This window comes from Rhizobium binxianense, from assembly GCF_028994275.1.
Classification (GTDB): domain Bacteria; phylum Pseudomonadota; class Alphaproteobacteria; order Rhizobiales; family Rhizobiaceae; genus Rhizobium; species Rhizobium binxianense.
The window spans coordinates 3,959,870-4,190,555 of record NZ_CP118713.1; the positions used below are offsets into that span (position 1 = coordinate 3,959,870).

Annotated in this window: 194 protein-coding genes, 2 tRNA genes, 3 pseudogenes and 1 riboswitch (2 of these 200 cut by a window edge); of the genes and pseudogenes, 84 read left to right on the top strand and 115 right to left on the bottom strand. The window is 61.6% G+C overall.

Annotation, left to right across the window (positions count from 1 at the left end; translation table 11 throughout):
* Positions 1-91: the end of a cyclic nucleotide-binding domain-containing protein gene (locus PO860_RS19440; protein ID WP_183608562.1), read on the top strand. 365 nt of this gene lie to the left of the window's left edge; the window shows 91 of its 456 coding nt (coding positions 366-456); its start codon lies off the left edge, out of view; its stop codon occupies positions 89-91.
* Positions 92-110: 19 nt separating this feature from the next.
* On the opposite strand, the gene PO860_RS19445 is transcribed toward PO860_RS19440, so the two are convergent.
* The 6 genes from PO860_RS19445 to tesB all read right to left on the bottom strand — a co-directional run bounded on the left by PO860_RS19445 (position 111) and on the right by tesB (position 7,687).
* On the bottom strand, positions 111-914 hold the full coding sequence (locus tag PO860_RS19445) for an exodeoxyribonuclease III (protein ID WP_183608561.1): 804 nt from the start codon (positions 912-914) through the stop codon (positions 111-113).
* A gap of 100 nt (positions 915-1,014) precedes the next feature.
* The gene (locus PO860_RS19450) at positions 1,015-1,683 is read right to left on the bottom strand and encodes an outer membrane lipoprotein carrier protein LolA (RefSeq protein WP_097617926.1); all 669 of its coding nucleotides are present in this window, start codon (positions 1,681-1,683) and stop codon (positions 1,015-1,017) included.
* A 139-nt stretch (positions 1,684-1,822) separates the two neighbouring features.
* Complete coding sequence (locus PO860_RS19455; RefSeq protein WP_183608560.1) at positions 1,823-4,510, bottom strand: FtsK/SpoIIIE family DNA translocase; 2,688 nt, start codon at positions 4,508-4,510, stop codon at positions 1,823-1,825.
* Between the two features lie 281 nt (positions 4,511-4,791).
* On the bottom strand, positions 4,792-6,216 hold the full coding sequence (locus PO860_RS19460; protein WP_272783564.1) for an ammonium transporter: 1,425 nt from the start codon (positions 6,214-6,216) through the stop codon (positions 4,792-4,794).
* Between the two features lie 25 nt (positions 6,217-6,241).
* On the bottom strand, positions 6,242-6,592 hold the full coding sequence (locus PO860_RS19465; protein WP_003543684.1) for a P-II family nitrogen regulator: 351 nt from the start codon (positions 6,590-6,592) through the stop codon (positions 6,242-6,244).
* Between the two features lie 210 nt (positions 6,593-6,802).
* Entirely contained in the window at positions 6,803-7,687 is an 885-nt protein-coding gene (tesB, locus tag PO860_RS19470) for an acyl-CoA thioesterase II (protein ID WP_272783563.1), read from the bottom strand.
* 84 nt (positions 7,688-7,771) lie between these two features.
* Between tesB and PO860_RS19475 the strand changes: the two genes are divergently transcribed.
* On the top strand, positions 7,772-8,986 hold the full coding sequence (locus PO860_RS19475) for a ubiquinone biosynthesis hydroxylase (RefSeq protein ID WP_272783562.1): 1,215 nt from the start codon (positions 7,772-7,774) through the stop codon (positions 8,984-8,986).
* Between the two features lie 143 nt (positions 8,987-9,129).
* Here PO860_RS19475 and PO860_RS19480 read toward each other — a convergent pair whose 3' ends face one another.
* The 4 genes from PO860_RS19480 to PO860_RS19495 form a co-directional block, all read right to left on the bottom strand.
* Entirely contained in the window at positions 9,130-9,318 is a 189-nt protein-coding gene (locus PO860_RS19480; protein WP_003567459.1) for a Trm112 family protein, read from the bottom strand.
* Between the two features lie 9 nt (positions 9,319-9,327).
* Positions 9,328-10,014, bottom strand: a complete 687-nt coding sequence (locus tag PO860_RS19485) for an LON peptidase substrate-binding domain-containing protein (protein ID WP_183608556.1) — start codon at positions 10,012-10,014, stop codon at positions 9,328-9,330.
* 76 nt (positions 10,015-10,090) lie between these two features.
* On the bottom strand, positions 10,091-11,065 hold the full coding sequence (gene trxA, locus PO860_RS19490) for a thioredoxin (RefSeq protein WP_272783559.1): 975 nt from the start codon (positions 11,063-11,065) through the stop codon (positions 10,091-10,093).
* 158 nt (positions 11,066-11,223) lie between these two features.
* Positions 11,224-11,733 carry a prolyl-tRNA synthetase associated domain-containing protein gene (locus PO860_RS19495; protein WP_183608554.1) on the bottom strand — a complete coding sequence of 170 codons (510 nt, stop codon included), beginning with the start codon at positions 11,731-11,733 and terminating at the stop codon, positions 11,224-11,226.
* 252 nt (positions 11,734-11,985) lie between these two features.
* On the opposite strand from PO860_RS19495, the gene PO860_RS19500 reads away from it, so the two are divergent.
* The 4 genes from PO860_RS19500 to PO860_RS19515 all read left to right on the top strand — a co-directional run bounded on the left by PO860_RS19500 (position 11,986) and on the right by PO860_RS19515 (position 17,455).
* Positions 11,986-12,060 (top strand) — tRNA-Gly (locus PO860_RS19500).
* 527 nt (positions 12,061-12,587) lie between these two features.
* On the top strand, positions 12,588-14,021 hold the full coding sequence (locus tag PO860_RS19505) for a M81 family metallopeptidase (protein WP_273884444.1): 1,434 nt from the start codon (positions 12,588-12,590) through the stop codon (positions 14,019-14,021).
* Between the two features lie 49 nt (positions 14,022-14,070).
* A complete protein-coding gene (locus tag PO860_RS19510; protein WP_273884443.1) occupies positions 14,071-15,855 on the top strand; it encodes a gamma-glutamyltransferase family protein in 1,785 nt (594 codons plus the stop codon).
* Positions 15,856-16,120: 265 nt separating this feature from the next.
* Positions 16,121-17,455: a glucoamylase family protein gene (locus PO860_RS19515; RefSeq protein ID WP_183608551.1), complete on the top strand. Its 1,335-nt coding sequence runs from the start codon at positions 16,121-16,123 to the stop codon at positions 17,453-17,455.
* A gap of 42 nt (positions 17,456-17,497) precedes the next feature.
* On the opposite strand, the gene PO860_RS19520 is transcribed toward PO860_RS19515, so the two are convergent.
* The 6 genes from PO860_RS19520 to hglS all read right to left on the bottom strand — a co-directional run bounded on the left by PO860_RS19520 (position 17,498) and on the right by hglS (position 25,832).
* Positions 17,498-18,535: an ABC transporter ATP-binding protein gene (locus PO860_RS19520; protein ID WP_183608550.1), complete on the bottom strand. Its 1,038-nt coding sequence runs from the start codon at positions 18,533-18,535 to the stop codon at positions 17,498-17,500.
* Positions 18,532-20,112: an ABC transporter permease gene (locus PO860_RS19525; protein WP_183608738.1), complete on the bottom strand. Its 1,581-nt coding sequence runs from the start codon at positions 20,110-20,112 to the stop codon at positions 18,532-18,534. Before PO860_RS19525 ends, PO860_RS19520 begins: the two co-directional genes overlap by 4 nt.
* A gap of 148 nt (positions 20,113-20,260) precedes the next feature.
* Positions 20,261-21,286: an iron ABC transporter substrate-binding protein gene (locus PO860_RS19530; protein WP_183608549.1), complete on the bottom strand. Its 1,026-nt coding sequence runs from the start codon at positions 21,284-21,286 to the stop codon at positions 20,261-20,263.
* A gap of 201 nt (positions 21,287-21,487) precedes the next feature.
* Entirely contained in the window at positions 21,488-23,026 is a 1,539-nt protein-coding gene (gene amaB, locus PO860_RS19535; RefSeq protein WP_273884442.1) for an L-piperidine-6-carboxylate dehydrogenase, read from the bottom strand.
* A 24-nt stretch (positions 23,027-23,050) separates the two neighbouring features.
* Positions 23,051-24,334 carry an NAD(P)/FAD-dependent oxidoreductase gene (locus tag PO860_RS19540; protein ID WP_273884441.1) on the bottom strand — a complete coding sequence of 428 codons (1,284 nt, stop codon included), beginning with the start codon at positions 24,332-24,334 and terminating at the stop codon, positions 23,051-23,053.
* Positions 24,335-24,401: 67 nt separating this feature from the next.
* Positions 24,402-25,832 (bottom strand): 2-oxoadipate dioxygenase/decarboxylase HglS, encoded by a 1,431-nt coding sequence (gene hglS, locus PO860_RS19545; RefSeq protein WP_273884440.1) that lies wholly within the window; start codon positions 25,830-25,832, stop codon positions 24,402-24,404.
* Positions 25,833-25,916: 84 nt separating this feature from the next.
* On the opposite strand from hglS, the gene PO860_RS19550 reads away from it, so the two are divergent.
* The 3 genes from PO860_RS19550 to PO860_RS19560 all read left to right on the top strand — a co-directional run bounded on the left by PO860_RS19550 (position 25,917) and on the right by PO860_RS19560 (position 28,454).
* Positions 25,917-26,825, top strand: a complete 909-nt coding sequence (locus PO860_RS19550; RefSeq protein WP_273884439.1) for a LysR family transcriptional regulator — start codon at positions 25,917-25,919, stop codon at positions 26,823-26,825.
* A gap of 68 nt (positions 26,826-26,893) precedes the next feature.
* On the top strand, positions 26,894-27,130 hold the full coding sequence (locus PO860_RS19555) for an Lrp/AsnC ligand binding domain-containing protein (protein WP_097589936.1): 237 nt from the start codon (positions 26,894-26,896) through the stop codon (positions 27,128-27,130).
* 145 nt (positions 27,131-27,275) lie between these two features.
* Positions 27,276-28,454, top strand: a complete 1,179-nt coding sequence (locus PO860_RS19560) for a glycosyltransferase family 4 protein (protein ID WP_273884522.1) — start codon at positions 27,276-27,278, stop codon at positions 28,452-28,454.
* Positions 28,455-28,466: 12 nt separating this feature from the next.
* Here the strand turns inward: PO860_RS19560 and PO860_RS19565 are convergent, their stop codons facing one another.
* From PO860_RS19565 to epmA, 9 genes are all read right to left on the bottom strand, one after another.
* Positions 28,467-31,778: an oligosaccharide flippase family protein gene (locus tag PO860_RS19565; RefSeq protein ID WP_273884438.1), complete on the bottom strand. Its 3,312-nt coding sequence runs from the start codon at positions 31,776-31,778 to the stop codon at positions 28,467-28,469.
* An 88-nt stretch (positions 31,779-31,866) separates the two neighbouring features.
* The gene (locus PO860_RS19570) at positions 31,867-33,045 is read right to left on the bottom strand and encodes a glycosyltransferase family 4 protein (protein WP_273884437.1); all 1,179 of its coding nucleotides are present in this window, start codon (positions 33,043-33,045) and stop codon (positions 31,867-31,869) included.
* Positions 33,046-33,157: 112 nt separating this feature from the next.
* Positions 33,158-35,632: a glycoside hydrolase family 2 protein gene (locus tag PO860_RS19575; protein WP_273884435.1), complete on the bottom strand. Its 2,475-nt coding sequence runs from the start codon at positions 35,630-35,632 to the stop codon at positions 33,158-33,160.
* A gap of 16 nt (positions 35,633-35,648) precedes the next feature.
* Complete coding sequence (locus PO860_RS19580) at positions 35,649-36,629, bottom strand: DUF1839 family protein (protein WP_183608541.1); 981 nt, start codon at positions 36,627-36,629, stop codon at positions 35,649-35,651.
* Positions 36,620-37,528, bottom strand: a complete 909-nt coding sequence (locus tag PO860_RS19585) for an amino acid--[acyl-carrier-protein] ligase (RefSeq protein WP_273884434.1) — start codon at positions 37,526-37,528, stop codon at positions 36,620-36,622. The genes PO860_RS19580 and PO860_RS19585 overlap by 10 nt, the downstream gene beginning before the upstream one ends.
* 5 nt (positions 37,529-37,533) lie before the next feature.
* On the bottom strand, positions 37,534-38,715 hold the full coding sequence (locus tag PO860_RS19590) for an acyl-CoA dehydrogenase family protein (protein WP_183608539.1): 1,182 nt from the start codon (positions 38,713-38,715) through the stop codon (positions 37,534-37,536).
* Positions 38,715-38,966 (bottom strand): acyl carrier protein, encoded by a 252-nt coding sequence (locus PO860_RS19595; RefSeq protein WP_183608538.1) that lies wholly within the window; start codon positions 38,964-38,966, stop codon positions 38,715-38,717. Before PO860_RS19595 ends, PO860_RS19590 begins: the two co-directional genes overlap by 1 nt.
* Positions 38,967-39,228: 262 nt before the next feature.
* A complete protein-coding gene (locus tag PO860_RS19600) occupies positions 39,229-40,281 on the bottom strand; it encodes a lysine-2,3-aminomutase-like protein (protein ID WP_273884433.1) in 1,053 nt (350 codons plus the stop codon).
* Positions 40,278-41,339, bottom strand: coding sequence for an EF-P lysine aminoacylase EpmA (gene epmA / locus PO860_RS19605; protein WP_273881367.1), 1,062 nt, complete (start codon positions 41,337-41,339; stop codon positions 40,278-40,280). Before epmA ends, PO860_RS19600 begins: the two co-directional genes overlap by 4 nt.
* A gap of 144 nt (positions 41,340-41,483) precedes the next feature.
* Here epmA and efp point away from each other — a divergent pair, with 144 nt between their 5' ends.
* Complete coding sequence (gene efp, locus PO860_RS19610) at positions 41,484-42,053, top strand: elongation factor P (RefSeq protein ID WP_275037947.1); 570 nt, start codon at positions 41,484-41,486, stop codon at positions 42,051-42,053.
* 61 nt (positions 42,054-42,114) lie between these two features.
* Here efp and PO860_RS19615 read toward each other — a convergent pair whose 3' ends face one another.
* From PO860_RS19615 to metA, 6 genes are all read right to left on the bottom strand, one after another.
* Positions 42,115-42,843 (bottom strand): SIS domain-containing protein, encoded by a 729-nt coding sequence (locus PO860_RS19615; protein ID WP_183608535.1) that lies wholly within the window; start codon positions 42,841-42,843, stop codon positions 42,115-42,117.
* Between the two features lie 17 nt (positions 42,844-42,860).
* Entirely contained in the window at positions 42,861-44,012 is a 1,152-nt protein-coding gene (gene nagA / locus PO860_RS19620) for an N-acetylglucosamine-6-phosphate deacetylase (protein WP_273884432.1), read from the bottom strand.
* Complete coding sequence (locus PO860_RS19625) at positions 44,012-45,043, bottom strand: SIS domain-containing protein (RefSeq protein WP_273884431.1); 1,032 nt, start codon at positions 45,041-45,043, stop codon at positions 44,012-44,014. The genes nagA and PO860_RS19625 overlap by 1 nt, the downstream gene beginning before the upstream one ends.
* Positions 45,040-45,813 (bottom strand): GntR family transcriptional regulator, encoded by a 774-nt coding sequence (locus PO860_RS19630; protein ID WP_272783549.1) that lies wholly within the window; start codon positions 45,811-45,813, stop codon positions 45,040-45,042. Before PO860_RS19630 ends, PO860_RS19625 begins: the two co-directional genes overlap by 4 nt.
* A gap of 145 nt (positions 45,814-45,958) precedes the next feature.
* The gene (locus PO860_RS19635; protein WP_183608531.1) at positions 45,959-46,981 is read right to left on the bottom strand and encodes an aldose epimerase family protein; all 1,023 of its coding nucleotides are present in this window, start codon (positions 46,979-46,981) and stop codon (positions 45,959-45,961) included.
* A gap of 228 nt (positions 46,982-47,209) precedes the next feature.
* On the bottom strand, positions 47,210-48,133 hold the full coding sequence (gene metA / locus PO860_RS19640) for a homoserine O-acetyltransferase MetA (protein WP_273884430.1): 924 nt from the start codon (positions 48,131-48,133) through the stop codon (positions 47,210-47,212).
* Between the two features lie 48 nt (positions 48,134-48,181).
* A riboswitch (SAM riboswitch) is annotated at positions 48,182-48,259 on the bottom strand.
* 154 nt (positions 48,260-48,413) lie between these two features.
* Here metA and PO860_RS19645 point away from each other — a divergent pair.
* Positions 48,414-50,264: an ABC transporter ATP-binding protein/permease gene (locus PO860_RS19645; protein WP_273884429.1), complete on the top strand. Its 1,851-nt coding sequence runs from the start codon at positions 48,414-48,416 to the stop codon at positions 50,262-50,264.
* Between the two features lie 110 nt (positions 50,265-50,374).
* Here the strand turns inward: PO860_RS19645 and PO860_RS19650 are convergent.
* The 4 genes and pseudogenes from PO860_RS19650 to PO860_RS19665 all read right to left on the bottom strand — a co-directional run bounded on the left by PO860_RS19650 (position 50,375) and on the right by PO860_RS19665 (position 54,379).
* Positions 50,375-51,003 (bottom strand): annotated as a pseudogene (locus PO860_RS19650) (hypothetical protein).
* A 172-nt stretch (positions 51,004-51,175) separates the two neighbouring features.
* Complete coding sequence (locus tag PO860_RS19655; protein ID WP_273884427.1) at positions 51,176-52,996, bottom strand: ABC-F family ATP-binding cassette domain-containing protein; 1,821 nt, start codon at positions 52,994-52,996, stop codon at positions 51,176-51,178.
* Positions 52,997-52,999: 3 nt separating this feature from the next.
* Positions 53,000-53,656 carry a thiamine diphosphokinase gene (locus tag PO860_RS19660; protein ID WP_273884426.1) on the bottom strand — a complete coding sequence of 219 codons (657 nt, stop codon included), beginning with the start codon at positions 53,654-53,656 and terminating at the stop codon, positions 53,000-53,002.
* 198 nt (positions 53,657-53,854) lie between these two features.
* Positions 53,855-54,379, bottom strand: a complete 525-nt coding sequence (locus PO860_RS19665; RefSeq protein WP_273884425.1) for a MarR family winged helix-turn-helix transcriptional regulator — start codon at positions 54,377-54,379, stop codon at positions 53,855-53,857.
* A gap of 116 nt (positions 54,380-54,495) precedes the next feature.
* Here PO860_RS19665 and PO860_RS19670 point away from each other — a divergent pair, with 116 nt between their 5' ends.
* Positions 54,496-56,034, top strand: coding sequence for an MDR family MFS transporter (locus tag PO860_RS19670; protein WP_273884424.1), 1,539 nt, complete (start codon positions 54,496-54,498; stop codon positions 56,032-56,034).
* 389 nt (positions 56,035-56,423) lie between these two features.
* On the top strand, positions 56,424-57,968 hold the full coding sequence (locus PO860_RS19675) for a M48 family metalloprotease (RefSeq protein WP_273884423.1): 1,545 nt from the start codon (positions 56,424-56,426) through the stop codon (positions 57,966-57,968).
* Positions 57,969-58,108: 140 nt separating this feature from the next.
* On the opposite strand, the gene PO860_RS19680 is transcribed toward PO860_RS19675, so the two are convergent.
* The 5 genes from PO860_RS19680 to PO860_RS19700 form a co-directional block, all read right to left on the bottom strand.
* A complete protein-coding gene (locus tag PO860_RS19680) occupies positions 58,109-58,972 on the bottom strand; it encodes an RNA polymerase factor sigma-32 (protein WP_012559312.1) in 864 nt (287 codons plus the stop codon).
* Positions 58,973-59,349: 377 nt separating this feature from the next.
* On the bottom strand, positions 59,350-59,922 hold the full coding sequence (locus PO860_RS19685; RefSeq protein ID WP_273884422.1) for a CarD family transcriptional regulator: 573 nt from the start codon (positions 59,920-59,922) through the stop codon (positions 59,350-59,352).
* Positions 59,923-60,315: 393 nt separating this feature from the next.
* Entirely contained in the window at positions 60,316-60,654 is a 339-nt protein-coding gene (gene fdxA / locus PO860_RS19690) for a ferredoxin FdxA (RefSeq protein WP_003567552.1), read from the bottom strand.
* 194 nt (positions 60,655-60,848) lie between these two features.
* Positions 60,849-61,253, bottom strand: coding sequence for an RNA-binding S4 domain-containing protein (locus tag PO860_RS19695; RefSeq protein WP_272783543.1), 405 nt, complete (start codon positions 61,251-61,253; stop codon positions 60,849-60,851).
* 2 nt (positions 61,254-61,255) lie between these two features.
* On the bottom strand, positions 61,256-64,522 hold the full coding sequence (locus tag PO860_RS19700) for a helicase-related protein (RefSeq protein ID WP_273884421.1): 3,267 nt from the start codon (positions 64,520-64,522) through the stop codon (positions 61,256-61,258).
* A gap of 807 nt (positions 64,523-65,329) precedes the next feature.
* On the opposite strand from PO860_RS19700, the gene PO860_RS19705 reads away from it, so the two are divergent.
* The 3 genes from PO860_RS19705 (at position 65,330) to PO860_RS19715 (ending at position 66,112) form a co-directional block, all read left to right on the top strand.
* Entirely contained in the window at positions 65,330-65,485 is a 156-nt protein-coding gene (locus tag PO860_RS19705) for a DUF3309 family protein (RefSeq protein WP_003543790.1), read from the top strand.
* Positions 65,486-65,511: 26 nt separating this feature from the next.
* Entirely contained in the window at positions 65,512-65,772 is a 261-nt protein-coding gene (locus PO860_RS19710; RefSeq protein WP_183608520.1) for a YMGG-like glycine zipper-containing protein, read from the top strand.
* Positions 65,773-65,965: 193 nt separating this feature from the next.
* A complete protein-coding gene (locus PO860_RS19715; RefSeq protein ID WP_273884420.1) occupies positions 65,966-66,112 on the top strand; it encodes a hypothetical protein in 147 nt (48 codons plus the stop codon).
* 72 nt (positions 66,113-66,184) lie between these two features.
* Here the strand turns inward: PO860_RS19715 and PO860_RS19720 are convergent, their stop codons facing one another.
* Together PO860_RS19720 and PO860_RS19725 are read right to left on the bottom strand one after the other, a co-directional pair.
* Positions 66,185-66,910: a beta-ketoacyl-ACP reductase gene (locus tag PO860_RS19720; protein ID WP_273881358.1), complete on the bottom strand. Its 726-nt coding sequence runs from the start codon at positions 66,908-66,910 to the stop codon at positions 66,185-66,187.
* A 68-nt stretch (positions 66,911-66,978) separates the two neighbouring features.
* Positions 66,979-68,160 (bottom strand): acetyl-CoA C-acetyltransferase, encoded by a 1,182-nt coding sequence (locus tag PO860_RS19725; RefSeq protein ID WP_183608518.1) that lies wholly within the window; start codon positions 68,158-68,160, stop codon positions 66,979-66,981.
* Between the two features lie 241 nt (positions 68,161-68,401).
* Here PO860_RS19725 and phaR point away from each other — a divergent pair, with 241 nt between their 5' ends.
* Positions 68,402-68,974 (top strand): polyhydroxyalkanoate synthesis repressor PhaR, encoded by a 573-nt coding sequence (gene phaR, locus PO860_RS19730; protein WP_183608517.1) that lies wholly within the window; start codon positions 68,402-68,404, stop codon positions 68,972-68,974.
* Here the strand turns inward: phaR and PO860_RS19735 are convergent.
* The 5 genes from PO860_RS19735 to mtgA all read right to left on the bottom strand — a co-directional run bounded on the left by PO860_RS19735 (position 68,969) and on the right by mtgA (position 72,210).
* Positions 68,969-69,376 (bottom strand): hypothetical protein, encoded by a 408-nt coding sequence (locus PO860_RS19735; RefSeq protein WP_183608516.1) that lies wholly within the window; start codon positions 69,374-69,376, stop codon positions 68,969-68,971. The two genes, phaR and PO860_RS19735, sit on opposite strands and share 6 nt — an antisense overlap.
* 248 nt (positions 69,377-69,624) lie before the next feature.
* Complete coding sequence (gene rpmF, locus PO860_RS19740) at positions 69,625-69,810, bottom strand: 50S ribosomal protein L32 (protein WP_003543812.1); 186 nt, start codon at positions 69,808-69,810, stop codon at positions 69,625-69,627.
* A 155-nt stretch (positions 69,811-69,965) separates the two neighbouring features.
* A complete protein-coding gene (locus PO860_RS19745) occupies positions 69,966-70,613 on the bottom strand; it encodes a glutathione S-transferase family protein (protein ID WP_272783539.1) in 648 nt (215 codons plus the stop codon).
* A 13-nt stretch (positions 70,614-70,626) separates the two neighbouring features.
* A complete protein-coding gene (locus PO860_RS19750) occupies positions 70,627-71,349 on the bottom strand; it encodes a DUF1868 domain-containing protein (RefSeq protein ID WP_272783538.1) in 723 nt (240 codons plus the stop codon).
* Positions 71,350-71,472: 123 nt separating this feature from the next.
* Positions 71,473-72,210: a monofunctional biosynthetic peptidoglycan transglycosylase gene (gene mtgA, locus PO860_RS19755; protein ID WP_183608513.1), complete on the bottom strand. Its 738-nt coding sequence runs from the start codon at positions 72,208-72,210 to the stop codon at positions 71,473-71,475.
* 135 nt (positions 72,211-72,345) lie between these two features.
* Between mtgA and PO860_RS19760 the strand changes: the two genes are divergently transcribed.
* A complete protein-coding gene (locus tag PO860_RS19760) occupies positions 72,346-73,260 on the top strand; it encodes a polyprenyl synthetase family protein (RefSeq protein ID WP_183608512.1) in 915 nt (304 codons plus the stop codon).
* Between the two features lie 28 nt (positions 73,261-73,288).
* Here PO860_RS19760 and hisC read toward each other — a convergent pair whose 3' ends face one another.
* From hisC to PO860_RS19780, 4 genes are all read right to left on the bottom strand, one after another.
* Positions 73,289-74,350 (bottom strand): histidinol-phosphate transaminase, encoded by a 1,062-nt coding sequence (hisC, locus tag PO860_RS19765; protein ID WP_273884419.1) that lies wholly within the window; start codon positions 74,348-74,350, stop codon positions 73,289-73,291.
* A 15-nt stretch (positions 74,351-74,365) separates the two neighbouring features.
* Entirely contained in the window at positions 74,366-75,616 is a 1,251-nt protein-coding gene (gene ispG / locus PO860_RS19770) for a flavodoxin-dependent (E)-4-hydroxy-3-methylbut-2-enyl-diphosphate synthase (protein ID WP_183608510.1), read from the bottom strand.
* A gap of 96 nt (positions 75,617-75,712) precedes the next feature.
* Complete coding sequence (locus PO860_RS19775) at positions 75,713-76,906, bottom strand: MFS transporter (protein WP_273884418.1); 1,194 nt, start codon at positions 76,904-76,906, stop codon at positions 75,713-75,715.
* Positions 76,907-76,971: 65 nt separating this feature from the next.
* On the bottom strand, positions 76,972-77,748 hold the full coding sequence (locus tag PO860_RS19780; RefSeq protein WP_273884417.1) for a DeoR/GlpR family DNA-binding transcription regulator: 777 nt from the start codon (positions 77,746-77,748) through the stop codon (positions 76,972-76,974).
* Positions 77,749-77,958: 210 nt separating this feature from the next.
* Here PO860_RS19780 and PO860_RS19785 point away from each other — a divergent pair, with 210 nt between their 5' ends.
* The 4 genes from PO860_RS19785 (at position 77,959) to PO860_RS19800 (ending at position 81,406) form a co-directional block, all read left to right on the top strand.
* Positions 77,959-78,828: a DMT family transporter gene (locus PO860_RS19785; RefSeq protein WP_183608507.1), complete on the top strand. Its 870-nt coding sequence runs from the start codon at positions 77,959-77,961 to the stop codon at positions 78,826-78,828.
* A 154-nt stretch (positions 78,829-78,982) separates the two neighbouring features.
* Positions 78,983-79,756 (top strand): amino acid ABC transporter substrate-binding protein, encoded by a 774-nt coding sequence (locus PO860_RS19790; RefSeq protein WP_272783533.1) that lies wholly within the window; start codon positions 78,983-78,985, stop codon positions 79,754-79,756.
* A 211-nt stretch (positions 79,757-79,967) separates the two neighbouring features.
* On the top strand, positions 79,968-80,648 hold the full coding sequence (locus PO860_RS19795; RefSeq protein WP_273884416.1) for an amino acid ABC transporter permease: 681 nt from the start codon (positions 79,968-79,970) through the stop codon (positions 80,646-80,648).
* Positions 80,645-81,406: an amino acid ABC transporter ATP-binding protein gene (locus tag PO860_RS19800; protein WP_272783532.1), complete on the top strand. Its 762-nt coding sequence runs from the start codon at positions 80,645-80,647 to the stop codon at positions 81,404-81,406. Before PO860_RS19795 ends, PO860_RS19800 begins: the two co-directional genes overlap by 4 nt.
* A gap of 44 nt (positions 81,407-81,450) precedes the next feature.
* Here PO860_RS19800 and PO860_RS19805 read toward each other — a convergent pair whose 3' ends face one another.
* The 3 genes from PO860_RS19805 to PO860_RS19815 all read right to left on the bottom strand — a co-directional run bounded on the left by PO860_RS19805 (position 81,451) and on the right by PO860_RS19815 (position 86,650).
* Positions 81,451-82,023, bottom strand: a complete 573-nt coding sequence (locus PO860_RS19805) for an NADPH-dependent FMN reductase (protein ID WP_183608503.1) — start codon at positions 82,021-82,023, stop codon at positions 81,451-81,453.
* Positions 82,024-82,213: 190 nt separating this feature from the next.
* Positions 82,214-85,678 carry a pyruvate carboxylase gene (pyc, locus tag PO860_RS19810; protein ID WP_273884415.1) on the bottom strand — a complete coding sequence of 1,155 codons (3,465 nt, stop codon included), beginning with the start codon at positions 85,676-85,678 and terminating at the stop codon, positions 82,214-82,216.
* A 216-nt stretch (positions 85,679-85,894) separates the two neighbouring features.
* Positions 85,895-86,650, bottom strand: a complete 756-nt coding sequence (locus tag PO860_RS19815; protein WP_275037948.1) for a LuxR family transcriptional regulator — start codon at positions 86,648-86,650, stop codon at positions 85,895-85,897.
* 317 nt (positions 86,651-86,967) lie between these two features.
* Here PO860_RS19815 and PO860_RS19820 point away from each other — a divergent pair, with 317 nt between their 5' ends.
* Together PO860_RS19820 and PO860_RS19825 are read left to right on the top strand one after the other, a co-directional pair.
* On the top strand, positions 86,968-88,731 hold the full coding sequence (locus PO860_RS19820; protein ID WP_183608500.1) for a glucan ABC transporter ATP-binding protein/ permease: 1,764 nt from the start codon (positions 86,968-86,970) through the stop codon (positions 88,729-88,731).
* Positions 88,732-89,095: 364 nt separating this feature from the next.
* Positions 89,096-89,444, top strand: a pseudogene (locus tag PO860_RS19825) (VOC family protein).
* A gap of 50 nt (positions 89,445-89,494) precedes the next feature.
* On the opposite strand, the gene PO860_RS19830 reads toward PO860_RS19825, so the two are convergent.
* Together PO860_RS19830 and PO860_RS19835 are read right to left on the bottom strand one after the other, a co-directional pair.
* Positions 89,495-90,730 (bottom strand): OpgC family protein, encoded by a 1,236-nt coding sequence (locus PO860_RS19830; RefSeq protein WP_275037949.1) that lies wholly within the window; start codon positions 90,728-90,730, stop codon positions 89,495-89,497.
* Positions 90,731-90,831: 101 nt separating this feature from the next.
* Entirely contained in the window at positions 90,832-99,351 is an 8,520-nt protein-coding gene (locus PO860_RS19835; RefSeq protein WP_275037950.1) for a glycoside hydrolase family 94 protein, read from the bottom strand.
* Positions 99,352-99,796: 445 nt separating this feature from the next.
* Here PO860_RS19835 and PO860_RS19840 point away from each other — a divergent pair, with 445 nt between their 5' ends.
* Complete coding sequence (locus PO860_RS19840) at positions 99,797-100,072, top strand: hypothetical protein (RefSeq protein WP_273884527.1); 276 nt, start codon at positions 99,797-99,799, stop codon at positions 100,070-100,072.
* Positions 100,073-100,284: 212 nt separating this feature from the next.
* Here PO860_RS19840 and PO860_RS19845 read toward each other — a convergent pair whose 3' ends face one another.
* The 10 genes from PO860_RS19845 to PO860_RS19890 form a co-directional block, all read right to left on the bottom strand.
* Positions 100,285-100,473: a hypothetical protein gene (locus PO860_RS19845; protein WP_183608497.1), complete on the bottom strand. Its 189-nt coding sequence runs from the start codon at positions 100,471-100,473 to the stop codon at positions 100,285-100,287.
* A 162-nt stretch (positions 100,474-100,635) separates the two neighbouring features.
* Entirely contained in the window at positions 100,636-101,385 is a 750-nt protein-coding gene (locus PO860_RS19850) for an ABC transporter ATP-binding protein (RefSeq protein ID WP_272783525.1), read from the bottom strand.
* Positions 101,382-102,215 carry an ABC transporter ATP-binding protein gene (locus PO860_RS19855; RefSeq protein WP_273884412.1) on the bottom strand — a complete coding sequence of 278 codons (834 nt, stop codon included), beginning with the start codon at positions 102,213-102,215 and terminating at the stop codon, positions 101,382-101,384. Before PO860_RS19855 ends, PO860_RS19850 begins: the two co-directional genes overlap by 4 nt.
* A complete protein-coding gene (locus tag PO860_RS19860) occupies positions 102,212-103,147 on the bottom strand; it encodes an ABC transporter permease (protein WP_183608494.1) in 936 nt (311 codons plus the stop codon). Before PO860_RS19860 ends, PO860_RS19855 begins: the two co-directional genes overlap by 4 nt.
* Positions 103,144-104,211 carry an ABC transporter permease gene (locus PO860_RS19865; RefSeq protein ID WP_183608493.1) on the bottom strand — a complete coding sequence of 356 codons (1,068 nt, stop codon included), beginning with the start codon at positions 104,209-104,211 and terminating at the stop codon, positions 103,144-103,146. Before PO860_RS19865 ends, PO860_RS19860 begins: the two co-directional genes overlap by 4 nt.
* 19 nt (positions 104,212-104,230) lie before the next feature.
* Complete coding sequence (locus PO860_RS19870; protein ID WP_273884411.1) at positions 104,231-105,874, bottom strand: ABC transporter substrate-binding protein; 1,644 nt, start codon at positions 105,872-105,874, stop codon at positions 104,231-104,233.
* Between the two features lie 97 nt (positions 105,875-105,971).
* Positions 105,972-107,030, bottom strand: coding sequence for a dipeptidase (locus PO860_RS19875; RefSeq protein WP_273884410.1), 1,059 nt, complete (start codon positions 107,028-107,030; stop codon positions 105,972-105,974).
* A gap of 246 nt (positions 107,031-107,276) precedes the next feature.
* On the bottom strand, positions 107,277-108,302 hold the full coding sequence (locus PO860_RS19880; protein ID WP_183608490.1) for an ABC transporter permease: 1,026 nt from the start codon (positions 108,300-108,302) through the stop codon (positions 107,277-107,279).
* 34 nt (positions 108,303-108,336) lie between these two features.
* The gene (locus tag PO860_RS19885; RefSeq protein WP_183608489.1) at positions 108,337-109,878 is read right to left on the bottom strand and encodes a sugar ABC transporter ATP-binding protein; all 1,542 of its coding nucleotides are present in this window, start codon (positions 109,876-109,878) and stop codon (positions 108,337-108,339) included.
* 68 nt (positions 109,879-109,946) lie between these two features.
* Positions 109,947-110,876, bottom strand: a complete 930-nt coding sequence (locus tag PO860_RS19890; RefSeq protein ID WP_183608488.1) for a sugar ABC transporter substrate-binding protein — start codon at positions 110,874-110,876, stop codon at positions 109,947-109,949.
* A 375-nt stretch (positions 110,877-111,251) separates the two neighbouring features.
* Between PO860_RS19890 and PO860_RS19895 the strand changes: the two genes are divergently transcribed.
* Entirely contained in the window at positions 111,252-111,749 is a 498-nt protein-coding gene (locus tag PO860_RS19895) for a DUF1993 domain-containing protein (RefSeq protein ID WP_183608487.1), read from the top strand.
* Positions 111,750-111,755: 6 nt separating this feature from the next.
* Here the strand turns inward: PO860_RS19895 and PO860_RS19900 are convergent, their stop codons facing one another.
* Together PO860_RS19900 and galE are read right to left on the bottom strand one after the other, a co-directional pair.
* Entirely contained in the window at positions 111,756-113,315 is a 1,560-nt protein-coding gene (locus PO860_RS19900; protein WP_275037951.1) for an alkaline phosphatase family protein, read from the bottom strand.
* Entirely contained in the window at positions 113,293-114,276 is a 984-nt protein-coding gene (galE, locus tag PO860_RS19905; protein ID WP_273884409.1) for a UDP-glucose 4-epimerase GalE, read from the bottom strand. The genes PO860_RS19900 and galE overlap by 23 nt, the downstream gene beginning before the upstream one ends.
* A gap of 274 nt (positions 114,277-114,550) precedes the next feature.
* On the opposite strand from galE, the gene PO860_RS19910 reads away from it, so the two are divergent.
* The gene (locus PO860_RS19910) at positions 114,551-115,195 is read left to right on the top strand and encodes a ThuA domain-containing protein (protein ID WP_272783520.1); all 645 of its coding nucleotides are present in this window, start codon (positions 114,551-114,553) and stop codon (positions 115,193-115,195) included.
* Positions 115,196-115,253: 58 nt separating this feature from the next.
* Positions 115,254-115,823: a GNAT family N-acetyltransferase gene (locus PO860_RS19915; RefSeq protein WP_273884408.1), complete on the top strand. Its 570-nt coding sequence runs from the start codon at positions 115,254-115,256 to the stop codon at positions 115,821-115,823.
* 34 nt (positions 115,824-115,857) lie between these two features.
* On the opposite strand, the gene PO860_RS19920 is transcribed toward PO860_RS19915, so the two are convergent.
* A complete protein-coding gene (locus PO860_RS19920; RefSeq protein ID WP_273881337.1) occupies positions 115,858-116,109 on the bottom strand; it encodes a DUF2934 domain-containing protein in 252 nt (83 codons plus the stop codon).
* A gap of 201 nt (positions 116,110-116,310) precedes the next feature.
* Here PO860_RS19920 and PO860_RS19925 point away from each other — a divergent pair, with 201 nt between their 5' ends.
* The 3 genes from PO860_RS19925 to PO860_RS19935 all read left to right on the top strand — a co-directional run bounded on the left by PO860_RS19925 (position 116,311) and on the right by PO860_RS19935 (position 118,575).
* Positions 116,311-117,747, top strand: a complete 1,437-nt coding sequence (locus PO860_RS19925; RefSeq protein WP_273884407.1) for a DUF6880 family protein — start codon at positions 116,311-116,313, stop codon at positions 117,745-117,747.
* Positions 117,748-117,916: 169 nt separating this feature from the next.
* Positions 117,917-118,159, top strand: coding sequence for an antitoxin (locus PO860_RS19930; RefSeq protein ID WP_183608480.1), 243 nt, complete (start codon positions 117,917-117,919; stop codon positions 118,157-118,159).
* Positions 118,159-118,575: a type II toxin-antitoxin system VapC family toxin gene (locus PO860_RS19935; RefSeq protein ID WP_273884406.1), complete on the top strand. Its 417-nt coding sequence runs from the start codon at positions 118,159-118,161 to the stop codon at positions 118,573-118,575. The genes PO860_RS19930 and PO860_RS19935 overlap by 1 nt, the downstream gene beginning before the upstream one ends.
* 77 nt (positions 118,576-118,652) lie before the next feature.
* Here PO860_RS19935 and PO860_RS19940 read toward each other — a convergent pair.
* Positions 118,653-118,742 (bottom strand) — tRNA-Ser (locus PO860_RS19940).
* Positions 118,743-119,049: 307 nt separating this feature from the next.
* On the opposite strand from PO860_RS19940, the gene rplU reads away from it, so the two are divergent.
* The 4 genes from rplU to PO860_RS19960 all read left to right on the top strand — a co-directional run bounded on the left by rplU (position 119,050) and on the right by PO860_RS19960 (position 121,037).
* Positions 119,050-119,367: a 50S ribosomal protein L21 gene (rplU, locus tag PO860_RS19945; RefSeq protein ID WP_003543907.1), complete on the top strand. Its 318-nt coding sequence runs from the start codon at positions 119,050-119,052 to the stop codon at positions 119,365-119,367.
* 34 nt (positions 119,368-119,401) lie between these two features.
* On the top strand, positions 119,402-119,671 hold the full coding sequence (rpmA, locus tag PO860_RS19950; RefSeq protein WP_003567620.1) for a 50S ribosomal protein L27: 270 nt from the start codon (positions 119,402-119,404) through the stop codon (positions 119,669-119,671).
* Between the two features lie 125 nt (positions 119,672-119,796).
* A complete protein-coding gene (locus tag PO860_RS19955) occupies positions 119,797-120,453 on the top strand; it encodes a GNAT family N-acetyltransferase (RefSeq protein ID WP_183608478.1) in 657 nt (218 codons plus the stop codon).
* Positions 120,450-121,037, top strand: a complete 588-nt coding sequence (locus PO860_RS19960; protein WP_272783516.1) for a GNAT family N-acetyltransferase — start codon at positions 120,450-120,452, stop codon at positions 121,035-121,037. Before PO860_RS19955 ends, PO860_RS19960 begins: the two co-directional genes overlap by 4 nt.
* Before the next feature lie 37 nt (positions 121,038-121,074).
* On the opposite strand, the gene PO860_RS19965 is transcribed toward PO860_RS19960, so the two are convergent.
* Entirely contained in the window at positions 121,075-121,941 is an 867-nt protein-coding gene (locus PO860_RS19965) for an endonuclease/exonuclease/phosphatase family protein (RefSeq protein ID WP_272783515.1), read from the bottom strand.
* An 84-nt stretch (positions 121,942-122,025) separates the two neighbouring features.
* Here PO860_RS19965 and obgE point away from each other — a divergent pair, with 84 nt between their 5' ends.
* The 7 genes from obgE to modC all read left to right on the top strand — a co-directional run bounded on the left by obgE (position 122,026) and on the right by modC (position 129,493).
* Positions 122,026-123,108 (top strand): GTPase ObgE, encoded by a 1,083-nt coding sequence (obgE, locus tag PO860_RS19970; RefSeq protein ID WP_273884404.1) that lies wholly within the window; start codon positions 122,026-122,028, stop codon positions 123,106-123,108.
* Positions 123,095-124,264 carry a glutamate 5-kinase gene (gene proB / locus PO860_RS19975; protein ID WP_273884403.1) on the top strand — a complete coding sequence of 390 codons (1,170 nt, stop codon included), beginning with the start codon at positions 123,095-123,097 and terminating at the stop codon, positions 124,262-124,264. Before obgE ends, proB begins: the two co-directional genes overlap by 14 nt.
* Positions 124,257-125,540, top strand: coding sequence for a glutamate-5-semialdehyde dehydrogenase (locus PO860_RS19980; protein ID WP_273884402.1), 1,284 nt, complete (start codon positions 124,257-124,259; stop codon positions 125,538-125,540). The genes proB and PO860_RS19980 overlap by 8 nt, the downstream gene beginning before the upstream one ends.
* Positions 125,461-126,195, top strand: a complete 735-nt coding sequence (locus tag PO860_RS19985; RefSeq protein WP_411197011.1) for a nicotinate-nucleotide adenylyltransferase — start codon at positions 125,461-125,463, stop codon at positions 126,193-126,195. Before PO860_RS19980 ends, PO860_RS19985 begins: the two co-directional genes overlap by 80 nt.
* Positions 126,196-126,691: 496 nt before the next feature.
* Positions 126,692-127,483 carry a molybdate ABC transporter substrate-binding protein gene (gene modA, locus PO860_RS19990; protein WP_273884401.1) on the top strand — a complete coding sequence of 264 codons (792 nt, stop codon included), beginning with the start codon at positions 126,692-126,694 and terminating at the stop codon, positions 127,481-127,483.
* A gap of 244 nt (positions 127,484-127,727) precedes the next feature.
* Positions 127,728-128,429, top strand: coding sequence for a molybdate ABC transporter permease subunit (gene modB, locus PO860_RS19995; protein WP_273884400.1), 702 nt, complete (start codon positions 127,728-127,730; stop codon positions 128,427-128,429).
* Complete coding sequence (gene modC / locus PO860_RS20000; RefSeq protein ID WP_272783509.1) at positions 128,426-129,493, top strand: molybdenum ABC transporter ATP-binding protein; 1,068 nt, start codon at positions 128,426-128,428, stop codon at positions 129,491-129,493. Before modB ends, modC begins: the two co-directional genes overlap by 4 nt.
* Here modC and PO860_RS20005 read toward each other — a convergent pair whose 3' ends face one another.
* Positions 129,494-129,871, bottom strand: a complete 378-nt coding sequence (locus PO860_RS20005; RefSeq protein WP_183608736.1) for a winged helix-turn-helix domain-containing protein — start codon at positions 129,869-129,871, stop codon at positions 129,494-129,496.
* Between the two features lie 210 nt (positions 129,872-130,081).
* Between PO860_RS20005 and rsfS the strand changes: the two genes are divergently transcribed.
* The 6 genes from rsfS to PO860_RS20035 all read left to right on the top strand — a co-directional run bounded on the left by rsfS (position 130,082) and on the right by PO860_RS20035 (position 135,832).
* A complete protein-coding gene (gene rsfS / locus PO860_RS20010) occupies positions 130,082-130,525 on the top strand; it encodes a ribosome silencing factor (RefSeq protein ID WP_010069136.1) in 444 nt (147 codons plus the stop codon).
* A gap of 117 nt (positions 130,526-130,642) precedes the next feature.
* Entirely contained in the window at positions 130,643-131,125 is a 483-nt protein-coding gene (gene rlmH / locus PO860_RS20015; RefSeq protein ID WP_183608468.1) for a 23S rRNA (pseudouridine(1915)-N(3))-methyltransferase RlmH, read from the top strand.
* A 149-nt stretch (positions 131,126-131,274) separates the two neighbouring features.
* On the top strand, positions 131,275-132,675 hold the full coding sequence (locus tag PO860_RS20020) for a murein hydrolase activator EnvC family protein (protein ID WP_273884520.1): 1,401 nt from the start codon (positions 131,275-131,277) through the stop codon (positions 132,673-132,675).
* Positions 132,665-133,987, top strand: a complete 1,323-nt coding sequence (locus PO860_RS20025; protein WP_017995549.1) for a S41 family peptidase — start codon at positions 132,665-132,667, stop codon at positions 133,985-133,987. Before PO860_RS20020 ends, PO860_RS20025 begins: the two co-directional genes overlap by 11 nt.
* Positions 133,988-134,064: 77 nt before the next feature.
* Entirely contained in the window at positions 134,065-135,261 is a 1,197-nt protein-coding gene (locus PO860_RS20030; RefSeq protein ID WP_275037952.1) for a divergent polysaccharide deacetylase family protein, read from the top strand.
* Positions 135,262-135,298: 37 nt separating this feature from the next.
* The gene (locus tag PO860_RS20035; protein ID WP_273884396.1) at positions 135,299-135,832 is read left to right on the top strand and encodes an RNA pyrophosphohydrolase; all 534 of its coding nucleotides are present in this window, start codon (positions 135,299-135,301) and stop codon (positions 135,830-135,832) included.
* 89 nt (positions 135,833-135,921) lie between these two features.
* On the opposite strand, the gene bfr is transcribed toward PO860_RS20035, so the two are convergent.
* The 5 genes from bfr to PO860_RS20060 all read right to left on the bottom strand — a co-directional run bounded on the left by bfr (position 135,922) and on the right by PO860_RS20060 (position 142,754).
* Complete coding sequence (gene bfr, locus PO860_RS20040) at positions 135,922-136,407, bottom strand: bacterioferritin (RefSeq protein ID WP_143540700.1); 486 nt, start codon at positions 136,405-136,407, stop codon at positions 135,922-135,924.
* Entirely contained in the window at positions 136,373-136,771 is a 399-nt protein-coding gene (locus tag PO860_RS20045) for a (2Fe-2S)-binding protein (protein WP_097610568.1), read from the bottom strand. The genes bfr and PO860_RS20045 overlap by 35 nt, the downstream gene beginning before the upstream one ends.
* Positions 136,772-136,892: 121 nt before the next feature.
* The gene (locus PO860_RS20050; RefSeq protein ID WP_275037953.1) at positions 136,893-140,357 is read right to left on the bottom strand and encodes an error-prone DNA polymerase; all 3,465 of its coding nucleotides are present in this window, start codon (positions 140,355-140,357) and stop codon (positions 136,893-136,895) included.
* Positions 140,354-141,769, bottom strand: a complete 1,416-nt coding sequence (locus PO860_RS20055; protein WP_275035617.1) for a Y-family DNA polymerase — start codon at positions 141,767-141,769, stop codon at positions 140,354-140,356. Before PO860_RS20055 ends, PO860_RS20050 begins: the two co-directional genes overlap by 4 nt.
* A 40-nt stretch (positions 141,770-141,809) precedes the next feature.
* On the bottom strand, positions 141,810-142,754 hold the full coding sequence (locus PO860_RS20060; protein WP_273881324.1) for an ImuA family protein: 945 nt from the start codon (positions 142,752-142,754) through the stop codon (positions 141,810-141,812).
* 161 nt (positions 142,755-142,915) lie between these two features.
* Between PO860_RS20060 and PO860_RS20065 the strand changes: the two genes are divergently transcribed.
* Complete coding sequence (locus PO860_RS20065; RefSeq protein ID WP_003589582.1) at positions 142,916-143,353, top strand: metallopeptidase family protein; 438 nt, start codon at positions 142,916-142,918, stop codon at positions 143,351-143,353.
* Between the two features lie 124 nt (positions 143,354-143,477).
* On the opposite strand, the gene PO860_RS20070 is transcribed toward PO860_RS20065, so the two are convergent.
* Together PO860_RS20070 and PO860_RS20075 are read right to left on the bottom strand one after the other, a co-directional pair.
* Complete coding sequence (locus tag PO860_RS20070; protein ID WP_183608462.1) at positions 143,478-143,684, bottom strand: DUF1737 domain-containing protein; 207 nt, start codon at positions 143,682-143,684, stop codon at positions 143,478-143,480.
* Positions 143,684-144,583, bottom strand: coding sequence for an HpcH/HpaI aldolase/citrate lyase family protein (locus PO860_RS20075; RefSeq protein WP_273884394.1), 900 nt, complete (start codon positions 144,581-144,583; stop codon positions 143,684-143,686). The genes PO860_RS20070 and PO860_RS20075 overlap by 1 nt, the downstream gene beginning before the upstream one ends.
* 139 nt (positions 144,584-144,722) lie before the next feature.
* Between PO860_RS20075 and PO860_RS20080 the strand changes: the two genes are divergently transcribed.
* The 3 genes from PO860_RS20080 to leuD all read left to right on the top strand — a co-directional run bounded on the left by PO860_RS20080 (position 144,723) and on the right by leuD (position 146,247).
* The gene (locus tag PO860_RS20080) at positions 144,723-144,956 is read left to right on the top strand and encodes a hypothetical protein (protein WP_018244124.1); all 234 of its coding nucleotides are present in this window, start codon (positions 144,723-144,725) and stop codon (positions 144,954-144,956) included.
* A gap of 126 nt (positions 144,957-145,082) precedes the next feature.
* The gene (locus PO860_RS20085; RefSeq protein ID WP_183608460.1) at positions 145,083-145,505 is read left to right on the top strand and encodes a VOC family protein; all 423 of its coding nucleotides are present in this window, start codon (positions 145,083-145,085) and stop codon (positions 145,503-145,505) included.
* 133 nt (positions 145,506-145,638) lie between these two features.
* Entirely contained in the window at positions 145,639-146,247 is a 609-nt protein-coding gene (gene leuD, locus PO860_RS20090; protein WP_126907201.1) for a 3-isopropylmalate dehydratase small subunit, read from the top strand.
* Positions 146,248-146,360: 113 nt separating this feature from the next.
* Here the strand turns inward: leuD and PO860_RS20095 are convergent, their stop codons facing one another.
* Entirely contained in the window at positions 146,361-147,293 is a 933-nt protein-coding gene (locus PO860_RS20095; protein ID WP_273884393.1) for a pyridoxal-phosphate dependent enzyme, read from the bottom strand.
* Positions 147,294-147,463: 170 nt separating this feature from the next.
* On the opposite strand from PO860_RS20095, the gene leuB reads away from it, so the two are divergent.
* Positions 147,464-148,576 (top strand): 3-isopropylmalate dehydrogenase, encoded by a 1,113-nt coding sequence (leuB, locus tag PO860_RS20100; protein ID WP_183608458.1) that lies wholly within the window; start codon positions 147,464-147,466, stop codon positions 148,574-148,576.
* Between the two features lie 174 nt (positions 148,577-148,750).
* On the top strand, positions 148,751-149,503 hold the full coding sequence (lpxE, locus tag PO860_RS20105; protein WP_273881319.1) for a lipid A 1-phosphatase LpxE: 753 nt from the start codon (positions 148,751-148,753) through the stop codon (positions 149,501-149,503).
* 37 nt (positions 149,504-149,540) lie between these two features.
* Here the strand turns inward: lpxE and PO860_RS20110 are convergent, their stop codons facing one another.
* The 5 genes from PO860_RS20110 to PO860_RS20130 form a co-directional block, all read right to left on the bottom strand.
* Positions 149,541-151,427 (bottom strand): MFS transporter, encoded by a 1,887-nt coding sequence (locus PO860_RS20110; RefSeq protein WP_273881318.1) that lies wholly within the window; start codon positions 151,425-151,427, stop codon positions 149,541-149,543.
* A 240-nt stretch (positions 151,428-151,667) separates the two neighbouring features.
* A complete protein-coding gene (locus tag PO860_RS20115) occupies positions 151,668-152,972 on the bottom strand; it encodes an ABC transporter permease (RefSeq protein ID WP_273884392.1) in 1,305 nt (434 codons plus the stop codon).
* Complete coding sequence (locus PO860_RS20120) at positions 152,969-153,661, bottom strand: ABC transporter ATP-binding protein (RefSeq protein WP_273884391.1); 693 nt, start codon at positions 153,659-153,661, stop codon at positions 152,969-152,971. Before PO860_RS20120 ends, PO860_RS20115 begins: the two co-directional genes overlap by 4 nt.
* 6 nt (positions 153,662-153,667) lie before the next feature.
* The gene (locus PO860_RS20125; RefSeq protein ID WP_273884390.1) at positions 153,668-154,129 is read right to left on the bottom strand and encodes a hypothetical protein; all 462 of its coding nucleotides are present in this window, start codon (positions 154,127-154,129) and stop codon (positions 153,668-153,670) included.
* A gap of 211 nt (positions 154,130-154,340) precedes the next feature.
* Positions 154,341-156,095 carry an alkaline phosphatase gene (locus PO860_RS20130; RefSeq protein WP_273884389.1) on the bottom strand — a complete coding sequence of 585 codons (1,755 nt, stop codon included), beginning with the start codon at positions 156,093-156,095 and terminating at the stop codon, positions 154,341-154,343.
* Between the two features lie 90 nt (positions 156,096-156,185).
* Here PO860_RS20130 and PO860_RS22265 point away from each other — a divergent pair.
* The 3 genes and pseudogenes from PO860_RS22265 to PO860_RS20140 form a co-directional block, all read left to right on the top strand.
* Positions 156,186-156,395: pseudogene (locus PO860_RS22265) on the top strand (hypothetical protein); the annotation flags it as partial.
* Between the two features lie 110 nt (positions 156,396-156,505).
* On the top strand, positions 156,506-157,540 hold the full coding sequence (locus tag PO860_RS20135; RefSeq protein ID WP_183608451.1) for an aspartate-semialdehyde dehydrogenase: 1,035 nt from the start codon (positions 156,506-156,508) through the stop codon (positions 157,538-157,540).
* Positions 157,541-157,814: 274 nt separating this feature from the next.
* Positions 157,815-158,639 (top strand): lytic murein transglycosylase, encoded by an 825-nt coding sequence (locus PO860_RS20140; RefSeq protein ID WP_275037954.1) that lies wholly within the window; start codon positions 157,815-157,817, stop codon positions 158,637-158,639.
* 118 nt (positions 158,640-158,757) lie between these two features.
* On the opposite strand, the gene PO860_RS20145 is transcribed toward PO860_RS20140, so the two are convergent.
* From PO860_RS20145 to pdxY, 3 genes are all read right to left on the bottom strand, one after another.
* The gene (locus PO860_RS20145) at positions 158,758-160,371 is read right to left on the bottom strand and encodes a GGDEF domain-containing protein (protein ID WP_183608449.1); all 1,614 of its coding nucleotides are present in this window, start codon (positions 160,369-160,371) and stop codon (positions 158,758-158,760) included.
* Positions 160,372-160,466: 95 nt separating this feature from the next.
* Positions 160,467-161,108: a carbonic anhydrase gene (locus PO860_RS20150; protein WP_097618088.1), complete on the bottom strand. Its 642-nt coding sequence runs from the start codon at positions 161,106-161,108 to the stop codon at positions 160,467-160,469.
* A 72-nt stretch (positions 161,109-161,180) separates the two neighbouring features.
* Entirely contained in the window at positions 161,181-162,056 is an 876-nt protein-coding gene (gene pdxY, locus PO860_RS20155) for a pyridoxal kinase PdxY (RefSeq protein ID WP_183608448.1), read from the bottom strand.
* A 276-nt stretch (positions 162,057-162,332) separates the two neighbouring features.
* Between pdxY and PO860_RS20160 the strand changes: the two genes are divergently transcribed.
* Together PO860_RS20160 and PO860_RS20165 are read left to right on the top strand one after the other, a co-directional pair.
* Positions 162,333-167,108, top strand: coding sequence for an NAD-glutamate dehydrogenase (locus tag PO860_RS20160; RefSeq protein WP_273884388.1), 4,776 nt, complete (start codon positions 162,333-162,335; stop codon positions 167,106-167,108).
* Between the two features lie 23 nt (positions 167,109-167,131).
* Entirely contained in the window at positions 167,132-168,520 is a 1,389-nt protein-coding gene (locus tag PO860_RS20165; protein WP_273884387.1) for an MFS transporter, read from the top strand.
* Positions 168,521-168,553: 33 nt separating this feature from the next.
* Here PO860_RS20165 and purH read toward each other — a convergent pair whose 3' ends face one another.
* From purH to htpX, 4 genes are all read right to left on the bottom strand, one after another.
* Positions 168,554-170,170, bottom strand: coding sequence for a bifunctional phosphoribosylaminoimidazolecarboxamide formyltransferase/IMP cyclohydrolase (purH, locus tag PO860_RS20170; RefSeq protein ID WP_183608445.1), 1,617 nt, complete (start codon positions 170,168-170,170; stop codon positions 168,554-168,556).
* A gap of 107 nt (positions 170,171-170,277) precedes the next feature.
* The gene (locus PO860_RS20175; RefSeq protein WP_273884386.1) at positions 170,278-171,951 is read right to left on the bottom strand and encodes a heparinase II/III family protein; all 1,674 of its coding nucleotides are present in this window, start codon (positions 171,949-171,951) and stop codon (positions 170,278-170,280) included.
* Positions 171,952-172,164: 213 nt separating this feature from the next.
* Complete coding sequence (locus PO860_RS20180; RefSeq protein ID WP_183608443.1) at positions 172,165-173,553, bottom strand: RsmB/NOP family class I SAM-dependent RNA methyltransferase; 1,389 nt, start codon at positions 173,551-173,553, stop codon at positions 172,165-172,167.
* Positions 173,544-174,506: a zinc metalloprotease HtpX gene (htpX, locus tag PO860_RS20185; protein WP_273884385.1), complete on the bottom strand. Its 963-nt coding sequence runs from the start codon at positions 174,504-174,506 to the stop codon at positions 173,544-173,546. The genes PO860_RS20180 and htpX overlap by 10 nt, the downstream gene beginning before the upstream one ends.
* Positions 174,507-174,616: 110 nt before the next feature.
* Here htpX and PO860_RS20190 point away from each other — a divergent pair, with 110 nt between their 5' ends.
* Complete coding sequence (locus tag PO860_RS20190) at positions 174,617-174,841, top strand: DUF1674 domain-containing protein (RefSeq protein ID WP_273884384.1); 225 nt, start codon at positions 174,617-174,619, stop codon at positions 174,839-174,841.
* A gap of 108 nt (positions 174,842-174,949) precedes the next feature.
* Here the strand turns inward: PO860_RS20190 and acs are convergent, their stop codons facing one another.
* The gene (acs, locus tag PO860_RS20195) at positions 174,950-176,905 is read right to left on the bottom strand and encodes an acetate--CoA ligase (protein ID WP_272783495.1); all 1,956 of its coding nucleotides are present in this window, start codon (positions 176,903-176,905) and stop codon (positions 174,950-174,952) included.
* Between the two features lie 229 nt (positions 176,906-177,134).
* Between acs and PO860_RS20200 the strand changes: the two genes are divergently transcribed.
* Entirely contained in the window at positions 177,135-177,839 is a 705-nt protein-coding gene (locus tag PO860_RS20200) for a DUF1013 domain-containing protein (RefSeq protein ID WP_183608439.1), read from the top strand.
* Between the two features lie 177 nt (positions 177,840-178,016).
* Here the strand turns inward: PO860_RS20200 and PO860_RS20205 are convergent, their stop codons facing one another.
* The 3 genes from PO860_RS20205 to PO860_RS20215 all read right to left on the bottom strand — a co-directional run bounded on the left by PO860_RS20205 (position 178,017) and on the right by PO860_RS20215 (position 181,852).
* A complete protein-coding gene (locus PO860_RS20205; RefSeq protein ID WP_273881309.1) occupies positions 178,017-178,952 on the bottom strand; it encodes a flagellin N-terminal helical domain-containing protein in 936 nt (311 codons plus the stop codon).
* A 253-nt stretch (positions 178,953-179,205) separates the two neighbouring features.
* Complete coding sequence (locus PO860_RS20210; RefSeq protein ID WP_183608437.1) at positions 179,206-181,116, bottom strand: propionyl-CoA synthetase; 1,911 nt, start codon at positions 181,114-181,116, stop codon at positions 179,206-179,208.
* A 76-nt stretch (positions 181,117-181,192) separates the two neighbouring features.
* Positions 181,193-181,852: a YggS family pyridoxal phosphate-dependent enzyme gene (locus tag PO860_RS20215; protein WP_272783492.1), complete on the bottom strand. Its 660-nt coding sequence runs from the start codon at positions 181,850-181,852 to the stop codon at positions 181,193-181,195.
* Between the two features lie 201 nt (positions 181,853-182,053).
* Here PO860_RS20215 and leuS point away from each other — a divergent pair, with 201 nt between their 5' ends.
* The 3 genes from leuS to holA are packed head-to-tail and all read left to right on the top strand — an operon-like array spanning position 182,054 to position 186,234.
* A complete protein-coding gene (gene leuS / locus PO860_RS20220) occupies positions 182,054-184,684 on the top strand; it encodes a leucine--tRNA ligase (RefSeq protein ID WP_273884383.1) in 2,631 nt (876 codons plus the stop codon).
* On the top strand, positions 184,674-185,183 hold the full coding sequence (gene lptE / locus PO860_RS20225) for an LPS assembly lipoprotein LptE (RefSeq protein ID WP_272783490.1): 510 nt from the start codon (positions 184,674-184,676) through the stop codon (positions 185,181-185,183). Before leuS ends, lptE begins: the two co-directional genes overlap by 11 nt.
* 10 nt (positions 185,184-185,193) lie before the next feature.
* Complete coding sequence (gene holA / locus PO860_RS20230; RefSeq protein ID WP_272783489.1) at positions 185,194-186,234, top strand: DNA polymerase III subunit delta; 1,041 nt, start codon at positions 185,194-185,196, stop codon at positions 186,232-186,234.
* Positions 186,235-186,373: 139 nt separating this feature from the next.
* On the opposite strand, the gene PO860_RS20235 is transcribed toward holA, so the two are convergent.
* From PO860_RS20235 to hemE, 8 genes are all read right to left on the bottom strand, one after another.
* The gene (locus PO860_RS20235) at positions 186,374-187,255 is read right to left on the bottom strand and encodes a ParB/RepB/Spo0J family partition protein (RefSeq protein WP_183608432.1); all 882 of its coding nucleotides are present in this window, start codon (positions 187,253-187,255) and stop codon (positions 186,374-186,376) included.
* A 32-nt stretch (positions 187,256-187,287) separates the two neighbouring features.
* A complete protein-coding gene (locus tag PO860_RS20240) occupies positions 187,288-188,082 on the bottom strand; it encodes a ParA family protein (RefSeq protein WP_183608431.1) in 795 nt (264 codons plus the stop codon).
* A 19-nt stretch (positions 188,083-188,101) separates the two neighbouring features.
* Entirely contained in the window at positions 188,102-188,719 is a 618-nt protein-coding gene (locus PO860_RS20245; RefSeq protein ID WP_273884382.1) for a 16S rRNA (guanine(527)-N(7))-methyltransferase RsmG, read from the bottom strand.
* Positions 188,720-188,743: 24 nt separating this feature from the next.
* Positions 188,744-190,621: a tRNA uridine-5-carboxymethylaminomethyl(34) synthesis enzyme MnmG gene (gene mnmG / locus PO860_RS20250; protein WP_275033085.1), complete on the bottom strand. Its 1,878-nt coding sequence runs from the start codon at positions 190,619-190,621 to the stop codon at positions 188,744-188,746.
* Between the two features lie 61 nt (positions 190,622-190,682).
* Positions 190,683-192,002, bottom strand: a complete 1,320-nt coding sequence (gene mnmE / locus PO860_RS20255) for a tRNA uridine-5-carboxymethylaminomethyl(34) synthesis GTPase MnmE (RefSeq protein WP_275038340.1) — start codon at positions 192,000-192,002, stop codon at positions 190,683-190,685.
* A gap of 205 nt (positions 192,003-192,207) precedes the next feature.
* Positions 192,208-193,473 carry a transcription termination factor Rho gene (gene rho, locus PO860_RS20260; protein ID WP_003571435.1) on the bottom strand — a complete coding sequence of 422 codons (1,266 nt, stop codon included), beginning with the start codon at positions 193,471-193,473 and terminating at the stop codon, positions 192,208-192,210.
* Between the two features lie 197 nt (positions 193,474-193,670).
* On the bottom strand, positions 193,671-194,207 hold the full coding sequence (gene hemJ / locus PO860_RS20265) for a protoporphyrinogen oxidase HemJ (protein ID WP_183608427.1): 537 nt from the start codon (positions 194,205-194,207) through the stop codon (positions 193,671-193,673).
* A 2-nt stretch (positions 194,208-194,209) separates the two neighbouring features.
* Positions 194,210-195,256 (bottom strand): uroporphyrinogen decarboxylase, encoded by a 1,047-nt coding sequence (gene hemE / locus PO860_RS20270; RefSeq protein ID WP_183608426.1) that lies wholly within the window; start codon positions 195,254-195,256, stop codon positions 194,210-194,212.
* Positions 195,257-195,657: 401 nt separating this feature from the next.
* Here hemE and PO860_RS20275 point away from each other — a divergent pair, with 401 nt between their 5' ends.
* The 5 genes from PO860_RS20275 to dnaQ are packed head-to-tail and all read left to right on the top strand — an operon-like array spanning position 195,658 to position 199,284.
* A complete protein-coding gene (locus tag PO860_RS20275; RefSeq protein ID WP_183608425.1) occupies positions 195,658-196,479 on the top strand; it encodes a pyruvate, water dikinase regulatory protein in 822 nt (273 codons plus the stop codon).
* A 32-nt stretch (positions 196,480-196,511) separates the two neighbouring features.
* Complete coding sequence (locus tag PO860_RS20280) at positions 196,512-197,111, top strand: Maf-like protein (RefSeq protein WP_183608424.1); 600 nt, start codon at positions 196,512-196,514, stop codon at positions 197,109-197,111.
* Positions 197,104-197,961: a shikimate dehydrogenase gene (locus tag PO860_RS20285; protein ID WP_272783483.1), complete on the top strand. Its 858-nt coding sequence runs from the start codon at positions 197,104-197,106 to the stop codon at positions 197,959-197,961. The genes PO860_RS20280 and PO860_RS20285 overlap by 8 nt, the downstream gene beginning before the upstream one ends.
* Positions 197,961-198,572, top strand: coding sequence for a dephospho-CoA kinase (gene coaE, locus PO860_RS20290; RefSeq protein ID WP_183608422.1), 612 nt, complete (start codon positions 197,961-197,963; stop codon positions 198,570-198,572). The genes PO860_RS20285 and coaE overlap by 1 nt, the downstream gene beginning before the upstream one ends.
* Positions 198,565-199,284, top strand: coding sequence for a DNA polymerase III subunit epsilon (gene dnaQ, locus PO860_RS20295; protein WP_183608421.1), 720 nt, complete (start codon positions 198,565-198,567; stop codon positions 199,282-199,284). The genes coaE and dnaQ overlap by 8 nt, the downstream gene beginning before the upstream one ends.
* Positions 199,285-199,352: 68 nt before the next feature.
* Here the strand turns inward: dnaQ and secB are convergent, their stop codons facing one another.
* On the bottom strand, positions 199,353-199,835 hold the full coding sequence (gene secB, locus PO860_RS20300) for a protein-export chaperone SecB (RefSeq protein ID WP_097617769.1): 483 nt from the start codon (positions 199,833-199,835) through the stop codon (positions 199,353-199,355).
* 164 nt (positions 199,836-199,999) lie between these two features.
* Entirely contained in the window at positions 200,000-200,506 is a 507-nt protein-coding gene (locus tag PO860_RS20305) for an FxsA family protein (protein WP_283196657.1), read from the bottom strand.
* Between the two features lie 132 nt (positions 200,507-200,638).
* On the opposite strand from PO860_RS20305, the gene PO860_RS20310 reads away from it, so the two are divergent.
* The 5 genes from PO860_RS20310 to gyrB all read left to right on the top strand — a co-directional run bounded on the left by PO860_RS20310 (position 200,639) and on the right by gyrB (position 205,983).
* Positions 200,639-201,343 carry a Tim44/TimA family putative adaptor protein gene (locus tag PO860_RS20310; protein WP_273881298.1) on the top strand — a complete coding sequence of 235 codons (705 nt, stop codon included), beginning with the start codon at positions 200,639-200,641 and terminating at the stop codon, positions 201,341-201,343.
* Positions 201,336-202,475 carry a murein transglycosylase A gene (mltA, locus tag PO860_RS20315; RefSeq protein ID WP_273881297.1) on the top strand — a complete coding sequence of 380 codons (1,140 nt, stop codon included), beginning with the start codon at positions 201,336-201,338 and terminating at the stop codon, positions 202,473-202,475. The genes PO860_RS20310 and mltA overlap by 8 nt, the downstream gene beginning before the upstream one ends.
* Positions 202,475-203,038 carry a Smr/MutS family protein gene (locus tag PO860_RS20320; RefSeq protein ID WP_183608417.1) on the top strand — a complete coding sequence of 188 codons (564 nt, stop codon included), beginning with the start codon at positions 202,475-202,477 and terminating at the stop codon, positions 203,036-203,038. Before mltA ends, PO860_RS20320 begins: the two co-directional genes overlap by 1 nt.
* A complete protein-coding gene (locus PO860_RS20325; protein WP_183608416.1) occupies positions 203,035-203,412 on the top strand; it encodes a helix-turn-helix domain-containing protein in 378 nt (125 codons plus the stop codon). Before PO860_RS20320 ends, PO860_RS20325 begins: the two co-directional genes overlap by 4 nt.
* A gap of 135 nt (positions 203,413-203,547) precedes the next feature.
* Positions 203,548-205,983 (top strand): DNA topoisomerase (ATP-hydrolyzing) subunit B, encoded by a 2,436-nt coding sequence (gene gyrB, locus PO860_RS20330; protein ID WP_183608415.1) that lies wholly within the window; start codon positions 203,548-203,550, stop codon positions 205,981-205,983.
* 80 nt (positions 205,984-206,063) lie between these two features.
* On the opposite strand, the gene PO860_RS20335 is transcribed toward gyrB, so the two are convergent.
* Together PO860_RS20335 and PO860_RS20340 are read right to left on the bottom strand one after the other, a co-directional pair.
* A complete protein-coding gene (locus tag PO860_RS20335; protein WP_272783478.1) occupies positions 206,064-206,663 on the bottom strand; it encodes a nitroreductase family protein in 600 nt (199 codons plus the stop codon).
* 45 nt (positions 206,664-206,708) lie between these two features.
* Positions 206,709-206,993, bottom strand: coding sequence for a DUF2218 domain-containing protein (locus PO860_RS20340; protein WP_273884379.1), 285 nt, complete (start codon positions 206,991-206,993; stop codon positions 206,709-206,711).
* Positions 206,994-207,166: 173 nt separating this feature from the next.
* On the opposite strand from PO860_RS20340, the gene PO860_RS20345 reads away from it, so the two are divergent.
* The 10 genes from PO860_RS20345 (at position 207,167) to PO860_RS20390 (ending at position 217,354) form a co-directional block, all read left to right on the top strand.
* Entirely contained in the window at positions 207,167-208,120 is a 954-nt protein-coding gene (locus PO860_RS20345; RefSeq protein WP_273881296.1) for a glutathione S-transferase family protein, read from the top strand.
* Between the two features lie 150 nt (positions 208,121-208,270).
* Entirely contained in the window at positions 208,271-209,113 is an 843-nt protein-coding gene (locus PO860_RS20350) for a fumarylacetoacetate hydrolase family protein (protein ID WP_183608412.1), read from the top strand.
* A gap of 205 nt (positions 209,114-209,318) precedes the next feature.
* A complete protein-coding gene (locus PO860_RS20355; RefSeq protein WP_183608411.1) occupies positions 209,319-210,596 on the top strand; it encodes a polyhydroxyalkanoate depolymerase in 1,278 nt (425 codons plus the stop codon).
* 145 nt (positions 210,597-210,741) lie between these two features.
* A complete protein-coding gene (locus PO860_RS20360) occupies positions 210,742-211,176 on the top strand; it encodes a DUF2852 domain-containing protein (RefSeq protein ID WP_183608410.1) in 435 nt (144 codons plus the stop codon).
* Positions 211,177-211,261: 85 nt separating this feature from the next.
* A complete protein-coding gene (locus PO860_RS20365) occupies positions 211,262-212,020 on the top strand; it encodes a M48 family metallopeptidase (RefSeq protein ID WP_273884378.1) in 759 nt (252 codons plus the stop codon).
* A gap of 173 nt (positions 212,021-212,193) precedes the next feature.
* Entirely contained in the window at positions 212,194-212,862 is a 669-nt protein-coding gene (locus tag PO860_RS20370) for a phosphoribosylanthranilate isomerase (RefSeq protein WP_183608408.1), read from the top strand.
* A 2-nt stretch (positions 212,863-212,864) separates the two neighbouring features.
* Positions 212,865-214,085 carry a tryptophan synthase subunit beta gene (gene trpB / locus PO860_RS20375; protein ID WP_272783473.1) on the top strand — a complete coding sequence of 407 codons (1,221 nt, stop codon included), beginning with the start codon at positions 212,865-212,867 and terminating at the stop codon, positions 214,083-214,085.
* 3 nt (positions 214,086-214,088) lie between these two features.
* Positions 214,089-214,928: a tryptophan synthase subunit alpha gene (gene trpA / locus PO860_RS20380; protein WP_183608406.1), complete on the top strand. Its 840-nt coding sequence runs from the start codon at positions 214,089-214,091 to the stop codon at positions 214,926-214,928.
* Between the two features lie 140 nt (positions 214,929-215,068).
* On the top strand, positions 215,069-215,974 hold the full coding sequence (gene accD, locus PO860_RS20385; protein ID WP_183608405.1) for an acetyl-CoA carboxylase, carboxyltransferase subunit beta: 906 nt from the start codon (positions 215,069-215,071) through the stop codon (positions 215,972-215,974).
* Positions 215,975-216,001: 27 nt separating this feature from the next.
* Positions 216,002-217,354, top strand: coding sequence for a bifunctional folylpolyglutamate synthase/dihydrofolate synthase (locus tag PO860_RS20390; RefSeq protein ID WP_183608404.1), 1,353 nt, complete (start codon positions 216,002-216,004; stop codon positions 217,352-217,354).
* A gap of 74 nt (positions 217,355-217,428) precedes the next feature.
* On the opposite strand, the gene trxA (PO860_RS20395) is transcribed toward PO860_RS20390, so the two are convergent.
* From trxA (PO860_RS20395) to ahcY, 7 genes are all read right to left on the bottom strand, one after another.
* Positions 217,429-217,749, bottom strand: a complete 321-nt coding sequence (trxA, locus tag PO860_RS20395; RefSeq protein WP_063473894.1) for a thioredoxin — start codon at positions 217,747-217,749, stop codon at positions 217,429-217,431.
* A 71-nt stretch (positions 217,750-217,820) separates the two neighbouring features.
* Complete coding sequence (gene addA / locus PO860_RS20400; protein ID WP_273884377.1) at positions 217,821-221,372, bottom strand: double-strand break repair helicase AddA; 3,552 nt, start codon at positions 221,370-221,372, stop codon at positions 217,821-217,823.
* Positions 221,365-224,559 carry a double-strand break repair protein AddB gene (gene addB / locus PO860_RS20405; protein WP_183608402.1) on the bottom strand — a complete coding sequence of 1,065 codons (3,195 nt, stop codon included), beginning with the start codon at positions 224,557-224,559 and terminating at the stop codon, positions 221,365-221,367. The genes addA and addB overlap by 8 nt, the downstream gene beginning before the upstream one ends.
* 3 nt (positions 224,560-224,562) lie before the next feature.
* On the bottom strand, positions 224,563-225,294 hold the full coding sequence (locus PO860_RS20410; protein WP_273884376.1) for a nucleotidyltransferase family protein: 732 nt from the start codon (positions 225,292-225,294) through the stop codon (positions 224,563-224,565).
* 13 nt (positions 225,295-225,307) lie between these two features.
* Positions 225,308-226,819, bottom strand: coding sequence for a tRNA (adenosine(37)-N6)-threonylcarbamoyltransferase complex ATPase subunit type 1 TsaE (tsaE, locus tag PO860_RS20415; RefSeq protein WP_273884375.1), 1,512 nt, complete (start codon positions 226,817-226,819; stop codon positions 225,308-225,310).
* Positions 226,816-229,401: a sensor histidine kinase gene (locus PO860_RS20420; RefSeq protein ID WP_273884374.1), complete on the bottom strand. Its 2,586-nt coding sequence runs from the start codon at positions 229,399-229,401 to the stop codon at positions 226,816-226,818. Before PO860_RS20420 ends, tsaE begins: the two co-directional genes overlap by 4 nt.
* Positions 229,402-229,604: 203 nt before the next feature.
* Positions 229,605-230,686, bottom strand: the 3' portion of a protein-coding gene (gene ahcY / locus PO860_RS20425) for an adenosylhomocysteinase (protein ID WP_273884373.1). It continues 319 nt past the right edge of the window; 1,082 of the gene's 1,401 nt are visible here — the last part of the coding sequence; its start codon lies beyond the right edge, outside the window — the gene reads right to left on this strand; the stop codon is at positions 229,605-229,607.

The window sequence follows — 230,686 nt, forward strand, 5'->3', positions numbered from 1 at the left end:
GGACGCCGCCCGGCTGATCGAGAACCGCATCCGCGACAATCTCGCCGAACTTGCGGCAAAGGCCGCAAGCCAGTTCTACCGCTTCAGCTGATCCGCGTTAGAGCGCTGCATCAGAAATCGAAATGTGCCGTCACCGGCACGTGGTCGGAAGGGCGGTCCCAGCCGCGCGCCTCCTTGAGGATTTCGATGCGCTTGAGATGCGGCCCGAGATCCGGTGACGACCAGATGTGGTCGAGACGACGGCCGCGATCGGCAGCCTCCCAGTCCTTGGCGCGGTAGCTCCACCAGGTATAGAGCTTTTCGCTTTCCGGCACATGCTGGCGCATCAGATCGTGCCAGCCGCCGCGCTTCATCACCTCGAGCAGCCCGTCGGTCTCGACGGGCGTATGGCTGACGATCTTCAAGAGCTGCTTGTGCGACCAGACATCATGCTCGAGCGGCGCGATGTTCAGGTCGCCGACAAGGATCGCCGACGTATTCGCCTCGCCATTGGCTTTCAGCTGCTTCATCTCCTCGATGAAATCGAGCTTGTGGCCGAATTTCGGATTGATCGTACGATCCGGCTCGTCGCCGCCGGCCGGAACGTAGAAATTATGCAGCCGGATACGACGATTGCCGCGCTCGACGATCGCCGAGATGTGGCGGGCATCGCCGACCCCGCAATAATCCTGCCGGTGATCTTCCGTCAGCGGAAGGCGTGAGGCAATCGCCACGCCGTGATAGCCTTTCTGGCCGTGGATGATGATGTGGTCGTAGCCCATCGCCCGCAGAGGTGCCGCCGGAAACAGCTCGTTCGGCACCTTGGTTTCCTGCAGGCAGAGAATATCCGGCCTGTGCTTAAGTACGAGCTGCTCGACGATCGGCATGCGCAGCCGCACCGAATTGATGTTCCAGGTGGTGATCGAAAAGCTCATGCCCCATACCCTCTCACGCTTTCATGAAAGGGCTTTAAAACAAAGGCGGACGCGAGGGAACCGGTCGCGTGCAAGAGCGGCCGGTGATCAACCGAAAAGCTCAGTCGCGGGACTGAGGCGTGCCCGGAATGGTCTCATAGGGCACGCGGAACACGCGATCGTCGAACTGCACGCCTGTCTTGACGTTGAAGATCATCACCGACGTGTCCTTGCCCTGATTGTCGGTGATCGTCCACTGACGCAGGTCGTAGGTCTTCGGGTCGAACATCATGGTGATGGTCGAGTTGCCGAACACCGTATTGTTGCCGAGCGCGATCGTCGTCAGGTCGGACTCTTCCTTCACGCCCTTCACCATGCCGGCCGACAGGTCGATATGCTGCGCGAGCAGCAGGCTGAGCGGCGTCTTGGAGAGCGGATAGAGATCCCAGGTTTTCAGTTTCGTATTGCCGATGGCGACGTTTTTGCCGTCGGCGATCACCCGCATCGGCGACGGGTCGTCATAGTTGAAGCGCAGCTTGCCGGGACGCTGGATGAAGAACTTGCCGCCGGTCTGCTCGCCGCGCGGGCCGAACTGCACGAATTCGCCCTGCATCGTCGTGACGCCGGAGAAATGATCGGCGATCGCCTGCGCGGTGCCGGAGGCGGGGGCTGCCGCCTGCGCGTAAGCACCGAGGGGAATGGCGCTCGCCATCGCAGCGACGGCAAAGGCGCCGAGCAGATCGCGGCGCGTCATCGCCAGACCGGAGAGGAAGGTATCGGAGTGACTCATCTAAATCTCCTTTATGCGATCTGCATGCTGCCGAAAGGCGGCGTCTTCAAGGCGTTGCGATCGGCCCGCCAGAGGTAACGGCTTCGATGCCGTCAGGTTTCCGCAAAAGCGGCCCTATCGGAAATATATGCCGATTATTTCAGCGGTCGAGGATGTCGCCTTCGGTGGGAACGAGAATTTCGCGTTTGCCGGCATGGTTGGCCGGCCCGATGATGCCTTCCTTCTCCATCCGCTCGATCAGCGAGGCGGCCCGGTTGTAGCCGATGCCGAGCCGGCGCTGGACGTAGGAGGTCGAGGCCTTGCCGTCACGCAGCACGATGGCGACGGCCTGATCGTAAGGATCTTCCGAATCCGAAAGGTTTGATGTGCCGGCCGGGCCGCCCCCACCGCCGGCGTAATCGCCATCCTCGTCGTCATCGGCGGTGATCGCATCGAGATATTGCGGCGAGCCCTGGGTCTTGAGATAGGAGACGATCTCTTCCACCTCGACATCCGAAACGAACGGACCGTGGACGCGCTGGATACGCCCGCCGCCCGCCATGTAGAGCATGTCGCCCATGCCGAGCAGCTGTTCGGCGCCCTGTTCGCCGAGAATGGTGCGGCTGTCGATCTTCGAGGTCACCTGGAAGGAAATGCGGGTCGGGAAGTTCGCCTTGATCGTGCCGGTGATGACGTCGACCGACGGGCGCTGGGTCGCCATGATCACATGGATGCCGGCGGCGCGCGCCATCTGCGCCAGACGCTGCACGGCGCCTTCGATATCCTTGCCAGCAACCATCATCAGGTCGGCCATCTCGTCGATGATGACGACGATATAGGGCATCGGCCTGAGGTCGAATTCTTCGGTCTCGTACATTGCCTCGCCGGTATGGCGGTCGAAGCCGGTCTGCACCGTGCGCGAGATCGCCTCGCCCTTCGACAAGGCCTGCTCGACGCGGCTGTTGAAGCCGTCAATGTTGCGCACGCCGATCTTCGACATCTTCTTGTAGCGCTCTTCCATCTCGCGCACGGTCCATTTGAGCGCGACGACCGCCTTCTTCGGATCGGTGACGACAGGCGAGAGCAGATGCGGGATGCCGTCATAGACGGAGAGTTCGAGCATCTTCGGGTCGATCATGATCAGCCGGCACTGTTCCGGCGTCATGCGGTAAAGCAGCGACAGGATCATGGTGTTGATGGCGACCGACTTGCCCGAGCCGGTGGTGCCGGCGACGAGCAGATGCGGCATCTTGGCAAGGTCGGCGATGACGGCTTCGCCGCCGATCGTCTTGCCGAGCGCCATGGCGAGCTTCGCCTTGCTGCCTTCGAAATCCCGGGAGGCGATGAGTTCACGCAGGTAGACGGTTTCGCGCGTCTGGTTCGGCAATTCGATGCCGATCGCGTTGCGGCCGGGCACGACGGCAACGCGGGCGGCAATGGCGCTCATCGAGCGGGCGATATCATCGGCAAGACCGATGACGCGCGACGACTTGATGCCGGGGGCCGGCTCCAGTTCGTAAAGCGTGACGACGGGACCGGGGCGGACATGGATGATCTCGCCCTTGACGCCGAAATCTTCGAGCACGCCTTCGAGCATCCGGGCGTTCTGCTCCAGCGCATCGGCCGAAAGCGTGGAGTCGCGCACGACATTTTTCGGTTCGGCGAGCAGATGCATCGAGGGAAGCTGGAAACCCTCGGGACGAATGAATGAGCCCTGCGCCTCCCGCTCGATGCGGGCGCTGGGCTTCGGACGCGCGACCACGGGAACGACGCGCGGTTCCGGCTTGCCGGCCGCCTTGGCCGGTGCGCGGATCATCCAGTCGTCGTCATCATCGTCGGGGAGGATATCGGCCGGGCGCGGCGGCATGTCGGCATCGAAGGGCAGATCGTCGTCGTCGTCGTCGTCATCGACGGAAAGCGACGGCGCGGATACGATGCGCCGCGGTGACGTCGCCCTTGCCCCGATCGATGGCTCCATCGACGGTTCCATGCGCTCGCCGCGGACAGTCGGCGCCTTGGCGCGCACCGGTTCGTTCAGCGTGCCGAACTCGTCATCGTTGAAATCATAGGGTGATTCGAAATCGCCCTGGCGGCGCTTGCGCGGCCCCATGCCGAAGAGCCGGCGCAGCCGGCCCTGGCTCATGTACCAGGCATGCGTCATCGCACCGCTGAGAGCGACCCAGCGCGACTCGTCGTCCTCGTCCTCATCTCCGACGACGCGGGCCTTGCTTGTTGTGCCGACGTAATCTTCCTCGGTCTCTTCCTCGGCTTCGCTGCGGCCGACGAGACCCGACGCAAAGAGCATCATCCAGGCGGTGGGTGCTGCAAAGATGCAGCCGACGACCATGGCAAAAGTGCCGGTGGGATAGGTGCCGACGAAGAGTGCGGGAAAACGCAGGATCATATCGCCGACGACGCCGCCGATGCCGTTCGGGATCGGCCAGGTGAGCGGCGGCGGAAAGCAGCCGATGACGGCGGAGGAAAGCACCGAGCCGGCAAGCCAGGCGCCGGCACGGGCGGGGATACGGCTGAAGCGGCGGCCCGAGATCAGCGTCAGCGCCCAGGCGACGATCGGCAGCATCGAAACGACGCTGGCGAGGCCGAGGAACTGCATGACGATATCGGCAAAGGCAGCCCCGCTGTAACCGAGGATATTCGTCGGCAGGTTGGCGGTGGCATAGGAATAGCTCGGATCGGCGACATTCCATGTCGCCAGCGCCGCGACGCAGAGTGCCAGCAGCAGAAAGATCGCAAAGCCGATGAGCGCCTGGATCTGCCGCAGCATAAATGCCGAGAAGGAGAACCGATCCGGACGGCCATCCATCGCCGGCGACGTGCTTCTTGCCATGTGTCTAACCCGTCCAATGCCTGAGGGCAGGCGAATCACCGAAGCTTCGCCTTGCCAAAATGCGTCCGCTCTACCTAATCAGAGCCGGGTTAAAGCGATGTTAACCATGCATCCCTGGACGTGCATTCCGAGCAGGCAAATGAAAAAAGGCCCGAACCTTGGAAGGTCCGGGCCAAATGCGGTCTATGGCAGCTTTTCCGGGTCTAACCCGGAAAAGCTCTAGATAGGCCGCGACGGGCTGTGCAGCGGCGCCCTTCTGCCGGGCGCCGCAAACCCTGTGATCAGGAAGAGTGGTAAGCGGCTTCGCCGTGGGTCGAAAGGTCGAGACCTTCGCGCTCGGCTTCGACGGTGACGCGCAGGCCGATGACAACGTCGACGATCTTGTAGAGGATCGCCGAGCCGATGCCCGACCACAGCAGCGTCGTCAGCACGCCCTTGGCCTGGGCCAGGACCTGGGTTGCCGTGCCGGCATAGGAGGCAGCAAAATCGGCTGTGGAATAATCGACGATGCCTGCACCGCCGAGCGCCGGATTGACGAGGATACCGGTGCCGAGCGCGCCGAGGATACCGCCGACGCAATGCACGCCGAAGACGTCAAGGCTGTCGTCGTAGTTGAACTTGTTCTTCACGACGTCGACGAAGAAGTAGCAGACCGGCGAGACGATAAGGCCGAGAACGATCGAGCCCATCGGGCCGGCAAAACCTGCCGCCGGGGTGATCGCAACGAGACCGGCGACGGCGCCGGAAGCACCACCCAGCATCGAAGCCTTGCCGCGGGTGAGGGTTTCGACGATGCACCAGGACACAGCGGCGGCAGCCGTTGCGACGAAGGTGTTGATAAAGGCAAGCGAGGCATAGGCATTGGCTTCGAGGTTGGAGCCGGCGTTGAAGCCGAACCAGCCGACCCAGAGCAGCGAGGCACCGACCATGGTCAGCGTCATCGAGTGCGGAGCCATGATTTCCTTCTTATAGCCCGTGCGCTTGCCGAGCATGATGGCGCCGACGAGGCCGGCGATACCGGCATTGATGTGAACGACCGTGCCGCCGGCGAAGTCGATTGCGCCGTAGGAGAAGATCAGGCCGGCCGGCGAGGTGTAGGAGCTCGGGCCGCCCCAGAACCAGACCATGTGCGCCATCGGGAAGTAGATGAAGGTGACCCAGAGTACGACGAAGAGCATGACGGCCGAGAACTTGACGCGTTCGGCGAATGCGCCGACGATCAGGCCGGGCGTGATGCAGGCAAAGGTCATCTGGAACACGATGAAGGTGTATTCCGGAATGGCGACGCCCTTCGAGAAGGTTTCGGCGAGCGACGACGTGTTGACGCCGGCGAGGAACGCCTTGGAGAAGCCGCCGACGAAGCTGTTCAGCGAGCCGCCGTCGGTGAAGGCGAGCGAATAGCCATAGGTCACCCAGATCAGCGCCACGACGGCCGTGATCATGAAGACCTGCATCAGCACCGAGAGCATGTTCTTGGCGCGGACGAGACCGCCGTAGAAAAGCGCAAGGCCGGGGATGGTCATCAGCAGGACGAGCGCCGAGGAGACGAGCATCCAGGTATTGTCACCCTTGTCCATGGTGAAGGCAGGAGCAGCAGCGGCAGCGGCTGGCGCTGCTTCTTGCGCGAAAGCGACAGCCGGCGCCAGAAGCGCGGCCGTTGCTGCGCCAATCAGCGCAAAGCTGGAAGAAAACTTCGAAATTGACATTGGAAAAGGCTCCTTGATCTGCCGCTTACAGCGCTTCTGAATCGGTTTCGCCCGTACGGATGCGTACGGCATGGTCGATCGAATAGACGAAAATCTTGCCGTCGCCGATCTGGCCGGTCTTGGCCGAGGCTGCGATGGCTTCGACGGCCCTGTCGACGAGTTCCGATGCAACCGCGATTTCGATCTTGAGCTTCGGCAGGAAGCTGACCGCATATTCGGTGCCGCGATAGATTTCGGTGTGCCCCTTCTGGCGGCCATAGCCCTTCACTTCGGTCACGGTCAGCCCCTGAATGCCGATCGCCGTAAGAGCTTCGCGGACCTCATCGAGCTTGAACGGCTTGATAATAGCCATCACAATTTTCATCTGGTTTCCCATCCTTCGTTATCCTCGGCACGGAGCCGACTCTCCTTGCCGCTGACGTTCCTGAACAGCGACCGGCGATATACATTCAAAGGACGTGCCAGATTCGTGATGAGATATAACTTATTGAAAAATAACAATTATATTAATTTATGCCAATAAACAGGCAAATGATCGGCCAATAAGCGCACAAATAAAGCGCAAATTTTCAAAGATGCACATTATTTATTCATTTGCCTTTTTCCGAATCAAACCCTCCTGCGCGACAGAGGCGATCAGCTCACCCGATCGGGTAAAGAGACTGCCCCGGGTCAGCCCTCTGGCGCCCGAAGCCGACGGGCTGTCCTGCGTATAGAGCAACCAGTCGTCGAGTTTGCAGGGTCTGTGGAACCACATGGAATGATCGAGGCTCGCCACCTGCAGGCTCTGGTCGAAGATCGACGTGCCGTGTGCATAGAGCGAGGTGTCAAGCAGCGTCATATCCGAGAGATAGGCAAGGACTGCCGCCTGATAGAGCCGGTCGTCCGGAACCGGGCCGGTGGCGCGCACCCAGACGTCCTGTTTGGGGTCGAGCTTCTTGTCGGAAAAATAATGCGTCAGCGAGACGGGACGAATCTCGATCGGCCGCTCGCGCTGCCAATATTTTCGGATCGCCTCCGGCGCATGCGTGAGATATTGCTCCTTGATCTGCTGTTCGCCGAGCAGCGCCTCCGGCATCTGGACTTCGGGCATTGCGATCTGGTGGTCGAAGCCCGGCTCCTCGATCTGGAAGGAAGCCGACAGCGCGAAGATTGCTCTGCCATGCTGGATGGCAACGACACGCCGCGTGTTGAAGCTCGATCCGTCGCGGATCCGCTCCGCCTGATAGATGATCGGCACCGAGGGATCGCCGGGGCGCATGAAATAGGCATGCAGCGAATGCACGAAACGCTCGCCCTCGATGGTGCGTTGCGCTGCCATCAGCGCCTGGCCGATCACCTGGCCGCCGAAGACCCGCTGCCAGCCGGCCTGCGGGCTGCGCCCCCGGAAGATATCGACCTCGATCGGCTCAAGGTCGAGCGTCGAAAGCAGCGTCTCCATTGCCGAAGGCCCTGATGTCTCGCGCGTCATTTTGTATGCCTCCCGGCGGTAGGAAGTGAAGTTGCGATGATCTATATAGATCACATCTGAGGCACAAGGTACGGGAGCGGCGCGATGCTGGACATGCTGGTTGTGGGCGGGGGCTATGTCGGCCTTTCCGCTGCCGTCGCGGTCAAACAGGCAGCCCCCCATCTGAATGTCGCCGTCGTCGAGGCGGCCCCCGAGCATGTCTGGAAAAAAGATACGCGCGCTTCCGCCGTCATCGCTGCGGCAGCGAAAATGCTCGAGGTCTTCGGCATATGGAACGAAATCGAGCCGGAAGCCCAGCCGATCACCAAAATGATCGTCACCGACTCCAAGACCTCCGATCCGGTGCGGCCGGTGTTTCTGACCTTCGACGGCGAAGTGGCCGAGGGCCGGCCCTTCGCCCACATGATCCCGAATGTTGCGATGGTCGCAGCGCTGCGCGGCGTCTGCGAGCGGCTCGGCATCGACATCCGCCACGGGCTTGGCGCCACCGAGCTGAAGACCCACGACACCCATGTCACCGTCACGCTTTCGGACGGCAGCGCGCTGGAGAGCCGGCTGCTGGTTGCCTGCGACGGCGTGCGCTCGACGCTGCGCGATCTCGCCGGCATCAAGACCGTCACCTGGGACTACGGCCAGTCCGGCATCGTTGCAACGGTCGAACACGAGCGGCCGCATGACGGCTGCGCCGAGGAACATTTTCTGCCGGCCGGCCCTTTTGCCATCCTGCCGCTCAAGAACAATCGCTCCTCACTGGTCTGGACGGAGCGGACGCATGATGCCGAGCGGCTGGTCGCCGCCGACGATCTGGTCTTCGAGGAAGAGCTCGAACGCCGCTTCGGCCACAAGCTCGGCACGCTGAAGGTCATCGGCGACAAGCGCGCCTTTCCGCTCGGCCTGACGCTGGCCCGCGCCTTCGTCGCACCGCGTTTTGCCCTGGCCGGCGACGCCGCCCACGGCATTCACCCGATTTCCGGGCAGGGCCTCAATCTCGGCTTCAAGGACGTGGCGGCGCTCGCCGAAACGATTGTCGAGGCTGATCGCCTCGGCCTCGATATCGGCTCGATCAACATTCTCGAGCGTTACCAGACCTGGCGGCGCTTCGACACGTTCCGCATGGGCATGACGACCGACGTTTTGAACCGGCTGTTTTCCAACGACGCGACGCCAATCCGCATCGCCCGCGACATCGGCCTCGGCATCGTCGACCGGCTGCCGCGCCTCAAATCCTTCTTCATCGGCCAAGCGGCTGGCACGACGGCCAAGGACAACCCGCGCTTGCTGGCTGGGGAGACGATTTAAAGACGCTAGAGCAATTCCAGCAAAAGTGGGCAGCGGTCCAGGCAAAGCGCGAAGCGCTTTTGCCGCGAATTGCGTGAAAACAAAGAGATAGAGCATTTTCGTGATTCAAAGAAAAAACGAAAATGCTCTGGTGAGAGGCGCTACTATTCGTCGAGGCGGCGGGCTTCGGACACCAGCATGATCGGAATGCCGTCGCGGATCGGATAAGCGAGCTGCGCCTTTTCCGAAACGAGTTCATTGTGTTCGCGATCATAGGAAAGCCGCCCCTTGGAGAGCGGGCAGACCAGGAGTTCGAGCAGTTTCGGATCGACGCGGCTGAGTTTTTCGTCCATGGCCGAAACCTACTGCAGAACCGTGTCGGAGTCACCGAAGACCCGCGCCAGCACGATCTCGGTGATGGCGATCAGCGTTTCGGCCCGCGTCTTCAAATCGGGCGCCTCCAGCAGCGCCTGTTTTTCAGCCGGCCCGAACGGCGACATCATCGCCAGCGAATTGACGAGCGTCAGATTGCTCGCCCGCTCGACGCTTTCCCAGTCGGCCTCCAGCTTGTTGGCATCGAGATAGGCTTTGAAGGCGGTCAGAAGTGCTGCGCGGTCGACCGCCTCCTCCTCGTTCGCAGCCGAGAGATCGGCGATGAACGGGGCGATACGGAAGGTGCGGAACGGATCGCTGGTCGTCTTCTCCTCCAGCAGCCGAAAGCGGCAGACGCCCGTCAGCGAGACGATATAGCGCCCGTCGCCGGTCTCGGCGAAGGAGGTGATGCGGCCAAGGCAGCCGACGGCGGCAAGGCTGGGCTCGCCGCCCTTGTCCTCGTGTTCGCCGAGCGCCGGCTGCACCATGCCGATCAGCCGGTTTCCGGTCAGCGCCGCATCCAGCATCGCCAGATAACGCGGCTCGAAAATGTTGAGCGGAAGCTGCCCGGCCGGCAGAAGGAGGGCACCGGTCAGGGGGAAGACAGCGATCGTATCAGGCAGATCGCCCGGCTTCAGGTATCTGGCATTACCGACTTGCATGAAACCGTCCCGCATTCTTGTAAACGGGCATGCCCGTTCTGACGAGAATGTGGTGCCCCCGCCCGAAAACGCAAGGGCAGATCTCCTAAACTTAGGAGAACAGCATCGCCGAAAGCTTGCGCCGGGCGGAAACCGTCGCCGGATCCTTGAACCCCCAGACCTCGAAGAACTGCAGCAGCTGGCGGCGGGCGCCGTCATCGTCGAAGGCGCGGTCCTTGCGCATGATCAGCAGCAGGTGCTCGGCCGCTTCGTCGCGCCGGCCTTCGACATTGAGGATCTTGGCGAGCTTCAGCCGCGCCTCGTGGTCGTCGGGATTGGCAACCAGGTCGCGTTCGAGCGCAACGGGATCGCCGAGCTTGCGCGCTTCCTCGATCTGTTCGAGCTTCTTCAGCACCGCCTGGATGCCGGCGTCTTTCGAAAGCTCTTCCGGCAGCTCGCTCAGCACCTGGCGCGCCCGCTCATGCTGGTTTGCGGCGATCATGCATTCGGCCATGCCGGCCAGCGCCTTGGCGTTCTCGGGATCGGCCTGCATCACCGCGCCGTAGAGCTGGGCCGCCTCGTTGATATTGCCGGCGGCCAGCAATTCTGCCGCTTCGGTCAGCACGGCTTCGATCTCGGCCGCCTCGTCGGCGCCGGCCGGGCCGGCGATACGGTCGATGAACTGGCTGATCTGGCTTTCCGGCACTGCACCCATGAAGCCGTCGGCGGGGCGGCCGTTGACGAAGGCGATAACGGCGGGAATCGATTGGATACCGAGCTGGCCGGCGATCGAGGGATGGTCATCGATGTTCATCTTGACCAGCCTGACACGGCCCTTGGCTTCATTGACCACTTTTTCCAATACCGGCGTCAGCTGCTTGCACGGGCCGCACCAAGGCGCCCAGAAATCGACCAGCACCGGCTGCTTGCGCGATTCCTCGATGACGTCCTTGCCGAAATTCGCCGTCGTCGTGTCCGTGATGTAGCTGCCGGCCGCAGCCGCGGGTGCCGGCGCTGCGCCGAAGCTTGTCGTCGCCGTCATTTGATTTCCGAAGGAACCGTTATAGGGGTTGTCGCTGCCGCTCATAGGTGTCTCCCGCCGCGCCGATCCTGCCGGCGTCTTTGCTAAAGCATGTCGCGCAAAAGTGTAGCGGTTTTGCGATAAAGACATGCACAAAACCAAAGGCTAAAGCGCGGCAAGCGAACTGAAAAGATCCTCACGCGCTTTAGCGCTAAAATCGTATGTCAGGACGTCACTTTCAAGACAAGCGGCTTGTGTCCGGTCGCTTCCATGAAACGGATGAGATCACTGCTCGCAACCGAGGTCGTCGCATCATTGGAAAGCGGATGGCAGTTGACGATCTCCTCGCCCATCAGATCGGCATCGAGCACGAATGTGACATTCCCTGCCGTATCGTTGATCGCGCCGAAGGCGGTGACCGCTCCTGGAACGACACCGAGATATTCCATCAGCTTCTCTGCCCTGCCGAAGGAGACCCGGCCGGACCCGCCGATCAAATTATGCACCTGCTTGAGGTCGACCTCGGCATTTTCCTCCACGGTCAGCAGGAAATACCTGTCCTTCTTGTCCTTGACGAAGAGGTTCTTGGTATGCCCGCCGGGGATCTCGTCGCGCAGAGCAACCGATTCGGCCACGGTGAAGACAGGCGCATGATCGACCGTCTTGTGGGCAATGCCGAGCCCGTCGAGAAAGGCAAACAATTCGTCTCTTGTCTTCGGGGTATTTTCGGGCATCGGGCAATCCATTGCAGGAGGGAAAAGTCGAGGCCCCTGATTAAGTCCGCCCACGTCATTTGGCAATCTTCGCCACCGACGCTCTACCCCCACATTTGCGGCCTTTTCACTCGGCCTCTGCGCGCAGCAGAATTTTTCTTCGCCTCTTCGTCATTTCCCTGTTGCATTTGAAAATCCGTTAGGCCATATAGCGCCCGTCGCCACAAGGCGGCGCCCACGGTCCAACAACTACCCCGGACCGATGCGGATTGAGCGGGTGTAGCTCAGGGGTAGAGCACAACCTTGCCAAGGTTGGGGTCGAGGGTTCGAATCCCTTCGCCCGCTCCAGTTTTTCCCAGAAAATTAAATGTTTGCATAGCGCCGCGATAGGCGCCTTTGTGCCAGGCACGGCAAGGGACCATATCGGCTCCGAAACTCCTGCTTCTCCGAATCCAGATTGCATCTTGAAATCCTGATGCAGCAGCAAATGCTTCGCCGACCTCACGAAGCGAGGGAATTTCGGGAATCCGAAGTGGGATTTTTTCTTATGGCGACGCGACTGCTTTGTCGGCAGCAATCGGGCCGCGGCATCCGACGGAAAAAACCGAGTCGGCCGGAGGCTCACCGATATCGGCATCTTCCACCTCGACGTCGGCTTTAAATTGTAATTTATTTTGGTTGATTGGTTCGTTTGTAAACTTATTGTCGGAGCAAAAGGACGCGTCTTCGGATCGGATCTCGAATGGTCAGTTTATCGCAGCACCAACTCCATCGAGCGACACCGATCCGCACCCAGCGCGTCGACGCCGGTGCTCGAACCGGGGGTGCCAGCCCCATAACGTCCTGATTGCTCCCAACACCAACCGAGGTTCCTCATGCGCATCGCCGTCGGTGGCATTCATATCGAATGCAGCACATACAACCCCGTCCTCAACGAGGAGAAGGATTTCCGCGTGGTGCGTGGGGACGCCCTGCTGGCATCACCCTACTTCGCCTTCCTCAAGGATTACGATGCCGAGTTCCTGCCGACGATCCATGCCCGCGCCATCGCCGGCGGGCCGGTTGCGCGCGCCACCTACGAGGCTTTCAAGGGTGAATTCCTCGAGCGCCTGAAGCCGCTGCTGCCGCTCGACGGCCTCTATCTCGCCATGCACGGCGCCATGTATGTCGAGGGCATGGAGGATGCCGAGGGCGACTGGATCAGCGCGGCCCGGGCGCTGGTCGGCGAGGATTGCACCGTTTCGGCCAGCTATGACCTGCACGGCAACGTCACCCAGCGCATCATCGATGCGCTCGACATCTATTCAACCTATCGCACCGCGCCGCATATCGATGTCGAGGAGACGATGCGCCGCTCGGTCTCCATGCTGGTCAAGAGCCTGAAAACCGGCGAGAGGCCGGTCGTCCTCTGGGCACCGATCCCGGTCGTACTACCAGGCGAGCGCACCAGCACCGTCGATGAGCCGGCTAAGAGCCTCTATGCGCTTCTGCCTGGCATCGATGCGATCGACGGCATCTGGGATGCATCGTTGATGGTCGGTTATGTCTGGGCCGACGAACCGCGTGCCACGGCCGCCGCCATCCTGACCGGCACCGACCGCGCCGTGCTCACGCGCGAGGCCAAACGTCTCGGCAAGGCCTATTGGGATGCGCGCGAAGATTTCGTCTTCGGCTGTGAAACCGGCTCGGTCGAGGAATGTGTCGCGAGAGCCATCGCAAGCCCGACCGGCCCGGTGGTGCTTGCCGAATCCGGCGACAACCCCACAGGCGGCGGCGTCGGGGACCGGGCCGATGTGCTGGCCGAACTGATCGCCAGGGGTGCTGCCGGCGTCATCTTCGCCGGCATCACCGACAAGGCGGCGACCGAGGCCTGTTATGCCGCCGGCATCGGCGCGGAACGGGAGCTCGGCGTCGGCGCCTCGCTCGACACCAAGGGCAGCAAGCCGGTTACCGCCCGCTTCACGGTCAAATTCCTGCACGAGACCGCAGATCCGACCGACCGCCAGGCAGTGGTTTCCACCGGCGGCATCGATCTCGTGCTCTGCGCCAAACGCCGGCCCTATCACAATATCGTCGATTTCACCCGGCTCGGCCTCGATCCGCACAAGGCAAGGATTATTGTCGTCAAGTCGGGCTATCTCTCGCCGGAATTGGCGCCGATCGCCAATCCGAACCTGATGGCGCTGTCGACCGGGGTCGTCGACCAGTTCGTCGAGCGCTTGCCGCGGCTGCGCAAGCAGCATCCGACCTATCCCTTCGACAAGGACTTTGCCTTCGAGCCGCAGGTCTTCCTCTCCGCGCGCGCCTGAGCTTCGACCGATCCGAACGAGATCTGATTTCCCGGAAAGGACATTCCGCATGACCGCATTCACGACCCGTCCAGAAATCCTCGGCACGTTCGGTGTCGTCACCTCGACACACTGGATCGCCTCGGCGGTCGGCATGAGCATTCTCGAAAAGGGCGGCAACGCCTTCGATGCCGCAGTGGCAGCGGGGTTCGTGCTGCAGATCGTCGAGCCGCATCTCTGCGGCCCGGGCGGCGACCTGCCGGCGGTGATCTATTCGAAGAGGAAGGACAAGGTCGAGGTCATCTGCGCGCAGGGACCGGCACCCGCCGGCGCCACCATCGAGCACTATACTGGGGAAGGCCTGACACTCATTCCCGGCGATGGGCTGCTTGCGTCAGTCATCCCCGGCTCCTTCGACGGCTGGATGCTGATGCTGCGCGATTATGGCTCGATGAGCGTGCGCGAGGTGCTGGAACCGGCGATTTACTATGCCGAGCGCGGCCATCCCCTGCTGCCTAGTGTTTCCGCCACCATCAAAGGGCTGGCGTCTTTCTTCGAGAAGGAATGGCCGACCTCTTACGAGACCTGGCTGCCCGGCGGCAGCGTCCCCGCGGCGCATGCCAATTTCAAGAACCCGGTGCTTGCCGAAACCTGGAAGCGTGTCATTGCCGAAGCCGAGACGAAACGCGGCCGGGAAGCGCAGGTGGAAGCGGCCCGCGACGCCTTCTATCGCGGCTTCATCGCCGAGACGATCGACGACTATCTCAAGACTGCCGAGGTGATGGATGAGAGCGGCAGCCGCCACAAGGGCTTGCTGACTGCAAACGACATGGCGAGTTGGTCGGCGACGATCGAGGCGCCGCTGACCTATGACTATCACGGCTGGACGATTGCCAAGACCGGCCCCTGGGGCCAGGGTCCGGTCTTCCTGCAGACCCTGTCGATCCTCAAGGGTTTCGATCTCGCCGCGATGGACCCGGCCGGCGCCGATTTCGTCCATACCGTCGCCGAGGCAATGAAGCTCGCCTTCGCCGACCGCGAGGTTTATTACGGAGATCCGGATTTTTCCGAGGTACCAGTCGCGCATCTACTATCAGAGACCTATGCCGTCGAGCGCCGCAAACTCGTCGGTGCGGATGCCAGCTTCGATCTTCGCCCCGGTATCGTGCCCGGCTTCGAGGCGCAGCATGATCTGACGATGAAGATGCTCGGCGAAGATTCCAGGACCGGCACCGTCTACGAGCCGACCATGGCGCATCTTTCCGAAAAGCGTGGCGACACCGTCCATATCGACGTGATCGACCGCGACGGCAACATGGTCTCCGTCACGCCCTCCGGCGGCTGGCTGCAGTCTTCGCCGACCGTGCCCGGCCTCGGCTTCTGCCTGAATTCCCGCGCCCAGATGTTCTGGCTGAAATCAGGCCTGCCGACCTCGCTTGCCCCGGGCAAACGGCCGCGCACGACGCTGACGCCTTCGCTCGGCCTCTACGAGGGCCGTCCGACGCTTGCCTTCGGCACGCCGGGCGGCGACCAGCAGGAGCAATGGCAGCTCTCTTTCTTCCTGCGGTATGCGCACCATAGACTGAACCTGCAGGCGGCGATCGACCAGCCGCTCTTCCACACGTCGCATTTCCCGAGCTCCTTCTATCCCCGCACCCGCGAGCCCGGCAGCCTGATGGTGGAAGCGAATTTCGGCACCGATGTGCTCGCGGCGCTCGCCCGCAGGGGCCACAAGCTGACGGTGGCCGAAGAATGGACGATCGGCCGGCTGACCGCGGCGCGGCGCGATGCCGACGGACTGATGCGCGCCGCAGCGACCCCACGCCTGATGCAGGCCTATGCAGTCGGACGGTAGCGCCCCAAGGCTTCGTCGGCCGTCTTCAAGGCGCGCCGGAGAGAACAAGTATTGCGGGAAAATAACCTGTGCCGGCCCGGAGCGGGCGTGGCTTTTTTGCTGCAGCGCTTATATGACTTCTGCTAGATATTATTTCACCAATAATTATTAACGACCAGTTCCGCCCATTTGTGTTCTCTTATCCCTACGAATCAAAAAGGTTTGATTTGCCCGGGGACGGCCACCATGTTGAGCATGGGGCGATGCAACAGTTGGGTAGGAGCCTATGCTGCAACGGATTGAAGACATTGATGCAGCACTGGTCGACAGGCTGCAGCATTCGGCATTCAAGTACTTTCTGAAATACTCCAACCCCGAAAATGGCCTGGTGGCCGATACCTCGATCGGCGGCGTGCCGGCGAGCATCGCAGCCGTCGGCTTTGCGCTCTCCTCCTATCCCGTCGGTGTCGAGCGCTCCTGGATCAGCCGAAAGGAAGCAGCCGAGCGCACGGTCAATACGCTGCGTTTCTTTGCCGAAGCGCGCCAGGGCGAAGAGCGCCACGCGACCGGCCACCGCGGCTTCTTCTACCACTTCCTGCACATGGATACCGGCCACCGCGCCTGGAACAGCGAGCTTTCGACCATCGATACGGCGCTGCTCGTCGCCGGCATCCTGACGGCAGCGCAATATTTCAATCGCGAAGACGACGAGACGGAAACCGAAATCCGGGAACTCGCCACCTTCATCTACGAGCGCGTCGACTGGCGCTGGGCACTGAACAAGGGCGACACCATTGCCATGGGCTGGAAGCCCTCTTCCGGCTTCCTGCGCTGGCGCTATCACGGCTTCGACGAGGCGATCATCCTCTATGCGCTGGCGCTCGGGTCGCCGACGCACCCCATCCCGCAGTCATGCTACGACGCCTTTACGTCAAGCTATTCCTGGATGCTGCACGGCGAACAGTCCTATCTCTATGCCGGGCCGCTGTTCATCCATCTCTTCTCGCACGCCTGGATCGATTTCCGCGGCATTCGGGACAAGCCGATGGCGGAGCGGAACTGGGATTATTTCCGCAACACGCAGGTTGTCATCAATGTCCAGCGTGATTATGCCGAGCGCAATCCCGGCCAGTTCGTCGGCTATAACAGGAATATCTGGGGGTTCTCCGCCTGCGACGGCCCGCCGCCGACACGGCGCATGCGCGGCGGCCGCCAGCCGAAGGTTCTGGGTTATGCCGCCCGCGGCGCCCCGCTCGGCCCCGATGACGGTACGATTGCGCCCTGGGCGGCCCTCGCCTGCCTGCCCTATGACAAGCAGGCCGCTCTCGACGGCACCAAGGCGCTTCTGACCACCTATCCGAACCTGCTCTTGGAAGGCGGCTTTCCCGGCGGCTTCAATCCGACGGTCAAGACCAAGCGGCCGGAAGGCTGGGTCGACGACCGCACCGTCGGCATCGATCAGGGTCTTGTCGTCATGACGATCGAGAACGAGCGCTCCGACTTCATCTGGAAGCTGATGCGCCAATCGCCGGTCTTCCGCCTCGGGCTCGAGCGCGCCGGCTTTACCGGCGGCTGGCTCGAAGGGATCGAGCCGGAAGAAGTGGTGCGCAAGTTCGGCTAAAACATAATCCCGGCAATCGAAATTGATTTCCGGGTCTCTCACTCAGCTCTCGAAGACATGCGCCTTGCCTGCGATATCGAGACGAACGAGGTCGCCTCGCGCCGGCAGCGCAACGCTCGAGGTTTTGATCAGGATCGGCGGCAGGGCAACGCCGTCCAGCGAAACCGCAACGGTGCAGACCGCGCCGCCGAATTCCACCTCGACGACACGGCCGCCATAGCTGCGATCGCTATCATCGGCAACGACGCGGATCTGCTCGGGCCGCAGCATGATCTCCGCCTTGCCCTGCCGGCTGCCCTCGACGGCAACGTGGCCGAGGGCGCAATCGGCAAGACCGTTGCGGATGATGGCGGGAAGCAGCACGGCATCGCCGAGAAACAACGCCGTCTCGCGATCGCGCGGATGCAGATACAATGATTGCGGCGACCCGGCCTGGATCAGCCGTCCTTCCCTGAGCACCGCCACCTGATCGGCAAAGGTCAGCGCCTCTTCCTGATCATGGGTGACGAGAATGGTGGTGATGCCGGCCGCCTGCAGCACGCGCGCCACCGCCTTGCGCATATTCTCACGCAGCCCGGTATCGAGGGCTGAGAAAGGTTCGTCAAGCAGCATCAGCCGCGGCTTGCGGCCGAGCGCACGGGCGAGCGCCACGCGCTGCTGCTGGCCGCCGGACAGCTGATGCGGGCGCCGCACCAGCATGCCGCGGTCGAGCTCGACCATATCGAGCAGATCGAGGATGCGCTGGTCGCGATCGGCTGCCCCGCGCTCAAACCCGAAGCCGATATTCTCGGCAACGCTCAGGTGCGGAAACAGCGCGCCGTCCTGCGAGACGATGCCGATGCCGCGCTTGTGCGCCGGTACTGTCGCCGCACCGTCTGCCAGCACCTCGCCATCCAGCGTCACCCGGCCGACATCGGGCTGCTCGAAGCCGGCAATGATGCGCAACAGCGTCGTCTTGCCCGAACCGGACGGGCCGACGACGGCGGTGCGGCTGCCCGCCGAGACGTCGAGCGAAATATCCTTCAGCGCCTGCACGGGGCCATAGCGCTTGCTGATGTTTTCGATCGTAAGCAGCGTCATTGGCCGACGGTCCGTTTCGATTGGGTATAGAGTGTCAGGGTGAGCGGCAGCGACAGAACCACCATCATGAAGGCGTAGGGTGCAGCCGAGACGTAATCGATCTCGCTGGTCAGCGACCAGAATTTCGTCGCCAGCGTATCGACGCCGTTGGGCGACAGCATCAGTGTCGCCGTCAGTTCATTGGTAATGCCAAGTGCGGTGAGCGCCACGCTGGCAGCAGCTCCCGGTGCTGCAAGCCGCATGGTGATCTGCCGTACCGCCTGGCCCGGCGTGCGGCCGAGGCCCATCGCAGCGCGCTCCAGCTCCACCGGAGCCTGGGCGATGCTGGCACGCAGCCCGACCATGGCACGCGGCAGGAAAAGCATCACATAGGCGATAATGAGCGTGGCGAAGGTCTGATAGAGCGGCAGCACGAGACGCACGGTGATCGTCACCAGCGCCAGCGCCACGACGACGCCCGGCAGCGAGCCGACATAATAATGGCAGGCCTCGAGCACGCGCTGGAACCGGCCGGGCGCCCGCACCGACAGCCAGGCCATCGGTGCCGCGGCAATCGTCGCCAGCACGCCGCCGACAATGGCAAGCACGATTGTCTGCAGAAAAGCGCTACCGACTTCGATGCGCCAGATGTCGGCGCCGCCGAGATAGAGCCAGCGGCCAAGCGTCACCAACGGCACGCCGAGCGTCAGCACCGCCAGGATGATGGGCAGCAAAACGGCCGGCACCACGAACCAGCCCAGCCGGCGGCGGTCCGCCGGACGCGGCGAGCCGGAACCGACGCGGGCATAACGTTCGTTGCCGCGCACCAGCACCTCGAAGCCGAGCAGAAAAAGACAGCAGGCGACGAGCACGCCGCCGAGCATATTGGAGGCCGGGCTGTTGTAGGAGGACTGGAACTGGTCGACGATGGCAGTCGCGAACGTGTCGAACCGGATCATCACGAACAGGCCGTACTCCGACAGCAGATGCAGCGCGATCAGCAGCGAGCCGCCACAGATGGCGAGTCTGAGTTGCGGCAGCACGGCGCGGAAAAACACCCGCCAGGGATTGAGGCCCAGAGAGGCTGCGGCATCCTCGATGGCCGGATCGAGACGGCGCAATGCTGCGGCGACCGGCAGGTAGAGGAAGGGATAATAGGCGATGACCGAGACGAAGACACCGCTCTGCAGGCCGCGCATGCCGGGAACGAGGCTGACCCAGGCATAGCTGTGCACGAAGGCGGGCACGGCGAGCGGAGCAATTGCAAGCCAGGCCCAGAGCCGCGGGAAAGGGATGTCCGTCCGTTCGGTCAGCCAGGCGAGCGTCACGGCAAGGGCGATCGACAGCGGAATGGTGATCGATTCCAGCAGAACCGTATTGACCAGGAGTTCGCCGACGCGCGGCCGGAAGACCAGGGCCTTCACCGTTTCCCAGCCGACATCGTAGGTTACCCAGCCGATGAAGCCGAGCGGCACGAGGCTGAAGATCGCGACGACGGTGGCGAGAAGCATTACGGATGCATGCGGCATGCGCCCGCGCAGCAAAACCATTCGCGCGGCCTTCGGCGCGACCGGCGCCGCGTTGCCGGATGCGAGCAATCTGTTGTCCTGCAGCAAGGCCAATGCCTTCACACGCTGAAAAAGGAAGGCAACCGCTTTCAAGAGCGGTTGCCGGATTTCGTCATGCCCTAAGGTTTTCTTGAGCCAAAAGCAATAGTTTTGGCCGCAGGAAGGCTGCGGCAGAAAATCAGATCAGACCGGCGGCCGTCATCAGCTCCACGACCTTCTTGCTGTCGAGGGTCGAAGCTTCGACCTTCGGCGCGTTGAGATCGGCAAGCGGAGTGAGCTTGTCGTTGGAGGACGCATCCTTGCCGACGGCATATTCATAGGACGTACCGTCTTTGAGCACGGCCTGGCCTGCCTTGCTGGTGATGAACTTCAGGAAAGCCTGGGCTTCCTTCATATGCTGCGTGGACTTCAGGACGCCGCCGCCCGAAACGCTGACGAAAGCGCCCGGATCCTGGTTCTTGAAATAGTGCAGGCCAACATTCTTGCTGTTCTCGCCGGTTTTGGCCTGATCGCCGAACCAGTAATAATGATAGATGACTGCGCCTTCGACCTCGCCGGCATTGACGGCCTTCATTGCGACGCTGTTGCCCTTGTAGGGCGTGGCATTGTCCTTCAGGCCCTTCAGCCACGCCTTGGTGGCGTCTTCGCCCTTGAGCTGCAGCAGGGCGGCGACGATGGCCTGGAAGTCGGCGCCGGCGGGCGACGCGCCCCAGCGGCCCTTCCAGGCCGGATCTGCAAGATCGAGCAGCGACTTCGGCAGCTTGTCTTCGCTGAGCTTCGTCTTGTCATAGGCGAAAACCGTGGTGCGGGCGGCAATGCCGGTCCACATGCCGTCGGCGGGGCGATACTGATCCGGAACCTGATCCAGCGTTTCCTTTTCGATGGGGGCAAAGAGGCCCGCGCCATCGACCAGAGACATTGCCGGCGAATTCTCGGTCAGGAATACGTCAGCCGGAGAGGCATCGCCCTCCTGAATGATCTGGTTGGCGAACTGCATGTCGCCGCCCTGGCGCATGGTGACCTTGATGCCGGTCTCCTTGGTGAAGGCGTCGATCCATTCGCGGCCCAGGCTTTCGTGCTGGGCATTGTAGACAACCAGGCCTTCGGTCCCCTGCGCATTGGCGCTGCCTGCAAGCGCGGTGGCGGAGAGAAGCGAAGCGGCAAGCGCAAATGCGCGGGAGAAACGGTTAAGAGCGATATTCATGATGGCCTCCATGGCAATGTCCACCCCGGCTCCCGAGGGTGGTAGGAGGCGTATATTTTTCTTGACTGACGATTTCAAGTTTCGTGTTCGAAGAAAAGCAATCACAATATCTTGACTAAATATTTCATATTACCCGGGAATAAATCTCTATCCGGCCAATAGGCGACGCTCGGCAGGCGCCGCCTTTCCCCTTGCAACCGCCTATTCGACGTCGAACTTGACGCCCTGCGCCAGCGGCAGGGTCCTGCCGTAGTTGATCGTGTTGGTGGCGCGGCGCATATAGGCCTTCCAGGCATCCGAACCGGATTCACGGCCGCCGCCGGTCTCCTTCTCGCCGCCGAAGGCGCCGCCGATCTCGGCACCCGACGGCCCGAGGTTGACGTTGGCGATGCCGCAATCCGAACCACGGGCGGAGACGAAGGTTTCGGCCTCGCGCATGTCATTGGTGAAGATCGACGACGACAGTCCCTGCGGCACCGCATTGTGCAGCGCCAGTACCGCGTCGAAATCGCTGTATTTCATCACATAGAGGATCGGCGCGAAGGTCTCGTGTTCGACCGGGCCGGTCTGATCAGGCATTTCGACAAGCGCCGGGCGAACGTAGAAAGCATCGGTCAAACCGTTGCCGACGCGCTCGCCGCCGGTCACCGTGCCGCCGGCCGATTTCGCCTCGCCAAGCGCTGCCTGCATCTTCTCGAAAGCCTGGCCGTCGATCAGCGGTCCCACGAGCGTGCCGCTCTCCAGCGGATTGCCGATGGTGACGGAGCCATAGGCCTTCTGCAGGCGCGGCACCAGCTGGTCGTAGACACTTTCATGCACGAACAGACGGCGCAGCGTCGTGCAGCGCTGGCCGGCAGTACCCATGGCGGAGAAGGCAACGCCGCGCAGCGTCAGGTCGAGATCGGCGCTCGGGCAGACGATCGCCGCATTGTTGCCGCCGAGTTCGAGAATGCCGCGGGCAAAACGCTGCGACAGGCGCGGACCGACGGCGCGGCCCATGGCCGTCGAGCCGGTGGCGGAAACGAGCGGGATCTTCGGATGGTCGACCAGCACTTCGCCGACATCGCGCCCGCCGATGATCAGCGTTGACAGATTGGCAGGCGCCGTGCCGCCCTCTGCGACGAAACGCTTCAGCGCCTTCTCGAACAGCGCCTGCACGGCAAGCGCCGTCAGCGGCGTCTTTTCCGAAGGCTTCCAGACCGTGGAATTGCCGCAGACCATCGCCAACGCCGCGTTCCACGACCAGACGGCGACCGGGAAATTGAAGGCGGAGATGATGCCGACCACGCCGAGCGGATGCCAGCTTTCCATCATCCGGTGCTCGGAGCGCTCGGTGGCGATCGTCAGGCCGTAGAGCTGTCGGGAAAGACCGACGGCGAAATCGCAGATGTCGATCATCTCCTGCACTTCGCCCAGACCTTCCGAAGTGATTTTGCCGACCTCGATCGAGACGAGGCGGCCGAGGGCTGCCTTGGAGGCGCGCAGTTCCTCGCCGAGCAGGCGGACCAGTTCACCGCGCTTCGGCGCCGGCACGGCACGCCATTCGAGGGAGGCCTGGTGCGCCGCTTCGATCGCCGCCTTCGTCTCGGAAACGGAATCTTCCCTGAGCCTGCCGATTTCCTTGCCGGTAACAGGCGAGGTGACGGACAGCGTGCCGCCGTGATAGCGGCCGGCATCGACGCCGAGTTCGGCGAGCAGCTTGGCGGTTTCGGTGGCGAGATCGAGGACGGCGATGGTCATTGTCGTGGTTCCAATCTTATTTTCTCAGAAGCGGGCATCGGCGAAATGGGCGACCTGAGCGCCGGCTTCGTACCATATTTCTTTCAGCGCACGGAAGCTCGGTTCGGTCGGTGAAGTCAGCGGCAGCGGCAGATCGGCTTCGGTGAGCCGGCCAAGGATATGCTCCGCCAGCGTCCGGCCGAAGACCGTGCCGGGCGCAATGCCGCGGCCATTGTAACCCGAAAAGCCGACAACCCCAGGCGCGAATTTGTGGAAGCGCGGCAGCGCATTGTCGGTCATGCCGATCTGGCCATACCATTCACACTCGAATTCGACATCGCCGATAACAGGAAAGAGCCGCTTCAATGCGCGTTTCGCCCAGCCCTTGTGTACGGCCAGTCCGGTATTGCGCAGCGCCCCGACACTGCCGAAAACGAGACGGCCGGCCTGGTCCATGCGGAAGGAGGAGAGGATTTCCTTGGTATCCCATGCGCCTTCCCGCCCCGGCAGGATCGACTGACGCAGATTATGGCCGAGCGGCGCGGTGGCGAAATTGAAATAGGGCAGATAGATCTGTTCGTTGCGCACCTGCTCGAAAGGACCGGTGCTGTAGGCATCGGTTGCAACGATGATCCAGTCCGCGCTGGCCGCGCCGTTTGCCGTCTTCACGATCCAGCGGCTGCCGGTTTGCTCCGTTGCAATGACGGGGCTTGACGTATGAATGGCGACCCCGGTCTTGACGGCGGCATGGGCAAGGCCGCGAGCATAGGCAAGCGGCTGCAGCGTTCCCGCACGTTTGTCGAGCAGCGAACCGGTATAGGCATCGCTGCCGATGCGTTTGGCCGTCTCCGCCGCATCGAGCAGCGTCACGGGTGCGCCGCGCGCAGACCATTGCGCCGCGCGTTCCTCGATCTCCTTCAGCCCGTCGGCGCCGACGGCGCAATGCAGCGTACCGTTGCGTTCGAGTTCGCAGGCGATGCCATGCTTGTCGATCAGCGCCATGACCAGTTTCGGCGCATTGCCGAGCAGATCGAGCAGCCGTTCACCATGCACCGGGCCGAGCACGCCGGGCAGATCGTCAGGCATCACCCACATGCCGGCATTGATCAGGCCGACATTGCGCCCGGCGCCGCCGAAACCGATCTCCTTCGCCTCCAGCAACACCACCTTCGAGCCGGCTTCGGCAAGATGCAGGGCGGAGGAGAGACCGAGGTAACCGCCGCCGACGATGACGACATCGGCCGAGACCACGCCTTCGAGAGGTGTGGTGGCCGGCGGTTCGGGGGCGGTCTTTTCCCAGAGGCCGTGGGAGCGCGGATCATTCAGCATGGTTTGGTCCGATCGGATCGAAATTGCGCTACTCTAACCCATAAAGCCAGGTGTTGAAGCCGGCATTTCAGGCAACGGTCTTCAACTGCGGGCCTGCAAGGCCGAGCGCTTCCATCGCCGCTTCCAGCGAGGTCGCCTGGCGCTCGGCATAAAGCGCCAGCTCGTCCTGAACGGTGGCGCCGAGCGCCGCTTCGAAGGCATCGCGGTTGGAATGCGTCGCATAATTCTGCTGCTGATCGGTGCCGAGATTCGACTGAAAAATGCCGGCCGCGCTGACGGGCAGGAAGTCTTCATAGACGATCGGTGCGAAGGCAAGATAACCCTTGGCGATCAGCGCCTCAGGATCGCTCGGCAGCGTGCCGCCAGCTGCCGCAGCAATGCCCGCAGGCGTCGCTGAATAGCGGAAGAAGGCCAGACCTTGCCTGCGCAGCTCATCCCAGCTGTCCGGCAGCGCCTTGAAGCGCTCGGCGAGTTCCTGGTCATAGGCGCCGGCCTTGGCGCCGCCGGCGCCGACCTGCACTTCGCCGCGAACCGAGGCGAGCAGCCGGTCGTAAAGCGCCCGGCCCTTGGCCGTCAGCGCCACGCCGCGCTGTTCGATCTCGCCGAAACGGGCGGTATGCGTCCCTTGAACTGCATCCGCGTCACCGGAAAAGATGATCGTTTCCTCCAGCGCCTTGAAACTCGTCTGCCGCAGCAGGATATCGCAATGACGGCGCGGCGGCCCTTCGATGACGGCCTTCGGCGTGATGCCGCGTTCCGGCATGCGGGCCTGGACCGCGTCGATATCGAGCGTGCGCGGCGTCAGGTGGTTGATGTGCGGTCCCTTGAAGCTGACGACGTCGGCGATCAGCCGGTGCGCATCGTGCAGCCGCTTATAGGTCTCGGCGCTGACCGTCGTCTCGCCGTGCCAGCGGAAGGTCTCAAGCGCCTCGGCAACGAATTCCCGCGCTTCCGCCTCGGTCAGGCCGCCATTCTGCTCGTGACGCTCGATCAGCGTGACGGCACGCGGCGTATAGATGCGCCGCGCGGCCAGAATGGCTTCGGCTTCAACGCGCAGTCCCTCGTCCTCGATCAATTCCAATCGCAACAGCGAGGTGAAGACCCGGAACGGATTGACGTTGAGCGCCGCCTCGTCGATCGGCCGGAAGCTGGTGGAGTGAACCGGCACGCCTGCGACCGAGAGATCGTAATAGCCGACCGGCTGCATGCCCATGACGGCAAACAGGCGGCGGATGGTAAAAAGCTCCTCTGCCGTACCGAGCCGGATGGCGCCGTGGCGCTCGACATCGATGCGCTCCAGCTCGCCGGCTTGGGTCAGACGCTCACGCAGATCGGGATCGTTTTCAAGGCAGCCGGCATTCACATCCGCCACCAGTTCGATCAGCGTGCCATATTGCGGCACCTCCGCCCGGTACATCTGCGACATCGCTTCAGTGAACAGGGAGCGGATACGGTCTGTGGACACGAAGGCTTGCGGCATCTGAGAACTCCGGCTCATTCCGTTTTTGCAGGATGAACCTCTTTACTTCAGCCACAAAGCCGGAAATATCGACAATTCGGAAATAGCTCATTCTGAAATGGAATGAACATGTTCGCTTCAAGGCGTTTTCTGCCGTCGATTTCACATCTCGCCGCCTTCGAGGCGGTTGCCCGCACCGGCAGCGTGACGGCGGCCGCGCGCGAACTCGATCTGACGCAGAGCGCCGTCAGCCGCCAGGTGAGCGCGCTGGAGGAGCAGCTCGGCGTCGAGCTCTTCCTGCGCGAGCGCCAGACCATGCGACTGACGCTGGCCGGCGACAGTTATGCCCGCGAAATCCGCGAGGCGCTGCGGCGCATATCGAGCGCCTCGCTGAACCTGCGCGCCAATCCGCATGGCGGCACGCTCAATCTCGCCATCCTGCCGACCTTCGGCACCCGCTGGTTGGCGCCGCGTCTGGGCCGCTTCCTCGCTGCCAATCCCGGTGTCACCATCAATCTGGTGACCCGGCTTTCGCCCTTCGATTTCCGACTTGATTCGATCGACGCCGCCATCCATTTCGGCCATCCGCACTGGCCGGGCGCCGAACTCGCCTTTCTGATGTCCGAGCGCACGGTACCGGCCTGCAGTCCAGATTTTCTGAAGCAATACGCAATCTCCGGGCCGCAGAATCTGCTTGCCGTTCCGCTTCTGCACCTGACGACGCGCCCGGATGCCTGGGAACAATGGTTTGCCGGCAACGGCGTTTCCTTCGAAAACGTCCACGGCATGCTGTTCGACCAGTTCGCCACCGCCGCGCAGGCGGCGATCGCCGGTCTCGGCGTCGCCCTCTTGCCGACATTCCTGATGCAGGAGGAGATCAGGCGCGGCGATCTCGTCGCCGCCGTCGACCGTGAAATGGAGAGCCGCGAGCGTTATTATCTCGCCTTTCCCAGAGAGCGTGCCGACTATGCGCCGCTTGCCGCCTTTCGCGATTGGATCGTCGCGGAAGCCGCCGCCAACCCGGCGGCGTGACGAACGGCTTGCATCGGCATGGCGCTTTCGACCATTATGCCGGCCAAACAACTTTGCAGGAAATCCCCATGAAGCCGATCTTCGTCCAGCTCCAATGCGCCCCCGGCAAGACCTATGAGGTCGCCGACGCCATCTACCAGACCGAACTGGTCTCGGAGCTCTATTCCACAAGCGGCGACTACGACCTGCTGCTGAAGGTCTATATCGAGGAAGGCCAGGATATCGGCAAGTTCATCAACGACAACATTGCCAATATATCAGGCATCGTCCGCTCGCTGACGACGCTGACCTTCAAGGCCTTCTGATCTCCGTCAGAGGCGGTTAACCTTTTTCGCGAAGAATCGCCTTTCAGGATACCGCTTAAACCGCAGCTTAACGCCTGAGATATCTGCTCGTTGCTATAAGAGTCCCGCCTCGACATGAGGCGGCGTGCGCAGCGATAGGTGGAAAATGGCGATCGTCGAGGCAGATACGGTGCGCGAGAGGCTGCAGCCGGAAACGGCGCCGCTGATCGTCCATGTCGTGCGCCAGTTCCTGCCCAACCGTGGCGGCCTGGAAGACGTCGTCGCCAATCTCGGCCGCCAGACCGTGCGCCGCGGTTATCGCGTCCGCGTCGTCACCCTCGATTCGCTGTTCACCGCGCCTGAAGACAGGCTGCCGCCGCGCGAGAATATCAACGGCATCGAGGTGGTGCGCATTCCCTGGTCCGGCAGCAGCCGTTATCCGCTGGCGCCGCAGGTTTTCCGCCATCTCGGCGATGCCGATCTCGTGCATGTCCATGCCATCGACTTCTTCTTCGATGCGCTCGCCTGGGGCCGGTTACTGCATGGCAAGCCGATGATCGTCACCACCCATGGCGGCTTCTTCCACACCAGGAAATACGCGACGATCAAGAAGATCTGGTTCCGGACGCTGACTCGCGCTTCGGCGCTGGCCTATCGGCGCGTCGTCTGCTGCAGCGCCTCCGACCTCAAGCAATTTGCCGAAATCGTTCCCGACAGCCTGCTGATCGAAAACGGCGCCGATATCGGCAAGTTCGCCGACGCCGCTTCGCGCCGGCCAAAACGCCGCGTCGTCACCATTGGGCGGTTCTCGGTGAACAAGCGGCTGGACCACCTGCTCGATGCAATGGCCGTGCTGAAGACCCGTGACCCGGAATGGCATCTCGACATCGTCGGGGCCGAATCCGACCTGAACCGGGCCGACGTCGAAGCCGCGATCGAAGACCGCAAGCTTTCCGGCCGCGTCACCCTGCACGTCTCACCCGACAACGGCGCCATCCGGCGCATCATCGCCGAGGCCTCGCTCTTTGCTTCCGCCTCGGAATATGAAGGTTTCGGCCTGGTGGCGCTGGAGGCGATGAGCGCCGGCCTGCTGCCGGTGCTGAACGCCAACGACGCCTTTACCACGCTTGCCGGCCGGCATCCGGTCATCCGGCTTGCCGATTTCACCAATCCAGAGACCGCCGCGACAGTGATCGAAGCGGCCTATGACGCTCTCGCACGCCAACCGGACGTCGTCCGCACCAAGCTTCTCGACGCCGCCCGCGGCTATTCCTGGGACATCGTTGCCGAGCGTTACATCGATCTCTATCGGTCGCTGAACGTCGCCGCCGCCGACCGGATCTGATCCTAAAATCCCTCACGCCATCGCTAAGCGGATGATCTCGTCGAGCACGAATTTGCGCGATTGCGGCGGCGTCAGATTGTGGTCGGCATCCGGCAGCATCAGCAGCCGTACATTCGGATAGCGGGAAAGCTTGGCGCCGCGCGGCCCGAAATGGAAATAGACGTGGTCGAGCCCGACATCACCCTCGCTGTAGATCAGCGTCAGCGGCACCTTGCGCTTGGTAAACAGCGCGAAGGAATACCGGACTTCGCGGGCGATATGGCGCCGGTCGGGAAGCAGCTCGAGCAGCGGCGCGATCCACGGCGACAGACGCCGGCCGCCGGCGATGACGATATTCTGCAGCGCCGACACCACATCCACCTGACCGCTGATGAGCCGTTTCAGCGTGTCGATCCGCGCCAGGCGCTGACCGTAATCATCGAGGCTGCGGGGAACCGAGACGACATGCTCCTTGCGCACCGGTATCTCAGGGTCCCAGTAATAGACGAAGGGATTGATCGAGACGACCGCCTTCAAGCGCTCGTCGGCGACGCCGGCGCGGAAGGCGACATAACCGCCGCTGCATCGGCCGGCCACCATGATCGGACCGGCGACGATACTTTCGAGCAGATCGAGCGAGGCGACCGCATCCGCGGTCTGCGTATCCGAATAAAGCACCTGTTCCGGCGCATCCGGCCGCGGCGGGCTGTCCCCGACATTGGCGGAATCGAAGCGCAGCGAAACGACGCCCTGGCGGGCGAGTTCGCGCGCCATATCCACCGTCGTGCGTCCCCAGCCCGCATGCCGGTCATAGGCCGTCGACAGGAAGAGTACGGCATTGCCCTTGATCTCGCCGAGCGGCCGGCTGACGACGCCGACCAGATGATCGTGGCTGCCGAAACGCACCGGCGTTTCGGTAAAACCCTCGCCGGCAAGCGGCGGGCTCTCGATCACATCAGGCGAGTGGGGGGCGGATGTCTCCGTCGTCGTCGCCTCCAGCCAGGCCCTCAACCGCTCGACGACACCGGTCGGCGTCTTGGCAAACAGCGGATTGGTGGCGAGCTCGTCATAACCTTCGAAAACCGTCTGTTCGACGTCGGCGCCAAGCGCCTTCAGCGCATCGGCAAAGCCGCTATCATCGGCCCTGGCGGGACGCTCGAGGATCAGATAGCGCGACGCGGCAAGCCCCTGCGGCGAGGCGATGTTAAGCTTGCCAAGTTCGGCGGCGATCTCCTCGGGCATGACCAGCCCGGCAATCTGCACCTTCGCGGTCTGGACATGCTCCTTGCCGAGGCCGAGATCGGCATCGATGATCTTGGACCACATGTTGAGTTCGCGCAGATAGGCCCGGCCGCTCAGCACCGGCGCCAGCATGACGAGGCTGTCGACACCTTCGATCGAGGCGCCGATGCGATGGGCAAGCGTAGCGCCGAGGCCCTGTCCGATGAGGATGATGCGGTCGCAGCCGGAGAGCGATTTCAGCTCGGCGGCGGCGGCGCGGATCGAATTTTCCCAGGTTTCCAGCCGTGCCGGCAGCGCCCCGAAATCGAGCGCATCGCCGGTGCCGCGATAGTCGAAGCGCAGGCTCGGCACGCCGATATCGGCGAAATGCTCGGCCGCGACGCGGAAAAATTTGCGGCTGCACATTTCCTCGAAACCCCAGGGGCTGACGAACAGCACGGCGGCCGAACGCTTGTTGACCTCGGGATTTTCGGGCATGAACAGCCCGATCGTGCCGGCGAAGACGACAGGCAGGGCAGCGCTGCGTCCGGCGCCCTCGGCCGGGTCGAGCGAAAATTCGCCCGGCGCGACCTTGGCGCGGTCGGGATCGCCGGGAAGCCGCGGCGCGATGAAATTGATCGCGTGTCCCACAGGCCGCCGCAGCACGGGCGGCATCTTCTCGAGAATGGCGCGCATGACCTCGACATCCTCGGCCGGCACGGCGCGCAACACGCGCAGTGCGGCGAAATAGCAGAATGTGCCGGCGATGATCGCGGCGACGAGGCCGATCGGACCCTGGACGAATTCCAGCATGGAGATCGCTCCACAAGCACAGAGCACGGAGGCGAGCATCACCTTCGTCAGGCTTGTGTAGAGACTCGAGAGCTGGGATCCGAATCCTGTCTGTCTGATCATCATCACCGACATTGCAACGAAGACGAGAATGCGCACGAGTGCGGCACCTTCTGCGGCAAGCCTAGGTACGATCAGTAAACAACCCGCTACCATCAGCAGGCCACCTATCACACTGATCTTGAGGCGGGAGCGGGCCCGGTCCATCGACAGCAGATAGAGGCTGAGGATCTGCATGAAAGTATAGGCGGGCGCGACCAGCGCAAGCAGCGCCACCACCGTTCCGCTGCGGCGGAACGCTTCGCCGAACACCACCAGCACCAGTTCGCTGGAGATCGCGGCAAGCCCGAGGCTCATCGGCAGCACGATATAGGCCATGCTGCGGGTGACCGCGGCAAAAACCTCGACCGGCAAGGTCGAATCGTCGCTGTTGTGGCGCCGCTCGGAATAATAGGGCAGCAGGCTGCCGGTCATCTGGATCGGCAGTTGCAGGGCGATATTGGCGATCGACAGGCCGACGGCATAATAGCCGACCATCTCCACCGACCAGAATTGCTGCAGGAAGAGCAGTTCGAGCCGGTTGAGGAAGATCGAATCGATGATGAACTGGATCGACAGGATGACGGAGGAGGAGGCGAGATATTTCAGCGAGACCCCGCACCAGTCGCGCCGCGCCAGCAGGATCGGCAGCGTGGCGAAAAACAACACGAGCTGGCCGAGCGCATAACCGACGAGAACGCCCTCGACGCCATAGAAAACGGCGCCGGCGGCAACACCGGCAAGCTGCACGATCGAGACGGCGACCGTCAGCTTGAAGAAGGCGCCGAGCTTTTTTTCGCCGATCAGGTAGAATTTGACGAAGGATCCGATCGCCTGGATGAAGAACAACACGCCGGTGACCAGAGCGACGGACGGCGCAGTCTCCGCCCAGTGCATCTTCTCGGAAGTCAGGAAGAACAGGGCATAGAGCGCCAACAGCGCGACGGTCGAAAACATCATGAAGCTGACGAGGATGGCGGCAAACCCCCGCCGGCGGCGTGCGTCGTAACCTTCCGCCGAAAGCTGCGGCAGGGTCTTCAAGAGCGTGATGCTGGAGCCGAGCTCGGCAATCGAGGCGCCCGTGACCACCAGCCAGAGGGAAAAAGCGACGATGCCGTTGGCTTCCGGCCCGAGCAGCCGCGCGGTTATGATCGAGGACACGAAGCCCGTCAGAAGCAGCAGCATGCCCGCCGCCGCATTCATCACCGAATTTGCGATAATACCCTTCGACATCTATCCATCCGCCAGGATCGGCCTAAAGCAGGCTACCCGCCATCTCTAATGCGAAAATGTTAAAATAAAGCGGAGTAGCGACCTCAGCTTAGCTGGCCTGCATCGCCGCCAGCGTCTGGAGCGCCTTGTCATAGCTGTTCTCCGCGAGGTATCGCAGCAGAAACGCCCGCGCCTTCTCGGCCTTCTCCCGTGCAAGCTCGGGCGCGCGGAAGATATCCCGGAGATGTGCGGCCGCCGCTTGCGGAGAGGGATCGGCCCAGACCGCGCCTTCGAGCCCGGCAAATTCCGGGTGGGTGTCGACCACCGGAATGAGGGGAGAGGCGACCTGCCAGCTATTATCAGGATCGCAGAAATCCACTGTTCCCGACCAAGCCGTGGAAATAACCGGCGTGCGCTGCATGATCGCCTCGGCAACCGTCAGCCCGAAACCCTCAGAACGATGCAGCGAAAGATAGGCTTGGGAAGAACGGATGAGGCCGTTGATATCGGCATTCGACAACCTGTCGGTGACGATCCTGATCCGGCTGTTGCCGGCGACCGAATCGACCAATTCCCGCAGGCCTTCATCCTTGTTCACATCACCGCTGGCCTTCATCAACAGGAAGGCGCTTGGGCATTCGGCGGCAAATATCCTGAAGGCCTCGATGACGGCCCGCGGATTTTTCCGGTTGATCGAGGAGCCGGCGCTGAAGATGAAGCTGACGAGAAAAGCGTCCTTCTCGATGCCGAACCTCTCCCGCATGCCTTCCGTCGCCGGCGCCTCGGTCACCGGATGCGGAACGACGATGACGGGCGCCTTGGTGAGCGGCGCAATCGCCCGGCGGGTGAATTCGGACGGCACGAAGACGGCATTCATGTAGTGCATCGCATTGCGCCATTCCGCCGGCGCGACTTCAAGCTCCCAGGCGAAATATCCGATATTGAAGGCGTGGGTGAAATTTCCAGCGCCCTTCTTCAGGATGGCGCGCGGCAGCATCGGCGGATTGAGGTGCCAGATCCGGCTTCCCGGCGGCTCGGTGGCGAGAGGCGACGGCGTCCATCCGGCGAAGGCATTGGCGTCGGGATGCGTGCTGACATCGGAGAGCGATATCGCCCGCCCCACCTCAGACAGAGCGCCGGCGCAAAGCCTTGCCGATTCGCCGACGCCGACCGCCATCGAGAGATAGCCGACGATTTCCACCGGCTTGCGCGGATTGAAGGCAAGACGCGAGCGTGGGATCAGCCGCTGCAGGAGGTGGGCACGGAGAAAGCGGTATATCGTTCTCAAATCACGGTCTTTCTCAATGGATCGGCATCGTCATTGGCGGGGGCGTCACCCCCAGAGCATGATGCCGAAAAGTCTGCGCGGTTTTCGGACGACAGCATGCTCTATCTCTTTTCTAGAGCGCGACGCGATGCGAACTGCCTAAACTTCTGATCTCGCCCGCAGGCGGGATATCATTCTCCGCGCCAGGGAGCGCATGAAGCTTCACGCGCCGCAATGCGCCGGGAGCGAGATGGAACCAGTCGTCGTCGGCGCGGTAGCCTTCGGCGTCGATATGCACCGATTGCGCCAGCCGGTCGGTCATTAGATCGACGAACCAATCCTCGCCGTCTCTGCCGAGTGTTGCTTCGATAGCTGCGTCATGCAGCGCCTTTCCCCGTCCGCAGGGAAAGTGAAAGCTTTCCGCCAGAATGGCGCCGTCTGTCAGCGAGCGCAGGCGTGCGACACTTGCATCATGCGACGGCGGCCCGAAACGGAAGGCATAGGTCGTATCGAAAAAGGCGCCGAACAGTGCGGTGCAGGCCAGACGCTCCGTGTCCCTTGCCGCCAGCTTGAAGGCCCGGCTGCCGCTGACGACCTGCTGTTTTCCCGCGCGCAGGCAGGCGACTTCGAGTTCCACGTCGAGTGCGGCATCCGTCTCGTTCAAAACATGCACGTCGAGACCGTTGGTTCCCTCGTCTGTGAAGACCACCTGAACCGGCCGGAATGCACGGCGCATCGCATACCAGACCGGCTTCGGCTCTCCGGTGGAATCGATCACCCCCCAGCCGGGGCCGGGCAGCAGGTCCTGCAGGGTCCAGACGAGTGCGCCATTGCAGGCGGAGCCCTTGCGCCGCCATTCAGCAAAAGTCTCCTCGATCACCTCGCAGGTCGCGGCGCGGGAGAGATCGAGATAGCGTTCCGGATCTTCGCGGCGCAGCTCAGCCGGATCGAAACCGTAGAGAAGCTGCAGGTAGAAATCGCGAACATCCTCGAAATCCCAGGAGGCACTGCGGTCGCGCGGCACCCGGGCCTTCCAGAGCGGGCTATGGACAGCCGGCACATCGAGATGACGCTGCAGCGTCCTTTGCTGCGGCACATGCGCAAAGGCGAGGCTTTCGGACGCAAACCGCACGTCGGCACGGCGCGCGTCGGCAAGCGGCCGCATATAGGCGCCGACGCCGTAATAATGGGCGATACCGGCATTCGGTGAAAAGGGCATCGCTCCGCCATAGGGCGAGTTCGGCACATAGGGCACGTCGGGACGCATGCGCGTAGCAATGGCCGGGATGACCTCATCGGTAACAGGCCCGCTCCAGAATTCCATGGGCAGGCCGAGCATCGCCGCCTGCTGATGGACTTCGCTGCCACCGCAGAGCACGGCGAGCGAAGGCGACGCCCGGACGCCGTGCAGGAATTCTTCGACCTCCGCATGCACATGGCCGAGAAAGGCTTTGTCGTTGCGCGGATAGTCGAAATTGGCGAACATGAAATCCTGCCAGACGAGCAGGCCGAGCTCGTCGCAGAGCGCGAAGAAATCTGATGTCTCATAGGCCATGGTGCCGCCGATGCGGATCATGTTCATGCCGGCTTGCGCCGCAAGCCGCAGGAACGGCTCATAATCGGCCCGCCCGCCCGGCAGCCGCGCGATATCGGCCGTCGTCCACACCGCGCCGCGGCAGAAGATGCGTTCGCCGTTGACGGTGAGTGCGAAGTCGTCGCCATCGGCGCCGCGGTCGACGTCGATCCGCCGGAAGCCGGTTGTGCCGAGCGGATATTCCACGCCGTCGGAAATGAGCGTCAGCTCATACAGACGCGGGACGCCGTGCGTATGCGGCCACCAGGGTTCGATATCGGGAAGCTTGAGGATAGCCGAGTAATGATTGTCGCCGATCTTCTCGAAGGGCTGCTCCATGCCGCCGCAGCGCAGCAGCATTGCCGGCTCTTCGGCATTGCTGTGCAGGGAGACGCTGAGGCGGCCGACGCCGCTCTCGTCCAACACGGCGCGGATGGAGACATTGTCGATCGAGACGGGATTGCGCCGCACCAGCGAAATCGGTCGCCATGGCCCGACGGCATGAATGTCAGGGCACCAGCCCGGCATATGGCCGAGCAGCGTCGTGCGGAAATTCTTGAGACCCGCCGGCGTGATCATCTGCGGCCGCCAGCGGGCGCGCGGGCCGGGCTCTGACAGGCGGGGGCCGAGCGCCCGGAAACACAGCGCCAGCTCGTCGCCGCCCGTCAGCGTCACCGGAATCTCGTGCGCCGTGAACATGCTTTCGGAAAAGAGGATTTCCTGGCCGTTGAGGAAGACATGGCAAAGTGTGGCAAGCCCTGCAAACCGCAGGATCGCCTCGCCGGGTTCGGCATCGAACAGCCGGCAAAGATACCAGGCATCTCTGGTGTTCAGCGGCTCAGGATTTTCCCGGTCGAAGAGACCGGCCCTTTCGAGTGCCGCGGCGACAGTGCCGGGAACGGGCGCGGGAATGAACTGCGCGGAAAGGTGAATGTCGTGCGGCACCGCGCAGGCGCCCGGCTCCGTCAGGATGAGGTTCCAGCCTTCGGAAAGCAGACTTTCCTCGGAACCGATGCTTGCCAAACGCCCCCGCATGGTCAGATCTCCGGCTTCAGATTCGCCCCGCAAGCGACGCCATCATGGCATCCCATGCATCGGCGGCCGGATCAAGGGCTGCCTGCAGCGGCTCGAACTTCCTGCGGGCAATGGCGCGGGCAAGCTGGAACTGCACGGATTTCGCCGCGTCCGAAATGCGCCGGGCATGCTCGGCGGCTTCAGCGAATTCATCGGGGGAAAGCCAGGTGAGGTGATCGGCCGCCAGCTCGAAATTGGCGCCCACCTGGCGAAGCGTGTTGAAGGCGTATTTGTGGAAAAAGCCGAACGGCCGTTCCGCCACCGCTTCCACTTGCTGCGGAAAGACGGTTGCAAAGGCGCGGATCGGATTTTCGCCGGGGCGCCGGGCAAAATGAATGCCCACGAGCCGCCGCGCGGTCTCCCGCAGATGCGCTTCATCCGCCGGCTTTTCCGGGAACCGCGCAAATTCGGTATAGGGCAGGAACGGCGGATCGTTTTCCGTCAGGTGCAGCTGGAACAGCCCGTCGAAATCCTCGCCTTCAAGGCGGAAATAACCGGCATTGTGAAAATAATCGACGCGCTTGGCCGCAATGTCCAGCCGGTTGATCGCAACCGTCGTCTTGCCGTGCTCCTGCCGGTAGGCGGTGCCGCGCGTATCCGGCATGTAGAAGGAATCCATCTCGATCAGGCAGAGACGACCCCGCGCGATCTGTACCTCGACGTGCCGTTCGACACGGTCATAGATGGCAAGTTCGGTGGCGCGGATGCCGTAGAGCGCTTCGAGATCTTCGAGCGGCACCTTGAAGAAGGTGAACTGGTCGCCCTCGAAATCCTGCGTCAGGGTAAAACCCAGCATCGCCTCAGGCGCGACACCCGATGATGCCAGCACCTCGATCCAGAGATCGGCATAGCAATTGGTTTCCGGCCAGGCGCGCTCGCCGGCATGCAGCGCATGCGCCCGATAGGTTTCCGGGTCGATACCCGAAAATACCGATGTCATCGACCGGCTCAGCCCCACAACGTTTTCCGCACACTGGCCGGCCATTCCTTCACGTCGAGCCCGTGATGGTGGAACAGCGCAAGCGCGATGCGTTCCAGTCCGAAGCCGACGCAAGCCGTGTGCGCGACGCTGCCGTCTTCGAGATTGAGACCCCATTTCGTGCCGAAGGCATCCTGATGGTAGTTGAAGCTCATGCAGGCGGTCGGATTGGCGGTCGAGGTGATCGGGATCAGCAGTTCGAACTTCAGGTTCTGGTCACGCTGATTGTTGGCGAGCATCTTGCCGGCGCGGCCGAAGAACGGATCGTTGGCGATATCGATCGTCACGTCGAGACCGACGGTCTTCATCATCTCGACGCCGCGATCCATCCAGCGCTGGCGGAAATCGGTGACGTGCTGCTCGGTGCCCATGCAGATGTATTCACGCATACGAAACAGCTGCTGGCGGGCCGGATCCTTCGACGGCTCGTGGCGGAAGCAATAGGATTGCAGGTCGAACAGGCCGCCGGTCTTCGGCAGGTTGCCGCGCTTGGCGATCGTCGGATAGAGCGGATAGCAGGCTGCCGGCGTCAGCACGATGTCGGTCGCCTCCTGCCCCTTGGTCCAGTCCTCGCCGACTTCCATGCATTGCAGCAGGCTGACATGATCGAGTTCGCTGCCGCAGAAGCTATGCACCGTGCCAGCAAGCTGCGGAAAGCTCTTCATGTAGCCGCTCTTTTCGAAGAAGGCGCGGTTCATGCCGGGGGGAAAGCGCATGGCCTCCGCACCGTCGGCGCCACCGACCTTGTCGATCAGGCGCTCGAAGGCAGCGATCACCTCTTCGAACTGGCCGCTGCGGCCATAGAGCCCGTCGATGCCCGTATCGATCAGCAGGCCGGCTTCGAAAAGCCGGTCGAGAAACGAGGTCTGCATATCCATGACTGTCACCCCAGTAGGCTAGTGTCCTGCTTGTGGACAAGAAGCATGCTCGACGTATTGCCGAGGATGCGGTCGTTCGAGATCATGAGCTGCGCGGAATGCGCGTCGCGCAGATGGCGTCCGAGGCTGAAGGGCGTGCCGTTCTTGTAGCCCATGATGCCGCAGATCAGCATGGCATGGTTGACGATCTCCAGGATCGTCTCGGACGAGGCGATCTTGACGTTGTTCATCGCCACGGCAAAGCCCATCGAGGACAGCCTGTCATTATCGGCTTTGGCATCCTCATAGGCCTTCAAGCCGGCAACCACATTGGATTTGACCATCTGCAGCAGGTTCGAAACTTCGGCAAGGCGCAACGCACCCGGCGGCTGGGCATCCGGCGCCTTGCGGGCGGCGGCGCGCACGAAAGCCTGGGCGCGGGCGACCGCATCGACCGCGATGCCGTACCAGACGCCGCTCCACAACAGGTGCGAAGAGGCGAGCATCGATTGCGCCGCGATCTCGGCGAAAGGCTTCGGCAGGATCTGACGCGCCGGCGCTTCGCCTTTGAAAAGGAAGCCGTCGGAGCAGGTGCCGCGCATGCCGAGCGTATTCCAGGCATGCGTTTTCTCGAGCGTGTACTGGTCCTTGAGGAAGGCCGTCAGCACCTGATCGGAGGACGCTGCCTGCGGATGGCTGCGCGAGGTGATGAGGATGGCATCGGCATGCGAACCGTAGGAAATCACGGTCGCGTCCTTTTCGAGGCGGCAGGTATCGCCGTCGACTTCGACCGCACAAATGCTGTTGCGCAGGTTTCCGCCGATACCGCCTTCGGTGGTCGCGGACGCGATCAGCAGCTGGTCGGCAGCGATGGCGTGCATGAAACTGCGATGCCATTCGCTGTCGGCGCCGTGTTCGACGAGGCTCGACAGTTTGATGTGGTGCATGGCGAAGACCATGGCGCTTGCCGCGCAAGCCTGGCCGAGCATCGAGCACAATTCGGCGATCTCGGTGATCGAGGCGGATTCACCGCCGAGATGGCGCGGCACCTGGATGCCGAGCAGCCTTTCGGCCTTCATCGCATCCACGGCTTCCCGAGGGAAACGGCCTTCGAGATCGACGGCATCGGCATGTTTGGCCGCGATTTCGGCGACACGAGCGACCCTTGCGACAAGACCGTCCTGCATGATCTTGACGGGGAAGTTCATCAGGCGACCTTCCGGCTGTCCTGGATGAGATCGACGGTCTTGGCGATGGCCGAAATGCTCGCGAAAGATTTGCGGTTCAGGAGATTGTCGGGAAATTCGATGTCGAACGCCTCTTCGAGGCCGAGCATCAGCTGTACTGAGGCAAAGGAGGTCAGACCTGCCGCATAAAGATCGGCGTCGTCGGCGACCTGGTCGATCGCGACAGGAAGCTTGCCGAATTTGGCTACGAGGTCGCGGATTGTCGTATTCATCCCATCACTCCAAGATTCTCATGATCCCGAACCGGCGTTCATCGCCTTGTCATGAGCGTTCTTTTAGTGCGGAAAACAGAACATTCCGCTAATTTGTCTGGTTAAATATGACTGTTGCTCATAGTTAGGATTTTAGCGATCCCGGAGCCAAAGGTGAAAATATCTCTTATATTCCAATTCTTTAAAGCCGACTTGTCGTCGGCGCTCGACGCGATTTCGGGCGTCACGAGTACAGAAATGACACGGAAAGCACCGCTTCATGTCAATCGGAAGGCGGGTAGGAATGCTCGCCGCCGCGATAGTCCGAGACGGAATAACATCCCTCACCCATCGCCCGAACGGTGCTTCCGCTGACGACGGCCTTGCCGTGCCCGCCGGGGATATCGAGGATGTAGGTCGGCTGGCAGAGGCCGGAAATCCGCCCGCGCAGCGCGGCGACGATCCTCTGCCCCTCCTCGATCGTCAATCTGAAATGACCGGTGCCGGGCGCCAGATCAGGATGATGCAGGTAATAGGGTTTGACGCGGATTTCGACGAAAGCCTTCATCAGTTCTGCAAGCACGTCGGGATCGTCGTTGATGCCCTTGAGCAGCACCGACTGGCTGACCATGGCGATGCCGGCATCGACGAGACGGGCGCAGGCCGCGCGCGCGTCGCTCGTCAGTTCGCTGACATGATTGGCGTGCAGCGCCACATAAACCGTCTTGCCGCTCGCCTTCAGCGCCGCGATCAGTGCCGCATCGATCTTCCCGGGATCGACGACGGGAACGCGGGTGTGGAAACGCACGATCTTCACATGCGCGATTTCCCCAAGCACCTCCATGATCTCGCGGAGCCGGCGCGGGGAAAGCACCAGCGGATCGCCACCGGTGAGGATGACCTCCCAGATTTCCTGATGGCTGCTGATATAGTCGAAGGCTGCCTGCATCGCCGCCGCATCGAGCGTGCCGAGGCCCTGCGGCCCCACCATTTCGCGTCGGAAGCAGAAACGGCAATAGACCGGGCAGACATGCACGGCCTTTAGCAGCACGCGGTCGGGATAGCGATGGACGATGCCCTCGACCGGGCTATGGGCATGATCGCCGATCGGATCGGCGCGTTCTTCGGGCGCGACCGTGAGTTCGGCGGCATCGGGCACGAATTGCCGTGCGATCGGATCATCAGGATCGGCTCGATCGATCAGCCTGGTGACGACAGGCGTCAGGGCGATCGCGTAACGCGCGGCAACCGCCTCGAGCGCCGCGCGATCGGCCGGCGCGGCAAGCCCCGCCTTCACGAGATCGTCGACACTCTTGATCGGCTTGACGGCATTCATCTTCCGTACTCCGCAACCGGCGCCCAGAGCACCTGATCGATGCGCGCTGCGCCCGTCGCCAGCATCACCAGCCGATCGAAGCCGAGCGCGATGCCGCTTGCCTCAGGCATCAGCGACAGCGCAGCGAGGAAATCCTCGTCGAGCGGATAGGTCTCGCCGTAGACACGCGCCTTCTCGGCCATCTCGACCTCGAAGCGCCGCCGCTGTTCGCCAGCATTGGTCAGCTCGCCGAAGCCGTTGGCAAGCTCGACCCCGCAGGCATAGAGCTCGAAACGTTCGGCAACCCGGGGGTCGCGCGCCGAGGGACGCGCAAGTGCCGCCTCCGAGACCGGATATTCGTCGAGGATGGTGATACGGCCGAAGCCGAGATGCGGCTCGATCTTTTCGACCAGCACCCGGCTGAAAAGATCGGCCCAGCCATCGTCATCGGCAACACGCATGCCGACGCGCTTCATCTCGGCGGCGAGATGATCGCGATCGGTCGAACCGTCGGCGGCGACCGAGGCGAGAAGGTCGATGCCGGCATGCCGCTCGAAGGCTTCGGCAACACTGATCCGCTCCGGCCCGGCGAAGGGATCGCTCTCGCCGCCGCGATAGGCAAGGGTCCCGGTCTTCACGGTTTCGGCCGCAAGCGCCAGGATCCGCACGCAATCCATCATCAGGCTCTCATAGCTTTCGCCGGCCCGATACCATTCGAGCATGGTGAATTCGGGGTGATGCAGCGGCCCGCGCTCGCGATTGCGATAGACATGGGCAAAACACGAAATGCGTTCTTCGCCCGCTGCAAGCAGCTTCTTGCAGGCGAATTCCGGCGAAGTGTGCAGGTAGAACGGCGCCTTCTGCCCGTCCGTCGTCAGCGCTTCGGTGGCGAAGGCGTGCAGATGCGCCTCGTTGCCCGGAGAGACCTGCAGCACCGCCGTATCCACCTCGATGAAATCCTCGCGCGCAAAAAAACCGCGCAACGCCGCCTGGATCGCATTGCGCCCGAGCAGAAAGGCACGGCGATCGGCATGCACGGACGGGGTCCACCAGGGGGACGCTTTGGCCGAAGAGTTCATTCCAAGCTTTCTTCGCCGGAGAAGCCGGTATGGGGATGGCTATTTCCCGGATTTTAGGTTAGTTGCGCCCCAAAGAAAAATATTTCCGTCTTGGAGGCTCGACAGTCCTCTACGACGCCGAAAGCCGAGTTACAAGGAAGTCTTATGGTCAAGGTCATCGCCTCTTCAGTCCGCAAGGGCAACGTTCTCGACGTCGACGGCAAGCTCTACGTCGTCCTCACCGCCCAGAACTTTCATCCGGGCAAGGGCACGCCGGTCACCCAGGTCGACATGCGCCGCATCGTCGACGGGGTGAAGGTTTCCGAGCGCTGGCGCACCACCGAACAGGTCGAACGCGCCTTCGTCGAAGACGTGAACCATCAGTTCCTCTACGAGGACGGCGAAGGCTTTCACTTCATGAACCCTGGAAACTACGATCAGGTCGTCGTCGATGTCGAGACGATGGGTGACGATAAGGCTTATCTGCAGGAAGGCATGACCTGCGTTCTGTCCATGCATGAAGGCATTGCGCTGGCGATCCAGATGCCGCGCCATGTCACGCTCGAAATCATCGAGACGGAACCGGTCGTCAAGGGCCAGACGGCATCGTCCTCCTACAAGCCGGCCATGCTGTCGAACGGCGTGCGCACCATGGTGCCGCCGCACATCAATGCCGGCACCCGCGTCGTCATCGCCACGGAAGACAATTCCTACGTCGAACGCGCCAAGGATTGATCCCTGGTTTGCATCTCTACAGAAGGCCGGTTCCGACCGGCCTTTTTTGTATCCGCCAATATCAAAGATGCGGGTTGCGCGGCCGGTATTTCCGCACGAGCTTCTGGTTGATCTCGGCAGCACCCGGCATGTTGGCGCTGAGATAGACCGGCGCATCGCCTGATTTCGAAAGTTCCGAGGCGACCTCCGCGAAGATCGCATTGATGACCGTTACCCCGACCGCCGTCGAGACCGGCCCGACCCGAAGTCCCGTGCCTTCGAGATCGATAACGGCATCACCCGGCGGCAGCCCGTTGTCGAGCACCACATCGGCGACGTCGGCGAGCCGCCGGCGGCCATTGGCGATCGCCGAGGAATAGGCAATCGAGGTGATGGCGATCACCTTTGCGCCGATTTCGCGCGCATAATCGGCGGCCTCGATCGGCGCGGCGTTCACGCCCGAATTGGAGGCGATGACGATGACATCGCCCGGCTGCATGCCGTAACGTTCCAACATCGGCCGCACCAGGCCCTGTGTGCGCTCATAGACCGAGCTGATGACCGCACCCTCATGCAGCATGGCCGAGCCGACGAGCACCGGCACGGTGAAGGCGAGCCCGCCGGCGCGATAATGCACCTCTTCCGCCAGCATGTGCGAATGGCCGGTACCGAAGACATAGACGCGCTTGTCGCCGCGGGCAGCATCGAGGATGACTGCCGCTGCCTGCGCCATCGGCTCGGCAAGCGCCTGCTTCAGTTCCTCCAGCCGGCCGATCAGATTGGCGAAATAGGCATCGGTAATGTCGGTCATCCCGCTTCTCCTTGAGTTCAGGCCGCCTCGCCGCCAAGCCAGGTGGCGGTGACGGCAAGCGCATCTGTGAGATGCACGAGATCGGCGCGCGCGCCCGGTGAGAGATGGCCGCGATCGGCGAACCTCAGGAAACGCGCGGGATAAAGGGTCGCCATGCGTAAGGCCTCGGCGAGCGTCAGGTCGAGATAGGTGACGCCGTAACGGATCGTCGAGATCATGTCGACGTCGGAACCGGCCAGCGTCCCATCGGAAAGCACCAGCTTCGAGCAGAAGCCGCCCCTTTCGCGCCGGACGGTGCGCCCGTTCAGCGTGAACGAGTCCTTCTCGGACCCGACGAGCGACATGGCATCGGTGACGAAGAACAGCTTGCCTTCGCCGCGTTTGGCACGCAACGCCGTGCGCAAGGCTTTCGGGTCGACGTGATGGCCGTCGGCGATGATGCCGCACCAGACCGAGGGATGATCGATCGCGGCGCCAACGAGACCCGGCGCGCGATGCCCCATCTGGCTCATGGCGTTGAAAAGATGCGTGACGCCCCGCGCGCCGGCATCGAAACGTTCCTCCGCCGCCTCGCTCGAACAATCGGAATGGCCGATGCTGACCGTGACGCCGGCTTCTGCAAGTTCGCGCACCTGGGCAACCGTCACCTGCTCGGCGGCGATCGTGACGAGCAGCGTGCCGATCGCCTCGCGCGCTTGGATGAAGGCTTTGACGTCGCGATCCTCGACCGGCCGCATCAGTTCAGCGAGATGCGCGCCTTTGCGCGCCGGCGCCAGATGCGGGCCTTCCAGATGCAGACCGGCAACGCCGCGCTTTGTCTTGACGGCATCCTTGGCCGCCTCGATCGCGGCAATGGAGGCTTCGGATGTATCGGTGATCAGCGTCGGCAGCAGCGATGTCGTGCCGTACGGCCGATGCCCGCCGGCGATGATCTCCATCGAGGCGACGGAAGGATCGTCGTTCAGCATCCGCCCGGCGCCGCCATTGACCTGCGCATCGATGAAGCCGGCCGACAGAACGCCGCCGGCAAGTGTCACCGTTTCACCATCCGGCAGATCGCCTCTCCCGACGATGGCTTCGACACGGCCGTCGGCAATGATGAGCGCCTTGTCGTCATGGAAGCGTTCGCCGTCGAAGATGCGGGCGCCGAGGAAGATCTTGCGGGCCATCAGACCGTCTCCGTCACCTTGAGCAGGTTCGCCGGCCTGTCGGGATCGAAGCCCTTGCGGCGCGTCACCGACTCGATCAGCCGGTAATAGACAAGCAGCGAGACCAGCGGATCGACCAGACCGTTGCCCGTCGTCGGCACGCGCAGATTGATGCCGGAAAGCGGCTGTGCCGAGAAGCCGACGGTGGTGGCGCCGAGCTTCTGCAAACGCTCCAGGGCCTGGCTATTATTGGCGAAGGCCGCATCGTCGGGCGCAAAGGCGACAATCGGAAAGCCCGGCTGCACCAGACGCATCGGACCGTGCATCAGTTCCGCCAGCGAAAAGGCCTCGGCATGCAGACCGGAGGTTTCCTTGGCCTTCAGCGCCGCTTCGAGCGCGATCGCGAAGGCGGGGCCGCGGCCGGCCGTATAGAGCGAGGTCGCGTTGAAGAGAACGTCTTCGGCTGCCGCCGTATCGATCCCGGCGGTTGCCGAAAGCGCCTCCGGCAGTTTGCCGAGTGCCGCCTGCAGGTCTGACGCGCCGCCGATCGCGGCCGTCACCCCGGACAGGGCGGCGACGGAGGCGATAAAGGACTTCGTCGCCGCGACGCTCTTTTCCGCGCCGGCATTGAGACCGAGAACGATATCGGCCTGTTTGGCCAGCGGGCTGTCGATGACGTTGACGACGGCGATCGTCGTCGCCCCGCCCTTCTTCGCCGCTTCCTGAAGCGCGACGATATCGGGGCTGGCCCCCGACTGCGAGACGGTGAAATGGACGCCGCCCTTCAGATGCAGCGCGGCACCATAGACCGAAGCGATCGACGGGCCGACCGATGCGACCGGAACGCCGCAGGTGATCTCGAAGAGATATTTGAAGAAGGTGGCGGCGTGGTCCGAGGAGCCGCGCGCCGCCGTCGTCACCACGCTCGGGCGGGCCGACGAAAACAACCGGGCGATCTCGGCAAAGACCGGCTTTTCCTTTTCGAGAAGGGTGGCCACCACCTCGGGCGATTGGCCGGCTTCCTGCAGCATCAGCGACTGGTTCTCACTCATAGGTCATCTCCGATTCTCAATTCTGCAACGAAATCATAGGCGTCCCCGCGGTAGTGCGAGCGGGTGTATTCGACGACGCGCTGGTCTTCCAGGCGCGAGACGCGTTCGATCAGAAGCGCCGGCGCGCCCGAGTTGACGTTCAGGATCGCCGCCGAGGACGGATCAAGCGTGACCGCCGTCAACCGCTGCAGTGCCCGCACCGGCCGGTGGCCGCTGGCCGTCAGCGCATCGTAGAGCGATCCTTCGCCACCGGCGTCGTCGCCTAGGAATTTGATCGGCACCACGGCGCGTTCGATCGCCAGCGGCAGGCCGTCCGCGAGACGCAGCCGGTCGAGCCGCAGCACCGGCTCGTCGCCGCCGAGACCGAGCAGGAAGGATTCCTCCGGCGACGGCGTGTTGACCGCCCGCGACAATACTCGCGCAGCCGGCAGGCGCCCGCGCGAGCGCATGTCGGCGGAGAAGGAGGAAAGCCGCCAGAGCGACTGCTCCATGCGTTCCACCCTGCTCGATACGAACGTACCGCTTCCGTGGCGCGATTCCAGTGCGCCCGACGCCATCAGATCGCGATAGGCCGTGCGCACGGTGACACGACCAAGTTTCAGAGCCTCGGCGAGGTCGCGCTCTCCCGGCAGCGCCGTGCCGGGCTTCAGCAGGCCTTCCTGAATGAGGCCGGTCAGCGCCTGCGCCAGCCGCTTGTAGAGCGGGCCGGTCAACGCCTGGTCACGCAGGCCGCGGCTGCTCAGCTCCGCTATCAGACTGGTTCTATCCATAGGCACGTAATAGAACCTATCTAGAACCAATCAGCAAGACGGAATCGCACACCGACAAGAAAAAACCTCCCCGGGGCCCGGAGAGGTTCATAGCGATCAAATCTGACAGCCGTGCGTCCACAGCGCCGTGCGTCTGAAAAGACCGTCAGCTCTTGGTGAAGATATAGTCCGTCTCCTGGCGCAGCACTTCGCCGGGGCGCAGCACCGCATTCGGGAAACCTTCGTGATTGATGGCATCCGGCCAGACCTGCGTCTCCAGGCAGAAGCCGGCGAAGGGACCGTATTTACGCCCGCCAAGGCCGGGCGCCCCGGTATTGAGCTTGAACCCGGCATAGAACTGCACGCCTGGCTCGGTGCTGCGCACTTCCAGCGACACACCGGAATAGAGACTGCGGGCGAGCGCGACGCTGCGCTTGGCGGTGCGCTCGGGCGACAGGCAGAAATTATGGTCGTACAAAGCTTGCTCGCTGCCGACGAATCGCTTCATCGGCGCCATCTCGCGGAAATCGAATTCGGTGCCCGCGACGGAACGGATCTCACCGGTCGGCACCTGCCTCTCGTCGGTCGGCAGATAGTGATCGGCAGCGATCATGATGTCGTGGCCAAGCGCATCTTCACGGCCATCGAGATTGAAATAGGCGTGCTGGCAGACATTGGCGAGCGTCGGCTGATCGCTGGTCGATTCGTAAGTCACCGACAGTTCGCCGTTGCCGTGCACCCGGAAGGTTGCCTGGATCGTGCAATTGCCGGGATAGCCCGCGCGGCCATCGGGATCGACGATCTTCAGCACGACGCGGTCGACGTCATGCTCGACGATCGTCCAGTTGCGTTTGGCGATATTGTCGCTGCCGCCATGCAGATGCGTCACGCCGTTTTCATTCGGCTCCAGCTGATAGTCCTTGCCGTCGAGCGTGAATTTACCGCCACCGACACGATTGGCGCAGCGGCCGGGTGTCGCGCCGAAATAGGCCGAATGGAGGGGGTAGCTGTCGAAGTCGTCGAAGCCGAGCTGCAGCGGCGCCTCATGTCCCTCAAGGCGCAGATCCTGGATGACCGCCCCCCAGGTGATGATCTTGGCCGTCAGCCCGCCGCCCTTGATCTCGACGCGATAGACGGTCTCGCCTGCTTTCGTCTGTCCGAAAACTTCCCGCTCCAACTTATCCGACATGATCGACCGTCCGTTCTATTCCTGGGGTTTAAGCATGTCGCGCAAAAGTGTACAGCGGTTTTGCGATAACGACATGCGTAAAAACAAAGACTTAAAGCGCGGAGAGCGAATCTGAAAGATCGCGACGCGCTTTAGGAGCGGAACCTGCCCGCATTTGCTCCAAACCGCAACCGTGGGATCAGAAAGAAATGCCGCAGCGGTGACGCTGCGGCATCCGCTCTGCCACACTCAGAGATCCGTGCCGATCTCCTCCACATCGAAGGGCGTCGTCTGGTAGATTTCGTTGATCCAATTGCCGAACAGAAGATGCGCATGGCTGCGCCAGCGGTTCTGCGGCGCAAGTGCGGGATCATTATGCGGGAAGTAGTTGTGCGGCATCTTGATCGGCACGCCGGCATTGACGTCGCGGAAATACTCGTCGGACAGCGAGGTGGAATCATATTCGACATGGTTGAACATATAGAGCCGCCGGCCCTTCTTCTCGTGCACGAGGCAGACGCCCATCTCACCTGATTCCATCAGGATCTCCAGGCTTTCGGATTTTTCGATATCGGCGCGGCGCACCTCGGTCCAGCGCGACACCGGGACTTCGAAATTGTCGGAAAAGCCGTTGAGATAGATGGAGGAAGGTTTCAGGTTCCGGTGGCGGTAGACGCCGAAGGCCTTCTCTTTCAGCTCGTATTTCGGAACGCCGTGGAAATGATAGATCGCCGCCATCGCGCCCCAGCAGACGTTCATCGTCGAGTGGACGTTCGTTTCCGTCCAGCCGAGGATCTGCTGCATTTCCGCCCAATAGGTGACGTCCTCATAAGGCAGAAGCTCGATCGGCGCGCCAGTGATGATGAAGCCGTCGAACTTGCGCTGCTTCACCTCTTCCCAGGTCTGGTAGAAGGAAAGCAGATGGTCTTCGGACGTGTTCTTCGCCTTGTGGCCGCCGATGCGGATCAGCGACAGTTCCACCTGCAGCGGCGAGGCGCCGACGAGGCGGGCCATCTGCAACTCGGTCTTGATCTTGTTCGGCATGAGGTTGAGCAGCCCGATCTGCAGCGGACGGATGTCCTGACGGATCGCCATCGTCTCGGTCATCACCCGCACGCCCTCTTGAACCAGGGTTTCGAAGGCGGGCAGCGTATCGGGGATCTTGATGGGCATTGCGGTCACTCGATCAAAAATAAAAAACCGGCGGCGAAAAAAATCGCTACCGGTCCGCACGCGGCCCTTTAGCGACTTTTTTAACGTGGCTGCAAGCCGGCCGGCCAAATCACCACGGAGCACTTTAATTAGCTCCAGTCGGACCGCGAATCAATGGCGAATGCATGCAGGCGCAGCCCGTGCAAGCATCATCACACTTTAATGACTGATAGAATCTGTTGATAGACCGGTAACGCCACCATGTTAATAATAGGAGCATGGGCGATTTGGAAAAGCGTTAATGGCAGATAAGACCGAGGGGAGGCCAGGAATCCGGAGGCAGGATAGGGTAGGGTATGATCTCAGCCTGACATATCGCCTCGGGGTGATGTTCTCAGCGTTCTGGAATTCGCAAGTGCGGGGCAAGGTGCTGTTTCTGGCGACCGTGCTGATCCTTGTTATCCTGGCGACGTCCTACGGCCAGGTCATCCTCAATGAATGGAATGCGCCCTTCTACGATTCGCTGGAGCGCCGCGACCTCGGCGAGTTCTTCCACCAGCTTGAAATCTTTGCGATGATCGCCGGCACGCTGCTGCTGCTCAACGTGCTGCAAGCCTGGCTGAATCAGATGACCGCGCTCTATATGCGCGAGGGCCTGTCGCGCGATCTCGTCGATCAATGGCTGAAGCGCAAGCGGGCGCTGCGGCTCGCCTCCAGCGGCCTGATCGGCGTCAATCCGGACCAGCGCCTGCACGAGGATTCCCGCAATCTCGCCGAAAGCACGACAGGGCTGGTTCTCGGCCTGCTGCAATCGACCATTCTTCTGGTGAGCTTCATCGGCGTGCTCTGGGAGCTTTCGAGCGGCTTCATCTTCCGGATCAGCGGCCACAGCTTCTCCATTCCGGGTTACATGGTCTGGGCGGCGATTTTCTATGCCGCTTCCGCCTCGGTGCTGAGCCAGGTCGTCGGCCGCAAGCTGGTGAAGCTCAATGCCGACCGTTTCTCGAAGGAGGCCGAGCTTCGCTTCACCTTGATGCACGCCAACGAAAACATGCCGGCTATCACCGTCGCCCGCGGCGAGGAGAATGAGCGCCGGCGCATCAACACCGACATCAGCTCGGTGCTGAGGGTCGTCAAGCGGCTCGCCATGGCCAATACCAACCTCACCTGGGTTTCGGCCGGCTATGGCTGGCTGGTGATCGTCATCCCGATCATCGTCGCCGCCCCTGCCTATTTCTCCGGCGGCCTCACCCTCGGCCAGCTGATGATGTCGGTCGGCGCCTTCAATCAGGTCAATACGGCGCTGCGCTGGTACGTCGCCAATTTCGGCCCGATCGCCGAATGGCGGGCCACGCTGATGCGCGTCACCGATTTCCGCCAGGCGTTGGTCGACATGGAAGAGGACTTCGACCTCAAGGACAGCATCGCCTATGAAAACACCGCGGCCGACACGCTGACGCTGAAGGATATCGTCATCGTCGCCAAGATCGGCGAAGAGATCGACGAATGCGGCGGCTTCCGTCTGCGTGAAACCGATGTCGTGATCAAGGCCGGCGAAAAGATCATGATCAACGGCGATCACAGCGTCAACCGCAAGCTGCTGTTCCAGGCGATGGCCGGCCTCTGGCCGTGCGGCAGCGGCACGATGGGCCTGCCGCCGATCGACGACATGCTGTTCGTTCCGCAGATCGCCTATGTCCCCGGCGGCACATTGCGTGAGGCGCTGGCCTTCCCCGAAAGTGCCGATGCCTATCAGAAGGCGGATATTGAGGCGGCTCTCGAAAAGGCCGGCCTGCATTCGCTGATCGCAAGGCTCGATACCCGCGCCCGCTGGGACAAGCTGCTCGACAGCGACGAACAGAAGGCGATCGGCTTCGCCCGCCTGCTGCTCGTGCGCCCGCGCTGGATCATTTTCGACGAAGTGCTGGAAGGCATGGAGCCGGAATGGCAGGAAACCATGGCCAAACTGCTCACCACACTGCCCGAAAGCGGCATGATCTATATCGGCCGCTCCGAGGCCTATCTCGAGGCGCTGAAGCCGCGCGTCCTGCACCTGCAGGCGCTGCCGTCAAAATCCGAGGAACCGCCTGTCGCCCAGAGCGGCGCCAGCGCCAGTGTAGGCGCTGCTGCCGTACCCGCGCCGGCGCTTTAGAGCAATTCCAGGCAAAGCGCGAAGCGCTTTTGCCGGGAATTGCGCAAAAAATAAAAACTTAGAACGGTTCTCCGATTCCATCAAAAGCTGAACCGCTCTAAGCCCGCGGATCACATCGGCGGCGTGATGCCATTGAGACCGACGGCCACCTGGCTGGCCGAGATGCTGCCGTCCGCTGCCTTCTCGCCGGTGACGATGACGCCGGCGCCGGTCTTCAGATCATCTTTGGTCGCCGGTGCCAAGGTCACGATTGGTGTCGCATCGGCGATCGTGATGGTCTTTTCCTTGCCCTGATAGGTCAGCGTGATCGTGTGGCCGTCGACGGATTTGACGGCATTGCTGACGGTCGCGTTGGTCATCTGGCTGTTCGGCTGCGCATCCCAGGGGCGATTGCCCTCGCCGGTTCCCTTCATCGACGCCGGAAAGATCAGCACCTCGATCGCGCCATCCGGGCCGGTGCCTTTCGGGAGAGAGGCGACCCCGACGAAATCGCCGGGCTTGATATTCTCGACCGAGGCTTTTTTGACGCCACCGACTTTCCAACCGGCTTTCAGCGTGATCGTCGCATCGCTGCCTTCGCGCGTCTTGACGACGAGCTTATCGCCGCTGAGGCTTCGATGGCGCCGCGAACGCGAACACGGTTACTATCCTGTGCCTGTACGGCCTGCGATGCGGCAAGCGCGGCGAGGCCGCCAGCGGCAAGTGCCATGAGAATTCTGGAATGAGGCTTGCGAGACATATGACTTTTCCTTGTCGCCCTTGCGATCGGCAATATCCCTACAGCGCCGCGCGTTTTTTCAGATGCGCAAAAAGGACGCTGTAACACTTGGATTTGCTGCCGGAGCGCACCCTATGCCGCGCAGCGATACATTGGCCAATCAAGGAAAGGTGAGCCGACAAGTTTGCGAAGCTCAACCTTCCAGTTCTTCGCGCAACATTTCGAGCTCCAGCCACTCCTCCTCCATGTCGGTCAGGCTGGCGCGCAATTTCTCCATCTCGCCCGCAAGCCGGTTGAAGGCTGCGGGATCACGCGTGAAAAGATTGGGATCGGCCATCACCTGTTCGCGCTTAGCGATTTCGGCCTCGGCTTTCGCCATTTCCTTCGGCAGATTTTCCAGCGCGAATTTCTGCTTGAAGGAGAGCTTGCTCTTGGCACTCCCTGCGGAGGGCGCTGCCTCCTGCGTCTTCGGCTTCTCCGCCGCCTTCTCTGCCCTCTTGCGCTCCTCGAGCGCGCCCTTGCGCTGCGCAAGCATGTCCGAATAGCCGCCGGCATATTCGATCCAGCGGCCATCGGGTGCATCCGGCACGGCAGGCGCGATCGTCGAGGTGACGGTGCGGTCGAGGAAATCGCGGTCGTGGCTGACGAGAATGACGGTGCCGGGAAAGCCGGCGACGATTTCCTGCAAGAGGTCGAGCGTCTCGATATCGAGGTCGTTGGTGGGTTCATCGAGGATCAAGAGGTTCGCCGGGCGTGAGAGGATGCGCGCCAGCATCAGCCGCGCGCGCTCGCCGCCGGAAAGGCTCCTGATCGGCGTACGCGCCTGTTCCGGCTGGAACAGGAATTCCTTCATATAGCCGGTAACATGACGCTGCTCGCCGTTGACGAGCAGGTTTTCGCCGCGCCCATCCGTCAGATAGTTGGCGAGCGTATCCTCGGGATCGAGATCCTCGCGTTTCTGGTCGAGTGTCGCGATCTCCAGATTGGTGCCGAGCTTTATCGTGCCGCTATCGGGCGAAAGCTGCCCGGTCAGCATCTTCAACAGTGTCGTCTTGCCCGCGCCGTTCGGCCCTACCAGACCGATGCAATCGCCGCGATGCACGCGGATCGAGAAGGGCGTGACGATGGCCCTCTCGCCGAAGCTCTTGGTGATCTTCTCGGCTTCGATCACCAGCTTGCCGGATTCCTGCGCGTCCGAAGCCGTCGCCTGAACGGTGCCCTGCGGCCCCTTGTGACCGCGATATTGCGAGCGCATCGTCTGCAGCTCGCCGAGGCGGCGCATATTGCGCTTGCGCCGTGCCGTCACACCATAACGCAGCCAGTGCTCCTCGCGCTCGATCGCCTTGCCGAGCTTGTGCTGCTCCAACTCCTCGGCCTCCAGCACCTGGTCGCGCCAGGCCTCGAAATGCGAAAAGCCTCTGTCGAGCCGGCGCGAGGTGCCGCGGTCGAGCCAGACGGTTGCCGTCGAGACCTTTTCGAGGAAACGCCTATCGTGCGAGATCAGCACCAAAGCGCTGCGCGTCTTCTGCAGCTCGCCTTCCAGCCATTCGATGGTAGGCAAGTCGAGATGGTTGGTCGGCTCGTCGAGCAGCAGAATGTCGGGCTCCGGCGCCAGCACGCGAGCAAGGGCGGCTCGACGCGATTCGCCGCCGGAAAGATTTCTGGGATCCTCCTCGCCTGTCAGTCCGAGATGAGACAGCAGATAGGTGACGCGATAAGGGTCGTCGCCCGGCCCGAGACCGGCCTCGGCATAGGCCTGCACCGTGTTGAAGCCGGCAAAGTCAGGCGCCTGTTCGAGATAACGCACCGTCGCGGAGGGATGGCGGAAGACCTCGCCGGACTGCGCCTCGACCAGGCCGGCGGCGATCTTCAAGAGCGTCGATTTTCCGGAGCCGTTGCGCCCGACGAGACAGATCTTGTCACCGGGCTCGATCTGCAGGCTAGCCCCCGCCAAAAGCGGTGCGCCGCCGAAGCTCAGGAAGATATCGTCGAGTTTCAGAATGGGAGGGGCCAAAAATCAGACTCCGGAAAGATCATAGGGCCGGGCGAGCACGATCGCCCGGCCGCTGCGGAGCGAAAAGCAAACCTTGCCTTCCGCGACGTTGGAAATGGTGCGCGACGAGCCGAAAGGCAGATGGAAATCGGCCAGCGGATAACGCGCATTCTCGATGGAAAGCCCGGTCAGCTCGCTGAACCCGAGCACCGAAAACAGACTGCCCTGGGGAAGATCCAGCTCGATCGTCCCGGCAAGCAGCGGCACGGCCTCTTCCTTGCCCGAAGTCAGCAGGACATCGAAGCCCTCTTCCGCCAGGCTGACGGCCGACAGCAAATGCTGAAGCGCATGATCGGAGCGTTCGCCGCCGAGCGCACCGGCCAGGATCAATCGCCGCCCGCCGCGCGCGATCGCTTCCGACACGGCGATTTCGCCGTCCGTCGCCGCCTTTGCTGCGGGATAGGGCTGTTTCGGTACATCGGGAAACGCACCCTCGAGATCATCAGGCGTCGAATCGAAATCGCCGACCCAGAGCTCCGGCGTAATGCCGAGTGCCAGCGCATGCCGCATGCCGCCATCGGCCGCGATGAACCGGCTGTCGCCGACGGCATGGCGCAGGCGCTCCGTCAGGCTGAGTTCGCCGCCAAGGAGGATGGTGAAGGTGGATGGGCTCATGGGCATTGCCCTTAGCGCAAACCGGGGGTCGAGGGGAAGGGGCGCCAGCGATCGGCGTCGTTTGCTTTACAGCGCCGTGCGTCTTCTTTTCACGATTATGCGCTAGAGCATTTCCGTTTTTCTTCGATTCACGAAAATGCTCTATCTCTTTGTTTTGACGCAATTCCGAACGCAAAACCGCTGCACACTTTTGCTGGAATTGCTCTAGCCCGGCGTATCCTTGTCACGCGATAGGAAGACCGCCTCGTAACCGCCGATGAAACGCTCGAAAAGCGCTGCGAAGCGCTCGATATCCTGCTCCGGCCAGTCGGAGACGATCTCGGAGATGATCGCCAGTTTCTGCGCGACGATCTCGGCAAGCAAATTCTGGCCGACCTCGGTCATGACGACGACAATCCGCCGCGCATCGGCCTGCGAAGCCTCACGGCGCAGCACGTTTCGCCCGACCATCTCGGCCACCACCCGGCTTGCCCGTGACGGGTCGATGCGCAGCATTTCCGCGATCATGCCGACCGTGACCTCGCCGGCAGGCTGCGCCCGGCGGACCGCATCGAGCACATCGAGATGCGAAAGCTCGAGACCAGGCGCAGCGCTCTGAATCGCCAGCCGGCCGATCAACCGTCGCCCGGTCATCAACCGCATACGACCCATGCTCCGGCCGATGCGAGGCACGTTTTCCTCATCCGGCTCTACCGGTTGCGTGGGAGTCTTGGTCAGCACGTCGCTCATCACGGAACCATAACAGAGCCGTTTCGGAATTTGAATATGCCAATGTCATTAATGTGCCATTGACAGATATATGCTGTTAGCACATAAAAGAGCGGCAAACCCGGAATGATGCTCCCATGGACATGCAACTCGCGCCTGCGCCGCTCGTGACGGATCCTCGTCGCCGGCTCATCCTCTTCTTCTTCCTGATGACGGCCATGTTCATGGCGACGCTGGATAATCAGATCGTTTCCACGGCGCTGCCGACGATCGTTGGCGAATTCGGCCATCTCGAGCGCTTCGGCTGGATCGGCTCGGCCTATCTCCTGTCGCTGAGCGCCGTCATGCCGGTCTATGGCAAGCTCGGCGATCTCTTCGGCCGCAAATATGTGATGATGACGGCGATCACGATCTTCACCGTCGGCTCGGCGGTCTGCGGCCTTGCAATTTCGATGAACACGCTGATTGCCGCCCGCGTGCTGCAGGGTCTTGGCGGCGGCGGCATCATGGTGTCGATCTTCGCCGTCAACGCCGATCTGTTCGAACCGCGCGAGCGGGCGCGCTATCAAAGCTATTCCAGCCTCGTGCTGATGGCCTCAGGCGCGATCGGGCCCGTGCTCGGCGGCACGATGAGCGATCTCTTCGGCTGGCGGTCGATCTTCCTCGTCAATGTGCCGATCGGCTTCATCGTGCTCACCGGTCTCGCCTTCATGCTGCCGTACCGAAAACCGCATCGCCGCCCTAAGATCGACTATGCCGGTGCGCTCCTGCTCGCACTGACGACGACCAGCATTGTGCTTGCTACCGACAGCAGCGAACTGTTCGGCGCGTTGATATCGCCCCAGAGTATCGGCATCGTCGCCTTCGGCGTCGTCTGCGCCGTCGCCTGGGTATTCACAGAGCGCCGCGCGCCGGAGCCGATCGTTCCCCTGCAGCTCTTCCGCAATTCGACCTTCAGCCTGCTGCTGGTGATCTCGATCATGGGCGGCGCCATCGCCATCGGCATGGTCAATTATCTCGCCCTCTTCCTGCAGACCACCACCGGCCTGTCGCCCTCTGCTGCCGGTCTGCTCTTCATTCTTCTCACCGGCGGCCTCGTCTGCGGATCCCTGACGGCAGGCCGCATCATCTCGAAGACGGGGCGCTACAAGCCCTTCGCCATCGCCAGCCTCACCTGCAGCGCCACCGCCTTTGCGCTGTTGTCGCAGGTCCATGCGGGAACGCCGATCGCCTTCATCGGCGCGATCATGATGCTGCAGGGCATCGGCATCGGCCTTGCCCAGCAGGTTCCCATCATCGGCGTCCAGAATGCAGCACCGGCGCGCGACGTCGGCGCCGCCACCGGCTCGGTGACACTGTCGCGCATGGGCGGCGCGTCGATCGCCATTTCCATCTATGGCGCCATCATCGCCACCGGGCTCGGCAAGGTCGGCGTCTCCATTCCCGGTGTCGCCGATATCGAACAGCTGACGCCGAAGATGATGGCTGCCCTTCCCGAGCCGAGCCGCCAGGCCGTCGCCGATATCTATGCCGCCGCCTTCTCGCCGCTCTTCATGACTGCCTGCGCCATTGCGCTGATCGGCCTTGTGGCTGCTATCATGCTGAAACCTGTGCAGCTGCCCCGCGCCGGCGAGGCGAAGATGCCGCAAGCGACGACGGCGGAAGCCGCGGAATAACCCGAATTGTACACGCGGAATACTTCATCAAAAGGCGTTCTTTCCGCAAGACAATGATCAGGGGTTGCAATTTTCTCGCACGACTGTCGCCAACGGGCCGGTTACTTCAATCGGTCCGTTCTTTTTCCGCACCATGGACGAATCTCCGCTTTGTGACGGAACTTTCGCCATAATTTCATCCGAGCGAAGGGAGGCCTCACTGCCCGAGGCTTGCCAAAATGCAACGGCGCCACATTTAAACAGAGTCTCGCTATGCAACCGATGCGTAAATCAGCTACAGCAAGGACTTGTATCGGCCGATTGTGCAGCGCGAGATCAGGGGTGCGCACCCGTTGAATTCTCCTTGCCACGGTCGGTCCGAACCTGCGGTAAACCGGCAATATAGCGACATGATGCGGAGAACCAGACTGGATAGCTTGACGACGTGGAAATCGCCCGCGCTTTCCAGTGATGCCATCTCCGCGCCGCGGCGCTTCGCGCGTCGCCTGATGCTGCTTTCGGCCATCACTATGGGAATGACTGGTTGCCAGCCGCTGATCGAGCAATCCTATCAGCCGACAGTCTCCCCCTCTTCCAATCCGCAGATCGTCGACGAGGTACAGAAGAACGACCCGCGCGCGGCGATGGGCGCCCGTGAGCATCCGCGCATCGTGGCAAGCTATGGCGGCGAATACAAGGACGCCAAGACCGAGCGCCTCGTCGCCCGCATCGCCGGCGCGCTGACGGCGGTGTCGGAAAATCCGAGCCAGTCCTACCGCATCACCATTTTGAATTCTCCTGCCATCAACGCCTTTGCCCTGCCGGGCGGTTATCTCTATGTCACTCGCGGCCTGCTCGCCCTGGCCAACGACGCCTCTGAGGTCGCCGCCGTGCTGTCGCACGAGATGGGCCATGTGACGGCCAATCACGGCATCGAGCGGCAGAAGCGCGAAGAGGCTGAGGTCATCGCCAGCCGCGTCGTCGCCGAGGTGCTCTCCAGCGACATCGCCGGCAAGCAGGCGCTCGCCCGCGGCAAGCTGCGGCTCGCCGCCTTCTCCCGCCAGCAGGAATTGCAGGCCGATGTCATCGGCGTGCGCATGCTCGGCGAAGCCGGCTACGATCCGTATTCCGCCGCCCGCTTCCTCGATTCCATGGCGGCCTATAGCCGCTTCATGTCGGTCGATCCCGAAGCCGACCAGAGCCTCGACTTCCTGTCGAGCCACCCGAACTCCGCCCAACGCATCGAGCTTGCCCGCGCCCATGCCCGCGCCTTCGGCCAGGAAGGCGCGGTCGGCGACAAGGGCCGCGATTATTATCTCGACGGCATAGACGGCCTGCTCTACGGCGACAGCCCGGAAGAAGGCTATGTGCGCGGTCAGACCTTCCTGCACGGCGGCCTGGGCATCCGCTTCGACGTGCCGCCGGATTTCCACATCGACAACAAGGTCGAAGCCGTGATGGCGACCGGCCCGAACGACATCGCCGTCCGCTTCGACGGCGTCGCCGACAATCAGAACCAGAGCCTCACCAACTATATCTCCAGCGGCTGGGTGACCGGCCTCGACCCGTCGACCATTCAGCCGATCACCATCAACGGCATGGAAGCAGCGACCGCGCGCGCCAGCGCCGACCGCTGGGATTTCGATGTCACCGTGATCCGCAACAATGCGCAGATCTTCCGTTTCCTCACCGCCGTGCCGAAAGGCAGCGACGCCCTTGAGCCGACGGCCAATGTCCTGCGTGCGAGTTTCCGGCGCATGACGCCGGCAGAGGCGGCCTCGCTGAAGCCGTTGCGCATCCGCGTCGTCACCGTCCGGCCGGGTGAAAATATCTCGACGCTCGCCGCCCGCATGATGGGCACCGACCGCAAGCTCGATCTCTTCAAACTCATCAACGCCCTGCCCACGGGTGCAGCCGTTTCACCCGGCGATCGCGTCAAAATCATCGCCGAGTAAAAAAAGCCCGGCTGGCGCCGGGCAGTCTGTGCTGCTGGAGGGAATATGTCGCGCAAAACTGTCAGCCGTTTTGCGAGAACGACATGCGTAAAACAACTCCGGAAAAAGTGCGAAGCGGTTTTCCTGGAGTTGTTTTAGATTCAGGCGTAGGCGGCCATATGCGGATCGGCGCTGACGAGCGCACTGCGGAGCTTCTCCATCGCCCGGCTTTCGATCTGCCGCACACGTTCCTTGGAAATGCCGAGATCGGCCCCGAGTTCTTCGAGCGTGGCACCGTCTTCCGCCAGACGCCGGGCGCTGATGATCTTCATCTCGCGTTCGTTGAGATGTTTCAGCGCCGAGGCGAGCCAGACGCGGCGGCGTTCGCCGTCGATCATGTTGGAAACCTGCTCGTCCGGCAGTGGATCGTCGCTGACGAGGAAGTCCATCTTCTCCGCACTCTCGGCATCGCCGGAGACCGAAGGCGCCTGCAGCGAGGCGTCGTTGCCGGAAAGCCTGGCATCCATGGTCTGTACATCGGCGAGGCTGACGCCGAGCGCCGCGGCGATTTCCTGGTGAATGGATTGCAGCGTCAGCTGCGTGTCACCCTTGGCGAGCTTGGCGCGCAGACGACGCAGATTGAAGAATAGTGCCTTCTGCGCCGAGCTCGTGCCGCCGCGCACGATCGACCAGTTGCGCAGGATATAATCCTGGATCGAAGCCCTGATCCACCAGCTGGCATAAGTGGAAAAGCGCACATCGCGTTCCGGCTCGAAGCGGGCGGCGGCCTCCAGAAGGCCGACATACCCCTCCTGCACGAGGTCGCTCATCGGCAGGCCGAAATTGCGGAACTTGCCCGCCATGGAGATGACGAGGCGCATATGAGCCATGGCGATCTGGTTGCGCGCGCCGCGATCGTCATGATCCTTCCAGCGGATGGCCAGATCGTGTTCTTCCTGACGGGCGAGATAAGGGGCGGCCATCGCGATTTTGATCATGCGCCGATCTGCAGACATGTTCTTCATTTCGATCTCCTGAAACAGGCCTCTCGCCCTAAATGAACAATAAAACTCACCTGCCGGAACATCGCTGTCCGGATTGAAAGGGGTTCTGAATGCATAAAAACCTCGCCCCTGGACTTTTCAGGGGGAGGCCCTATTTCACATCATGTGCCGTTAAGACGGCTGGGCTGGACCTGTTTCTTCACGTTGCCGGATGGGCAATATTGAAAAGGCATGATCCGCTCCTCATCGAACATTGACGGAATAGCAACTCGCCCGTCGAGGCAGCGCCCGGCGAGCAGTCCGCAATTACGTGTGTTAAACGCGGCAGTCGGGAAAAAGTTCCAATAAAAAAACCCGGCTTGAAGGCCGGGTTTTTTGGATGGGAAAACAGGATCGCCTTAGGCGGCTTCGTCCTGCGAATCGTCTTCTTCCATCACCTTGCCGCGCTTCGGACCCTTGTTGAGATTGGTCTCGACGAGGCGGACGGCTTCGGTTTCCGACATCTTGTTGACGGCGGCGATTTCGCGCGCCATGCGGTCGAGCGCAGCCTCATAAAGCTGGCGCTCGGAATAGGATTGCTCGGGCTGGTTTTCGGCACGATAGAGATCGCGCACGACTTCAGCGATGGAAATCAGGTCGCCGGAATTGATCTTGGCATCATATTCCTGGGCGCGGCGGGACCACATAGTGCGCTTGACGCGCGCCTTGCCCTGCACCACCTTCAATGCACGCTCGACGAAATCCGTTTCCGAAAGCTTGCGCATACCGATGCTCATCGCCTTCGCGACCGGAACTTTCAGCCGCATCTTGTCCTTTTCGAAATCGATAACGAAAAGTTCGAGCTTCATGCCGGCAACTTCTTGCTCTTCGATGGCGGTGATGGTACCGACGCCGTGAGCGGGGTAGACGATCGATTCACCGGTCTTGAAGCCATGGCGTGCTGTAGAAGGCTTTTTCTGCTGAGTCGTCATTCTATTCAAAAACTCCCTGTTACGCTTCCGGCGGCGGCCGGAGCCGGGTCAGTCAGGCCCGGGTGAGACGGTAGTATCCGTCGGGTGACTTCACTCTGATCCCATCGGGCAAAAGCAAAGAACTTCTCGCGCACGACTTGGGACCCGGCGCTCAAAGCGTTGATATGTCACGGAAACCGCGTACGGATTTGTTTTGCTTTCGTGATGGTTTTGGGCATGCGTCATGCCACAAATGGAACAGTAGACAAAACCTATCATAAAAATATGAGGAAATCAATAATTTGCTTCGCTTGAGTCATGCGGGCAACACATGTCACCCATATGCCTCACGCAGCTTTTAAAACGTTTTGCGCCGCGGCCGCCCGAATTCGGCGACCGAATGTGGGCGCAGTCTCAATCGCCGGAGCCGGGTTTTTCGGAGAAATATTTCTCGAATTTTCCGGTCTCGCCATCCATTTCCTTGGCCTCGGGCAATGGGTCCTTCTTGACCGTGATATTCGGCCAGATGGTGGCATATTCGGTATTGATCTTCAGCCATTTGTCGAGACCCGGCTCGGTATCGGGCTTGATCGCCTCGGCGGGACATTCCGGCTCGCAGACGCCGCAATCGATGCATTCGTCGGGATGGATGACGAGGAAATTCTCGCCCTCATAGAAGCAGTCGACAGGGCAGACTTCCACGCAATCGGTGTATTTGCACTTGATGCAATTGTCGGTCACGACATAGGTCATGAAGAACTCCAGGATTTCCATGCGGATGGGGCCGGCCAACCTGGAACGTCGCGCCTATCCCCGTGCCGGAGGAAAAGCGTGGACAGGCTTGGGAGGCAAGCACGCTTCCGGCAGGTTGTCAGTGACCTATCGGCTTTGGCGCCGGATTTCAAGGATAAACGATCTGCAAAAGCAGCCACAGCAGAGAGAGTTTTCTAATCCTCGTCCGACATCAGCCTGTCGATTGCGCGTCTTTCCTTTTTGGTCGGACGGCCGGAGCCGGTCGCCCGGATCGCCTGCTCGTAGGGCGTGAGACGTTTTGCCTCATCGGGCGGCGGCGAGAGGTCCTCGTAGAGCAGGCGAGCCTCCTCGTACGGCCCGCGTCGCTCGCCGGCGAGGCGCACGACGAGAACCACGTCCCGCCGCTCCAGCGTCAAGTCGACACGGTCGCCCGGCTTGACCATCTGGCTCGGATGATTGCAACGCTCGCCGTTGATGCGCACATGGCCCGATTGGACATGGCTCTGCGCCAACGACCGCGACTTCGCCATGCGCGCGAAGAACAGCCACTTGTCGATGCGCTGGCGCGAACCGCTTGTCGGCTGTGTCTCCCCGCTCATGATTACTTCTTCATCTGCTCCTTGAGAGCCGCGAGCTTGGCGAAAGGTGAATCCGGATCGATCGGCTTCTCCTTGCGGGGTGGCTTCGCCTCGAAGCGCAGCGGCTGCGAACCGCCGCGATTGTTGTTGCGGTCGTTACGATCGTTGCGGTCACCGCGGTCCTTGCGATCGCCACGGTCCTGCCGGTCGCCGCGCGGCTGGTCGCCCCGTGGCTGGTTGTTGCGGTCGCCTATTGCCTGCTGCGGCCGGGCGCCATCGCGATTGCCGCCGTCCTTGCCGCGATTGTGACGATTATTATCGCGGCCTTCGCCGCCGCGATTGCCCTCGCCGCCTTCACCACCGCCCGGCCGGCGATTGCGGTCGCCGCGTTCCTGGTTCTGACTGCGCTGCTCGCCCTGGCCGCCACGGCGTTCGCCATGCCCGCCGCGCGCCTGGCGCTGATTGTCGTTGCGGCCGCCGAGACGCCAAAGAAGAACCGGCTTCGGTTCCACCGGCTCGCCGGCTTCCCCGGAAGCAGGCACGGCTTCCTCGGGAGCGGACACCGCTTCCCCAGACGCCGACACCACTTCCTCGGAAGCGGATGCAGCCTCCGTCGGAGCCGAGGCTTCGGCCGGAGCGGGCGTTTCGACCGCTTCGGTCACAGCCGTGTCGACAACAGCCGCAATCGCCTCGGCCGCGGATGGCTCGGCAGCAGTTTCTTCCGCCGCCCCGTCGGCGTCGTCGTGATCGGCCTTTTCGGCTGTCTCGTCCGCAGGCGTTTCAGTGGCAGCCGGCACTGAGGCCGCATCCTGCGTCGCAAGATGGGCCGATGCCTCTTCCGCCTTCACGGCATCGGCACGATAGCCGAGACCCTTGAGGATTTCCTCCATGTCCTCGAGCGTCGCACCGAGGATCGACAGCATCGCCGTCGTCGTCGTGAAGCGGCGGCCGTCATAGGCGCCCTCCGGGCGGTTGCTCTGACCGGGCTTCCACTGCAGCAGCGGACGGATGATATCGGCAAGTCGTTCGAGGATGTCGATGCGCACGGCACGCTTGCCGAGGAACCGGAAGCCGGCGAGCTTGTAGAACATTCGCTCGAAGCTCGGATCGGTGACGACGGAGGTGCGGCCGGCAGCCAGCACCGGAATGAGATCGCCGTAGCCCGGTTTGTCCAAACCGTCGTTCTTCAGCGCCCAGAGAAGCGTGATGAGCTCGGCCGGCGCCGGCTTCAGCAGTGCCGGAACGAAAATATGATAAGCGCCGAAGCGCACGCCGTAGCGGCGCATGGAGGCGCGGGCCTCCTGGTCGAGCGACTTCACTTCGTCGGTGACGTCGCGGCGGAACAGCACGCCGAGATTCTCGACGAGCTGGAAGGCCAGCCCCTTGGCGAGACCCTGCAGGTCTTCGGCGCGCGACAGATCGTCGAGCGGCTTCAGCACCGTGCTGATATGATGATTGACGAAGCGCTCGATGCGGGCGGCGACATGATCGCGGGCATTGCCCGTCAACTGCTCGTCGGCGAGCAAGATCACGCGCGGACGCATGATGTGATCACTGCCCGAAAGCCGCGCCACCGGGTCGCCGATCCAACGAATCAACCCGTCCGCCCCGATCGCCAGGTCGCTGTTGCCGGCGGCGTGAATTCGCGCCGCACGGGCCTCGAATTCGAGCGCGAGCGCTTTCTGCGACGCAGCCTGAACCGCCTTGGCATCCGGTCCGTCCGTTCCCGCCACCGGCGTGAAACGGAATCCGCTCAATTGCCCTACATGATGTCCTTCAACGAAGACATCGCCATTCACACTGATTTCAGCTTCCAGCATCGCATTCTCTCTCAGGCGCTTCATGAGCACAGATGTCCTGCGATCAACAAAGCGTTTCGTCAACCTCTCATGTAACGCATCGGACAATCGATCTTCGATTTCCCGCGTCTTTTCCTGCCAATGTGTCGGATCGGCAAGCCAACCAGGCCGATTCGAAACGTAGGTCCAGGTCCTTATCTGCGCGATTCGCGCCGAAAGCGTGTCAATTTCCCCATCTGTCCGATCGGAGCGATGGACCTGCTCCGCGAGAAACTGCTCGTTCACCGTGCCATAGCGGACGAGATCGGAAAAGAGGGTGGAGATAAGATCGGCATGTTGTGCCGGGGTGATACGCCGATAGTCGGGAAGCGCGCAAGCCTCCCAGAGTTTTTCGACGCGGGCCGGCCTGTCGGCAAGACCGATGATCTCGGGATAGCGCGACAGCTGCTCCAGCGCCTGCTGGTCGACCGCAGGCAGCGCCCGCGTCAGACCCGGTACGCGCGGCCCTGCCTCGAGGCTTGTCCGCAAGGATTGAATCGAGGAGAAGTCCATCTCGGTCGTGCGCCACTGCAAAACCTTGACGTTGTCGAATTCGTGCCCCTCGATGCGCTGCACCAGCTCCTCGTCGAAGGGCGAGACCTGTCCGGTGACGCCGAAGGTCCCGTCGCGCACGTGCCGACCGGCGCGCCCGGCAATCTGGCCGAGTTCGCCCGGATTGAGATTGCGGAACTGGTAACCGTCGAATTTCCGGTCCTGGGCGAAGGCGACGTGATCGACATCGAGGTTGAGGCCCATGCCGATCGCATCGGTCGCCACCAGATATTCGACATCGCCCGCCTGATAAAGCGCCACCTGCGAGTTGCGGGTGCGTGGGCTCAGCGCCCCGAGCACGACCGCCGCGCCGCCGCGCTGCCGGCGGATGAGCTCGGCGATGGCATAGACCTCGTCGGCCGAGAAGGCGACAATGGCCGAGCGCTGCGGCAGCCGGGTGATCTTCTTCTGCCCGGCATAAAACAGATGCGAAAGCCGCGGCCGCTCGACGATCGTGATGCCGGGCAGGAGCTGCTGCAGGATCGGCTGCATCGTCGCCGCGCCGAGCAGCAGCGTTTCCTCGCGGCCGCGAAGATGCAGGATGCGGTCGGTGAAGATATGGCCGCGCTCAAGATCGCCGGCGAGCTGCACCTCGTCGATCGCGACGAAGGCGGCCTTGGTCTCGCGCGGCATCGCCTCGACGGTGCAGACCGAAAAACGCGCATTCGGCGGCGAAATCTTTTCCTCACCGGTGACCAGCGCCACATTCTGCGCCCCGACCTTCTCCACCACCCGCGTATAGACCTCGCGCGCCAGCAGCCTGAGCGGCAGGCCGATCACGCCGGTCCCGTGCGCGACCATGCGCTCGATAGCATAATGGGTCTTGCCGGTATTGGTCGGCCCGAGCACCGCGGTCACACCGCGTCCACTCAGAATCATCGGCTGCGAAGTCAGAATCATCGGTCCATGCAAATGAGGCGGGCACCCCAGAAAAATCTCGGCTTCTCGATGGAAGCCAGAGAACACATGGACAGCTGCCGCCGCAAACGCAAGGGCAGATTTCAAAATGCAGCGACGAATACGACCTTTGCGAGTCTCGCGGAACATTCGAATATGCGATTCGGAACAGCCTGAGAACGAATCAGCGACGAATCGCTGACTCCCGGCGATTCAGCTTTTGTTCACGGCTAAGTATTGATTTTGAATCACTTTTTCCCACTAGATGCTGAATCGCGGGACTCTCTCCTCTTCGCATGTTCGCGGTCGTAATCGGCGATTTCAGCGCGGACTTCAGCAGGCGAAAATCCGCCCGGAAATTAACCTCTCGACCAAAGCCGGAACGAATCGGAGACGAATCGCTGACTCCGCTATTTTCGCCTTTCGTTCACGCCCATATCTGGTGGCGTTATCAGTTCGGTGCGCTAGATGCGGACGGGCGGCTGATCGCTTCGCCTCGCCTTCTCGCAAGCCCATTAATCTTTTGGAAGCCGGATTCAGACGGCGTTAGGACAAGGCGGCAGGATTGGCGCGCCGATCAAATACGGAACGAATCGCTGACGAATCGGCGACATCGCGACTTTCCCTCTTTGTTCACCGCAACATATTGTATTTAAAGACCTTTTTAACCATACTGATAATTTTGGGGGATGACCGAACTTAAAGCGCGAATCAAATCTCGTCACATTTCCGCCATGTAACCGGGAACAAAAATCGCCAATGCGTGTTTCCAGTCCATCCAAATTGCGGATGAAATGAAGGAAACACACCATGCTTGGCACCATACTACTTGTTATCCTCATTCTGCTCTTGATCGGAGCCCTGCCGAATTGGGGTTATAGCCGTGGCTGGGGCTATGGACCTTCCGGCGGTTTGGGGCTAGTTCTCGTAATTATCATTATCCTTGTACTAATGGGCCGCATCTAAAGGCCAATAACCTGGGGAGTTACGACATGATGAAGAAGATTGTTCTTATTGGTGCCCTCGTCGGCGCCCTGGCATCCTGCACAGCGACCGAACAAGGTACGGCCATCGGCGCCGGCACCGGTGCGGTCATCGGCGGTGTCGTCACCAACAGCTGGGGTGGTGCCGCCGTCGGCGCCGTTGCCGGCGGTTTGACCGGCGCTCTCATCGGCCATTCGGTCGAACGCCGCGGCTACTGCGTCTATCGCGACCGCTACGGCCGCCGCTACGAGGCGCGTTGCCGCTACTGATCGGCAGAAGCATATCGGACTCCCAACGGGCGCTTCTGCGCCCGTTTTTGTTTGCCGGCGGCATCCGTCAACAAGACGTTGACAATTGGTCGTGAAAGTCAAATCTACCGCCGCCAAACGGACAGGCACATATTCCTTCGTCAGCGCAACGGACAGGCGGAGCCGCCCGGCGCACCTGAAAGGAAACGCTTCCATGACCCAGATTTTCCTGAATTCCCTCGTCGCCGTTCTCATCGCGTCGGCTTGCCTGACGACTGCGATATTAGCCCTCGGCAGCGAAGATCGCTCGATGCGGAAAGTACCGGCCAGGATTCGGACGAACACCGACCACCGCTCTTGATCCAGCAAATGAAATGAGGCGCGTCCTGCAGACGCGCCTCGCTTTTAAACTGCGTGTAATCCGTAGTGTGGCTTAGGCGAAGAACTGCCCGCCATTGGCCGTCAGCGTCGAACCGGTGATGAAGCCGGCATCGTCGGAGGCGAGGAAGGTGACGCAACGCGCGATCTCTTCCGGCTCGCCGAGACGGCCGACGGGAATCTGCGGAATGATGCGTTCGTTCAGCACCTTCTCCGGCACGGCCAGCACCATTTCCGTTCCGATATAACCGGGGCAGATGGCGTTGACGGTGATGTTCTTGGCCGCCCCTTCCTGGGCCAGCGCCTTGGTGAAGCCGAGATCGCCCGCCTTGGCGGCCGAATAGTTCACCTGACCCATCTGGCCTTTCTGGCCGTTGATCGACGAAATATTGACGATACGGCCGAAGCTGCGGTCGCGCATGCCTGTCCAGACCTGATGCGTCATGTTGAACAGGCCGGTGAGGTTGGTATTGATCACGTCGTGCCACTGCTGCGGCGTCATCTTATGGAACATCGCATCACGGGTGATGCCGGCATTGTTGACGAGGATTTCGACCGGGCCGAGCTCGCTTTCGATCCTGGCGATCCCCTCGCCGCAGGCGGCGTAGTCCGAAACGTCCCATTTGAACACCGGAACCCCTGTGGCCTCGTGGAAGGCCCTGGCCTTCTCGTCGTTGCCGGCATAGTTGGCGGCAACCCTATATCCGGCATTTTTCAGCGCTACGGAAATCGCCGCGCCGATGCCACGTGTTCCCCCGGTGACCAGAGCCACTCTGCTCATGTTCCACTCCCCTGTTGTTTTTTGCCCACCTCTTGGTGGGCTTTTCAATCAATGACGGATCGTACTGCTCAAAGCGCCTCGAAGCACATGGCGACACCCATGCCGCCGCCGATGCAAAGCGTGGCCAGGCCCTTCTTGGCGCCGCGGCGCTTCATTTCGAACAGCAGCGTATTGAGAACGCGGGCGCCGGAGGCGCCGATCGGATGGCCGATCGCAATCGCTCCGCCGTTGACGTTGACGATCGATGGATCCCAGCCGAGATCCTTGGTGACGGCGCAGGCCTGCGCCGCAAACGCCTCATTGGCCTCGACAAGATCGAGATCGCCGACCGACCAGCCGGCCTTTTCCAGCGCCTTGCGCGAAGCCGGGATCGGGCCGGTGCCCATGATGGAAGGATCGACGCCGGCCGTCGCCCAGGAAACGATGCGGGCGAGCGGCTGGATGCCGCGCCTGACGGCTTCGGCTTCGCTCATCAGCACCGCTGCGGCCGCGCCGTCATTGAGGCCGGAGGCGTTCGCGGCCGTGACCGTGCCCTCCTTGTCGAAGGCCGGGCGCAGCTTGCCCATCGCCTCCAGCGTGGCGCCATGGCGGATATATTCGTCGGCATCGACGGTCACGTCGCCCTTGCGCGTCTGGATGAGGTAGGGAATGATCTCGTCGGCAAAACGGCCGGCCTTCTGCGCGGCTTCAGCCTTGTTCTGAGAGGCGACGGCGAACTGATCCTGATCCTCGCGCGAAAGCTGCCACTGCCGCGCAATATTCTCGGCGGTGACCCCCATATGATAGCCATGGAAGGCATCGGTCAGGCCGTCCTTGATCATCGTGTCGACCATCTTCATGTCGCCCATCTTGACGCCGCCGCGCAAATGCGCGGCATGCGGCGCCATCGACATGGATTCCTGACCGCCGGCAACGATGATCCGGGCGTCACCGGTGGCGATCTGCTGCATGCCGAGTGCGACGGCGCGCAGGCCGGAGCCGCAGAGCTGGTTGACGCCCCAGGCCGTCGCCTCCTTCGGAATGCCGGCCTTGATCGCCGCCTGGCGGGCCGGGTTCTGGCCCTCGCCAGCGGCAAGCACCTGACCAAGGATCACCTCATCCACCTCGCCGGCATCGACGCCGGCGCGCTGGAGCGCTCCCTTGATGACGGCCGCGCCGAGCTCATGCGCGGGGACCGTTGCAAAAGCGCCGTTGAACGAGCCCACTGCTGTTCGACCTGCGCTGGCGATGACGACGGATGAATTGCTCATGGGGACGCTCCTCCTCGTTTTTCGTCTCACTTACATAAGTGGAAACTGGCAAAGCTTGGGGCACAAGTCAAACGCGAAGACCGGCTGCCGTCGTTTTTCAGCATCGTCCGCCAAAGCCGATTCATCTGCTCTGTGAAAGGTTTGCCGCATCGCACAAAGAGATTGTCACCGGCCTTCTTTTGCGTTTACAGTCTGAAGTGGAGGAATATCCATAATTCAGACGGGGGTCCAGGAGACTGATATGGCGAAGCATGAGGGTCAGATCGTTATCAAGAAATACGCCAATCGCCGGTTGTACAATACGGGCACCAGCACCTATGTCACGCTGGAAGACTTGGCGGAGATGGTGAAGAGGGGCGAAGATTTTACCGTCCAGGATGCAAAAAGCGGAGATGACATCACCCATTCGGTGCTGACCCAGATTATTTTCGAACAGGAATCGAAGACCGGCAACACCCTGCTCCCGATCTCCTTCCTGCGCCAGCTCATCACCTATTACGGCGATCAGATGCAGATGGTGGTGCCGAGCTTTCTCGAACATTCGATGCGCGCCTTCACCGAACAGCAGTCCCAGATGCGTGAGCAGGTGAACCGCGCCTTCGGCGAGACGCCGCTCGGCAAGAATCTGCAACTGCCGATGCAGATGGTCGAGGACCAGGTTCGCCGCAACACCGAGCTGTTTCAGCAGGCGATGCAGATGTTCTCGCCCTTCATGACGCCGCCTGCCAAGGAAAGCCGCAAGGCCGAGGCCAAGGATATCGATGAGCTGAAGGAACAGCTCCGCGCCCTTCAGAACAAACTCGACAACCTATAATCCGATCGAGACATCCCGCCCGGCGCTCCGGATCGAGACGGCAAAACCGCCGATCACATCGATCAGAGCGATCGTCAGCAATATGAAGAATACCTGCGTCGCAGCGTCCCGGACGAGCAGAAACTCGACCAGGAAGGCGATGAACACCAGCATCGACAAGATATGGTTGATGAGGTTGCCGGGGCCGGTTCTGGTCGCCTTCAGAATTTCGAAGAACAGCACGACAAGGGCGACGACGATGAAAAGATCGCCGAGCGCCATGCTCCAGATCGCACCCGAGATCATCGACAGTACGATGACATCGTGCTGCAGCGCCGGAATGCCGCCATCGCCCATCAATCCCAGCATCGCCAGATTGTAAAGAATAAACGGGATAATCATCAGGGGCATGGCGGCTATCATCGGCAATCTCCCAGCATCATGATTTCCGAAAAATCGGATTCGATTTTCGGAAATCATGACGCGTAAATTCAAAGGGCTACAGCATCAATTGCACGTCTGAAAAGACCGCGCCGCTGGAGCGCGCAGGAAGAATACTGCCGCAAACCGCTGCCAGACCGCAAGTCATTGCAAATATTATATCGTCGAATAGAAAAGGCCGGCGTGACGCCGGCCTTGAAACTTTCGATCGGGCAAGCCGGATCGGGAAATTATGCGCTTTCCTTCGGCGTCAGAACCTGGCGGCCGCGATACATACCGGTCTTCAGGTCGATATGGTGCGGACGGCGCAGTTCGCCGGAGTTCTTGTCTTCGACGTAGGTCGGAGCCTTCAGTGCATCTGCCGAACGGCGCATACCGCGCTTGGACGGGCTTGTTTTTCTCTTCGGTACAGCCATTTCTCTTACTCCACTTGCGGGCAAAACATTCCCACGGCCAGACTGGCGGCCGAAACGGACATGTCGCGATTTCGGAATTTGGCGCGCTTATACATGCAAGGGGTGGGCTTGACCAGTCCCCATGCATATTTTTTGCGACGCCGATGATTCCTGGCTCAAACTTCGTCTTCCGCCACGATCCAACGCTCGGCCCGTGCCGCCTCTTCCCATTTCCGCCAGGCCGGATGCGCCTTCATGGTCTCCATATAGGTCAGCGTTTCGTCCCGGTTGACGAGGTCATAGATGTCGAACCGGTTGACGACAGGCGCAAACATCGCATCTGCGCCGCTGAATGCGCCAAAGAGAAACGGCCCGCCGGATTGCTGCAGCAGGTCTCGCCAGACCGTCTCGATGCGGTTGACATCGGCGTCGACACCATCGGGCAAGACGATCCTGGCCTTGGGCCGGCGGATATTCATCGGGCAGGCGGCGCGCAGCGCCCGAAACCCCGAGAGCATTTCCATCGAAACCGAACGAGCGATCGCTCGTGCGGCCCGATCGCTCGGCAGAAGGCCGGCTTCCGGGTGAAGCTCGGCGACATATTCGATGATCGCCAGCGATTCCCAGATCTTCAATGCGCCGTGCTGTAGGATCGGCACATTGCCGCTTGGCGATACCGCCTTGATGTCGGGATTGCCGCCCGGATAGTCGAAGGGGATCAGGACTTCCTCGAAATCGATGCCGACGCCCGTCAGCGCCATCCAGGGCCGGAACGACCAGGAGGAATAGTTCTTATTGGCAATGTAGAGCGTCGGTCTGTCCATGGGCTTCTCCCGTTCAGGTGTCGAAATCGAAGATCAACAGTTCGTGGAAATGGTTCATATCCTCGAACACGCAGAATGCCGGCGGCGTCAGCTCGAAAACCGGGGCCTTGCGGCGGATATCCCCGGCCACGTTGTCGAGCATCGCCTGCCAGCGCGGCAAGGCTTCGTCCTCCAGCCGTTCGATCACATAGGCGAAGGTCATGTGGAACTTATAGTCCTCATGGTTCGGCTGGCGATAGCCGAGAAGGTCGGCAAACGCGTTGCGCCAGGCGCGCATAACCCCGCGGTCATTCTCCGTCGCCCCGTCGACGAGGAGGCCCGACGGCCGAGCTTCGACAATGGCGACCTTGAAGGGATCGAACATCGTAAAACCTTCAAGCCTGGCAGCCATCAACTCGGTCATGTCATCGATCGGCGTCTCGAGCGGGAGATCGCCCGGCCAGTAATCCTGCCGGCGCCGGGTCTCGATGATACCTTCGAAAAGCGTCATGTGAAGGCTTGATATCGGCGTGAACAGGAACTGCGAAGCCTCCGGCATTGCCAGATATTTCTCCCGCGCCTCGATCAGCACCGCCTGCGACGGCGAACCCTTCTCGGCATGGCAGACGATGGTGTTGCCGGCTTCCGGCAGAAAGCCGCCGACCTTGCGATAACGGCTGCCGAGATGGGCGGGCGGGTTCGGATTGTGCGTCTTCGAATAAAGGAGAAGCTCGGGAGAAAACGTCGTGACGGTCATGGGGCGACTCGAGGGCTCTGATTAGACTCCATTCGCCCATATGGCAGAACCAAGAATGTCAGATGACGGCGGATGCCCCCATTCGAAAATCTGGAGCGCCGTTCCTAACGACACGTTCTGATATCACTCATAGATGCACTTGATGTAGTCGCCGGAACCCTGTGCCCGCCGCTCGATCACACCCGCGAGCCGGCGAAGGCCTCGTCCCGGCTTGCCGGCATTGCGATCGATCGGGTTCGGCAGCGAGACCGCAAGCAGCGACGCCTGGCGCCGCGTCAGCTTCGAGGCTGGCACCTTGAAATGATGCTGGGCCGCCGCCTCGATGCCATAGATGCCGGGACCCCATTCGGCGATGTTGAGGTAGATTTCCATCAGCCGCCGTTTCGACAGGACGAAATCCGTGGAGACGGCCAGAGGAAGCTCCATTGCCTTGCGCACAAAGGAGCGGCTGTTCCAGAGAAAGAGGTTCTTCGCCGTCTGCATCGGGATGGTGCTGCCGCCGCGCGTCGCCTGGCCTTTCAGCGTATCCTCGACCAGCATGCGCATCTCGGCCCAGTCGACGCCGCCGTGGAAGCAATATTGCCCATCCTCGGACATCATCACCGATTGCACCAGAACCGGGGCGATCTCATCAAGCGACACCCATCTGCGGTCATAGCCGCGCAACAGCACGAGATCGCGCAGCATCAGCGTCGAGACCGGATGAATGAAGGGCAACAGGTAGAAGAAGATCAGCGCATAGGGAAGGACCAGCAGGGTCAGCACGGCAAGGACAATGCGTTTCAACACACGCCGGTCTCCAAACCATCGCCGCTCGGCCGGCGCGTCGACGCTGTCCTCTATCTCTGGCGCTATATCCAATGTCCCCAGCCCGATTTCGCTCCTATCGTTCTCATAACCCCTGTGCGGCGCTTATGCCAGAGTACACGGGAAATCTTGCGGCAGCCATCGACAATTCCGTTGCAAGCCCCCATTGCGCCATGCCAAACAGCGCCCATGGATGCGAACCGGGTCACTTTCGAAACCAGGCTGAAGCACAACGCCCGCGAGATCGAGGCGCTGCTCGACGCATTGCTTTTACCGAACAGCCTCTCCGACGAAATCGCCAGGCCCGAGACCTTGCGCAGCGCCATGCACTACGCCGTGCTGAATGGCGGCAAGCGGCTGCGCCCGTTTCTGGTCGTCGAAAGCGCCGCCCTTCTCGGCGGTGACGCCGAGGCGGCCCTTCGTGTCGGCGCAGCCCTCGAATGCGTCCACTGCTATTCGCTCGTGCATGACGATCTGCCGGCCATGGACGATGATGATCTGCGCCGCGGTAAACCGACGGTCCACATCAAATTCGACGAAGCCACCGCGATCCTCGCAGGCGACAGCCTGCTGACCTACGCCTTCGACATCATCGCCGCGCCGGAAACGGCCCTTCCCGATACGAGCAAGGCAGCGCTGGTGCTGGCCCTTGCCCGCGCCGCCGGTCTCGGCGGCATGGCCGGCGGCCAGGCGCTCGATCTCGCGGCGGAAAGACAGGCCCCTGACGAGGCCGGCATCATCCGCCTGCAGGCGATGAAAACAGGCGCGCTGATCCGCTTCGCCTGCGAAGCCGGCGCCCTCATCTCGGCAAGTCCGCCGGAAGATCGCCGCCGCCTGCGCGCTTTCGGCGAAAAAATCGGCCTTGCCTTCCAGCTCGCCGACGACATCCTCGACCTGACCTCTGATGCTGCGACCATGGGCAAGGCGACCGGCAAGGATGCGGCCCGCGGCAAAGGAACGCTCGTCGCCCTGCACGGCATGGAATGGGCCGAGACCGAGCTCCGCCGGCATGTCGCCGATGCCGAGACGCTGCTTGCCCCCTACGGCGCCCGCGCCTCGACCCTCATCGCCGCGGCGCAGTTCATCGCCGACCGGAAGAGCTGACGGACCCGGACTCAGAAAAATGGGCAGCTCAGGCTGCCAATATCGCCTTGAGAGCGGCAACCAGACCGGCGCATTCCTCGTCGGTGCCGATACTGATGCGCAGGAAATCTGCAATACGCGGCTTGGCAAAAAGCCGGACGAGGATGTCCCGCTCGCGCAGAGCGGCGAGAAGCGCGGCACCCGACCGGCTTTCGTGCCTGGCAAAAATGAAATTCGCCTGGGACGGCAGAACCTCGAAATCCAGCGCTTCGAGTTCCCCAACGAGATGGTCCCGGCTGGCAATGAGCTTCTTCCGGCATGTCTCGAACCATGCTTCGTCCTGGATCGCGGCGGTCGCGGCGACCTGCGCCAGGCGATCGAGCGGATAGGAGTTGAAGCTGTCCTTGACACGCACCAACGCCTCGATCAGTTCCCGCTGCCCCAGCGCGAAACCGACGCGCAGGCCCGCAAACGAGCGGGATTTCGACAAAGTCTGGATGACAAGCAGGTTGGGATATCGGGAAATCAGCGGGATGGCGCTTTCACCGCCGAAGTCGACATAGGCTTCGTCTATCACGACGACCGCATCCGGATGGGTGGCGACAAGCGCCTCGATGTCAGCGAGCGGCAGGCCGATGCCGGTCGGCGCATTCGGATTGGGAATCATGATCGCGCCGCATGGCCTGTCATAATCCGCGAGCCGGATCTGGAACCTGTCATCGACCGGTATCTCGATCGCTTCAATACCGTATAGCAGGCTATAGGTCGGATAGAAGCTGTAGGTCACGTCGGGATAGAGCAGCGGCAGATCGTGTTTCAGCAGCGCCTGAAACACATGCGCTAGAACCTCGTCGGAACCATTGCCCACGAAGACTTCGTCCGCCCTCAGAGCGTGACGCGCCGCGATCGTCTCGCGCAATTCCGTGGCTGCGGGATCGGGATAGAGCCGCAGACGATCGTCCGTCGCTTGCCCGATCGCCTCAAGCGCCCGGGGAGACGGCCCATAGGGATTCTCGTTGGTGTTGAGCTTTACCAGGCCGGGAATGCGGGGCTGCTCCCCCGCGACATAGGGCTGAAGCTTGCTGACGATATCAGACCAGTATCGGCTCATCGAATTCGCTGCCGTTCATTCCGCCGCGGTGCGCTGACCGAAGCGCTTCTCGATATAGTCGACGACAAGCGCCTCAAAATCTGCCGCGATATTGGGGCCGCGCAGTGTCAGCGCCTTCCGGCCGTCGATAAAGACGGGAGCCGCCGGCGTCTCGCCGGTGCCGGGGAGCGAAATGCCGATATCGGCATGTTTGCTTTCTCCCGGCCCGTTGACGATGCAGCCCATGACGGCGACGTTCAGCGCTTCGACGCCGGGATATTTCTCCCGCCAGACCGGCATGTTCTTGCGGATGTCGTTCTGGATGTTCTGGGCAAGCTCCTGGAACACCGTCGAGGTCGTGCGCCCGCAGCCGGGACAGGCGGCAACGACAGGTATGAACTGGCGGAAGCCCATGACCTGCAGGATTTCCTGCGCCACCTGGACTTCGCGCGTGCGGTCGCCGTTCGGCTCGGGCGTCAGCGACACGCGGATCGTATCGCCGATGCCGTGCTGCAGCACGAAGCCCATCGCCGCCGACGAGGCGACGATGCCCTTGGTGCCCATGCCGGCCTCGGTCAGACCGAGATGCAAAGCATGATTGGAGCGTTCGGCAAGCATCGAATTGACGGCGATCAGGTCCTGCACCTGGCTGACCTTGGCCGACAGGATGATGCGGTTGCGCGGCAGGCCGATTTCTTCGGCAAGGGCTGCCGAGAGCAGCGCCGACTGCACGATCGCCTCGCGCGTCACCTGCCGGGCCGAAAGCGGCGAGCCGGCTGCGGCATTCTGGTCCATCAGCGCCGTCAAGAGATCCTGATCGAGCGAGCCCCAGTTGACGCCGATGCGCACCGGCTTGTCGTAGCGGATCGCCATCTCGATGATCTCGGCGAACTGCTTGTCCTTCTTGTCCTTGAAGCCGACATTGCCGGGGTTGATGCGGTATTTCGCCAGCGCGGCGGCACAATCGGGATGATCGGCAAGCAGCTTGTGGCCGATATAATGAAAGTCGCCGATCAGCGGCACGTCCATGCCGAGCCGCAGCAACCGCTCGCGGATCTTCGGCACGGCGGCGGCACTCTCGTCGCGGTCGACGGTGATGCGCACCAGCTCCGAGCCCGCCCGGTGGAGGGCGGCGACCTGGGCGACGGTCGAATCGATATCGGCCGTATCGGTGTTCGTCATGGACTGCACGACGACCGGCGCCCCGCCACCGACGATGACGCCGCCGACATCGACGGCAACGGAAGCGCGGCGCGGTTTCGGATCAAAATCGGCGGCTGAAGACATGAAGCGCTTTTTCACCCCTAAAAACAGTGCCTTTCAGGTGGATCATGACCGCTTTCTTGTCAACCGCCCCCGATATCACTTTTGTTGGGAGGCGGCTCAGTGGCCGCCTCCGGAGACCCCGTCGGCATAGTGGGCCAGCTTGGAAAACAGCAGAACGACCAGCAGCAGCACCGGCAGCGCCATGAAAACCACCGCAAAACCGATATGCTCGGCGACGAAGCCGATGAGGGACGGCGCAACCAGCATGCCGGAATACCCCATGGTCGTGACCACGGAAATGCCGATGCCGGGCTTGAGGCCGGGAATGTTGCCCGCCGCCGAGAAGGCGATCGGCACCATGTTGGAAATGCCGATACCGCAAAAGGCAAAGCCCAGAATGGCAAGTTCGGCATTGGGCGCCAGGCCGGCAAGCAGCATGCCGACAATGGCAAACAGCGTGCAGATCCGCAGCGTTTTGACGCCGCCGAGACGATCGCGCACCACGTCGCCGGCAAAGCGCATGATCGCCATGGTCGCCGAAAAAGCTGCGAAACCAAGACCGGAGAGCGCCACGGATGCATCCATTTCCTGCCTGAGATAGAGCGCGCCCCAGTCCAGAACCGCACCTTCCGGCACCATGGAGAACAAGGCCATCAATCCGAGCAGCCACGGCAGCGGCACCATCGGCAGTCTTGTCTTTTCCTTCTTGGCATCGGGATGCGGCGGATCGGCAAGGATCATCGGCCATGCCAGAGCGAGGAAGATTGCCGCCAGCACCGTTGCCAGTTGCGCATGGCCGAGAATGCCGAGCTTGGAAATCACGATGCCGCCGAGGCCGGAGCCGATCAGCCCGCCAAGGCTCCAGAAAGCGTGGCAGGACGACATGATGGCGCGGCGCATGGATTTCTCGACCGACACCGCATTGGCATTCATCGCCACATCCATCGCGCCGATGAAGCCGCCGAACAGGAACAGCGCGATTGCCCCGGTGATCACATTTGGCGCGAGCGTCAAGGCCAGCAGCAGCGGCAACACGCAGGCAGCCAGCACCTGAACGACGATACGCGAGCCGTGTTTGGCGATCTGCGCCCCGGCGATCGGCATCATGACCAGCGAGCCGACGCCGAAGACGAGGATCATCAGCCCGAGCTCGAACTTGCTCAGCGCCAGCCGCTCGGCAAAATCCGGGATCTTCGGCGCCCAGCAGCCGACGACGAAGCCGTTCATGAGAAAAAGCAGGGAAACAGCCGCCCTGCTTCTGGTAACGAAGCCGCTCCGAGCTCCCGGCGGCGCACTTACATGACTGTCCATTTTCGGTCTTTCCTCATTGCCGGGCTTGCAAGCGCCCGATTTCCCTAAACTTTGTGGCCGCAGCCTCAGTTCGTTTTCTCGGCGATCACCGTTCTGCATCCGCGCTCGCGGTAGCGGCCGAGAACGGCCGGATCGGCATCGTGCTCGACGACCAGGCATTCGCAATGCGCAACCGGCAGGATACTATGCGGCGCGGCCGTACCGAATTTCTCCGAGGTGACCGCCGCCAGCACTTTTCTGCTGCGGGATGCCGCGAACCGCTTGAACTCCGCATCCTCGAAGCCGAACGCGGTGATACCGGCCTCGAGATCGACACCGCAGGCGCCGAGAATGCAGAGGTCGGGCGAAATCTGCTCCATGTCCCGGAGAGCCTTGGCGCCGAGCGCCCCGCCCGTCTGCCGGTCCACCATTCCGCCGATCAGGATGACGTTGACGGCAGGCTTGTCGATCAGCGCCGCGGCGATCGCCGGCGCATTGGTCGCGGCCGTCAGCTCGAGTTCGGTGGGCAGTGCGTTGGCGATCGCCAGATTGGTGCTGCCGGCATCGAAGAATACACACGCACCGGCGGCAATCTGCGTTGCCGCGGCGCGCGCCAGCGCCTGTTTCCGATCAGCGGCAAAACCGATGCGCTGCGTCAGGCTTCCATGCGCCGGCGAAACCGGCAAAGCGCCGCCATAGACCCGCTCGCAGAGCCCTGCCGCCGCCATTTCGCGCAGGTCGCGCCGCACCGTATCCTCGGAGACACCGAATTCCAGCGCAAGTTCCGCCGCCAGCACACGGCCATTCAGCCGCAGCCTCTCGGAAATCAGCCCCTGGCGCTCTCGCAACAAAAAATCCTGCATGTTTCTACCGGCTCAATATTTCAAACATGAGAAACGTGCATAAACGCTGAAGACCGTGCAGGCAATCTGCACGATCACACGTTTTTTGACGTTATGAAACAAAGCTCCACTACCGGAGCGAAATATGGCCTATTGACCGGCCCACGGGCCGGGATTACCGATCGCATATTCTCGATTCCCGCCGGCATATCCGCCGTCTGGTGCATCTCCGTGAAAAACTCAGTCAGCCTGGGCATTCTGCTCACGAGCGTCGCCTATATGGCGTTCACCTTCCATGACGCGATCATCAAGATCCTGACATCAACCATCCCGGTCTGGCAGATCCTGTTTTTCCGCAGTCTCACCATCCTCGTCGGTTGTCTCGCCTATGGCCGCGGCAAGCTCGTCCATCAAACGATGACATCGCCGATCATCAAGCCGATGATCGTCCGCAGCATCCTTCTTCTCTCTGCCTGGCTTTCCTATTATTCCGCCGCAAGCCGCCTGCAGCTGGCTGAAGTAACGACGCTTTATTACGCCGCACCCATCGTCGGCACCCTGCTTGCATGGCTTATTCTGAAGGAGGAGGTCACGCCGGCGCGCTGGCTTGCCGTCGGCGTCGGCTTCGTCGGCGTGCTGATCGCCTGCAACCCGATCGGCCTTGCCATCTCCTGGCCGGTCTATCTGGCGCTGCAGGCAGCCGTCCTCTGGGCCTCCGCCATGGTGTTGCTGCGCAAGACCTCGCTGCACGAGAAGACCATCGTCCAGCTTGCCGTCTCCAACCTCTTTTTCCTTGTTATGACAGGCGTTGCCGTTCTCTATACGTGGCGGACGCCTGACATGACGCAGCTGGCGCTGCTCGTCGCCACCGGCGTTGTTGCCGGCGCGGCGCAGTTCGCCCTCTTCGAAGGCATGCGCCGGGCGCCCGTCTCCGTGCTTGCGCCATTCGAATACACGTCTCTCGTCTGGGCCTTCCTCCTCGGCTATCTGATCTGGGCCGATATCCCCACGCATAATGTCATCGCCGGCGCATGCATGATCCTCGGGGCCGGGTTGATCATCATCGTCAGCGAAAGGCTGCGCCGTCGCATCGCTGTCTGATGCGAATTTTCCAAGGGATTCACGGCTCAACCGGCCGCTTGAGAAAAATATTTGCAGTTGCTGCTTTTATTCGCAGTTTTTTACGCTTCCTGCGCCCTAATTTTCTGCGAACTATCCCTCATCCGATGACAACCTCCCAAGGATGGATATAACAATGAACTGGCTGAAAACCGTCGCTGCTGCCGCCCTCATTCAGGCTGCGGCCCTCTTGCCCGCCCATGCCGGCGAAAACCTCGCCGCCATTAAATCGGCCGGCGTCTTCAAGATCGGCACCGAGGGCACCTATGCGCCCTTCACCTATCATGACGAAAGCGGCAAGCTCGTCGGCTTCGATGTCGAGATCGGCGAAGCCATCGCCGCCAAGCTCGGCGTCAAGGCCGAATTCGTCGAAGGCAAGTGGGACGGCCTGATCGCCGGCCTCGACGCCAAGCGCTACGACACCGTCATCAATCAGGTCGGCATCACCGAAGCCCGCAAGCAGAAATACGATTTCTCCGAGCCCTATATCGCATCCAAGGCCGTGCTGATCGCCCGCGACGGCGACGACAGCATCAAGTCCTTCGCCGACCTCAAGGGCAAAAAATCCGCCCAGTCGCTGACCAGCAACTTCGGCAAGCTCGCCACCGAAGCCGGCGCCGAACTCGTCGGCACCGATGGTTTCGACCAGTCGATCCAGCTGGTGCTGACCAAGCGCGCCGATGCCACGATCAACGACAGCCTCTCCTTCCTCGACTTCAAGAAGCACAAGCCGGACGCGCCGGTGAAGATCGTCGCCGAGCAGGAAAATGCCGACTATTCCGGCGTCATCATCCGCAAGAACGAGCCGGAGCTGCTTGCCGAAATCAACAAGGCGCTTGCTGACATCAAGGCCGACGGCACCTACAAGAAGATCGCCGACAAGTATTTCGGCCAGGACGTTTCCAAGTAAGCTTCATTCAGGAAAAGTCCCCTCCCCAACCCCTCTCCACAAGGGGGAGGGGCTTCGATGCCGCACTGTTCTCATCTCAAAACAGCCTCTCAGCCAACAGGACGGTCGCTATTTGGTGCGCCGGGGCCTCCGCTAAGCCCCTCCCCCTTGTGGGGAAGGGTTGGGGAGGGGTATGCCACTTCAACGTACCAACCGACGAGAGGGAACTCCCTTGGCGCACTGGCTCCAACTGATGGCGGAATCGCTTCCCTCGCTCCTCTGGGCGGGGTTGACCTTCACCATTCCGCTGACCCTTCTATCCTTCGTCTTCGGCCTCGCCCTCGGGCTCGCCACCGCGATCGCCCGCCTGTTCGGGCCGAGGCCGCTTTCCGCCGTCGCCCGCTTCTATGTCTGGGTCATCCGCGGGACGCCGCTGCTCGTCCAGCTCTTCGTCATCTTCTACGGCCTGCCGAGTCTCGGCATTCTGCTCGATGCCTTTCCCGCCGCCCTGATCGGCTTTACCCTGAATATCGGCGCCTACAGCTCCGAGATCATCCGCGCCGTCATTTCCTCGGTGCCGAAGGGCCAGTGGGAAGCCGCCTATTCGATCGGCATGAGCTGGCGCCAGGCAATGAGCCGTACCATCCTGCCGCAGGCCGCTCGCGTCGCCGTGCCGCCTTTGTCGAACACCTTCATCTCGCTGGTCAAAGACACCTCGCTTGCCGCCGCCATCACCGTGCCGGAACTCTTCCAGGCGGCGCAGCGCATCGTCGCCACCACCTATGAGCCGCTGATCCTCTATATCGAGGCGGCGCTGATCTATCTCGTCCTGAGCTCCGTCCTCTCGCAGCTGCAGGTGCGGTTGGAGCGCCGCTTCGCGCGTTACGGCGGCATGCTGGAGGCAAATGCATGATCGAGCTTTCCAACATCGAAAAGCGCTTCGGCGATGCGGTTATCCTGAAAGATATCAGCATCCGCATCCCTGAAGGCAGCGTCACCGCGCTAGTCGGGCCGTCCGGCGGCGGCAAGAGCACGCTGCTACGCTGCATCAACCTACTCGAAATCCCGACCGCCGGTTCCATCCGCCTCGGAGAGGAAACGCTGGCCTTTGCGCCGGGCAAACGAACGAGCTGGTCGGCGATCCAGAAGATCCGCCGCCAGACCGGCATGGTCTTCCAGAACTTCCAGCTTTTCCCGCATCAGACCGCGATCGAGAATGTCATGGAAGGCCTGGTCACGGTGTTGAGATGGCCGCGAGAAAAGGCCCGCGAGCGCGCAATGGAGCTGCTGGCCAAGGTCGGCATGACCGAAAAGGCCAACGCCTGGCCGTCAACGCTTTCAGGCGGCCAGCAGCAGCGTGTGGCGATTGCCCGGGCGCTGGCGCCGTCGCCGCGCGTGCTTCTTTGCGACGAGCCGACCTCGGCGCTTGATCCGGAGCTTTCGGCCGAGGTGGTCGATGTGCTCGGCCGTTTGGCCGGAGAAGGCACGACGATGGTGATGGCGACCCATGATCTCAGGCTTGCCTCCAAAATCGCCAATGACGTCGTCTTCCTGGAAGCCGGAAGCGTGGTGGAAACGGGCAGCGCCAAGGCGATCTTCAATACGCCCCAGCGCGAACGCACCAAGCGCTTCATCTCGACGATCAACGCCGCCCATACCTACGATATCTGAGACAATGCCGGGATGCGAACATCCCGGCATTGCTGGAACTGCAATCAGGAGGCCGTGACGACGGCGCGCGCAGCCTTGAGCGCATTGCCCCACCAGGTGATCTGGTCGAGCAGGTTCTTGCCAGCCTCGTTGAGATGCGCGTAATCCCCCAGGCTCTTGCCCTCCTTGAGAACGGCAAGATATTCGCTGAATGCGATGTGGACGCCGGTCTTGACGGAAGCGGCACTCATTTCCACGAAGATCAGACGAAGCTGCTCGACCGCACGTGCGCCGCCGACGCCGCCATAACCGACGAAACCGACCGGCTTCTGGATGAATTCGCCGAGATCGATCGCATTCTTCAAAACAGCCGTCGGCGCATGGTTGTATTCGGCGACGGTGAATATGAAGCCATCGAATTCGCGCAGCTTCTTCTTCCAGCGCTCGGCGGATTCGCTTTCCGCCGTCGTGGCGCGCTCTTCGCCAAAGAAATGCATGGGATAGTCGAGAAGATCGAGAATCTCGACTTCGAGATCGGAGCGCTGGCTGACCAGTTCGGCGATCCACTTGGCCGGATGTTCGGCGAAACGGCCAATACGCGTGCTGCCGACAATGACGGCAATCTTCAGCTTACTCATGGAGATGGTGTCCTGATTGGTCTTGGGGGCGGATGGAGGGAGTGCCAATCTATGAGAAAACCTCCTCGCCGGGCAAGGCGAGGAAGCCGCTGACGCTTCGAAAAATCAGCTTTTTTGTCAGACCGACCGTACACAATCGGGTGATCGGCAGCATGGCCGAATGCAACCTTTCGGAAACAATCGGCGCCGCTCACCCACCGTAAACGACGAGCAGGTCCTTGGCATCGATCTGGTCGCCGGCGCGTACCAGCACCTCGGAAATCGAGCCGTCCTTTTCCGCATGCAGCGCCGTTTCCATCTTCATCGCCTCGATGGAAACGAGCACATCGCCGGCGCTGACGGCCTGGCTGGGCGAGACGAAGACACGTGAGATGACACCCGGCATCGGCGCACCGACATGGACGGCATTGCCCGGTTCGGCCTTGCGGCGGACCGCGGCACCTGTTGCCCCATGGGCCCGGTCCGGCACCTTGATGCGACGCGGCTGGCCATTGAGCTCGAAGAAGATGGTGACCATGCCCTGGCTGTCGGTCGCGCTCATCGCCTGGTTGACGATGACGAGAGTCTTGCCACGTTCGATATCGGCAAACAGTTCCTCGCCATCGGCCAGCCCATAGAAATAGGCCGGCGTCGGCAGCACCGAGACCGGGCCGTAGGTATCGGAGGCCAGTGCGAAGTCGGTGAAGACTTTCGGATACATCAGATAGGAGGCGAATTCGAAGTCGCTGACCTCGCGCTCCAGCTTCGTCTCAATGACCTTACGCTCGGCATCGAGATCGGCCTCCTTGAGCAGCGAGCCGGGACGCACCGTATAGGGCCTGTCGCCCTTCAGCGCCTTCTTCTGCAGCGCTGCCGGCCATCCCGACGGCGGCTGGCCAAGATCGCCCTTCAGCATCGAGACCACCGATTCCGGGAAGGAGACTTCGCGGTCCGGGCTGATGACGTCGGCGACCGTCAGATCCTGGCTGACCATCATCAGCGCCATGTCGCCGACCACCTTGGAAGACGGCGTCACCTTGACGATATCGCCGAACATCTGGTTGGCGTCGGCATAGGCCTGCGCCACCCGATGCCAGCGGGTTTCGAGGCCGAGCGAACGGGCCTGCTCCTTGAGATTGGTGAACTGCCCGCCGGGCATTTCATGCAGATAGACTTCCGATGCCGGACCCTTCAGATCGCTTTCGAAGGCGGCATACTGGTTACGCACCGCTTCCCAATAGAAGGAGATGCGGCGGATCCATTCCGGATCGAGGCCCGGATCGCGTTCGGTGCCGCGCAACGCCTCGACGATCGAGCCGAGACAGGGCTGCGAGGTATTGCCGGACAGCGCATCCATGGCCGCATCGACCGCATCGACGCCGGCATCGACGGCGGCAAGCACAGTCGCCGCCGCAATTCCCGACGTATCATGGGTATGGAAATGGATCGGCAGGCCGGTCGCTTCGCGCAGCGCCTTGAACAGAACCTTGGCCGCCGCGGGCTTCAGCAGGCCCGCCATATCTTTGAGCGCGATGATGTGGGCGCCGGCCTTCTCGAGTTCGACCGCAAGGTCGGTATAATATTTCAGGTCGTATTTCGGGCGGGCCGAATTGAGGATATCGCCGGTATAGCAAATCGCCGCCTCGCAGAGCTTGTTCTCCTCGGCAATGGCATCCATCGACACCCGCATGTTCTCGACCCAGTTCAGGCAGTCGAAAACGCGGAAGAGATCGATGCCGCCCTTGGCCGCCTGGCGGACGAAATATTTGACGACATTGTCGGGATAGTTGGTGTAGCCGACGCCATTGGCGCCGCGCAGCAGCATCTGCAGCAGCAGGTTCGGCGCCCCCTCGCGGATCAGCGCCAGCCGCTCCCACGGATCTTCGGTCAGGAAGCGCATCGAAACGTCGAAGGTCGCCCCGCCCCAGCATTCGAGCGACAGGAGGTTCGGCAGCGCATGCGCATAGGTGCCGGCGATGCGGGCGATGTCATAGGTGCGCATGCGGGTGGCGAGCAGCGACTGATGGCCGTCGCGCATCGTCGTGTCGGTCAGAAGCACGCGCTTCTCGTTGCGCATCCATTCGCCGAATTTCTTCGGGCCGAGCGTGTCGAGCAGCTGCTTGGTGCCGTCCTTGACGGTGTTGCCGTTGGCGTAGGGCACCACCGGCTGGGCGGCATTGTCAAGCGGCCGCGGCCTGTCCTTGGCCTCGGGATGGCCGTTGACGGTGACATCGGCGAGATAGGTCAGAAGCTTCGTCGCGCGGTCCTGGCGCTTGACCTGCTGGAAGAGTTCCGGCGTCGTGTCGATGAAGCGGGTCGTGTAGCTGTTGTCACGGAATTTCGGATGGCCGATGATCGCTTCGAGGAAGGTCAGGTTGGTGGCGACGCCGCGGATACGGAATTCGCGCAGCGCCCGGTCCATACGGGAAATCGCCTCGGACGGATTGGGCGCCCAGGCCGTCACCTTGACGAGCAGCGGATCGTAGTAGCGGGTGATGATCGCGCCGGAATAGGAGGTGCCACCGTCGAGGCGGATGCCGAAACCGGAGGCCGAGCGATAGGCGGTGATGCGGCCGTAATCCGGAATGAAATTGTGCTCCGGATCTTCCGTGGTGATGCGGCACTGCAGCGCGTGGCCGTTGAGGCGGATGTCGGCTTGCGCGGGAACGCCCGATTCCGGCGTGCCGATCGCAAAGCCGTCGAGAATGTGGATCTGCGCCTTGACGATGTCGATGCCGGTGACGACTTCGGTCACCGTATGTTCGACTTGGATGCGCGGATTGACCTCGATGAAATAGAATTTGCCGGTATCGGCATCCATCAGATATTCGACGGTACCGGCGCCGACATAGTTGGTCGCCGCTGCAATCTTCAGCGAATAGGCGGCAAGCTCCTGGCGCTGTGCTTCCGAGAGGTAGGGCGCCGGCGCGCGCTCGACGACCTTCTGGTTGCGGCGCTGGATCGAGCAGTCACGTTCGAACAGATGCACGACATTGCCGTGCGTATCGCCGAGAACCTGGCTTTCGACGTGGCGGGCGCGCTCGACGAGCTTTTCCAAATAGACCTCGTCCTTGCCGAAGGCGGCCATCGCCTCACGCTTGGCCTCCGTCACTTCGCGGGCAAGGTCCTTCGGATCGCGGATGGCGCGCATGCCGCGCCCGCCGCCGCCCCAGGAGGCCTTCAGCATGACGGGATAGCCGATCTCCTCGGCCATCTTTGCCACTTCCTTCATATCGTCCGGCAGCGGCCCGGTGGCCGGCACCACAGGCACGCCGACCGAGATCGCCAGATTGCGCGCCGCAACCTTGTTGCCGAGCTGCCGCATTGTATCGGCCTTCGGGCCGATGAAGATAATGCCGGCCTCGTTGCAGGCATCGACGAATTCGGGGCTTTCCGACAGCAGGCCGTAGCCGGGATGAATGGCGTCGGCGCCCGAGAGCTTGGCAACGCGGATCACCTCATCGATCGACAGATAACTTTCGATCGGGCCCATGTCCTTGGCAAGATGCGGGCCGCGGCCGACCTGATAGCTCTCGTCCGCCTTGAAGCGGTGCAGCGCCAGCTTGTCTTCCTCCGCCCAGATCGCCACTGTTTTTATTCCAAGCTCGTTGGCCGCGCGGAACACGCGAATGGCAATTTCGGAGCGATTGGCAACGAGAATCTTGGAAATGGGCAAAACGGTCTCCTCAGACGTTCAGACGCGGGCATGCTGCACCCGCGAAGGAAATTCTTAACTTCTTGTCACAGGAAGTTCAATTTCTCTTGCGACTGCGAAATGCAATTTCTCGCCATTTTGGATGCGAATGATATCAGGCCATGCCGGTTTAAATCTGAGACCTTATTTAAATCAAAGAAGTAACATGAAAACCGCTGATACTTTCGGCACCAGCCTCTAGCGTATCAGACCGTGACGAAAGGCAAGCGCCACCGCCTGCTGCCGGTTTTTCGCCTTCAGCTTGTTCTGCAGGCCGTTCATATACCAGTCGACGGTGTGGTTTGAGATCTTCAACATCTTGCTGATTTCTATCGAAGTCATGCCTTCGGCGAGATAATGCAGGATTTCCATTTCGCGTCGCGTCAGCGGCGTTTCGGCCGGCAGCACGGTTTCCAGCGCCTCAGCCTCGCCTCTCAGCTCGAGCAATCGCCAGAAGGACTTGCGTGCCACCGCCTCGAACAGGGCGATCTCCATCGGTGACAGCTCGACGGGCTTGCCGGCGAGACTGAGGCTGCCGAGAATGCCGTTCCGTCCGTGGATCGGAAAGATGTAACCGTCTTCCAGTCCGTGACCGAAAGCATCGACCATCATCTGCTCCATACGGCGCTGCTGCGCATCCTTGCGGAAGGCCGCCAAGCTTTCCCGCCAGCCGAAAGGCCGCTGCGCATGGGCAAGATAGCGCACCATCGGGTCGATCTGGACATATTTTTTCGCGGTATAGATTTGCGGCCATTGTTCCGGCCATCGCCCGGCAAGCGCCGCAGCCCAGGGTTCCGGAATCTGCTGTGCCGGATTCTGCGGCAAATGGCGCAGCAGGCCGTAATATTCGAAGCCGCAATCGCGGATGACATGCTCCAGCTCGGTGACGACAGCTTGAGGATTTGACGATTCTCCCAGAATGATAAGCAATTGAATTAACGCATTAATATTCACAAAGCGCCCCTTGTCCGGACCGGTGCCCGCATCAGGCCGTCGGCGGCTTTCACATTGTCGCGAAACGGTCTTCTTCAAAAAATGCAGTCTCTAATTTAATGCTGCGCTAAACATTTATTAAAATGCAAGCGCAAATTGTTGCGGGGATATAGCCGAGCAATAATTTGAGCGCCAGGGTTATCTCGTCGCATCCTGGGATAGCACGATCGGGTAATCGTCGCGGGATTGAACCCTGAATACGCCGTTAATCGCCGGTTCAGGTAACCTTTTGTAGCATCGCATCATCCCGTTTTTCGCAGATGCACAAGAGGTTCGACGTGACGCTATTCAAGGTCTATGCAAGAGCTCTGCGCTATCTTGGCGCCTACAAGCTGCGCGTATCCCTGGTCGTGGTGGCCAACATCGTTCTGGCGACGATTACCATCGCGGAGCCGATCCTGTTCGGTCGTATTATCGATGCGATTTCCGGTAAGGGTGAGGTCAAGCCCATCCTGTTCATGTGGGCGACTTTCGCCGTCTTCAACACCATTGCCTTCGTCCTGGTCGCCCGCGAGGCCGACCGGCTCGCCCATGGCCGGCGGGCGACGCTGCTAACGGAAGCCTTTGGTCGCATCATTTCCATGCCGCTCGGCTGGCACCATCAGCGCGGCACCTCCAACGCGCTGCATACATTGCTGCGCGCCTGCGAAACGCTGTTCGGCCTCTGGCTGGAATTCATGCGCAACCACCTGTCGACGGTTATCGCGCTTGCTCTTTTGATACCGACCGCAATGTCGATGGACCTGCGCCTTTCAGCCGTCCTGATGGTGCTCGCCATCGCCTACTGGCTGATCGGCCGCGTCGTCATGAGCCGCACCAAAGACGGCCAGGCTTCGGTCGAGAACCACTATCACACCGTCTTCTCGCATGTCAGCGACTCGATCAGCAACGTGTCGGTGCTGCACAGCTACAACCGCATCGAGGCTGAAACCAGGGCGCTGAAATCCTTCGCCGACCGTCTGCTCGAAGCCCAGTATCCGGTGCTCGACTGGTGGGCGATCGCCAGTGCGCTAAACCGCATGGCTTCGACCATTGCGATGATGGTGGTCCTGATCATTGGTACCATGCTCGTTCAGTCCGGCCAGATACGCGTCGGCGACGTCATCGCCTTCATCGGCTTCGCCAACCTGCTGATCGGCCGCCTCGACCTGATGCGCCAGTTCGCCACGCAGATTTTCGAGGCCCGCTCCAAGCTCGAGGAATTCTATGCGCTCGAGGACTCGGTGCGTGACCGTGAAGAGCCGGCCGGCAACGGCGAGATCAAGGAGGTCAAGGGTGCGATCGAATTCCGCGACGTCTCCTTCGGCTTCGGCAATTCCTCGCAGGGCCTGCACAATGTCTCCTTCTCGGTGAAGGCAGGCCAGACGGTCGCCATCGTCGGCCCGACCGGCGCCGGCAAGACGACGCTCGTCAACCTGCTCCAGCGGGTCTACGACGCTCAGGGCGGCCAGATCCTCGTCGACGGCACCGATATCACCAAGGTGACCCGCAAGTCGCTGCGTCGCCATATCGCCACCGTCTTCCAGGATGCGGGCCTGCTGAACCGCTCGATCAGCGACAATATCCGCCTTGGCCGCGAAGGCGCCAGCGAAGAGGAAATGCGCCGTGCGGCCGAAGCCGCCGCCGCCGCCGACTTCATCGAGACCCGCGAGGATCGCTACGATACCCATGTTGGCGAACGTGGCAACAAGCTCTCCGGCGGCGAGCGCCAGCGCATCGCGATTGCCCGCGCCATCCTCAAGGACGCGCCGATCCTGGTGCTCGACGAGGCGACCTCGGCGCTCGACGTTGAAACCGAAGCCCGCGTCAAGGCGGCGATCGACAATCTGCGCCAGAACCGCACCACCTTCATCATCGCCCACCGCCTGTCGACGGTCCGTGAAGCCGACATGGTGCTCTTCCTGGATGACGGTCGCGTGGTCGAACAGGGCAGCTTCGACGAGCTCAGCCACAGCAATGGCCGCTTCGCCGCCTTGCTGCGCGCCAGCGGCATCCTGACGGACGAAGAGGTCCGCAAGGCCCACACCACCGAAGCCGCCTGATCGGTTCGGGTTTCAAGATGAAGGCCGGAAGGGTAACTCCTTCCGGCCTTTTTGTTTGCCTGAGCCCTGGAAGCGGCGTTGAAGCGTATGGCACCCCCTCCCCCCTGCCGGCATCTCGCCCACAGGTGGGGAGATCGGCTGGGCGGACCCGCTCGTTCCAACATTGCGTGGGGAGATTCCATCCCCGCGTCGATCTCCCTCCTTGTTGTGGGGGTCCGAAGGACGGGTCGAGACCCGGGGCTCGACCCCGGGTCCGGCAGGGCAGAGGGGTATCCCACCCGCAAATCTCCGCTCTGACCCGGACAGATTGATCACCCCACCGATCTTCCCTAACCTTCGCCAGTCAACGAGCACGAGGGAGATTATGAAGGTCCTGCGCATCGTCGCCAATATCCAGGCACCTGACATCACCCCGGCCAGACGCTTCTATCAGGATATCCTCGGTTTCGACGTCATCATGGACCACGGCTGGATCACGACCTTCGGCGCCGCAACTGACATGACCGTTCAACTCAGCATCGCCCGCGAAGGCGGTTCCGGAGGTGCCTGACCTCTCGATCGAGGTGGACGACCTCGATGCCGCTTCCGACGCAATGTCGGCCTCCGGCTTTCCGATCGAGTACGGCCCCGCCGCCGAACCATGGGGCGTCCGTCGCTTTTACGTGCGCGATCCCTTCGGCAAGCTGGTGAACATGCTCGTCCATAAAAATTAAGCCGGCGGCCCTTCGGCCGCCGGCTCCTTCATCTCCGATGATCCCGGAAACTATTTCCGATCGTTGCGGCGATAGGTATTTGCCGTGCCGATACGGACGGGAACCGCCATGGTGGCGGGCTTCGTGACCAGTTTCGTCTTGACCTTGCCCTGCTGGCGCTTGCGCTCGAGATAATAGGCATAGGCGAATTGTGTGGCGACACCTGATATCACGAAGAGCGGACCGACCAGCGGATCCTTGTTGGTGATGTAGAGCACCACCTGGCCGATCATGGCGAGGATTGTGCCGGCGACGAAGATGTTCAGCGAATGGCGGCCGAGGATCGTCAGCGGATGGTGCGCAGGGCGGCGCAGAATGCGCGAGAACGCCGGAATGCTGATGACGAGATAGGTCAACGCAAGCACATGCAGCAGACGCGGCAGCGACAGGAAGGTCTTGTCGAAACCGGTGATGACGGTTGGCAGGCCAAGCGCGGCCAGCGAATTGCCGAGGGTCCACAGATGGCCGGTCACCCAGATAAAAGACAGCGCGACGTAAGCGGCCGCAGCCGCAAGCAGCAGCGGATGCCGCGGGATTGTGCCGCCGCGCTTGATATGCAGCATCGAAACGATGCCGATCGTAAACAGGAACTGCCAGGAGAGGGGATTGAGGAACCAGTAGCTCTCGATCAGCATGTTGTGCGGCGCCACCTGGTAGATGCCCGCAAGCAGCCAGACCGTGCCGGAAACGCCAAGCGCCAGCAACGGGCTGCGCGCATTCAGCAGCAGGATGACCGGCACCATCAGCATCAACGCGCCGTACATCGGCAGGATATTGTTGTAGCCGATCTGGTGGCCGAGCAGCAGCAGCGCCGGGATGCCTTCCTTCAGGTTCATCAGCACCGCCAGGATGTTGATTTCGACCAGCAAGCCCGGCCGTTGAAACAGCCAGGCGCCTGAGATGAACAGCGCCAGCGTCATGAAGGTGGTGATCATATGAGCGAGGTAGAGCGTGAAGGCGCGTTTTATTGCCTTGATCGCCATCTTGAGCCGGTTGCCTGGCCGGAACCCGGAACCATAGGCCAGGCCGACGGCAATGCCGGAGATCAGCACAAAGGCCTCGGCAGCATCGGAAAAACCGAAATTCTTCGTCGTCACATATTCGAAAATCTGCCCGGGAACATGATTGATGAAGATCATGATCAGCGCCACGCCGCGCAACACGTCGAGCCTCGTGTCACGTGTTGGCGCAGCTGCGGATAGGGAACTGCGCCCAGCGACGATGGCTTCGGACGGCGTGCTTGCCATGGGTCTCTCCTCATTTATCCGATTTGCAAACGCGACGACGGCCAAAAGGGTTCCCTTTTGGCCGTCGCGAATCGCCGTGTTTTTCAGCGTGGAGAACGCTGTTATCCGAGCGGATATCCCTCGTCGGGATCGGTGACTTCGCAACCATTGATAGACAGAGTGTAGCCGCTGTCATTGGACGCTTTTGAGACCGAAATGCGGTATTTGCCGCCGCCCTGCTCCACCTCTGCCGCAAAACCGTCCCATTCCGAAGGGAGCGACGGGCGCACGTAGAGCCGTCCGCCCTTCAGCCGGATGCCGAGGATGCCTTCGACGGCGGCGCGGTAGAGCCAGCCGGCAGAGCCGGTATACCAGGTCCAGCCGCCGCGCGCCGTATAGGGCTCATGGCCGTAGACGTCGGCCGCCACGACATAGGGCTCGACGCGATATTGCTCCGCCGAAGCCTTGTCGAGCGCATGGGTGATCGGGTTGAGGATCTGGAAGCAGCGGAAGGCATCGTCGCCCCGCTGCAGCTCGGCCAGCGCCATCACTACCCAGGTCGCGGCATGGGTATATTGCCCGCCGTTTTCGCGCACACCCGGCGGATAGGCCTTGATGTAGCCGGGATCCCTGGCGGAATTGACGAAAGGCGGCGTGAACAGCCGGATGATGCGGGCATCCTCGTCGACCAGCTGGTCAAGTACGGCCTCCATCGCCGTGACGGCGCGGGCCGGATCGCCCTCGCCCGACAGCACGCTCCAGGACTGCGCAATCGAATCGATCCGGCATTCGGGGCTTTCCCGGGAGCCGAGCAGCGCACCGTCGTCGAACGTGCCGCGGCGATAGTAGCCGCCATCCCAGGCCGCAGTTTCGAGCGCCTTCTTCAGCTCGGCAAGATGCGCCGACCAGCGCTCCGTGCGGGTAGTATCGCCGCGCTCCTCGGCATAGGGAATGAAGGAGCGCAAGGCACCCGCCAGGAACCAGCCGAGCCAGACGCTGGTGCCGCGCCCGCCGATGCCGACGCGGTTCATGCCGTCGTTCCAGTCGCCGCCGAGGAACAACGGCAGGCCGTTTGTCCCCTTGCGGGCGATGGCGAGATCGAGCGCCAGCGCCGCATGTTCGTAGACGCTCGCCTTGTCCTCGGAAATCTCCGGCTTGTAGAAAGAGTCGTGCTGGCCCTCGAGTAGAGCCGGCCCTTCCAGGAAGGCGATCTGCTCGTCGAGCACGCTCTTGTCGACGGTGACGGTGCAATAGTGATGGATCGCATAACTCAGCCAGACGACGTCATCCGAGATCAGCGTGCGCACGCCTGCACCCGTTCCCGGCAGCCACCAATGCTGCACGTCGCCTTCGCGGAACTGGCGCGAAGCGGCGTTCAGGATCTGCCGGCGGGCAAGCGAAGGTTCGTGCAGCACGAAGGCCAGCGTGTCCTGCAACTGGTCGCGGAAGCCGAAGGCGCCGCTTGCCTGATAGAAGGCGGTGCGGGCCATGATGCGGCAGCCGAGGCTCTGATAGGGCAGCCAGGTGTTGACGAGATTGTTCATCCCGCGATCCGGCGTCGATATCTGCAGCCGGCCGGTAAAATCCCGCCAGAAGGCGCGGTTCGCCTCGACGGCATCATCGAAGGAAACTTTGCGAATATCGGCGATGACACCACGCGCTTCTTCCTCCGTCGGCGTATCGCCGAGGAAGAAGGTGAAGTCGCGTTCCTCGCCGGCGCCGAGCTCGACGTCGATCGCAAGCGCCCCAGCCGGATCACCGTCCAGGTCTGTCGTGGCCGAAAGCGAGGCGGCGGAGGTGACGGCCTGCGGCGCCTGGATCGTTCCTGCCTTGCCGACGAATTCGCGCCGACTTGCCGAGAAGCTCGAAAGCGCCTCGCTCGCCGCGAAGAAGGCGGTGCGGTTGGAATAATCGATGCTGTAGGGATTGGTGGCAAACAGCGCCCCTGTCTCCTCGTCATGCTTCGACAGGATGAAAGGCGCCGTGCGTCCCGGATTGCTGCCGAGGATCCATTCGACATAACCGTAGAGACGCAGCTTGCGGCTGGTCGAGCCGGTGTTGCGCAGGCGCAGGCGCTGCAGTTTCACCGGCCTTTCACGGTCGACCGTCTGCGTCAGCTCCAGCCCGATATCGTGCTGAACGCTGGAGAAAACCGAATAGCCGAGCCCGTGGCGGGCTTCGAAACGAATGTCCGGCCGGCGGGAAAGCGCTGCAAACGGCGTCATGACGGCACCGCTGTCGAGATCGACGAGGTAGAACGCCTCGCCGGAACGGTTGATCACTGCATCGTTCGACCAGGAGGTCAGCTGATAGTCGCGCGAATTGGCGCTCCAGGTAAAGCCGGAGCCCTCGGCCGACACGTGGAAGCCGAAGCTGTCATTGGAGATGACATTGATCCAGGGCTGCGGCGTCGCGTGACCTCCGGGCAGGCGGACGACATATTCACGACCGTCGCGGGCAAAGCCGCCGATACCGTTCCAGAAGTCGAGATCGCCTTCTTCCTCGATGACGACGGCGGGCGCGACGGGCGGCGGCACCGGCACGACACGCTTCGCGGGGGTCTTGTTGCGCTCGGCCCGTTCCATCTCCTGCAGCTCCTCCTTGGAGGGTGCAAACAGCGCCACGGCACGGTTGATCTGGTCGACCACCTTGCCGTTCTTCGTATGCAGAGTGACGCGGGAAGCCGCGATCAGCGCATGATAGGTGCTTTCCTCCATCAGGTCCTTGCGAACCGCAAAGATATGCTGGCGCAACCCGTCGGCCTGGCCCATGCGGCGCACATTTTCGCACATGGCATCGAGCGCATGCTGCATGTCCTGCGCATAGGAAGAGGCGCGTTCGTTCATGATGACGAGATCGGCAGTGACGCCGCGCGAGCGCAGATATTCCTGCGCCAGCAGCGCCTCGCGGGCGATTTCGAGATCCATGTCGTCGTTGATGCGCAGCGTGAAGATCGGGAAGTCGCCGGATATCGCCAGCGGCCAAAGCGCCGATTGCGACTGCAGGCCGGCCTCGACGGTCGCCTCGTCCTTGCGCAGCTGCATGTCGGGATAGACGAGGTAGCGTCCGAGATGCTGGAAGGCCGCTGCCTGCTGCGAGGTGACGCCGACATGACGCATCTGCACCTGGGTGCGCGTCCAGGCCTGGACGAGCTCGTGGTTGAAGGCGTCGGGATGACGATAGCGATTGACCGCCTTGTCGACTTCGTCGCGGCTCGGCGCTGCGATCGTCCAGAAGATCACGCTGACTTTCTTGCCGGCCGGCACGCGGACAGTGCGGCGCAGCGACATGACGGGATCGAGCATGAAGCCGTCGCTGCCGGAAAGGGTCGCACCCGGATCGAAGGCCGCTGCATCGGCAAGACTGCGGCCGCGGCCGATGAACTTGCGCCGGTCGGTCTCGAATTCCGTATGGCGGGTGTCGCCGGCATTGTCGACGATCAGATGGGCGATGCTGATGTTCGGCTCGTTCGGATCGCGCTTGTTGCGTTCGGCGCGGATGACGTCGCCGCGCTTGCCGATCTCGGTCTTGACGAACATCCGGGCGAAGGCCGGATGCGCATTGTCGGTATCGTCGGAGGTAATGACAGGTTCGAGATAGGAGGTGACTTCGATGAAACGGTCTTCCCCACCCATGTTGAGCAGGGTGACGCGGCGAGCCTCGGCATCATGCTCGGTGGCGATGATGCACTCCACCTCGCTGGTGAGGTCACCGACCGTCTTGGTGAACTGCGCCTTTTCGTCGGCGAATTCGACCTTGATCTTTTCGCCTTCGACACCCTTCGGCTCCGATGTCGTCGACCACCATTCATTGGTGGCGGTATCGCGCAGGAAGATGAAGCTGCCCCAGCGGTCTTCGGTCGGATCGGCTTTCCAGCGGGAAACGGAAAGGCCGTTCCAGCGGGAATAACCGGCGCCTGTCGCCGTCAGCATCAGCGAATAATGGCCGTTCGACAGGAACACGAGTTCGCGGTCACGCGAAGCCGGATCGCTGATCTTTCTGATCTCCGGCCGCAGGAGATCGTCCTGGATGCTGGCCGGCGTGTCGGATTCATGCTTGCCGCTCATCACCGGAATGTCGCGCGGCGCCTTTTCCTGCAACAGCAGCTCGGCCGCCTCGATGACGGGATCGGAGTGGAAGAGCTCGCGCAGATGGCCGTTGAAGGCGACGTTGGCGACCGCCGCGATCGACATGCCGTGATGGTGGGCATAATAATTGTAGACCACCGCGCATTTCTTGCCTTCCGGCACGCGCGTCGGCGTGAAGTCGACGGCATCGTGGAAGCCGAACTTGCCGAGCGCGCCGACCTTGCGCAGCCTCTGCAGGTTTTCGAGCGCGCCCGGCGGGTCGTACTGGCTGGCGAGCAGCGATGCATAAGGCGCGATGACGGCATTGTGGCCGAGGCCGCGCTTCAGGCCGAGCGTCGGCACGCCGAAATTCGTGTACTGATAGTTGAGGTTATGGTCGCGGGCATTGAAGGCCGCTTCCGAAATGCCCCACGGAATGCCGAGCTTGCGGGCGTAATTCATCTGCTCGACGACGACCAGATTGTTGGTCTGGTTGAGAATGCCCCCGCCGCGCTCCTGCATGACGAGCGGCGGCATCAGATATTCGAACATCGAGCCGGACCAGGAGACCAGCGCACCGCGTGACCCCACAGGCACGACCTGGCGGCCGAGGCGGTACCAGTGTTCCGTCGGCAGATCGCCCTTGGCGATGCCGAACAGGCTGGTCAGGCGGCATTCCGAGGCGAGAAGATCGTAGCAGGCTTGGTCGAGTTCACCGCTTTCGACGCGGTAGCCGATCGACAGCAGGCGCCGCTCGGGCCGGAACAGGAAGCCGAAATCCATCGAGAAAGCGAGATCGCGGGCCTTGTCGCGCAGCGCTGTCAGGCGCGGCCGCAGCGCATCGACTTTGGAAAGGTCGAAGGTGCTGTCCGATATATGCGCCTCGCAGACCTTCACCAGGGATGCCGCCCATTGGGTGACCTCTTCGCTCTGCTTCGACTTGACCTCATGGTCGAGATTGGCGGCGAGCTTCTCGATGTCGCGCGCGAGAACGGCAAGGTTGATGATGCGGATCGAGGCGAATTCATGCTCGCGCTTGACGGCGGCAAGCGCATTCTGGAAGCCGACGATGCGTTCCTCCAGCCGCCGGCGCAGCGGGCGCACGGTCTTGCGGTCGTCGGGCAGGTCTGCCAGCACTTCACCGAGAATGCCGGCGGTGTCGCCGACGCCGTCGAGATTGCCCTGCATATGGGCGGACGGCGCCTCTGCCCAGTTGCGGCAGGCCGACGAAATGGCGATCAGATGGCCGGCGAGATTGCCGCTGTCGACAGCCGAGACATAACGGGGCCCGAGCGTCTGCAGCGTATCGGTGTGATACCAGTTGAACAGATGGCCGCGGAATTTCTCCATTCTGTCGATCGTCGCGATCGTCTGCTCGAGCCGCTCCAGCGTCTCCTCGAAGGAGAACCAGCCGAATTGCCGGCCGGAAACGACGGAGAGCAGGTAGACGCCGATATTGGTCGGCGAGGTCCGCGCCGCGACGATCACATGCGGCGTTTCCTGGATATTATCCGGCGGCAGGTAGTTCTGCTCGGCCGTGGTGAAGGTCTCGAAATAACGCCAGGTGCGCCGGGCAATCTTGCGCAGTTCGCTCGACACGGAGTCAGCGACCTCGAGCCGGTCCTCGGTCTCTGCCGACTGGCTGACATACCAGGCGACGACAGGCGACAGGATCCACAAAAGCGCGAAGGGAATGCCGACGACGAAGGCGTTGTCGCCGGGGAGGGCTGCAAAACCGAGCGCCAGCAGCGCCAGCGCCGGTGCGTGCCACATCGCCTTGTAATACGAGATCAGCGTCCCCTGGCCGCCGGCCTGGACGCTGGCGGCGGTCCGCCACTGCAGCATCAGCTTGCGGCTGACGAACAGGCGGTAGAGCGAACGGCCGATCGCATCCGCCATCATGGCGGCCGAATCGGCGATGAAGACGATCCGCAACGCGACCTGCGCATTGGCGGCGGTGATATCGGACCAGACCGTATAGAGATGGGCGCGGGCGATGATATCGCTGGTGCGCGGAATGATGCCGTTGATCAGCGACAGCGTCGGCGCGACGAAGAGGCAGAAGATCAAGAGAATCTGCCAGATGAGCGCGCCGAGCGGACTCATGAAATACCAGCCGAGCACGGAGGCGAAGAACCATGCGATCGGCGTCAGCGAGCGGCGCAGATTGTCGAACATCTTCCAGCGGCCGAGGGCCGTGACGCCGTATTTCGGATTGAACATATAGGGCAGCAGCTGCCAGTCGCCGCGCGCCCAGCGATGCTGACGCGAGGTCTCGACTTCGTAGCGGATCGGGAAATCCTCGACCAGCTCGAGATCGGTGACGAGCGCGCAACGCGCCATCGAGCCTTCGAGAAGGTCGTGGCTGAGCACGGAGTTCTCGTCGATCCGGCCCTTCAGCGACGCTTCGAAGGCATCGACATGATAAAGCCCCTTGCCGGTGAAGGTGCCTTCGCCGGCCAGATCCTGATAGACGTCGGAAACGGTGAAGACGTAAGGGTCGAGGCCGCGGTTGATCGAAAAGACGCGCTGGAAGACCGACGCGTCCTTGCCTGTTGTCAGCGACGGGGTGACGCGCGGCTGCAGCACGCCGTAGCCGCTTTCGACACGGCCGGTTTTCGGATTGATGACCGGGCGATTGATCGGATGATAGAGCTTGCCGACGAGCTTGGTGACGGCATCGCGCATCAGGCGCGTATCGGCATCGAGCGTCATGACATACTGCACGTTGGCCGGCACGGTGTTGGCGCCCGGCAGATAGGTCGTGTCGCGGTCGCCGCGTAGCAGCATGTTCAGCTCGTGCAGCTTGCCGCGCTTGCGCTCCCAGCCCATCCACACACCTTCGGAAGGGTTATAGAGGCGGCGGCGATGCAGCAGATAGAAACGCGTCTTGCCGTCATAGGCATAGCGGGCTGAAAGATTGGCGATCTCGCGCCGGGCATAATCGAGAACCTCGAGATCGGCGGGCGTTTCCTCGGTGTCGCTGTCCGGCCAATCGCTGAGCAGCGCGAAATAGAGTTCGCCGCGCGGATTGGCGAGATAATGAACCTCGAGATTGCGCACGTGGTCGTCGACGCTGTCGCGGTTCGAGATCAGGCAGGGCACGACGAGCAGCGTGCGCGCATCCTCCGGAATGCCTTCCTTGAACTCGTAGCCGACCAGGCGCGCCGGCGTCACGAAGAAGGAAAGCACGGTGTTGAAGAGACCTGTGGCTCCCTCCGATGCCGGCAGTGAGAACATGATCAGCAGCAGGGCGATTTCGATCGGCCCCATGCCGGCATTCGCCATGAACCGGCCGACGATCGCCATGGCGATGACCGTCAGCAGCATGACGGGCACGGCAATTGCCAGCCAGTTGAACTGGCGCACGGCGCGCACGAAATGCTGGATGAACGTCGGGCGATAATTCGCCCGCGCCTCGAGCTTCGGCCGCTGCGCGCCGGACAGGAAACCGCCGACATTCGGTTCATGCGGCTGCGGCTCGTCGGAGGCCTTGGCGGCATCCGTCATGTCGAGCGCCAGCTGGGCGATTTCCATTTCCGTCAGCGGCGAGCGCTTGGCCAGCTTTTCGATCTGTTTGCGATATTTGTTGCGCGAGCCGGAATCGAGGATGCCGTAGTCCGAATGCTCCCAGAGCAGCTTGTCGACATGGCTGACCTGCTCGACCCAGACCGACCATTCGGCATCGTCGATCTCGCGAAGGCTGCGGATGATGTTGCCCATCGTCACGTTGCCGGAAGACAGGCGGCTGTGTTCTGCGGTCGTCGCTTCTTCGGTGTTGCGGCCGAGTTCTTCTAGCCGCTCGTCGAGCCAGGTGATCGCCAGGCTTGATGTCTGCGAGCCGTCGCGCAGGCGATAGAGAAACTGCGTCGAGAAGGTATTGTCCTCGGCAAGCGGTTCCAGTGTCTTCAGATAGCTGGCCGCACCGGCCGGATCGGTCAGGCGCACCAATTCGTCGGCCGCCTCGTTGGCGCGGCGGCGCATGCGGCGGCTGGCTTCGACGCGGCTGGAAATGCGGCGAAGGTTTTCCACGAGCACGTAGCGCACAAGCGAAGGCAACGCCCAGAGTTCGCCGATCCTCAGCGTCTCGCTGGCCTGAAAACCGTCGACCAGCGCCGTCAGGCTTTCCTGCGAGATCGTGCTGTGGGTATGGGCGACGTAGAGCCAGGCAAGCACGAGGGTGCGCGGCACCTCGACACCGCCCACGACCATGGTCGGCAATTCGCGATAGAAGCGGCGGGGGAAGTCGCGCCGCACCTCCTGAATCGCCTCTTCGACGATATAATGATTGTCCAGCAGCCATTCTGCCGCCGGCGTGATCGTCTCGCCGGCTTCGACGTCGGTCGCCGTCGTCCGGTAGACGCGCAGGATTTCCTTCTCGTTTTCCTTGTGGCGCGCGAAGAAATCGAAGGGGGCGAAAGCCGGCAGCTTGTCGACGCCGCTGCGGGCGACCGCATCGCCCATCGCCTTGATATCCTCGATGGCAAGATAGGTCGAGCGGATCGAATCGTTGTGATCGATCTGCTTCGTCTCGGATTCGCGCGGAAGGCTCGGAGAAAGATTGGCAATAGACATGGGTTCGGTTCTGGATCCAAACAAAGTTATGGCTGTTTTGCTCAGCCTTTTGCACTGCTTATCATGACTGCTACATGAACGGAGCCCAATTCTTCGAAGATCGATGAATCGGGATAAATGACGCTTCGGCCCAACGCTGCGAACGGGCTACGCCCCGGTTTCAGCGCGCGGCCCGACGGATGATCGAGACCATCGGTACCCTGTCCGCGAAAGCCATGGCGAAAACTTGGCCATCATCGGAATAATTCAAGTCATGAGGCAGGAGCTATAGCCCCGGCGGGCAAGTCTTGGCGGCGGGAATGACAAGATGCCGGTAATGCGAGAGCTCTTTGATTTCGGGAAAGGAATGGGTGGGGCGTCACCGGCAAAACCGATCCCCTCCGGCCGAACGCTGGAGTGCGGATCGTCCAGGTGCGCAGCGGAAATAGGAAGCCAGCCACATCGCATGAACACGCTCGATGCGATCGCTTCAAATGGCGTGAAAAGATTAGGGAAGAATGACGATACGGATGGCAATGCCGACCACCGGAGCAAGAGTGCTCGAGTGTCAGGAGAACGACGGGACAATCAAACGTTCCGGAATTCAATAAGGGCGGAAACCACCGCAGCGCCGGCATCTGCCGACGCTTATCATCGCCCGGATTATCCGACGACGCCGCAAACCATCGCCACGACGAACAGGAATGCCGCCGTGAAGATTGCGCCATGGAGCGCCGTCTGAAGCCGGTGACGCGTGGTGAGCGGCTTCTTCGTCCCTACGGAACCGTACTGGTTCACGTGAGTATGCGAAATACCCAGATCTGCCATATGTCGCCTCCGTTGTTCTCGTTCGGCCGGTTGTGCGGCTCGCGCTTATATTCTTATTTTATCTATCAAGTAGGTAGAGATAAATTTCCGTCCAGAGCGTACGGAAGAGAAAATTCAACCCCCCCTTTAGCAGAGCGTGCGCCATGCCCAGATCCACGACCGCTCGACGGCGTCCTCAGTCTGAGACGGATTTGCGGGGGCCTCGATCAGCCGACGGTCCTTCTCCGCGGGAATGCATGTTGAAATCTGTTCCCTGCGGTCGGCTTTAACGGGAGGATCGAGGTAGCCCATGGTCATCCCACCGAGAAAGAACATGCTTCAACCTCCATCGATCACGAAAGCTAACAAACGTTAACGAGATCATGACAGAAGCAAGGCAGCTGTCAATAGTCTAGTTGAATGGTCGTCTTTTAGCAAAGCATTATCCTTAACGCCGCCGCCGGCCTTTTCTTTTCAAAGGTTTGAAAAGATTGCCCTTCACGCTTTGACGAAACCCTTGCTCGCGATCATCAAATTTCTCGTGTAGCCCTCCTGTACCGCGCCCCTGGCCAGGTCTTGCGAGCTCAATCGCTCGACGACGGCGCCGTTGCGCATAACGGCGAGCCTTTCGCACATATGGGTGACGACACCGAGATCATGGCTCACCATCACGAAGGTGAGCTTGCGGTCGCGCCGGATCTGTTCCAAGAGGTTCAGCACCTCGGCCTGCACCGAGGCATCGAGTGCCGATGTCGGCTCGTCGAGCAGCAGGATAGATGGTTCGACGATCAGCGCCCGGGCGATCGCCACGCGCTGCCGCTGGCCGCCCGAAAGCTGGTGCGGGTAGCGGAAACGGAACCCATTGCCGAGGCCGACCTCGTCGAGTGCCCGGGCGATGCGCCTCTCGCTCTCGCCGATGCCGTGGATGGCAAGCGGTTCCAGCAGGAGCCGGTCGATCGTCTGGCGCGGATGCAGCGAACCATAAGGGTCCTGAAAGACCATCTGCACGCGCCGATAGAAGGTTTTGCTGCGTTTCGAACCCGTCAGCGCTTCGCCGTCGATGGAGATTGCGCCGCCGCTGATCGGCGCAAGCCCGGCCACGGCCCGCAGCAGGGTCGACTTTCCCGAGCCGGATTCCCCGACGAGACCGAAGGATTCACCGCCTTCGACAGTGATGCTGACATCCTTCAGCGCATGAAATTCGTCGTAAACGACGCTGAGATCGTCGATCTCGAGAGTTGCGCTCATGCCGCCCACTCCGGCCTGCGGTCGAGCACCGGCAGCGGATGGCGGTTTGCGCCGATCTCGGGCATGCAGTTCAGCAACCCTTGCGTATAGGGATGTTTTGCCTGTTTGAGATCGGCGGCCGCCAGTTCCTCGACGATCTTTCCGGCATACATGACGATGACGCGGTCGCAGAAGGAGGAGACCAGCCTCAGATCGTGGGAGACGAAGATCAGGCCCATGCCGCGCTCCGACACCAGCCTGTCCATGATCCTCAGCACATCGAGCTGCACCGTCACGTCGAGCGCCGAGGTCGGCTCGTCGGCAATCAGCAGTTCAGGCCCGGCGATCAGCATCATGGCAATCATCGCCCGCTGCCCCATGCCGCCCGAGACCTCATGCGGATGCAGGTCGAAGACGCGCTGGGGATCACGGATCTGCACCGCTTCCAGCATGGCGAGCGCGCGATCGCGCGCCTCCGCCTTGCCGACCTTCTCATGCGTGCGCAGCGTTTCGCAGATCTGCCGCCCGATCGTCATGACCGGATCGAGCGAGTATTTCGGATCCTGCAGGATCATGGCGATGCGCTTGCCACGCAGCCTGCGCCTTTCGCCGGCAGACGCCTTGATCAGGTCGATGCCGTTGAAATCGAGCCGGTCGGCCGTGACGATGCCGTGTTTCGGCGTCAGACCCATGATCGCCCGGCCGGTCTGCGACTTGCCGGAACCGGATTCGCCGACAATGCCGAGCCTTTCCTTGCCGAGGGTGAAGGAGACGCCGCGCACGGCCTCGATCACGCCGGTGCGCGTGGGGTAGCTGACCTTGAGATTGTCGACGGTCAGAAGTGTCGTCATTGGCCGCTCTCCTTCGGATCGAGCGCGTCGCGCAGGCCGTCGCCGAGGAGATTGAAGCCGAGGCTGACGATGAGGATGGCGATGCCGGGCATCGCCGCGACCCACCATTGATCGAGAATGAAGCGCCGGCCCGAGGCGATCATCGCACCCCATTCCGGCAGCGGCGGCTGCGCGCCGAGGCCAAGGAAACCGAGACCGGCCGCCGTCAGGATGATGCCCGCCATATCGAGCGTCACCCGCACGATCAGCGAGGAAATGCAGAGCGGCATGACATGGCGCACGATGATGCGGAGCGGCGAGGCGCCCATCAGCTTCACCGCCGAAATATAGTCGGACCGCCGCACCGTCAGCGTCTCGGCACGCGCGATGCGGGCATAGGGCGGCCAGGATGTGATGGCAATGGCGATGATCGCGTTCTGGATACCCGGACCGAGAGCGGCGACGAAGGCCAGCGCCAGCACCAGCTTCGGAAAGGCGAGGAAAATATCGGTGATACGCATCAGCGTCGCATCCACCCAGCCTCCGGCATAACCGGAGACCGTGCCGACGATCAGCCCGATCGGCGCCGAGATGACGGCGACGAGCACGACGACGAACAGCGTCAACCGCGATCCGTAGATCAGCCGCGAATAGATATCGCGGCCCTGGTCGTCGGTGCCGAGCAGGAATTCACCCGTTCCGGGCGGCAGCAGCCGGGCATTGCGGAGATCGCCGACGACGGGATTGTGCGTGGCGATCACATCGGCGAAGGCGGCGATGAAAAGCAGCGCCACGATGATCAGCAGGCCGACCACCGCAAGCCTGTTGGCCGTGAACTGCCGCCAGGTGATGTAGGCGCGGCCGAGGCGGGCCTGCAGGCGCGATTGCGGCCGGTCGGAAAGCAGCCACTCGCGGCGGCTCATCGTCGGAGATGGGCTGGCAGGGGCCGTCATCGGTTTCGCGTCCTCGGGTCGAGCGTCCGGTAGAGAAGATCGGACAGAAGGTTGATGCCGATGAAGATCGTGCCGATGACGATCGTGCCGCCGAGCACGGCATTCATGTCGGCATTCTGCAGCGAATTGGTGATGTAGAGCCCGATGCCCGGCCAGGAAAACACCGTCTCGGTGAGCACCGACCCTTCGAGCAGACCGGCATAGGAAAGCGCAATCACGGTGACCAGCGGCACGGCGGCATTGCGCAGCGCATGGCCCCAGATCACCCGCGTTTCCGAAAGACCCTTGGCCCGCGCGGCAACGATATATTCCTGCGAAAGCTCGTTCAGCATGAAGCTGCGCGTCATCCGGCTGATATAGGCAAGCGAGAAATAGCCGAGCAGCGACGCGGGCAGGATGATGTGGCGGAACACGTCGTAGAAAACATCCCATTGCCCCTGCCAGGCGCTGTCCAGGAGATAAAAGCCGGTGATCGGCGTGAACGTATATTCGAAGACGATGTCGATGCGGCCGGGAAAGGCCACCCAGCGCAGTTGCGCGTAGAAGATGACGAGCGAGATCAGCGCCAGCCAGAAGATCGGCACCGAATAACCGATCAGGCCGACGACGCGCACCACCTGGTCGGCGATGCTGCCGCGACGCACGGCGGCGAGAACGCCGAGCGGCACGCCGACGAAAGCGCCGATCAGCGTTCCGAGCGTTGCGAGCTCGATCGTCGCCGGAAATGCACGGCGAATATCGACCATGACAGGATTGGTCGTCAGCACCGAATTGCCGAAATCGCCGGACAGGACGCCTTTGATATAGATGAAGAACTGCTGATAGAGCGGCAGATTGAAGCCCATCTCCTGGCGCACCCGCTCGACGACATGGTTGGGGGCGCGATCGCCGAGGATAGCGAGCACGGGATCGATCGGCACGACGCGGCCGATGAAGAAGGTGACGGCCAAGAGGCCGAGATAGGTGGTGACGGCGGCAAACAGGAACCGCCCCAGCGCCTTTGCGAAGGCCTTGGCACGGCCCTTTCGGGGCCGCGCCTCCTGTCTTGTTTCGACGGTGCTCAAACCACTCAATCCTGCCGGACTATTCCTTGGCGATCGGACCGACGAAATTGGTGTCGAAGCTCGGACCCAGCTTGAAGTCCTTCAGGTTCTTGCGATAGCCGGCGACCTCGGTCTGCTGGAAGATGAAGACGAAGGGGCTGTTTGCCAGATACTTCTTCTGGATGTCCTGATATATGGCGGCGCGCTTGGCCGCGTCGCGTTCCAGAAGGGCTGCCTTGGCTTGCTTGTCGAGTTCCGGCGCTTCCCAGCTGTTGCGCCATGCGAGCGTCTTCACCGTGCCGGCATCGGAATTGTCGGGATTGCCGGTAAAGGTATCGGCATTGGAATTCGGATCGAAATAGTCCGAACCCCACTGGCCGATATACATGTCGTGGGTGCGGGCGCGGTACTTGGTCAGCGTCTGCTTGCCATCGCCGGGGATAATTTCCATCTTCACGCCGGCCTGCGCCAGCGTCTGCTGCATGGATTCGGCGATACCGGTGACCGGCTGCGTGTTGCGCACGTCCATGGTGATCGAGAAACCGTCGGCCAAGCCGGCCTTGGCGAGCAGTTCCTTGGCCTTGGCGACATCGAGCTTGTAGGGATTCTCGTCGAGTGCGCCGAGCTGGCCCTTCGGCAGGAAGGTCTGATGAATTTCGCCGATACCCTTGATCAAGGTGGCGCCGATCGCATCGTAATCGACCAGGTATTTGAAGGCTTCCTGGACTTCCGGCTTTTTCAAGTTCTCGTTCTTGTTGTTCAGGCTGACATAATAGATCGTGCCCTTCGGCGCACTCGTGGTCGCGAGATCGGCATTCTTCGACACCGCGTCGATGTCGCCCGGCTCGAGGTTGCGGGCGATATCGATGTCGCCGGCTTCGAGCGCCAGCCGCTGGGCAGAACTTTCCTTCATATAGCGATAGATGACGCGGTTGAGCTTCGCCTTGTCGCCGTAATAATTGTCGTTGCGCTCCAAGACGACGACTTCGTTAGCGCGCCATTCGCGCAGCTTGTAGGCGCCGGAACCGGCATAGCCGGTCTTCAGCCATTCATTGCCGAAATCATTGTCGTATTTGTGCTCGGCATCCGGCGTCACCGCCTTCACATGCTCCAGCACCAGCTTCTTGTCGACGACCGACGCGACCGTTGCCGTCAGGCAGTTCAGCACGAAGCTCGGCGCATAGGCCTTGTCGACCGTGAAGACGAAGGTAGTGGCATCGGCCGCCTTGGCCTTTTCGGCAATATTGTCACCGGTCAGGCCGAACTGGGTGAGGATGAAGGCCGGGCTCTTGTCGAGCTTGACGGCACGTTCGAACGAATAGGCGACATCGTCGGCGGTGATCGGGTTGCCGGAGGCGAATTTCAGGCCCGGCTTCAGCTTGAACGTATAGGTGAGGCCGTCATCGGAAACGCTCCAGCTCTCGGCCAGATCGCCCTTCACCTTGGAGGTGTCGTCCATGTCGAGACGGACGAGCAGGCTGTAGCTGTTGGTGGTGATTTCGGCGGTCGACAGCTCGAAAGCCTCGCCCGGATCCATCGTGATGATATCGTCGATGGCAAAACCCTCGACCAGCGTGTCTTTGGGCGTCTCGGCGAAAGCCGAGGGTGCGGCCATCATCAGGAGCGAAAGAGCGGCACCCGCGGAAAGCAGTCGGAAATTGCGGCTGAGCCTGGTGATCATCATGGTTTGTTCCCCTGTTCTCGATTGATTGCGAAGCGTTTTGTCGACATGTCCATTAAACTGTTGTCCGTTCTGAGCGCGCCCAGAGGCGCGCGGCGCTTTAGGCCCGCGCCTCCCGCCAAGCTTGTGCCAGAATGCGAAGCCAATTTTCACGGGCAAGTTTCGTGAGATCGGCTTCACCATATCCAACCTCCCGGAGAGCGGCAATCAGCTTCTGATTGCCGGCCGCATCGCCGATTTCCTCAGGAATGGTGGCGCCGTCGAAGTCCGATCCGAGCCCCACGCAATCTATGCCGACGCGGTTCACGAGATAGTCGATGTGGCGGATCATGTCGGCAAGCGGCGTCTCGCTGTCCGAGCGGCCGTCGGGACGCAGCATGGCGGTGGCGTAGTTGATGCCGACGAGCCCGCGGCTTTCGCGGATCGCATCGAGCTGCTTGTCCGTCAGATTGCGCGCCACCGGCGTCAGCGCGTGGGCGTTCGAATGGCTGGCGACCAGCGGCTGGTCCGTCGTTTTCGCCACGTCCCAGAAACCCTTTTCGGTGATATGGGCAAGATCGATCAGGACCCCGAGACGATTGCATTCCCTCACCAGCGCGAAGCCGGCATCGGTGAGGCCCGGCGCCGTATCCGGCGACATCGGGAAGGCGAAGGGCACGCCGTAACCAAAGACATTGTGCCGGCTCCAGACCGGCCCGAGCGACCGCAGACCGGCCGCATAGAACACCTCGAGCGCCGAAAGATCGGCGCCGATTGCCTCGCAGCCTTCCATATGCATGACGGCTGCAAAAATGCCGTCCGCCATGGCGCCGCGGATATCCTTCACCGTCCGGCAGAGCCGCCAGGCGCCGGCTTGGTCGAGCCGCAGCGCGATCGCCGCCATTTCGGTGGCGATGGCAAGGGAAGGCAGCGGATCGAGAGGGGCCGCCATCGGCGTGATATAACGACCGTCGGCATCCGGGTCGGCGAAGACGAGATCGCCCGAGGGAATGTAGATGGCGCAGAGGCCGCCCGAAAGGCCGCCCTCCTTGGCCCGCCGGGCATCGATATGGCCGACCGTCGTACCGCCTGCGAATTCGGCGATCGGGTCGCTGCCGTCTTTTGAATGTGTCCAGAGTCGGAGGAGAACGTCGTTGTGACCGTCAAATACGAATTGCATCTGTCTTCCTGCGCTGCCCTACTGCATAATTCCTTAAATCGGAATCGATTCAAAGTGCTACAGCGTCCTTTACGCGTCTTTTCAGACGCGCGGCGCTGCAGAGGGCGAATGATGCAGTCAGAATAGAAAAGCTGACGGAATTCGCCACCTCTTTTTTCAGAAATTGGTTACCGACCTCCGGAGCTTCGCCGGAATCGAAGCGGGGGCCGAAGCCCCCGCGAAAACCTCGGATCGTGTGGCCGCAAATCAGTGCTTGCGGCGCTTCTTCTGTCGGTAGACGTCGATGACGACAGCCGCGACGATGATGAAGCCCTTGACGATCTCCTGGTAATAGGCGTCGATCCTGAGGAAGGTGAAGCCTGATGTCATGACGCCGAGGATGATGGTGCCGATGACGGTGCCGGTGATACGCCCGACGCCGCCGGTGAGCGAGGTGCCGCCGATGACGGTCGCGGCGATCGCGTCGAGTTCATATCCGACGCCCATGCTCGCCTGTGCGGTTTCGGCGCGGGCCGCCGTAACGATCCCGGCCAGGCCGGCAAGCAATCCGGCAATCACGTAGACCTTGACGAGATGCGCTTCGATGTTGATGCCGGAAACGCGTGCCGCCTGCGGGTTCGCGCCGATGGCATAGGTGAACTTTCCGTAGCGGGTATAGCGCAGCGCAATGTGAAAGATCAGCGCAACGACCAGGAAGACGACGACCGGCCACGCCTTGGTTCCGATGAAATGAAACTGCTCGGTGATCCCGGAAACCGGCTGGCCCTTGGTATACCACTTCGCCACACCTCTGGCGGACACGAACATGCCAAGCGTTGCAATGAACGGCGGGATCTTGGTGTAGGCAATGAGCGCGCCGTTCGCCAGACCCGCGGCCGCCCCGATCAACAGGCCGACGACGATCGGCACGACGGCCGGCAGGTCGGTCAGCGACGGGAAGACGGCCCGCCCCCAGGTCGACGACTGGGCAAAACTGGTCGCGATCATCGCGGTCATGCCGACGACCGAACCTGACGAAAGATCGATGCCGCCGGTGATGATGACCTGCGTGACGCCGACGGCGATGATGCCGATGACGGAGACCTGCAGGATCATGATCGTCAGGCGCTGCGAATTCATCAGGAAGCTCTGGCCGATGAACATCCAGCCGAGCACTTCATAGATGAGCGCGATGCCGACGAGCACGAGGAAAATGCTGAGCTCAGTCGGCAAACGCCGCCGCCGTTGCCGGGTTGCGAGCGGAGCCGCGCCCTCTGCTGCCTTGGTACTCATGTCAAACCTCCCTTGGGCGATCGCCGACGGCGCATCACTGCGCAGCCAGCTCCATCACCTTGATCTGCGTTGCTTCATCGCGATTGAGGAAACCGGTCACGCGCCCCTCATGCATGACCATGATGCGGTCGCTCATCCCGAGAACCTCGGGCATTTCGGACGAGATCATGATGACTGCCACGCCGTGGCGCGCCATCTCCGTCACCAGCCGGTGGATTTCCGCCTTGGCGCCGACATCGATGCCGCGCGTCGGCTCATCGAGGATCAGGATCCGCGGATTGGTGAGCAGCCAGCGCCCGATCAGCACTTTCTGCTGATTGCCGCCTGAAAGGTTTTCCACCCGCTCGTAAAGATTGGGCGTTTTCACCCGCAACTTTTTTGCCATGTCTTCGCAGGTCGCTTCGATGGCGCCCTGCTGCACGAAACCGCCCTTGACATATCTGTCCTGCAGAACGGCGATCTGCATGTTCTCGAGAATATCGAGGATCAGCAGACAGCCGGTATCTTTGCGGTCTTCGGTCAGGAACGCCATCTGGTGACGGATAGCCTCGGTCGGCGACGAAATCGTCACCGGCTTGCCGTAGAGTTCGATCGAGCCGGAGCTTGCCGGCGTCACGCCGAACAGCGTTTCGGCGACATTCGATCGCCCGGAACCGACAAGGCCGGCCACACCGAGGATCTCGCCCGCCCGCACCTCGAAGGAGACGTTCTTGAAGACGCCGTTGAGGCAAAGATCCTTGACGGAGAGCAAGACCTCGCCGATCGGCACGTCCTCTTTCGGAAACATCTGGGTGATTTCGCGCCCGACCATCATGCGGATGATGTCGTCGCGGGTAACGTCGGTCGAAGCGTGCGTGCCGATATATCGGCCGTCACGGAAGACCGAAAACTCGTCGGCGATCTCGAAAAGCTCGTTCATCTTGTGGGTGATGTAGACGATGCCGATGCCCTGAGATCTGAGATCGCGGATGATTCGGAAGAGATGCTCGACCTCGCGCTCCGTCAGCGCCGAAGTCGGCTCGTCCATGATCAGCACGTCGGAATTATAGGAAACGGCCTTGGCAATCTCGACCATCTGCCGGTTGGCGACCGACAGGTACCGGACCTCGATATCGGGATCGATGTCGATATTGAGCCTGGTAAACAGCTCCTCGGTCATGCGGTGCATGACGCCGTGATCGACGAAACCGAGGCGGTTCTTCGGTTCGCGGCGGATCCAGATATTTTCCGCGACCGTCATGAACGGCATCAGGTTCAGTTCCTGATGGATCATGGCAATCCCGTTCTCCAGCGCGTCGAGCGGAGATTTCAACCGGATCTCAACGCCCTTCAAGCGGATATCGCCCTTGTCGGGTATGTAAATGCCGGCAAGGATCTTCATCAATGTCGATTTGCCGGCGCCATTTTCGCCCATCAGCGCATGCACGGAGGCGCGCTTCAGCCGGAACTGCACGTCGTCGAGCGCGACGACGCCCGGAAATTCCTTGCGAACGCCCTCGGCGCTCAGCAGATATTCCGCATTCGGAACTGCGCCGCTCGCACGCACGGCGGCCATGGTTGTCGGGCTGACGGCCATATCATCTCCTCCGGATACGGACAGGCGGAAAGGATGCGGGCAGAACCCGCATCCTGGTGGCACTCGTCTCAGTTCTTGGTGACGAAGTCCTTGACGTTGGCAGGCGTGACGAGCTGGAAGGGAATATAAACCTTCTTGTCGATCTTTTCGCCCTTGGCGAGCTTGATCGCCGCATCGAGCGAGCCCTTGCCCTGGCCGGCGGCATCCTGGAAGACGGTGACGTCGAGATCGCCCGCCTGCATGGCGGCAAGCGCGTCCTGCGTGGCGTCGACACCGCCGATGACGACCTTGGTCATGTCCTTGCCGGCCGCCTTCAGCGCCTGGATGGCGCCGATCGCCATTTCGTCGTTGTTGGAGATGACAGCGTCGAATTCGATGCCGCTGGAGAGCCAGTTGGTCATCAGGTCGGCGCCCTGGGTGCGGTCCCAATTGGCCGTCTGCTCTTCGACGATCTCGATGCCCTTGCATTCATCGGTCTTGATCACGTCATGGACGTCCTGGGTGCGCGTGCGCGCAGCCTGGTTGGAGAGCTCGCCCATGATGACGACGGCCTTGCCCTTGCCGCCGAGAATGCGGCAGATTTCCTTGGTTTCCAGCGTGCCGGATTCCAGCTCGTTGGATGCGACGAAGGCCTGCTTGTCCGGCAGCGTGTCGACGTTGACAGGCTGGCGGTTGACGTAGACCAGCGGAATGCCGGCATCGGCGGCGAGCTTCGACATAGCCGTCGTCGCATCGGTATCGACAGGGTTGACGATGATTGCATCGACCTTGGAGGCGATGAAATTCTGGATCTGGCTCTGCTGCTTGGAAACGTCGTTCTGCGCGTCTTCGACCTGCAGCGTCACGCCGGAAAGCGTCTTTGCATAATCGGTCATGCCGTTGCGCAGAACGGTCAAGAAGTTGTCGTCGAACTTCGCCATCGAGACGCCGACGGTTTCCGCGTGAGCGGCCGTTGACATGACGAGCGCCATCGCAGTGCCCAGGATAAACTTTTTCATTTTCACTTCCTCCACAAAGCGGTGCCCGGCTGCACCCTCCTCACACCGGAGCTCCAGGCATTTGCCCTGAAGCCGCAATTTCCTCGCGCCGCCTCTCCCGCGGCGCTTCAGCAAAACGGAACAAACAAACCGTAAAATTTGTTCTTCGGAATATTCATTCCATTTTCTGGGAACGGCGTCAAGCCTCTTTAGTGGCGATGAGCGATGGATAAAAGGTGCAATGCCGCGGACTTGGCGATCGGCGCCCGCGTTGCCCCTGTTGTGAAAGGCGAAGGCCGCATCCATCTATGGGAGGGTCGAAGAGAAGGCCGCGGCCGCAGGCATCTTCGATCTTACGACGCGGCCGGTCATTTAAAGATTTTGGAGACAGGACAAATGTCCATTTCGATCTATCGCCTCACCGTTCCGATGTTCCAGCGCGGCCTCGGAAGCCTGAAAACCTATCTCGACAAGGCCGAGACCTATGCGAAGGAAAAGAATATCGATCCTGCCATATTGGTCGCTGCACGCCTTGCGCCCGACATGCTGCCGCTCTCCGGCCAGTATCAGCGCGCCAGCGATAGCGCCAAATTCACGCTCGCCCGCCTGACCGCCACCGACGCCCCGAAGTTCGAGGACGATGAGAAGACCTTCGATGAGCTGCGCGAGCGCCTGGCAAAGACCGAAGCCTATCTCGCCACCTTCTCGGCGCAGGCGCTGGAAGGCGCGGAAAGCCGTGAGATCACCCTGCCGGGCAAGAGCGGTATCGTGCTGCCCGGTGCCGAATATGTCACCGCCTTCGCCCTGCCGAACTTCTATTTCCACGTCACCACCGCCCACGCCATCCTGCGCAACCAAGGTGCGCCGATCGGCAAGCGCGATTATCTCGGGTAAAAGGCGTCAGGGCCGGCGTGTCACCGGCCCTCTTTCCGTCAGCTCGGTATAGGCAAACGTCTGGTCGAGATGCCGGGCCCTCAGCGACAGCAGCTTTTCGGCATATTCGAGCCGGATCGCCGCATAGGCCGGGTCGACCGCGACATTGTCGAGCTCCGTCGGATCGTCGCGGAGATTGAAGAGCAGCGGCGGCAGGGCGGCAAAGTGCACATATTTGAACCGCGCATCGCGGATCACCGCGAGATTGCATTCGCTCGATTTCAGCCCGAAATACCGCTCCGTTTCACCCTCGGCGATATCACGGAAATCGAATTCCCAGAAGGCTGCATCCCGCCAGTCCGGTCTGCTCCCGCCGTTGACGAACGGCATCAGCGACCGGCCGTCGAGCCCGTTTTTCGCGTCGATGCCGAGCCTTTCGCAGAGGGTCGGAAAAACATCCGCAGCGCTGGTGAAATCGTCGACGGCCCCGCCCCCAGCACCGCTTGCGGGATCGCGAATGACCAGCGGAATATGATAGCTGCCATCGAAGAAGCCGCCCTTGCCGAGCGTCCAGTGATCGCCCGCCATCTCGGCATGGTCGGAGGTGAAGACGATCAATGTATCGTCCCAGGCACCCGCATCCTTCAGGGCCTGCCAGATGCGGCCGAGCTGCGCATCGACCTCCGATATCATGCCGTAATAGATCGCCCTTATCGCGGCGAAATCCTCGGCGTTCCAGCCGCCGAGCGGCCCCGTCGCACCGTGGATGAAGTTGCCCTTGTCAACGCGCGGCATGGCAAAAGCGAGATAGGGATGACTGTCCTGTTCCACGGCCCGGTTTGCCGCACGCGCAAAAGCCGGCCCCTCGCCCGGCTTGAACATCCGATTGAACGGCTCCGGCACGGAGAATGGCGGATGCGGGCGCAAGAAGGAGACATGCGCAAACCACGGCCGATCCTGCTCGCCCAACCAACGAATGAACTCGCCGGCCAGGAACGCCGTCTGGGTCTCGTCGCTGGAATAGGCCGGCGCGCCATCGGAAATTTCGCCGGCTTGCGCGCCGACGGGAATATGGATGTCGCGGCTGACGGCATGCCGATGGCCGCGGGACCTCAGCCAGGAGAGCCATTGTCTTTCATGTTCGGGCAGAAGCTGGCGGGCCGTAAAGCCCGGCAGCACGCCTTCATAACTCGTCAGATGCGGATCGTTGGCAGCCATGCCGCGCGGATCGGGCGCCGTGTCGGTGTAGCCGAACAGCGTCGGGTCATATCCCGCCCGCCGGGCGGCGAGCGCCAGATTGTCGAAGCGGGCATCGAGCGGCGAACCATTGCGGCAGACGCGGTGGTTCATCTGGTAAAGGCCGGTATAGAGTGTCGCCCGCGCCGGCGAGCAGGGTGCGGCCCCGGCATAATGCCGCCGGAAGAGCGTGCCTTCCCGGGCCAGCGCATCGACGGCAGGTGTTTTCACGCAAGGGTGGCCGACGGCCGACAGGCAATCGCCGCGCCATTGGTCCGCCGTGATCAGCAGAATGTTCGGCCGGCGGACCTTTTCAATGCGGTCTGGCTCAATGCTGGTTGGATTTTGCATGCCAGTTCCAGGCGGAGCGGATGATCTCGGACAGATCATACTGCGGCACCCAGCCGAGCACGTCGCGCGCCTTGTCGTTATTGGCGACCAGCGTATGCGAATCGCCTTCGCGACGGCCGATATATTCGACCGGGAAAGGCCGGTTCGACACGTCCTCGATCGCGCCGAGCAATTCCTTGACCGTCGTGCCGGTGCCGGTGCCGAGGTTGAGCGCGACAGAATCGCCGCCCTTCAGCAGGTATTCGACGGCGCGCACATGCGCATCGGCAAGATCCAGCACATGGATATAGTCGCGCACGCAGGTGCCGTCGCGCGTCTCGTAATCGCTGCCGAACACCTTGAAGCCCTGGCGGCGGCCGAGTGCCGCATCGATCGCCAGGGGTATCGCATGCGTCTCCGGCTGGTGCCATTCGCCGATCCGGCCTTCGAAATCGGCGCCGGCCGCATTGAAATAGCGCAGCACCACCGAGCGCAGGCTTCTGTACTGGTCGTAATCGGCAAGCGCCTGTTCGACGATATATTTCGTCCGCCCGTAGGGATTGATCGGCACCTGCCGATGCGTCTCGTCGAGCGGCACGCTCTGCGGCAGGCCGTAGGTGGCGCAGGTCGAGGAGAAGACGAAGGTATTGACGCCGGCCGCCTGCGCCGCCGAAAGCAGCGTCAAAGTGCCGATGACATTGTTCTCGTAGAAGGACACCGGATCCTTGACCGATTCGCCGACCTCGATCAGCGCCGCGAAATGCATGATCGCCGCCGGCTTGTGCTTCGCCAGCACCTCGTCCAGCCGGGCGCGATCGCGAATATCGCCTTCCTCGGCCGGGCCCCATTTGACGAATTCGCGATGGCCGTTCGAAAAATTATCGAAGACGACAGGCTTGTAGCCCTTGTTCGCCAGGTCGAGACACGTATGCGAGCCGATATAGCCGGCGCCGCCGACCACAAGAACCGTTTCACCTGCCATTTACCACCCTTATTATTAGCGAGAGATGAAAGAAACCTAGACGAGATACACGTCAATAAAAAGAAGGAACTGCGTTAAAATAAAAAGCTAGAGCGGTTCTGCGCTTCCATGAAAAGCTGAGCCGCTCTAGGCGTGAACGGACAATAGGTCAAATGCCGAACCGCCCCCGGCCTCGTGCGTTTTGTGCCGGATCGGCGGTACGTGAATTATTCGCGTGATTTGCATAACCGGCCGTTTTAAGGGGCTTTAGCAGCAATCAGCCAGGAGCGCGCGAATGAGGAAGGCATTGGTCGTTTGGGGCGGCTGGCAAGGCCATGAGCCGGAGCAATGCGCTCATATCGTCGCCGATCTCCTGCGCCAGGACGGCTTCGCGGTAGAGGTGACCGGCGATCTCGGCATATTCGGCTCTCCAGCACTTGCTAAAACCGATCTGCTGGTGCCTGTTATAACAGGCGAAACGCTCGAAAAACCTCATGCCGCCGCCCTGGTCGAGGCGGTGCGCGGCGGGCTGGGGCTTGCCGGCCATCACGGCGCGCTCGCCACCTCCTTCAAGGAAAGCGCCCCTTTCCGCTATGTCTCCGGCGTCACCTGGGTTGCCCATCCCGGCAACATCATCGACTTCCGCGTCGCCGTCACCCGCCAGGACGATCCGGTCATGCAGGGCATCCCCGATTTCGACTATCGTTCGGAGCAATATTATCTGCACTATGATCCCACTGTCGAAATCCTGGCGACCACCACCTTTACCGGCGCCTACGATCCGGCGGCCCGCAATGTCGTGATGCCGGTCGTCTTCAAGCGCCATTTCGGCGCCGGCCGCATCTTCTATTCCGCTCTCGGCCATGTCGCGGCCGAATTCGACCATCCCTACATGCCGCTCATCCTGCGGCGCGGCCTCAGCTGGGCCGCCCGTCAGTAGCATTGGAGGGCGGGGGGAGCGGTCTTGCCGATCGCCGACCCGCGCCTAATCTCTCCGCATGCCGGATCGCTTCTCTTTCCTCCCCGCCACGGCCGACCGCCTGAATGATATAGAAGCAGTCTTCGACGATTGCTCCGGCGGCCGGAATTGTCGCTGCGCCTACTGGTATCTTCCGAATGCCGAATACAAGGCGGGATGGGGCGAGGGAAATCGCAGCTGGTTTCGAAACCTCGTCGTCGGGCCGCGCCCGCCGGGCATTCTCGGCTATCACCAGAACGAGCCGGGCGGATGGTGCGGTGTCGGGCCGCGCGCCGTCTTCGACCGGCTGCGCCGCTCAAAACCCTTCGCGCCGGTCGACGACAGGCCGGTTTGGTCGATCAATTGCTTCATCGTCCGCAAGCCGTTCCGGCGGCAGGGCCTGGCGCGATCGTTGTTGAAACACGCCGTCGAATTCGCAAGCGCGAACGGGGCCGAATGTCTCGAAGCCTACCCCGTCGACCAGGCAGCCCGTGCTTCGAACGGAGCCGAGCTCTATCCGGGAGCGCTCTCGATGTTTCTGGATGCCGGTTTCGTCGAGGTGGCAAGACGCCTGCCGGCAAGGCCGATCGTCCGCCTGGAATGCCGCTGAATATTTCGGCAACCCAAGGATTGATAAATTCAGGCTAGCGAGCCGCCTTGATCTGCCGATCGCTCTCGACGGCGGGGGCCTCGTCATAGACCCGCATCAGCCGCCCGGCTGCCTTCAGCTTCTCGATAAGATCGTTTCCATCGGGCGAGGCCTTGGTCAGCTCCAGCTGCTCAAACTCCCTTAGCGCCTGCGCCCAATGGCTCTCCCCGCGCCCGTCCGGCCTGCCTTCCGATTCCCACAGTGAATAAGCGCGCTGGCTGACCCAGGCGTCTTTATTACGACTCATAATCAACCCCAGCGAGAAATTTCGGAAAGAATATTCGATGGGAACAAGGTGCCAAAACCGGCTTTAGGAGTCGTTACGAGGCAGCGTTAGTTTTTAGCTAATACCGCAGCGCCGGGGGATTGTCCCCGGCACACATTTCTGGACCTTGGCCTCGTGCCGGCTCCGGGATAGGGTCATCCGCAGAAACGACAGCGATGACCGATGGCAGCCAAGACAACCCTCAATGCGAAGAATCTCGAATCCCTCGGTGCGCAGCGGCTTGCCGAATTGCTGATCGAGATCAGCACCGGCAGCGCCGCCCACAAACGACGGCTTCGAATGGAGCTTGCCGGCAATCACGGCAGTGCGGAAGTGGCGCGCGAGGTGCGCAAGCGCCTTGCCAGCATCGCGCGGGCACGCACCGTCATCGAATGGCATAAGGTGAAGGCGGTCAACGCGGATCTAGAAACGCAGCGGTCAGCGATCGTCACCGTCGTGGCGGCCGACGATCCGAAGGAAGCGTTCGATCTCATCTGGCAATTCCTTGCCGTCGCCGATTCGATATGCCGGCGATCCAACAGCAGCGACAGCGCCTTCATCGAGACGTTCCACCAGGCATGCGCCGATGCCGGCGTCATCGCCAGCTCCGCGGGGATCGGTATCGATGTCCTTGCCGACAGGGTCTTCACGGCGCTGCAGGATAACGACCACGGCCAATATGATCCGCTGATCGCCGAGATGGTTCCAGCGCTGGGCAAGGACGGCCTGGAACGTTTGAAGAGTCTCCTGGTGCAATGGTCGAACGAACCGGAGGAGAAGCCTGCCGACGCCGACCGAGAGATTCTCGGCTGGGGCGGCGACGGGCCGATCTACAGGGACGAGCTCTACGCCAATCAGCGGCAACTGACGGCGCGCATCGCTCTGCAGGAAATTGCCGATGCCCAGAATGATGTCGATGCCTTCATCGCCCAGCAGCCGGAACCAACGTTAAGGGCGCCGATGGTCGCAGCGGAGATTGCCGACCGTTTGCTCCTGGCTGGACGCGCCGAGGAAGCATTGGAGATTTTGGACGCCGCCGATCGCAGGGGGTGGTTCGAACTGCCGTTTGAATGGCAGTCCGCCCGCGTCAAAGCACTCGACGCCCTGGGACGAGCCGAGGAAGCGCAGGCCTATCAATGGCAATGCTTCGAGCAGGCGCTGAATGGCGAGCACCTTCGCGCTTTCCTGCGAAGGCTCGCCGACTTCGACGATATCGAGGCAGAGGAGAAGGCATTCGCCTTCGCGCACGGCTTTCCGGATGTTCATCGAGCCCTTGGCTTTTTCCTGACGTGGCCCGCACCCGCCGAGGCAGCGAAACTCATATCCAACCGCCAGGCGGAACTGGACGGCGAGCTGTACGAGCTGATGACACCGGCCGCCGAGATGCTGCAGGAGAAACACCCGCTCGCGGCAACCCTGCTGCTGCGGGCGATGATCGGCTTCGCCCTCGATTACGGCCGATCCAGCCGTTACAGGCATGCCGCACGCCATCTGGCGGAATGCGCGTCGCTGGCACCTCATATCGTCGATTTCGGCAGCGCCCGGCCCCACGACGCCTATGTGGTGGAGCTGAAGCGCCAACATGGGAATAAGCAGGGCTTCTGGAGCCTGCTGCGTTGAGCCGAATGCCCGATCTTACGAGCGAAACGGACATCGCCATGAAGAATCGTCAGTCCGCTCGAAACCATTGAGCGCATTATCTCCGCTACCTCCGCCACCTGAATGAATTGACCACAGCTCTCAACACATGATAGATATTAATAAGTATCTACCAGGGGAGTCCGTCACGATGAGCGCGACCGCCAAGCTATTCACGCATGGGCGCAGCCAGGCCGTGCGCCTGCCAAAAGAGTTCCGCTTCGAAGGCAAGGAGGTTCGGGTCAGCCGGGTCGGCAATCGAGTCATCCTCGAACCGCTCGACGCTGACAATGCCATGCCTTGGGCAGCAATCGACAAGCTGGGCGACACGCCTTTCATGCCCGAAGGTCGTGAGCAACCATCGATGCCAGCCGACCGCGCCGTGTTCGACTGATGATCCATCTTGATACCAATGTCGCAGTCGCGCTCTTGAACGGACGGCCACGTCAAGTTCGCGAGCGCTTCGATGAGGCGCGAAATGCAGGAACCCCGCTCGGCCTGTCAATCATCGTCTATCATGAACTGATGTATGGTGCCGCAGCCAGCGAGCGCCGACACGCGAACGAGGAGAAGATCGCCCTGTTCATCGCTTCGGGCGGGATTTCTCTGATCGATTTCAATGAGGGCGACGCACAAGAAGCAGCGGATATTCGCGCCTATCTCCGGAGACAGGGCACACCGATCGGGCCGTATGATGTACTGATCGCCGCCCAAGCGCGCCGAGCCGGCACCGTGCTGGTGACAGCCAATACAGGCGAGTTCGTCCGTGTGCCTGGCCTGCAAGTGCTCGACTGGGCAGCAGCCTCGTAGCTGCCGGCACTAATGGACTGAAGCTTGTTGAGAGAAATCAGCAGATCGCGGGGAAACTTTACGGCCCAAGGTCCAAGTGGCGGAGAGGGTGGGATTTGAACCCACGATACCCTTGCAGGTATGCCGCATTTCGAGTGCGGTGCATTCGACCACTCTGCCACCTCTCCGCGGTCTTGGTCGGCGCTTGTTCGGCGCGGGCGTTCTCATAACGAGCATATGACAGGTTGGCAAGCCGAAAAGTCGAAGCATTCCATCCTTTTGCCTTGACAGTTTTTTGTCGCTCGCGTATCTCGGCTGCGCAATAGGTTTGGAGAAATCCGTGCCTTGTTCGTCCTGCGCTTGCGTGGGGCGCTTCACCGGCAGGAAGAGTTCGAGGGTAGCCCTCTGAAATCCCTGCTTAACTTCGACTGATAAAAAGACGGCCACCTTGCTCAAGCGGCGAGGAGAGCTGGAACGAACATGAAAGGATAAAAAATGTTCGCAGTCATCAAGACCGGCGGTAAACAGTACCGTGTGGCAGCCAACGACGTGCTGACCATCGAAAAGCTGGAAGCCACCGCTGGCGATTCCATTGAATTCACCGAAGTGCTCGTGATCGGCGAAGGCGCCGACGCTGCGATCGGTGCGCCCTTCGTTACCGGCGCCTCTGTCAAGGCAGAAGTCGTCGAACAGAACCGCGGCAAGAAGGTCATCGCCTTCAAGAAGCGCCGCCGTCAGAATTCGAAGCGTTCGCGCGGCCATCGTCAGCATCACACGGTCGTCCGTATCACGGACATCGTGGCTGCCAAGTAAGATCAACGGGTTTCAGGTTTAAAGGAGAACTCCAATGGCACACAAAAAAGCTGGCGGTTCCTCGCGCAACGGTCGCGATTCCGAATCCAAGCGCCTTGGCGTGAAGAAGTTCGGCGGCGAAGCCGTCATCGCAGGCAACATCCTCGTGCGTCAGCGCGGGACGCAGTGGCATCCGGGTTCCAACGTCGGCCTCGGCAAGGATCACACGATTTTTGCGCTTACCGCCGGCAATGTGAACTACCGAACGAAGGCCAACGGTCGCGTCTACGTGTCTGTCATGCCGAAAGCGGAAGCAGCGGAATAAGCCGGTAGCGCTCAAAAACAGCCGGCGTCTCATCGACCCGGCTGGCCGTATCAGGTTCAGTCCAGAAAACAGGGGAGATGGGGCGCCATCTCCCCTTTTTCTTTGTCCAAACAGGAGGACTGAACATGCAAGGCGAATTGTTAAGGGTAGACCAATCACGGTCTCCCCGGGAAGACCGGGTGTCTTCCGAAGAACGGCTGAGGCCGGAACGGTTAAGGACCGATTGCCCTGTCTTATTATCGGAAAGGCTCGTCATGCGCGCGCCCCACGAAGAAGACATCGACGCCCTTGCCCATCTCGCCAACAACGCCAAAGTCGCCACCATGGTATCGCGTATGCCGCACCCCTATACCGCCGATGATGCTGCTGACTTCGTGCGTCGCACGAAAAATGGCGAGATTGGCAAATGCGTCTATGCGATCACCAAGGCCGAAAACGGCGCCTTTATCGGCTGCTGCGGTGTCGAGCCGCATGCCGACGGCAGGACCGTCGAAATCGGTTACTGGCTGGGCGAACCCTATTGGAACAAGGGCTATACGACCGAGGCCTGCCATGCCCTGGTCGATATGGTGTTCAGAACCCGCCAGGACGTCGATCAGATCGACGCCCGCTGCCGGGTGATGAACGTCGCCTCGCGGCGCGTTATCCAGAAGTGCGGCTTCCAGTTCCAGGGTTCGGGGCTCGCCGCCTCACTGGCGCTCGGCAGCAACGTGCCTGTGGAATGGTACAGGCTCGACCGCAAGACCTGGATGTCGCTCCGAAGCTGGGGGAACATCGCATGAGCACGACCGCGCTGCAAAGGCCGGAGGTCACGCCGATGATGCCAGGCCCCGCGCCTGTCATCTCGACCGCCCGGCTGACGCTCCGTCCCCACCGGCTGAGCGATGCGCCTGCGATCGCGGAATCGCTCTCCGATTTCGCGGTCACGCGCATGCTGTCCCGCGTGCCCGCGCCGTTCGACCGGCAGGATGCGCTGGACTGGCTGATCCCGGTCACCTCCGGCACCTTGCCGGACTGGCCGCTGGCGATCACCGGCAAGGACGATGTCCATATCGGTAATGTCTCGATCGAGCTGCGCCACGGCCGCTGGCACCTCGGCTACTGGCTGAACCGCTACTACTGGCGGCGCGGCTATATGAGCGAGGCGGTGGCGGCGATCATCGAGCGCTTCTCGCGCCGCATGCCGGAGACGCCGGTTCATTCCGGCGTCTTCGCCGACAATCCGGCCTCACTGCGGCTGCAGGAGAAGCTCGGTTTCCGCATGACGGGCTGCGGCGAAATCTATTGTTTCGCCCGCAACACCATGGTGTCGCACATCGAAACCGTGCTGCAGCCGGGCATGTTGGCGCCGCGCAAGGTGGCCTGATCGAAAAAAGGGAGGCGCCGCCACAGCGGCGTCTCCGTCAATCGCCGATCTCGACCCAGAGAGGGAAATGATCGGAGCCCTCGGATTGCGTATCGATCCGGGCGGATTTCAACCGGCCCTCGAGGCCGCAACTGACGAAGCAATAATCGAGATGCATGCGTTTGCTGTGATCTTCGGGATCCATCCAGCTGTAGCTTCCCGGCCGATAGGCCGAAAGCGCCGCAAAGGCGTCGATCGGCGTGCCGATCCGGGCGACACGGCCGTAATATCCGCCGCCGGCACCGGCAAGCGCGCAATATTCCGGCGATTCCGGCTCCATGTTGAAATCGCCCATGATGACGTAATCCTCCGGCAGCGGCGGCTCCGGCAGATCGAATTCGCCACCGCCCGTCAGCGACCCGCCCTCCTGGACGAAGGCATTGATCTCAGCGTTCAGGAATTGCAGCTGGCGGATGCGCTCGTCGGCCGAGACATGGTCGAGATGGACGGAATAGACGCGGATCGCGCCGCCGGGTGTTGTGATGACCGCCTCGGTTGCGCCGCGCTGCAGGTTGATCTTGCCGATCGTCCGGCTGCGCGGCAGAAGCAGCGTTCGGGTCGAGATGACAGGCCAGCGCGACAGCACCATGTTGCCGAATTGGAAGCGGGTGCCAGGCGGCGGCTGAGGCCTGCCTTCAGCTGCCTCGACATGCATGTCGCAGGCCGGCCCATACACCCAGAAATAGTCGGGAAAAAAGGCTGCAACATCGGCCACCATGTCGGCAAAACCGTTGCGCGAGAAGCCGCGGGTCACCTCCTGCAGCGCGATGACATCGGCGCCCTCAAGGCTGCGGGCAATGCGCGCCAGATCGTATCTGCCGTCGAGACCGAAGCCGTACTGTATGTTATAGCTCGCAAAATTCACGATAATCTTTGACCTCCGTCGGAACCGCCTATATCGAATGGGCCAAGACGGGCCGTCCAACTGCCACCGGATACTGGAAGTAAAATGAAATTTCTCGACGAAGCAAAGGTCTATATCCGATCCGGAGACGGCGGCGGGGGCAGCGTCTCCTTCCGGCGCGAGAAATTCATCGAGTTCGGCGGCCCCGACGGCGGTGATGGCGGACGCGGCGGCGATGTCTGGGTCGAGACCGTCAACGGTCTCAATACGCTGATCGATTTCCGCTACCAGCAGCATTTCAAGGCGACGACCGGCACCCACGGCATGGGCCGGAACCGTACCGGCGCCAACGGCAGCGACGTGACGCTCAAGGTCCCCGTCGGCACCCAGATCTTCGAGGAAGACCGGGAAACGCTAATCTGTGATCTCACCGTCGAAGGCCAGCGTTACTGCCTCGCCCATGGCGGCAATGGCGGTTTCGGCAATGCTCATTTCAAGACCTCGACCAATCAGGCGCCGGATTGGGCCAATCCCGGCCTGCCCGGCGAGGAAAAAACCCTCTGGCTGCGGCTGAAGCTGATTGCCGATGCCGGCCTTGTCGGCCTGCCCAATGCCGGCAAATCGACCTTCCTTGCATCAGTCACCCGCGCCCGGCCGAAGATCGCCAACTATCCCTTCACCACGCTGCATCCCAATCTCGGCGTCGCCACCATCGACGAGCGGGAATTCATCCTTGCCGACATTCCGGGCCTGATCGAAGGCGCCCATGAAGGGGTCGGCATCGGCGACCGTTTCCTCGGCCATGTCGAGCGCACCCGGGTGCTGCTCCACCTCGTCTCCGCCCAGGAGGAAAAGGTCGGCAAGGCTTATAAGACGGTCAAACACGAGCTCGAAGCCTATGGCAACGATCTGACGGATAAGCCCGAGATCGTGGCGCTGTCGCAAATCGACGTGCTCGACGAGGCCGAACTCAAGAAGAAGACCAAGGAATTGGCCAAAGCCTGCGGCAAGACGCCGTTCCAGATTTCGGCCGTCACCGGCAAGGGCATGACCGAGGTCCTGCGCGCGCTGCGCGACGTCATCGTCGAGGAAAATACCGAGGAAAAGCCTGCCAGGGTGCCGAAGCTCAGGCATCGCGACATGGTCGTCACCGATGAGGGCGAGGACGAGGCCGATGACCAGCCGTAAGCCGCTTGGCCGCTACCGCCGCATCGTCATTAAGATCGGCTCTGCGCTTCTGGTCGACCGCAAGGCCGGGCTGAAGAAGGCCTGGCTCGACGCCATGTGCGCCGACATTGCCGGCCTGAAGGCCAAGGGCATCGATGTGCTCGTCGTTTCCTCCGGCGCAATCGCGCTCGGCCGCTCGGTGCTCGACCTGCCCTCGGGGGCACTGAAACTGGAGGAAAGCCAGGCGGCGGCCGCCGTCGGCCAGATCGCGCTGGCGCGCGCCTGGTCGGAAAGCCTGTCGCGCGACGAGATCGTTGCCGGCCAGATCCTGCTGACGCTGGGCGATACCGAAGAGCGCCGCCGCTATCTCAATGCGCGGGCCACCATCAATCAGCTGTTGAAGATCGGCGCCGTGCCGATCATCAACGAAAACGATACGGTCGCCACCAGCGAAATCCGCTATGGCGACAACGACCGCCTGGCCGCCCGCGTCGCGACGATGACCGGCGCCGACCTGCTCATCCTTCTTTCCGACATCGACGGCCTCTATACCGCCCCGCCGCATCTCGATCCGAACGCAGCCTTCCTGGAGACGATTTCCGCAATCACGCCGGAGATCGAGGCAATGGCCGGGGGTGCTGCCTCCGAGCTCTCGCGCGGCGGCATGCGCACCAAGATCGATGCCGGAAAGATCGCCACGACATCGGGCTGCGCCATGATCATCGCCTCCGGCAAGACCGACAGCCCGCTGTCGGCGATCGAAAACGGCGCCCGTTCCTCGTGGTTCGCCCCTTCGGGGACCCCTGTCACGGCTCGCAAGACCTGGATCGCCGGACAGCTGCAGCCGGCCGGTGAACTGCATGTCGATGACGGCGCCGTCACCGCTCTCGGCGCCGGCAAGAGCCTGCTTCCGGCCGGCGTGCGCAGCGTTTCCGGCCTCTTCAGCCGCGGCGACACCGTCGCGATCATCGGCCCCGAAGGTCGCGAGATCGCCCGTGGCCTTGTCAGCTACGACGCCGACGACGCCCGCCGGATTGCCGGCCGCAAGTCGGCCGAGATCGAGGCCATCCTCGGTTATGCCGGGCGCGCCGCTATGGTCCATCGCGACGACATGGTGATGACCGCGCCGATCGGTTCCAAATCGGAAAGGCAGAAGAAGGACGCGAGCTATGCTTGATACCGTTGCGCCAGGCCCTGACATTGACGTGCTGATGAACGACATCGGCCGCAAGGCGAGGGCTGCCGCACGACCGCTGAGCTTTGCGTCCGCCGAGGTCAAGAACAGCGCGCTGAATGCGATGGCCGATGCGATCCTGGCGAACAAGGCTGAGATTCTTGCCGAGAACGCCAAGGACCTGAGGGACATCGAAGGCACCGAGATGCTCGCCTCCTTTGTCGACCGGCTGACGCTGAACGACAAGCGCATCGCCGAAATGGCCGAGGGAATCCGCGCCATCGCCGCCCTTGCCGATCCGGTCGGCGAAGTCATTGCCGCCTGGGACCGGCCGAACGGCCTGAAAATCGAGCGCGTCCGCACGCCGCTCGGCGTCATCGGCGTCATCTTCGAAAGCCGGCCGAACGTCACCGCCGATGCCGGCGCCCTCTGCCTCAAGGCGGGCAATGCCGTCATTTTGCGCTGCGGGTCGGATTCGCGCCATTCATCGCAGGCTATCCATGCCTGCCTGGTCGAGGGCCTGAAAGCGGCAGGGCTTCCAGAGCATGCTATCCAGCTCGTCCCGGTCACCGACCGCGCCGCCGTCGGCGCCATGCTGCGCGGCCTGGACGGGGCGATCGACGTCATCGTGCCGCGCGGCGGCAAGAGCCTGGTCGCCCGCGTGCAGAGCGAGGCCCGTGTGCCGGTTTTTGCCCATCTCGAAGGCCTTTGCCACATCTATGTCGATGCCTCCGCCGATATCGAGATGGCAAAGCAGATCGTCGTCAATGCCAAGATGCGCCGTACCGGCATCTGCGGCGCGGTCGAAACCCTGCTCGTCGACGGTGCCGCGATCGGCACGCATCTGACGCCGCTGCTCGAGATTCTCACGGAGGCCGGCTGCGAGATCCGCGGCTCCGCAACCGTTCTGAAGGTCGCGCCCGGCATGAAGCCGGCGACCGAGGAGGACTGGTCGACCGAATATCTCGACGCGATCATTTCCGTTGCCGTCGTCGACGGCATATCGGGCGCGATCGCCCATATCCAGACCTATTCCTCGAACCACACCGAGGCTGTCATCGCCGAGGACCCTGACGTCGTTGCGCGGTTCTTCACCGAGGTCGATTCGGCGATCCTGCTGCACAATGCCTCGACGCAGTTTGCCGATGGCGGCGAGTTCGGCATGGGTGCGGAAATCGGCATTGCCACCGGCAAGATGCATGCCCGCGGCCCGGTCGGCGTCGAACAGCTCACCTCTTTCAAATATCGGGTGCACGGCGCCGGACAGACGCGACCCTGACGTGGCGATTGGGCCTGACGTGGTGATTGAGAATGTGGACCGGCACTATCTCCGCATGCCGCACAGCGAGCGCGGCATGGTCGTCGGTCTGTTCGGCGGTTCGTTTAACCCGCCGCATCAGGGCCACGCGCTCGTCGCCGAGATCGCCCTCAAACGGCTCGGCCTCGATCAGCTCTGGTGGATGGTCACCCCCGGCAATCCGCTGAAGAGCCGCAACCAGCTCGCTCCGCTTGCCGAGCGCATTGCCGAAAGCGAGCGCATTGCCCCCGATCCCCGCGTCAAGGTCACCGCCTTCGAACAGACGCTCGGCGTCAGCTATACCGCCAACACGCTTGCCCGCGTCAAGGCGCGCAATCCGCATGTGCATTTCGTCTGGATCATGGGCGCGGACAGCCTGCAGACCTTTCACAAATGGCAGAAATGGCAGGAAATTGCCCGCACCTTCCCGATCGCCGTGATCGACCGGCCGGGTGCGACGCTCTCCTTTCTCTCCTCGAAGATGACGAGGACCTTCGATTTCGCCCGTGTCGACGAGGATGACGCGCGTGTGCTCTGGAAGAAACCCGCGCCGGCCTGGACCTTCATCCACGGACCGCGCTCCGGCCTGAGCTCGACGGCAATCCGCAACGGCTCTGCGCCGGGCAGCTCCGAATAGGTCGGTTTTTAGGGAAATCCCAGAAACGAGAAAGCCCGACGGGGGAGGAGATCCGTCGGGCTTATGAACTCGATCGACAACTGGGAGGAGGAGTGTTGTCGATCCTACCGAACGGCTATGGGAGGAGGAGATGCCGTTTCGATGAGTCTGTTGTATCATATTCCGCAAGAAGGTGAATATCGATTGGTGCATTGCAGCAATGCACTGAGTGCAAATCTCCGGAGAGATTTGGCTTCGCCGTTGGCGCTTTTATTAGCAACAATTAAAAGAAGCATCCTCTGCCGCCGGGAGTCCCCGCGGTTCGCAGACTGTCTCCGAGTATTTTCGCCCTAGCGATCTCGATTTCGGCGGGAGCCATGCACCTGCCGAATGCGTGAACATTGCGCCGCTGCGAACACGGATCCGGGATCGGGTTATATTTTCCTGGATATATCCCTAGCCAAGCCGCGTCGCTCGTTATATTCGTCGCAATATTTCGAATCCCTGGGGAGTGAACATGCAAAACCGTCGCCAATGGATGAAACTGGCAATTGCCGCGATGGCGGCCCTCTGGCTTGGCACAGCAGCGCTTCCGGCGCCGGCCACTGCCGCCGAAAAGCTCACCGTCTTTGCGGCGGCGAGCCTCAAGGATGCGCTCGATGCCGCCAATGCCGCCTGGACTGGGGAAAGCGGTAAGGAAGCCGTCGCCTCCTATGGGGCAAGCGGGGCACTGGCCAAGCAGATCGAAAATGCGGCTCCCGCCGATATCTTCATCTCGGCCGACCGCGACTGGATGGATTACGTCGCCAAGAAGAACCTGATCAAGGCCGACACCCGTTCGGACCTGCTTGGAAACCGGATCGTGCTCGTTGCCGAAAAGGACAAGGCCAAGCCCGTCGAGATCAAGCAGGATTTCGATCTCGCTGCTTTGCTCGGTGACGGAAGGCTTGCCATGGGTGAACCGAAATCGGTTCCGGCCGGCAAATACGGCAGGGCTGCGCTGGAAAAGCTCGGCGTCTGGAAATCGGTCGAATCCAAGGTTGCCGGCGCCGAAAGCGTCCGTGCTGCCCTTGCCCTCGTCTCCCGCGGCGAAGCGCCTTATGGCATCGTCTACCAGACGGATGCCGCGGCCGATAAGGGTGTCGCCGTCGTCGGCACCTTCCCGGCCGATTCCCACCCGCCGATCATCTATCCGATCGCCATCCTGGCTTCGAGCAGGAACCCGGATGCCGCAGCCTATCTCGACTTCCTGAAATCCGATAAGGCCGCCGCTTTCTTCACGGCGCAGGGCTTCACGATTCTGAAGTGATAAGCTGAGGTGATTGCAGAAACGATTGTAGCAGCTTAGCGTGGAGACTCGCCTCGTGAGCGCAGACTCCTCCAAAGTCGGCTAACTTCTCCTTCGTCATGCTCGGGCTTGTCCCGAGCATCTGCAGCCGGTGCAGCAGATCCTCGGCACAAGGCCGAGGATGACGCCGAGTGAAGAGCGAGGCTTGTCATCAAACCGAGGCACGTTTCGGCGAGCCTTCGATTTTCCAGGGAGACGGCTGCATTTGGATATCTTCGGCCTGAGCAACGAGGAATGGACGGCGATCTTGCTCAGCCTGCGCGTCTCGATCGTCGCCATGCTGGCGAGCCTGCCCTTCGGCATCATCGTCGCCCTACTGCTTGCCCGCGGCCGCTTCTGGGGCAAATCGGTGTTGAACGGCATCGTTCATCTGCCGCTGATCCTACCCCCCGTCGTCACCGGTTTCCTTCTCCTCATCCTGTTCGGCCGTCGCGGTCCGGTCGGCAGCCTGCTCGACCAGTATTTCGGCATCGTTCTCTCCTTCCGCTGGACGGGTGCGGCTCTGGCCTGCGCCGTCATGGCCTTTCCGCTGATGGTACGCAGCATCCGCCTGTCGATCGAGGCGGTCGACCGCAAGCTGGAGGAGGCGGCTGGAACGCTCGGCGCCGGTCCCACCTCGGTCTTTTTGACCATCACGCTGCCGCTGATCTTGCCCGGCATCATCACCGGCATGATCCTTTCCTTCGCCAAGGCGATGGGTGAATTCGGTGCGACGATCACCTTCGTCTCCAACATCCCGGGAGAAACCCAGACGCTGTCGGCAGCGATCTACACCTTCACCCAGGTGCCGGGCGGCGATGCCGGCGCGCTGCGCCTGACGCTCGTCGCCGTCGCCATCTCGATGGCAGCCCTGCTCGCCTCCGAATTCCTCGCCCGCCTCGCCGGTCAAAGGATCGATCCGGAATGACGCTGATCGTCGAGGCAAAACAGCGGCTCGGCGCCTTTTCGCTCGATGCCGCCTTCACCTCCGAGCGTGGCGTCACCGCGCTGTTCGGCCGCTCCGGCTCCGGCAAGACCTCGCTGATCCGCATCATCGCCGGCCTCGCCCGTCCGGACGATGGCCGCGTTGTCCTTGACGGCGAGCCCCTGACCGAAACCGCAGCCGGTATTTTCGTCCCGAAACATCGCCGCCGCTTCGGTTATGTCTTCCAGGAGGCCCGGCTTTTCCCGCACCTCAGCGTTCGCGCCAATCTCTCCTATGGCCGCTGGTTCGCGGCGAGAGCGGCACGTGGTGAAAGCTTCGATCGCATCGTCGACCTGCTCGGCATCGAGCCGCTCCTGGAGCGCAGCCCCGCAAAACTTTCCGGCGGCGAGAAGCAGCGCGTCGCCATCGGCCGCGCCCTTCTCTCCACGCCCCGCCTGCTGTTGATGGACGAGCCGCTCGCCGCCCTCGACGAGGCGCGCAAGGCCGAGATCCTGCCTTATCTCGAGCGATTGCGCGACGAGACTGACATTCCGATCGTCTATGTCAGCCATTCAATCGCCGAGGTGGCGCGGCTGGCAAACCAGGTGGTCGTCATGCGCGACGGCAAAGTGGAAGCGACCGGTCCCGCCGTCGACATATTAAGCCGCCCCTCTGCGGCATCCGACCGGAAGGAGACCGGCGCGCTGTTGGAAGGCACGGTCGAAAGCTTCGACGCGCTTCATCGCCTGTCGACCGTCGCGCTGAAATCCTGCCAGCTGCATATTCCGGGTGCGGCCCTTGCACCCGGCAAATCGGTCCGCATCCACATTCCCTCCCGCGATGTCATGCTGGCGACGACAAGACCCGAAGGGCTGAGCGCACTGAATATCCTGGAAGCAAGGATAGAGCAGATATCGCCGACGGAGGACGGAACGGTGGAAATCCGGCTCGATTGCGGTGGCGATATCATTCTTTCCCGCATCACCATGCTCTCCTGCGAGCGTCTTGATCTTCGACCGGGAAGGGCAGTGTTCGCCGTCATCAAGACGGTTGCCCTGGAGGCCTGATCAGCCGCGCTCGCCCTGCTCCAGGTTGCGCTTGCCCTCGAGCCAGGCGAGGTCTTCGGCAAGGCTCGTACGCATCGTCTTTTCCATCCGGCGGAAACGCTCGAGCAATTCCTCGCCGAACGGCGTCAACGCCGCGCCACCGCCCTTTTGCCCGCCGCGCTGCGATTCCACCACGTGTTCGCAAAACATCCGGTTCATCTCGCTGACCAGCAGCCATGCCCGCCGATAGGACATGTCCATCGCCCGCCCCGCCGCCGAGATCGATCCGGTCGCGCGGATATGTTCCAGCAGTTCCATCTTGCCGTGGCCAAGCCGATCCTCGTCCGGGAAACTGATTCGCAGGACGGGCACGAGGGTTTTTGCGGCTGAGTCAGTCATTGAATCCGGAGATCGTGGAATTTGCTACACTTTACGCTGCGGCACGGAAACTGTACACCGCCCGCAATAAGCGGCCCGAGTGGCAATATTCTTCAATTCGGGCGTCGGATCGGATTTTCAGCCGTTCTGTATCTTAGCACGTCTTGAAACATTAATGGTTTGATGCCTATCTTAACCATGATCCGGTCTCGATCGGATCTCGTGTTGTGCATGGTTTGTCATTCCAGGAAAGGGAAAAAACTGACAACAGTACACGCCAAGGGAAAAACGCTCGCCGTTATCCCGAAGAGTGCGGAACGTGGCGCCGATGCCGCTGCCCGCGCCCTAGAAACCGTCCTCGCCAGCCTCGAGGACTCCAAAGCTGAAGATATCGTCACCATCGACATTGCCGGAAAATCGGCGCTGGGAGACTACATGATCGTCGTCTCCGGCCGCTCGAACAGGCATGTCATGGCGATCTCGGATCATCTGCTCACCGACCTTAAGGATGACGGCCTCGGCACGGCCCGCGTCGAAGGCCAGGAAGGCGGCGATTGGGTCCTGATCGACACCGGTGACATTATCGTGCACGTGTTCCGTCCCGAAATCCGCGAGTTCTACAACATCGAAAAGATGTGGGCGGCTCCGGATATGGATGAAGAAACACGGCACTGACAGGCAGCCGGCATTTGTCCGGCGCCTGAGATGTGGCATTGGCTGGCCGGACAAGTTTAGAAGCCGGCTGGTGGCGCCTTATGCGCCCGATGTGCCGCATCAGCGGGGAGCGGAAGAATGCGAGTTGGTCTTTTTGCGGTGGGACGGCTGAAGTCCGGCCCCGAAAAGGACCTTGCGGCCCGTTATTTCGACCGTTTCGCCAAGGCCGGCCCTGCCGTCGGCCTTGAATTTACCCGTATTGCCGAAGTTGCCGAAAGCCGTGCCTCCAATGCGGACACCCGCAAACGCGAGGAAGCCGCACTGCTGTTGAAATCGCTTGCCGATGGCAGCATCCTCATTCTTCTCGACGAACGCGGCAAGGCGCTCGACAGCGAAGCCTTCGCGGGCCTGCTTGGCTCCTATCGGGACCAGGGCAAACGCGAACTGACCATCGCCATCGGCGGCGCCGACGGCCTCGATCCTTCCCTCTATGACCGTGCCGACGCCACGCTGTGCCTGGGCAAGATGACCTGGCCGCATCAGCTCGTGCGCACGCTGATCGCCGAACAGCTGTATCGCGCCGTCACCATCCTGTCCGGCCACCCCTATCACCGCGTCTGAATGCGTCGCAATGTCACGCAGCCGTGTTTGCCTCGCCGCCCGTTCTGCGCCGAACGTTCTGGCAAAGCGTGCCAAATCAGCTTAGGCTCCGCGCGATTTGAGAAAGTGCCCGAACACGCATGACGACAACAGCAACCAGGCGACACCGCATGATCCTGCCGGCGATCGCCGCCAGTGTCGGTGTGGCGGTGATTGCCGTGTCGGCAAATCCCTTCATCGTTCGAGCACAGGATGCCGCACCCGAGGCAGCACAATCTGCACCGCCGCCGACCGCCGAGCCGGCGCCAGCCGATCCGGCCGCCGAGCTGGCCGCCAAACGCGACCAGACCCGCGCCGAACTCGAAACACTGTCGAAAACCATCAGCCTCTCCACCGACAAGGTGAGCGCGCTTCAACAGAGCATTGCCGATCTGGAAAAGAGCACGCAAAGCATTCGCCAGGCGTTGATCGAGTCGGCTGCCCGCCGCAAGACGCTCGACAGGCAGATCCTCGAAAGCGAGAAGAAGCTAGCCGATCTCGGCGTCAAGCAGGATGGCATCCGCCGCTCGCTGCACGAACGCCGCGGCCTTCTGGCCGAGGTGCTGGCAGCTCTCCAGCGCATGGGCCGCAACCCGCCGCCCGCTTTGCTCGTCACCCCGGATGACGCGCTTGCCTCGGTGCGCAGCGCCATCCTGCTCGGTGCCGTCGTGCCCGGCATCCGCAAGGAGACCGACAAGCTTGCCGCCGACCTTGCAAGCCTCGCCGCATTGCAGACCGCGAGTGCTGCCGAGAAGGCCCGCCTGACCGCGACGATGACGGACGGTATCGAGGAAGAGCGGCGCATGGATCTGCTGCTGGCCGAAAACGACAAGCTCAGTCGCAGCAATGCCGCCGAACTCGCGGCCGAGAAAAAGCGTTCCGAGGAGCTGGCCGGCAAGGCGACCAGCCTTGAGGGCCTCGTCGCCTCGATGGAATCCGAGATCGCTTCGGTGCGGGACGCCGCCGCGGCCGCCCGCCAGGCGGAGGAAAACCGCAAGCTGATGACGGACGAGCAGCGCGCCCAGGCCAAGGCGTTGGCCGACAGCGGCGTGCCCGATAAAAACCGCATTGCGCCCGCATATCCCTTCGGAGAATTGAAGGCGAAATTGGAGGTGCCCGTTGCGGGCGATATCCTGCGCCAGTTCGGCGATGCCGACGGCACCGGGCACGAGGCCATGGGCATGACGGTCGCCACCAATCCGGAGACGGTGGTAACGGCGCCTGCCGATGGCCTGGTGGTTTTCGCCGGCGCATTCCGCAGTTATGGCCAGATGATCATCCTCGACACCGGCGACGGATACCACCTGGTTCTCTCGGGAATGGATACGATCAATACCCGCCAGGGAAAATTCGTTTTCTCCGGCGAGCCGCTCGCCGTGATGGGCGCGAAAAGAGTGGCAAGCGCAACTGCATTGGCGCTGGAAACGGACCGGCCAACGCTTTACATTGAATTTCGAAAGGACGGTAAACCGGTCGATTCCCGGCCGTGGTGGACCGCCAAAGACACTGGAAAGGCACGCAATGATTCGTAGGGCTTCTCTTGTTCTGGTCGGCGCATTGATGGGTGCGACCGCCATGAGCGTTATTTACTCGGCAGGTGTGCCGGCAGAAGCGGCCGGATCCTCGACCTATAAGGAGCTTTCGGTTTTCGGCGATGTCTTCGAGCGTGTGCGCGCGCAATACGTGACGCCGCCGGCCGAAGACAAACTGATCGAGAACGCCATCAACGGCATGCTCTCCTCGCTCGATCCGCATTCGAGCTACATGAATGCGAAGGACGCCGAGGATATGCGCACCCAGACCAAGGGTGAGTTCGGCGGCCTCGGCATCGAGGTCACGATGGAAGACGAACTCGTCAAGGTCATCACCCCGATCGACGATACGCCCGCCGCCAAGGCCGGCGTTCTCGCTGGCGACTATATCTCGGAGATCGACGGCCAGTCCGTACGCGGCTTGAAGCTGGAAGACGCCGTCGAGAAGATGCGCGGCGCCGTCAACACGCCGATCAAGCTGACGCTGATCCGCAAGGGTGCCGACAAGCCGATTGAGCTGACGATCGTCCGTGACGTTGTTGCCGTCCAAGCCGTCAAATCGCGTGTCGAGGACGATGTCGGCTACCTCCGCATCATCTCCTTCACCGAGAAGACCTATCCCGACATGGAAAAGGCGATCAAGAAGATCAAGGACACCGTTCCGGCCGACAAGCTGAAGGGTTATGTCCTCGACCTGCGACTCAATCCGGGCGGTCTGCTCGACCAGGCGATCAACGTCTCCGATGCCCTGCTGCAGCGCGGCGAAGTGGTTTCGACCCGCGGCCGCAATCCCGATGAAACCCGCCGCTTCAATGCCGGCCCGGGCGATCTGACGGATGGCAAGCCGGTTATCGTGCTGATCAACGGCGGTTCGGCTTCCGCATCGGAAATCGTCGCCGGCGCTCTTCAGGATCTGCGCCGTGCCACCGTTCTCGGCACGCGCTCCTTCGGCAAGGGTTCCGTCCAGACGATTATCCCGCTCGGCGAAAATGGCGCGTTGCGCCTGACCACGGCGCTCTACTACACGCCGTCCGGCCGCTCGATCCAGGGCACCGGCATCACCCCCGACATCAAGGTCGAGGAGCCGCTGCCGCAGGAACTGCAGGGCAAGATGGTGACCGAAGGCGAATCCAGCCTGCGCGGCCATATCAAGGGCCAGAGCGAGACCGACGAAGGGTCGGGCTCCGTTGCCTATGTCCCGCCGGACCCGAAGGACGACGTTCAGCTGAACTACGCGCTCGATCTTCTGCGCGGCAAGAAGACCGATCCGGCCTTCCCGCCGAACCCGGACAAGGCCGTCGTGGCCAAATAATTCATCCCCTCAAGGCCGGGCACATCGCCCGGCCTTGACCCTTTCTGCTGTTTCCCGATTTTGGAGCGGGCGAAAAATTGGGAACGGACCTGCATGCGCCTTTGGGCCGCAACCGAAAAACCGGCAACCGGCGCCCGGGTATTCTGCGCCTGGGCCGGATCGCCGCCAGTCTTTGTCTTTTCGCGATAGGCGGCTTTTCCCTCTATACGGCGTTTCGCGGCGACGGGCTCGAACGCACCAAACCGCCGGCGGCCGAACAAGCTGCCACGCCGCCCTCCGATAGCCCTCAGCCGCCGACGACAGCCGCCAATCAGGCGGCGGACGGTATGCCCCGCGCCGAACCGCGTTCGGGCGCCAATGTCGAACAGATGGTCACCGGCGACGGCTCCGTCGTCACCAAATACACTCCCCGCCCGCGCGATGGCAGCGGGCCTGTGCTGGTTGACGCCATGCAGATCGGCCAGGATCCGCGCATGGCGGCCCAGCCGAATGAAACGCTGCTTGAGGAAACCCCTTTTGGCAAGCTTCCGATCGTCGGCCCCGATGGCCGCCGCCCGATGGATCAATATGCCCGTCCCTCGTCCGGCGCGCGTGGTGTGCGTATCGCCATCGTCGTCAGCGGCCTCGGGCTCAGCCAGACCGGGACACAACGCGCCATCGCGCAATTGCCGGAGGAAATCACCTTCGCCTTTGCCGCAAGCGGCAACAGCCTGCAGCGCTGGATGCAGGAGGCGCGCCGCGGCGGCCACGAGATTCTGTTGCAAGTCCCGTTCGAGCCATTTGATTACCCGGCGAATGATCCCGGCCCGGAAACGCTTCTAACCACGAAGCCGGCCGCCCGCAATATCGAGAACCTGCACAAGGCGATGGGCGAGATCACCAATTATACCGGCGTCATGAATTATCTCGGCGGCCGTTTCCTGTCGGATACCACCGCCATGGAACCCGTCATGCGCGATATCGGCAAGCGCGGCCTGCTGTTCCTCGACGACGGCACGTCGGCGCAGTCGAAAACGGCTGTGGTCGCCAAGGGAACCGAACTGCCCTACGCCTTCGCCGACCTGCAACTCGACGGCCAGCTCGATATCAACGCCGTCCTGAAGAAGCTTGACGAGCTCGAACGCATCGCCCGCAAGAACGGCCAGGCGATCGGCGTCGCCTCGGCTTTCGATGAGAGCGTTGACGCCATCGCCAAATGGAGCGAGGAGGCTGCGATGCGCGGCATCGAGATCGTCGGCGTCGCCGCCCTTTCCAACGACCCCCGGCATCGTTGAGAGCAATCCCAGAGACGATTCCTGAACGGAGAAGACGATGAGCCAAGCGACCGTAAAAGCCGAGGATCTGCCCTACCGCCCCTGCGTCGGCGTGATGATCCTGAATTGCGATGGCCTCGTCTGGGCCGGGCGGCGCATTCCCGACGGCAATTCGGAATATGACGGCTCGCCGCAGCTCTGGCAGATGCCGCAGGGGGGCATCGACAAGGGCGAGGATCCGTTGGATGCCGCCTACCGCGAACTCTACGAGGAGACCGGCATCAAGACGGTGACCCTGCTGGCCGAAGCAAGAAACTGGATCAATTATGATCTTCCGCCGGCACTGATCGGCATCGGATTGAAGGGAAAATTCCGCGGCCAGACGCAGCGCTGGTTCGCCTTCCGCTTCGAGGGCAACGACAGTGAGATCGCCATCAACCCGCCGCCGGGCGGCCACGAGCCGGAATTCGATGCCTGGGAATGGAAGCCGATGCGGGAACTGCCGGGCCTGATCGTCCCCTTCAAGCGCGCCGTCTACGACCAGGTCATCGCCGAATTCGAGCATCTGGCGGCACTGCAATCGGAAGACTGATCGATACGGGATGATCGGACCGGTTTGCACCTGATAATATCAGGTGCGGAATCCCGGCCGCGGCGGCGGCCGGTTTCTCGTGCGAATGGTTATTCGGCTTCGTCGGCGGAGTCGGCGTTAAGCTGGCCGTATTTGCTTTCGCCGATTTTCCCGAGCAGCTCGAGCTGCGTTTCGAGGAAGTCGATATGACCTTCCTCATCCGCCAGCAGCTCTTCGAAAAGCTTCATGGAGACGTAATCGCCGGCCTCATAACAGATATCGCGCGACTTCTTATAGGCCGCGCGGGCGTCGTATTCGCCGGCAAGATCGGCTTCCAGCACTTCTTTGACGTTCTGGCCGATGCGCAGAGGTGCAAGGGTCTGCAGATTGGGATGGCCTTCAAGGAAAATGATGCGCGCAACAAGCCGATCGGCATGATGCATCTCTTCAATAGATTCGGCGCGCTCCTTCTTGGCGAGCTTGGTGTAGCCCCAGTCCTCAAGAAGCCGATAATGAACCCAATATTGATTGACCGCCCCGAGCTCGAGGAACAACGCCTCGTTAAGCCGCTCGATGACCTTTTTGTCGCCTTTCAATGTCCGCTCTCCTGTTTTCCTCATGGAATTGTTTCAAGCGGGACATGAAATCAAATATTTCAGTCTCCGTCGAGTGGCGACGGGCGTGATACTCCTCGGTCGTCTGGATAATGATATCGACGACGTTGGGGAAACAGCCGCAGCAGCGGCCGCGTTTTTCCATGGCGTGGTAGACCTTCGCCGGCACGATAAGCTGCCAACAGTCTTCATCGAGAAGGTTGGTGATAACCTCCCGGATTTCCTTGTCGGTTATATAATTGCAGCTGCAGACAAGCACGTCTTCATTCCAAACATGACACTGACTATCGTGTTTTCTGCTAAAGAAGATGGTGGCTGTCAAGAAAAAATTCGAGCCCCGGATCATCGAACCCGGTGTCCGGATGCGACTCCGATGCATATCGTCCGAGATTATCCAGTGGTTCCAGGGTGATGACGCCATAAGGCGGTGAAGGCATGCCGTATGATCCCGATCAGTGCGGCGCACTTTAATGAAAGTTGCGTCCGCGCGGCATCACTTCGGCGGTTTCCGCCGCGCCCGTATGGCGGCCTGCCGCAGCCATCCGTTTTTCCAGCTCCGCCCTCTCCGGCGCATTCGCAAGCTTTTTCTGCCGTTGATCGCCACCCGGCCTCAGCACCTCGTCTGCCCGCTCGCAGCCCCCGAAACGCCGGGCCTCGCGTTGCAGGATCCCGAGCGCCGGCGTCATGTCCTCGATATGTTCGACGACGGTATGGATCACCCCGCTCTGGCTTTGCAGCCGGCCGCGGATTTTCACCAGCCGGGCGCCCATCACAACCGAGCGGTATGTGTCGAATATCTTGTTCCAGACGATCGCATTGGCAACCCCGGTCTCGTCCTCCAGCGTCATGAAGATCACACCTTTGGCCGAACCCGGCCGCTGGCGCACCAGCACGAGGCCGGCAATCGTCACCCTCTTTCCGTTCGCGACCTTCAACAGATCGACATTGCGCGTGATGCCCATCCTTTGAAGCTCCTCCCGCAGGAATGAAACGGGATGCGCCTTCAGCGACAGCGAGAGATAACGATAGTCCTCGATGACCTGCTCTCCCGGTAGCATGTCCGGCAGCTTCGTTGCAGGCTCGGCCTGGAGATCGACGTGACGGGCCTGCTCGAAAAGCGGCAGCTCCTCGGCCGCGCTCTTCACATCCAGCGCCCGCACCGCCCAGAGCGCATCGCGTCGCGATAGTCCGAGGGATTGGAACGCATCCGCATCCGCCAGTCGCTCGATGACGGATTTCTGCAGGCCGGACCGCAGCCAGAGATCCCGAACGGAACTGTACCCTTTGCCTCGCTTCTTGACGAGCAGCGCCATCTCTTTATCCGAGACACCCTTGATCTGCCGAAAGCCGAGCCGCACCGCGTGCCGGGCCTTGATAATCTCGCGCATCTCACGGTGGCGGAAATCGACGGCATTCGGATCGAAAGCCGCCTCTTCCAGACCGCAATCCCAGTCGGATTCGTTGATGTCGACCGGCAGGATTTTTACCCCGTGTTCGCGTGCATCCCGCACCAGCTGCGCCGGCGCATAAAACCCCATCGGCTGGGAATTCAGCATCGCCGCGCAGAAGACATCGGGGTAATAGGCCTTGAGCCATGAGGAGGCATAGACGAGCAGCGCAAAGGAGGCGGCATGGCTTTCAGGGAAACCATATTCACCGAAACCTTTGATCTGGTTGAAACATTGCTGCGCGAATTCCTGGGTATAACCCTTTGAGGCCATTCCCTCGATGAACCGCTTCTCGAAATTGCCCATCGTACCGGTTCTCTTGAATGTCGCCATCGCTCTGCGAAGCTTGTCGGCTTCCGCCGGTCTGAAGCCTGCAGCCGTGATGGCGATCTGCATCGCCTGTTCCTGGAACAGCGGCACGCCGAGGGTTCTTTCCAGAACCGCTTCCAGCTCCTTGCTCGGATATTCGATCGGAATGTTTTTGGCCCGCTGCTCCCGGCGCTTCAGATAGGGATGCACCATATCGCCCTGGATCGGCCCCGGCCGGACGATCGCCACCTCGATGACGAGGTCGTAGAACACCGTCGGTTTGAGACGCGGCAGCATGCTCATCTGTGCCCGGCTCTCGATCTGGAAGACGCCAAGCGTATCGGCCCGGCCCATCATCTCATAGACCGGTTTGCCTTCGTCCCCATGTTCCCGGTTGCCGAGATCTGCAAGCGTCTTCTTGACCTCGTAATGCAGTTCAAGCAGCGAAAAGGCCTTGCGCAGGCAGGTCAGCATGCCAAGCGCCAGCACATCCACCTTGAGGATCTTGACGTTGTCGAGATCGTCCTTGTCCCACTCGATCATGTAGCGATCCGGCATTGCCGTCTTCATGATCGGCACCACCTCGTCGAGCCGGTCCCGCGTAATGACGAAGCCGCCGACATGCTGGGTGAGATGGCGGGGAAAGCCGAGAAGCTCGGAGGCATATTTCAGCACGTTCCGTGTCACCGGATCCTTGATATCGAGGCCGGCTGCCTTGGCATCCCGTTCCGAGAGATTGTCCTCCGACCAGCCCCAGACGAGACTGCTGATCGCCGACTGGACATCCTCCGACAGCCCGAAGGCCTTGGCGACTTCGCGGCCGGCCGAACGGGTCCGGTAGGTGGTCACACCCGCCGTCAGCCCGGCATGTTCTCTTTTGTAGGTTTTATAGATGTACTGGATGACCTCTTCACGCCGGTCATGTTCGAAATCGACATCGATATCCGGCGGTTCGTCGCGATCCATCGAAATGAAGCGGTCGAAGAGCAGCGTGCTCTTTTGCGGATCGACTTCCGTTATTTCGAGGCAATAGCAGATAACCGAATTTGCTGCCGATCCGCGCCCCTGGCACAAGACCTTGAGTTCATAACGGGCGTGCTGGATGATCCTGTGAACCGTCAGGAAGTAAGAGGCATATTTCTTATCGCCGATAAGTTTCAGCTCATAATCGATCTGCATCGCCACCTTGGGCGGGATACCCTCGGGATAGCGCTTTGCAGCTCCCGTTCTCGTCAGCCTTTCCAAGGTCTCCTGCGGCGTTTCGCCGGGATCGTTTTCAGGTGGATAATTATGCTCCAGCTCCGTCAGCGAAAAGCTCAGCTTGCCGAAGAAGACCTGCGTATTTTCGATCGCACCGGGATAGTCCCGGAAGATCCGGACCATTTCACGTGAATCCTTGAGGTAGCGTTCGGCATTCGGCGCCAGCAGGAATCCGGCCTGCGCTATCTGTACATGCTCCCGGATCGCGATCACGACATCCGAAAGCGGCCGGCGTTCGGGATGATGGTAAAGCGGCTGGTTGGTCGCAATCAGCGGCAGGCGATTTCGTGCCGCAAGCATGGCAAGCACCGCAAAGACCTGCCTGTCGCGGCCGTCATAGGCTGGCGCCAGCGCCATAAAAAAAGCCTTGCCGAACCGTCTGCGAAACCGCTCCAGACAATCCTCCAGTGCCGACTGCCCGGCCTGGCTCTCGACAAGAGTGCGATCGGGAACGAGGACAAGCATCATCTCGTCCCCCCATTCCATCAATTCCGCTTCTGTCAGAATGCAGCTTCCCTTGACCGCTTCATCCTTCAGATTGCCGGCGCTGAGAAGGCGGCAAAGATTTGCCCAGCCCCGCCGGTTGCGTGGGTAGGCGAGGATATCAGGCGTATCGTCGGAAAAAACGAGACGGGCGCCGGGCTGAATCCGGATGGGATCGACAATCTCTTCCTTTTTCCCCTCCTTCTCCGCTTGAGCCATTATCGCATCTCTGTTCTTGTATCTCTCCTCGAGTTGCAGCGCCTGCGCATGCGCCCTGACCACGCCGGCAACCGAATTCCGGTCCGCAATCCCGAGACCGCCGAGCCCGAGATGAGCGGCCTGCACGACCATCTCTTCCGGGCTGGAAGCGCCTTCGAGAAACGAAAAATTCGTTCTCACGCCGATCTCGAAAAATGCGGGTTCGCTTTTCATGCAAAGACCCCATGCATGAACCAGCGAGGATCCAATTCCCCGCCATAGAAACCGCGGCGATAGATCCAGAAGCGATGCCCGGTCTCGTCCTCGATGCGGAAATAGTCGCGCGCCTCGGCGTCATCCCCATCGATCCACCATTCCATGGCAATCCGTTCCGGCCCTTCGCTTCTAGCCACCTGATGCTGCATGCGCCGCCAGCGGAACACCTGCGGCGGACCATCGGGCACTTCGGCAAGCATGATCTCGACCGGCTCCGGCGTTGCAAAGAGCCGCAGCGGGCGCTCTTGGCGGAAAGGAAGTTGGATGTCCGGCGCCGCCTTCCGCCTGGGAAGACACTCCATTACAGGCACCGTGATGACGGCGCGTTCCGGCACATGGCTCTCGCGGAGCTGGAAGCTTTGCAGGCAATCCGCACCCAGTCGGGCCGAGACCCGGTCGACGAAAACCGAAAGCGAGATCTCTCCCTGGCGGTCGCCCTCGAAATCAGCCTGCGCCTCATTGAAGGGATCATGCCGCAACACATTCAACCGCAGGATTTCGAAACCATAACCGGCATCAAGATCGTCATAGACCGCCTGCAATCGCTCGGCAAAAAGCCCGGCGATGACCTTTGGTTCGCGCAGCGGCTGTGAAGCGCCGACGGAGATACGAAAGACCCTGCCGTCGACGCGGAACAGCACCAGTTCGAACACCCGCCCGCCGGCGCCCCGCGCCTCCAGCGACGGCTGCAGCGATAGGGCGACCTGCCTGGTGACGGCAAGGATCTGCTCTTCCGTGCCGATGGGCTCGATCAACCGGCTTTCGGCCGAAAGGCTGGCAACCGGACGCCGGGGCGAGACCGGCTCCTCTTCACGCCCCAGCGCCTGGTCGAGACGCAAAAGCAGTTGCGGGCCGAACCGGCGGGTCAGCGGCGCTCGCGGCGCATCGATGACGTCGCCGACATATTTCAGACCGAGCTTCTTCAGGGCATCGACGGTTTGTTCTTGCAGCCGCAAGGCTGCAACCGGCAAGGACATCAGCACATGGTCCGTCTCCTCGTCCTCGATCACGCCGCCTTGCCCGAAGCGGGACACGGCCCAGGAAAGGCCCGGCGACGATGACACCGCCCCGCGCGCATCGAAGCCCATATGAAAAAGCCGTGACAGCACATCCCTGAGAAGCGCCTTTTCACCGCCGAAGAGATGGGCGCAGCCGCTAATGTCGAGAAACAGACCGTCCTTGTCGTCGAACGCCACCAGCGGCGTATAACGGTCGCACCAATCGGCAATTGCCTCCAGCAACCGGCGGTCGGCCACCGGATCCTCTTCGACGACCTCGAGCGTTGGGTACATGGCACGCGCTTCGGCAACGCCCAACTCCTTCTTCAGCCCCAGCCTCTCGGCCAACTCGTCCAGTGCCGTCAGCCGCATGGCATTGTTGAGTTTGCCGGAACAGACGATAGGCGGGGTCTCAGGACGCCCTTTCGAACGCCAGGAGAGCCCCCATCGCCTGCGGGCGATGCGGTCCGTTGGCAGATGCGGGAAGCTGATCGCCAGAATGCGCTGACTGTTCGCCTGGAGGACGAACGAGGTTTGGTTCGGCGACAGGGAGAAATTCGCGTTCATGGGGATTCCACTCCAGAAGAAAGGAGAGCGGGGCCGGATTGCGGCTCTTCTCCAGCGTCAGACGGAAAATCGGATTGCCGATGCTGCCGGAAAGCTTCGATCCGTCCGGCAACGGCCGCAGAGCGGAGGGGCCCGGTTCGACATGCAGGCGGAAGGCCGCACTGCTTGCCTCCTCCGCCCCGGCCTGGCGGACGAGAAAGAGCGGATGGCGGGCAGCCCGCGCCCGAAGACTGAGCCTGCGGCTTTCGGTCAGGCCGAAATGGGCGGGATTGCCTCGCACTTCGAAGATGACCGCCGAGAAGGCAGCGCTTTCCACCGCGGCCTCCACCAGCCAGAGCGCCTCGTCCAGCTTGCGCGGCGCGGCATGGAGAAACCGCTCCGGGCTCAGTCCGAAATCCCGAAGCCCGGGAGCATAGGGACGACCGGCCTCCAGCGTGCCGACAGCATCGCCGATCCACAGCAACGGCAAAAGCCTGCCGGCATCCGCCTCCTGTTTCTGCAGCCGCGCGGCAACAGCCATCGCCAGCCCGCTTGCAGCACCTGCATCACGAGACAGAGCCGAGCGGAATTCGGTGATCGCATCGAGCGGCAGGCCGCCTTCCAATGCCCCATCGAGAAACTCCACCCCAAACGGTAGGGGCGGCAGAATGCGCTCCTGGCGGTTCTTACGTCCTTCTGCCAGGGCTTCCTGCTCCGCTGCGGCAAGCGCCGGCGCGGGCCTTCCCTCCAGTCGGGCAATGGTTTCGCGGAGCGCAAAAAGCCGCTCGCGCGCCAGGGCGTGCTGCGCCATGGCGTTCTCCGATCCGTCTTGTTCCTGTTATGTTCTTATAGATTCCAGAGAGCTAATGAAGAGTCAACGGCCATTTTCTATGAATTTATTCCTGCCTTTGATTCCGCACTCGAAAATCGGCGATAAAGGTTCTATATGGGCCCGCAAAGGAAGGAATATTCATGGCCCGCATAGACCAGAGCGATGATTGGCGGGACCGCCATGCGCCGACGATCAGCACCTTCGAGTCGCTGGCCATGGAGGCCTACAGCCATCTGCCGGATGAATTCCGCCAGCTGACGACCAACCTCACGATCGAGATCGAAGATTTCCCCGATGACGACGTTTTCGAGGACATGGCGCTGGAAACCCCTTTCGATCTGCTCGGCCTTTTCGAGGGCAGGGGCATTTCCGAACGTTTCACGCTGGAAACCGGCGAGATGCCGAACCGCATCCGCCTCTACCGGCGCCCCATCCTCGATTACTGGGCTGAGAACGACGAGACGCTCGGCGATATCATCACCCATGTCCTGATCCACGAGATCGGCCACCATTTCGGGCTGAGCGACGATGACATGGAGCGGATCGAGGCCAGCGCCGAGGAAGCCGCCGAACGCTAAAGCGCGTCGCAATCTTTCAGATTCGCTCCTTGCGCTTTAGCTCTTTGTTTTACGCATGTCGTTGCCGCAAACCGCTGCACACTTTTGCGCGACATGCTTTAAGCCGCGCGTTCGGCAGAACGCGCTATTGCTCGGAGAGCTTCATCTCGGGATCGTAATCCTTGCCTTCGACAGACTTGACGACGGCCTGACCGCATTGCATCGCGCCGGTTGCGGCATTGAAGGCATAGGTCGGCGAGCCTTCCAGCGACCAGCCCTTGTTTAGGGCAGCGGTGACCTTATGGCAGAAGGAAGCGTCGTCGGGACCGGTCAGGAAGCGGTAGAGTTTCATCAGGCGGGCTTTCTTGCAGAAATCAGGCGAGCTTTATGAACCAGAGCTTCGGCTTGAACAAGATGCAGACGCTCGATCATCCGCCCACCTGCATTGATGACGTTCAACCCATCGGAGGCGGGATCGGCAAAAGCAGCGATGATCGCTTCGGCTTCCGCAATCGCGGCCGGATCCGGGCCGAAATGCCGGTTGGCGGGCTCGATTTGCGCCGGGTGGATCAGCATCTTGCCGGCAAAGCCCATGGCCCGGCCCTGCCGGCATTCGGCATCGAAACCCTGCTCGTCCCTGAAATCGTTGAAGACGCTGTCGATTGCATCGAGCCCGTAAGCGCTGACCGCAAGCACGACCTGCATCAGCCACGGCACCAGATAGCCCCGCCCCGGCTGCGCCAGCACGCCGGTTTCCTTGCGCAGGTCGTTGAGCCCGACGACGAGACAGTCGAGCCGCGAGCCCGGCGTGCGCCCGGCTTCGGCGATCGCTCCCGCATTCAGGATACCGCGCGGCGTCTCGATCATCGCCCAGATGCGCAGATCTTCCGATGCATCCGCCTCGGAGAGAAGGTCGCTGATATCAGTGACATCCTGCGGCTCGTCGACCTTCGGCAGCAGCACGGCATCGGGACCAAGGGCCGTCACCAGCTCCATATCGTCCAGGCCGAAATTCGATGACAGGCTGTTGATGCGAATGATCCGCTCCTTATTTTCGAGCGGACGATCCGAAAAGAAGCGCCTCAGGTTTTCCCGCGCTTCCAACTTCTTTTCCGGCGCCACGGAATCCTCGAGATCGAAGATCACCGCATCGCAATCGACCGCATGGGTTTTTTCGAGGGCACGCGGATTAATCGCAGGCACGCTCAGCACCGAACGGCGCAGGCGGGGGGTCACGGGGTTTCGGCTCATGGCCGAATTAGTGCCAAGCTTTGCACGCCGAAGCAAGCAGCCCATGCCAGCCGTCCAGCAGAACAACAAAAAGCCATGCTTGCCTTGCAGAGAGGAAAGAGAAGGACCACATTCCTTTCCGAAGAAAGGTCTCAAACCCATGCAGAACATTCGCTCCATCTTCCTCATGCTTGCCGGCGCCACCGTTTTCGTGGCCATGCTGCTTCTCACCTTTTCGGTGACACTTGCCGTCGGCGGCATCCTGACCGTACTCATGGTCGGGCGCGCGCTATCGATGAAGATGAAACCCGCTCCGGTCCGTGCCAAGGCAAATAACGGTAAGCCGGAGATGCGGGTCTGGAACGACGGCCGCGGCACGATCATCGATCTCTGATCACCTTTTCGCTGAAAATTTTGGTTCGCCGAAAAATTTCGGCCGACACTGTCGGATCATGCTTCCATGCTACGTCCTTGAAGCAGCCAGGCATTCAGCCGGCGCTAAGATGAATGGAGGACAAGCATGGATGCAACGACAGAAAGCAACCCGACCAAGATGCCGCCGGTCAAGAATGGCCTGTTGCCCTATCTGACGGTCGGTGGCGCGGTGAAAGCCGCCGAATTCTACAAGAAGGCTTTCGGCGCCGAAGAGGCCTATACCGTGCCGGTCGACGAGAGCGGCCGGACGATGCATGTGCATCTCTACATCAACGGCAGCTCCCTCATGCTGTCGGATGCCTATCCCGAATACGGCCACCCCTTCAAAGGGCATGAAGGCTTCGCCATCCAGTTGGTGATCGATGATATCGATTTCTGGTGGGATCGCGCCGTCGCTGCCGGCGCCGAAGTCGTCATGCCGGTCGAACTGATGTTCTGGGGCGACCGATACGGCCAGCTTCGCGACCCGTTCGGCGTCCTCTGGGGCCTGAACGCACCGACCAAATGACGAAACACGCACGATGGCAGGCCGCGCGAAACATCGCGTGGCCGCCATTTTAGAAAGATTCTCCTTCATTTCGGCGGAAAACTGGACTAGATGCAAATTCAGGAAGTAGATTTGCAGAAATGGAGCATGGGTCATGGATAAATTCGTGAAGCTCACGGGCGTTGCTGCGCCCTTGCCGGTCGTCAACATCGACACCGACATGATCATCCCGAAGGATTATCTGAAGACGATCAAGCGCACCGGCCTCGGCACCGGCCTCTTCGCGGAGGCCCGTTATAACGAAGACGGCTCCGAAAACCCGGATTTCGTGCTGAACAAGCCGGCCTACCGCGATGCCAAGATCCTGGTTGCCGGCGACAATTTCGGCTGCGGCTCCTCGCGTGAGCACGCGCCCTGGGCGCTTCTCGATTTCGGTATCCGCTGCGTCATCTCGACCAGCTTCGCCGATATTTTCTACAACAACTGCTTCAAGAACGGCATCCTGCCGATCAAGGTCAGCCAGGACGATCTCGACAAGCTGATGGACGACGCCTCGCGCGGCTCCAACGCCATCCTGACCGTCGATCTCGAAAACCTCGAGATCACCGGCCCCGACGGCGGCTCGATCAAGTTCGATCTCGACGAGTTCAAGCGTCACTGCCTGCTGAACGGCCTCGACGACATTGGCCTGACCCTGGAAAAGGGCAAGGCGATCGACAGCTTCGAAAAGAAGAACGCCGCGTCGCACCCCTGGGCGGCCTGAGCGCTCTCCAATAATGATCGATCAAGCCGGACTTTCGCCCGGCTTTTTCTTTACAGCGTCGCGCCTCTTTCCAGACGCGCAACAGACGCTGTAACACTTTGAATTGCGGTCGATCAGAGAAGCTTTTCTTTCCAGGCCTTAAGCTTTTCGAGCGACACGCCGATGCCGCCGCAGACTTCGATCAGCGGATTGTCGAAGCGCTGAAGCAGCCCGGCATGCACATCGGCAACGGCAAGGGCCGCCCCACAGGCCGGCTCGACCAAGATGCGATAGGCATCGGCAAATTTCAGGCAGGCGGCGACCGCATCGGCGTCGCTGACGACGACACTTTCGATCGGATGCTGCTCCGGCAGGTCGAAAACATGCTGCGCCACCTGCCGCGCCCCGAGCGAATTGGCAATCGAGGTGATGGCGGGAAGGACAATGCGCTCATTCGCCTCGAGGCTGGCATTCAGCGAGGCCGCCCCTTCCGTTTCGACGGCGATAACAGGCACATCGGAAAGCCCGTTTCGCTTCAGCCCCTCGACAATGCCGGCCAGCAGCCCGCCGCCACCGACGCTGGTGACGACGCAATCGAATTTGGCACCCTTCGCCACCACCTCATCGATCAGCGTCGCATGGCCGTCCCACAGAAGCGGATGGTCGAAGGGGTGCACATAGGTCGCGTTGCGGCTCCGGGCGAGTTCGACCGCATGGGCATTGGCTTCGTCGAAAACCGAACCATGAACGAGGACATTCGCGCCCGTTGCGGCGATCGTCTGCCGCACATCGGCCGCCGTCGTTTCCGGCACGACGATGGTGACCGGCACACCGAGCCCCCGTCCGGCATAGGCCGCGGCAATGCCGGCATTGCCGCCGGACGCGCAGAAGATCTCGCGCGCACCATTTTCCACCTCATGCCGGCAAAGCCGGCCGACGCCGCGCAGCTTGAAGCTGCCGGAAGGCTGCAGCGCATCGAGCTTCAGCCAGAGCGGCTTGCCGCTGGCGCTGTAGCCAGGTGCTGTCTGAACCAAGGGGGTGTCGAGATGGAGAGATGCGAAAGACATAAGAACCATCCGGGGAAATTAAAGCGGGGTCTGCCGGTTCTAATCCTTTTGCAGGCGCAGGAGCAATATCGCGGCGAAGAGCCAAGCGTACCGATTCGCCCCTTCTCTCGCTTGAAATGCCCATTTCCGGGGTCTAAGAAACCGCAACTTGTTTTTCCCAGGAGGGTTTCATGACAGCGCGCAATCTTTTCCTGCTGCCGGGTGACGGCATCGGTCCCGAGGCCATGGGCGAGGTCCGCAAGATCATCGCCTATATGAACGAGGCGATGAATGCCGGTTTCGTCACCGACGAAGGCCTTGTCGGTGGCAGCGCCTACGATGCGCATGGCGCGGCGATCTCCGAAGCCGACATGCAGAAGGCGCTTGCCGCCGATGCCGTGCTCTTCGGTGCCGTCGGCGGCCCGAAATGGGATAGCGTGCCTTACGACGTGCGCCCGGAAGCCGGCTTGCTGCGCCTGCGCAAGGATCTGCAGCTCTTCGCGAACCTGCGCCCCGCCATCTGCTATCCCGCCCTGGCCGCGGCCTCGTCGCTGAAGCCGGAACTGGTCGAAGGCCTCGACATTCTGATCATCCGCGAGCTGACGGGCGGCGTCTATTTCGGCGAGCCGAAGGAAATCATCGACCTCGGCAACGGCCAGAAGCGCGGCATCGACACGCAGGTCTACGATACCTACGAGATCGAGCGCATCGCCGGCGTCGCCTTCGAAATGGCCCGCACGCGGCAGAACCGCGTCTGCTCCATGGAAAAGCGCAACGTCATGAAGTCGGGCGTGCTCTGGAACCAGGTGGTCACCGAGACGCACAAGGCGAAATATTCCGACGTCCAGCTCGAACACATGCTGGCCGATGCCGGCGGCATGCAGCTGGTGCGCCAGCCCAAGCAGTTCGATGTCATCGTCACCGACAATCTCTTCGGCGATATGCTTTCCGACGTCGCCGCCATGCTGACCGGTTCGCTCGGCATGCTGCCGTCGGCCTCGCTCGGCGCGCCTGACGGCAAGACCGGCAAGCGCAAGGCGCTCTACGAGCCGGTGCATGGCTCGGCCCCCGACATTGCCGGCAAGGGCATCGCCAATCCGATCGCCATGATCGCCTCCTTCGCCATGTGCCTGCGTTATTCCTTCAATCTGGTGAAGGAAGCCGACGACCTGGAAAAGGCGATCGCCAACGTGCTCGACAAGGGCATCCGCACCGGCGACATCATGGCCGATGGCGCAAGGCAGGTCGGCACCGTCGAGATGGGCGATGCGATCCTCGCCGAGTTCAAGACGCTTTCCGCCTGATATTTCACGTGAAACAGTTCCGGCCCTTCGCATGATGCATGCGGAGGGCTTTTTTCTTAAGAACGCGACCCGGACCGGCTTGGGCGAATTATCCCAAACGGACTATTCCTGGCCACAATCTCGTGTATTTTTGCGCCGGATTTAACGAGCGGGCAAATTCGAACGGACGACGGCATGCGGGCATTTTGGGCTTCCCTGGACAGGCGCTGGCGCCGGAGCAGCGTCGGCATGCCGCCTTTGCGCTGGCAGGCCTGTCTCTTCATCACGCTCAATGCCGTGATCCTCTCGATGCTGCTCTTCGACGCACCGATCGGCGCCAGTGAAGCTCCAGCACCAGTGAAGCACCTCGGCGAAATGCTGACCGGTTTCGGCGATTCCGCCTGGCTGATCTACACCAGCATCCTGCTGTTCTTTCAGGGCCGGGCGGGCTACAGGCTTGTGAAGACGGCGCGCTCCAAGGCGCAGGCGCTCTATGTCAGCTGGATCGGCGCCTATCTCTTCACCACGGTCGTCTTGTCGGGGCTTCTCGCCAATCTGCTGAAGCGGGCGATCGGCAGGGCGCGTCCCGATCATTTTCACGATTACGGCATGTTTTCCTTCACGCCCTTTTCAGGCCACGCCGCTTTCGAAAGTTTTCCGTCCGGGCATTCCACCACGGTCGGCGCCTTCTTCGCCGCTTTCGCCCTGCTGTTTCCACGCTACCGCGTTGCCTTCATCGCCTGCGCCATCTGGCTCGGCATGACCCGTGTCATGGTCGGCGCCCATTATCCGAGCGACGTCATCGCCGGCCTTGCGTTCGGCGCCTGGTTCTCGCTGCTGACGGCGATCGTCTTTGCCCGCTGCGGCCTGCTCTTCAAACTGGCGCCGGATGGCTGGCCCCTCGCCAAACGCTTGTTTTCCGATACGGAAAAGCCCGGCGCCTTGTAAGCGCCGGGCCTTTTTTCTTAAACGCGAATGCGCTTCCTCAATCCATGGTGTGGATATCTCTGTTCTTCGTCTCCGGCAGGAAGATCAGGCCGATCACCAGCGTGATCGTCGCAAAGACGATCGGATACCAGAGACCATAATAGATATCGCCCGCGGCAGCGCTCATCGCGAAGGCCGTCGCCGGCAGCAGGCCGCCGAACCAGCCGTTGCCGATGTGATAGGGCAGCGACATGCCGGTATAGCGGATGCGGGTCGGGAAGAGCTCGACCAGCAGTGCCGCAATCGGACCGTAGACCATGGTCACATAGAGGACGAGGACGAACAGGATGGCGATCGTGCCGATCCAGTTGACGCGGGCCGGATCGGCCGCCATGGCAAACGTGCCGCCATTGGCGACGTTGTAGACCGCCATATCGGTGACGCCGTTGGCCTCATCGGCCGTCAGCAGCTTGGTTTCGACCAGCTTGGCCGCCGGCACGGTTTCCTTTTCGCCGGCGCGCACGGCATCGGCATTGAGCGACAGTTCCGGATTGGCCGCGATAAAGGCATCGAGCTTGGCATCCGGCACCTTGGCCACGCCGCGCTTCAGCGGGTAACCGGCATCGTGAAGCGCGATGTTGACGCCCTTTTCGAAGGCGGCGGTCATGCCCTTGGCCTTGTCGCCGGCAGCGACGACGTCGAAGCTCGGGATCGTCGCGTTGCCGATCTTCACCGTTGCCGGCTGACCGGCGGGACCCGGCACGACGTCGTAAGGCACCGAGTTCCTCGTCAGGAACGCCGTCGCCACGTCGCAGGAGCTGGTGAACTTCGCCGTGCCGGTCGGGTTGAACTGGAACCTGCAATCCGCCGGATCGGCCGTCACCGTTGCCCGGATCGTTGCCTGCGCTTCGGCAAGCGCCGGGTTCGCCGTCCAGGTCATCGCCTTGAACAGCGGATTATAGGTCACCGCCGCGATGAGAAGACCCGCCATGATGATCGGCTTGCGGCCGATCTTGTCGGAAAGGCCGCCGAAGATGACGAAGAACGGCGTGGCGAGGAAGAGCGCGATGGCGACCATGATGTTGGCCGACTGCAGATCCACCTTCAGCACGTTTTGCAGGAAGAACAGTGCGTAGAACTGGCCGCCGTACCAGACGACTGCCTGGCCCATGGTGGCGCCGAGAAGCGCGATGATCGCGATTTTGGCGTTCTTCCATTGGCCGAAAGCTTCTGTCAGAGGCGCCTTGGAGCCCTTGCCTTCCGCCTTCATCCGCTGGAACGCCGGCGATTCGTTCATCTTTAGGCGGATCCAGACGGAGACGCCGAGCAGGACGACCGAGACCAGGAACGGAATGCGCCAGCCCCAGGCGGCGAATTGAACCGGGCCCATCAGATATTGAACCAGCACGATGACGATCAGCGACAGGAACAGGCCGAGCGTTGCCGTCGTCTGGATCCACGACGTGAAATAGCCGCGGCGGCCATTCGGCGCATGTTCGGCGACATAGGTCGCCGCGCCGCCATATTCACCGCCCAGCGCCAAGCCCTGCAACAGGCGTAACGCGATCAGGATGATCGGCGCTGCGATGCCGATCGTGGCGGCGCCCGGCAGGATACCGACGAGAAAGGTCGACAGACCCATGATCAGGATCGTCACTAGGAAGGTGTATTTGCGTCCGACGAGATCACCGAGACGGCCGAACACCAGCGCGCCGAAGGGGCGCACCAGGAAGCCGGCGGCAAAGGCGAGCAGCGTGAAGATGTTGCGCGTCGCCTCGGGATATTGGGTGAAATAGGTCGCGCCGATATAGGTGGCGAGCGAACCGTAGAGATAGAAATCATACCATTCGAAAACGGTGCCGAGCGAAGAGGCGAAGATCACCTTCTTCTCTTCGCCCGTCATCGGACCGGCCTTCGCGCCGTCGATGCTTACGACATTAGCCATTGTCTGTCCTCCACAGAGTGATGAGCAACGCGCGCGACCTACTCTCCTCAAAGCAGACCCCTGGCCGCGACACGCCTGACGAGAGTGTGCCAGAAAAGACGGGCCACAAAGAGAGAGGCTTTGGGATTATGACTTTAGTCTAAGAGCGACAGGTTTTGTCAGGCACATCGGCACGTCCACCGCCCGTGAGCATTCAGCCGCCGGAGAGGCTTGGAAGGAGATCTTGTTTACGCCAATGCACTATGCCCTCAGCGCCTGTGCCGGCGATTGCCGGTAGGCGAGCACCGCCGGCAGTGCTGCAAGGATTGTCGCAAAGGCAAGCAGCACCCCTGCAAGTCCGGCGTCCTCGCGGGCAAAGCCCACCGGCATGGCGATCCCGCTCGTCTGCGAGAACATCCCTGACAAGGTCAGCGCCGCGGCATAACCGAACGCGAATCCGAGCCCGATGCCGACCGCCACTAGGAAGAAGAATTCCAGCCAGACGATGCCGAAGATCGCGCCGCGCGGGGCGCCGAAAGCCCTAAGCGCGCCGATCTGGCGGCGGCGCTGGCCGATATGGATGACCGTGACCAGCACCAGCGAGGCTGCGACGAGAGCTTGCGCGCCGGCGGCGACCGCGACGAGGATCTGCTTGGCGTCGCCGAGCGTGGCGTAGAGATTGGTCAGCACCTCGCCGGGAAAGACGGCGACGGTATTGCCGCGGCGATATTCCTGCCGCAGCCTGTAGGCGTCGGCGATCGTCTTCGGCTTGACGAGAATGGCGGGAAGGCCGGGCGCGCCTGCAGTCCAGCGCTCGTTGAGCGCGGCATCCGGGTCAAGCTTGCCGTGATGCTCATGCCCCTCGTGATGGTCGCCGGCGTCCTCATGCGCATAGCCATGTTCAGCCGTACCCGTGCCGGACCCCGTTTCATGCTCGTGCTCGGTCCCAGCACCTTCCTCCGCCTCCAGGCCATGGATATGCCAGACGGCCTGGATCGGAACAAGAATGGCCCGGTCCCAGGCAGTACCCGTCGGCCGCAGGCGGCCGGCGATATGGTAGACGAGTTCGGTATGGGTCTCGCCGCCCTCTTCAGGCAAACCGTGCATCGGCTTGATCTCGCCGCCGAGCGACAGCTTGACGGCGGAGCCGATGACCGCCTCCCCCTCGCGCGCGAAAACCTTGCCCTCGGTTAAGCCGCCGGACAGGTTTTGCACCAACACGGTCGTCGTCCCGACGATCGGATAGCCGGAGAAGGAATCGCCGAAGCCGATCGGAGCGGCCCAGTCGACACGGCGATCGGCGGCAAGCCTGCCCAGCACCTCGCCCGCCATCAGCGGCAGCGGCGAGGGTTGCAGGAAGACCGAGGACAAAACGAGCTGCGTCTCGCTGCCGCCGGCGCCGATGACGAGATCGAACTTGTCGGCGGCGCGCGCGCTGCCGAGACGAAGCGCCCGCTCCTGCAGCACGACGGAAACGCCGAGCGCGCTCGCCAGCGCCACCAGGAGCACAACCACCAGCGACCCTGCCCAGAGGCGACGAAGATCGGAAAGGATGAAGCGGATCATGCAGCCTCCCCCGCCTTTGCCGCGGAATCGTCGCTGATCCGGCCGGAGCCGAAGGTGATGCACCGGTCGAGGCGGCCGGCCAGGCGCTGATCGTGCGAAACGACGATCAGCGTGCTGCCTTCGGCAATGGCAAGATCGAGAATGAGATCGCCGACAGCTTCGCCGCTTTCGGCATCGAGGCTTGCCGTCGGCTCGTCGGCGATGATGACGCCGGGCTTGCGCAGCAGCGCCCGGCCGATCGCCACGCGCTGCATCTCGCCGCGCGACATGGTTTCGATCTTCTGGCCCGGACGGGAAAGACCGACAGTGCTCAAAAGCGAATGCGCCCGCTCGATGACGCCAGCCGTGGCGGCGCCGGCAAGCCGCGCCGGCAAAAGCACGTTTTCCAGCGCCGACAGGCCGGGGAAAAGATGGAACTCCTGCATGACCAGGCCGATATTGGCGGCACGGAACCGGTCGCGCCGGTTTTCCGAAAAGCCCGCAATATCCTCGCCGTTCCAACGGACGCGGCCTTGGCGTGTCCGCTCCAGCCCGGCAACGATATTGACGAAGGTGCTCTTGCCGGAACCGGACGCCCCCGTGATGGCGACCCTGCTGCCGGCATCGATCGACAGGCGGTCGATCGCCAGTACCGGCGAGGACAGGCCCGGAAAGGTGACATCAAGGTTTTCGATATCAAGAGCGAGCATATCGGTTCAGACAGCGGAATATTCGGCTTGGCGAAGGCGCAGCAGGCTGACGAAGCCGGTGTCCGGGTCCGTCCAGGAACCGTATTCCAGCGTGCCGCGCACTTCGATCGTCTGGCGCGGCTGCACGAAGGTCTGCTTCTCCCCGAGATAGACGACGACGATATTATCCGGCCAATCCGCATCCGAGGAGCAGAAGGGGCAGAGCGACATCGGCACTTCGGTGAGCACGAAGAACTGCGCCTCGGCTTTCAACGGCGGCGCCATGAAGCCCTTCATTCTGACGTCTTTGCCGGCAAGGCGCTTCACCTTATCGGAGAATTCGAGGCCGAGCACGCCGAATTTGCCATAGAGCTCGTCGAAGGAGAGCGAAGAATCGGCCGCCCGAACGGGAGAAACGGTAAAGGGAAGCGCGACGGCGGCGCCGATCAGCCGGCGCCGGCTGAGATGCAGCGAAGAGAATATGTCCATGGCGACCTCCAGGAAGCAAATCCCGGCCGCTGAACGGCCGGGACCATGATCGGTGAAAGAGGCAGAGCCGGCAAGCGGCCCTGCCGGATCGGCCAGAGCATGATGCCGAAAAGTGTGCGCGCTTTCGGACGACATCATGCTCTATTTCTTTGATTTAGATGCGGATTCAGATTTTAGGCCGATCCGGTCTAAAATCATCCGCATCTAGAGATCAGTTCGTCTGCTTGGCACCGAGGGCGAAAGTGTCGGCAAGCACGCGATAGACGTCGCTCTGTTCCATGTAACCATGGAACTCTTCCGAACCCGGACCGGCCGACTGCAGGACGACGTCGTCGACGGCGTGAACGCCGCTTTCGCTGCTCTTCGGAAGATTGCCCTGAACGAAGACGGCGCCGGGAACATCCTTATACTGCTCGTTGGCGACATATTCCTTCTTTTCGTTCTGGACAGCCGGAACGAACGGACCGTCGAGCTTCGGACGGAAGGTCTCGTAGTGATCGGGGCCGTTGTTGGCGCTCAGAAACAGCCGGCGGCTGACGTCGACCCTATCGGGATAGCCGTCGCCGTTTTCATCCTTGTAGTTCGGGAAGCCGGCTTCTGCGTAGGTCCCGACCTTTTCGCGCATTTCCGTGCCGGGCTTCTCGTCGTCGACGGTGCCGATGATCGATACGCCGTGCGTGTGGTCGCCGGTAACGACGATCAGCGTGTCCGGATGGGCTTTCTGGAACTCGCGGGCAACGCCGATCGCCTGGTCGAATTCGATGGTTTCGATGACCGCACGATCCCAATCGAGCGGATGGGACATCTTGTCGATCGAGGAGCCTTCGACCATCAGGAAGAAACCGTCAGGATTTTTGGACAGGCGGTCGAGCGCAACCTTGGTCATCTCGACGAGACCCGGCTGGTTCGGGAACTTGTCGACGGTGCCCTTCTTCAGGAACTCGCGATCGAGCGTGACGTCCATGTTGCCGGTGTGGAAGAGACCGAGGAGGTTGCCTTCAGCCGATGCATTGGCGGCGAGCTCGTTCTTGTCGGTGGCAAGCTTGTAGCCGGCGTCCTGGAACAGCTTGATGTAATCCTGATTGTCCTTGCGCTTGGAACCGGCGACTTCCTTGCCGAGGAAATAGGCCGAGCCGCCGCCGAGAAGGACTTCGGGCTTGACGTCGAGCAGCATGCCGACGACATCGGACTTGTCGTTGCGGTTGCGGGTATGGGAAACGACCGCAGCCGGCGTGGCGTCTTCGACCTCGGCCGTCGCAACGATGCCGATCGACTTCTTGCTCGTGCGGCGGAGAGCTTCCGCGAAGGTCTCGACACGCGGGTCATCGAGGGAGGCCGGCGTACGGTCCGCGTAGACGCCGAGCGCGTTGACGGCTGTCTTGTGGCCCGTCATGTAGGCCGACATGGTGTTGGCCGAGTCCGTGGAAACTGCGTTCGTCGACGACGTGCCGATGAAAGCCATGCGGTCGAGGTCGTCCATGTTCAGGCGGCCGTTCGCCTTGCCCTCGGTCATGCCCTTGGACATGATCCGGGCAGCGGTACGATGCGCAACGGAAAGCCCGTCGCCGAGCAAGAAGATGATGTTCTTGGCCTTCGGCTGGGCCGCGGTTTCGTAGACGTTCCAGGTGACGGACTTCGTTTCGTCGCCGGCGGCGACCTCGACCTTATAGGCGCCGGGCGTGGAAATCTTCAGGCCGCGCAGCAGCAGAGCGGAACCGAGCGCCTTATCTTCCTTGCCCTTTTCCAGTTCGACGAACTGCGCCTCGCCCCCGAGAACGGTCTTGTAGTCCTGGCCGTTGACGGTAATCTTCACGTCTTCGGGCTTGACCTGCTTGTTCAGCTCGACCTTGAAATCGAACGGCGAGCCGACGAGAATCGTGGCGCGATCGAGCGGATAGACCGTCGTCGCCTGAGCGGCGCCCGCAAGGATGGTGGTGGCCGCAAAGGCGGCAAGAAGCGTACGCATGGAAAACCCCCGTTTTCGTTGCAGACATTGATAACCGGGCCGGGATATCTCCCGAGGATGACAGCGGCATGACAAAACGTCGCAGCATGGCGGCGGCCGCTTTCGCCTTCCGGCTCTGAGCGCAAAAACCTTGACTCCTGTGGAAAACCTTCTAAGAGCAACAACGGAAAAGGAATATCCATGGTTCGCGACGAACACGCCATTGCTGCATGCAATGACCGGGCACGGGTTGCCGGGGTGGACATTGCCGTTCCGGTTTCTGCCAAAACCAAGGCCAAAACGACGACGAAAACCGTCTGACGTCTCTGGCCTGCCGCTCTCTCCCCGGCTCGGCTGGGGACAGGAAGACGCGATCCGTCGCGCCTTTCCCCTCACCGGACAGAGGAGAGAAGAGAAAGAGAGCTTGAGAAATGGGTTTCAAAGTAGCAATTGCGGGAGCGACCGGAAATGTCGGCCGGGAGATGCTCAACATCCTCTCCGAACGCGGCTTCCCCGCCGATGAGGTCGTGGCGCTCGCCTCCGCGCGTTCGCAGGGCACCGAGGTTTCCTTTGGCGACCGGACGCTGAAGGTCTCCAATCTGGAGAATTACGATTTCTCCGATACCGACATCTGCCTGATGTCGGCCGGCGGTGAGATCTCCAAGAAGTTCTCGCCGAAGATCGGCCAGCAGGGCTGCATCGTCATCGACAATTCGTCGGCCTGGCGTTACGATGCCGACGTGCCGCTGATCGTGCCGGAAGTGAACCCGGATGCCATCAGCCAGTTCACCAAGCGCAACATCATCGCCAATCCGAATTGCTCGACCGCCCAGCTGGTGGTGGCGCTGAAGCCGTTGCACGACTTCGCCAAGATCAAGCGCGTCGTCATCTCGACCTACCAGTCGGTCTCCGGCGCCGGCAAGGACGGCATGGACGAGCTGTTCAACCAGACGCGCGCCGTCTTCGTCGCCGATCCGATCGAGAACAAGAAGTTCACCAAGCGTATCGCCTTCAACGTCATCCCGCACATCGACGTCTTCATGGAGGACGGCTACACCAAGGAAGAGTGGAAGGTGCTGGCCGAGACGAAGAAGATGCTCGACCCGAAGATCAAGGTGACCTGCACGGCGGTGCGCGTGCCGGTCTTCATCGGCCATTCGGAATCGGTCAACATCGAGTTCGAAAACGAGATCACCGCCGACCAGGCCCGCGACATCCTGCGCGATGCGCCAGGTTGCCTCGTCATCGACAAGCGCGAGAACGGCGGCTACATCACGCCTTATGAATCCGCCGGCGAGGATGCGACCTACATCTCGCGCATCCGAGAAGATGCGACGGTTGAAAACGGCCTCAACATCTGGGTGGTTTCCGACAATCTGCGCAAGGGTGCGGCATTGAACGCCATCCAGATCGCCGAGCTGCTCGTCAATCGCGGCCTTGTCAAGCCGCGCAAGCATGCCGCCTGACACCATTTGTAAACCATAATGTGTTAAAGCCCTGCTGATGAAGGCAGGGCTTTTTGCCGAGCCGTAGGCGCCCTTATCCATAAGCGCTGACTCAAAGGTGATCGTGACAAGGTCGCTTTCGGCTGGCATTCTGCCCGGCGTCAAGCCAAGCTATGCCGCCTGAAACCGTGCAGCGGTTTTGGGACAACGGCAGGAACAGAACGAAGATTTAGGGCGCGTCGCATGGCTCCGATCGGCCGCGGCGCGCTTCAGCAGACCGGAAGCGGGGTTTCTCATGCGCATGACAACATTCCTTCTGGCCGCGTTAACGACAGCCGGCGTCCTCCACGCGCTGCCGGCAGCGGCCCAGGGCGCCCAATGCGGCAACAATAGCAGCGGTTTCACCGCATGGGTCGCCGACTTCAAGGAGGAAGCGGCGGCAAATGGGGTCAGCCGTTCGGTCCTCGACCGCGCCTTCGCCAACGTCAATTACAACAAACCGACGATCGCCGCCGACCGCGGCCAGAAGAGCTTCAAACTCTCCTTCGACACTTTCATGCAGAAGCGCGGCGGTGCCACCGTCATCTCCCGCGGCCGTTCGATGAAGGCCGCCAACCAGGCGCTTTTTGCCTCGATCGAGCGCCGTTTCGGCGTTCCTGCCGGCCCGCTGATCGCGATCTGGGGCATGGAGACCGGTTTCGGCAGCTATATGGGCAACCAGCATACGCTGTCGGCTGTTTCGACCCTTGCCTATGACTGCCGTCGTTCGGATTATTTCACCGACCAGCTCTATGCCGCGCTCCAGCTCGTCTCCGAGGGTTATCTCAGCCCGCAGGCGAAGGGCGCTGCCCATGGTGAAATCGGCCAGACGCAGTTCCTGCCGCGCAATGTCGTACGTTTCGGCGCCGACGGCGACGGCGACGGCCGCGTCGACATGGTCGGTTCCCGCGCCGATGCCCTGGCCTCGACGGCGAATTTCCTCAAAGGCCACGGCTGGCGCGCCGGCGCCGGTTATCAGCCGGGTGAGCCGAATTTCGTCGCCATCCAGGGCTGGAACGCCGCCAGCGTCTATCAGCAGGCAATCGCCTATATCGGCCAGCAGATCGACGCCGGCAGATAGTGCATGTCGCCTGGGGCGTGCGCAGCGGTTCCGGGATAACGACATGCATAAAACAAAAGGCCTTTAAGCCTTCGTCAGCACCAATACGCGAAAACGCCGCTGCGATATGCGGCGTTTTTCATATGCGGGAATCAAAGCCGCTGCCGGAGGCCGTCTTGCGGCGCTCCTCCTGCGCCGGCACGGTCGGCCCCGAAACGACGCAGTTGCGGCCGGAGGCCTTGGCGGCGTAGAGCGCCAGATCGGCGCGTTTGACCAGATCCTCGAAGTTCCGGTTGGCGGCTTCATTTGCCCGGCCGGCGCATCCGAAACTCGCCGTCACCTTGAGCACATCGCCGCTCGGCAAGGGGATTTCCGCCGCCTCGATCGCCAGCCGCACACGCTCGGCAACGATGGCGGCATCGTCGGGCGTCGAATCCGGCAGAAGCGCCAGGAACTCCTCCCCGCCGTGGCGCACCAGCAGATCGAAGGAACGGAAATTCTCGCGCGCAACGCCTGCGACCTGCCGGAGCACGGCATCGCCGGCATCATGGCCGTTGAGATCGTTGATCTTCTTGAAATGATCGAGGTCGAAGAGCACGACGGAGATCCAGCGCGACCCGTGCTCGGCCTGTGTGAGAAGCGCCGATGCGGCGACCTCGAAGCCGCGCCTGTTGTAAAGGCCGGTCAGAAGGTCTGTCTGAGCGGCATTGCGCAACTCGCCCACCAGCGTCTCGCGATCGCGCGTCAGCCGGTCGATCAGGCGCAGGCCTCTTGACGCCAGCACCATGACCAATGTCGCGAGAATCAGCAGGCCGGCGCACAGCGCCAGGATCCGCGTCAAGTGGAGGTGCGAGCGCGTCGAAAGGCTTTCGCCGGTCTCGTGAATATCGTTTGCGGCCTCGACCATCTTCTTCTGCAGGAAGGTCATGCGTTCGCTCTGCGCGGCGGCCCAGATATCGCGCACTTCACGCGTTGGCCGCGATCCGGCAAGGATGGCATCGGTGATCGCATTCGCCTTCACCTGGTCGCTGCGACCAAGATAGGCAACGATGTCGCCCACGATCGCCGCTGCCGAATGAAAGACCATGTGGTCCATGCCCTCACCGAGCATGACCTTGCCCTGCACGAAAAGCTCCACCGGAAATCTGGTGGAAACGCCGTGATCGAGGTAGCGGGTGCCGACACCGGTAATCAGCCTTTCGCCGTAATAGGTCAGCAGGATGCCCATCAGCTGGTTGGATTTCTCAAGCAGTACCGGATCGCTGATCAGTGGTGAAAGCGCATCGACGACGGCAAGCTGCGTGAGAGCCGCATACCAGTAGATGGAACCGGGATCGCTGCCGGCATAACGGCCCTGGTCGACGGCACTGCGCGCGGCGATGATACGGCTATAGGCAAGGCTGAGAATTGATAATTCGCTGACGAGGCCCTCGTCGAGCGTATCGCGGGAGGGCAGGCTGGCATAAAAAGCGAGGCGCTCGCGATCGAGCGTCACCCGGCTTCGTTGCATGTCGGCGGCAGTCACGCTGGTCGGACGTGCGAGGTAGAGGCGGGTGGCGCCGATTTCACTCAGGATTTCTGTGGCGGCGATCGACCCGCCGCGGGCAAGCACATCGGCGAATTGCCGGTCCTTCTCGAGATCCCTGTACTGCCTGACTGAAGTCCGTATGACGATGACGCCTTCAATGAGCATGAAGACGAAGGGCAGCATAATGGCGGCCAGGATAACCTTTTTGATGGTTTCGAACTTCATCGCCAATCGCCACGGTGATCAAAATGTCGGTCGTGTGCGACCAATTGCCGGCAGCTTAGCAACAATTCTTAAAAAACTGATAAACCAGCCTATCCCTAGATCTCGGGACGAATGAAGTCGCGTGTCTCGGCGTCCATGACCCACAGTTCACCTGTAGAGATGTCGAACCAGGCGCCGTGAAGATGCATTTTTCCTGCGTCCTCAAGCGCCTTGATATCGGGGAAGGTTCTGAGATTGTTGATCGAATTGCGGATGGAGACACGCTCCAGCGCCGTCTGCCGCTCAGCGGCCGTCATCACGTCGTTGCTCTGGATCTGCTCGGCGGCGGGCTTGACCAGCGACATCCAGCGGCCGATGAAATCGCCGGGCGACAACGGCTCGGCATTCGGGTCGAGTGCAGCGCGAATGCCGCCGCAACGGCCATGACCCATCACGACGATATCCGAGACCTTCAACGCCTGCACCGCAAATTCGAGCGCGGCCGAGGTCGAATGAAAATGACCGTCCGGCTCATAAGGCGGCACCATGTTGGCGACGTTGCGGATGACGAAGAGTTCGCCCGGGCCGGCATCGAAGATTAACTCCGGTGCTGCGCGCGAGTCCGAACAGGCAACGACCAGCGTATGGGGACTCTGACCGTTTTCGGCAAGCTGCCGATACCTGTCGCGGGCGTCTGCATAACGCCCGTTCATGAAGTTGCGGTAGCCGTCCAGAAGTGGTGTTGGAAAACGCTGCATGCCTTCTGGATTAGCGCGGGCGGAAGACAAGATCAACTGCTGCACCGCAAAATGCCTGCATCGGCAAATGCGTCATTTTTTCCGCCGCTGCGCCGGGTGCACAAGCCGGCGCATCTGCACCATGGCCATCGGCGTCGAAAGGCTGGATGCATCGCTTGCCAGCATCAACTCGTTGCTGCCGCGCTTGACGGCGCGCGCCAGCACCTCGAAGACGCTGGCCGTGGCAAGTTGCAGCGCCTTTTCGTCCTCCAGACCGGAAAGCAGACGCGACAGGAAGACCGCGGCGAGCAGGTCGCCGAGACCGTTCGGCGGATTTTCGACGACGCGGTGTTCGGCCAGAAGCGCGTGCCGGCCGGAAAGATAGAGATTGCCGGTACCGCCAGCCATCATCGGCACGGCCGAAGTCACGAGCATACGCGACGGCCCGAGCGCCAGCGCCGCCTCCATGATCGCACTGTTGTCTTCGAGGGCTGCGCCCGAAAGCCATGCGAGCTCGTAGCGGTTCGGCGTCGCCAGCGAGGCGAGCGGAATGAGATGATCGCGAATGGCCTCGGCGGTCGCTTCCGGCACGTAGAGGCCGCCGAGATCGCCCATGACGGGATCGCAGACATAGGTGAGCTCGGGATTATTCTGCCTGAGCGCAGCGATCAGCCGGGCGACGGAGCGTGCCTGGGCGGCATTGCCGAAATAACCCGAAAGCACCGCCTTGACTTCGCCGATCCATGGCGCGCGGATCAGATCGTCGATCGCCGCGTCGAAATCGGCTTCCGCAAATGTCAGCCGCGTCGAGCGGCCGTGGCCGGGATGCCAGGGCAGCACCACGGTCGGCAGGGCCCAGACCGGATGACCGAGCGTCTCCAGCGCAAAGACAGCCGCGCGGTTTCCGACCGAACCACGCACCACATGGCTGGAGATGACGATGACTGCGCCCGCTGCATTTTCCGACATGATATCAAGGTCCGAATGATGATGGCGTTTGATGATCTTTTTGACGCCACGCTGTCAACCATTCTTCACGTGAGCATGGAAATGTGCGGCGAAGCGAAAAGTCGGAAGAAGGGCCGTCCCGTTCGTTTTGGCCACGAAAGCGGAAAAATCTCTAACGATTTCCCATTTTCGGCGTCAAAAAGCACCAAAACTATCCTTCAGGCCGCTATTTTAGAGATTTTTTCGAGGAATCTTCTGCTAGCTTGCAGAAAATCAGTCTATTGCGGGAGGCGATCCATGGCTGCCAGAAACAATCCGAAACGGGAAAAGCAGATCGAAGGTGCGCGCAAGATCGCCAAGGCGACCGGCGAGGCCCATCTCGATCCGGAAATCCTTTTCGGTCGGGCCAGCAACGACGATCTCGAACTCTATACGGCTGAGATGCTCGCGCTCTCCGCCGTGCATTCCGCCAAGGAACTCGCCGCCTGGAACGGCAAGGCGCCGCGCGTCAGCATCGACACCATTGCCGACGTCACGCCTGACGGCATCGCCGTCTCGGTGCTTTCGGTCACCGATCGGAACATGCCCTTCCTCTATGAATCGGTCATGGGGGAGGTGACGAGCACCCACCGCGACCTGTTCATGGCCGTGCATCCCATCCTGGTGATCGAAAAAGGCAAGCCGCCCGCGCTTTATTCCGCCGATCACCCGAGCGATCCGGCCGCGCGCGTCAGCCACATCCAGCTCCATATCGCCCCGCTCAATTCCGCCCAGGCCGCCGATCTCGTCAAGCGTATCGAAGCCGTGCTGGAACAGGTCCGCCTGTCGGTCTCCGACTGGAAGCCGATGCTCTCCAAGCTCGATGGGGTGATCGCCGAGCTTTCGGCCAACGGCGCCGGCCGCAGGAAGGCCGAACACGCCGAGGCGATCGCCTTCCTGACCTGGCTGCGCGACGAGAATTTCACCTTCCTCGGCATGCGCGAATATGTCTATTCAGGCAAGGGTTCCGACGCCAAGGTGGAACGCGACAAAGGCGCCGGCCTCGGCATCCTCTCCAACCCCGATGTTCTCGTGCTGCGCACCGGCAAGGACGCCGTGACCACGACACCGGAGATCCTTGCCTTCCTCGACGGGCCTGATTTCCTGATCGTCACCAAGGCGAACGTGAAATCGATCGTCCATCGTCGCGCCTATATGGATTATGTCGGCGTCAAGCGTTTCGACGCTCAGGGCAATGTCACCGGCGAACTGCGCATCGTCGGCCTTTTCACCTCGACGGCCTATACTTCGCTCGCCGCCGAAATCCCGCTGCTGCGCTCCAAGATCGAGAAGGTGAAGGAGCATTTCGGCTTCGATCCGATGAGCCATTCCGGCCGCATGCTCGACAACACGCTGGAATCCTATCCGCGCGACGATCTATTCCAGATCGATACGACGCTGCTTGCGAGCTTTGCCGAACAGATCAACGATCTGGCCGACCGGCCGCGCGTACGCGCCCTGCCGCGAATCGACCATTTCGACCGCTTCGTCTCGGTGATCGTCTACGTGCCGCGTGAGGAATATGATTCGATCGTGCGCGAGCGCATCGGTGCCTATCTGAAGACCGTCTATGACGGCCGCGTCTCCGCCTATTACCCGGCTTTCCCGGAAGGCGGCGTGGCGCGCGTGCATTTCATCATCGGCCGCTCCGGCGGCAAGACGCCACGCATTCCGCAGGCAAAGCTCGAGCAGGTGATCCGCGAAATCACCGCCCGCTGGGACGATCGTTTCGAGGCTCTCGCCGGCGCCAAGGCGCCGAAGATATCGGTCGACCAGGCCTTCCAGGATTCCTTCACTCCGGAGGAAACCGTGGCCGACCTCGCCGATATCGGCGCCTGCGCCGCCGGCGAGCCGCTCCGCATCCAGTTCTATCATCGCCAGGAAGAACAAGGCCGTACCCTCTCGCTGAAGATCTTCCACGCCGGCGGCCAGCTGGCGCTGTCGCGCCGCGTACCGCTTCTTGAGAATCTCGGCTTCAATGTCGTCAGCGAACGCACCTTCGACATCGGGGTTCCGGCCGCTGACGGAGAAATGAAACTCGTCGTGCTGCACGATATGGAGCTCGAGACCCGCAACGGCGGCGAAATCGATCTGCAGCGCTACGGCGCCGCCCTGGAAGAAGCCTTTGTCGCCGCCTTCGCCGGCACGATCGACAATGACAGCTTCAACCGGCTGATCCTTTCGGCCGGGCTCTCGGCGCGCGAGACGAATGTGCTGCGCGCTTATGCCCGCTATCTCCGCCAGGCCGGCATCGCTTATTCGCAGGATTATATCGCAACGACGCTCGACAAATATCCCGATGTCGCCGCCGCCATTTTCCAGCTGTTCCATAACACGCTTGACACCAGGCTTTCGGAGAAGGCCCGCGTCAAGAAGCTTGCCGAACTGCACCAGGCGATCGAAGCCGAGCTTGCCGACGTGCCGAGCCTTGACGACGACCGTATCCTGCGCCGCTACGTCAATATCGTCGATGCGACGCTGCGCACCAATTATTTCCAGAAGAACCCGGACGGCTCGCCGAAGCCGATGCTGGCCTTCAAGCTCGATCCGCACCTGGTAGACGGGTTGCCGGAGCCGAAACCCTTCCGTGAAATGTTCGTTTACGGCGTCGAAGTCGAAGGCGTGCACCTGCGCTTCGGCAAGGTGGCGCGCGGCGGCCTGCGCTGGTCGGATCGCGCCGAGGATTACCGCACCGAGGTGCTCGGCCTGGTCAAGGCCCAGCAGGTGAAGAACGCGGTCATCGTGCCGGTCGGCGCCAAGGGCGGATTCTATCCGAAGAAGCTTCCCGTCGGCGGCAGCCGCGACGAGATCTTCAATGCCGGCCGCGAGGCCTATAAGACCTATATCCGCACGCTGCTGTCGATCACCGACAATATATCGGGCGCCGATATCGTGCCGCCGAAGGATACGGTCAGGCTCGACGGCGACGACCCCTATTTCGTCGTCGCTGCCGACAAGGGCACAGCAACCTTTTCCGACACCGCCAATGCGCTGGCGCAGGAAGCCGGCTTCTGGCTGGACGACGCCTTCGCCTCCGGCGGCTCGGCCGGTTACGACCACAAGAAGATGGGCATCACCGCTCGTGGCGCCTGGGAAACCGTGAAACGGCATTTCCGCGAAATGGACATCGATATCCAGACGACGCCCTTCACCGTCGCCGGCGTCGGCGACATGTCGGGCGACGTCTTCGGCAACGGCATGCTGCTCTCTCCGAAGATCAGGCTCATCGCCGCCTTCGATCACCGCGACATCATCATCGATCCCGATCCGGACATGGAAAAGACGCTTGCCGAACGCCAGCGGCTCTTCGACCTGCCGCGTTCGAGCTGGCAGGACTTCGACAAGAGCGTGCTTTCGAAAGGGGCGATGATCATTTCCCGCGCGGCGAAGTCGGTCACGCTGACGCCGGAAGCGGTTGCCGCGATCGGTATCGACAAGGCAGTGGCGACACCCTTCGAGATCATGACGGCGATCCTGAAGAGCCCGATCGACCTGCTCTGGTTCGGCGGCATCGGCACCTATGTGAAGGCGCCCTCCGAAACCGACACCGAAGTCGGCGACCGCGCCAACGATCCGATCCGCATCACCGCGACTGATGTGCGCGCCAAGGTGATCGGCGAGGGCGCAAACCTCGGCGTCACCCAGAAGGGCCGCATTGCATACGGCCTCAAGGGCGGGCGCTGCAACTCCGACGCCATCGACAACTCGGCCGGCGTCAACACCTCGGACGTCGAGGTCAACATTAAGATCGCGCTGGCCGCCGCGATGCATGACGGACGCCTGACGCGTGCAAAACGCGACCAGCTTCTTTCCTCGATGACCGACGAAGTCGCGACCCTGGTGCTGCGCAACAACTACCTGCAGTCGCTGGCGATCTCGCTGACGGAGCGCAAAGGCACTGCAAACGGCCTGGAACTTGCGCGCTTCATGACGGTTCTCGAAGGCGCCAAGCAGCTGAATCGCAAGGTCGAGACGCTGCCGGACGACCAGACTCTCGCCGAACGTTATGCCGCCGGTAAGCCGCTGACCCGGCCGGAAATCGGCGTGTTGGTGTCCTATGCCAAGATCGTGCTCTTCGATGCGCTGGCCGCCAGCGATCTGCCGGACGATCCCTATTTCACTTCGACGCTTTCGAATTATTTCCCCGTCAAGATGCAGAAGTCGAACGCCGGCGATATCGCCGGCCATCGGCTGAAGCGCGAAATCATCGCGACGGTGCTCGCCAACGAGGCGATCAACCGCGGCGGACCGAGCTTCACCGTCGCCATGATGGACGCAACGGCGGCTTCCGCACCGGAAGTCGTGCGTGCGGCGATCGTTGCCCGCGACGGTTTCGACCTGACCCGGCTCTGGGCTGAAACGGATGCTCTCGACGGCAAGATATCGGGTGAGATGCAGAATCGCATCTACGAGGAAATCAGCCACAGTTTTATCGTGCTGACGCGCCTGTTGCTGAAAACGGGCATGACCAAGGCTGATATGGCAGAAGTGATTAGCCGGCTGCAGGCGGCTCTGAAGAAGCTGAAAACCGCCTTCGCCGGACAGGTGGCCAGCGAGGTCGCCGTGCGCCAGGCGGAGTACAGCCAGGCGGGCCTGCCCGAAAAACTCGCGGCCGAGATCGCCGGCCTCCCGATCTTCGCACTGGTGCCGGAGATCATGCAGATCGCCGAGCGCACCGGCGAACCCCTGGTGCGCGCCGCCGAGAACTACATCGCCGTGTCGCAGACTTTTCGTATTGCCCGGCTGCTGGCCGCGGGCGGCCGGATCCTCACCTCAGACCACTACGAGAATCTGGCGCTTGCCCGCAGCATTGACCAAATCGCCAGCGCAAGGCGCGACATCGTCATCTCGGCGCTGTCCGAGCACGGCAAGGAAAAGCTTCCCGTTCAGGCCTGGCATGCGCAGGATCGCATCCGCATCAACCGTATCCTCGAGGAGCTTTCAAGCCTCAGCGACGGCGGCGATCCCAACCTTGCGCGTATTACCGTTGCTGCAGGTATCCTGACCGATCTTGCGCGCGACCGGGCGAGGTGAGACAGTCCGCGGAAAAGGAGCGGATGTTGAATCGCATTGACTGGACAGGAACGCAGCCGCCGAAGGCCACGGAGAAGGGCATCTGGGGGTGGATGTTCTTCGATTGGGCAGCGCAGCCCTTCTTTACCGTGGTCACCACCTTCATCTTCGGGCCCTATTTCGTTTCCCGCCTGACCGATGACCCGGTGTCCGCGCAGGCGACGTGGAGCAACATGGCGACGATCTCCTCGGTGATCATCGCCCTGCTGTCACCCGTTCTCGGCTCGATTGCCGACCAGTCCGGCGCCCGCAAACCCTGGATCGGTTTCTTCGCGATCATCAAGATCGCCAGCCTTTTCGGCTTGTGGTTCGCCGCGCCCGGTTCGCCTGTACTCTATCCCGTTATTTTCATGATCCTCGCCTCGATCTCGGCCGAGTTTTCGATCGTCTTCAACGATTCGATGATGCCTCGCCTGGTCGCCAAACACGAGGTCGGCAAGCTCTCCAACACCGCCTGGGGGCTCGGTTATCTCGGCGGCATAATCGTGCTCATTGCCGTCGTGACGCTTTTGGCGGCGAGCCCTGAGACCGGCAAGACCATCCTCGGCCTCGATCCGCTTTTCGGTCTCGATCCGAAGACCGGCCAGGATGCCCGCATCACCGGGCCGATCTCGGCCGTCTGGTATCTGATTTTCATCCTGCCGATGTTTTTCTTCACGCCGGATGTCGGCAGAGGTCTTCCCTTCATCACCGCCGTCCGCTCCGGCCTGCGGGAACTCAAAAACACGCTTGCCGAACTGAAGGAACGCCGCGGCATCCTGAGATTTCTCATCGCCCGGATGATCTATCAGGATGGCGTCAACGGCCTGCTGATCCTTGGCGGCGTCTTCGCTGCCGGCATGTTCGGCTGGGCGACGATCGAGATCGGCATCTACGGCATCATCCTGAACGTCGTCGCAATCTTCGGCTGCCTGATCGCCGGCCGCATCGACAAGGGCGTCGGTTCGAAGGTGACCGTCGTCATCAGCCTCACCATGCTGCTTCTCGCCACCATCGGCATCATCTCGACGGGGCCGGGTTACACCCTGTTCGGACTGATACCGCTGCCGACGGCGGATTCCGGCGGCCTCTTCGGCACCGCAGCGGAGAAGGCCTATATTCTCTATGGTCTGCTGATCGGGTTCGCTTTCGGGCCGGTGCAGGCCTCGTCGCGCTCCTATCTCGCCCGCAGCGTCAGCCCGGAGGAAGCCGGCCGCTATTTCGGCATCTATGCGCTTTCGGGGCGCGCCACGAGTTTCATGGCGACGCTGCTCTTCTCGCTGATGACCTATATCAGCGGATCGCCGCGGCTCGGAATGGCGACGCTGATCCTGTTCCTTGCCGGCGGGCTGGTGCTGTTGATCCGCACGCCCTATCCGGCCGATCGGGCATAACAACCGGCCCCTCGAGGCCGGTCGGCCATACCCTCAGTGGCGGAAATGACGCATGCCGGTGAACACCATCGCGATGCCGTGTTCGTTGGCGGCATCGATGACTTCCTGGTCGCGCATCGAGCCGCCCGGCTGGATGACCGCCGTCGCCCCTGCCGCGATCATCGACAGAAGACCGTCGGCAAAAGGCAGGAAGGCTTCGGAGGCGACTGCCGAGCCATGCGTCATCGGCACGGCAAGGCCGAGCGCCTTGGCCGCCTCTTCGGCCTTCAGCGCGGCGATGCGGGCGGAATCGACCCGGCTCATCTGGCCGGCGCCGATACCGGCCGTCTGGCCGTCCTTGGCATAGACCACGGCATTCGATTTCACATGTTTGCCGACCTTGAAGGCGAACTTCATATCATCAAGCTCCTGCGCCGTCGGCGCGCGCTTGGTGACGACCTTCAGTTCCAGATCCTCGACCATCCCATTGTCGCGGCTCTGGACCAGCAGGCCGCCGGAAACGGTTTTCGCTGTCAAACCTGCGACACGCGGATCGGGCAGGCCGCCGGCTGACAGCAGCCGCAGGTTCGGCTTGCGGGCGACGATCGCCTTCGCTTCGTCGGTCACATCTGGCGCGATGATCACTTCGGTGAAAAGCTTGACGATTTCCTCGGCCGTTTCGGCATCGAGCGTCCGGTTGAGCGCGATGATGCCGCCAAAGGCGGAAACGGAATCGCAGGCGAGCGCGCGGCGATAGGCCTCGACCAGGCTCGCTCCGGTGGCGACGCCGCAGGGATTGGCATGCTTGATGATCGCGCAGGCCGGCGCCTTCTCAGGCAGGAACTCGGCGACGAGTTCGTAGGCGGCGTCCGTGTCGTTGATGTTGTTGTAGGAGAGCTGCTTGCCCTGGAGAAGAGCGGCTGTCGAAACACCCGGACGCTTCTCGCCGGTCACGTAGAAGGCGGCCTTCTGATGCGGGTTTTCGCCGTAACGCATCTCTTCCTTGAGCGCGCCGCCGATAACTCGGTGGCGCGGCGTGTCGATCGACAGCGCCTCGGCGAACCAGTTGGAGATCATTGCATCATAGGCGGCGGTGCGAGCATAGGCCTTGGCGGCCATACGCTGACGGAAGGCATAGGCAGTCTTGCCGCCATCTGCGGAAAGCTGCTCCAGCAGCTCGGCATAATCGGCCGGATCGGTCAGGGTCGTCACATAGGCATGGTTCTTGGCCGATGCGCGGATCATCGCCGGACCGCCGATATCGATATTTTCGACGGTAGTGGGATAATCGCCGCCGGCGGCGCGCACTTCTTCGAAGGGGTAAAGATTGATGACGGCGAGGTCGATGCCCTCGATGCCGTGTGTTTTCATCGCATCCTGGTGTTCGTCGTCGTCACGGATCGCCAGCAGGCCGCCATGCACCATCGGGTGCAACGTCTTGACGCGCCCGTCCATGATCTCGGGAAAGCCGGTGATTTCGGAGACATCGGTGACGGCAAGGCCGGCCGCGGCAATCGCCTTGTAGGTACCGCCGGTCGACAGCAGCCGCACACCTCTGGCAGACAAAGCCTGGGCGAGCTCAACGATCCCGGTCTTGTCGAAGACGGAGAGGAGCGCGGTCTTGATTTCGACCTTGTCGGGGGCGGGGATCTTCTTGGAAATGACGGCCATGAAACCTTCTCCGTTCGGGCTTCGGGAGACATCCGCGAGGGACGTTCGCATGCTGGCGTCGCGTTAGCACAGCTTTGCCGCCGCGCAAACAGGCGTCAGCAAAGGATCTAACCTTTGCGGGATAGGAACCAGCGGATTTCCGTCTTCTCGGCAAGATCGAAGTCGATCTCGATCTGATCCGAGCCGCAAATGCCGGAGCTGTCGGCAAAGAAGATATCCTCGGCGATCAGCACTTCATTGCCGGGTGCCGAGAACTGCCAGCTTTCGCCATCCGGCGCCGTCAGCAGCACGGATTCACTGTCGCTCTGATGCAGGACGATCGCGGGATGGATATGAAAGCGGGCGACAGCCTTCAGAGGTTCATCATGCTCATAGCCTTCCCGGACGACGAGCCGGTCGCGGCCTGTCACGATCGAGCCTGCGGCATTGAGTGTCAATTCACGCTCGTGCAGCACCCCGAACGCCCTGATATAACCGTCATGACTGAGCTTGATGCCGTCGCGCCCATCCTCCGTTTCAGCCCGTTCGACGGTGACTGTCTTGACCGGTTCGGTGATCGCGTGATTGAGGAACGGCGAAGGCGAAAAACGGCTGGACGAGGTGTCGTTGAGGATGACGGTCGAATGCGCCGCCGTCGTGCGCGCCATCTGGACATAACGGTTCCCGGCAAATTTCGGCGAGCCGGAATTGACGATGAAGCGGTGGCGGCCGGACGACATCTCGAAGGAGAGGCTGCCGGCATGCACGGTCCGCAGTGCGCCGCCCGAAGGCGGCGTGCCGGCATCGGCAATGATCACCGTTTTTCCACCGGAAAGCCGCTGATAGCGCGAATGCGGCAAAGCCTTGAACGGCTGACCGGCGGTTTCGTCATAACGCAGCACGGAGATCAGCTCGTTTGCCAGCGTCGAGGTCGCCCCGTTGAACAGCGCCAGATCCCCGTCCTGGTGGCGAAAGAATCGCAATGCCGGATATATACGGTCGATGCCGGAGATCAGTTTCTGCGGCAGGTCATGGCCGAGATTGACATAGGTTTGCCTGAGCGGCAGCAGATCGAGCAGCAATTCCAGGCCGACTCGCGGATTGCGCGATATGTGGCCGCCATCCGGCAGAATCTGGCTATCGAATTCGCGGTCGAGCGCCTGCGCAGCCCGTCTGAGGGTGGAGGCGCGCGTCGGCATGGCGACCGAGGCCATGGCGAGCGCGATGCGCAGCCGAAACAGCTCCAGGCCGCCAAGGGTATAGGGCGCCATGCGGTGCAGGAACCTCACCTGGAACGCCAGCGACTTCATGAAGCGGCGATAGAAGCTGCGGTCGGCATTCTGCAGGACGACGGGCGAATGCGACAACCAGGCTATGACACGCTGGGCGGTGACGTCGATCTCCCAGGCAATCCCCTCCATGCGGCCGGCATGAATGGAAAGCCAGCTGTCGACGATCGCACGGGCGGCGGCCGAACTGCGCTCCGTCTTGTTCGCCCGCATGTGCCGCAGCCAGCCGAAGCTGTGAAGGCGGGTGGCGAAGGGGCGCGAAGGCAGGGTGAAGGTGAAGGGCGACTTTCCACCCGTTTCCAGCATGCGTCCGGCCAACAGAAACCGCCCGTTGAGAATTTCGTCGGCCACATGCGTATCGATGCTGCGCAGATCGGTCGGCGCGACGATCAGACGCTCGGGGACCTTAATCGAATGGCGAGAGAGCTTCAGGCGCAGCAACGCGACGCGGCGCAAGGCGCGCCGCCAAGCCTCCCGAACATACATGCTCGCAAAACGCCGACCGGACTGCATATTCTATTGTCTATTGACCCTCGTGGTTAAGAATAGGTGAAAAGTGGCCGATTTCATCGCCCGCAATGAATTAATTCGTGACAAGGTTCGAATATACGCAAATTAATGCGCTTCCCCGGAGATCACGCCGCGATTTTAGAAGAACAACATGCATGACACGAGGCCTGTGAAGCGCCTCGTGGGCTCACACGCCGCGAGTGCTGAAGTCTGCAGTCAGGCCACGCGCCGCAGCACGGCGGCATAGAAGCCGTCGAGGCCGGAGGCAATGCCATCGGCCGTCTTCAACATGGTGGGAAGCGTGCGGAATTCGCCGAGCGGCGTGATCGCCACTTCGAGGCCGGGCCAGTCGCCGGCGCCGATCGGAACGCGCTCGACGGTATGAGTATCGGCGAGGACACGGGCGACGACCTCTTCGCCTTCGGCGGGATCGAGCGAGCAATTCGAAAAAACCAGCGTTCCATCAGGCTTCAGCAATGTCAGCGCATGGCGCAGCAACCGTTCCTGCAGTGCCGCCAGCCGGGCGATATCCTCAGCGCCCTTGGTCCACAGCACGTCGGGATGCCGGCGTGTCGTGCCGGTGGAAGAGCAGGGGGCATCGAGCAGGATCGCATCGAAACGCTCTGCCGGCGCGAATGTCGTCAGATCTGCTGCAATTGTCTCGGCTTTCAGGCCGAGCCGATCGAGATTGGAACGCAGCCGTCTTAGCCGGCTTTCCGACTGGTCGAGCGCGGTGACTACACCGCCGGCAAGGATGAGCTGCGCCGTCTTGCCGCCGGGGGCGGCGCACAGATCGGCGGTGCGTTTGCCCGAGAGGTCGCCGAAAAGCTTCGCCGGGATGCTGGCTGCCGCATCCTGCACCCACCATGCGCCCTCGTCGAAGCCTTCGAGCGAAGGGATGCCGCCGTCGAAGGCAGCAAGCCGAACGCCGCCCGTCGGCAGGGCAACGCCGTTCAGCCGCTTCGCCCAGCCTTCGGGGTCGGACTTGACGGTCAGATCGATCGCCGCCGGCTCAAGCTGGGATTCGGAAATCGCCAGCGCCGCGTCCCGGCCATAGGCCTTTTCCAGCCTGGCGATGAACCAGGCCGGCATCGGCGCGACCTTGCCGATCTCGTCGAGCACCTGCTGCTTCTCGCGGCCGAGCCGGCGAAGAATGGCATTGACCAGCTTGGCGAAACGCCGATTGCGCGGATCCTGATTGGCCTGCTCGACGGCAAGATCGACGGCCGAATGATCGGGCACGTCGAGATAGAGGATCTGCGCCGCACCGATTGCGAGCACATGGTGCAGCGCCCGTGCCCCTTCCGGCAGCGGCGATTCCAGCAGCGCTGTAATCGCGGCATCGATACGCGGCAGATGGCGCAGCGTCGTGTTCAGGATGGCGCGGACCAGCGCCCGGTCGCTTTCGCCGAGCGCTCGGTAGGCGGGGTTGCCGTGTTCATGGTCGAGAGCGCCATCGAGCGGCAGTTTGCGATCGACGACGGCAGCAAGAATTTTTGCCGCCGCGGCGCGCGCCTGCATGCCGGGTTTTGCCGGCGCGGATCGCTCGGTCGAGGGCTTGTGTTTGCGGAATGGTTTCTTCGTGCCGTCTGAATTCAAGACCATGGACCTTTTGGCGGTTGTGAACCACCGCGACCAAGGCCCGTATCCGGAACAGAGCGCGATTTGCGCGACGGATTAGCAGGCCGAACCGGCGGCGTCGAGACGTTCATGCCGCCCTGCGCCATGTCCTGCAGCGCCGCGATGCGGTTTTCCGTGTCCGGATGGGTGGAAAACAGATTGTCCATGCGCTCGCCGGAGAGCGGGTTGATGATGAACATATGCGCCGTCGCCGGGTTGCGCTCGGCATCCTCGTTCGGCACGTGGGCGGCACCGCGGGCGATCTTGCCGAGTGCCGAAGCCAGCCACAGCGGATTGCCGCAGATTTCGGCGCCACGGCGGTCGGCCGAATATTCGCGCGTCCGGCTGATCGCCATCTGCACCAGCATGGCGGCCAGCGGCGCCACGATCATCGCGACGAGGACTCCGACGAAGCCGAGCGGGTTGTTATTGTTTTCACGGTTGCCGCCGAAGAAGAAAGCGAAGTTGCCGAGCATCGAGATCGCGCCGGCAAGGGTTGCCGTGATCGTCATCGTCAGCGTGTCGCGGTTCTGGATGTGGGCGAGCTCATGCGCCATCACGCCTGCGACTTCCTCGGGAGACAGGGCACTGAGCAGGCCGGTCGAGGCGGCGACGGCAGCATTGTCGGGATTGCGGCCAGTGGCAAAGGCATTCGGCTGCGGGCTGTCGTAGAGATAGACCTTCGGCATCGGCAGGCCGGCGTTGCGGGCGAGATCGCGGACGATCGCAAAGAATTCCGGCGCGTTGCGCTCATCGACCTCCTGGGCGCGATAGGTCGAAAGCACCATGCGGTCGGAATTCCAGTAGGAGAAGAAATTCATCCCGGCGGCAATGACGAAGGCGATCATCATGCCGGCCCGACCGCCGATCAGAAAGCCGACAAACATGAAAAGCGCCGTCATGAAGGCAAGCAACATGGCAGTGCGAACGAGGTTCATTGTGAATCTCCATCTCCAATTTCGCCGTCACAAGCTTTCAATCGCGGCATCGGCGCATTATGATTTGGTTATTCACCAGCCATTTTCAATATTTCCGGCAGGAGAAGCCCATGCAGGAAGCCGATAACGACAATAGCGAAACCCCGACGGCCGAGAGATCGGAGCCGCCGCGCAAGGTACTGTCTCCGGCTGCGCAGCGCGCCCTTGCCGAAGCCGAGGAGCGGCGCAAGAACCAGAAGCCGCTGGAGCTGCCGCCGGAGACCGGCGGCCGCGGTGGAGCCGAGCCGGCGCGCTTCGGCGATTATGAGATCAACGGCCGGGCAATCGATTTCTAAGTGGAGCGAAAACAGGCCTCCGGCCTTCGTCCGGGTATGACAAGACCGCCAGCCACACAATACGTGAAAGTGAGCCGCTCCGGGAACAAAACCGGAGCGGCTTCTCTATCAGGCCGTCGTCTTGTTCTGCCGATTGGCGATCAGATCGTCGACCACGGCCGGATCGGCAAGCGTCGAGGTATCGCCGAGAGCACCGAAATCGTCTTCGGCAATCTTGCGCAGGATACGGCGCATGATCTTGCCGGATCGGGTCTTCGGCAGGCCGGGTGCAAACTGGATCTTGTCGGGGGCGGCGATCGGGCCGATTTCGGCACGCACATGTTTCACCAGTTCCTGGCGAAGCGTGTCCGATCCGTCATGACCGGCCATCAGCGTCACGTAGCAATAGATGCCCTGGCCCTTGATCGCATGCGGATAACCGACAACCGCGGCTTCCGAAACCAGATTGTGCGAGACCAGCGCCGATTCCACCTCCGCCGTACCGAGCCGGTGGCCGGAAACGTTGAGCACGTCGTCGACACGGCCGGTGATCCAGTAATAGCCGTCCGCATCGCGCCGGCAGCCGTCGCCGGTGAAATACTTGCCCTTGTAGGTGGAGAAATAGGTCTGGATGAAGCGCTCGTGATCGCCGTAGACCGTGCGCATCTGGCCCGGCCAGCTGTCGGTAATGCAGAGATTGCCGTCGGCAGGGCCTTCCAGCACCTTGCCCTCATTGTCGACCAGCTGCGGTTTGACGCCGAAGAACGGCACCGTCGCCGAGCCGGGTTTCAGATCGGTGGCGCCCGGCAGCGGCGTGATCATGTGGCCGCCGGTTTCCGTCTGCCACCAGGTATCGATGACGGGGCAGCGCTTGTCGCCGACGACATTGTAATACCATTCCCAGGCTTCCGGGTTGATCGGCTCGCCGACGGTGCCGAGCAGGCGCAGCGAGGAGCGCGAGGAGCGGGTGACGAAGTCGTCGCCGGCACCCATCAGCGAGCGGATCGCCGTCGGCGCCGTATAAAAGATGTTGACCTTGTGTTTGTCGATGACTTCCCAGAAACGGCCCTGGTCGGGGAAATTCGGCACGCCCTCGAACATCAGCGTCGTCGCGCAATTGGCGAGAGGCCCGTAGACGATATAGGAGTGGCCGGTGACCCAGCCGACATCGGCCGTGCACCAATAGATATCGCCGTCATGATAGTCGAACACATATTCATGCGTCATCGCCGCATAGACGAGATAACCGCCCGTCGTGTGCAGCACGCCCTTCGGCTTGCCGGTCGAGCCCGACGTATAAAGAATGAAGAGCGGATCTTCCGCCTTCATCTTCACCGGCGGGCATTCCGCCTTCACGGTGGCGATTTCCTGGTGATGCCAGAGATCGCGGCCGGGCGCCCAGCCGGTCTTGCCACCGGTGCGGCGAACGACCAAAACCTTCTCCACGATCACGTGCTGACGTGCCGCGATGTGAATTGCCGTATCGGTGTTGTCCTTCAGCGGCACCGGCTTGCCGCCGCGCACGCCTTCGTCGCAGGTGATGACGAAGGTGGATTCACAGTCGACGATGCGCCCCGCCAGAGCCTCCGGCGAGAAGCCACCGAAGACGATCGAATGCACCGCGCCGATGCGGGCGCAGGCAAGCATCGCATAGGCCGCTTCCGGGATCATCGGCATGTAGATCGTGACACGATCGCCCTTCTTGACGCCGTGTTTCTTCAACACATTCGCCATCCGGCAGACATGCTCGTAGAGCTCGTTATAGGTGACCTTCTTGTCGATATAGGGATTGTCGCCTTCCCAGATGATCGCCACCTGGTCGCCGTTGGTTTTCAGATGACGGTCGATGCAATTGTAAGAGACGTTGGTCTGACCGTCCTCGAACCATTTGATCGAGACCTTGCCGGTAAAGGAGGTGTTCTTGACCTTGGTATAGGGCTTGAACCAGTCGATCCGCTTACCGTGTTTACCCCAGAACTTGTCCGGGTTCTCGACGCTTTCCTCGTACCATTTCAGGTACTTATCCTTATCGATCAGGGCGCGCGCCTTCACCGGTTTCGTGACCGGATAGATCTTCTCCGACATGCAACTCCTCCTCATGGGACATGCGACGGGCCACCGGCAAAACGGGCCCGGACTTGAAATCACGGCAATTCATAGCAGTTCGCATCGCCACGGCAATTAGACGAAGGTCATTTCATTTCGGAAGAATTGCAATTCTGCGACAGTGCGGTTATATAGCGGCATATTTCCCGGACATTGTGGTGACAATCCACGGACCGCGACCGGCGCGGACGATAGAAGGACTATATCCATGGCTCAAACACTGCTCATGCCGAAGGCGACAGCCATCTGGCTCGTCGACAACACGGCACTGTCTTTCGATCAGATCGCGCAGTTCTGCAAACTGCATCCGCTCGAAGTCAAGGCGATCGCCGACGGCGAAGCGGCGCAGGGCATCAAGGGCCTCGACCCGATCTCGACAGGCCAACTTTCCCGCGACGAGATTGCCCGCGCCGAAGCCAATCCGAACCACAAGCTGAAGCTTTCCGAACCGAAGGTGCGCGTACCGGAATCCAAGCGCCGCGGCCCGCGTTATACGCCGGTTTCCAAGCGTCAGGACCGCCCGAACGCCATTCTCTGGCTCGTCCGCAACCACCCTGAGCTGAAGGACGCGCAGATTTCCCGCCTCGTCGGCACCACGAAATCGACCATCGAGCAGATCCGCGAGCGCACCCACTGGAACTCCGCCAACCTGGCGCCGATGGATCCGGTAACGCTTGGCCTTTGCAGCCAGATCGATCTCGACATGGAAGTGGAAAAGGCTGCCAAGGGCCGTCCGCTGCCGACCGCCGCCGAGCTTGGCGCGACGCTGCAATCGGCTCAGGAAACCGAGCGCCTGACCCCGAGCTACGAGCGCGAGGAGGAAAAGGAAAAGGAAATCGACGCCGACGCCGTCTTCCGCAAGCTGAGCTCGCTGCGCTCCGCGCCGAAGGACGAGGACGACGATCAGTACTGAGATATTGAGTATCTCACGAAAAACCCCGCCGGTATGAGCTGACCGGCGGGGTTTTTTGTTGCGGATTGGCTGTTTCAGAGCATGTCGCGCAAAAGTGTGCAGCGGTTTTGCGATAACGACATGCGTCAAACCAAGACTTCAAGCGCGGGGAGCGAATCTGAAAGATCGCGACGCGCTTTAGCTGCGGAACAGGGTCAGGATGTTCTGCGCCGAACTATTGGCGATCGAGAGCGACTGGACGGCAAGCTGCTGCTGCGTCTGCAACGCCGAGAGCTTGCTTGATTCCTCTTCCATATCAGCGTCGATCAGGCGGCCGACGCCGGAGTCGATCGAATCGCGAAGACCGCTGACGAAATTTTCCTGCAGCTGGATGCGGGTCGAGATCGAGCCGAGGGCCGAGCCGGCGGCGGTCATGGCGCCGAGAACCAGTTCGACACCCGTCAAGGCTCCATCGAGCTGGCCCTGGGTGAAACCGGTAATGTCAAGATCATAGATCGACGCCATGACGATCACGGTGCCGCCATAGGTTCCGTTGAAGGCCGTGCCGATGATGCCGCTTGACGTCTCGATCGCACCGGTACTCGTCATGCCGAAGAGCACGTTTCCAAGCGTTCCTGCATCGAGCACGTAGTCCGTCATCTTGACCGAGACGGCATTGCTGCCATCGCGGACGAAGGAGGAAACGACGCTCTTCGTACCGGAAGCGCCGGCGACCCAGTTTTCACCGGAGAAAGACGCCGACTGGGCGATGCTGAGCAGCTGCTCCTGCAGCTGGTCGAGCTCCTGCTGGATCTTCGTCTTGTCGACCCCTTTTTCGGTGGCGGCGACGATCTTGGCCTTGATGTCGCTGACGATATCGAGCGCGCTTGACATGGCCGAATAGGCGGTATCGACCTTGGCCGCGCCAAGCCCGAGCGCGTCGGAAACGGCCGAAAGAGCCTTGTTGTCCGAACGCATGGTGGTGGCGATCGACCAGTAGGCGGCGTTGTCGGACGCCTTTTCCACCCGATAACCCGAGGAAACGCGACCCTGAGTGTCCTTGAGGCTATCATTTACGCCGCGCAAAGTCTGCAGCGCTGCCATGGCAGCGTTGTTGGTAAGGATGCTTGTCATGATCCGTTCCACACTCTTGGAGAAAGGGCATTCCGGACTCCAGCGCCGTGCGTCTTCAGACGCGCAAAGGGCGCTGTAGCACTTCAACTGCCGTATAATTTTCCTTAGATCGATCCCGATTTAAGGAATTATGCAGTAGGCCGGTAACGGCGAGCGCGTCATGCAAAGCCTGCTATGCAAGCCATCGCCGTTAACAAATGCTTGCATCGATATAGTTAACAATTCCTCAATTAGCCTTAGCGAAAGTTTAATTTCACATCGGCAGGGAGCCCAGACCGCGCCGGCGCAACGCCTCGGCGATTTCCTCCAAAATCGTTGGATCATCAATGGTTGCGGGCATTTTCCAGGGCATGCCGTCGGCGATCTTCTGCATCGTGCCGCGCAGGATTTTTCCGGAGCGTGTCTTCGGCAACCGGTTAACGATGATGGCCGTCTTGAAGGCGGCGACAGGCCCGATCGATTCGCGAATCATCGTCACGACCTCTGATTCGATTGCTGTCGTGTCACGCGATACATTCCGCTTCAGCACCAGGAAACCGCACGGCGCCTGGCCCTTCAGCGCATCGATCACACCGATGACCGCGCATTCGGCGACGTCGGGATGGCGGGCGCAGACCTCCTCCATCGCCCCGGTCGAGAGGCGATGACCGGCGCAATTGATGATGTCGTCGGTACGCGACATGATGAAGAGATAACCGTCCTCGTCGACATAGCCGGCGTCGGCCGTCTTGTAGTAACCCGGAAACTCGTCGAGATAGGCCGATCGGAAACGGTCGTCGGCGTTCCAGAGGGTCGGCAGGCAGCCGGGCGGCAAGGGCAATTTCACGACGATATTGCCGAGCGTTCCCGCCTCGATCGGATGGCCGGCATCGTCGAGCACCCCGATCTCATAGCCTGGCATCGGCAGCGCCGGCGAACCATGCTTGACGGGAAGGGCGCCGAGGCCGAGCGGATTGGCGGCGATCGGCCAGCCGGTCTCCGTCTGCCACCAGTGATCGATGACGGGTATGGCGAGCATGCGCTCCGCCCATTTCAGCGTCTCCGGGTCCGCCCTCTCGCCGGCAAGAAACAGCCCCCGCAAATCCGGCATCGGATACTGACGCATCAGTTCCCCGTCGCCATCGTCCCGGCGGATGGCGCGGAATGCCGTCGGCGCCGTGAAGAGCACCCGCACATGATGCTCCGAAACGACCCGCCAGAAGGCGCCCGCATCCGGTGTGCCCACCGGTTTTCCTTCGAAGATCACGGTGGTTACGCCTGAAATCAGCGGGGCATAGACGATATAGGAATGTCCGACGACCCAGCCGATATCCGAAGCCGTCCAGAAAACCTCGCCCGGCTTCAAGCCGTAGATATTGCGCATCGACCAGTTGAGCGCGACCAAATGGCCGCCATTGTCGCGCACGACTCCCTTCGGCTGGCCCGTGGTGCCGGAGGTATAGAGGATGTAGAGCGGATCGGTCGCCTTGACGGAGACGCAGGTGACCTCGGCGCCGCGATGCCGCGCCACCGCGGCCTCGAAATCCTCATCGCGTCCGTCAATGAGATCTGCCGGAAGCTCCGGCCGCTGCAACACAAGACAGCGCCCCGGCTTCGAACGCGCGATCTCGATCGCCTGGTCGACCAGAGGCTTGTAGGCGACGATGCGGCCGGGCTCGAGCCCGCAGCTTGCGGTGATCACCAGCTTCGCACTGCAATCGTCGATGCGGGCGGCAAGTTCGCTCGCGGCAAAGCCTCCGAAGACGACGGAGTGAACCGCACCGATGCGGGCGCAGGCGAGCATCGAAAACACCGCCTGCGGGACCATCGGCATATAGAGGATCACGCGATCGCCTCTGCCGATGCCGAGGTTGACCAGTGTCGCGGCGATGGCCTTTACCTCGTCAAGCACCTCGCCATAGCTGAAACGGCGTTTGTCACCGGTCATCGCGCTGTCGAAAATAACAGCTGTCTCGCCGCCGCGTCCGGCGATGACATGCCGGTCCAGACAATTGTGGCAGGTGTTGGTTTCCGCCCCTTCGAACCAGCGGCCATAGACCCCGGCATCCGGCGAAAAAACCCGCTCCGGCGGTTTGAACCAGTCGATCTCGGCGGCTGCTTCGCGCCAGAAGGCTTCGGGATCGCGTTTCCAGGCCGCGTAGACCTGATGATAGCCGTTCTGCATCTGCTCCTCCCCAGGATATGCAAGTGTTAATCTAGGCAGAGGGGAGGGGAACAGGAAGCCCGACCAAAGCAGCGTATTAGCGTGCGCCGAAAATAGCCGATCCGACCCGCACGCTGGTGGCGCCAAAGGCGATCGCCGTCTCGTAATCGCCCGACATGCCCATCGAAAGTTTTTCGACGCCGCATTTGAGCGCGAGCCTGGCCAGCAGGGCGAAATGCGGCCCGGGATTTTCCTCCGCCGGCGGAATGCACATCAAACCTTCGATAGAAAGGCCAAGCTCGTCGCGGCAGAGAGAGACGAAGGCTGGCGTGTCGTCAGGAGCGATGCCGGCCTTCTGCGGCTCGAGCCCGGTATTGACCTGGATGTAGAGCCGCGTCTTTTTGCCTTGCCGCTTCATCTCCTCAGCAAGCGCGCGGGCGATCTTTTCCCGGTCCACCGTCTCGATGACATCGAAAAGCGCTACCGCGTCGGCCGCCTTGTTCGATTGCAGCGGTCCGATCAGATGCAATTCGATATCCTGCTGCTCGGCTTTCAGCGCCGGCCACTTGCCCTGGCTCTCCTGCACCCGGTTCTCGCCGAAAACGCGCTGGCCGGCTTCGATGGCTGGACGGATCGCTTCCGCCTCGAAGGTTTTCGACACCGCGACGAGCCGAACGGAACCGGCTGGACGACCCGCCTGGCGTTCCCCGGCGGCAATCCGCGTCCGCACGTCGTTCAAGCGCTGTTGAAGTTCCATCGTTCTGCCTCGACATTTCCGCATGAGAGTGATGGCAATGAACTAGCCAGCCATTCTGTGCTTGCCAAGACCCGCTACCGCGAAATCGCCCGGCCAGAATCAAGATCGGGCGCTTGCAGCGCCTGCAAAACTTGACGCTACGGTGGTTTCATGGTGAAGGTCTCGACCAACCTCCCCTGATTTTCCGGAATATCGAATACAATGGCCACCGAACGTTATAATCCGCGCGATGCCGAGCCCCGCTGGCAGCAGAAATGGAATGAAGACAAGGTCTTCGAGACCGACAATGCCGATCCGCGCGAAAAATATTACGTCCTCGAAATGTTCCCCTATCCATCGGGGCGCATCCATATGGGCCATGTTCGCAATTACGCCATGGGCGATGTCGTCGCCCGCTACAAACGCGCCCGCGGCTACAACGTGCTGCATCCGATGGGCTGGGACGCCTTCGGCATGCCGGCGGAGAACGCCGCCATGGAACGCGGCGTGCATCCTGCCTCCTGGACCTATCAGAACATCGGCTCGATGAAGGCGCAGCTGAAGGCCATGGGGCTTTCGCTGGACTGGAGCCGCGAATTCGCCACCTGCGACGTCGAATATTACCAGCACCAGCAGCATCTGTTCCTGGATTTCCTCGAGAAAGGGCTGGTCTACCGCAAGCAGTCGAAGGTCAACTGGGACCCGGTCGACAATACCGTGCTCGCCAACGAGCAGGTGATCGACGGTCGCGGCTGGCGCTCCGGCGCGCTGGTCGAACAGCGTGAACTGACGCAATGGTTCTTCAAGATCACCGATTTCAGCCAGGATCTGCTCGACGCGCTGGATACGCTCGACCAGTGGCCGGAAAAAGTGCGGCTGATGCAGAAGAACTGGATCGGCCGCTCGGAAGGCCTGACCATCCGCTGGGAGATCGTGCCGGAAACGGCGCCTGCCGGCGAGAGTGAAATCACCGTCTATACGACCCGCCCGGACACGCTGTTCGGCGCCTCCTTCCTGGCGATCTCAGCCGATCATCCGCTGGCGAAGGATGCCGCCGCGAAAGATCCGGCGATCGAAGCCTTCTGCGAGGAGTGCCGCCGTGCCGGCACCTCGCTCGCAGCGCTCGAAACCGCTGAAAAGAAGGGCATGGACACAGGCATCCGCGTCAGGCATCCGCTTGATCCCTGCTGGGAACTGCCTGTCTATATCGCCAATTTCGTTCTGATGGATTACGGCACGGGCGCGATCTTCGGCTGCCCTTCGGGCGACCAGCGCGACCTTGATTTTGCCCGCAAATATGGACTGCCTATTGTGGCCGTCGTCATGCCGAGAGATGGGGATGCTGCAAGCTTCTCCATCGCCGATACAGCCTATGATGGTGATGGCGTGATGATCAATTCACGCTTCCTCGACGGCAAGACGACGGAAGAGGCCTTCAATATCGTTGCCGACCGGCTGTCGGCCACTTCGCTCGGCAATGCGCCGCAGGGTGAGCGCAAGGTCAATTTCCGTCTGCGCGACTGGGGCATTTCCCGGCAGCGTTATTGGGGCTGCCCGATCCCGGTCATCCATTGCGATGATTGCGGCGTTGTGCCGGTGCCGAAGAAAGACCTGCCGGTCAAGCTGCCCGACGACGTCACCTTCGACCAACCCGGCAATCCGCTTGATCGGCATCCGACCTGGCGTCACGTCTCCTGCCCGACCTGCGGCAAGGATGCGCGCCGCGAGACGGATACGATGGACACCTTCGTCGATTCGAGCTGGTATTTCACCCGCTTCACTGCCCCCTGGGAAGGAAAGCCGACCGATCCCGAGGCGGCAAACCGTTGGCTGCCGGTCGATCAGTATATCGGCGGCATCGAGCACGCGATCCTGCACCTGCTCTATTCCCGCTTCTTCACCCGCGCCATGCGCGAGACCGGCCATGTCGCTGCCACGGAACCCTTCAAGGGTCTCTTCACCCAGGGCATGGTGGTCCATGAAACCTACAGCCGCGGCACCGGAGCTAGCCGCGAATGGGTGGCGCCGGCCGATATCCGCATCGATGAGCTCGACGGCAAACGTCGGGCCTTCCTGCTGACGAGCAATGAAGAAGTTGCGATCGGCTCGATCGAGAAAATGTCGAAGTCAAAAAAGAACGTCGTCGATCCCGATGATATCATTGCCTCCTACGGCGCCGATACCGCCCGTTTCTTCGTTCTGTCCGACTCCCCGCCGGAGCGCGACGTCATCTGGTCCGAGGCCGGCGTCGAAGGTGCCCATCGTTTCACCCAGCGTCTGTGGCGGTTGATTTCCGAAGCCGCAGAGGCGCTCTCCGCCGTCGCCCCGAGGCCGGCAACCGAGGGGGAAGCGCTGTCGATCTCGCAGGCTGCCCACAAGACCCTGAAGGCCGTCGAGAACGATTATGACAAGCTCTGGTTCAACAAGGCCGTCGCCCGAATCTATGAACTGGTGAATGCGCTGGCCGCGCCGATGACCAGGGTTGCGGCCGGCGAGGGTGATGTCGCCTATCGCGCGGCGGTGCGCGATGCCGCCGAGATCCTGATCCAACTGGTCGCGCCGATGACGCCGCATCTGGCTGAGGAATGCTGGACGGCACTCGGCAATGAAGGGCTGCTTGCCCGGACCGGCTGGCCGCGATACGACGAAACGCTCGTCACCGAAAATGATGTCGTCCTGCCCGTACAGATCAACGGCAGGAAGCGCGCTGAATTGACAATTTCTCGCGATGCAGATCAGAATGCCGTCACCGACGCCGTGCTGGAACTGGATACGGTGAAGAACGCGCTGAACGGACAGGCACCGAAGAAGATCATCGTGGTTCCCCAAAGGATTGTGAACATTGTCGTCTGATATCACCCGCAATGCCGGCGTCGCCATGATCCTTGCCGCCGCGGCTTTTCTCTCTGCCTGCCAGGTCCGGCCGCTTTACTCCGAGAACTCAGGTGTGGTTGAGAAACTGTCTTCGGTCGGCTTTTCCGAGGCAGGCAGCCGGGTCGAGCAGCAGGTTCGAAATCGCCTGATCTTCCTGGCGTCACGTGGTGCCGGCGAAGCGGTAAACCCGCAATACCAGGTCGAACTACACGCCACAGCGGCGGTTGCCGATACGCTGCTCGCCGAATCCTCCGACACGTCGAAAGCCGGTCGTGTGACCGTCACCGTCACCTACACGCTGCGTGCGACGACCGACAATCATGTCATCAAGGCGGGCAGCCGCGCGACCACGGCGCTGGTGGATTTCCCGGACCAGGAATTCGCCAAGCAGCGGGCAATCCGTGATGCCCAGAACCGCGCGGCGGATCAGGTGGCGGAATTTGTGGGAGCCGATATCGCCGCTGCGCTTAGCCGCTGAGGGCTGAGATGTGGCGGAGATAAAATCCCACGAATTTGAGACCTTCCTGCAGAAATCAGCCGGGAATTATCGGATCTTCGTCATTTACGGGCCAGATCGCGGCCTCGTTTCCGAACGTGCTGGTCAGCTTGCCGGCAAGACCGGTGTCGCGCTTGATGATCCCTTCTCGCTGACCAAACTCGATATCGGCGACCTGCAGAAGGATCCCGGACGATTGGTCGACGAGGTTCAATCTATCGGATTGTTCGGTGGCGAGAAACTGATCTGGATCCGCGGCGCCGCCAATGAGAAATATCTAGTCGATCCCTTGGCGCTGCTCGCCGAAAAACCACTTGAAGCCGCCCATCTGATCGTGGAAGCCGGAGACTTGAAGAAGGGCTCCCTGCTTCGCAAGACAGCCGAGACGGCGCGATCGATCATGATGATCCCGTCTTACGCCGATGACAGCCGCGCCCTGAATGCCTTGATCGACATGGAACTTGGCGCAGAAAAGCTCGGCATCACGCCGGCTGCGCGCCAGGCGCTGATCGCATTGATCGGCGGCGACCGTATCGCTTCCCGCAACGAGGTGCGTAAACTTGCCCTCTATTGTCGCGGCTTCCCCACGATCGAAGAACATCACGTTACCGAAATAATCGGCGATGCGAGCGCGATCTCGGTAGACGATGCCGTCGATGCCATCCTGAGTGGCGATCTCAACGCCTTTCTGCACGCCATGCAGAAGATCACCAGCTCGAAAACCGCGATCTTTCTGGTGCTGCAGGCCTGCCTCAAGCAGTTTCAGCTTCTCGACACCATGCGCGCCGAAATGGAAGAAAAACGCCTGCAGGCGCCTCAGGTCATGCAGACGCTGGGTCGTCATCTGCATTTCCGCCGCAAGCCGATCATAGAACAGGCCCTACGGCATTGGACCGCGGAGAGCATCGCTCGTGAATCCAGTCGTCTGCAGGCCGCGATTCTGCAAAGCCGGCGGCGGCAGGTTCTTGAAGACAGCGTTGCGATGCAGACGCTTCTCTCCACCACCCTTCAATCCGTTCGCAAATCCGCCTAGCGACCGGGAGTGCGGGGCCGCCTAAATCAGCTCGACGGCGGCCCGCTCTATGCGTGTCGCTCGGAGTGGGCAGGGTTCTAGAATAAAGACATGCGTGGAAAAAACCGCCTCGCATGAAGTTTGATGCGACGCGCTTTGACTACCGCCTCTCAAGCAAGCGGCAGATTTCCTCGAGCTGCTCAAGCGACTTGTAGGAAATTTTAATCTGGCCACCGCTGGTCTTGTGATTGATCGAGACATCAAGGCCGAGCGCATCGGAAAGCGTTCGCTCCAAGGCCAGCGTGTCGGAATCCTTCTGATCTCGCCGCAACGCCGGCTGCTGCGGCTCCGATTGCGCCTTGATATTGTTTTGCGCCAGCTTTTCCGCGTCACGGACCGACATGCCCTTGGCGACGATCGTGCGGGCAAGGCTTGCCGGGTCGGGGGTAGAAACCAGCGCGCGGGCATGACCAGCCGACAGGCTGCCGGCGGCAAGCATGTCGCGCACGGGATCGGGCAGTTTCAACAGGCGCAGGGAGTTGGCGACATGGCTGCGGCTTTTGCCGATGATTTCGCCGAGATCATTCTGGGTATAGCCATACTCGGCAATAAGCTGCTCATAACCCAGGGCTTCTTCAAGCGCATTGAGATCCGCTCGTTGTACGTTTTCGACAATGGCGATCTCCAACGCCGTCTTGTCGTCGACATCCCGGATAATCACCGGGATCTCAATCAACCCGGCCAGCTGGGCTGCTCGCCAACGGCGTTCGCCGGCAATGATTTCGTATCGGTCCCGGTCCATCGTTCGCACGACGATCGGCTGCACGATCCCGTGCTGGCGAATAGAACTTGCAAGATCATGCAGTTCAGCGTCATCAAAAAAACGACGGGGATTGCGGGGATTGCGGCTGACAAACTCGATCGGGATCATTCTGTCGGCACTGACAGTCCGCTCAGCTTCCACCGGGACAGGCTGATCCATTTCCCCAATCAGCGCTGCAAGGCCACGGCCCAATCGCCTCTTCGATACGTCGTCATTCATGATCTACACTCACCTACGCTCCTGATATGATATTAGGCGGCCAGCCTTTGACGTTCCCTTTGGATGACCTCGGAGGCCAGCTGCAGATAGGCCTGACTGCCCGCGCATTTCAGATCATAAAGAATAGCCGGCTTGCCGTAGGAGGGCGCCTCGGAAACCCGGACATTGCGCGGAATTAACGTGTGATAAACCTTTTCGCCGAGATGCGTGCGAACATCATTGACCACTTGCTGGGCAAGATTGTTGCGCGCATCGAACATCGTCAGGACGATCCCTTGAATATCCAGGCGCGGATTAACCGTCCGACGAACCTGGCTGACGGTCTCAAGCAACTGGCTCAACCCCTCCAGCGCGAAGAATTCACACTGCAGCGGCACTAGCACGGAATGCGCTGCCGCCATGGCATTCATCGTCAGCAGATTGAACGACGGCGGGCAATCCAGAAGAATATAGGAAAACGCCATTGCCTCGGGCGACGACAGCGCCTTGCGCAATTTGAACACCCGGTCGCTCTGCTGCGAAATCTCCATCTCGATACCAAGCAGATCCATCGTCGAAGGAACAATGAAAAGGTTCGGCACTGCTGTTTCGAGGGTGACGTCAGTGATGCTACGCTCCCCCACCATAAGGTCATAGGAGGAGAGTTTCCGGTCGCGGCGATCGATGCCGAGGCCGGTGCTGGCATTACCCTGCGGATCGAGATCGACGATCAAGACACGCTCACCGATAGCGGCAAGGGCCGTTGCCAGATTGATCGCGGTGGTGGTTTTACCAACGCCGCCCTTCTGATTTGCGATGGTGATTATTCGGTGTCGTTCGCCAGCCATTGCAGCAATATCCGATCTGTTAAACCAAGCGCCGGAGATTTGATATTTCCAAAATAACAGATTCCCGCTCGACGGCGCTCTTATGTTCTAACAGATCGAATTCCCACCGACCACGTGCTTTGTCGATTTCCCTCAGGTAATCCCGGCCTTTATGAAAAAAGCCACGACAATTGTCATTGCCTAGCATCCAGGGGGCCGAATATCCGATCAGTCCGTCGAGATCGGCGAGAGCTCGGGCGGAAATTGCGCCGCAATCGCGGATTTCGACAGCCGCATCCTCGATTCGGATAGGATGCACGCTCCCGCGCGCATCCGTCTCCCGCAGCGCCGTCCGCAGAAACGCTGCTTTTTTGTGGTTGCTCTCGACCAGGTGGACCCACCCGTCCCGCAATTCAGCCAAGTAGATCGCGGTAATCACCCCGGGGAAACCGCCGCCGCTTCCAAGATCGACCCAAGTGGTCGGTTGCGGATGGATCTGAAAAATCTGGCTGCTATCGGCGATATGCCGATGCCATAGATCATCAAGCGTCGACGGCGCCACCAGATTGATGGTTTTAGCCCACTTCTGAAAGAGCGTTGCGAAGTGCTGGAGCCGTTCCTGTGTTTCACGTGAAACACGCAAGCCGTTTAATTCCATTCTGAAAGACTCTCAATCTGGTAATCAGGCAGTCTGACGTGTCGAAGAATGCAGTCGACGCAGGTGCACAAGCAGCAACGCGATGGCTGCCGGCGTCATACCCTCGACAATGGCAGCCTGGGCAATGTTGAAAGGCCGCACTGCATTCAGCTTCAGCTTGAGTTCGTTCGACAGGCCGGCGAGGGCGCCGTAGTCAAAATCGGCGGGGATCTGCCGTTCCTCGTCGCGCTGCTGATCGGCAATGGCGGATGCCTGCCTATCCAGGTATACTGAATAACCCGCTTCGATTTCCAATGCTTCCGCAATCTTTGGTGCGATTCCGGCAAGGGCCTCCGGCCAGACATGCCGAAGCGCGGCAAAATCATAATTTGGATAAGATAGAAGATCATACGCCGTTCGGCGCTGGCCATCCAGATTGATATTCAAGCCGGCGCGTCGCGCCTCGTTCGGCGTCACCGCCAGCGATTGCAGCAGTGATCGGCCGGCGCCGATATCCGTCTGATAGGCGGTAAATCGCCGCTGGCGCTCGCTGCTGACGCAGCCCAGCTGCATTGCCAACGGGGTCAGGCGCATATCGGCATTGTCAGCGCGAAGAGTCAGGCGGTACTCCGCCCGGGAGGTGAACATTCGATACGGTTCCGTAACGCCACGGGATGTCAGATCGTCGATCATCACGCCGATATAGGAGCTGGTTCGGCTAAAATGGAACGGCTCCGAATCGTTGCTTCGCAACGCAGCATTCAGTCCCGCCGCCAAGCCCTGCGCCGCTGCTTCCTCATAGCCAGTGGTGCCGTTGATCTGGCCGGCGAGGAAGAGACCTTTCAGCCGCTTGACCTCCAGCGACGGTGTCAGCTCTCGCGGATCGACATGGTCATATTCGATCGCATAACCCGGTTGGAGAATCCGAGCTTTTTCGAGACCGGGAATCGTCTTGATAAATTCGGCTTGGACCTCCGCCGGAAGAGAGGTCGAGATCCCGTTCGGATAGACGGTATCGTCATCGAGCCCTTCAGGTTCCAGAAAGACCTGATGTCCATCGCGTTCGCCGAACTTTACCAGCTTGTCTTCGATAGACGGGCAATAGCGCGGACCGACACCCTCGATCTGACCGGAATACATCGCCGATCGCATGATGTTGTCGACAATGACGCGGTGCGTTGCGTCAGTTGTCCTGGTGACCCCACACTCGATCTGCGGGGTGGTGATTGCGTCGGTCATAAACGAGAAGGGGATAAGGTCTGCATCAGCCCCCTGACGGCCCACCGCTTGCCAGTCGATCGTCTTTCCATCCAGCCGCGCCGGCGTTCCGGTTTTCAAACGCCCCAACTGCAGCCCGAGCCTGGCCAGGGTGGCGGACAATCCAATCGAAGGGGCTTCACCGACGCGGCCGGCCGGTGTTTTCTCCGAACCGATATGAATGAGCCCGCGCAAGAAGGTGCCGGTGGTCAAAACCACTGCGGGCGTCCTGAAGGTCCGGCCATCCTTCATGACAACGCCGGTGACCCGTCCATCGGCAATGTCCAGATCAAACGCGTCACCCTCGACGATATCTAGGCCGGGCGTCGCTTCGATCGCCGCCAGCATCGCCAGACGATAGAGTTTCCGATCGGCCTGCGTCCGTGGACCGCGGACTGCGGCGCCTTTCTTCTTGTTCAACATCCGGAATTGAATGCCTGCGGCGTCGGCAACGCGACCCATCAGACCATCCATGGCATCGATCTCACGCACCAGATGGCCTTTGCCGAGCCCGCCAATCGCCGGATTGCAGGACATCACGCCAATCGTATCCCGCCTATGGGTCACCAGAGCGGTTTTAGCACCGAGGCGCGCAGCCGCATTGGCAGCCTCCGAACCCGCATGGCCGCCACCGATGACGATCACATCGTAGACATTGTCGCTCATCTCAAACTCCATTCCAGCAGACGTTTCACGTGAAACCCGAGGGCTCAAGGTTTCACGTGAATCATTTGCCGATACAAAACTCCGAAAAGATCACCCCGAGCAGCTGCTCGACATCAACTCTTCCGGTAATCCTACCCAGATATTCCGCCGCGGTTCGCAGCTGTTCGGTCCGCAATTCAAGATCCACGCCTGTTTCTGAAATCGCCGCGTCCAGCGCCAATAAACATTTCGCTAGCGAATCCTTATGCCGTTGCCGGCTCGGGATCGCCATGGACAGGCCGCCGAAACGTTCGGCGACTAGAGTGCCGATCAACCGCCGCAACTCCGGCAGACCATCGCCCGTCGCCGTCGAGATCTGGAGGTCATATCGACCTGTGCCGACATCGATGAGATCCTTTTTCGTACCGACAGTAACATGCGGCAAGGCCTGGTCCAAGTCGTCGGGGATCAGGGGATTTGCCATGTCGACCAGCAACAGAACGAGATCGGCATCACGCAGCGCAACGCGGGCGCGGCGTACGCCTTCCATTTCGACCCTGTCTTCCGCCTCCCGAAGGCCCGCAGTGTCGTAGAGCTTGATCAGGTAACCGTCAATGTCGAGATCAACCTGCAGAACATCGCGCGTCGTTCCGGCGAGCTCCGTGACGATCGCCACGTCGCGGCGTGCCAGAGCGTTCAGCAGGCTGGATTTCCCCGCATTCGGCGCGCCGGCGATGACGACCTTGAAGCCATCCCTGATGACCTCGCCCGCCGACGCCGCAGCCAAGTGTTCTGTGATCTCGGTGTGAAGCTTTGCCATATTGGCCCAGACCATGTCCGACACCGAGCCGGGAACATCGTCCTCATCGGGAAAATCGAGTTCCGCTTCGATCAGCGCCCGGGCTCGCGTCAACCGTTCCGCCCACGAATCGTAAATGGCGGAAAGCCCGCCGGCGCTATGCTCGATCGCAAGGCGTCGCTGCATCTCGGTCTCGGCGCCGATCAGATCGGCCAAGCCTTCGACCTCGACGAGATCAAGCTTGCCATTTTCAAAAGCCCGGCGCGAGAACTCGCCCTCGACCGCCATCCGCACACCTGGAACCGCGCCAAGCGCGTGAAACAGCGCCGCCAGCACGGCTCGGCTGCCATGGATCTGCAGCTCGGCGACATCCTCGCCGGTAAAGGAATTCGGGGCCGGAAAAAACAGTACGAGGCCATTGTCGATCGGCTGGTTGTTACGAGTCCGAATCGTTCTGTAAGAAGCATGCCGGTCAACCGGCACCGATCCGACCAGCCTGGTCAACAGCTCCCGGGTCGCCGGGCCACTGATTCGAACGATCGAAACGCCCGAGGGCGGGGAACCACTCGAGAGCGCAAATATCGTATCAGTCAACATGGCCATATCGCTGGTCCGTCGGTTGGAATCCGAATTGATCCCTCTCAAATGGAAAAAGCTGGCGACATCGTGACGATGTCTCCAGCTCTGATCATTGCGTGCCGCCCCGGCAGTGGGCAGCAGTTCCGCACGACATGCGTAAAACAAGGAGCCAAAGCGCATCGCATCGATCGAGTCAACGCCAGGCGCTTAAGCTGAATCCGGCTAAGGATTACGTATTCATCGAGTCGAAGAAGTCGGAATTGTTCTTCGTCTGCTTGAGCTTGTCGATCAGGAATTCGATCGCATCCGTCGTGCCCATCGGCGCCAGGATACGGCGAAGCACGAAGATCTTCTGCAGATCCTGGCGTGGAACAAGGAGGTCCTCCTTGCGGGTGCCGGACTTCAGGATGTCCATCGCCGGGAAGATGCGCTTGTCGGCGACCTTGCGGTCGAGAACGATTTCCGAGTTGCCGGTACCCTTGAACTCTTCGAAGATGACTTCATCCATACGGCTGCCGGTATCGATCAGCGCCGTGGCGATGATGGTCAGTGAGCCGCCTTCTTCGATATTACGTGCCGCGCCGAAGAAGCGCTTCGGCCGCTGCAGGGCGTTGGCATCGACACCGCCGGTCAGGACCTTGCCGGAAGAGGGAACGACGGTGTTGTAGGCGCGGCCGAGGCGGGTGATCGAATCGAGCAGGATGACGACATCGCGCCCATGCTCGACCAGGCGCTTCGCCTTTTCGATGACCATTTCCGCCACCTGGACGTGGCGCACAGCCGGTTCGTCGAAGGTCGAGGAGATGACTTCGCCCCGGACGGAGCGCTGCATGTCGGTCACTTCCTCGGGGCGTTCGTCGATCAGCAGGACGATGAGGTAGCATTCCGGATGGTTTGCCGTGATCGAGTGCGCAATGTTCTGCAACAGCACGGTCTTACCGGTGCGGGGAGGCGCCACGATCAATCCGCGCTGGCCCTTGCCGAGCGGCGCCACCAGATCGATCACACGGGGCGACAGATCCTTGGAAGTGGGAATATCGAGTTCCATCTTGAAACGCTCGTTCGGATAGAGCGGCGTCAGATTGTCGAAGTGAACCTTGTGACGGATCTTTTCCGGATCGTCGAAATTGATGGTGTTGACCTTGAGCAGCGCGAAATAACGCTCGCCTTCCTTCGGTCCACGGATCGGTCCCTCGACCGTATCGCCGGTTTTCAGGGAGAAACGGCGAATCTGCGACGGCGAGATATAAATATCGTCGGGACCCGGCAGATAGTTTGCATTGGCGGAACGCAGGAAACCAAACCCGTCCTGCAGCACCTCGACGACACCTTCGCCGATAATTTCGACATCCTGGCTGGCGAGCATTTTGAGGATGGCAAACATCAGCTCCTGCTTGCGCATCGTGCTGGCATTCTCGACCTCGAGCGATTCGGCGAAAGCCAGAAGATCCGTCGGGGATTTGCTCTTAAGTTCCTGAAGCTTCATTTCAGCCATGAAGTGACCAATACTCTTTTCAATTTCAAAGGGGAAAGGCGATGTTGGGTCGTATTCGGTACTGCGAAGGGCTCGCAGACGACTGAACTCTACACACATGCCACGTAGATGAGATGCGCGGAAAATAGCGACTCGTGATCGCTGCCGCAAGAGGGCTGCTTAAAATGAAGCAAATTTAACCTGAGGGTGATTTTGCCTCAGAATGGCTTCACCACGACGAGGATCACGATGACGATCATCAGCACTGTCGGCGCCTCGTTCATGAACCGCCAATAACGGGCGGAACGGCGATTTTCATCCCGCTCGAACGCTCCGACCGCGCGGCTGAAAAACATATGAACGCCGGTCAACAATACGACGAGACCGATCTTCGCATGCAGCCAGCCACCCTGGAATCCATAGACCGACCAGGCGAGATAGAGGCCGAAAATCCAGGTCAGCATCATTGCCGGCGTCATGATGATTCGAAGCAGCCTGCGCTCCATCACCTTGAAGGTTTCCGATTGCACCGAACCCGGTTCGGCATCGGTGTGGTAGATGAACAGCCGCGGCATATAGAACAAGCCGGCCATCCAGGAAATGACCGCAATGATATGCAGCGCCTTGATCCAGAGATAGAGATTGTCGGGATTCCAGGCGAAAAGCCCGACCGCCATCAGCGCGAAGAAGGCCAACGCAAAATGGGCTCGGCGCCGGGCGTACGCGCCGGGTCTCCGGTCCGTCTGCCTTTCCATCGTCACGCGCCCCCACGCATCCACCCACCCCGCACGCGATCGACCAGCAGCCGCACATGCTCGGGATCGGCCTGCGGCGTGATGCCGTGACCGAGATTGAAGATCAGCGGCCCATTGCCGAGATGCTGCAGAATATCGTCGATACCCTCTTCCAGCGCCCGGCCGCCGGCAACGACGCGCATCGGATCGAGGTTGCCCTGCACCGGCCCGTCTTTCTGAAGCTCAGCGGCAAAGGCCAGCGGTACCGACCAGTCGAGGCCGATCGCATCGGCGCCGGTCCTCTGGCGATAGGACTTCAGCTGGTAACCGGCGCCCTTGGCAAAGGCAATGATGCGCGCCTTAGGCCGCCGCGATTTGACCGAAGCGATCATTCGCGCGACCGGCCGGAGCGCGAAGGACTCGAATTCCTTCTCACCGAGAACGCCGGCCCAGGAATCGAAGATCTGCACGGCATCGGCGCCGGCATCGATCTGAGCGACAAGATAATCGGCCGAGACGTCGGCCAGCAGCATCAGGAGATGCTCGAAGGCGCGGGGATACCTGTAGGCGAAGAGGCGGGCAGGCGCCTGATCCGGCGTGCCGTGACCGGCGATCATATAGGTCGCAACCGTCCAGGGCGCGCCGCAGAAGCCGAGCAGCGTCGTCTCATCAGGCAGTTCCCCACGCAGCCGCCGCACCGTCTCCAGAACCGGCCTGAGATAATCGACAACCTCTTCGCCATTCAATCTGCCGATACCCTCTTCATCGATCGGATCCATCTCCGGGCCGTGGCCTTCGGTAAACCGGACATTCCGTTTCATCGCGTCGGGGATGACCAGGATATCGGAAAACAGAATGGCGGCATCGAAGCCGTAGCGGCGGATCGGCTGCAATGTCACTTCGACGGCATGATCGGGCGTGTAGCAGAGATCGAGGAAACTTCCGGCCTTTGCCCGTGTCTCTCGATATTCCGGGAGATAACGTCCCGCCTGTCTCATCAGCCAGAGAGGAGGAGGGGAGAGGCTTTCGCCATCCAGAACCCTCATGATCTTTCGGCGCGTGTCGCTCAAGCGCTTCTTCCCTATAAAAAATCAAAGATATTTTAAAAGGTTTCTATTTCTTAGAGTCGGTGTCTATCAAGGATTAAAATCCATCCACCGCCGATGCCATTTGTCGCGTGCCGGCAAAAAACATCGCAGCGATTTTCCTCATTCTGCCGAAATTCCGGGGAGAAGCCGAATCTGAAAATGATTCCAAATCCTTCTGGGCGGCCGATTTTCCCAGCGCTTGTGGATAAGCTGTGGACCAGTTCCGGCAAACTCAACCTGTTCCCCGTCATCCACAGAGCCTGCTGAAACCGATCTGCAAAATTCGAAATGTGGATAAGCCGGCATGTTTTCCCTTGCCCGAGACGGCCTCGCCGCCGTAGCTCTGTTTCATCCAGTCTTTTCAACAGGCAGCGGAAAATAGCGTGGAGAACAGAACGAACTTCTTTCATCTGCATCTGATTTCTGACTCAACGGGAGAGACTCTGATCTCCGCCGGCCGCGCCGCATCGGCACAGTTCCGATCGGCTCAGCCGATCGAACATGTCTATCCGCTGATCCGCAACCGCAAACAGCTGCTGCCGGTTCTGCAGGCGATCGACGAGGCGCCGGGCATCGTGCTCTACACGATCGTCGACCGGGAGCTTGCGAGCCTGATCGACGAGCGCTGCGTCGAAATGGGTGTCGCCTCGGTGAACGTGCTGGAGCCGGTGATGAATGCCTTCCAGATCTATCTGGGCGCCCCGTCGCGCCGCCGGGTCGGCGCCCAGCATGTGATGAATGCCGGCTACTTCGCGCGGATCGAAGCGCTGAATTTCACCATGGATCACGACGACGGTCAGATGCCGGACGACTACAACGATGCCGACGTCGTTATCATCGGCATCAGCCGCACGTCGAAAACACCGACCAGCATCTACCTCGCCAACCGCGGCATCAAGACGGCGAACATTCCGATCGTCTATGGCGTGCCCTTGCCGGAGAGCCTGTTCATCGCGAGCAAACCGTTGATCGTCTGCCTGATCGCCACCACCGACCGTATTTCCCAGGTGCGGGAAAACCGTGTGCTCGGGGCGACGCAGGGTTTTGATCGCGAACATTATACCGACCGCGCCGCGATCTCCGAGGAGCTGAAATATGCCCGCTCGCTCTGCGCCCGCCACAACTGGCCGCTGATCGACGTTACGCGCCGCTCAATCGAGGAAACCGCCGCGGCAATCGTTGCCCTGCGCCCGAAGCTGCGCTAAGCGCTGACCGAAGCCGGCAGCCCGAGGAAGCCATGATACCCAAACTCATCCTTGCATCATCGAGCCCCTTTCGACGGATGCTGATGGAAAATGCCGGTCTATCCTTCGAGGCGCATGCCGCCAACATCGATGAAAGAGCGGTCGAAGCCCCGCTGGAAAACGCCGGCGCAACGCCGGATGCCGTCGCCCTTGTCCTGGCCAAGGCCAAGGCCGAGGATGTCGGCAGCCGTTTTCCGGACAGCTTGGTTATCGGTTCGGATCAGACGATGTCGCTTGGCGACCGGGTCTTTCATAAGCCGAAAGACATGGTCGACGCGGCGAATCACCTTCAAGCCCTTTCGGGAACGACCCACCGACTGAACAGCGCTGTCGCAATCGTCAGCAATGGCGTGGTTCTGTGGCAGCATCTCGCCCATGCGGAACTGACGATGCGGCCGTTGACGGCGGATTTCATCGCCAGGCACCTGGCACGCGTCGGCGACAGGGCGCTTTCCAGCGTCGGCGCCTATCAGTTGGAGGGTGAGGGCATTCAGCTTTTCGAGAAAATCGAGGGTGATTATTTCACCATTCTCGGCCTGCCGATGCTGCCGCTCTTGAAAAAATTGCGAGATCTCGGAGCGATCGATGGGTGATTCACGTGAAACATTCGGACCGGAAGCGTTTGTCACGGGCTTTCCTATCAAACACTCGCGCTCGCCGTTGATCCACGGATATTGGTTGAAGACGCTCGGCTTGCCAGGCAGCTACCGCGCCCATGAAGTGGCACCCGAGGCCTTTGCCGATTTCATCGCCACGCTGAAAGATGGCAGCTCCGGCTTCGTCGGCGGCAATGTCACCATTCCCCACAAGGAACTGGCTTTCACGCTCGCCGATAAGCCGGATGCCTTGTCGCGTGAACTCGGTGCTTCGAATACGCTCTGGCTGGAGGATGGCGTCCTGCATGCGACGAATACCGACGGTCGCGGCTTCACTGCCAATCTCGACGAACGTCATCCGGGCTGGGACCGGCATGACACGGCGGTCGTCTTTGGCGCCGGGGGTGCCAGCCGGGCGATTATCCAGGCGGTCCGCGATCGCGGTTTCAGGGAGATCCACGTCGTCAATCGCACCGTCGAACGGGCGCGTGAGCTGGCGGACCGCTTTGGCCCGAAAGTTCGGGCCCACCCGGCCGGCGCACTTGCCGAAGTCATGAAAGGCGCCGGTCTCTTCATCAACACCACCTCGCTCGGCATGGACGGCGAGGCCGCACCGCACCTCGATTTCACGCCGCTTGCAGCCGAGGCCGTCGTTACCGATATCGTCTATATCCCGCTGAAGACGCCGATCCTGGCGCAGGCGGAAGCGCAGGGATTTCCCGTCGTCGATGGTCTCGGCATGCTTCTGCACCAGGCCGCGCCGGGCTTCGAGAAATGGTTCGGCCAGCGTCCGGTCGTCGACGCGGCACTGCGCGAGCTTATCATCGCCGATATGGACGGGCACTGATGCTGACGATCGGCCTCACCGGCTCCATCGCCATGGGAAAATCGACGGCGGCAAAGCTCTTCGCCGAGGCGGGAATTCCGTTGAACGATTCCGATGCCGTGGTCCACGATCTCTATACCGGTGAGGCTGCACCCCTGGTGGATGCTGCTTTTCCCGGCACAATGAAGGATGGTGCGGTCGACCGGCATGAGCTCGGCCGCCAGCTTGCTCTTGATCCCGACGGCTTCAAACGGCTGGAGGCGATCGTCCATCCGCTGGTTCGCAAACGCGAGACGGAATTTCTGGCGCGACAGCGCGCCGCTGGCGCCGAGATGGTATTGCTCGATATTCCTTTGCTCTTCGAAACCGGCGCCGAGGAAAGAGTCGACGTCATCGTCGTTGTCAGCGCCGATCCACAGATTCAGCGCCAGAGGGTGCTTGCGCGACCAGGGATGACCGAGGAAAAATTCGATATGATTCTCTCCCGTCAGACGCCGGACGCCGAAAAGCGCCGCCGGGCCGATTATCTGATCGACACCAGCCAGAAGATCGCAGTCACGAGAAAACGAGTGCTCGAGATCGTCGCCGACCTGAAAACGCGGATTGCCAAGGGAGATTTCCGGAATGCGTGAGATCATCTTCGATACGGAAACCACCGGCCTCGACAACCGCGCCGACCGCATCATCGAAATCGGCGGCATCGAGCTCTTCAACCATTTCCCCACAGGCAACGTGATCCATATCTTCATCAATCCGGGAGATCAGAAGGTTCATCCGGATGCGCTCGCCGTGCACGGCATCACCGACGAGTTCCTGAAGGACAAGAAGCCTTTCGCCGACGTTGCCGAAGAAATCCTGACCTTCTTCGGCGATGCCAAGTGGATCGCCCACAACGCCACCTTCGATATGGGCTTCATCAATGCCGAATTCGCGCGGATCGGTTTGCCGCCGATCCTGCCGGAGAGGGTGGTCGATACCCTGTCGATGGCGCGGCGCAAACATCCGATGGGGCCGAATTCGCTCGACGCGCTCTGCCGGCGCTACGGCATCGACAATTCGCACCGCACTAAACACGGCGCACTGCTCGACTCCGAATTGCTTGCCGAAGTCTATATCGAGATGATCGGCGGCAGACAGGCAGCCTTCGGCCTGAGCACTGCTACGTCAGGCCAGAACGGTCGCGGCGATAGGGTAGAAGAAGACGATGTGGTGATCGCATCAGTGCTCGAGCGGCCCCGGCCGCTCGCCCCGCGCCTCAGCCAGTCCGAGGCGCAGGCGCATGAGGCGCTCGTCGCCAAGCTCGGCGATAAAGGCATCTGGGCCAAATACGCCAACCTCGATTAAACCAGCCCTCAATTGAAAATGCCCGGGACTTGCCCGGGCATCCGCATGTCAGAACAGAAAAGATCCGCTCAGTTCGGAACGGCCTGAACCTTGGCGCGGGCCTGTTCTTCGGCAACGCGCTGAGCGAACATCTGCGTGAAGTCGATCGGGTCGATCATCAGCGGCGGGAAACCACCGTTGCGGGTGACGTCGGCGATGATCTGACGGGCGAAGGGGAAGAGCATGCGCGGGCACTCGATGAAGAGAACCGGCAGCATGTGTTCCTGCGGGAAACCGGCAACGCGGAAGACGCCGCCATAGGCGAGCTCGGTATGGAAAACCGTCTTGTCGCCGTCCTTGGCTTCGGCATTCAGCGATAGCACGACATCGAAATCCGTGTCCGAAAGCGGATTGGCGTTGACGTTCACATTGATATTGATCGTCGGCGCCTTGTCGCGGGCCTGCAGCGAACGCGGCGCACCCGGATTTTCGAAGGAGAGATCCTTGGTATATTGCGCAAGGATCGAAAGGGTGGGGCTGGCCGCACCGTTGCTGTTGTTATCGTCTGCCATTGGCTTTTCCTCGAGGGGCATGGGAATGGTGCCGCCATCTAACATTTCAGGGAAGGGCTTACAACCCTGGGCGCTTGGCCTGAGCGCTTGGCCTGAGCGCTTGGTCTGAGCGCTTGGTCTGAGCGCCTGACCGGGGCTTGGCGCGGTTGATCGGTCGAAGCGCCTCAATCGCCGAGATGTTTGCCGGACCACGGCGAGTTGCGGTCCGGTTCCCTATGATAGTCCTCGTCGTCGAGATCCACCACCTTCGAGTTTGGTTTGCGGTCGCGGAAATCGGGTTGCGGGCCGGAGGAAAAGCCGCCCTTGGCATTGACGACGACGAAGCGTTTGGCGATTGCCCGCCAGACGAGATCGCGCACCGGTGGAATGAGAATGAGGATCGCGATCAGATCGGTGAGGAAGCCGGGAATGATCAGGAGCAGCGAGGCGATGACGTTCATCGCCGGCCGCAACAGGTCGCGGCCCGGCATCACCCCGTTTCGTCCTTCACTCGACATGCGGCGCAAAATACCGATGCCCTGCCGGCGCAGCAGAACCACCCCGGCAACGAAGCCCAGCATGACGAGAGCAAGCGTCAGCCCCAATCCGATTGCCCGGCCGACGACGACGAAACCGGCGATTTCGGCGAGCGGCAGCAGCAGAATGAAAGCTGGCAGGATCGAAAAACGCATGGTCGTCATGTCCCGGGCTTGCCGGTCTCCTCTTGGGCGCCGGCGAAGATGCCAGCCATCATTTGAATCATCTGTATAGGCAGACTATATGGGAGTACAAATCAGAGATGTTAACGGCGGCTGCGATACGATATGAGTTCGAACGACTTCATCACATTATTCTTCCTGGTGGCGGCTGTGCTGATTTTCTTTCAGTTGCGCTCCGTGCTCGGGCGTCGCACAGGAAATGAGAAGCCGCCGCGCGATCTCTATACGCCACGGGACGCAGCACCGGCCGAGGCCGCCGATGGCGGCAAGGTCGTGACGCTGCCGCGCCGCGATGCGACGACGGAGGACGAGGATCGCTTCGCCGCCATCGATGCCGTCGCCGCGCCGGGAACGCCGCTCAATGAATCGCTGCGCGCGCTGAACAAGGCTGATCCCGCCTTCAGCCCGAAGGAGTTTCTGAACGGCGCCCGCATGGCTTACGAGATGATCGTGATGGCCTATGCCGACGGCGACCGGAAAACCCTGAAGAACTTGCTGTCCCGCGAAGTCTATGACGGCTTCGATGTGGCGATCGGCGAGCGCGAAGCCCGGGGCGAGAAGGTGAAGTCCACCTTCGTCGGCATCGACAAGGCCGAAATCACCCACGCCGAGACGAAGGGCAGCGAAGCGCAGATCACTGTGCGCATCATCAGCCAGCTGATTTCGGCCACCTACGACAAAGCGGATGTGCTGATCGAAGGCGACGCCGAAAACGTCGCCGAGGTCAACGATCTCTGGACCTTCGCCCGCGACACCCGCTCGCGCGATCCGAACTGGAAACTCGTGGCGACCGAATCGGAACATGAGTGACCACGCATCGGACTTCGTCCTGCAGGCCATAAGCTTTGACAATTTGGAAGGCTGGAAGGATGATGATCCCTCCGGCCTTTTTGAGGTCATGCGGCGCTGCCGGCGGCAGATCACCGATGTCAAACCCTACCGCACCGGATCGCTTGGCCTGAGCGCGGAAGATCTGCTGCCGCTTCTCACGGCCGCCGAAGATTTCACGCCGTCATCTCCGGCATCGGCGCGCGCCTTTTTCGAGACGCATTGTCGGCCCTTCCTGATCCGCCGCAAGGATGGCAATTCCGGCTTCGTCACCGCTTTCTACGAACCTGATATCGAGGTGTCGGAGCGGCCGGACGAAACTTTCCGTTTCCCTTTCTACCGTCGCCCGGACGATCTGATCGATCTCGACGACGACAATCGTCCCGCCGGGCTCGATGGGTCCTATGCTTTCGGGCGTCTGCATGACGGCCGCATCGGCGCCTATCCGGATCGCCGCGCCATCGATCAGGGCTTTCTCGAAGGCCGGGGCCTCGAAATCGCCTGGGCGAAATCGAAGGTCGATGTCTTCTTCGTGCATGTGCAGGGTGCGGCCCGCCTGCGTTACAGCGATGGCCGCATCGGCCGCATCACCTATGCGGCGAAAGCCGGCCACGCTTTTTCGGCGATCGGCAAGCTGCTGATCGACCGAGGCGAGATTGATCGTGCCGACATCTCGATGCAGACGATCCGTGCCTGGCTGGCGCGCAATCCCGAGCGGGTGGACGACGTGCTATGGCATAACCGCTCTTATATTTTCTTCCGTGAAGCGCCCTCGCAGGCTTTCAGCCTGCGAACCGACGATCCTGAGGCAGGTCCGATCGCCGCGGCCAAGGTGCCGCTTCTCGCCGGCCGTTCCCTTGCGGTCGACCGGATGATCCATACGTTCGGCTTTCCCTTTTTCATCCGCGTCGAAAGTCTTGTCCATCTCGATCACGGCCGGCCCTTTCGCCGGCTGATGCTGGCGCTCGATACCGGCTCGGCAATCGTCGGCCCGGCGCGGGGTGATATCTTTACCGGCTCGGGGGATATGGCCGGAGAAAGTGCCGGCACCGTCCGCAACGATGCCGATTTCACCATTCTCATTCCCAAGGCCGCTGCCGGAAGATTCGACTGATGGCTAGGGATCGCAAACTCAGTGCGGATGAGAGGATCCTCTGGGGCAAGGTTGCCCGCAGCACGCGGCCGATGCCCGGCAAGGCGGGTGAGTTGACCGAACTGGACGCTTTTCTCGCCGAAGCGGCGGCCGAGCAGGAGAAGGCCGAAAAACAGGCGCCGGTATCACCCATGCCGCTGCAGCCGACAGCACCGGCGACGGCGAAACCGTCCGCCGGGGTGCATCATCCGCTGGAAAAACCGGTCAAGCGGAAGATCGCCAAGGGCCGGCTGGCGCTCGAAGCGCGGATCGACCTGCACGGGCTGGTGCAGAGCGAGGCTCACGCGATCCTTCTCGATTTCCTGATCCGCGCCCACGAGCGCGGCATGCGCCATGTGCTTGTGATCACCGGCAAAGGCAGCTCGATGGGCAGCGACGGCGCGCTGAAGCGGGCCGTGCCCCTCTGGTTCTCGAAGCCGGAATTTCGCTACCTGATCTCCTCCTATGAAGCGGCCGCACAGCATCATGGCGGTGAGGGCGCTCTCTATATCCGTCTGTCGCGGCGGCATGGGGAGAGGTCATGACTCCGTTCGGAGAGGCGGTTCGCCGGCTGAGAGCGCGCAAAGGTGTGTCGCAGAAGGAGATGGCGGAAGCGCTGAACGTCTCTCCCGCCTATCTCTCGGCGCTCGAACATGGCAAGCGCGGCGTGCCGACATTCGATCTGCTGCAGCGCATCGCCGGTTATTTCAACATCATCTGGGATGAGGCCGAGGAACTGTTCCTGCTCGCCCGCTCGTCCGACCCGCGAGTCGTGATCGACACCTCCGGCCTGCCCCCCGAATATACCGAATTTGCCAATCGGCTGGCGCGCCAGATTCGCAACCTTGACAGCGCCGAGATCGGCCGGTTATCCGCTCTTCTCGAAAATGACGGCAAAGGCGACGGAAAAGCGTCATAATCCCCTGTTTTATGCCTTGTTCAGGGGACTTGCCATTGGGAACCGGGTTCAAAAAACCTATATACGAGAGTGAAGAAAGCCGGTGATTCGCAAGGCGCGCCGCAGCTTTACGGCAACAGGGAAAATCTCGACAGAATGAGCGATACATCCGCGACGGAAAACGGCGTAAGCACCGAATATGGCGCAGATTCCATCAAGGTTCTGAAGGGCCTCGATGCCGTGCGCAAGCGTCCCGGCATGTATATCGGCGATACCGACGATGGTTCCGGCCTTCATCACATGGTTTATGAAGTCGTCGACAACGCGATCGACGAAGCGCTCGCCGGCCATGCCGACATCGTCACCGTCACCCTCAATCCGGATGGCTCGGTGACGGTCACCGACAACGGCCGCGGCATCCCGACGGACATCCACACCGGCGAAGGCGTGTCGGCGGCCGAAGTCATCATGACCCAGCTTCATGCCGGCGGTAAGTTCGACCAGAATTCCTACAAGGTTTCTGGCGGCCTGCACGGCGTCGGCGTCTCCGTCGTCAACGCGCTGTCCGTCTGGCTGAAGTTGAAGATCCGCCGCCAGGGCAAGATCCATGAAATGAGCTTCACCCACGGCGTGGCCGATGCGCCGCTGAAGGTCACCGGCGACGCGCCGAATGAGACCGGCACGGAAGTGAGCTTCATGCCGAGCACCGACACTTTCACCATGACGGAGTTCGATTACGGCACGCTGGAGCATCGCCTGCGCGAACTCGCCTTCCTGAACTCCGGCGTCCGCATCCTGCTGACCGACAAGCGCCATTCCGATATCAAGCAGGAAGAGCTGCGTTATGACGGCGGCCTCGAGGCTTTCGTCGCCTATCTCGACCGTGCCAAGAAGTCGCTCGTCGACAAGCCGGTCGCCATCCGCGGCGAAAAGGACGGCATCACCGTCGAAGTGGCGATGTGGTGGAACGACAGCTATCATGAGAACGTGCTCTGCTTCACCAACAACATTCCCCAGCGCGACGGCGGCACGCATATGGCCGGCTTCCGCGCGGCGTTGACGCGCCAGGTGGTGTCCTATGCCGACAATTCCGGCATTACCAAAAAGGAAAAAGTGACGCTGCAGGGCGAAGATTGCCGCGAAGGCCTGACGGCGGTGCTGTCGGTCAAGGTGCCCGATCCGAAATTCTCCTCGCAGACCAAGGATAAGCTGGTTTCCTCGGAAGTCCGCCCTGTCGTCGAAAGCCTCGTCAACGAGGCGCTGAACACCTGGTTCGAAGAACATCCGAGCGAAGCCAAGATTCTCGTCGGCAAGGTCGTCGAGGCAGCGGCCGCTCGCGAAGCGGCCCGCAAGGCGCGTGAATTGACCCGCCGCAAGGGCGCACTCGATATCGCTTCGCTGCCGGGCAAGCTCGCCGACTGCTCCGAGCGCGACCCGGCAAAATCCGAAGTCTTTCTCGTCGAGGGTGATTCGGCCGGCGGCTCGGCCAAGCAGGGCCGCTCGCGCGAAAATCAGGCGATCCTGCCCCTGCGCGGCAAGATCCTGAACGTCGAACGCGCCCGTTTCGACAAGATGCTGTCGAGCCAGGAAATCGGCACGCTGATCACCGCGCTCGGCACCGGCATCGGCAAGGACGAGTTCAATGTCGAAAAGCTGCGCTATCACAAGATCATCATCATGACGGATGCCGACGTCGACGGCGCCCACATCCGCACACTGCTGCTCACTTTCTTCTTCCGGCAGATGCCGGAACTGATCGAGCGCGGCCACCTCTACATCGCTCAGCCGCCGCTCTATAAGGTGTCGCGCGGCAAGTCGGTGCAGTATCTGAAGGACGAAAAGGCGCTTGAGGAATATCTCATCAGCCAGGGCCTGGAAGATGCCGCGCTGAAGCTCGGCAGCGGCGAGGTTCGCACCGGCCAGGATCTGCGTGAGGTCATCCTGGATGCACTGCGCATGCGCGCTTTGCTCGACAATCTTCATTCGCGCTACAACCGTGCCGTCGTCGAACAGGCGGCAATCGCCGGTGCCCTCAATGCCGATCTCGTCAGCGATCCGGCAAGAGCGCAGGCATTGACGACAGAGGTCGCAAGCCGTCTCGATATTATTGCCGAGGAGACCGAGCGCGGCTGGCAGGGCGATCTGACCAGCGACGGCGGCCTGCGCCTCGAACGAATGGTCCGCGGCGTCAGGGAAATCGTCGTGCTCGACATGGCGTTGATCGGCTCTTCGGATGCCCGTCACATCGACCAGCTGACCGCGCGCCTCAAGGAAATCTATCAGACGCCGCCGTCGCTGCATCGCCGTGAAGGCGATGTCGAGATCGCAGGCCCGCGGGCCTTGCTCGACGCAATCTTTGCCACCGGCCGCAAGGGCCTGACCATGCAGCGATACAAGGGCCTCGGCGAGATGAATGCCGAGCAGCTCTGGGAAACGACGCTCGATCCGAATGTGCGCTCGCTGCTGCAGGTCAAGGTCAACGACGCCACCGATGCCGACGGCCTCTTCGCCCGGCTGATGGGTGACGAAGTCGAACCGCGGCGCGAATTCATCCAGGACAACGCGCTGAGCGTCGCAAACCTCGACATCTGATTGATGTTTCGAAACAAAAGCCCCGCCATCCCTGGATGGCGGGGCTTTTGTTTGCGCGATTGGCTTGAATTCGGCTTCGCTCAGTTCGCAACGAAACGGCCGTTGAAGGCGACCTCGGAGAGCGGTTTGCGCTGACTGGGGAATTCGCGCGCCTGATTGCGTTCGGACAGGACACTCTTGTCGGCGAGACGGCCGAGGGCAATGCCGGCTTCGACCCGATAACCCTCGGGAATGGCGAACGTCTTGCTGATTTCCTCGTGTTTGATGCCGCCCATGCCATGGGCATAGAACCCGGAGAGGCGGGCTTGAAGCGCCAAATATCCCCAGGCCGTGCCGGCGTCGAAGGAATGGGTATAGCTCGGCTTTTCCTCGCCGGAACCGGCGACCCCGGTAAAGGCGCGCGACACGACGAAGATCAGTGCTGACGCATTCTTAGCCCACTCTTGGTTGGCATCGACGAGCAATGCGACGAATTTCTCCCAATGCTCCGAGCCTTTCAGGGCATAGATGAAGCGCCAGGGCTGTTGATTGGACGAAGACGGCGCCCAATGGGCGGCGTCGAGCAGGCTGAGCAACTGTGCCTCCTCGATGATTTCGCCGGTGAAGGCGCGCGGTGACCAACGGTCGAGAAACATCGGATCGATCGGATATTGAGATTCGCGGTTATTGCTCTTCGTCATGGCTGTTCCGGAGGTTGGGGGCAGAAATTCGAATCGGGGTGCGGGTCAGTTCGTCCAGGTGATGTCGAGTTCCTCGCGAAAGGCGAAGCGCTTCAGATGATCGTCGATGACATCATGCATTCTTCGCTGTTGCGAGGGATCGGTGACGGAAAGTGTCATGGTCAGCGCCGCATCGTCGGCGGAAAACGTCACCTCGGCTGTATCGCTGAACGGCACCCGGCCCTTCACGGGATCGAAATCGACGCTGAACTTGTGGCTCCAGTGTTTGCAGAGTTGCTGCAGGTGGCGGCTCGCATGTTCGGTCCGCACGACGGCTTTGGAGAGATGCATTTCGACGAACTCCACTTCATCTTGTATCCCGGAGTCATATTTCCTGCGTCCTCGGCTTGGCAAGCGCGGCATCGTCGCAGTTTGGGTGTACAGAGTGTCTTCCTAAAAGCGGCCTTACGCCGGCGCCGAAGCAGGATAATGAACGCCTCAGTCAATCGATCGGAGAGTTGCGCATGCTGGTGAATGGAAAATGGACGGAAGACTGGCAGCCCGTTCAGGCCAAGGATGAAAAGGGCGGCTTTATCAGGCAGACCTCGAGTTTCCGCAACTGGGTGACCCCGGATGGCAGCGCCGGGCCGACGGGCGAGGGCGGCTTCGAAGCCGGCGCCGGCCGTTATCATCTCTATGTCGCCTATATCTGCCCCTGGGCGTCACGCACCCTGATCGGCCGCAAGCTCAAGGGCCTCGACGATGTCATTTCCGTCTCCGTCGTCGAACCGCTGCTGAGCAGAGAGGGTTGGCGCTTCGGCGATTATCCCGGCGCAACCGAGGATCACGTCAACGGCACGACCTATCTGCATGAAATCTATACGAGAGCGTCCGTCGATTTTACCGGCCGGGCCACCGTACCGGTTCTCTGGGACAAGCAGCGAAAGACCATCGTCAACAATGAATCCGCCGATATCCTGCGCATGCTGAACGGCGGCTTCGGCGACCTGGCAAAAAACCCGATTGATCTTTACCCGGCGGAAAAACGCATCGAGATCGATGCTTTCAACGACCGCATCTATCCGGCCCTGAACAATGGCGTCTACCGCGCCGGTTTCGCCACCACGCAGCTTGCCTACGAAGAAGCTTTCGCCGATGTCTTTGCCTGCCTCGACTGGGTCGAGCCGCAGCTGGAGGATCGGTCCTTTCTCTTCGCCGATCATCCCACCGAAAGTGATATCCGGCTCTTCGTAACCCTTGTGCGCTTCGACGTCGCCTATCACGGCCTCTTCAAATGCAATCTGCGCCGGCTTTCCGACTATGCCAGCCTGCGCGCCTTTTGCCGCCGCATGCTGGATTGGCCGGGCATCGCGGAAACGGTAAATCTCGACCACATCAAGCGCGGTTATTATTCGATCGAAAGCCTCAACCCGACAAAGATCGTTCCTGCCGGCCCTGAACTGGCGGAGGTTTTTTGAAGCGTGACGCCGAAGGGATGGTGGCAGTTTTGGCAGAAAATCATCCGAATCGCAGAAAGCCGTACCGCTTGGCGGCAAAGCCGTAATGACACCGGTGAATAATTCGTTCATAGGTGGCTGCAAATCCGTTTTCGATGAGGAGGAAATTCCATGAAGCTGATGCGTGTTGGCGAAGCAGGCAATGAAAAACCCGCGCTTCTCGATGCCGATGGCAAGATCCGCGATCTCTCCGGCCATGTCGCCGATATCGGCGGTGAAGCCATCACGCCGGCAGGTCTTGCAAAGATTGCGGCGATCGATCCACAGAGCCTTCCGGAGCTTGCCCCCGGCCGCATCGGCGCCTGCGTTGCCGGCACCGGCAAATTCATCTGCATCGGCCTCAATTTCTCCGACCACGCCGCCGAAACCGGCGCCACCGTGCCGCCCGAGCCGGTGATCTTCATGAAGGCGACCTCGGCCATCGTTGGCCCGAACGACACCGTGCGGATTCCGCGCGGTTCGGAAAAGACTGATTGGGAAGTCGAACTCGGCGTCGTCATCGGCAAGACCGCGAAATATGTCAGCGAGGCCGACGCGCTCGACTACGTCGCCGGCTACTGTGTTTCTCACGATGTTTCCGAGCGCGCCTTCCAGACGGAACGCGCCGGTCAGTGGACCAAGGGCAAATCCTGCGACACTTTCGGACCGATCGGTCCCTGGCTGGTCACGAAGGACGAGATCGCCGATCCGCAAAACCTCGGAATGTGGCTGAAGGTCAACGGCCAGACGATGCAGAACGGTTCGTCCAAGACCATGGTCTATGGTGTCGCCCACATCGTTTCCTATCTCAGCCAGTTCATGTCGCTGCATCCAGGCGACGTGATCTCCACCGGAACGCCGCCCGGCGTCGGCATGGGCATGAAACCGCCACAATATCTCAAGGATGGCGACGTCGTCGAACTCGGCATCGAAGGTCTCGGCACGCAGAAGCAGAGCTTCGTAGCGGATCGTTAACGACGCTTTCTGCTGAGAAACTTAGGTTTTCCAGTCGATAATGATGCCGGAGAGTCACTTCTCCGGCATTTCTTGTGCGGGTCTGGTTCGTCCATGTTGCTGTGCAACAAAAAACTGTTAGTCTGCGTGACGTGCCCGCGTAACGGAAAGAGGCGATGCCTTTCAATCGGCGTCATCTTTTCGATGGAGAAAGGTGGCGCCGTCCATGTTTTATCAGCTTTATGAATTGAACCATGCCGCCATGGCGCCGTTTCGCGCCGCGGCCGATATCATGCGATTTGCCTATGCCAATCCGCTGAACCCGTTTTCCCATACGCCGTTCGGCCGGACGATGACGGCAAGTCTCGAAATGTTCGAACGCACGACGCGCCGCTACGGCAAGCCCGAATTCGGACTGAATCAGACGACGATCGGTGACCAGCCGGTGTCTGTCCGTGAAGAGGTCGTCTGGTCGCGCCCCTTCTGCAACCTCCTGCATTTCTCCCGCAATGTTCCGCCCGCCCGCGGCAATGACCCGCGCATCCTGATCGTCGCACCGATGTCCGGCCACTATGCCACGCTGCTGCGCGGCACGGTGGAGGCGCTGCTGCCGAATGCCGATGTCTACATCACCGACTGGATCGACGCTCGTATGGTGCCGATGACGGAAGGCAGGTTCGATTTCGACGATTACGTCGACTATGTCATCGAGATGCTGCATTTCCTCGGTCAGGACACGCATGTCATCGCCGTCTGCCAGCCCTCCGTTCCGGTGCTGGCCGCCGCCGCGGTGATGGAGGAAGCCAATGATCCGCTTTCACCGTCGTCGATGACGCTGATGGGTGGTCCGATCGATACGCGCATCAATCCGACGGCGGTCAACAAGCTTGCCCAGGAGCGCTCGCTGCAGTGGTTCTCCGACAATGTCATCATGAACGTGCCCTGGCCGCAGCCGGGCTTCATGCGCCCTGTCTATCCGGGATTCCTGCAGCTTTCGGGCTTCATGTCGATGAATCTCGATCGCCATGTCGTCGCCCACAAGGAATTCTTCATGCATCTCGTGAAGAACGACGGTGAACCGGAAAAACATCGCGATTTCTACGACGAATATCTCGCCGTCATGGATCTGACCGCCGAATTCTACCTGCAGACGGTGGAGCAGGTCTTCATCAAGCATGCGCTGCCGAAGGGCGAGTTGATGCATCGCGGCAAACGCGTCGACCCGGCAGCGATCCGCAAGGTGGCGCTGCTGACCGTCGAGGGCGAGAATGACGACATCTCCGGCGTCGGCCAGACAAAGGCGGCGCAGACCATCTGCGTGAACATTCCTGAAGATATGCGCATGCACTATCTTCAGCCGGATGTCGGCCATTATGGTGTTTTCAACGGCTCGCGGTTCCGCCGCGAGATCGCGCCGCGCATCATCAATTTTGTCCGAGAGCATTCCCGTTCCGCCGTCAAGCCTCGGGTGCCGCGTGTCATCAAGGGCGGTCGCACCGCCTGATTTAGGGGTATCTGAATTAGCAAAACGGATTCAAGGCTTTATCCGATTTCGCGGGCAATCGTCTTGAAGGCGGTTGTTGCGGTAACCACATCGATTTCAGCGTTCGGTATTCTGCCGGGCGCGGAAAGCGAGGGATACCCGCACGATGAACCAGTCAGCATTGCTTCGACCGGATTGGACTCCGGCTACCATTGCCCTGATGATTCTCGGCTTCATGGTTTTCTGGCCTCTGGGTCTTGCCATGCTTGCCTACATCATCTTCGGCGACCGTCTGCGCGGCTTCAAGCGTGACGTCAATGAGGCGACCGATGGCTTCTTTGCCTCCTGCCGCCGTTCGAACGGCCGTCACCGCCCGCACTTCTCGACCGGCAACGTCGCCTTCGACGACTGGCGCAAGGCCGAGATCGATCGGATCGAGGAAGAGCGCCGCAAGCTCGACGAAATGCGCGAGGAATTCGACGCTTACATGCGCGAACTTCGCCGCGCCAAGGACCAGGAAGAGTTCGATCGCTTCATGCGTGACCGCAGGAACGCCAAGCGTGACGACAATGGCCCGGTCGCTGAATACCAGACGCCGTGAAGGCCTGAACGCTGAAAATCACCGGCATCTTCCGATGCCGGTTTTTCTATGTCCGTTCCCCCGGCGAATCGGATAGAAAACACCCATGTTCTCGCTTCTGAAAACACGGCCGAAAGCCCGCAAACCGGCTCCGCCCGAAACGCGGACGCTTGACGTGGCCGGCCGGCTCATGCCGCTGACCATCAAACAGCACGACCGGGCGACGCGCATCACCTTGCGCATCGAGCCGGGCGGCCGGGCCTTGAAGATGACGGTGCCGAAAGGTCTTGCTGCGCGCGAGGTCAATGCATTTCTCGATCGCCACCAGGGCTGGCTGCTCACCAAACTTGCCAAGTTTTCGACCGATGCCGGCCTGCGCGACGGCGGCGAAATCCTTTTTCGCGGCGTTCCCCATCGGATCCAGCATAGCGGCAGCCTGCGCGGCCTGACGGAGGCGGTTTTGATAGACGGCAGGCCGGTGCTGCGGGTCAGCGGCATGCCGGAACATGTCGGACGGCGCATCGCGGCCTTTCTCAAGAAGGAAGCGCGCGCCGACCTCGCAAGACTGGCAACCATGCATGCCGGAACGATCCGAGCGCCGATCCGCTCGATCGCGATGAAGGATACCCGCAGCCGCTGGGGCTCTTGCTCGTCGGAGGGAAATCTGAGTTTTTCCTGGCGCATCGTCATGGCGCCGCCCTCGGTGATCGATTATCTCGCCGCCCACGAAGTTGCCCATCTCAAGGAAATGAACCATGGTCCGCACTTCTGGGGGCTTTGCCGAAAGCTTTGCCCTGGTATGGACGAGGCAAAGTCCTGGCTGAAGCGGCATGGCAGCCAGCTGCATGCCATCGATTTCGATTAGAGCGCCGCGTGTCCGATGGACGCGCCAAGGACGCTCTATCATTTCAAGTCTGCCTATAACCGCGAAAATCGGAACCGATTTTCGCGGTTATAGGCAAAACGAAAGCCGCTCTAAATACAGCTTTCCATGCAAATTGGCTCGACTCTTGCCGCATTTCGTGTCACTTCGCTGCCATGAAACCGGATATCAAGATCTGTGGCTTGAAGACGCCTGAAGCTGTCGATCGCGCGCTGAAACGCGGCGCGACCCACATCGGTTTTATCTTTTTCGAAAAGAGCCCGCGCTACATCGAGCCGGACCTGGCGGGTAAACTTGCCGAGCCCGCGCGCGGCAAGGCAAAGATCGTCGCCGTCGTCGTCGATCCCACCAATGACGAACTGGATGAGATCGTCTCGCTGCTGAAGCCCGATATTCTGCAGCTCCACGGTAATGAGAGCCCCGAACATGTGCTGACCATAAAGGCGCTCTATGGTCTGCCTGTCATGAAGGTTTTTTCGGTGCGCACGGCCGATGATCTGAAGCGCGTAGAGGCCTATATCGGTATCGCCGATCGCTTCCTCTTCGATGCAAAAGCGCCGAAGGGCTCCGAATTGCCGGGCGGCAACGGCATTTCTTTCGATTGGAGCCTCCTCAGCTGGCTTGACGGCAGCATCGACTACATGCTTTCCGGCGGGCTGAACAAGGACAATGTCGCGGATGCGCTGGCGAACACCAAGGCACGTGGTATCGACGTCTCCTCGGGAGTCGAAAGCGCGCCTGGCGTGAAGAGCGTCGCAATGATCGATGAATTTTTCGATGCGGTCGAAGAGGCGGATGCGCCTGTCATGGCCTCAGGGAGTTGAGAGTGAACGAAACGCCTAAACCGAATTCCTTCCGTTCCGGGCCTGATGAAGACGGCCGTTTCGGCATCTATGGCGGTCGTTTCGTTGCCGAAACGTTGATGCCTTTGATTCTCGATCTTCAGGACGAGTGGAACAAGGCGAAGAACGACCCGGCATTCCAGGCCGAATTGAAGCATCTCGGCGCGCATTATATCGGTCGCCCGAGTCCGCTCTATTTCGCCGAGCGGCTGACGGCCGAACTCGGCGGCGCGAAGATCTATTTCAAGCGCGAGGAGCTGAACCACACCGGCTCGCACAAGATCAACAATTGCATCGGCCAGATCCTGCTCGCCAAGCGCATGGGCAAGACCCGCATCATTGCCGAAACCGGCGCCGGCCAGCATGGCGTCGCCTCCGCCACCGTTGCCGCCCGCTTCGGCCTTCCCTGCGTCGTCTATATGGGCGCCACCGACGTCGAGCGTCAGGCGCCGAATGTTTTCCGCATGAAGCTGCTCGGCGCGGAAGTCAAACCGGTCACGGCCGGCAGCGGCACGCTGAAGGACGCCATGAACGAGGCGCTTCGCGACTGGGTCACCAATGTCGAGGATACCTATTACCTGATCGGCACGGCGGCTGGTCCGCATCCCTATCCGGAAATGGTCCGCGATTTCCAATCGGTGATCGGAACCGAAGCGAAACAGCAGATGCTGGCAGCCGAGGGCCGCCTGCCGGATCTCGTCATTGCTGCCGTCGGCGGCGGTTCGAACGCGATCGGCATTTTCCATCCCTTCCTCGATGATCCCACCGTCAAGATTGTCGGCGTCGAAGCCGGCGGCAAGGGCCTGCAGGGCGACGAACATTGCGCTTCGATCACCGCCGGCTCGCCGGGTGTGCTGCACGGCAACCGCACTTATCTGCTGCAGGATGGCGACGGCCAGATCAAGGAAGGCCATTCGATTTCGGCCGGTCTCGATTATCCGGGCATCGGCCCGGAACATTCCTGGCTGAACGATACCGGCCGCGTCGACTATGTGCCGATCATGGATCACGAAGCGCTCGAGGCGTTCCAGATCCTGACCCGTCTGGAAGGCATCATCCCGGCGCTCGAGCCCTCGCACGCGATTGCCGAGGTGATCAAGCGCGCCCCGAAGATGGGCAAGGACGAGATTATCCTGATGAACCTCTCCGGCCGCGGCGACAAGGATATCTTTACCGTCGGCAAGATTCTGGGAATGGGACTGTAAGACATGACTGCACGCATGGACAAACGCTTTGCCGAGCTGAAGGCCGAGGGCCGTCCGGCGCTTGTGACCTATTTCATGGGCGGCGATCCTGATTACGATACCTCGCTCGGCATCATGAAGGCGCTGCCGGAGGCGGGCTCCGACATCATCGAGCTCGGCATGCCTTTTTCCGATCCGATGGCCGACGGCCCGGCGATCCAACTCGCCGGTCAGCGTGCGCTGAAAGGCGGCCAGACGCTGAAGAAGACGCTGCAGCTGGCGGCCGATTTCCGCCAGACGAATGACGCGACGCCGATCGTGATGATGGGCTACTACAACCCGATCTATATTTATGGCGTCGAGAAATTCCTCGACGATGCGATTGCGGCCGGCATCGACGGCCTGATCGTTGTGGATCTGCCACCCGAGATGGATGACGAACTCTGCATCCCGGCGATCCGCAAGGGCATCAATTTCATCCGCCTGGCGACACCGACGACGGATGAGAAGCGCCTGCCGAAGGTTTTGAAGAACACCTCCGGTTTCGTCTATTACGTCTCCATGAACGGCATCACCGGTTCGGCACTGCCCGATCCGTCGCTGGTGTCCGGCGCGGTCGAACGCATCAAGCAGCATACTAAACTGCCCGTCTGCGTCGGCTTCGGCGTCAAGACGGCGGAACATGCGAAGGTCATCGGCGCTTCGGCTGATGGCGTCGTCGTCGGCACGGCGATCGTCAATCAGGTCGCAACCAGTCTGACGGCCGACGGCAAGGCAACGGCGGACACGGTTCAGGCGGTTGCAACGCTGGTGCGCGGCCTTTCCTCGGGAACCCGTTCGGCGCGCCTTGTTGCTGCCGAATAGTTTGCCCACATTGGCATTGGAGCATGTCGCCCAAAGGCGTGCAGCGGTTTTGCGGCAACGACATGCGGGAAACAAGACCTCAAGCGTGGTACGCGAATCTGAAGGATCGGGAAGCGCTTAGTCAATCAGGAGTATTCGAGTTGAACTGGATCACCAACTACGTTCGCCCGCGGATCAATTCCATGCTGGGCCGTCGCGAAGTGCCGGAGAACCTCTGGATCAAGTGCCCGGAGACCGGCGAGATGGTCTTCCATAAGGACCTGGAAGGCAACAAATGGGTCATCCCGGCCTCCGGTTATCACATGAAGATGCCGGCGAAGGCCCGCCTGGCCGATCTTTTCGACAATGGCGAGTTCGAATCGCTGCCGCAGCCGAAGGTCGCCCAGGACCCGCTGAAATTCCGCGATTCGAAGAAATATAGCGATCGCCTGCGCGACAGCCGCCTGAAGACCGAACAGGAGGATACGATCCTCGCCGGGCTCGGAAAGGTGCAGGGTCTGAAGCTCGTGGCGGTCGTGCATGAATTCAACTTCATCGGCGGTTCGCTCGGCATGGCCGCCGGCGAGGCGATCGTCAAAGCTTTCGAACGTGCGACGTCCGAAAAGTGCCCGCTGGTGATGTTCCCGGCGTCCGGCGGCGCGCGCATGCAGGAAGGCATCCTGTCGCTGATGCAGCTGCCGCGCACGACCGTTGCCGTCGACTTGCTCAAAGAATCCGGCCAGCCCTATATCGTCGTCCTGACCAACCCGACGACGGGCGGCGTGACCGCCTCCTACGCCATGCTCGGCGATATTCACCTGGCCGAACCGGGCGCTGAAATCGGCTTTGCCGGTAAGCGGGTGATCGAGCAGACGCTGCGTGAAAAACTGCCTGAAGGCTTCCAGACCTCCGAATACCTGCTGGAGCATGGTATGGTCGACATGGTCGTCAAACGGCACGACATTCCGGAAACGCTGGCGCGTCTGCTGAAGATCCTGACGAAGAAGCCGGTTTCGGCGGCGAATGATATGAATAGCGGCGCGATCGCTCTGGCGGCGAGCGCCTGATAACCGACAAGCAGGCGGGGTGCCGAATTGATACCCAGGGGCCAAACCGCGGTGAGTGAGGCAGCACAGGAGATCGACAAGCTCATGGGATTGCATCCCAAGGGCTTCGACCTGTCTCTCGATCGCATCACCCGTCTTCTCGATCAACTCGGCAATCCGCACAGGAGATTGCCGCCGGTGATCCATGTCGCCGGCACCAACGGCAAGGGGTCGGTCACCGCTTTCTGCCGCGCACTGCTCGAAGCCGGCGGCTACAGCGCTCACGTCCATACCTCGCCGCATCTCGTCAATTGGCACGAGCGTTATCGCATCGGTGTGGCGGGCGGGCGCGGGCAGCTTGTCGATGACGCCGTCTTTGCCGAGGCCCTGCGTCGTGTGGCCGATGCCAATGCCGGACAGCATATCACCGTCTTCGAAATCCTGACGGCGGTCACCTTCATCCTGTTTTCCGAACATCCGGCCGATGCCGCCATCATCGAAGTCGGTCTCGGTGGCCGGTTCGATGCCACCAACGTCATTTCCGATCCGGCCGTCTCGGTGATCATGCCGATCTCGCTGGATCACCAGCCCTATCTCGGCGACAGGGTCGAACTGATCGCCGCCGAAAAGGCCGGCATCATGAAGCCGGGATTTCCCGTCGTCATCGGCCACCAGGAATATGATGCAGCCCTCGACGTCCTGATGTCGACAGCCGAGCGGCTGCATTGCCCGAGCGCCGTCTTCGGGCAGGATTTCATGGCGCATGAGGAATATGGCCGGCTCGTCTATCAGGACGAATTCGGCCTTGCCGACCTGCCGCTGCCGCGCCTTCCCGGCCGCCACCAATATGCCAATGCCGCCGCCGCCATTCGGGCCGTCAAGGCGGCGGGTTTCACCGTCACCGAGACGATGATGGAAAAGGCGATGAGTTCTGTGGAGTGGCCGGGCCGGCTGCAGCGGCTGAGCGAAGGCCGGCTGCTCTCGCATGCGCCAGCCGGCGCTGAAATCTGGATCGATGGCGGGCATAATCCCGGCGCCGGCGAGGTGATCGCCGAAGCCATGGCCAATTTCGAGGAACGCCAGCCGCGGCCGCTTTTCCTGATCATCGGTATGATCAACACCAAGGATCCGGTCGGCTATTTCAAGGCCTTTGCCGGTCTGGTCGAGAAGGTCTTCTGCGTGCCGATCCGCGGCAGCGAAGCGACGATCGACCCGGTGATATTGTCGAATGCCGCCTATGATGCCGGCCTCGTTGCCGAACCGATGTCGACGGTCGGCGACGCGCTGGAAGCCATCAAAGCCGTCCTCGATCCGGAGGCATTGCCGCCGCGCATCCTCGTCGGCGGCTCGCTCTATCTCGTCGGCGATGTGCTGTCCGACAACGGCACGCCCCCGAAATGAAGGCTGCGAAATGAAAAAAGCCCGGTCGAAGCCGGGCTTTTTCATCAATGGGATATCAGCAAGGGCGATATCAATCAGGCAGCGTTCGAAATCCAGTTCGAAAGAGCGGTCTTCGGCTTGGCGCCGACCGAAATATCGGCCACTTCGCCGCCCTTGAAGATTGCAAGCGTCGGGATGGAACGGACACCGAACTGGGCGGCGAGTTCCGGGTTCTCATCGATATTCAGCTTGGCAACCTTGACCTTGCCTTCCAGCTCGACGGCGATTTCTTCCAGGCTCGGCGCAATCATCTTGCACGGGCCGCACCATTCAGCCCAGAAATCGACGACGACGGGTTCTGCGGATTCCAGAACTTCCGACTGGAAGTTATTGATATCGACTTTCACGGTAGCCATGGGCTGCTCCTTTACCTCGGGTGTTGAACCACATGTGATGGTGCGGTGCCGAATTTTCAATGTCCGGTATTTCACTTTGTCTTGACTGCTGCAAGCGCCAAACCGAGCGCTGCTTCGCTCAGCGTGTAGAGCGAGGCATTTTCCGTATAGACAAGCATGCAATCGATCCGCTTGTCGGGATAGAGCGGCGTCAGGATTTCGCGATAGATCGCCAGCTGCGCCCGGTGCGCGAAAGGGATGGCCTCTTCCGTTGCCGGCGGCACCCGGTTGGTCTTGTAGTCGAGAATGACGACGCGATCGGCAAGAACGGCAAGCCGGTCGATGCGGCCGGAGACGGCATAGCGCCGGTCTTCGAGCGTCAGGGTTCCCATGATCGAGACTTCGGGCTGGGCCTGCGCCCCGAGCACGGCCTGCAGGCCCTCCTCGTCCAATAGTTTCAGAACCGAATCGACAAGTTTGCGCCGTTCGGCTTCCGGCCAGAACCGAGCCGCCCGCTCGGCATAGCGGCTCGCCGCATAGGGCCGCTCGCCAGGTGGAATTTCGGGAAGCGCCTGCAGCATGCGATGGATCAGCCTGCCCTTCTCCAGCGAACGATCGCTGCGCTCCTTCTCGGTAAACAGCGGTGAGACGACGAGCAGGCCGCCCTCGTCTTCATCGATGATCGTCCCGGCGCCGGAGGGGCTGAGCGGCCGGGGCAGCTCAGCCTGCGGCGGCAACGGCCGCAGCAGGCCGTCCGGCAGCGTCTCCTCGCTGTCACGCTGCTCGCTGCGGTCGGTCCGCTCGAAACTCCGTTCCACCCGTGGCACGCGCCATTTGATACCTGGCCATTCGCCGTCGGGACCGGAGAATGTAGTCGCTTCCACATGCGGATGGTCGTGGCTGAGTGCCGCCGAAATCATCATATGCCAGGTGTCGTTGTTCACCCGCACGCCACGATAGCCGCAGACGACTAGCCGGTCGGCAGCACGCGTCATGGCGACATAGAGCAATCGGCGGTATTCTTCCTCCGCCAGGATCTGGATCCGCGCCGCATCGTCCTGCGTCAGCGAATTGGAAAGATCCGAGACTGGAACCCAGGCGGGCATCGGCGGCTCGTCGGCATCGGTCTCGATAAGGCGAAGCTTGGGCAGATGGGTATGGGTGAAGGCCTTCGAACCGCCGTCGACCAGGAAAACGATCGGTGCTTCCAGGCCCTTGGAGGCATGCACCGTCATGATCCGCACTTCGTTGCGTCCCTTGTCCTGCTCGCGCTTCACCACGGGCGCTTCGAGCTCCAGCGTCGAGATGAAGGATTGCAGCCCGGGAAGACTGGAACTCTCGTGGTCGAGCGTGAAGGTCAGGAATTCGTCGAGGATATCGCTGACCTCTGTGCCGAGCCGGGCAAGGAATTGCCGTCGCCCGCCCTGGCTGCCCAGAACACGCGCAAAGAAATCATGAACCGACAGGCTCCTGGATTGCCGAAGGAACAGCTCTAGCTTCTCGACAGCAGCGCGGAAGCGTTCGGTGCCGTCGGCGGCGAAGCTTTTGAGGTGGCTCCAGACGCTCTCATTGTCGCCGCGCAGGCCGGCAATCGCAAAGATGTCGTCCTCGGAGAGATCGAAAAGCGGGCTCTTCAGCACGGCGGCGAGCGAAAGATCGTCTTCCGGCAGCAGCAGGAAACGGCCCAGCGCCAGCAGATCCTGCACGGCGATATGGCTGGTCAGCAACAGCCTGTCGGCGCCGGCGACCGGAATGTCGCCGCGGCGCTTCAAGGCGCGCGTCAAAGCATTGACGAAGGCGTCGCGCTTGCGCACCAGCACCAGGATGTCGCCGGCTTCGATCAGGCGCTCCTTGCCCTTGTCGACGATCGTTTCACGCCCGACGAGGGTACCGATCGAATGGGCGATCCGTCGTGCCAGGATTGCCGCCGGCGCGCTTTCCGGCGTCGCATCGAAGGGCGCCGTCCAGTCCTCCTCCTTCACCACCGCTTCCGGCGCGACCATGTCCCAGAGATCGACGGCGCCGGGATGTCCGATGCGGCTGGAACGATGCACGACCGGTTCGCCGACAGCGCTGAGACCGCGCGCATTGTCCGATGTCCTGAAGATCTCGTCGACGGCTTCGAGCACGTCGGCGGTCGAGCGGAAGGAGAGCGGCAGCCGGACCGAGGAAAAGCTCTGGCCGCTGTCGGAGACACGCCGCCGCGTCCGATCGCTCTCCTCGGAAAAACGCTCGGGCCGGGCGCCCTGGAAGGAATAGATCGACTGTTTCTCGTCGCCGACGGCAAACAGCGTGCGCACGATCGGCCGGGCGCTTTCGCCGGAGAAGAAATCCTCGGCGAGCGACTGGATGACGCTCCACTGGATCGGGCTGGTGTCCTGCGCCTCGTCGACGAGGATATGGTCGATGCCGCGATCGAGCTTGTAGTGGATCCAGGGGCCGACGCCGCTTTTCGTCAAAAGGTCGGCGGTACGGGTGATCAGATCCTCGAAATCGAGCTGGCTGCGCTGCTTCTTCAGTTCCTCATAGTCGCGGTCCAGCCGGTCGGCGAGCACGAGTGCCGCATGTGTCGCGCCATACATCCGCATCAGTTTCAGCCGGTCACGGCTGGCGGCGACATGCGTGCGGGCAGTGGCAATAGCGGCCGCCAACTGCGGTGCCTCGGCAAGCATGGCCTTGACTGAGAATTGCGAGTCCGCCTTCGGCTCGCCTTTCGCTGTCAGAAAGATTTTCTCGAGAAACTGAGCGCGCCTTGCGTCATCGCGTTCCCGCCCGGCTAGCCTGAGGCCGTAGGCAACCTCCTGCGCCTTGGCGCCACCCTTCTGGTCGGCAAGCGAGAGATAGAGCTCCAGCATGCCGCCCGAAAGCTCCGGCAAAGGCCAATATTGCGCCGCGATCCGGCTTTCCGTGTCGCCGGCGGCAAGGCCGAGCTTTTGGCGCAGGACCTTCTCCACGCCGCCCTGCTGTTCGGCCGTTGCGGTGAAACGACGGATGGCGTTGCGGTTGGCGACGATATCGCCGAGCAGGTTCTCCAGTCCGGACTCGTCGCCGAGATTGAGCACGTAGGCGAATGCCTCGGCGAGGGTGCTGTCTTTCTCCGGCGCGGTCGCCGTCAGCAGCGCCCGGCGCGCATCGGAAAGCAGCGCTGCGGCCGCGCGGTCGTCGAGAACCGAGAAATGGCCGGCGACGTTGGCCTCCAGCGGGAACTGATGCAGCAATGCCTCGCAAAAGGCGTGGATCGTCTGGATCTTCAACCCGCCGGGGGTCTCCAGCGCCTTGGCAAACAGCCGCCGGGCCTCGGCAAGCTTTAGTCCGTCGGGTGCCGTCCCCTCGATCTGCATGATCCGCCGGCTCAGGTCTTCATCATCGAGCACCACCCAGTCCGCCAGCCGCTCGAAGACGCGGTTCGACATTTCGGAGGCCGCAGCCTTGGTATAGGTGAGACATAGAATGGCGGAAGGCCGCGCCCCGGCCAGCAGCAACCGGATGACGCGCTGGGTCAGAACATGCGTCTTGCCGGAACCGGCATTGGCCGAGACCCATGCCGAACGCTCGGGATCGGAGGCAATTGCCTGCTGGATCGTGGTCCAGCCGATCCAGGCGCCCGGATCCTCGTCGGTGGGTAGCGCGGTCACGTCACTCATCGCCGCCGCCCTCTTCGGTTTCGGCCGTCGACCATTCGGAGACGCGGGCGAGATGATCGTAGTCGCCGCCGAAATCGAATTGCTGCGCCGGGATCAGCCGCGAGGTGAAGCCTTTCTCGCCGGACTGCAACAACCTCACGAACTTGACCAGCTGATCGATCGATTCCTCGGCGAGATCCATCGCCGATTTCGCCTTGTCGCTGCGCGCCGAGCTCTCATTGTTGACGGTATCGACCTGGAAGCGGCTTCCCGGCCGCAGACGCACATAAAGCAGGTCCTGCGGCACGAGGCTGCCGGCATCACGGAAGGCGCCGGCACTCAGAGCCGCTGCTTCGAGCGCAAGCTGCGGATCTAGAAGCACGCGCGCCTGCGCCGGCGAGGGGTTGTAGCCGGTCTTGTAATCGATGATATCCGCAGCGTTCGGTCCGGTGACATCGATCCGGTCTGCGACACCCGTGAGCCGGATATTGATCGGCTCCAGCTCCATGCCGCCCCGCACTTCGGTTAGCGTTTTGCGGATGCCCGGCCGCCGTCCGGCCTCCCATTCGAGGAAGGCGCGGGCCACGGCGCGAAAGCGCGGCCGCCACACGGCATCGATATGCGGCGGCAGCTTCTCCATGTCGAAAAGTTCGCAAAGGATACGCTCCATCGCCCCTGCAGCATCCGGCGTGCCGATGATATGGGCCTCGCGGATGAACCGGTCGATGATCTTGTGGTAGAGCGTTCCGCGTTCGGCCGCACCCGGATCGCGGTTGAATGCGTCGACGGGATCGAGTCGCAGGACACGACGGGCATAGATGGCATAGGGGTCGCGGCGCAACCGGCCCACTTCGCTGAAGGAATAGGATTTCGGCTGGAGTGCCAGCGGCGGCTTCGGCGAGGGTCGCTGCGCCGGCGCTTGGGCCTCTCCGCGATCGATGAGACCGGCCCACTGCAGGAACCGGTTGCCGCGGCCCTTCAATTCCGCTTCGAACGCCTCGCCGCCGAGCGCCAGCAGCCGTTGCAGCCAGCGCGAGGCGACGGTCGGCGTCGAGCCCTGGCGCAGCGCGCGGGAATAGATCAGATGGCGTGTGCCGTTTGCCATCTCGAAATCATGCGCCAGCTGGCCGATGCGCCGTTCCGGCGGTTCGAGGCCGATTTCCGTCTTCATCATGCGCGGAATGAAGGGATTGTTGGCGGTCTGCCCTGGCCAGGTGCCCTCGTTGAGGCCGCCGAGGATCAGGGTATCGACGCTCTGCAGACGGGCTTCCAGCGTACCGAAGATGAAGAGGCGGGGATGGCTGAGCGCCCGTGGCTTTACCGCATGACCGGCGGCAAGGGCCGCCATGATATCGATCCATTGCGGCCCATCGGCCTCCATCTGGCCGTCCGTGTCGATCACTTCGCTGAGCAGGGCGGCGAGTGCATCTCCCGCTTCGCCTGACCAGAGATCGGCGAGATTGCCGCGCGGATCGGCCGCGACGGCTTCCAGCGAACGGCCGGTGCGCTCCGCCCATTCGGACAATGTGAAGCTTGCCGTCTTTCCGCGATCTTCCGGCCGGTGCCGCTTCAGGGCCGAAGCCAGCGGCTCGGTCGCCTGCGTGACCCGCCGGGCAAGGTCGTATGCGGCGTCGGCTGCATCTGATGAAAGCGCTTTTCGCCATTGCGGCGGGTACCTGTCCAGCGCCTGCTCGGCAAGTTGGTGGGTGAGCAGCGGCTCGAGCATGCTGATATCCACCTCGGCCACGCCGCCGCGCAGTGCCAGCAGTTCGAGCGCCTCGGTCGCCGAAATCAATGCGTGGCGTTCCAGGCCGAAGCGGGCGAGCGGATGTTTGAGCAGCGAGACGATCGCCACCGGATCGCCGGGCCGCAACGCTGCCTCCAGCAGCAATTGCATCAGCGTGCCCTGCGGCGTGGCCGCAAGCGGTGTGCCGGCCGAATCGTCGGCGAGGATGCCGAAGCGGGACAGCTCGGCCATCACCCGCCGGGCGAGATTGCGGTCCGGCGTGATGAGGGCTGCCCGGCTGTCGCCGTCCTGCCCCGGCCTCTCCAAGGCAAGCCGGAGCGCGATGGCGATCGCCGTTGCTTCCTCCCGCTCATTGGCGGCTTCGATCAGCGACACATCGGCGAAGGCTGAAGACAGAGCGCCCTCGGGCAGATCGCCCTTCCATGCCCCCCAATCGCTGGTCGCCTCCGATGGGGTGAGGGCCCGAGACAGGATCTCCGCCCGCCGGTCAAGATCGGCCTCCGGTCCGCCGAGGAGCGTCACGTCGGCACGCGTCAGCTTCAGCCGCTTGAGCAGCGACGACAGGCCATATTGCGGATGGCTGCGGCTTGCGGGATTGGCATGTTGGCCGGGTGCCGGTTCCGGCGCCACCATCTGCCAGTGTTTCTCAGGCATGGAGAGATCGAGGCCCGGCAGCACGATCACCCCTTCGGGCAGATTGGCGACGGCGGCGATGAGATCGGCGGTGGCGGGAACCGAACCCGTCGAGCCGGCGATGATGATCGGACCTGCGGGTTGCGTCGCCGAAAGCCGGCCTGCTTCCGCCCGGAGAATGGCGTTTCTGTGCCGCGCCGGCGAGGATTTGCCGAGTTCGGAAAGCCGCTCCGGCCAGAAGGCGCTGGCGATCTGCAGGAACTCCGCCGTCAGCTGCCACCAGGCGGCATAGTCACCGGTGTCGAGTTTCGACAGCTCCGACCAGTCGAGATCCTCGGTTTCGATCGAATCGATCAGTTCCGCCAGGTTGCGGGCGAGCCAGATCGCATCCGCGGGGCTTGCCGGTGCGACGAGCGGCGAGTCCGAATGAATGTGGCGGACGATCTCCGGCAGCTTGTTTCGCCAGGCGAGGATGAGGCGCGCCAGCTCCAGCAGTCGGGCGGTATTCGACAGCGGCTGGGCGAGATCGATCGTTGCCGGCAGCGCTTCGTCGAAATAACCGCTGTCGTCGTCGGTTTCTCCGAGCGGACGGATGACGGGGAGGATCGCCGAACGGCCGCCGAGCAGGTCGACGAATTCCGAACGCAGCACGCGTACGGCGCGCCGGGTCGGCAGATAGATCGTCACCCTGGCAAGCGACAGCGGATCATCGGCCTCATGCCGGAAAAGCGGCGTCAATCGGCCGTCGCAAAGCGTCGTCGCCAGCGTTTTCAGGAAGGAGAGGCCCGCCGGGATTGTCAGGATGCGTGGCTGGTGCCGCTCCGCCATGGCTCACGCGAACGCCCGCAGCCGTCGGATCGTTTCCTCCGCCTCGCCGATCGCCTCCGGCGTTCCCACCGTCAGCCAGTGGCCTTCGAGCACCATGCCGAACAGTCGCGCGCGCGCGATCGCCTTGTCGAAATAGATATTGAGGTTGAAGGCATCCTTTGGCGCATCGTCGAGCAGTGACGGCTTCATGACGATCGCTCCGGCGTAGACGACGGGATTGGAGGGATCGTCGCGATACCGCGTCAGCCGGCCATCGGCCGCCATGCCGAAATCATTGCGGCCGTTATGACCCGTCGTATCTTCAATCCTCACACAAAGCAGCGCCATATCCATGCGCTCGGCATCGAAGAATCCGGCTAAACGCTGCAGGTTCGTCGGCCGTCCCGGTTGTTCGCCGATCCAGAAGAGATCGGCATTCATGACGAAGATGTTGTCGCGGGTCAGCAGCGTCAGCCCCTTGGCCAGGCCGCCGCCGGAATTCATCAGCGCCTCCCGCTCATCGGAAATGGCGATGTCGAGGCCTTGATAATTCCTGAGATGATCGAGCATCTGGCCGGCATGGTGGTGAACATTGACAACGGCGCGTTCGACGCCGGCCGCCACCAGCGAATCCAGCGCGTAGTCGATCATCGGCTTGCCGTCGATTTTCACCAGCGGCTTCGGGATCGTGTCGGTGATCGGGCGCATGCGGGTTCCGAGACCCGCGGCCAGTACCATGGCTTGTCTGATCGTCATTCTGATCCGGAACTTATGATTCGCTTTGGCCTATTCCAGCCCTTGCGCACCAATCGCGCAAGGGGGCAAGCGCTTCGTGCTCGAGCGCGACCCTGAGATAGGTGAGTGTGCGCGGCATGTGTTTGAGATAGCCGGGCTTGCCGTCGCGCTGCAACAACCGCACCCAGAGGCCGGCGAGCTTACAGTTGCGCTGCGCCGACATGATCGCCCAGGCCTTCATGAATCCGGCTTCGTCGAAGCCGCCTTGCGCGCGGCGAAGGCCGAGATAATCATCCATCAGTTGCCGGAAGAGGTTCGGTTCGATTGTCGCGCGCGCATCTTGCACGATGGAAGCAAGGTCATAGGCGGTCGGGCCGATCATGGCGTCCTGGAAGTCGATGATGCCGATCTTGCCAATACCGCTTTCATGTTCGCGCCAGATGATATTCGGCGAATGGAAGTCGCGCAGCAGGAGGTTCGTTTCAGCCGATTGCAGCTCGTCGATCAAGTGGTCCCAGATCGACAGATACTCCTTGCGCTCGGCATCCGTGGGGGCCGTGCCGCGCTTCCAGGCAATATGCCAGTCGAGCACAAGCTGCACTTCCATCTTCATCGCCGTGCGATCGAAGTCCGGAATGTGATGCGTATGCGTTGGAGAAACCGGGATATCCTGCGGAATCTGCATCGAATGAAGATGCGCAAGGCAGGCGACGCTTTGCCGGTAGCGTTCGGCAATTGGTTGCCCGTCGTCATCGAGCACGCCTTCGGTACCGAGATCTTCGATCAGCAGAATGCCGTTGTTATAATCGACCTTATAGATCTCCGGCGTCGCAAACCCCCGTTCGCGCAATGCATCGGCGATCGCGACGAAAGGATAGGCGTCCTGTGCCAGATGCGCGACCTTGGGATAGGGCTTGCCGTCATAGACCGGCGGTCCCTCGGGATGCGGGCGCCAATCCATCAGTATTTTTCGTGGAGCAGCGTCCGGATAGATTGCTTCATAGGCGCGCAGCGACGCATCGCCGGTCAGGAACCGGCGTTTGACACCGGGATAGCCGGCGGCGTCGAGGAAAGCGCGGATGGCCAGGACCCTGCGGATACGCGATGCCTGCGGGCCCGAGGCCCTGATCGTTGCCCGCCGGCCGCTGCCTTCGTGTTGCAGCGTCAGTGCAATGCGCTCGGCCGGCAGTTCGCCCTCAGCCATCTCTGGCCATTCGACGAGACAGATGCCGTTCTCCAGAGCTTCGTCGAAGCCGAGTTCCGTCAGTTCGGCGGGATTGCCCAGTCGGTAGAGATCGAAATGCGAAACGGGCAAGCGCAGATCGTAGGATTGCACCAGCGTGAAGGTCGGGCTCGGGACGTCGAGCCCCTCGTCATCGGCGATGGCACGCAGGATCGCCCGGGCGAGCGAGGATTTGCCCGCGCCGAGGTCACCGGAAAGGGCGAGACAGTCACCGGCCTTCAAGGCCAGCGCCAGGTCTTCGCCGAGTCGAATGGTGGCCGCCTCGTCTTTCAGGAAAAGCGAGATTGCATCGCTGGTCGTCATTCGGCGGCCGCGGTATGCGGGACGTTGACCGAGGGGATACGGCAGACGACGGTGGTTCCCTTGCCTGGCTCGCTGTCGATCGTCACGTCACCATGGTGCAGGCTGACGAAGCTGTCGACGATCGACAGGCCGAGGCCGGCGCCGCCGCGCTTGCCGCTTTTCGCCCCTGTCGCAAAACGGTCGAAGACGGTGGCGACCATGTCAGGCGAGATGCCAGGGCCACGGTCGCTGACGGCGAAGACGAAATCCGTGCCTTCGCGGCGGCATTCGAGCGAGATCGAGCTGCCCTCGGGCGAGAAGTTCGCCGCGTTGGAAAGCAGCTTCAGCAGGATCTGTTTCAGCCGCTGCGGATCGGCGACGATCGAGCCGAGATAGGCCGGGGCGGTGATTTCAAGCGCTACGCCGCTCTCGTGCAGGCGATCGGCGATCTGCATCGAGACGTCGTCGAGCAGGTCGTTGAGATCGATATCCGCGTAATTCAAGCGCATGATGCCGGCATCGACGGTCGCAAGGTCGAGAATATCGTTGACGAGCGTCAGCAGAACCGAGGATGAGGTCGAGATGTGGTCGATATATTCGGCCTGCCGCTCGTTCAGCGGCCCGACGCCCTGCGTGCGCAGCAGATCGGTAAAGCCGATGATATTGGTCAGCGGCGAGCGCAATTCATAAGAAACGTGCTGGACGAAATCGTTCTTCAGCTCGTCGGCCTTGCGCAGCGCTTCGTTCTTCTCGGTCAGCGCCCGCTCGGCCCGCACGCTGTCCGTCATGTTGACGAAGGTCAGCATGGTCTGGGCGTTCGGCAGCGGGATGACGGCGTAGTCGAGCACCAGGCCGGAGAAGAGTTCCAGCGTCCCCTGGCCCGAGCGGCGTTCGTCGTCGAAACTGGTGATCAGTTCGGCGAAAGCTTTCCAGCCGTCCGGCCGGTCATAGGACGGCGCGCAGGCTTCGCCCAGCGCACGGATATGGGTGCCGGGCTTGGCTTCGGTTTCAGTGATCCCCCAGAGCGCGCGGAAGGCCGGGTTCGACAGGCGGATGCGTCCGTCAGGGCCGAACACCGCCACACCTTCGGACAGATGGTCAATCGTTTCGCCCTGCACCTTGACCAGCGTGTTGTAGCGCGTTTCGAGATCGACCTGCTCGGTCAGGTTTTCGAACACCCAGGTGGCGCCGCCCTGCGGATGCGCGGTCGCAAAGACCCGCAGCGTCTGGCCGTTCGGCAAGTGCCAGAGATCGGATTGCGTGTCGAGCGCCCGATAGACGGAGAGGGCGGCTTCCTTCCAGCTTTTCCAGTTGAGCTGGTCCGGCAGCTTCTTGGCTGCCCGCAGCCGCTCGAGCAACTCGCTATTATCGGGCCGGCCTTCAAGGAAGGCGATATCCAGCTCCCAGAGCGCGACGAAGGCCTGGTTGTAGAATTGCAGCCGGCGGTCGCCGTCGAAGATAGCAACAGGTGTGGCGAGATGGTCGAGCGTTTCGGCATGGCTCTTCAGCGTCCGTTCCAGCTCGGCGCGCACAGCCTCTGTGTCGGATACATCGATGGCGATGCCGGCCGAGCCGCCGGGAAGCCTGACGTCGACGACATCGAAGAACGTGCGGTTGCCGTGTACGACCGTCGAGATCGTGTCATGGAAGGGTGATTCTGGCGTCGTCGTCGCGCGAATGCGTTCGCGCGCCACGGTCGTCAGCATCTCGCGGCCTTCATTAATCGCCTGCTGCGGCGATCGCGCTTCGACCGCCTCGCCGTAAGCCTGGTTGACCCAGGTGAGGCGACCCGCCGGGTCGCGCTGCCAGGCCGGCATGTCGATCGCGTCGAGCATGGTCTGGAAGGCCGAGATCGAGGTCATCAGCCGGTCGCGTTCGATCCTGAGCTCTGCGAGTTCGGCGCGCAGATTATTGAGCGCCACGAAGCGGACGAAGGCGCGTCCGCCGGAAACCCGGCCCTGCGCCTCGAGGATTTCGTCACGGATGGTTTCGACCACCATGTCGAAGCTCTGCGCGTCGTCGCGCAACCGGTCGATCGCTTTTTCCAGATCGGCAGCCGAGCGTGACTTCAGCCAGAGGCCGAAGGCCAGGAATTCGCCGTCCTGCGGCGCGCCGGTTTCCGGCGGAAGCTGGCCGAGCAGCTCGGGGCGCGCATTGCCGTCCCAAATGACGATCCGCCGGTTCTTGTCGGCGATCAGCGCCTGGTATTGCGAAATGCGCTGCTGGGCATCGGAGAGTGCCGAGCGGATTTCCCGGCTCTCGTTTTCCAGATTGCCGCGCTGGCGCACCAGCCACAAGGTCGAAAGCAGTGCTGCCGATATGACGCCGATGACGACGGAAACGCCGACGACCTGCGAGGATGTGAAGAGGTGAGCCGAGGCCGCCGCCTGCTGCTCGCCCTGTGCCAGAACCGGCCGCGCCAGCGCGGCAAGCGCCGTCCCGGCCGCGCAGGCTTTCAGAAAGCGCGCCAATGATCCATGCTCTTGCTTTGCGGCCTCGTGTGCCGTTGCAGATTGATGTTCTTGACCCGCCATGATCAGGCGGCGACCGGCGCGAGCGCCATCATCCGCCTGACCGGGCAGGCTGTGTTTCATTTCCGACATCCGCGGTATGTCTCCGTCCTTCAATGTGCCGCATTACGACAAGACATCCCATTTTCGCAGCGGTCGGACGGGGTCCGGCGCCACGAATCAAGTCTTAAAACAATACTTCGGAAGGGAATCGGCGGGAAGGGAGCGCCCAAAAAATAAGCCGCGACATTTGTCAATGCCGCGGCTTCTACATCTTGTGGATATTGATGATCAGATCAATATCTGTAGTGGTCGGACTTGAACGGGCCCTTCGGCGAGACGCCGATATAGGCAGCCTGTTCCTCAGAAAGCTGAGTGAGCTTCACGCCGAGCTTGTCGAGATGCAGGCGTGCGACCTTTTCGTCGAGATGCTTCGGCAGGATATAGACCTGGTTGGAATACTGGCCGGGCTTGGTGAAGAGCTCGATCTGCGCCAGCGTCTGGTTGGTGAAGGAGGCCGACATCACGAAGGACGGATGGCCCGTCGCATTGCCGAGGTTGAGCAGGCGGCCTTCGGAGAGAAGGATGATGCGGTTGCCCTTGGGGAATTCGATCAGGTCGACCTGCGGCTTGACGTTGGTCCACTTGAGATTGCGCAGTGCCGCGACTTCGATTTCGTTGTCGAAGTGGCCGATATTGCCGACGATCGCCATGTCCTTCATCTCCCGCATATGGTCGATGCGGATGACGTCCTTATTGCCGGTCGTGGTGATGAAGATATCGGCCGAGGAAACGACGTCCTCGAGCAGCACCACTTCATAACCGTCCATGGCAGCCTGCAGGGCGCAGATCGGATCGGCTTCGGTGACCTTGACGCGGGCGCCGGCGCCCGACAGCGAAGCGGCAGAACCCTTGCCGACGTCGCCGTAGCCGCAGACCACGGCAACCTTGCCGGCCATCATCACGTCCGTGCCGCGGCGGATGCCGTCGACCAGCGATTCCTTGCAGCCGTACTTGTTGTCGAACTTCGACTTGGTAACGGAGTCGTTGACGTTGATCGCCGGGAAGGGCAGCAGGCCCTTCTGGCTGAGCTGATAGAGGCGGTTGACGCCGGTCGTCGTTTCCTCGGTGACGCCCTTGATCGCGTCGCGCTGCTTGGTGAACCAGCCCGGAGATGCGGCAAGGCGCTTCTTGATCTGTGCGAAGAGGATTTCCTCTTCCTCGGAATGCGGATGGGACAGCACGTCCTCGCCGGCTTCGGCGCGGGCGCCGAGCAGGATGTACATGGTGGCGTCGCCGCCGTCATCGAGGATCATGTTGGAAAGACCGCCATCGGCCCACTGGAAGATCTTGTCGGTGTAGACCCAATAATCTTCGA

Bases quoted from the DNA above. Each gene is read 5' to 3' on its own strand.
- PO860_RS19445 (WP_183608561.1), bottom strand. From the start codon at position 914: ATGAGCTTTTCGATCACCACCTGGAACATCAATTCGGTGCGGCTGCGC.
- PO860_RS19450 (WP_097617926.1), bottom strand. From the start codon at position 1,683: ATGAGTCACTCCGATACCTTCCTCTCCGGTCTGGCGATGACGCGCCGC.
- PO860_RS19455 (WP_183608560.1), bottom strand. From the start codon at position 4,510: ATGGCAAGAAGCACGTCGCCGGCGATGGATGGCCGTCCGGATCGGTTC.
- PO860_RS19460 (WP_272783564.1), bottom strand. From the start codon at position 6,216: ATGTCAATTTCGAAGTTTTCTTCCAGCTTTGCGCTGATTGGCGCAGCA.
- PO860_RS19465 (WP_003543684.1), bottom strand. From the start codon at position 6,592: ATGGGAAACCAGATGAAAATTGTGATGGCTATTATCAAGCCGTTCAAG.
- tesB (WP_272783563.1), bottom strand. From the start codon at position 7,687: ATGACGCGCGAGACATCAGGGCCTTCGGCAATGGAGACGCTGCTTTCG.
- PO860_RS19475 (WP_272783562.1), top strand. From the start codon at position 7,772: ATGCTGGACATGCTGGTTGTGGGCGGGGGCTATGTCGGCCTTTCCGCT.
- PO860_RS19480 (WP_003567459.1), bottom strand. From the start codon at position 9,318: ATGGACGAAAAACTCAGCCGCGTCGATCCGAAACTGCTCGAACTCCTG.
- PO860_RS19485 (WP_183608556.1), bottom strand. From the start codon at position 10,014: ATGCGGGACGGTTTCATGCAAGTCGGTAATGCCAGATACCTGAAGCCG.
- trxA (WP_272783559.1), bottom strand. From the start codon at position 11,065: ATGAGCGGCAGCGACAACCCCTATAACGGTTCCTTCGGAAATCAAATG.
- PO860_RS19495 (WP_183608554.1), bottom strand. From the start codon at position 11,733: ATGCCCGAAAATACCCCGAAGACAAGAGACGAATTGTTTGCCTTTCTC.
- PO860_RS19505 (WP_273884444.1), top strand. From the start codon at position 12,588: ATGCGCATCGCCGTCGGTGGCATTCATATCGAATGCAGCACATACAAC.
- PO860_RS19510 (WP_273884443.1), top strand. From the start codon at position 14,071: ATGACCGCATTCACGACCCGTCCAGAAATCCTCGGCACGTTCGGTGTC.
- PO860_RS19515 (WP_183608551.1), top strand. From the start codon at position 16,121: ATGCTGCAACGGATTGAAGACATTGATGCAGCACTGGTCGACAGGCTG.
- PO860_RS19520 (WP_183608550.1), bottom strand. From the start codon at position 18,535: ATGACGCTGCTTACGATCGAAAACATCAGCAAGCGCTATGGCCCCGTG.
- PO860_RS19530 (WP_183608549.1), bottom strand. From the start codon at position 21,286: ATGAATATCGCTCTTAACCGTTTCTCCCGCGCATTTGCGCTTGCCGCT.
- amaB (WP_273884442.1), bottom strand. From the start codon at position 23,026: ATGACCATCGCCGTCCTCGATCTCGCCACCGAAACCGCCAAGCTGCTC.
- PO860_RS19540 (WP_273884441.1), bottom strand. From the start codon at position 24,334: ATGCTGAATGATCCGCGCTCCCACGGCCTCTGGGAAAAGACCGCCCCC.
- hglS (WP_273884440.1), bottom strand. From the start codon at position 25,832: ATGAGCCGGAGTTCTCAGATGCCGCAAGCCTTCGTGTCCACAGACCGT.
- PO860_RS19550 (WP_273884439.1), top strand. From the start codon at position 25,917: ATGAACATGTTCGCTTCAAGGCGTTTTCTGCCGTCGATTTCACATCTC.
- PO860_RS19555 (WP_097589936.1), top strand. From the start codon at position 26,894: ATGAAGCCGATCTTCGTCCAGCTCCAATGCGCCCCCGGCAAGACCTAT.
- PO860_RS19560 (WP_273884522.1), top strand. From the start codon at position 27,276: ATGGCGATCGTCGAGGCAGATACGGTGCGCGAGAGGCTGCAGCCGGAA.
- PO860_RS19565 (WP_273884438.1), bottom strand. From the start codon at position 31,778: ATGTCGAAGGGTATTATCGCAAATTCGGTGATGAATGCGGCGGCGGGC.
- PO860_RS19575 (WP_273884435.1), bottom strand. From the start codon at position 35,632: ATGCGGGGGCGTTTGGCAAGCATCGGTTCCGAGGAAAGTCTGCTTTCC.
- PO860_RS19585 (WP_273884434.1), bottom strand. From the start codon at position 37,528: ATGGATATGCAGACCTCGTTTCTCGACCGGCTTTTCGAAGCCGGCCTG.
- PO860_RS19590 (WP_183608539.1), bottom strand. From the start codon at position 38,715: ATGAACTTCCCCGTCAAGATCATGCAGGACGGTCTTGTCGCAAGGGTC.
- PO860_RS19595 (WP_183608538.1), bottom strand. From the start codon at position 38,966: ATGAATACGACAATCCGCGACCTCGTAGCCAAATTCGGCAAGCTTCCT.
- PO860_RS19600 (WP_273884433.1), bottom strand. From the start codon at position 40,281: ATGAATGCCGTCAAGCCGATCAAGAGTGTCGACGATCTCGTGAAGGCG.
- epmA (WP_273881367.1), bottom strand. From the start codon at position 41,339: ATGAACTCTTCGGCCAAAGCGTCCCCCTGGTGGACCCCGTCCGTGCAT.
- efp (WP_275037947.1), top strand. From the start codon at position 41,484: ATGGTCAAGGTCATCGCCTCTTCAGTCCGCAAGGGCAACGTTCTCGAC.
- PO860_RS19615 (WP_183608535.1), bottom strand. From the start codon at position 42,843: ATGACCGACATTACCGATGCCTATTTCGCCAATCTGATCGGCCGGCTG.
- nagA (WP_273884432.1), bottom strand. From the start codon at position 44,012: ATGGCCCGCAAGATCTTCCTCGGCGCCCGCATCTTCGACGGCGAACGC.
- PO860_RS19625 (WP_273884431.1), bottom strand. From the start codon at position 45,043: ATGAGTGAGAACCAGTCGCTGATGCTGCAGGAAGCCGGCCAATCGCCC.
- PO860_RS19630 (WP_272783549.1), bottom strand. From the start codon at position 45,813: ATGGATAGAACCAGTCTGATAGCGGAGCTGAGCAGCCGCGGCCTGCGT.
- PO860_RS19635 (WP_183608531.1), bottom strand. From the start codon at position 46,981: ATGTCGGATAAGTTGGAGCGGGAAGTTTTCGGACAGACGAAAGCAGGC.
- metA (WP_273884430.1), bottom strand. From the start codon at position 48,133: ATGCCCATCAAGATCCCCGATACGCTGCCCGCCTTCGAAACCCTGGTT.
- PO860_RS19645 (WP_273884429.1), top strand. From the start codon at position 48,414: ATGGCAGATAAGACCGAGGGGAGGCCAGGAATCCGGAGGCAGGATAGG.
- PO860_RS19660 (WP_273884426.1), bottom strand. From the start codon at position 53,656: ATGCCCATGAGCCCATCCACCTTCACCATCCTCCTTGGCGGCGAACTC.
- PO860_RS19665 (WP_273884425.1), bottom strand. From the start codon at position 54,379: ATGAGCGACGTGCTGACCAAGACTCCCACGCAACCGGTAGAGCCGGAT.
- PO860_RS19670 (WP_273884424.1), top strand. From the start codon at position 54,496: ATGGACATGCAACTCGCGCCTGCGCCGCTCGTGACGGATCCTCGTCGC.
- PO860_RS19675 (WP_273884423.1), top strand. From the start codon at position 56,424: ATGATGCGGAGAACCAGACTGGATAGCTTGACGACGTGGAAATCGCCC.
- PO860_RS19680 (WP_012559312.1), bottom strand. From the start codon at position 58,972: ATGAAGAACATGTCTGCAGATCGGCGCATGATCAAAATCGCGATGGCC.
- PO860_RS19685 (WP_273884422.1), bottom strand. From the start codon at position 59,922: ATGACGACTCAGCAGAAAAAGCCTTCTACAGCACGCCATGGCTTCAAG.
- fdxA (WP_003567552.1), bottom strand. From the start codon at position 60,654: ATGACCTATGTCGTGACCGACAATTGCATCAAGTGCAAATACACCGAT.
- PO860_RS19695 (WP_272783543.1), bottom strand. From the start codon at position 61,253: ATGAGCGGGGAGACACAGCCGACAAGCGGTTCGCGCCAGCGCATCGAC.
- PO860_RS19700 (WP_273884421.1), bottom strand. From the start codon at position 64,522: ATGATTCTGACTTCGCAGCCGATGATTCTGAGTGGACGCGGTGTGACC.
- PO860_RS19705 (WP_003543790.1), top strand. From the start codon at position 65,330: ATGCTTGGCACCATACTACTTGTTATCCTCATTCTGCTCTTGATCGGA.
- PO860_RS19710 (WP_183608520.1), top strand. From the start codon at position 65,512: ATGATGAAGAAGATTGTTCTTATTGGTGCCCTCGTCGGCGCCCTGGCA.
- PO860_RS19715 (WP_273884420.1), top strand. From the start codon at position 65,966: ATGACCCAGATTTTCCTGAATTCCCTCGTCGCCGTTCTCATCGCGTCG.
- PO860_RS19720 (WP_273881358.1), bottom strand. From the start codon at position 66,910: ATGAGCAGAGTGGCTCTGGTCACCGGGGGAACACGTGGCATCGGCGCG.
- PO860_RS19725 (WP_183608518.1), bottom strand. From the start codon at position 68,160: ATGAGCAATTCATCCGTCGTCATCGCCAGCGCAGGTCGAACAGCAGTG.
- phaR (WP_183608517.1), top strand. From the start codon at position 68,402: ATGGCGAAGCATGAGGGTCAGATCGTTATCAAGAAATACGCCAATCGC.
- PO860_RS19735 (WP_183608516.1), bottom strand. From the start codon at position 69,376: ATGATAGCCGCCATGCCCCTGATGATTATCCCGTTTATTCTTTACAAT.
- rpmF (WP_003543812.1), bottom strand. From the start codon at position 69,810: ATGGCTGTACCGAAGAGAAAAACAAGCCCGTCCAAGCGCGGTATGCGC.
- PO860_RS19745 (WP_272783539.1), bottom strand. From the start codon at position 70,613: ATGGACAGACCGACGCTCTACATTGCCAATAAGAACTATTCCTCCTGG.
- PO860_RS19750 (WP_272783538.1), bottom strand. From the start codon at position 71,349: ATGACCGTCACGACGTTTTCTCCCGAGCTTCTCCTTTATTCGAAGACG.
- PO860_RS19760 (WP_183608512.1), top strand. From the start codon at position 72,346: ATGGATGCGAACCGGGTCACTTTCGAAACCAGGCTGAAGCACAACGCC.
- hisC (WP_273884419.1), bottom strand. From the start codon at position 74,350: ATGAGCCGATACTGGTCTGATATCGTCAGCAAGCTTCAGCCCTATGTC.
- ispG (WP_183608510.1), bottom strand. From the start codon at position 75,616: ATGTCTTCAGCCGCCGATTTTGATCCGAAACCGCGCCGCGCTTCCGTT.
- PO860_RS19775 (WP_273884418.1), bottom strand. From the start codon at position 76,906: ATGGACAGTCATGTAAGTGCGCCGCCGGGAGCTCGGAGCGGCTTCGTT.
- PO860_RS19780 (WP_273884417.1), bottom strand. From the start codon at position 77,748: ATGCAGGATTTTTTGTTGCGAGAGCGCCAGGGGCTGATTTCCGAGAGG.
- PO860_RS19790 (WP_272783533.1), top strand. From the start codon at position 78,983: ATGAACTGGCTGAAAACCGTCGCTGCTGCCGCCCTCATTCAGGCTGCG.
- PO860_RS19800 (WP_272783532.1), top strand. From the start codon at position 80,645: ATGATCGAGCTTTCCAACATCGAAAAGCGCTTCGGCGATGCGGTTATC.
- PO860_RS19805 (WP_183608503.1), bottom strand. From the start codon at position 82,023: ATGAGTAAGCTGAAGATTGCCGTCATTGTCGGCAGCACGCGTATTGGC.
- PO860_RS19830 (WP_275037949.1), bottom strand. From the start codon at position 90,730: ATGGCAAGCACGCCGTCCGAAGCCATCGTCGCTGGGCGCAGTTCCCTA.
- PO860_RS19835 (WP_275037950.1), bottom strand. From the start codon at position 99,351: ATGTCTATTGCCAATCTTTCTCCGAGCCTTCCGCGCGAATCCGAGACG.
- PO860_RS19840 (WP_273884527.1), top strand. From the start codon at position 99,797: ATGAACACGCTCGATGCGATCGCTTCAAATGGCGTGAAAAGATTAGGG.
- PO860_RS19845 (WP_183608497.1), bottom strand. From the start codon at position 100,473: ATGTTCTTTCTCGGTGGGATGACCATGGGCTACCTCGATCCTCCCGTT.
- PO860_RS19850 (WP_272783525.1), bottom strand. From the start codon at position 101,385: ATGAGCGCAACTCTCGAGATCGACGATCTCAGCGTCGTTTACGACGAA.
- PO860_RS19855 (WP_273884412.1), bottom strand. From the start codon at position 102,215: ATGACGACACTTCTGACCGTCGACAATCTCAAGGTCAGCTACCCCACG.
- PO860_RS19860 (WP_183608494.1), bottom strand. From the start codon at position 103,147: ATGACGGCCCCTGCCAGCCCATCTCCGACGATGAGCCGCCGCGAGTGG.
- PO860_RS19870 (WP_273884411.1), bottom strand. From the start codon at position 105,874: ATGATGATCACCAGGCTCAGCCGCAATTTCCGACTGCTTTCCGCGGGT.
- PO860_RS19875 (WP_273884410.1), bottom strand. From the start codon at position 107,030: ATGCAATTCGTATTTGACGGTCACAACGACGTTCTCCTCCGACTCTGG.
- PO860_RS19880 (WP_183608490.1), bottom strand. From the start codon at position 108,302: ATGAGTACCAAGGCAGCAGAGGGCGCGGCTCCGCTCGCAACCCGGCAA.
- PO860_RS19885 (WP_183608489.1), bottom strand. From the start codon at position 109,878: ATGGCCGTCAGCCCGACAACCATGGCCGCCGTGCGTGCGAGCGGCGCA.
- PO860_RS19890 (WP_183608488.1), bottom strand. From the start codon at position 110,876: ATGAAAAAGTTTATCCTGGGCACTGCGATGGCGCTCGTCATGTCAACG.
- PO860_RS19895 (WP_183608487.1), top strand. From the start codon at position 111,252: ATGTCCATTTCGATCTATCGCCTCACCGTTCCGATGTTCCAGCGCGGC.
- PO860_RS19900 (WP_275037951.1), bottom strand. From the start codon at position 113,315: ATGCAAAATCCAACCAGCATTGAGCCAGACCGCATTGAAAAGGTCCGC.
- galE (WP_273884409.1), bottom strand. From the start codon at position 114,276: ATGGCAGGTGAAACGGTTCTTGTGGTCGGCGGCGCCGGCTATATCGGC.
- PO860_RS19910 (WP_272783520.1), top strand. From the start codon at position 114,551: ATGAGGAAGGCATTGGTCGTTTGGGGCGGCTGGCAAGGCCATGAGCCG.
- PO860_RS19915 (WP_273884408.1), top strand. From the start codon at position 115,254: ATGCCGGATCGCTTCTCTTTCCTCCCCGCCACGGCCGACCGCCTGAAT.
- PO860_RS19920 (WP_273881337.1), bottom strand. From the start codon at position 116,109: ATGAGTCGTAATAAAGACGCCTGGGTCAGCCAGCGCGCTTATTCACTG.
- PO860_RS19925 (WP_273884407.1), top strand. From the start codon at position 116,311: ATGGCAGCCAAGACAACCCTCAATGCGAAGAATCTCGAATCCCTCGGT.
- PO860_RS19930 (WP_183608480.1), top strand. From the start codon at position 117,917: ATGAGCGCGACCGCCAAGCTATTCACGCATGGGCGCAGCCAGGCCGTG.
- PO860_RS19935 (WP_273884406.1), top strand. From the start codon at position 118,159: ATGATCCATCTTGATACCAATGTCGCAGTCGCGCTCTTGAACGGACGG.
- rplU (WP_003543907.1), top strand. From the start codon at position 119,050: ATGTTCGCAGTCATCAAGACCGGCGGTAAACAGTACCGTGTGGCAGCC.
- rpmA (WP_003567620.1), top strand. From the start codon at position 119,402: ATGGCACACAAAAAAGCTGGCGGTTCCTCGCGCAACGGTCGCGATTCC.
- PO860_RS19955 (WP_183608478.1), top strand. From the start codon at position 119,797: ATGCAAGGCGAATTGTTAAGGGTAGACCAATCACGGTCTCCCCGGGAA.
- PO860_RS19960 (WP_272783516.1), top strand. From the start codon at position 120,450: ATGAGCACGACCGCGCTGCAAAGGCCGGAGGTCACGCCGATGATGCCA.
- obgE (WP_273884404.1), top strand. From the start codon at position 122,026: ATGAAATTTCTCGACGAAGCAAAGGTCTATATCCGATCCGGAGACGGC.
- proB (WP_273884403.1), top strand. From the start codon at position 123,095: ATGACCAGCCGTAAGCCGCTTGGCCGCTACCGCCGCATCGTCATTAAG.
- PO860_RS19980 (WP_273884402.1), top strand. From the start codon at position 124,257: ATGCTTGATACCGTTGCGCCAGGCCCTGACATTGACGTGCTGATGAAC.
- PO860_RS19985 (WP_411197011.1), top strand. From the start codon at position 125,461: ATGCCCGCGGCCCGGTCGGCGTCGAACAGCTCACCTCTTTCAAATATC.
- modA (WP_273884401.1), top strand. From the start codon at position 126,692: ATGCAAAACCGTCGCCAATGGATGAAACTGGCAATTGCCGCGATGGCG.
- modC (WP_272783509.1), top strand. From the start codon at position 128,426: ATGACGCTGATCGTCGAGGCAAAACAGCGGCTCGGCGCCTTTTCGCTC.
- PO860_RS20005 (WP_183608736.1), bottom strand. From the start codon at position 129,871: ATGACTGACTCAGCCGCAAAAACCCTCGTGCCCGTCCTGCGAATCAGT.
- rsfS (WP_010069136.1), top strand. From the start codon at position 130,082: ATGGTTTGTCATTCCAGGAAAGGGAAAAAACTGACAACAGTACACGCC.
- rlmH (WP_183608468.1), top strand. From the start codon at position 130,643: ATGCGAGTTGGTCTTTTTGCGGTGGGACGGCTGAAGTCCGGCCCCGAA.
- PO860_RS20020 (WP_273884520.1), top strand. From the start codon at position 131,275: ATGATCCTGCCGGCGATCGCCGCCAGTGTCGGTGTGGCGGTGATTGCC.
- PO860_RS20025 (WP_017995549.1), top strand. From the start codon at position 132,665: ATGATTCGTAGGGCTTCTCTTGTTCTGGTCGGCGCATTGATGGGTGCG.
- PO860_RS20035 (WP_273884396.1), top strand. From the start codon at position 135,299: ATGAGCCAAGCGACCGTAAAAGCCGAGGATCTGCCCTACCGCCCCTGC.
- PO860_RS20045 (WP_097610568.1), bottom strand. From the start codon at position 136,771: ATGATCCGGGGCTCGAATTTTTTCTTGACAGCCACCATCTTCTTTAGC.
- PO860_RS20050 (WP_275037953.1), bottom strand. From the start codon at position 140,357: ATGAAAAGCGAACCCGCATTTTTCGAGATCGGCGTGAGAACGAATTTT.
- PO860_RS20055 (WP_275035617.1), bottom strand. From the start codon at position 141,769: ATGCGGCTGACGGCACTGGACGAGTTGGCCGAGAGGCTGGGGCTGAAG.
- PO860_RS20060 (WP_273881324.1), bottom strand. From the start codon at position 142,754: ATGGCGCAGCACGCCCTGGCGCGCGAGCGGCTTTTTGCGCTCCGCGAA.
- PO860_RS20065 (WP_003589582.1), top strand. From the start codon at position 142,916: ATGGCCCGCATAGACCAGAGCGATGATTGGCGGGACCGCCATGCGCCG.
- PO860_RS20070 (WP_183608462.1), bottom strand. From the start codon at position 143,684: ATGAAACTCTACCGCTTCCTGACCGGTCCCGACGACGCTTCCTTCTGC.
- PO860_RS20075 (WP_273884394.1), bottom strand. From the start codon at position 144,583: ATGAGCCGAAACCCCGTGACCCCCCGCCTGCGCCGTTCGGTGCTGAGC.
- PO860_RS20080 (WP_018244124.1), top strand. From the start codon at position 144,723: ATGCAGAACATTCGCTCCATCTTCCTCATGCTTGCCGGCGCCACCGTT.
- PO860_RS20085 (WP_183608460.1), top strand. From the start codon at position 145,083: ATGGATGCAACGACAGAAAGCAACCCGACCAAGATGCCGCCGGTCAAG.
- leuD (WP_126907201.1), top strand. From the start codon at position 145,639: ATGGATAAATTCGTGAAGCTCACGGGCGTTGCTGCGCCCTTGCCGGTC.
- PO860_RS20095 (WP_273884393.1), bottom strand. From the start codon at position 147,293: ATGTCTTTCGCATCTCTCCATCTCGACACCCCCTTGGTTCAGACAGCA.
- leuB (WP_183608458.1), top strand. From the start codon at position 147,464: ATGACAGCGCGCAATCTTTTCCTGCTGCCGGGTGACGGCATCGGTCCC.
- lpxE (WP_273881319.1), top strand. From the start codon at position 148,751: ATGCGGGCATTTTGGGCTTCCCTGGACAGGCGCTGGCGCCGGAGCAGC.
- PO860_RS20110 (WP_273881318.1), bottom strand. From the start codon at position 151,427: ATGGCTAATGTCGTAAGCATCGACGGCGCGAAGGCCGGTCCGATGACG.
- PO860_RS20115 (WP_273884392.1), bottom strand. From the start codon at position 152,972: ATGATCCGCTTCATCCTTTCCGATCTTCGTCGCCTCTGGGCAGGGTCG.
- PO860_RS20120 (WP_273884391.1), bottom strand. From the start codon at position 153,661: ATGCTCGCTCTTGATATCGAAAACCTTGATGTCACCTTTCCGGGCCTG.
- PO860_RS20125 (WP_273884390.1), bottom strand. From the start codon at position 154,129: ATGGACATATTCTCTTCGCTGCATCTCAGCCGGCGCCGGCTGATCGGC.
- PO860_RS20130 (WP_273884389.1), bottom strand. From the start codon at position 156,095: ATGCGTACGCTTCTTGCCGCCTTTGCGGCCACCACCATCCTTGCGGGC.
- PO860_RS20135 (WP_183608451.1), top strand. From the start codon at position 156,506: ATGGGTTTCAAAGTAGCAATTGCGGGAGCGACCGGAAATGTCGGCCGG.
- PO860_RS20140 (WP_275037954.1), top strand. From the start codon at position 157,815: ATGCGCATGACAACATTCCTTCTGGCCGCGTTAACGACAGCCGGCGTC.
- PO860_RS20145 (WP_183608449.1), bottom strand. From the start codon at position 160,371: ATGAAGTTCGAAACCATCAAAAAGGTTATCCTGGCCGCCATTATGCTG.
- PO860_RS20150 (WP_097618088.1), bottom strand. From the start codon at position 161,108: ATGCAGCGTTTTCCAACACCACTTCTGGACGGCTACCGCAACTTCATG.
- pdxY (WP_183608448.1), bottom strand. From the start codon at position 162,056: ATGTCGGAAAATGCAGCGGGCGCAGTCATCGTCATCTCCAGCCATGTG.
- PO860_RS20160 (WP_273884388.1), top strand. From the start codon at position 162,333: ATGGCTGCCAGAAACAATCCGAAACGGGAAAAGCAGATCGAAGGTGCG.
- PO860_RS20165 (WP_273884387.1), top strand. From the start codon at position 167,132: ATGTTGAATCGCATTGACTGGACAGGAACGCAGCCGCCGAAGGCCACG.
- purH (WP_183608445.1), bottom strand. From the start codon at position 170,170: ATGGCCGTCATTTCCAAGAAGATCCCCGCCCCCGACAAGGTCGAAATC.
- PO860_RS20175 (WP_273884386.1), bottom strand. From the start codon at position 171,951: ATGCAGTCCGGTCGGCGTTTTGCGAGCATGTATGTTCGGGAGGCTTGG.
- PO860_RS20180 (WP_183608443.1), bottom strand. From the start codon at position 173,553: ATGGTCTTGAATTCAGACGGCACGAAGAAACCATTCCGCAAACACAAG.
- htpX (WP_273884385.1), bottom strand. From the start codon at position 174,506: ATGAACCTCGTTCGCACTGCCATGTTGCTTGCCTTCATGACGGCGCTT.
- PO860_RS20190 (WP_273884384.1), top strand. From the start codon at position 174,617: ATGCAGGAAGCCGATAACGACAATAGCGAAACCCCGACGGCCGAGAGA.
- acs (WP_272783495.1), bottom strand. From the start codon at position 176,905: ATGTCGGAGAAGATCTATCCGGTCACGAAACCGGTGAAGGCGCGCGCC.
- PO860_RS20200 (WP_183608439.1), top strand. From the start codon at position 177,135: ATGGCTCAAACACTGCTCATGCCGAAGGCGACAGCCATCTGGCTCGTC.
- PO860_RS20205 (WP_273881309.1), bottom strand. From the start codon at position 178,952: ATGACAAGCATCCTTACCAACAACGCTGCCATGGCAGCGCTGCAGACT.
- PO860_RS20210 (WP_183608437.1), bottom strand. From the start codon at position 181,116: ATGCAGAACGGCTATCATCAGGTCTACGCGGCCTGGAAACGCGATCCC.
- PO860_RS20215 (WP_272783492.1), bottom strand. From the start codon at position 181,852: ATGGAACTTCAACAGCGCTTGAACGACGTGCGGACGCGGATTGCCGCC.
- leuS (WP_273884383.1), top strand. From the start codon at position 182,054: ATGGCCACCGAACGTTATAATCCGCGCGATGCCGAGCCCCGCTGGCAG.
- PO860_RS20235 (WP_183608432.1), bottom strand. From the start codon at position 187,255: ATGAATGACGACGTATCGAAGAGGCGATTGGGCCGTGGCCTTGCAGCG.
- PO860_RS20240 (WP_183608431.1), bottom strand. From the start codon at position 188,082: ATGGCTGGCGAACGACACCGAATAATCACCATCGCAAATCAGAAGGGC.
- PO860_RS20245 (WP_273884382.1), bottom strand. From the start codon at position 188,719: ATGGAATTAAACGGCTTGCGTGTTTCACGTGAAACACAGGAACGGCTC.
- mnmG (WP_275033085.1), bottom strand. From the start codon at position 190,621: ATGAGCGACAATGTCTACGATGTGATCGTCATCGGTGGCGGCCATGCG.
- mnmE (WP_275038340.1), bottom strand. From the start codon at position 192,002: ATGGCCATGTTGACTGATACGATATTTGCGCTCTCGAGTGGTTCCCCG.
- rho (WP_003571435.1), bottom strand. From the start codon at position 193,473: ATGGCTGAAATGAAGCTTCAGGAACTTAAGAGCAAATCCCCGACGGAT.
- hemJ (WP_183608427.1), bottom strand. From the start codon at position 194,207: ATGGAAAGGCAGACGGACCGGAGACCCGGCGCGTACGCCCGGCGCCGA.
- PO860_RS20280 (WP_183608424.1), top strand. From the start codon at position 196,512: ATGATACCCAAACTCATCCTTGCATCATCGAGCCCCTTTCGACGGATG.
- PO860_RS20285 (WP_272783483.1), top strand. From the start codon at position 197,104: ATGGGTGATTCACGTGAAACATTCGGACCGGAAGCGTTTGTCACGGGC.
- coaE (WP_183608422.1), top strand. From the start codon at position 197,961: ATGCTGACGATCGGCCTCACCGGCTCCATCGCCATGGGAAAATCGACG.
- dnaQ (WP_183608421.1), top strand. From the start codon at position 198,565: ATGCGTGAGATCATCTTCGATACGGAAACCACCGGCCTCGACAACCGC.
- secB (WP_097617769.1), bottom strand. From the start codon at position 199,835: ATGGCAGACGATAACAACAGCAACGGTGCGGCCAGCCCCACCCTTTCG.
- PO860_RS20305 (WP_283196657.1), bottom strand. From the start codon at position 200,506: ATGCGTTTTTCGATCCTGCCAGCTTTCATTCTGCTGCTGCCGCTCGCC.
- PO860_RS20310 (WP_273881298.1), top strand. From the start codon at position 200,639: ATGAGTTCGAACGACTTCATCACATTATTCTTCCTGGTGGCGGCTGTG.
- mltA (WP_273881297.1), top strand. From the start codon at position 201,336: ATGAGTGACCACGCATCGGACTTCGTCCTGCAGGCCATAAGCTTTGAC.
- PO860_RS20320 (WP_183608417.1), top strand. From the start codon at position 202,475: ATGGCTAGGGATCGCAAACTCAGTGCGGATGAGAGGATCCTCTGGGGC.
- PO860_RS20325 (WP_183608416.1), top strand. From the start codon at position 203,035: ATGACTCCGTTCGGAGAGGCGGTTCGCCGGCTGAGAGCGCGCAAAGGT.
- gyrB (WP_183608415.1), top strand. From the start codon at position 203,548: ATGAGCGATACATCCGCGACGGAAAACGGCGTAAGCACCGAATATGGC.
- PO860_RS20335 (WP_272783478.1), bottom strand. From the start codon at position 206,663: ATGACGAAGAGCAATAACCGCGAATCTCAATATCCGATCGATCCGATG.
- PO860_RS20340 (WP_273884379.1), bottom strand. From the start codon at position 206,993: ATGCATCTCTCCAAAGCCGTCGTGCGGACCGAACATGCGAGCCGCCAC.
- PO860_RS20345 (WP_273881296.1), top strand. From the start codon at position 207,167: ATGCTGGTGAATGGAAAATGGACGGAAGACTGGCAGCCCGTTCAGGCC.
- PO860_RS20350 (WP_183608412.1), top strand. From the start codon at position 208,271: ATGAAGCTGATGCGTGTTGGCGAAGCAGGCAATGAAAAACCCGCGCTT.
- PO860_RS20355 (WP_183608411.1), top strand. From the start codon at position 209,319: ATGTTTTATCAGCTTTATGAATTGAACCATGCCGCCATGGCGCCGTTT.
- PO860_RS20360 (WP_183608410.1), top strand. From the start codon at position 210,742: ATGAACCAGTCAGCATTGCTTCGACCGGATTGGACTCCGGCTACCATT.
- PO860_RS20365 (WP_273884378.1), top strand. From the start codon at position 211,262: ATGTTCTCGCTTCTGAAAACACGGCCGAAAGCCCGCAAACCGGCTCCG.
- PO860_RS20370 (WP_183608408.1), top strand. From the start codon at position 212,194: ATGAAACCGGATATCAAGATCTGTGGCTTGAAGACGCCTGAAGCTGTC.
- trpA (WP_183608406.1), top strand. From the start codon at position 214,089: ATGACTGCACGCATGGACAAACGCTTTGCCGAGCTGAAGGCCGAGGGC.
- trxA (WP_063473894.1), bottom strand. From the start codon at position 217,749: ATGGCTACCGTGAAAGTCGATATCAATAACTTCCAGTCGGAAGTTCTG.
- addA (WP_273884377.1), bottom strand. From the start codon at position 221,372: ATGAGTGACGTGACCGCGCTACCCACCGACGAGGATCCGGGCGCCTGG.
- addB (WP_183608402.1), bottom strand. From the start codon at position 224,559: ATGGCGGAGCGGCACCAGCCACGCATCCTGACAATCCCGGCGGGCCTC.
- PO860_RS20410 (WP_273884376.1), bottom strand. From the start codon at position 225,294: ATGACGATCAGACAAGCCATGGTACTGGCCGCGGGTCTCGGAACCCGC.
- tsaE (WP_273884375.1), bottom strand. From the start codon at position 226,819: ATGACGACCAGCGATGCAATCTCGCTTTTCCTGAAAGACGAGGCGGCC.
- PO860_RS20420 (WP_273884374.1), bottom strand. From the start codon at position 229,401: ATGTCGGAAATGAAACACAGCCTGCCCGGTCAGGCGGATGATGGCGCT.